The organism is Streptomyces pseudoechinosporeus, from assembly GCF_054783935.1.
The window spans coordinates 100445-271450 of the sequence record NZ_BAAGPS010000010.1 but is presented as its reverse complement, the minus strand read 5'-3'; the positions used below and the strand labels follow the sequence as shown (position 1 = coordinate 271450).

The window sequence follows — 171006 nt, the reverse complement described above, 5'->3', positions numbered from 1 at the left end:
GCGGGAGCGATCTTCATCATGGCCAGGGCCTGCGGATAGTTCCACGGCACCAGGGCGGCCACCACGCCCAGCGGCTCACGCCGTACCAGAACCTCGCCCTGCAGGTCGCCCAAAGGCCGCACCTCCTCCAGCGGGAACTTGCGGATCAGGCCCGCGTAGTAGCGCAGGAGCCCGGCTCCTGCCAACGCGTTGGCCGGAATCGAGAGCCAGATGGGCATGCCGTTTTCGGCGGTGACGGTCTCGGCGATGAGGGTGGAGCGCTTCTCGAGTTCGTTGGCGAACCGCTCCAGGGCGTCCGCCCGGGCGTCCGGCTCCAGGTCGGACCAGCCGGTGCCGTCGAAGGCCCGGCGGGCGGCGGCGACGGCGGCGTCCACGTCCGCGCTGTCGCCGACCGGGGTCCGGCCCATGGCCTGCTCGGTGGTGGCGTTGATGACGGTGTTGACGTCGGCGGAGTGCGGGGCGGCCCACTGGCCGTCGATGAACAGGGAACTGTAGTCGTGCGTCATGACTGCTCCTGATGAAGGGAGTTGAGAGGGAAGGGACTGGATCGTCGGGGTCAGGCCGTGTGGGTGGCTCTGTCGGTGAGTCGTGATGTCGTTTGTCGTTCGGTGCGGATGGCACCGTCGTGTCGGCGAAAGCGATGTCGCTGAGTTTTAAGGGCAGTTGGGGCTTTGTGGTGGGACGATGGCTGTGCTTCTCCCTCTGGGGCACCGATGCGCCTGCCGAAATCCAAGGCCGATCTGTACGCGGCAATCCGCCGGGACCACCCCAGCCGGTCCTCGTGCTCCGGCGTCCGGGCACCGCCTGCTGCCGGGAGCCTCCACGGAGGAGACCGAAGGGGCGCGGCGGCCCCGTTCAGGCCGGCGTCCCGGCCTGAACGGCGGCCGTCCGCCGGGGGCGGCGGAGCAGGGCGACCGCGCAGGCGGCGGCGAGCAGGACCAGGCCCGCGGAGACGCTCAGGCCCAGGCGCATCCCGTCGAGCAGGGAGTCGCTGAGGGCGTCGTAGACCCGGCCGGCGTCGGCGCCGAGGTCCATGCCGGCGACCGCGCCCAGGCCCCCCGCGTCCGCAGTGGAGACGATGGCCCGCTGCTCCGTCCCCGTCACGCCGGCGTCGGCGAGGTGGCCGGGCAGCGCGCCGACGGCCCGGGTGGTGAGCAGGGTGCCGAGGATCGCCGGGCCGAGCGCCCCGCCGACCTGGCGGAAGGCGTTGTTGCCGGCCGAGGCCATGCCCGCCATGTGGTGCGGCACGGAGGCGATGGAGGTCGCGGTCATCGGCGTGGTGACCATGCCCATGCCCAGGCCCAGCATGATCAGCCGCCAGGCGATGGAGCCGTAGGAGGAGTCGGCGTCGAGGGTGGTCTGGGCCAGTAGTGATCCGGCGATCAGCAGCAGACCGGCGGTGATCATGACTCGGGCGGAGACACGGTGGCCAAGCCGTCCGGCAGGGAAGGAGGCGACCATGGCGGCCGCGGGCACGAGGCACAGCCGGGCGCCCGCCTCCAGCGTGTCGAGCTGCTGCACCATGCCGAAGTACAGGCTGAGCACGAAGAAGAAGCCGATCAGTCCGAGGAACGTGATCAGAGCGATGAGGGCGGTGGCGGCGAAGCCCGCGCTGCGGAACAACGCCATGTCCAGCATGGGGCTCGCGCTGCGCCGTTCTGCCACGACGAAGACGATCAGACCGGCGACGCCCACCGTCAGGGCGACGACCACCTTGGCGTCGGTGAAGGACTGGGCGCCGCCCTCGATCACGCCGTAGACCAGGGCGGTGATCCCCACCGCGGCAATGATCTGGCCGGGCCAGTCGAGCCTGCGCTGGTGCGGGGCGCGCGAGTCGGTCAGCAGCGGGACGGCGGCCACCATCGCGGCGAGCGAGACGGGGATGGGCGCCAGGTAGATCCAGCGCCAGGCGGCGTGATCGAGGATGACCCCGGCGATGACCGGGCCGAAGGCCAGGGCCGCGAGGAGGGCCATGGCCCATATGCCGATGAACTTGCCGCGTTCCCTGTGGTCGGGGACCGCGTGGCTGATCAGCGCGAGGGTGGTGGGCAACAGCGCGGCCGAGCCCAGACCGGTCACGGCCTGGCCGATGCACAGGGTCTGGATGTTCTGCGCGCACAGGGCGATGGCGGCCCCCACGGCGCAGCAGGCGAGGCCCGCCTGGAAGACCTTCTTGCGGCCGTGGACATCGCCGAAGACCCCGGCGGTGAGGATCAAAGCGGCCACAGGCAGGACGAACGCTGCCTGGACCCAGGTGAGTTGGGCGGTCGAAGCGTTCAGCGCCCGCTGGATCGCGGGCAGGCTGACGGCGACCGTGGTGATCGGCAGATAGGCGATGAACACGCCGAGACACGCCATGACGATCGTGGCCGTACGCCGGTCCGTCGGTTTGATCGCCGTGGTGGTGGCGCTCACGGATTTCTCCGGTTTCTCGTGTGCGGCGGCGGCGCCGCGGTCGGTCGGTGAGATGGGCATGCGTGCGGGCCGTGGGAGCCACGTTCTTCCTGCTCAGAGACCGCGCCCCAGCATCCGCCTCATCGGCCGCTGATCCCTAAGGCAGAGGCCGGAATCGAATACAAACCTCTACCTGAGCGCCCTTTGATGACATACTCCCGACATGCTGGACGAGATTGACAGAAAAATCCTCCATGCGCTGCAATGCGCACCTCGCGCCCCGTTCCGGCGCATCGGCGAGGTGGTGGGCGTGTCGGAGCAGACGGCCGCCCGCCGCTACCACGCCCTGCGTCGCGACGGGGTGCTCCGCGTGGTGGGCCTGGTCAACCCGGCCGCGTACGGGCAGGCGCAGTGGATCGCCCGCATCCGCTGCCGCCCCGACAGCGTCGGATCGATCGCCGACTCCCTCGTTCGGCGGCCCGACGTCGCCTACGCCAATCTCGCCTCCGGCGGCTCGGAGATCAACTGCGTGATCCGCTCACCGGTCGACTCGGCGCTCGACGCGCAGCGCGACGACGTCCTGCTGCGGCAACTGCCCAGGGCGGCCTCCGTCCTGGACGTGGACATCGACCTGCTCATCCACTCGTTCCGCTTCCGCGGCGCTTCCGGCACCACCGACTGGACCGGCTATGGCGCCGGGCTCACTCCCGAGCGGATACGGCAGCTCACCGGCGACCGGCCCCCGCCCCCCGCCGGACCACTCCTCCCGCCCACCGCCGAGGACGCCCCACTCCTCGGCGTGCTCGCCGAGGATGGCCGCACGACCCACACCCGGCTCGCCGAACTCACCGGCTGGAGCAACGCCCGTGTCGCCCGCCGCATGGAGGCCCTGGAGTCCTCCGGCGCGCTCTCCTACGACGTGGACCTGCTGCACGAACGCCTCGGCTACCGCCTCAACGCCACGGTGTGGCTGCGCGTCGCGCCTGCTCACCTCGAACGCGTCGGAGAGGAACTCGCCCGCCATGCCGAGGTCGCCTTCGTCGGTGCCATCAGCGGCCGCCACAACCTGATGGCCATCGTCATCTGCCGCGACGCGGAGGACTTCTACGGCTACCTCACCACCCGCTTCGCCGCCGTCGACGGCATCGACGCCTACGAGGTCAGCATCCGCGTCCGCCGCCTCAAGCAGGCGGCCTCCGTCATCTTCCACGGCCGCCTGGTCCATCCGACGCCCGCATAGGGGGGAGAAGCCGAGAGTGGGGGAGCGACCAGCCACGAACAACCCGCAGTTTCCAGACGGCCCGCATTTTCCAGACCGCCCCTCCAGCGGAGCCAGCCGGCGGAGCTACTGGTCCGCCAACCACGCCTCGTGCCGTGCGAAGTGCCCCGGATCCCGCGTAACCCAGATCCCCGACGCTCGCGCGAGCACCGCGCCGCCCGGCAGCAGTGCCATCTCGCCGGCGATGTACCAGCGCGAACCCTCCCGCCGCTCGACCCAGGCCCGTACCTGAACTGGTCGTTCCACCGGCACCGGCTTCACGAAGCTCACCGTCAGTTCGGCCGTCACGCTCAACACCCGGTTCAGCAAGGGGAGATGGCCCAGGCACTCGTCCATGACGGCCGCCGTCCAGCCGCCGTGCGCAACGTTCGGCCCGCCTTCCTGGGACCGCGGGCAGGCCAGTTCGAACCACGCCACGCCGTCCTCGCCCAGCCGTTCCTTGTCCACGCCAAGACGACACGCCCCGGCCGCGCGACAGGCCCCGCACAACGCGACCCCGCCCGTCGTACGCGGCGGCTCCTGGAAGTCCGATCCGGCCCACTGGGCGTTCGGCGTCGGCATATGTGCACTCCCTCAGATGTCGGCCAACAGCGGCCGCAGCTTCCCGGCGATCAGCTGAACCTGCCGGGCGACCATCTCCTCGGGCATCCCGGCCAGTGAAGCCCACAGGAACACCCCCTCGACCGGCAACCCGGCCACGTACTCCTTGACGGCCGTGGCCATCATCTCCGGCGTGCCGTAGAGGAACTGGGCGAACCCACTCGCGCGCAGCCCGCTCTCCCGCCACTTCTCCGGATCGATGGGGCGGGGAACCGGCTGATCGGTCCCCTCCACCATGTACCGGCGATAGCTGTCCCACTGGTACGCCAAATGCTGGCGCACCACCGGCCAGTCACCGTCCGGATCCTCGGTGACGAAGCTGGTGAACGAACCCTGCATCCGCGCCACCGACCCCTCGTGCCCGCCCTCCGCGAGCCCCTCCCGATACGGCGCGAGCAGCGCGGGATTCAGCGACAGCAGCCCCGTACCCAGCCGGCCCGCCCGCCGGGCCCCCTGCGGACCCTGGTAGCCGAGCCAGATCGGCAGCGGATCCTGGACCGGACCCGGGGTGACCGAGGACGAGGCCCACAGCTCGCGGATCTCGCGGACCCGCCGGTCGGTGGTGGAGTACCGCTTGCCGAGATCCGCCCCGTACAGCCGGTATTCGGGTACGCGATACCCCGTGCCGAGGCCGAGATCGAGCCGTCCCTCGCTCAGGATGTCCACGAGCGCGGCCTGCTCGGCGATCTCGGGCGTCGCGTGCAACGGCGCGGGGATCACGGCCGTGCCCAGCCGTACCCGGCGGGTGCGCGCGGCAGCGGCGGCGGCCATGGTGAGCGGCTGCGGGAGGTAGCCGTCCTCGAAGCCGTGGTGCTCGGAGAACCAGACCGAGTCGAGCCCCAGCCGGTCCGCCTCCTCGCACATCTCGAGGGCGAAGCCGTAGACCCGGGACCAACTCCGTTGCCAGGGCGGCGGGTTGCGCAGATCGAAGTAGATGCCCACCTTCATGACTCAGACCGCCTCACGGCTCTTCGGCTCGCACAGCCGGATCTCCGCCCGGGTGACGGAGACCCCTTCCCCGGGAGGCGCCAGCCGTACCGGCCGCAGGTCCATCGACTCGATCTCCGGGAGGTCCTCGACCATCGCGGAGATCCGCAGCACGGTCTCCTCCAACGCCGCCAGATCAACGCCGAGCCCGCCCACCCGGCCGTCCAGCAGCGGCGCCGCCCGCAGCGAGCGGATCATCTCGCGCGCGTCGCGGTCGCTGAGCGGAGTGACGCGGTACGCGACGTCCGCCATGAGGTCGGCGTAGTCGCCGGTGAGCCCGAAAGCGACCACCGGCCCGAAGACCGGATCGGCCTCGACGCGCAGGAACGCGTCCCGGCCGGAGCCGGACGGCTCGGTGCGTACGTCGGCAGGTGCCTCGGTGTGTACGTCGATCCCGTAGCACCCCAGCAACTCCCGGGCCACGGACGCCGGAACCGGTCCCGCGGACAGCCCGGCGAGCAGCGCCCGCGCACGCTCCGTGTCGATGCCGTCGAGGTCCGGTACGAAACCGGCCGGACGGCTCCGCCACGCCTCGTACGCCGCCGCATGACCGAGCGAGGCGGCGGCCGACTCGGGGAACGCGTAGGTCGGTACGACCAGTTCGCCCCGGCGCAGCAGATCGGCGACGCCTGCGCCGCCCAGGAAACTGGTCACCACCGGTTTCGACGGCTGGGCCGACGCCGCGTCGAGGATCGCCGACGCCACCTCGTCCGCCTTGTCCGCCAGCGGAGGCATGAACAGCACGATCGCGGCGTCCACTTCGTCGTCGGCGAGTACGGCGTCCAGCGCCTGCCGGTAGTGCGCGGCGGTGGCCGTCGGCGTCAGGTCGACCGGGTTGGCGACCTCCGCCTGGGGCGCGAGCGCCGAGCGGAGGGTCTGGCGGGTGCGGTCGCCGAGCGTGGCGACCCGTAGCCGGCTCGCCGCGCAGGCCCCGACGGTCAGCGCGGCCGGACCGCCCGCGTTGGTGAGCACGGCGACCCGGTTGCCGAGCGGGGGAGGCTGATGGGACAGCAGCAGGGCGACGTCGAACAGCTCCTGGAGGCTCCGCGTACGGATCACCCCGGACTGCGCGAACAGCGAGTCGACGGCCGAGTCCGCGTGCCCCGGATGGACCGCGACGATCGGCTTGCGCGGCGCGACCCGGCGGGCGATACGGGCGAACCGGCGCGGATCCCCGAAGTGCTCGACGTGCAGCAGGATCACCGAGGTGCCGGGGTCCTCGTCCCACCACTGGAGCAGGTCGTTGGTGGACACGTCGACGGAGTGCCCGACCGACACGAAACCGGAGAAGCCGAGGCGCAGCCGCCGCGCCAGGTCAAGGACCGTGAGTCCCAGCGGCCCGGACTGGCTGGACATCGCGACCCGGCCGGGCGCGGGCAGGGCGGGCGAGAAGGTCGCGGCCAGCCGTGCCCCGGAGCTGGTGTTGACCACGCCCATGCAGTTCGGGCCCACCAGCCGCATCCCGGAGGCCCGCGCGAACCGGGCCAGCTCCAGCTCGGCCGCGCGCCCCGCGGGACCCGTCTCGCCGAAGCCCGTGGAGACGACGACCACCGCCTTGACGCCGGCCTCCGCACACTCCCGTACGACTCCGGGAACGGCCTCGGCCCGTACGGCGACCAGCACCAGATCCGGAGGCTCGGGCAGCTCCCGGATGCTGGGATAGGCCCGCGCCCCGGCGATCTCGTCGGCGTGCGGGTTGACGGGGAAGACGCTGCCGGGGAAGCCGCCGCGCAGCAGGTTGGCCACGATCTCGTGGCCGATGGTCAGCGGGCTGCGGTTGGCGCCGACGACGGCGACGGACCGCGGTTCGAGCAAGGGGCGCAGCGAGCGCCGTACGGCCGTGTGCTCACGCCGTTCGGCCCGGGCCACCGCCTCGGCCTGCGGGTCGATGGCGATGTCGAAGTGCAGGATCTGGCCGGGCGGGCCGGTCTCGACCCGGTAGCCGGAGCCGAGGAACACATTGATCATGCGTACGTTGTCGGTGAGCAGGTCCGCTTCCAGGACCCGGATCCCACGGTCCCGCGCCGCCGCGGCGATGTGCTCGAGCAGCAGCCGCCCGAAGCCCTCGCTCTGGTGGTCGTCGCGGATCGTGAACGTCACCTCGGCGTGGTCCGGCCGTTCGGCGTCGCGCAGATAGCGGACCAGGCCGACGATCTCGTCACCGGCCAGGGCGACGAGGGCCAGCTCGTTGAGGTAGTCGACGTGCGCGCCGCGCCGGATCACCTCGTCCCGGGCCCGGACCACCGGGCCGAGGGAACGGAACGCCAGAGTCGCCCGCGACAGCCGGCCGACGAAGTCGACCAGCCGGTCGGCGTCGTCCGGCCGGATGGGACGGATGAACGTCGACCGGCCGGTCCGTACGAGCCCGGGCTGTTCCAGATCCTCGGGATATTCGGGAGATTCGGGATGGCGGGTCATGAGCGCTTCTTCGCGCCTCCTCGCGGACGGGGGTCAGCGGACGGGGTTTCAGCGAATGGCGCGATTCAGACGGCGGCCTCTTCGGGAGTCTGCTCCGGCGGGCTGAAGAGTTCGTTGAAGGTACCGCGGGTGACCCGCTCACGGATCTTGTCGTCCACGCCCTCGAAGAGTTCGTGCAGCGTCGACTGGGTGTGGCCGTACGTGCCCTCGAGGTGGGGGTAGTCGTCGCCCCACATCACGTTGTAGTAGCCCGTCGCCTCCACCACCTCCACGGAGCTCTTGTCGTGCTGGAAGGAGGCGTACACCTGCTGACGGATGATCTCGCTCGGCAGCCGGCTCAGCTTCGGCCGTACGAACATGCCGTGCTGGCGGTAGGCCTCGTCCATCCGGTCGCCGATCGCCGGCACCCACCCGGCGCCGCCCTCGGCGATGAGGATCTTCAGGTCGGGGTGGCGGTCCAGGGCGCCGCCCGCGACCATGTGGGCCACCACGCGCATGCCCGGGTAGGTCGTCTCCATGTAGTTGACGACCGCGCCGCCGGGACCGCGGAAGACGACGTTCTCGCCGCCGGTGCCGATGTGGAAGGCGAGCACCACTCCGGCCCGCTCGGCGGCGGTCCACAGCGGCTCCCAGCGGTCCAGCGCGTACTCCTCGCCGGGCCGCGTGGAGCACGGCAGGAAGACCGACTTGAAGCCGAGCTCCGCCACGCGCTCGACCTCGGCGACCGCGTCGTCGATGTCCGCCGTGGACACACAGGCGGGTGTGATGACGCGCTTGTTCTTGCCGAGGATCTCGGAGTGCGCCCAGTCGTTCCAGGCCCGTACGGTCTCCCGGGCCAGCTCCGGCTCGGTGATCGAGACCAGCCAGAACCCCATGGAGGGGAAGGCCAGTTGGCTCCAGACGCCCTCCTGGTCGAGGTCCTTCAGCCGTACGTCGAGATCCCGGGCACCCGGCGGGCGCATGGCGTCCATGAAGTCGTTGAGCTGGCGGTCGATGCGCTCGCCGTCGATGTAGAGCACCTCGTACTTCTCGCCGCGCTCACTGCGTGGCGCCCGCTCGGCGAGACGCGGCGGCAGGGCCTCGGTCCACAGGTCGTCGGGCTCCATCACATGGGAGTCTCCCGAGTTGACCCAGATCTTCGTCATGGCGCTCCTTCGGGTCAATGGATGCAATTAGTTAGCTACTTTAGATGCTGTACCGGGCTACGGGAAGCCTCAGCCGCGCCGCCTGTCGATCTCCTCGGCCAACTGCGGAAGCACCTTGAAGAGGTCGCCCACGACGCCGTAGTCGGCGAGCTCGAAGATCGGGGCGTCCGCGTCCTTGTTGACGGCGATGATGGTTTTCGAGGTCTGCATGCCCGCCCGGTGCTGGATCGCCCCGGAGATCCCGGCGGCGATGTAGAGCTGCGGGGAGACCTGGGTGCCCGTCTGGCCGACCTGGTGGCTGTGCGGATACCAGCCGGCGTCCACCGCGGCCCGAGAGGCGCCGACGGCCGCGCCGAGCGTGTCCGCGAGCCGCTCGATGACGGCGAAGTTCTCGGCGCCGTTCACGCCCCGGCCCCCGGAGACCACGATGTCGGCCTCGGTCAGCTCGGGGCGGTCGCCGCCGACGCGTGGCGTGCGCGACAGGATGCGCGTGGCGGTGGCGGCGGGGCCGAAGGTGACGTCCACCTTCTCCACGACGGGGATGGCCGGTGCGGGTTCGGGGGCGGTGGCGTTCGGCTTGACCGTGATGACCGGGACGCCCTCGGTGACATGGGCCGTGACCTGGTACGTCGCCGCGAACACGGACTGCTCGGTGACGGGCCGCCCGTCTTCGTCCGCCGTGATGTCGACGGCGTCGGTGATCAACCCCGACTCCAGACGCACCGCGAGCCGCGCGGCGGTCTCCTTGCCGTCGAGGCTCGACGGCAGCAGCACGGCGGCCGGCCCGCTGCTCGCGGCGATCTGCGCGAGGGCGTCGACGGCCGGAGTGACCAGGTGCTCTCCGACCTCCGGGGCGTCCACTACGTACACCTTCTGGGCGCCGTAGGTGCCGAGGATGTCGGTCGCCGTGTCCGCGCCCGCCCCGAGGAAGACGGCCGAGGGCTCGCCCAAGCGGCGTGCCAGGGTGAGGAGTTCGAGGGTCGGCTTGCGTACGGCGGCGTCGACATGGTCGACGAGGACGAGGATCTCGGCCACGGTGCATTACTCCTTGCGTGGGAGGCCCGCCGAAGGGTGAGCCTGGCGGTTTGGGTCAGACGAACTTCTTGGTGGTGAGGAACGTGGCCAGCCCGACGCCGCCCGCCCCCTCGTCCGGGACGATCTCTCCCTTGGTACGCGGCGGTCGCTTGGCCGTGCTGTTGACCGCCGACCGGGCGGCGGACCGGCCGCTCCACTCGGGCTCGATGTCCAGATCGGCCAGATCAAGGTTCTCCACGGGCTTCTTCTTCGCCGCCATGATCCCTTTGAAGGACGGGTAGCGGGCGTCGCCGGACCGGTCGGTCACCGACACCACGGCCGGCAGCGTGCCCTGGACGCGTACGGTCGCGGACTCGCCCTCGCGGCGGCCGGTCACCGAGCCGTCCTCGACCGAGACCGCGAGCTCGTCGAGATGGGTGACGGCCGGGACGCCGAGCCGTTCGGCCAGCATCGCCGGGACGACCCCCATCGAGCCGTCGGTCGAGGCCATCCCGCAGACGACCAGGTCGAAGCCGTGCCGCTCGATCGCCTTGGCCAGTACGAGCGAGGTGCCGAGTGCGTCACTGCCCCGGATGTCGTCGTCGCTCACATGAACTCCGCGGTCGCCGCCCATCGCGAGCGCCTTCCGCAGGGCGTCCTTCGCGTCGTCCGGGCCGACGGTGAGATACGTGACCTCGGCGTCGACACCCGATTCGATGATGCGCAGGGCCTGTTCGACGGCGTACTCGTCGAGTTCCGACAGGACGGAGTCGACCGCGTCCCGGTCGGTGGTGCCGTCCTCGGTGAACGCCCGGTCCGCCGTGGCATCGGGCACATGCTTCACGCAGACAACGATCTTCAACGCGATACCTCCACTCTGGCTGAATGAGTGCTAATAGTTAACTATATAGTTCGGGCTGACGCGAGAGTTGACCCGACGTCGGCCGGATCTCTGGCTGATTCCGTCGAATTAGTTGACTCATTACGCTGATAGCTGGAAGATCTGGGCAGCCGAACGAGGCTGCGAGGAGGCGCCATGGCCGGTGACAGGTACTTCGAGCCACAGGTGGAGACGATGCCCCGCGATCAGCTCCGTGCGAGGCAGCAGGAGCGGGTCCTGGAGCTGGTCGAGTACGCCTATGGCAACTCGGCCTTCTACCGCGAACTCTGGGACGAGCACGGGGTCCACCCGCGGGACATCCGCTCCCTGGAGGACTTCCAGGAACGCATCCCCTTCATCACCAAGGACATGGTGCGCGCCTACCGCGCCCGCACCAAGGACCCCTTCGGCGGACTGCTCTGCGTCCCGCCCGAGGAGCTGACCTCCGTGTCCTCCAGCTCGGGCACCACCGGCGACCCGGAGTTCTTCGCCGAGATCTGGGAGGACGCACCGCCCCTGATCACCGCACAGGTGCGTGACCTGTGGGAGCTGGGACTGCGGCCCGGGGACGTGGTGCTCAGCCCGCCCGGCACCTTCCGCAATCTCATGGACCCCGGCTACCAGGCGCTCGGCGCGGTGGTCGTCGAGGTGGACACCTGGCTCGGCAAGATGCACGAGGTCGTCGAGGCCGTCCGCACCTACCGCCCCGCCTACCTGCAGATGCTGTATCCGCAGATGGTGGAGCTGGAGCACCTGGCCGACAAGGTGGACCTCAAGGAGGCGTTCTCCTCGCTCAAGGGCGCCTCGTGCGCCGGCCAGCCGCTCAGCCGCAGGATGCGTGACCGGATCCGCGACGACTGGGGTATCGACGTCTACGAGTACACCAGCGCGGCCGACACCGGCACCGCATGGGAGTGCCGGGAACACGACGGCTTCCACCTCTGGGAGGACACCGTCTTCGCCGAGTGCCTGGACATCGACGAATCCGGGTCGCGAGAGGTCGCGGAGGGCACCGTCGGCGAACTGGTCGCCACCGACCTCGACAACCGGGCCGCGCCGCTGATCCGTTACCGCAGCGAGGACCTCGTACGGCTGTCCCGGGACACCTGCGGCTGCGGACGCACCCACGCCCGGATGTGGGTGGCAGGCCGACGCGGCGACGAGACCCTCGTCCAGGGGCGTTCCGTGGTCCTGCGGGACATCTGGCAGGCGGTGGAGGACCAGCCCGAGACGGTGGCGGGCGTCTTCCAGATCGTACGAGCGGCACGCGAGGTCGACGAACTACGGCTGCGCGTCGGCTACGACCCCGCACTCACCGGCGATGTCGAGGCCCTGGCGGGGCGGCTCGGCAAGGCCGTGCACGAGCGGACCGGTGTCGAGCCGGTGCTCGATCTGCGCACCGAGGAGGAGCTGTTGCAGACCATGACCAGCGTCGCCAAGTTCCCGAGGGTGGTGAAGAGCTGATGGCACGCGCCGACACCCTGGCCAGGGCCCGCGAGCTCGACCGGCCCGACCTCGCCTACATCGTGCGTTTCCCCACCGCGGACGGCATCCAGGAAACCGAGCTGACCTGGGCGGAGATCGACCGCGACACCGCCTGGGTCGCCGAAGCGCTGCGCGGCCACCAACTGGCCGCTGGGCAGCGGGCGTTGCTGACCGCCTCCGGATTCGAGGGCTTCTGGGGCCGCTCGGTCATCGGGGCGCTGCGCGCGCTGAAGGTGACGTACGGCATCGCCGAGGCGATGGGCTGGGACCACCGCCGTACCGCGGTCTTCCACCGGGAACTGAAGCCTCACGCGGTGATCGGCCTGTCCGCCGAGACCCTGGAGGGACTCAGCGGCGGCGCCGACATCGGCGAGATGTTCCGGGCCACGCAGGTCGTACTGGCCCGCCCGGCCGCCGTACCGCTGCTGCGCCGGGCCGGTGTGCCCGCCGCCCTGATGACGACGGTGGGTCCGGCCCTCGCGCTGGAGTGTCCCGAGAGGTCCGGAGCGCACATCAACGGCGCCGAGTGGCGGGTCGGTGAGCAGGACGGAGGGCTGTTCATCGCGGCGGGGGAGGGGCGCGGGTCCGGCCTTCCGGAAACGCCTCTGGGCCTTGCGGGCCAGGTGGTCACCGGCCGGTGCGGGTGCGGCAGCGAGGACCCGCGGGTGCTGCTCGCAGAGATCAACTAGGGCGTCTTGGTGAGTGCCGGTGCGCTGACCGCGCCTGCTTGAGGGGCCGCAGGCCCCGATAGGGGCGCGGGGAACTGCGCGACCAGCCCCCACCGGCCCGCAGGTTCTAACTGTCCTTCCAAGCGGAGCGTAGAGCGTAGGAGTTGGGATGTCGCAAGGAGTGGTCGACGGCCGGGTCGTGGTCGTCACCGGGGCCGGCAACGGGATCGGCCGGGCCCATGCGCTGGCGTTCGCCGCGCAGGGCGCGAAGGTCGTGGTCAACGACCTGGGCGGCTCGCGCGACGGCGCGGGAGCCTCGGCCGGTCCCGCCCAGACCGTGGTGGACGAGATCACCGCGGCCGGCGGCGAGGCGGTGGCCAACACCGACGACATCTCGTCCTGGGACGGTGCCGCCCGGCTCGTCCAGCAGGCCGTCGACACCTTCGGCGGCCTGGACGTACTGGTCAACAACGCGGGCATCCTCCGCGACCGGATGATCGTCTCGATGACCGAACAGGACTGGGACAGCGTGCTCGCCGTCCACCTCAAGGGCGGCTTCGCCACCCTGCACCACGCGGCGGCGTACTGGCGCGAACGCGCCAAGGCCGGGCAGCAGAACGACGCCCGGGTGATCAACACGACGTCCCCGTCCGGCATCTTCGGCAACCCCGGCCAGTCGAACTACGGCTCGGCGAAGGCCGGTCTCGCGAGTCTCACCATCATCGCCGCCGCCGAACTCGCCCGGTACGGAGTGACGGTCAACGCCATCGCGCCGACCGCCCTGACCCGGCTGACCGAGGACATCGAGATGATGAAACGGGCCGCCGCGACCCAGGACCTGACCCCGGAGGCCATCTCACCGCTGGTCGTGTGGCTGGGCTCGGCGGCCTCCCGCGAGGTCACCGGCCGGGTCTTCGGCGTGATGGGCAACCGCATCACTGTCTTGGAGGGCTGGGTCAACGGCCCCGGCGCGAGTGCCGAGTCCCGGTGGACACCCGAGGAGCTGTCCTCGGTCGTCCCGAACCTCGTGGCCAAGGCGGCACCGAACGCCGACGCCCTGGGCAACCGCAACGGCACGGCGTGAGGGGCACGACATGATGCAGCAAAAGCCTGTGGCCGACGGCCTGTTCACCTGGCCACCCACCGCACAGCCCCGGCTCATCGGCACCGAGTGCACGGCATGCGGACTGGTCAGCTTCCCCACCGACACCCACTGCGTACGGTGCGGCAGCCCGGACGCCGAGGAGCGGCTCCTGTCGGACAGCGGCACGCTGTGGACCTTCACCACCCAGGGCTTCCGCCCACCCTCACCGCCGTACGACGGAGCCGACACGGCCGCCACCTTCGAGCCGTACGCCGTCGGATACGTCGAACTCCCCGGCGAGGTCCTGGTCGAGGCCCGACTCACCGAACCCGACCCGGAGAAGCTGAGCATCGGGCAGCGGATGCGGCTCACGCTCGTGCCCTACACCACGGACGCCGACGGCACCGAGGTCCTGACCTTCGCGTTCGCCCCGGCCGACGAGCCCGAGGAGAAGTCATGACGGAAGCGGTCATCATCGGAACGGGACTGCACCCCTTCGGCCGCTTCCCGGGCAAGCCCGCGATGGACATGGGCGCGGACGCCGTACGCATGGCGCTCACCGACGCGGGCGTCAACTGGCCCCAGATCCAGGCCGGTTACATCGGCAGCTTCGAGGTCGCCAACCCGGACGCGATCGTCGGCCGCCTCGGCCTCACCGGCGTACCGCTGCGCGGCGTCTTCAACGGCTGCGCCACGGCCGGTACGGCGGTGGCGATGGCCGCCCGCGCCATCGAGACCGGCGAGCACGACCTGACCATCGCCATCGGAATGGACAAGCACCCGCGCGGCGCCTTCGCCGCCGACCCGTCCGTCGCCGGAATCCCCTCCTGGTACGGGCAGACCGGGCTCTTCCTCACCACCCACTTCTTCGGCATGAAGATCAACCGCTATATGCACGACCACGGCATCTCCCACGAGACGCTCGCACGCGTGGCGGCCAAGAACTTCGGCAACGCCGCAGGCAACGAGAACGCCTGGCGCCGCACGCCGCTCACAGTCGAGGAAATCCTCGCCTCACCGGTCCTCAACTACCCACTGCGGCAGTTCATGTACTGCGGACCGGACGAGGGCGCCGCCGCCGTCGTCATGTGCCGGGCCGACCAGGCCCACAAATACACCACCTCGACGCCCATACGGGTCCGGGCCACCGCCCTGCGCAGCCGCCGCTTCGGCGCCTTCGAGGTGCAGAGCCCGTCCGTGCCGGTGGGGGAGCCGGTGGCGAGTCCGACCGTGGACGCCTCCCGGGCCGCGTACGAGCAGGCGGGCATCGGGCCCGAGGACGTCGACATCGCCCAACTCCAGGACACCGACGCCGGATCCGAGATCATCCACATGGCCGAGAACGGGCTCTGCAAGGACGGCGAGCAGGAACGCCTCATCGCCGAGGGCGCCACCGAGATCGGCGGACGGCTCCCCGTCAACACCGACGGCGGACTGCTCGGCAACGGCGAGCCCATCGGCGCCTCCGGACTGCGCCAGATCCACGAGATCGTGCTCCAGCTGCGCGGCACCGCAGGCACCCGGCAGATCCCCGGCACGCCCCGCGTCGGCTACACCCACCTGTACGGCGCGCCCGGCGTGTCGGCGGTGACCATCCTGTCCACCTGACCGCGGAGTCCGAAATGGAACACGACATGCAGGCCTTCGCCGCCGAGGTACGCCGCTTCCTCGACGCCCATGTGGCCAAGGCCCCCGACCGCACCGCCTTCACCTGGGGCGAGGGCGACGACTCGATGGCGTACTTCAGCGCGCTCCCGCCCGAGGAGGAGCGGGGGCAGGTGCAGCGGGCGCGGGAGTGGCAGCGGATCCGTTACGAGAACGGCTTCGGCTGGATCACCGGCCCGCCCGAGTACGGCGGACGCGGACTCACCCCCGTACACGATCTCCTCTACGACGCGATCGAGTCCGAGTACGACGTCGCCGACACCGGCACGCTCAGCGTGATCGGCCTGGGCATGATCGGCCCGACGATCCTCGCCCACGCCCCGCAGCCGCTGAAGGACCGCTGGCTGCCCGCGATGTACCGCGGGGACGCCATCGCCTGCCAGCTGTTCAGCGAGCCCGGCGCCGGATCCGACCTGGCGAGCGTGACGACCCGTGCCGTCCGCGACGGCGAGAACTGGGTGCTGAACGGCCAGAAGGTGTGGACCTCGGTCGCCCAGCGCAGCCAGATCGGCCTTGCACTGACCCGTACGAACCCGGACGCGCCCAAGCACCGCGGCATCACCGCCTTCCTCGTCCCCATGGACACGCCCGGCGTGGAGGTCCGCCCGCTGCGGCAGATGACCGGCGGCGCGGACTTCAACGAGGTGTTCCTCACCGACGTCCGTATCCCCGACGACCACCGGCTCGGCGAGGTGGACGGCGGCTGGACCGTCGCTCTGACCACCCTGATGAACGAGCGCGCCACAGTGGGCAGCGAGGGCGCCGGACCGGTGGCCGCCGCACTGTCGCCCGACCGGCTCTCCGCGCTGATGCGCGCCACCTGGACCTGGGACGACCGGGCCCTGCGCGGCCGGCTCGCCGAACTGCTCGTCGACGTCCTCGCCACCGAACACCTCAACGCCCGCGCCCTGCGCAAGCTGCACGCGGGCGTCGCCCCCGGCCCCGAGATGTCCGTGTCCAAGCTGCTCTACGGCCAGAACCTCACCAAGGCCGCGCACTTCGTCTCGGACGTCCTCGGCCCGCGCGCCATCGCCGACACCGGTCAGTGGGGCACGTACGCCTGGACCGAACTCCTGCTGGCCACCCCGGCGTTGAGGATCCTCGGCGGCACCGAGGAGATCATGAAGAACATCCTCGCGGAACGCGTCCTCGGTCTGCCCAAGGAACCGGGCATCGACACCAAGTCGCCGTTCCGTGAACTGGGAGGTGTGGCATGAGCGTTGGCGCCGCCGACGAGAGCGCACTGAACGAACTGCGGTCCGCCGTACGGGACTTCCTCGAAGCGAAGTCGCCCGAGGAAGCCGTCCGCAAACTCATGGAGAGCGAGCCACGGTACGACCCCGCCGTGTGGGCCCAGTTGACCGAGCAGCTGCGGCTGCCGGGCCTGGCGATCCCCGAGGAGTACGGCGGTGACGGCTTCGGTCCCGTCGAACTCGGCGTCGTCCTGGAGGAGATGGGCCGCGCCCTGCTGTGCGCGCCGTTCTTCGCGACGGTCGTCCTGGCGGCCCAGGCCCTGCTGGCTTCGGGTGATGCGGAAGCCTGCGCGCGCCATCTTCCCGGTATCGCCGCGGGAGGGACCACGGCCACGCTGGCCGTCGCCGAGAACAGCGGCTCCTGGGACCCGGCCCTGATCTCCGCGCGTGCGGTGCGCGACGGGGAGGGCGGTTGGAGACTGAGCGGCCGCAAGAGCTTCGTCATCGACGGTACGACGGCCGACCTGGTCCTGGTCGTCGCCCGTACCGTCGGCGGTCCCTCGCTCTTCGCCGTCGACGGCACTGCGCCCGGCCTGACCGCCGGGTCCATGGAAACCCTGGACGCCACCCGGGCGATGGCCCGGCTAACGCTGGACGCCGTCCCCGCGACACTCGTCGGCCCGGACGGAGCCGGCGGACGGATCATGGCCAAGGTCCTGGACTTCGCCTCGGTCGCCCTCGCCGCCGAACAGTCCGGCGGAGCCCGCCGCTGCCTGGAGACGGCGGCCGAATACGCCCGCACCCGCCACCAGTTCGGCCGGCCCATCGGCTCCTTCCAGGCGGTCAAGCACAAGTGCGCCGACATGCTCGTCCAGGTCGAACTGGCCGAGGCCGCCTCCCGCGAGGCCGCACGGCTCGCCGCCGAGGGCTCCCCGGACTTCCCCGTCGCCGCAGGCGTGGCGCATGTGGCCTGCTCACGGGCGTACATGTTCACGGCCATGGAGAACATCCAGGTCCACGGCGGCATCGGCTTCACCTGGGAGCACCCCGCCCATCTGTATTTCCGGCGCGCCAAGTCCTCCCAACTCCTGTTCGGCGGCCCGGCGGTGTACCACGAGCGGCTGCTGGACCGGCTCGGGATATGACGGAGGGGTCCCCTGTGCCTCCTGGTGGTGGCTCCAGCCGGGTGTGCAGACGGTGGAGCAAGGCGGGCGCCCACCAGTTGGCCCGCCCCGCGAGCCGCATCACGGCCGGTACGAGAATGCCGCGCACCAACGTGGCGTCCATGAGGACGGCGAGTGCGAGCCCCACACCGAGCAGCTTCAGGACCGTGAGCCCCGAAGTGGCCAGGGCGATCATGACGACGGCGACGAGCGCGGCCGCCGCGCTGACCAGACGTCCGGTGCGTTCCAGCCCGACGGCGACGGCGCGGGTGTTGTCGCCGGTCTCGGCGTACACCTCCTTGATACGGGAGAGCAGGAACACCTCGTAGTCCATGGACAGGCCGAAAGCGACGCAGAACATCAGCACCGGGATGCTGATGTCCACCATGCCCGTGACGGTGAAGTCGCCGACGAGCGCCCGCAGATGGCCCTCCTGGAAGACGTACACCATGGCGCCGAAGGTCGCGGTCAGGCTCAGCAGGTTGAGCACGACCGCCTTGACCGGGATCAGCAGGCTCCCGGTGAACAGCAGGAGGAGTACCAGGGTTGTCCCGCCGATGATGAGCGCGGCCTCGGGGGTCCGGGAGGCGAGGGCGTCCCGGGTATCGGTGAGCTGCGCGGCCTCACCGCCGACGAGCACCGACCCGGGCGCCCGGTCGGCCGTCCGGAGCCGCTGCACGAGTTTCGTTCCGGCGGAGGAGTACGGCTCGACGGACGGGACCACCGACAGCCAGGTGGCACCGGGAGCGGCGAACCGGCCGGAGGCCGAACCGGCGGGGGCGACTCGCCGTCCCCGCTCGTAGGAGCCGGTGGCGGCGTCGACGCGGGCGACGTCCGGCAGTCCCGAGAGGCGGGCGGCGTAGGCGTCGATCCGCTCTGCGGAGTCGGTGGCGTCGACCGTCGGCAGTACGACGGGCAGTGCCGCGGACTCGCGGCTCGCGAACTGTTCCCGCAGCAGCTGTGCCGTGCGGTGCGCGGCCGCGTCGGCGGGCAGCACGCGGTCGTCGGCCAGGCCGAACGACGCCCGGCCGAAGGGCAGCCCGAGCACGACGAGTACGGCGACGACGGCTGCGCCGTACAGAACGGGACGCCGCATGACCCGGGTGGCGAGGCGGTGCCAGAACCCCCGCTCCTCGCTCGTGGCCCGCGGGCCCGGGTCCCGGTCACGCCGTGCCGTGCGCCGGAACAGCCGTCGCAGCGGCGGCCGGATGTCGAGCGCGTCGATGCGCGGCCCAAGCACGGCGAGAGCGGCTGGCAGCACCACCAGGGCGGCCAGAGCCGCCAGCGCGACTACCGCCACACCGGCACAGGCGAGGGAACGCAGGAAGTACAGCGGAAAGACCAGCAGGGCGGTCAGGGACAGCGCGACCGTCAGCGCGGAGAACAGCACGGTGCGCCCGGCGGTCCTGACGCTCTCGGCGACCGCCTCCGTGGTGCTGTGGCCCCGGGCGAGTTCCTCCCGGTAGCGGGTGACGATGAACAGGCTGTAGTCGATGGCCAGTCCGAGCCCGAGCGCGGTGGTGATGTTGGTGGCGAACACGGACACCGAGGTCACGGTGGACAGCACCCGCAGCACCAGGAACGTGCCGAGGACGGCGAGCAGTCCGACGAGCAGGGGCAGGGCCGCCGCCACCGCGCTGCCGAACACGAGCAGCAGGATGAGCAGGACGACGGGGGCGGCGAATGCCTCGGCCTGGAGGAGGTCTTCCTCGCTGTGCCGCTGCATCTCCACAGCCACCTGCGCGGACCCGGTGGCCGAGACCCGCAGCATCCCCTGACGTCCTGTCAACCGCGGGACCAGGCGCTCGGCGGTGGCCCGGATCTCGTTCTCGCCGCCGTCCAGCCGGACGAGGACCAGCGCCGAGCGCCCGTCCCGGGCCTTCAGCGCTGTGGCGTCCGGCGTCGTCCAGTACGACCCGGCAGACAGCACTCCGGGCAGCCGGGCAACTCGCCCGGTGAGGTCCCGCCCGGCGGCGGCCGCCGCCGGGTCGTCGACCGATCCGGGGGCGCGGGCGAGCAGCACCAGGTTGGGGACACCGGTGCCGAAGCGGTCGGCGAGTAACTCCTCGGCCTCGGCGGACTCGGCTGCCGGATCGGTGAAGCCGCCGCTGGACAACCGGTCGGAGACGCCTCCGGCGAAGGGGACGGCGACCGCCGCCACGACGAGGACGGCCAGCAGCACCGGAATGCGGTGGCGGACCAGACGCCGGGCGAGGGCGGCGAGCCGGGAGCGGCCGGCCCGCGGCCCGGGTGGAGGTTCGGGTGGTGGTTGGTTGGTGTGGACGTCGGTCGGGGTTTCGGCGGTGGGGTCGGGCATGGCGGCTCCCTGAGGCCTCACTCGGATTCCGCGACTGCGTGGGCGGGGACGTGGGGATGTCGGGGACAGGGCGCGGGGCGGGGGCACCACCGCAATCGACCGGCGGTGGTGCCCCCTAGGAGGACGAACGGTCAGACGCCGAGGAGCAACGCGGCGTAGAAGGTCAGGCCCGGTCCGAAGGCCATGGCCACGCCGTACTGCCCGGCGGCCAGAGGTGTGCGGCGCTGCAGTTCCTCCATCACCAGAGGCAGGCTGGCCGAGGCGCAGTTGCCGTGCTCGCGCAGCACGTACCGGGAAGCGGCGACGGCATCAGGCGTGAGGCCGAGGCTGCTTTCGACGGCGTCGACGATACGGCTGCCCCCAGGGTGCACCGCCCACCACCGCACGTCGGCGAGGCTGAGCGAGTGACGCGCCAGCAGCCCGCCCACCCCGTCCGGCACCAGGCGTTCGAGCACGTCGGGCACGTGCGGGGACAGGCCCATCCGCAACCCGTGGTCGCCCAGGACCAGCGACATGTAGTCCTCGTGCTCGGTGTCCGTGTGCGCGACGATGTCCACCACCTCCAGGCCGCGTTCGCGCTCTGCCGACGGGCCCGGCTGAATGACGGTGGCCGTGACCGCGTCGCCGAACAGGGCGTGCACCACCAGCTGTTGGCCGTCCCACGGTGGCGGCTGCAGGTGCAGCGACGACAGTTCCGCGTTCAGCAGCACGGCCGGCCGCTGGTGACTGCGTACGAAGTTGGAGCAGGCCGCCAGCGCCGGCAGCGCCGCGAGGCATCCCATGTGCCCCACAAGGAGCCGCTCGACGGCCGGTGACATGCCTACGTCCCGAGCAAGACGGGTGTCGAGACCGGGTGCCGCGTAGCCGGTCGAGGACGCCACGCACAGCAGTCCCACATCGGCCGGGTCGGTGCAGGTGCGGTTCAGGGCCGAGGCGACGGCGTCCTTGCCCAGCGGTAGGGCCTCCTCCTGATAGCGGCGCATCCGCGCGGCCGTGGACCAGTGCGTGATGTCTTCGTGCAACGGGCTCACCGCCAGGTGGCGGCGTGAGATGCCGGAGTTCGCGGCGATCCGCCGCGCGAGCCCGCTCTTCGTATCCCTCTCCAGCAGATAGTCGACGACCTCTTCCTGACGGTGGGCAACCGCAGGAAGAGCCACCCCGAACCCCGCCATGACCGATGAAGCACACGCGTGCATAACGATCCTCCCCCTTCGTCGAGAGAGGGCGACGGGCCGATACGACAGACCAGCACCTGCTCGCCACTCTCCGTGGTCAGACGAAAGCGTAAGGAGACGGAGTGGCAGCGGTGCAGAGCGCACAGGGTCGATGATCCTCCGCGGGGACGGACGTACGCCGGAGCAGTTGGAGCGCTACTCCGGCGCGTGAACGGGGAGGGAATGCCGCTGCGCGCCAGGAGGCAGTGAGGCAGCCGGGTTTCAGCCGCGAGCGGCCTCGCCCAGCAGCGCCTTCGCGATGATGACCTGCTGGATCTGGCTGGTGCCCTCGTAGATGCGGAACAGCCGGGCGTCCCGGTAGAAGCGCTCTACGGCGACCCCGCGCATATAGCCCGCGCCGCCATGGATCTGCACCGCGCGGTCCGCGACCCGCCAGACCATCTCGCTCGCGAAGTACTTCGTGCAGGATGGGCCGATCTTGGTGTCCTCGCCCGAGTCGAAGCCCCGGGACGCCTCCAGGACCGTGGCCCGGCCGGCGTAGTAGTCGGTCATCGAGTCGGCGATCAGGCCCTGGATGAGCTGGAAGGAACCGATGAGCTTCCCGGACTGCTTACGGGTACGGGCGTACTCCACCGACTCGTCGACCAGCCGCTCCGCCATGCCCACGCACAGGGCCGAGATGTGCACCCTCCCGTGCGCGAGGCAGCCCATCGCCGTGGCGAATCCACGGTTCAGGCCTTCCTCACCACCGACCAGGGCATCGGCCGGTACGCGTACGTCGTCGAAGTAGACGTCCGCCGTCCAGGCGCCGAGCTGCCCCATCTTGTGGTCCTTGGGCGCCACGGTCAGGCCCGGCGTACCCGCCGGGACCAGGAAGGTGGAGATGCCGCGGGTGCGCGGAGCGTCGGGGTCGGTGCGGGCGAAGACCATGAAGACGTCGGCGAGCGGGGCGTTGGTGATGTAGCGCTTGGCGCCGTTGATCACCCATTCGTCGCCATCCCGATGCGCCCTCGTGGTCAGCGTCGACGGGTCCGATCCGGCCTCGGGCTCGGTGAGCGCGAAGGACGCCAGTACGTCGCCGGAGGCGATCCGCGGCAGCCAGTGCGCCTTCTGCTCCTCGGTGCCGCCGACCATGAGGACATGCCCTGCGATGCCGTTGTTGGTGCCGAACATCGAGCGCAGCGACGGCGTCGTGTAGCCGAGCTCGAACATCAACTGGGCTTCCTCGTACATCGACAGGCCGAGCCCGCCGTACTCCTCGGGCAGGGCGAAGCCGTACAGCCCCATCTTCTTCGCCGCCTCACGGATGTCCGCCGGCATCTCGTCCTTCTCGTCGATCTCCGCCTCCAGCGGCACGACGCGTTCCCGGACGAAGCGCCGGACCTCGGACAGCACGGTGCTGAAGTCAGCCGCGTCCATGTCGCCTCCTTCTGTGGATCTGGTTGCTGTTCACTGGTCCGTCTCGTCCGGCTTCTCTTCCGGCCGATAGCACACCGCGAGCAGCGCCGCCGCGCTCGCCGCGCCCACCCCGGCGGCGAGCAACGCGGGCCCCGCGCCCGCGCGCCCGCGCCCCAGCAGCCCGTCGACCGAGTACCGGCCGTTGCCGAGCGCGGCCAGTGCCACGGCAGCTCCGCCGACGACACCGACGTACTCCCAGCCGCCCTTGAAGACGAAGAAACCCTTGCCCCGGTGGTCGGTTCGGGCCGCCATGGCCATCAGACCGACGGTCGCCGCGGCTGGGAGCGGGTTCGCGGCGCCCAGGGTGAGGCCGACGCCCGCCGCCATCTCGGTGCCGGCCGCCATACGGGCGTGTACGGGGGCGGGTTCGAGCCCGAGCGACTTGAACCATCTCGTGGTGCCCTCGATACCGCCCGGTCCCGCGACCTTGTTCCAGCCGTGCGCGAACAGCATCGGGCCGAGCGTCGCGCGCAGCAGCAGCGCCGCGACGTCGCCGCCCCGCGCCTTCACTGGCCCACTCCGGTGGCCCGGCCCGCAGGAGCGGCGCCGTACAACTGCGGTACGGCCTCGATGAGTTCCTCGGGAGTGAGGGCCTCACCGGACCGGCTGGGGTGCACACCGGCCACCGTCCAGCCCTGCAGGCGGTTGAGCCGGTTGCCCTCGATGCGCAGCACCTGGCCGGTCAGCCACGCCGCCGCGTCGGAAGCCAGGTACACGACTACGCCGGAGGCGTTGGCGGGGTCGCCCGGGTCGAAGCCATTGGTGGTCGGCTGCGGTGTGCCGACCGTCAGCCCCTCCGTCATCCGCGTGGTCGCGATCGGCGAGATGGCGTTCGCGGTGACGCCGTAGCGGCGCATCTCCAGTGCCGTGACGACCGTGAGACCGGCTATCCCGGCCTTCGCGGCGGCGTAGTTGGACTGGCCCTGGTTGCCGAACAGCCCGGTACCGGAAGTTGTGTTGATGACGCGACCGGCGACGCGCTCGCCCCGCTTCGACGCCTCCCGCCAGTACGCGCACGCATGCCGCGTCAGCGCGAACGTGCCCTTGAGATGGACGGCGATCACCGCGTCGAACTCGGCCTCGCTCATCGAGAACAGCATGCGGTCGCGCACGATCCCCGCGTTGTTCACGACGATGTCGAGCCGCCCGAACTCCGCGACGGTGTCCGCCACCATCGCCTCGGTCGCCGCCCAGTCGGTGACCGAGCCGTGGTTGGCGATCGCCCGGCCGCCGAGCTTGGTGATCTCGGCGACCACGTCATTGGCGGGGGAGTCGCCGGTCTGCTCGCCGTGCACGCCGGCACCGGGGTCGTTCACCACCACGGCCGCCCCGGCCTCGGCGAGCGCCAGGCAGTGCGCGCGGCCGAGGCCCCGCCCGCCGCCGGTCACGATCGCGACCTTGTCGTCGAGGATGCCCACGCCGTACCTCCGGATCAGTTGAATTAGCCTGCTTGCCAGCTGAGTCAGCTCAGTTCGCCGAGTACTTCATCGGTGTGCTCACCGAGCGTCGGCGCGCCCGCCCGCGGTTTCTCGTCCACACCCCAGAAGCCGACGGGCGTGGCCACCGTCCGCAGCGGCGGCGCGTCACCCATGCCGGGCTGCTCGACGAACGCCCCCACCGCCTCGGCCTGCGGATCCGTCGAAACCTCCGCCAGCGTCTGCACAGGCGCCCACCACACGCCCTCCGCGTCAAGACGCTCCGCCCACTCGGCCAGCGGCAGCTTCGCGAACTCCTCGTCGAAGACCTCGATCAGCTCCCGTACGTGGCCACGCCTGGCCTTGCCCGTCGCGAACCGCTCGTCCGTCCCCAGGTCGTCCCGGCCGAGCGCCTTGATGACTCCGGGCCAGTGCCGGCTGCCCTCCAGACCGACCAGCCAGAACCAGCGTCCGTCGGCCGCCTGGTAGCAGTTGTAGAGCGGGGACTCGTGCTCGGTACGCGGCCGGGTGCGACCTCGCTTGCCGAAGAAGTTCTGCAGCGCCAGGTCGTTGCCGTTCGCGTACGTCCCGGAACGCAGCAGCGATACGTCCACCACGCCGCCCTCGCCCGTACGCGCCCGCCGCAGCAGCGCGGCCAGCACCCCGGCGACGAGGTTGGCCGCGGCGGTACGGTCGCCGAGACCGGGCCGGATGCCGGGTGGCGGCTCACCCGCCGGGTTCAGCATCGCGGCGATACCGGGCCGCGCCCAGAACGCGGAGACGTCGTATCCGGCCCGGTCGCGCTCGGCGCCGGTCCAGCCGTACCCCGTCAACGTGCCGATGACCAGGCGGGGATGGCGGACGCGTATGTCGTCGGGAGCCAGGCCAAGGCGCTCCAGCGCACCCGGCCGGAGGTTGGTGACGAACACGTCGGCGCGCTCAAGGAGCCGCTCCAGCGCGTCCTTCCCCTCCTCGGACCGCAGGTCGAGAACCACGCTGCGCTTGCCCCGGTTGTCTGTCTCGAAGGGCGGTGCGCTGTCGATGTCCTGACCCACGTGCCGCAGCGTGTAGCGGTTCGGGTCACCGGTCGGCGCCTCCACCTTGACCACGTCCGCGCCCCAGTCGGCCAGCATGGTGGCGGCGGCCGGAGCCGCCACCCACATGCCCAGCTCGACCACGGAAAAGCCCTCAAGTGGCCGCACGGCCCACCTCCACAAGCGGTTCTGCACATCTCGGAAATTGCTTGCTACGCCCCCCGGAACTCCCCGGGCCGCCGCTCACGGAAGGCCTTCAGCCCCTCGGCCCGGTCCTCGGTGCAGAACAGCACCGAGACGGTCTCGCGCTCGTACGCGATCGCCGTCTCAAGGTCCATGCCGAGCCCGTGGTCGATCAGCCGTTTGCCCGCGGCGAGCGCGAGCGGCGCACCGGAGGCCAGCCGCGCGGCCAGCGTCTCGGCGGCCTTGAGCGCCTCTCCGGGCTCGGCCAGTTCGTTGACCAGGCCCAGCGCGTACGCCCGCTCGGCGTCGATCGGTTCGCCGGTGAGGATCATCTGCTTGGCGATGGCCGGAGGCACCAGCCGCGGCAGCCGCTGTGTGCCGCCCGCGCCCGGCAGCACCCCGAGCTTCATCTCGGGCAGCCCGAGCCGAGCGCCGCGCTCCGCCACCCGCAGATCGCAGGCCAGCGCGAGTTCCAGACCGCCACCGAAGGCGAAGCCGTGCACCGCGGCCACCGAGGGTTTGGGGAAGTTCTCCAGGAGGGCGTACGCGTCGGTCAGCCGGCCCACGAAGGCGCGGAACTGCCCGGGCGTCGTGAACGTCTCCATCTCACCGAGGTCGGCCCCGGCCGAGAAGGCCCGGCCCGCCCCGGCCAGTACCAGCGCCCGGACGCTGTCGTCCTCGCGTACGTCGGCCAGCGCGTCCCTCAGCAGGCGGACGGTCTCGGAGCCGATGGCGTTGAGCCGCTCCGGCCGGTCGAGGGTGAACACGGCCACCCGGTCGCGTACTTCGACGCGCAGCACGCTCATCACCTCAGACCATCGTGAGGCCGCCGCTGACCGAGAGCGTCTGCCCGGTCATGTAAGCAGCGTCGTCGGACGCGAGAAAGGCCACCACACCGGCTATGTCGGCGGGCTGGGCGATACGGCGCAGCGGAATCGCCCGCGCGGTCGCCTCGTACATCTTCTGGCTGTACTCGGCGACCTGGCCGAGCAGCGCCGTCTCGGTCGGTCCCGGACAGACGCTGTTGATGGTGATGCCGTGCCGGGCGACCTCGCGGGCCAGTGCCTTGCCGAAGGCGATGACACCGCCCTTGGTCGCGGAGTACACCACCTCGCCGGAGGAACCGACGCGGCCGGCGTCGGAGGCGATGTGGATGATCCGGCCGTTCTCGCGCTCGATCATCGAGTCCAGGACGGCCCGGGTCATGGTGATCGTGCCGCGCAGATTGACGGCGATGATGCGGTCCCAGTCCTCCTCGCGGCTGTCGACGAAACGTCCGAGCACATCGATGGCCGCGTTGTTGACCAGGACATCCACCGGGCCGAGTTCGGCGCTCACCCGCTCGACGGCGGCGCGTACGGCCGTGCCGTCGGAGATGTCCGCGCCGACGCCCGTGGCGCGGACGGCGTACCGCTCGGCGAGCTGGGCCGCGACCTTGTCGGCGGCCTGCGGGTCCAGGTCGCAGACGGCGACGGCGGCCCCTTGTGCCGCGAGCCGGCCGGCGATCGCCTCGCCTATGCCGCGTCCCGCTCCGGTGACGAGCGCCACCTTGTCCCGTCCGCTCACGCGTCCTCCACTCACAGCATCTTTCGGTTCGCCTCCGGGGCGCTCTGAGCCGGTGTCGAGAGGCCGACCGTGCTCACCCCTTCGGGCCTCCGCGCGCTCGTCCTCTCGACACCGGCAGCGCCCCTACGGCTCCGCTCGTCTCGGTACTCGCCTGTGCGTCGATACAGCGCTATCGTATAACTACTTCAGCTAAATAAGCGAGATATGCGAGTGGAGCCGAGCATGCGCCGTACCATCTTCACCGCGGAACACGAACTGTTCCGGGGCACCGCCCGGACGTACTACCAGCGCGAATGCGCCCCGTATGCCGAACAGTGGGAGCGCGAGGGCCAGGTCAGCCGGGAGGCGTGGGCCGCCGCGGGCAAAGCCGGGCTGATCGGCTGGCAGTTCCCGGAGGAGTACGGCGGCCAGGGGCTGTGGGACTTCCGCTACAACGCCATCATGGCGGAGGAAATGCATGCCACCAGCTCGGTCGGCATCGGCCTCGGGCTGCAGAACGATGTCATCCCGCCCTATCTGATGCACCTCACCACCCCCGAGCAGAAGGCGCGCTGGCTGCCCGGCGTGATCAGCGGGGAGACGATCTGCGCGCTCGCCCTCTCGGAGCCGGGAGCCGGATCCGACCTCAAGAACATCCGCACCACCGCCCGCCGGGACGGTGACACCTGGGTGATCGACGGCTCCAAGACCTTCATCACCAACGGCATACTCGCCGACCTCGTCATCGTCGCCTGCAAGACGGACCCGGACGCCGGGCACAAGGGCATCAGCCTGATCGTCGTCGAGCGCGGAACCCACGGCTTCGAGCGCGGCCGCAAGCTCGACAAGGTCGGCATGAAGGCCCAGGACACCGCCGAACTCTTCTTCCGCGGCGTCCGGGTCCCCGCCGAGAACCTCATCGGGCAGGAGGGGCGCGGCTTCTACCACATGATGGGCAACCTGCCGACGGAGCGGCTGGCCATCGCGGTCGCCGCGCTCGCCTCCGCCGAGCGGGCCTTCGAACTGGCCCTGGAGTACGCCAAGACCCGCACCGCCTTCGGCCGGCCCATCGGAGAGTTCCAGGCCAACCGCTTCGCCCTCGCCGACATCAGGGCCCAGCTGAACGCCGCCCGGGTCTATCTGGACGGCTGCATCATGGCGCTGGTCGAGGGCGAGCTGACGGCCGACGAGGCCGCCGCGGCCAAGTACTGGACCACCGAGATGGGCTGGCAGGCCATCGACCGCTGTATGCAGCTCTTCGGCGGCTACGGCTACGTCAACGAGTACGAGATCGCCCGTATCTGGCGGGACAGCCGGGTCCAGCGGGTGTTCGGCGGGACCTCGGAGATCATGCAGGAGATCATCGGGCGCTCGCTGGGGCTGTGAGCCTGCGAGCTGTTCCCGGTGGCTCAGAAGCATTGCCCGCTTTCGATAAATAGGTTATCTATTTAAGCGAAGTGAAGTGTAAGGACATGCAAGAGCAGGGCGTCGGAACGGGTTCGAGGAGGCATCCGTGGTCACGGTTGACGTGAAGCTGCACCAGGACAGAGCCGAACAGGACCTGCCGCGACCGCGGCTCGTCATCGGCGGCAAGGACCTCACCGACACGAGCGGCGGCCGCTACGAGCACATCAATCCGGCCACCGGCCTCGTCCAGGCCCATATCCCGCTCGCGGGCCCCGCCGAGGTGGACCAGGCCGTGGCCGCCGCCCGGCAGGCCTTCGAGGTGTGGGGCACCATGCGCCCGGCCGAACGGCGCCGGCTGCTCACCCGCTTCGCGCAGCTGATCCGCGACCACATCGAGGACTTCGCGGCGATCTGCCCACTGGAGAACGGCGTCTGCATCGGCGGCTGGGCCGAGAACGTCGGACCGCATGTCGCCGACTGGACCGAGTACTACGCCGGCTGGGCCGACAAGATCGAAGGCATGGTGGGCGCCGCCTACAGCCCGCACGAGAACGTCGAGTACACCATCGCCGAGCCGTACGGCGTCATCGGCCACATCATCACCTGGAACTCACCCGCGCTCTCGCTCGCGATGAAGGTCCCGCCCTCGCTGGCCGCCGGGAACACCGTGGTCATCAAACCGGCCGAGTCCACCCCGTTCTCCGCACTGCTCTTCGCGGACCTCGCCCGCGAGGCGGGCATCCCCGACGGCGTCATCAACGTCGTCACCGGACTCGGCGACGCGGGCGAGGCCCTCGTCTCCCACCCCGGCATCGACAAGATCTCCTTCACCGGCGGGCCCGCCACCGCGCGCCGCATCATGGAGACCGCGGCCCGCAGCCTCAAGCCCGTCCTGTTCGAACTGGGCGGCAAGTCCGCCAACCTGCTCTTCGCCGACACCGACCTCGACAGCGTCGTCCCGTACTGCGCCGCCTTCGCCATGAGCAACACCGGTCAGGGCTGCGCGCTGCCCACCCGGATGCTCGTCGAGCGTTCCATCTACGACGAGGTCGTCGCCCGCGTCGCCGGAGTCGTGGCCCACCTGCCCGTCGGCGACCCGCTCGCACCGACCACGTACATCGGCCCGCTGGTCAACGCCGCCGCCCGCGACCGCGTCCAGAACGTGATCGACAAAGCGATCGCCGACGAGGCCGGCCGACTGGTGTACGGCGGCGAACGCATCGAGTCCGACGGCTACTTCGTGACCCCCACCGTGTTCGCCGACGTAGACAACCGCAGCGACCTGGCCCAGCGCGAGATCTTCGGCCCGGTCCTCGCCATCACCCCCTTCGACACGGAGGAGGAGGCCCTCGCGCTGGCCAACGACACCGAGTACGGCCTCTCCGCCTACATCCAGTCCCGCGACATCGCGCGGGTCAACCGACTGGTGCCGCGCCTCAAGGCCGGAACGGTCTACGTCAACCCCGGCCCCAACCCGATCACTTCGCCCGCGACGCCGTTCGGTGGCGTGGGCATCAGCGGGTTCGGGCGGGAGGGCGGCAGGGCCGGCCTTGAGGAGTTCATCAGCGTCAAGGGCGTCGGAATCAGCCGTGCCTGACGGAACCTCAGGAATCTCACATTCTGGAGTGAGTTCATTGAACCCTCCCCCAGCTGAAGCAGGGGGATTCCTGGCTCAGGAAGCCCCGCAGGTCAGCGACCTGAAAGGTCTTACTCCCTCAACACCAGCCGGGACGGAACCTGCCCGGTTTGTACAGCAAAGTCAGGTGATGTTTGTGTTGGCTTGGCTCTCGCTCAACACGCTGTACGCGCTTGGTTCTCGCGACGCACAGCGCACAGCTTACCCGATCATGCGGGCGGTCTTTCGCCCTGGGGGCGAAACCCCGCCCCCCGCCCTGCTCCGCAGGAGTCCGATTCCTCTCCGCCCCGAAGGACAGGGCATCCTCGGAGGTTCCTGGTGAATCGTGCCTGCCGCCTGACGTTCGGCGACCTCATCCGTGAGCACCGCCGCTCCTACCCCGACGCGATCGCCCTGGTCGACGGCGAAGTCCGGCTGATCTGGCCGGAGTTGGACGAGCGAACCAACCGGCTCGCCGACGCGCTCACCGGCGCCGGGGTCGGTCCTGGCGACCGGATCCTGTGGCTGGGGCAGAACTCGTTCCGGATCTGGGAGCTCCTCGGTGCCGCCGCGAAGATCGGCGCCATGGTCTGCCCGGGTTACTGGCGCTGGGCCGCCCCGGAGATGGCGTACGCGATCGAGGACTTCGACCCCCGTGTGATCGTCTGGCAGGACGAGGAGATCGGCGACACGGTCGCCAAGGCACGGGCCGAACTGGGCAGCGAACACCGGGCGTTGTGGCTGCGCCATGACGTCGAGAGCGCCGAGGGTGCGGACTCCTACGAGTCCTTCCTGGCCTCCGGTTCGCCCGTGGACCCCCAGGCTGACGTCGACCCCGATTCCGCCCTCCTGGTCATCTACACCGCGGCGATCACCGGACGGCAGTCCGGCTCGATGCTCTCGCACCGCAATCTGCTCGCGATGGGCGCGAGCGCCGCCTGGATGGGCGACATCGGCCAGGAGACCGCCTTCCTGGGCGCCGGGCCCATGTTCCACATCGGCAACTACCAGTTCTGGGGCATCCCGGCCTTCGTGCACGGCGGCAAGAACGTCGTCGTCCGTCGCGTGATCGCCGAGGAACTGCTCCCGGTGCTCGCTGCCGAGCGCTGCACGCACGCGTATCTGATGCCCCCGACCATCGCGCAGCTCGTCGCGCTCAACCGCGAGGCCGGCCACGACCTGTCCTGCCTGCGGGCGAGCGTCGCCGCACCGGTCTGGGAGGGCATGGTGCCCACGGACACCAGCCGCTTCACCCGCAACGGCGGCGGCGAGGGCCGGGGGTACGGCCAGACCGAGGTGACCGGGTTCGCCGTCACCGGCGCCTACGGCGGGACCGGCACCGGCAACGCCGGGCGTCCTGGGCCCTTCACCTCCGTACGCATCCTGGACAGCGGCGGCCGGGAGTGCGAGACCGGCGAGGCCGGCGAGATCTGCGTACGCGGGGACCTCGTGCACCTCGGCTACTGGAACCGGCCCGAGACCAACGAGGAACGCTTCCGCTTCGGCTGGTGGCACACCACGGATCTGGGGCGGCGGGAGGCGGACGGCACGATCAGCTTCCTCGGTACGACGACCCGGATGCTCAAGTCCGCGGCCGAGAACATCTTCCCTGCCGAGGTCGAGAACTGCATCGAGTCGCATCCCGCCGTCAAGGAGGCCGCCGTCATCGGCGTCCCGAACGAGCGCTGGGCCCAGGACGTCAAGGCCGTCGTGGTCCTGCGGGACGGCGCTGAGGCGACGGCCGAGGAGATCATCGAGCACTGCCGGGCCCGGATCGCCTCGTACAAGAAGCCCAAGACGGTGGAGTTCATCGACGCCCTGCCCCGAACCGGCGGCTACGCCAAGGACTACGACGCGCTCGATGCCCGCTTCGGCGGCGGCGGTTACCCCGGCGGCGAGACGCTCGGCGCGGGACGGTGAGGCCGTGACCGATCGCCGGCCCGTCATCGCGGGGGTGTACGCCACCGAACAGGCGCTGTCCCTTCCGGACCGCACCGCCATGGATCTCGCCCTCGAAGCGGTACGGGGCGCGGTGGCGGACGCCGGTCTGAAGCCGTCGGACATCGACGGGGCTCAGGTCGACTGGCCGGGCCCCGGCGGCGTACCGGGCGAGGGCAGCTCCTGGGCCCGGATGCTCGGCCGCGACCTGCGCTGGACCAGCGACTCCATGCTGGACAACGCGGGCTCCCGGGGCCTGCTGAAGGCGGCGGCCGCCGTGCGCGCCGGGTACGCGGACACCGTCGTGGTCGGCGGCTGCAAGCTGGTCTCGCGTGGTGCGGGGCCGGTCGGCGCCGGCGTACCGCTGGAGTTCGCCGACGTCTGGGGCAGCTATGTCGTCGCCCAGTTCGCGCTGGTGGCGGCCCGGCACATGCACGAGTACGGAACGACCTCCCGCCAACTCGCCGAGGTCGCCGCCACCATCCGCAACAACGGCACCACCAACCCCGAGGCGATGATGTACGGCCGCGGCCCGTACACCGCCGACGACGTGCTCGCCTCCCGCATGGTCGCGACCCCCTTCCACCTGCTGGACTGCTGCATCGTCGGCGAGGGCGGCGCCGCGCTCGTGGTCACCACCGCCGAACGGGCCCGTGACCTGCCGCAGCCGCCCATCGCCGTGCTCGGCGGCGCGATGGAGTACCACCAGGCCGCGTACGCCAATCCCGCGCTCCTCAGCGAGGTGGGGATGCTCGGCCGCGACGCCGCCACGCGCGCGTACGCGATGGCCGGGATCGGCGCACACGACGTGGACGTCTTCTCCCTCTACGACCCCAACTCCTTCGAAGTCATCCGCCAGTTGGAGGCCCTGGGACTGTGCGGCGAGGGCGAGGGCGGACCGCTGGCCGCGAGCGGAGCCATCGCCGTGGGCGGCAAGCATCCCGTCAACCCGGACGGCGGTTGTCTGGCGTACGCGTGGAACGGCACGCAGCAGATGACACTGAAAGTCGTCGAAGCGGTACGGCAGTTGCGGGGCACCGCCGTGCACCAGATCGCGGGCGCGGAGCTGGCCGTCGTCGGCAACGCCGGGTCCGGGGCGCAGCATTACGAGATGAGCGTGCTGGGGAGGACCGGATGACCGGCAGACCTGTTCCGATGCCGACGGAGTTGTCGGAGCCGTTCTGGGCGGCGGCCCGGCGCGGCGAACTCGTCGTCCCGTACTGCCCTTCCTGTGACCTGCGCTTCTTCGTGCCCGAACCCGCCTGTCCGCGCTGCATGTCGCAGGACTGGCGCTACGAGCCGAGCGCGGGCCGGGGGACGGTCTACTCGGTGACGGTGGTGCACCGAGCGCCGGGCCCGGGCTTCGACACCCCCTTCGCGCTCGCCGTGATCGACCTGGACGACGGCGGCACCCTGCTGTCCCACGTGGACGCCGGCACCCCTGACAACGTCGTCATCGGCCTGCGCGTACGCGTGGACTTCCGCCCCTTCACCGACGAGATCACGCTGCCGTACTTCGTACCGGACGCGAGGCACTGACCACCGAATGACCGAGTGAGGGCGGAGGTGGACACCGTGGCGAACACGCCGGTACGGGTCCCCAAGATGGCCGAGCTGGTGGCGGCACAGCTGCGCCGCAAGATCGTGCGCGGGGAGTTGACGGAGGGGGAGGCGCTGCCCGCCGAGACAGCGCTGATGGCCGAGTTCGCCGTGTCGCGGCCCACGCTGCGCGAGGCGTTCCGAGTGCTGGAGTCGGAGTCGCTGATCAGTGTGCGGCGGGGTGCGCGGGGCGGGGCCCGGGTGCACGTTCCCGAGCAGACGGTCGCCGCTCGTTACGCCGGGGTGGTGCTGGAGTACCGGGGCACGACCCTGAAAGATGTCTACGACGCCCGTACGGTACTGGAGGCGCCGTGCGCCGGACTGCTCGCCGGGCGGCGCACGGACGAGGACGTGGAGCGGTTGCGCGCCGCGGTCGCCGAGGCAGAGCTGCTGATGGACGACCCGTCGGCCTTCATCCGCGCCCATATGGAGTTCCATGCGCTGGTGGTGGAGCTTGCGGGGAACGAGACGCTGAGCGTGCTGACGGGGATGGTCCGGCACATCATCGATCAGGCGAACTGGTCGCATGTCGACCTTGATGCGGGGACTCCCGAGAACGTCCGGGCCAACCGGCGGGGTTTCCGGGCCCATGTCGCGCTTGTCGACTTGGTCGCTGCGCGTCGCGTGGAGGCCGCGGAGGAGTTGTGGCGGGTGCATCTTCAGGAGGCCGAGGACTATCTGCTGCAGAACAAGTCGATGACGACGGTCCTGGACCTGCTCGGCTGAGGGGCGGTTTCTCGCCCCTGCCGCCCCTACCCGTCCCATCCCTGGGGCTGCCGCCCTAGACCTCGCTGCGGAGAAGAAGGGCACGAAACCCCGTCGCATGGAGCAATCGGCAGGTTGAGGCAGAGCCGAAAGGTTCCGCCTCGGGCGGAATCCCGGGCAGAGTCGGCTCGTATGGGCAGTCATTGCAGGAACGACCGCCCGGGACATGGTCGGTGAAGCCTGAATGCCTGGTGCGGGGCGTGACAGGAATGAACTTGGACGAGGCCACCGGACCGTCGGCGACCGGGGCAGGAGGGCGACAAGATGGCACCGACAGCGGCATACGACGAGATCGCTGACTGGTACGAGACCGAGTTCCTCAACCGTCCGAGCGCCGAAACGGGAGACGGGCACCCCCTGGGCCTGGGCGTGCTCCTGGACGATCTTCTAGGCGAAGGCAGCGGTATCTGCCTGGAGATCGGTTGCGGCACCGGCGTCCACGCAGACCGGCTCCGCACGCTGGGCTGGACCCCGGTCGGCATCGACCTGTCCGGCGGAATGCTGCGCTATGCGCGTGAGCGGCTGCCTGTCGCGCAGGCTGACGCCGGGCAGTTGCCGGTCCAGTCCGACTCTCTGTCAGCCATCGTCGCGGTGATGGTTCACACGGACATGCCCCGGTATCCGGAGGTGCTGCGTGAGGCCTCCCGGGTCCTGCGTCCGGGCGGCGTGTTCGTGCACATCGGGGTTCATCCCTGCTTCTCCGGCGGGTTCGCAGATCGAGGCGACCTGCAAGCGGTGGTCATCCGCCCTGGCTATCTTGACGGCCACTGGACCAAGGCGTCCTGGACGGACAAGGGGGTGCGCGACAAGGTCGGCGCCACCCATCATCCACTGCCTGAACTGCTGCACGCGTTTCTCGACGCGGGCCTGACGCTCGATCGCTTCGCCGAGAGCGGGGCCCCCACGCCAGCAGTGCTGGCGATCAAGGGCACCAAGTCCCCGTGATCCGGTCAAATATCAAGCTTACGGCTGAGCCTGCCGCTGCTCGATGAGGTTTGCACCGTCGCGTGGGGAGCATCACCGCCGGGAGGTGCCCGGCGTGAGAGGCTGAGAGGCTTGACCTCAAGTTAAGTAGAGGTCGCAGAGTGGGTGTTCTCCTGCAGATCTACCGGAAGGAACGGGCATGCGCGCCGTCGTGCTGCACGAGTTCGGACCCGCTGAGAACTTCCGCTATGAGACTGTGCCCGATCCCGTACCAGGACCAGGCGAGGTTCGCGTCTTGGTGAGGGCCGCGGGAGTCCACCAGATCGAGACGGCGATGCGGGAAGGGCTGGAGATCGGTCCGCCGCTTCCCCGACTTCCGGCGATCTTCGGGGGAGAGGTGGCCGGCGTCGTCGAGTCGGTCGGGCCAGACGTGGATGAGGCCTGGATCGGCGCCAAGGCGGTGACCGCGCACGGCAGGCCGGGGGGCTACGCCGAACTGGCCGTCGCCGACGTCTCGTCCCTGCACCGGATGCCGGCCGGACTGGGGTACGAGGCCGCCGTCACCATGGTCGTCACCGGCACCACCACCATAGGCCTGCTCGACATCGCAGAGCTCACCTCCGGCGACGTGGTCCTGGTCACCTCCGCGGCCGGTGGCATCGGCCGTCTGGTCGTCCAGTTCGCCCGCCGCCTCGGCGCCACGGTCATCGGCGCGGCGGGCGGACCGGACAAGACGGCAGCAGTGCGAGAGCTGGGAGCCGACATCGCTGTCGACTACAACCTGCCGGACTGGGCGGGCACCGTCCGCGACGCCCTGGGCGGGAGCGGCGTCACGGTCGTTCTCGACGGTGTCGAGGGCGACAAGGGGCGGGCCGCCTTCGGGCTGCTGGCCGAGGGCGGGCGCTACATCACCATTGGCGCGGCCTCGCGGGAGGAGTTCCGCCCGGATGAGGCGGAGCTGAAGGAGCGCGGCGTGACCTTCACCGACGCGTTGGGCCTGCTGTTGGAGGGCCAGGACGCGCCCGCGGACGAGGCCCGCGCGCTCGCGGCGGCCGCCGACGGCAGTCTGGTGCCCGCCTACCAGACCTTCCCCCTGTCACAGGCCGTTGTGGCGCACGCCGCCCTGGAGGCGCGGGCTACAACAGGCAAGGTCGTCCTTGTCCCCGACGCGCACTCGTGAGGCACGGCCTCATTTGGTGTGATCGCGGCTGCGTTGCAGGCTGAGGACATCTGGATCCGGATACTCCATCGGCAGGCTGTCTCGGAGCCCGGCCAGGGTCGAGCGAGCAAGCAGGCAGTCACTGCGGTTCGTGCTGGGCGAGAACTCGGCTGAGCAGGCGCGTCAGAGTCTGCCGGTCCTCGGGCGACAGCGGTTCGAGCAGGTCGTCCTGCGCCTGGTCGAGCACCCGATCCATGCACCGCAGTTGCCGGGCGCCGCCCGTGGTGAGGGTCACCTTGTTGCGCCGTCCATGGTCCGGGTCCGGGGCCCGGACGACGAAGTCCTGCTCGACCAGTTCGTTGACGGCTGCCACGACGTCGCTGCGGTCGATGCGGCACCGGCGGCCGAGATCTGCCTGGCTCGCAGGCCCGAACTCGTGCAGTGCCGCCAGGATGCGGTAGTGGTACCCGCGCGCGCCCGCAGCGGTGAAACCGTCGAACACCAGCCGGCGGGCGTGCACAGCCAGCTGGGTGATCAGCCAGCTCGGCTTCGCCGCCAGGCGCTTGGGGATCTCATCCATGGCGACCACCGTAACAGTGTTGGCGGGACCAACACATTGAAGTTAGTGTTGGTCTTACCAACATTAGAGCTGTCGCCAGAGGAGGCGTCATGTCCGCTGCCACCCGGACCACCGACCGCGTCGAGATCGCCGAACTGTTCGCCCGCCTGGCCAACCTGCTGGACGAATGCCGCCACGACGACGCCCCCACCGTCTACCACGACGACATCGTGGTGCGTTCGCCGCGCGGCGGCGAGCTGCGTGGCTTCGATGAGGTGACCGCCTACCTGAAGCGAAGCCAGGTCGAGGGAGAGCGCACCCAACACGTGCATGGCGACGTGCTGGTGCGTGTGGACGGTGACCGCGCGAAGGCCACAGCGAACCAGCTCGTGTACTTCTACCGCGACGGCGCACCACCTCACCGGACAAGCGGCCTGCGAGTGGCCTGCACCGCGGTGCGGACCTCGGCGGGCTGGCGGTTCAGTGACATGCAGATCACGCTCGCCTGGATGCACGAGAATTGACGGGGTGAGTCAGGCCCGGACCTCAGCCCTGTCTGTGCGGCAGGACGCGACCCACTCGCCTGACGTCGGAACCTGCCGGAAGACCTCGCCGACACGGACGGCCTGACGGCCCGAAGTCGGCCTTGTCGAGGTCGAGACGAGGATCGTCGTGATGCGGGAAGTCGGGCATGGCGAAAGTGAATAGGAAGCAGCCGTGCTGGCGGGGATCCTGCCCTCGCCAGGCCCCGTCGATCTCGTCGGCGTCATCGGCCGGGCCGCCTTCGACGCCCTGCACCCCGCCCGCCACCGACGCCGGACCAAGGCCCGCACCCGCAAAACCCCCACCAGCAAGTACGGACCGAATGCCGGACAACCCCCGCGACCAGCCAGAACTACACCGTCCACACCGCCGTCATGTTCTTCGAGCACCGGTTTGCGAACCGCTCACGGGCGTAAAAGCAACGGCGTCATGGTCGTCGCCCGCGACCGCGTCCAGGACGCCATCCTCGAGCGGTTCGCCGAGGACGTCGTGGACATCGACGAGGAGTAGGGAGGCGCCCGGATCTCGGGGAGTTCTCCCCGAGCGGCTCCCTGTACTGCCTCCCTCGGCGTGACCTGCGCATATGCCAGTTGAGGGAGGCCAGGGAGGCCGGTCTCCACACCTGTGGAAACCGGGAAACGAGCGGTTCAGCCTCCCCCGGCCCGCCTCCCTCCCTGCCCCCGCAACGACGACGCGGGGGCAGCGCGCCGGGTAGGCGGGCATGGGATGCATTGTGGCCCGGACGGGGGCGGTGATCTTCCGGCGCATGCGGGGGCCCGGCCGCGCACGGGCGCGAGCCGGGCCAGTCGAGCGCGGGTCAGAAGTTGCCGTTCGACAAGATCTCACCCGACTTGTCGTACACCGTCACCAACCCATTCTCCGACTCGTAGCACGAGGCGAACGCCGACGCGATCAGCTTCCCGTCCGACGTGTGTGGGCCCATCAGCCCGCCGGTGTAGTCCGTGAACACCTCGGCCGCGTCGAGGATGTCGTTCTGCTCGTCCGCGCCGGTCACCTTCGTGACGTGCTTGACGGCCGACTTCTCCGTTGCCGTGCCGCTCTTCGCAACGCAGTCTTTGAACTGGTCGGCCTGGCTCTTGGCTGGCGCTTTCTCCTCTGGGACGTCCTCGGCGGGTGTGTCTTCAGCCGGGGTTTCTGCGGCGGGCTCGGCCTTGTCATCGTCCGTGGCGGTGGGCTCGGAGCTGACCGTGCTGCCCTTGCTGCTGTCGTCGGAGCCGCCCCCCACGGCCGCGCCGATGACGCCGATGATGACGAACAGCGCGACAACGCCGGCGCACCCGAGGCCGACGATCTTCCCGGTGCTGGACTTCTTCGGGGGCAGCGGCGGCGGTGGTGCGCTCCAGCCGGGCTGCGGCTGCTGGTTTGGTGCACCCCACTGGGTCGGCTGCTGTTGTGGTGTGCCCCAGCCCGGCTGCTGTTGTGGTGGCCCGTATCCGGGGTCCTGCGGGTATTGCTGGCTCATGTGCCCCCTTGTGCGGTGTTTCGTGAGATGGAGGACGTTATCCGATGTAGGTGATACGTGAAGAGGTGGGTTGGTTCCGTTACCGGTCTGAGTGCAAATGGTGAAGGCCTGTCCCGGTGGTGGCTCAACGGGGCGGGTGAGGTGGAGCGCTGGCGGAAGGTGAAGCGGTGCCCGCGCTGGCACAGCCACATGTACCGGCTACGCGTCGGCCGGCGGGCGCACAACGCGTGGCGGCGAACCTATGGCGACGGCACCGGCTGAACGGGAAGATGCCTCATGTCTTCGGTCACCCGCACCATCGGCACCATCGCCGTCGCCGCCCTCCTCGTCGGTGGCGGCTTCGCCGCAGGCCGACTCACCGCCCCCGAACTAGACACCACCACGTCCGATTGCGAGGACGCTCGCGGGCAGTACCAGGAGTTCAAAGACAACCCCGCACCGGCCGGCCAAGACGTGGATGAAACACGGCTCAACAGCCGAATGATTGCCCACACAGTCCTGGAGTCCACTGACTGCTTCAGCGCCTCCGACCGCGCCTATGCACAGACCGTCCTCGACATGATCGACCAGGGCATTCAGCAAGACGAATGAAGTGGGCCCCTTGAACCTCGCAGCCTCTATGCGGTTAGGGCGTTCCGTCGGGCGTCGTCCAGCAGGATCCGGGACCTTCACTCATCTGTGGTCACAACACGGGCACACCCCCTCCACACCGCACACATAAGGACGCATGATGCCCTCCTGCACACCATGTCCTTGGGGGGACCATGACTGACACCACGCCACCACCCCTGCCCGACTTCCCGCCACCCCCGCCAGCGCCGAAGAAGAGCCGCACCAACGCGATCATCATCGGCTCCGCTGCCGCCGTCATCGCCGCGATCGTCGCCACCGGCATCGTCGTCGTGCAGTCCACAAACGACGACAGCAAGCCGGCCACCGCCACCGCCGCGTCGAGTGTCCCGGACGAGGACGTCGCGACCGCCGCGGAGGAGCCCGACTTGGAGCCGGTGTACGGCGAGGTCGATGCCGGCAGTTTCACGATCGAGCTGCGTACCACCGAGCGGCAGTGTTTCGGGTCGGCGGGCTGCAATGTGACGGTCGAGCCGGAGCTGACCTTCCTGGGCGTCACTGAGGATCTCGATCCGGATGCGGTGTATGAGATCACCTATGAGATCCGTGGTGACGAGTCGGGCCCGGTTATTGAGACGGCTGAGCTGACGGATCGGACGAGCCTGAACTACACGAAGTCTCTGATCAATACTGCTTCGGCGAGCAAAAAGGTGTCCGTGAAGATCACCGACGTTGTGACCCAGGGGTACTGAGGCCACGTGAACGGCAGTGAGGCCCCGCACCGGGCATCCGGGCGGGGCCTTCGCCATGCGGTGGGCTCCTGCCCCTGCTTGCGCGCAATCGACCGCAGCCGGAGAGCACGCGCAATCTGCCGCAATCCCCAGGCACGCCCGGCCAATCCTGCGCATGCTGGACCTCCAACCAGCGCAGATGGAGGGCGACCATGACGCTCAGGTTCATCGGCACGACCAGCGACGACGGAGACTGCCCCACCCTGTACGAGATCGAGGGGACAGACGAGATCCTCGTCCAGGGCGACCGCGAGACCGATCCCGAACACCTCGCCGCGCTTCGGGACGTCAAGCCCTCCGAGACGTTCGTACGGGTTCCGCGCGCCCTGCTCGCCCACTACGCACCCCGCACCAAGACACCCAAGCTCCAGCCGTTCGCGTCGATCTCCCACCTGTTCCGCGAGTTCCGGCACACCGCCCGGCGGCGAGAGTCCCGGTCGGGGCATGGTCCTCCCTGCCCCTAGCGCTCACGGGGTAAGAGGGCGGGTGGAGGTCCCTACTCGGGTGGGCACTCCGTATGGATGTGGATGGTCCAGCCGCTCCCGGAGGTCGACGTCTTGTCGTGAGACGTGTAGGGCTCGTCGGGCCGGATCGTCCGGCAGCACTTCTCGCAGATCTTCACTGGTCACCTCCTCGGCGGTCGCGTCCTGGAGTGTGGCCGTTGACGCAGTCCAGCTCGTCGCTGCTCACTCCGAGCCCTCGGTGGCGGTCCGGAAGTTGCCGACCGCCACGAACTGTGCCACGGCGGCGGGCGGGCACAGTTCGGCGGCCGAGGGCATCGGCACCGACCAGTACGACGACCACGCGTGGGCGTTGCGGTCCACGGCGTCCGGCCGGGGCACCCCCAGGTACGTGCCGCGCCCCAGGCATTCGGCGCCCGGCTGCCGCCACTTCACGGCCGTGCTGGCGGGCACCAGCGCGTAGTAGCGGCGCCCGCGCGGGTCGCAGATGACCGGTCCGCCACAGAGCGCCTGGGTGAGGACGGCATCAATCACCGCGGGATCCTCGCTGCCAACCGCGGCGTGCACCAGCCGCTCGGGGATCCGGACCGCGCAGAAGAGGGTGCCCAGCGGCAGCAGCGCCATCCCGCCCTGTGAGGACCATTCCTCGCGGGCCCGGCCGGGCGCGGGGTGCGCGGACAGCAGCCAGTGGGCGGCGGCCAACTGCCGTTCGGCTGTGGTGTGCACGAGCGACCCGGCGACCGGCCCGGTCGGGGTGAGATCTGTAGCGTTCTGTGCGCGTTGGGTAGTCACATGGGGATGATGGAAGCGCACGGCAAGGGGCAACCAGGCCGCACTGTGGCCATGTGCGGCCACGTGGCGGCCATGGCCAGAAACGGGCGCGATGACACCTCAGACTGGACGTATGAGCCGCAACGACGCGTTGAGAGCCGCCCGGCTCCGTACAGGCTGGCGCACCATCGAGCAGGCTGCGGCCAAGCTGACCGAGCACGGGCAACAGCTCCTCGACGACCGGCAGTTCACCGTATCGGCGCGCACCTGGCGCCGCTGGGAGGGCGAACGCCCCGGCTGGCCGACCGAGGAGACCGCGATCGTCATCCACGACGCGCTCGGGTGCTGGCCCGAGGATTTGGGATTCACCACCCCGCCGGGCTGGATCCGACCCGAGCATCACGAAGAGGCCGATGTGAAACGCAGGGCGTTCGTCTCCGTCACCGCCGCCGCGCTGGTCGCCGGACCGGTCGCGCCTCAGCACGTCGACCCGGCACTGATCACGTATTTCCAGGAGCAGTTGGAAGGGCACTACCGGGCGGACATGTTCCTTGGCCCGCACGACCTGATCGGCACCGTGTCCGCGCAGTACCAGCTCATCGACAAGCTGGTCCGCTCGGCGAAGGGCGAGACCCGGCGCGGCCTGCTGCGGGTCGGCGCCGCCTATGCGGCACTGGTGGGCTGGCTGTACCAGGACGCCGGCGACATGGACGGCGCGCACTTCTGGCGGGGCGTCACTCAGGAGATCGCGACGCGGTCCAGGGACCCGCACCTGATCGGCTACTCCCTCGTCAACCAGGCCCAGGTACGCACCGACCTCGGGGACGGGCACGCGGTCATCGACCTGTGCGAAGCCACGCTGGAGGACTCGCGCCGCCTGGTGCCGAAAGTGCGCATCATGGCCATGCAGCAGCAGGCCCACGGTGCCAGCCTCACTCGAGACCGGGAGGCCGTTGACCGGCTCATCGACCAGGCGAGCGGACTCCTCGGCCGCGTTGACGATGACCTGCCGTGGGGCAATGCCTGCCGCCGCACGCCGGGCTATCTCGAAGTGCAGCGGGCCACCTGCTACGGCCGGCTCGGTCTCGGCGCCGAGGCTGTCTCCTTGTGGGACCAGGTGCTCGACGTCGTCCCCGAGACGGCGCGCAGGGACCGCGGCGTGTATCTCGCCCGGCACGCCGCTGCGGCGGCCGGAGCGGGCGAACCGGATCAGGCGCTGGAGATTGCCCGCACGGTCGCCGACATCGCGGCCGAGACCCGCTCAGCGCGTATGCGGCGGGAGTTGGTGACCCTTCAGCGGGCGATGCGGCCATGGCAGGATGCCCCGGTCGGCCGGGACCTCGTGGAGGTTCTGGCGCCCGTGACCGAGGGGAGCTGAAGCGTGGCAGGCGTACCGGTGCCGCTGACCGAGGACGAGATCGAGGCGGCCCTGCAGGAGGCGCCGGGGTGGAAGCGTGAGGGCGACGAGATCAGCCGCTCGTTCGGGATCCGCTATCACGGTGGTGTGGCGATGATCGTGCACGTGGCGGACGTTGAGCGGCTCATCAGCCATCACGCGGACATCGATCTGAGGTGGGGGCGAGTCCGGTTCGCGATCACCACGCACGACGCCGGCCACAAGCTGACAGCCGCGGACTTCGACCTGGCGCAGCGCATCGACGCCATCGCCCAAGCCCATGGAGCGGAGCCACTTGACGACTGACCCCGGACACGCAAAAGACCCCCGCCCTTGAGAACCCAAGGCGGGCGCGAACAACCGCCGGTCCCCGCCCTGCTGGCCGACGTCCTCTCGGAAGCTGTCGGCCAGCCGCTCACTCCCGGTGATCTTGGCCTGACTGGTACCGGGCCGGAGCTGGACAGCATCCAGCTCCCGCTGCTGACCGAAGCAGCCGCTCAGGCCCTGGCCGGATGGACGCAGATGGACTTGTTCATGAACCGCCGCGACACCCTCAAACTCGCCATCGGCGCTCCGCTGATCCTCGCCGCCGAACGGATGCTCGGCGGCACCGCCCGCGCGATGAACAACAACCGCAAGGGCTTCGACACCGACACCGTCACCGCTCTCGAAGAGGTCACCGCCTTCTTCACCAAGGCCGACGCCTCCAAGGGCGGCGGGCTGTACCGCTCGGCGATCGTCGCCCAGCTCGCCGAGGTCGCCCGCCGCATCCAGGACGGCGTACCGGCCAGCCTGCGCAAGAGGGTCTTCGCCGCAACCGCCGACCTGGCGGCGCTCGCCGGATGGGTCAGCCACGACTCCGGCCGGTACGGAACAGCTCAGCGGTACTGGAGCTACGGCGTCTACGCGGCAGGCGAGGCCGGGCAGCGCGACCGCGGAGTGGAGATCGCCACCCGCATGTCCCACCAGATGATCTACCTCGGCCGCCCCGACGACGCCCTCGGTCTCCTCGACGTGGCCGCTGCGAAGGCGAAGATGCCCGCAACGAGGGCGCTGGTCGCCTCGCAGACCGGCAGGGTGCACGCGGCCCTCGGCGACGAGCGCCAGGCCGACCGGCATCTTGGCGACGCCGACGACCTCCTGGCGGACGGGCTCGGTGACGACGTCCCCGAGTGGGTGGCGTACTTCGACGCGGCCGAGCACGCCGGTGCCCGGGCGGTCTCCGCCCGCGACCTCGCCGGACTCGACCGTGGTCAACGGCCCGCGAGCGTCCACTTCGAGGACGCTCTCAGGCTCAGGAAGCCCGGCTTCGACCGCGTGAAGGTCATGGACCGCGTCGGCCTGGCCGCCGCGCTGTTCGACGAGGGCGAGGCCGAACGGGGGGCCGCCGCGGCCCACCAGGCGCTCGACGACGCGGCCCGCCTCGACTCCGCGCTCGTCACATCCCGGCTCAACACGTTGCTGGACGCAGCCCGCCCGTACGAGACCGCCGCGGTGGACGAAGTACGGACCCGGGCGACGGAACTCGCCGCCGCCCGCCCGACCACGATCGCGGCCTGAGAGCATCGACCGCATGGGCAAGCACCGCCGACCCGGGCCCCCGAACCAGCCATCCCGCGCCGTCCCGCGCGCCGACGCCGACGACCCGCTCGCCGCGTACAACAAACGGCGTCGGCCACCGATGGACATCTACCGGCGCCACCGGCCCGTGCACGGCGGCGCCGGACACCTGCGGCCCGACGAGCCGCGCATCCTGGAGGAGTGGAACGGGTTCGCGTACGAGCCGGCCGGTACCGCCCCGACCCTCACCGAGGCCCAGAAGTGGGTGAACGAGCTGGCGCTCGACGACGACCCCGGAGTGTAAGCCATGGTCAGGGTCCGACCAGGGCGCTGACCATGTTGCGAGCCGCCACCTTCGTCAGCCGCTTGGAGGCCGTGGTGGTCCGCTCCCTAGGGGCGCGAGGCTTGATGTCGGTGCCCTTGTCAGCCTTGGCCCGGCGAGGGTCATGTCGGGGACTCGTAGAACTCAGCTTGTTCTTCAACCTTTGGCGGAGCCTCAGTGACACCGGTAGGTTCTCCGCGGTGACCTTGATGGAGACGCAGGGCCTCGCGTCGATGACCGACGAGGCGCAGTTACGTTGGATGGCGCTGGGGGACACGACTCGGCAGCCGCCCGTGGTCATGCTCCATGGCGGTCCGGGGCTGCCGGACTATCTGGGCGATGTCGCCCCCATGGTCGCGGACCTCGCGCCCGTGTACCGGTACGACCAGCGTGGCACGGGCCAATCCCCGTGGCGGGGCCGCCATTCCTTCGCCCGGCATGTCGACGATCTCGCCGAGCTGCTCGACGCATGGGACGTGCCCAAGGCCGTGCTGATCGGGCACTCCTACGGCACCGACCTGGCGAGCCGGTTCTGCCTGACGCACTCCGACCGAGTTGCCGCAATGCTACTGATGTGCGGGCCGTTCGTCGGTGATTGGCGTACCGGGGACCGAGCGGAGCGCGGCCGCCGCATGTCCGCAGCGCAGCAGGAGCGGCTCCGCGAATTGGAGGAGTTGCCGCACCGCACGGAAGAGCAGGAAGTCGAGCTGCTCACGCTGGCCTGGTTCACCGACCACGCCGATCCCGAACGCGGGTGGCACTGGGCCGCGCAGGGTGCCCGGCGGCGTCGCCCCATCAACTGGGCCATGAACAGCGAACTCGGCAAGGAAGGCCGCGCGGATCCGCTCGATGAGCATCTTGCCGAGCTACGTGCGCGCCTGCCCGCACGAGTGGAGCTCCTCGGTGGGGCCGGTGATCCCCGCCCTGTGTCGGCACTCGAATCACTCGCGCTCCGGCTCGCTCTTCCGCTGACCCGGATCGAGGGCGCTGGGCACGAGCCCTGGTTGGAGCAGCCCGACGCCGTGCGTGCGCACCTTCGGCGATTCGTGCAAGGCACGGTGGGCACATAGGGTTTCGACCAGTTCGCTGGCTGGACTCATCTTCACGGCCTTCGTCTCGATCGGTGTACCTTGGTCGGAGCACATGATCAGACGAAGGCCGCCCGTGCGTCTGGCGAATTCCCAGCCGAGCGAACCCCGTTCGAGACATCGTTCGAGAACGTGGGACCATGTATGGCATGACGACGAACCGAAAGGTCCATGCCGCGTAGACGGCCAGGACACATCCGGGCTGGCATCTTCCGCCACCGGACACCAGATACAAAGCCAGTCATCGACGGCTTGTCCTCCCGTGCACTCTCCGAGATCTTCCGTCTCGAGCGCACCCGCAATTATCTGCAGCCAGGAGACGTCGGTGCAGCCGTGCGCTTGTGGAAGGACTACGTCCACCGTCCCGAGCGCCAGCTGTGGCACGACTACGAGTGGGGCAACGTGCACTGGTACTGCTGCGGCAATCCTCTCGAAGCCCGTGCTCTCCTCGACACCGTGATGCAGGCCCTTTCACCGCGAAGCGCCCGCGAACTCCGCCAGATCATCAGCCGGTTTGACGCCGTCTGGAACCAACCATCACCGCCATACGGCAGGTCGGGTTGTGGTCGGAACCAACGGGCGGCCGAGCCGCACGTTCCCGTCGGATTCCTGCCAGCCGTGGCCCGGGGCCGGCTGGTTGAGTGATCCGCATGACGCAGAACCACATCCTCCGTGACCGGGCCCTCGCCTTCCGTTCCCGCCACGTCCCCGGGCGTCCGCTCGTCCTGCCGAACGCCTGGGACGCCACGAGCGCCCGCATCGTCGAGGATGCGGGTGCCGCTGCGGTGGCGACCACGAGCGCGGGGCTGGCCTGGGCACTGAGGGCGGCGGACGGCGACCGGCTGGACCGCGACCGGGCCCTTGGCGCCGCTGCACGCATCGCCGAGGCGGTCCGGGTGCCGGTGACCGCCGACATCGAGAGCGGCTACGCGCGGGACTCGGTCGGCGTCGGCGACACGATCCGCGCAGTGATCGCGGCGGGCGCGGTCGGCGTGAACATCGAGGACACGCTGTACGGGAAGGGCGAGGGCCCGCTGCGGCCGGTGGCCGAACAGGCCGAGCGCCTCGCCGCCGCCCGCGAGGCCGCCGACACGGCGGGGGTGTCGCTGTTCGTGAACGCCCGGATCGACACCTTCCTCAGGGGCGCCGGAGGAGTGGACCTCACCCTGGAACGGGCTGCCGCCTTCCTCGCCGCGGGCGCCGACGGGATCTTCGTCCCCGGGGTTGTCGACCCGGTGACCGTGAAGGCGCTCGCCGAGGGCATCGACGCTCCGCTCAACGTGATGGCGGGCCCCGGGGCACCGCCCGTCGCCGAGCTGGCCGCGCTCGGCGTCGCGCGCGTGAGCATCGGGTCGGGCATCGCCCAGGCCGCGCATGCCGTGGTCCGCCGCGCCGCGCGGGAGCTGCTGGGCGCGGGGACCTACGAGTCGCTGGCCGGAGGGCTCGACTACGGCGAGCTCAACGCGCTGCTGGGAAGCGGACGTTAGTCCGGTCCGGCTGGGAACGGGTACGGCCACCGCGTGATCATCGGTTGGTGTGTGGACTCCTGAAGATCGTGCGTTGGCCGCAGGCCATAGCGTAGACCCTGCCCGTTGGCGGGCTATGTTCGACCAGATCATGGCCCGGATCGCGGGGCGGTTCAGGCGAGTTGAGCCGATCGGCCAGCCGATCGCTCCTGCGGTCAGGGCTGGTCGTACCAGGCAAACGCTGCGATCCGCCAGCCCTCTGAGGTGCGGACGAACTGGATGGTCTTGGTCCCGCCCCCCTCGAACGGCTCACCATCCAAGATCCCGGACTTGCGGTACTCGCCGAACCGCGACGCGATATCTCCCGCGATCTCTGTCCGTTCGGAGGTCTCCCACTCGGAGAACTCGACCAGCCGACCGTCGGTCAGCAGCCGCCGGCGAGGCTCGATGAACTCGTCCACGGTGTAGACCGTGAACTCCGGGCCGGTCTTGACGATCACGCCACCGGGAAGAACCAGTCGGCGGATCCGGTCCACGTCGGCAGCCTTGCCGCCCCGGTTGTCAAAGGCCTCGAAGAACTCGGCGGTCACGACGTCTATCTCGGTCTTGGACATGGCGCGACTGTAACGGCGAAGGGGCGCCGGACACCGCCGGTCTCGACAAGCTGCGGTACGTCGGCGAGCAGACCGTCGCGCACCAGTCCAAGCGCCTCGCAGTCAGCCGGCAATGTCGGCTCGACCTCGATAGCGCCATAGTCTCCCTGGTCTGCGGACTAATCTGCTGGCAGCCCTTGACCTGGGCCGCTGACTTCCGTATAGGCCCCCGACGTGTGCTGCACCGCGGCGCATGGCGGGGGCGAACAACAACCCCCCGACCACGCCCGGTCGTTCACTCGCCCCGCAACTCCCGCACCACCGGCTCCCAGACCTCCGCATCGATCTCGTACGCCGCGTAGAACGACACCCGGTCGACCAGCGCCCCGTACCTCCGGCGGATCTCCGCCGCCACCCGCTCCGGCTCCGCCACCACCGCGAAGGCGTGCAGTACCTCGTCGTCGATCAGCCGACCCATCTCCGCCCACTTGTCCTCGCGGGAGGACTTCGACAACGCGTGCAGTTCGTCGCCCAGTTCGCCCCAGCCGTGCAGCTCCAGGACGCCCCGGTACGCGGGCGTGCTGCCGTAGAAGGCGATCTGGCGCCGGGTGCCGTCCACCGCGCGGGCCAGCTCCTCCTCCGTACGGCCGGTCGCGGTGAGGAGGAGATGGGAGACGGAGAAGTCGCCGCGCGAACGGCCGGACTTCGCCAGCCCCGTCTCGACGGTCGGCAAGGTGACCTCCCGCAGATACCGCTCCGTGGTGAAGCCGTGCGCGAGCAGCCCGTCCGCCACCTCCCCGGCCACCCGGGTCATCGCCTCCCCGACGGCGGCCACGTACACCTTCGGCGCACCGGCCGGGGCGGGCGGCGGAGAGAAGAACGGTGCCATCAGCGTGTGCGAGTAGAAGTCGCCGCGGAAGTCGAGCTTCTCGCCCTCGTTCCAGGCCGCCCAGATGGCCCGCAGGGCGCTCACGTACTCCCGCATCCGGGCCGCGGGCCGGCTCCATGGCATGGAGAAGCGTCGTTCGATGTGCGGCTTGATCTGACTGCCCAGACCGAGCGAGAAGCGTCCGCCGGAGTAGGCCTGCAAGTCGTGTGCGGTGTACGCGAGTTGCATGGGGGAGCGGGCGAAGGCCACCGCGATCGCCGTGCCGACCTCGAGCCGGTCGGTGTGCTCGGCCGCGAGCAGCAGCGGCAGGAAGGGGTCGTGCTTGGACTCCGAGGCCCACAGGCCGTCGTAGCCCGCCTTCTCGTGGTGCCGGGCCTCCTCGACCACCTCGGCGGTGCCCCACACGTTCAGCTTGCCGTCCACCTTCATGCGGATTCTCCAACTCTGTCCAAACCGATGCGCCGCGCGAGCAGTTCCCGGTGGTACGCCGGGTCGCCGAACAGCAGTTGTGAAGTCTTCGCCCGCTTCAGGTACAGGTGGGCCGGGTGCTCCCAGGTGAAGCCGATACCGCCGTGCACCTGGATGTTCTGCTCCGTCGCCTGCAGACAGGTGTCGGAGCAGAACGCCTTGGCCAGGCTCGCCACCGCCGACAGCTCCGGGTCCGCGCTCTCGGCCGCGAGCAGTGCGTAGTGCGCGGCGGCCCGCGCCGACTCCACCTCCAGCAATACGTCGGCGAGCAGATGCTTCACGGCCTGGAAGGAGCCGATCGGCCGCCCGAACTGGTGCCGCACCTTGGCGTACTCCACCGCCATGTCGAGCGCGCGCCCCGCGACTCCCACCTGTTCCGCGGCCAGCGCCACCGCTGCCCGGTCGAGCACCTCCGACACCAGGTCCCAGCCGTCGCCGTGTGTACGCAGCCGGGTCGCCGGCACGTCTTCGTACTCCAGGCGTGCCTGCCGCCGGGTCGGGTCCATCGTGGGCAGGGGTTCACGGGTCAGGCCGGCCGCGTCACCGTCCACCCAGAAAACGCCGATGCCGTCGCCGGTACGGGCCACGGTGAGTACGACATCCGCGGTGGCGCCGTCGAGTACGAACATCTTCTGCCCGGTCAGCAGCCAACTCCCTTTGGATTCAAGGGCAGTGAGCCGGACACCTTCGGCATCCCAGCGCGCCGAGTCCTCGGTCAGCGCCAGCGTCGCGACCAGTTCACCGGCGGCAAGCCCCGGCAGCAGCCGCTTGCGGGCCTCCTCGTCATCGCAGCGCAGCGCGGCGGTGGTCGCCAGGACGGCGGAGGCGAGGAACGGCGTGCAGGTCAGCGCCCGGCCCAACTCCTCCATCACGACGCCCACTTCGACCGGCCCGCAGCCCGCGCCCCCGTACTCCTCGGGGATCGCGAGCCCCTGCAGACCCAGCTCCGAGCCCATCCGCCGCCACACCGCCCGGTCGAAGCCCTCCGGCGTCTCCATCAGCCGCCGTACCTCGGTCTCGGGCGAGGTGTCCGCCAAGAACGCCCGTACGGTGCGCCGCAGTTCCTCCTGCTCGTCGCTGAACGCGAAGTCCATGTGTGACGCTCCTCTCCGGTTCAGCGGCCGGCGCGCGCCGCGATGATCTTCTCGACGATCGCGATGTGGTCCGGTGCGTGCATGCTGTCCCGCTCGGCGAGCAGGGCCGGTTCCAGTACGGCGGCGATGGCCTGCTCCAGATGCAGGTTCACCGCCCGCTTGGTCTCGCGCAGCGCCTGGCCGGGCAGCTTGGCCAGCCGTCCGGCGAGATCCATGGCCTCGGCCATGAGTTTGTCGTCCGGTACGACACGGTTGGCGATGCCCAGCCGGACCGCCTCCTGAGGGGACACTCGGTCGCCGAGGAACAGCAGCTCCTTGGCCCGGGCGAGGCCCACGAGCAGCGGCAGTACGAGCGCGCCGCCGTCCCCCGCGACCAGGCCGACCTGGACATGCGGATCCGCGATATGGGCGCCCTCGGCGATCAGCACCAGGTCGCTGAGCAGGGCCAGGCTGCACCCGAGGCCGACCGCGGGCCCGTTCACCGCCGCGATGACCGGGAGCGGGCAGCGGACCATGCCCAGGATGATCCGCCGGGCCTCGTCGACGTTCTGCTCCCGGAAGGCGCCATCCCGCTGGACCCGGGTCATGATGTCGAAGTTGCCTCCGGCGCTGAACGCCCGGCCGCGTCCGGTGAGCACCACCACCCGCGCCTCCGGATCGGCCGCGACGTCGTCCCACACCGACGCGAGTCCCGAATGCAGCTCCTCGCTCATCGAGTTGAGCTGGTCCGGCCGGTTCAGCTCGATCAGCCGGACCGGCCCGCGGGCCGTCACCACCAGATCCGTCATCGCCACCGCCATCAGCCAGGAGTGAGTCAATAATGAGTGAGTAGAGTTGAATGCTATAACTAATTAAGCTGACTGGGAACCGTCACGGCGATCGACCGCGGAGGACGCGCATGCCGGAGCAGGAGTACGAGACCGTACGAGCCGAAGTGGCGGACCGCGTTCTCACCGTCACGCTCAACCAGCCGGAGAAGCTGAACGCCTTCAATCCGCAGATGATGCGGGACCTCATCGACGTACTGGATTCCGCCGACGCCGACGACGACGTACGCGTGATCGTCGTGACCGGTGCCGGACGGGGCTTCTGCGCGGGCGCCGACGTCAGTTCCGGCGGCGGCTCCTTCGACCACCGCAGGGCGGGTGCCTGGCATCGGGACACCGGCGGTCAGGTGGCCCTGCGGCTGTTCTCCTGCACCAAGCCGGTCATCGCCGCGATCAACGGCCCTGCGGCGGGCGTGGGCGCGAGCATGACGCTGCCGATGGACATCCGGCTGGCCTCCGCCTCCGCGAAGTTCGGCTTCGTCTTCGCGCGTCGCGGCATCGTGCCGGAGTCGGCCGCGAGCTGGTTCCTGCCGCGGGCCGTGGGCATGCAGCGGGCCATGGAGTGGGTGGCGACGGGCCGCGTCTTCGGCCCCGACGAGGCGCTGGCGGCCGGTCTGGTCCGCTCCGTCCACCCGCCGGAGGAGCTGCTCCCGGCGGCGTACGAACTCGCCCGTGAGATCGCCCAGAACACCTCGGCGGTCTCCGTCGCCCTGTCCCGGCAGATGATGTGGCGCATGCTCGGCGAGCCCCACCCCATGACCGCGCACCGGCTCGACTCCCGCATCATGAGCCAGATCGGCGGCGGCCCGGACCCCACAGAGGGCATCGAGTCCTTCCTCGCCAAGCGCCCACCCGAGTTCCCGGGCCGGGTGAGCAAGGACATGCCGCCGGTCTACCCCTGGTGGCAGGACGAGGAGTTCCGCCCCCTCGGGGAGCGGGAAGGGGAGAGCGAATGACGGACTTCGACTACATCGTCGTGGGCGCGGGCTCCGCGGGCTGCGTACTCGCCAACCGCCTCTCCGCGGACCCGAAGACGACCGTGCTGCTGATCGAGGCCGGGGGCAAGGACTCCAGCCCGCTGATCAAGATGCCCAAGGGGTTCGGCAAGCTGCTCGGAGATCCCCGGTTCACCTGGCACTACCCCGTCGAGCCGGTGGGCCCGAGCCGTCGCATCGAGCAGTGGGCCCGGGGCAAGGCGCTCGGCGGATCGAGCTCGGTCAACGGCATGGTCTACAACCGCGGTGACCGCGCCGACTACGACGAACTGGAGCGGCTCGGCAACCCCGGCTGGGGCTGGGACACGATGCTGCCGGTCTTCAAGCGGATCGAGAACAACGAACTCGGCGCCTCGGACGCCCGCGGAGCCGGCGGACCGCTGCACATCTCCACCGCGCCGGAGCTGGAGCCGCTCTGCGAAGAGGCCATCGCGGCCGGTGCCGAGCTCGGCTGGAGACGTACGGACGATCTCAACGCGAGCGACGACGAACGCATCGGCTATGCCATGGCCACCATCAAGAAGGGGCAGCGGTTCAGCGCGGCGCGCGCCTTCCTGCACCCGGTCGAGGACCGTACGAATCTGACGGTGGCCGTGGACACCGAGGTCACCAAGGTCCTGATCGAGAACGGCAGGGCCGTCGGCGTACGCACCCGGCACAAGGGACAGGAAACCGACGCCCGCGCCCGGCGCGAAGTGATCCTGTCCGCGGGAAGCATCGCCACGCCGAAGATCCTCCAGCTGTCGGGCATCGGTCCGGCCGGGACGCTGAAGGCGGCGGGCGTCGACGTCCTGGTCGACAGTCCGCATGTGGGCGGCAGGCTGCGCGAACACCGCTGTTTCGTCGTTCAGTACCGGCTGACCGACAACCTCGGCTACAACAAGGCGCTCAGCAGCCCGCTGCGGCAGGCCCTCTCCGGAGTGAAGTACCTGACGCGACGCCGGGGACCGCTGGCCGCGCCGGCCTTCGACGTGATCGCCTTCTTCAAGACGCGACTCGAACTGCCGCGCCCCGACGCACAGTTGCTGATAGCGCCGGTCTCCCTGGCGCCGGAGGTCCCCGGCAAGGAGACCGAAGTCGAGTCCGAGCCCGGGGTGATGGGCCTCGGATACATCCTGCGGCCCACCGCCGAAGGAAGCCTGCACATCACCTCGGACGACCCCGAGGCGCCGCTCACCATCACGCCGAACTACTACGGGTCCGAGCACGACCGCACGGTGGGCACGGCTCTCTTCCGCAGGATGCGGGAGCTCTTCGAGGCCGAGCCGATCGCCGGCCGGATCCGGTCGGAAACCCTGCCGGGGCCGGGCGTACGGGACGACCAGGAGATCATCGACGCCGGGCTCGACCACGGCCGTTGCGGCTACCACGCCGTCGGCACCTGCGCGATGGGGCCGGCCGAGGACGACGTCGTCGACTCGCAGCTGCGCGTGCGCGGTGTGGAGGCTCTGCGGGTCGTCGACTGCTCGGTGATGCCGACCATGGTGTCCGGCAATCTCAACGGACCGATCATGGCGATGGCCTGGCGAGCGTCGGACTTCATCCTCGACCGGGGGTGAGTAGGGGGCACGTTGCGCGGATACCGCGCCGTGCCCGGAAGCGACGAATACGACGGATCCGACGACGGAGATATGGCCGAAACATTGTCGTAGTCTCCCCGAAGTGTTACGGTCCCGACGGCGGTCATTCAGTTGAATGCGCTATATCATTCATCGCCCGGACGGTGACCATGAACGATGGTCTGTACGAGTCTCTTCGTGGTGTCGAATGGGGGGTCGCCACCGCCGGCAGTGTCGCGGCGCCCCAGCCCCCGACGGACAGCGGCGGGCACTTCCAGCAGTGGACCGACGACATCCACCAGCTGGTCGGAGCCGATGCGACGACGTACAGGGCGGTCGCGGGCTGGCCACAGCTCCAGCCCGACGGCCCCGGCAGTTGGGACCGCGCAGCCCTGGACCGCTGCGACCGTACGCTCGACTCCCTGCTCGCCCAGGGCCTGCGGCCCGGCCTCACCCTGCTCAACCTCGCGCTGCCGCCCTGGCTGGAAGCCTCCGGAGGCTGGCTGGATCGCGGAACCGCGCAGTACTTCGCCGAGTACGCCGCCGAGATGGGCCGCCGCTTCGGTGACCGGGTCACCCGCTGGATCACCTCCACCGATCTGGCGCGCCCCTCGCTCGCGGATCGCGTGGCCGGAATGTACTGCGCCGACCGCCGCGCCGGCATGGCCGGCATGCCCGCGGTCCACCATGTACTGCTGGCCAACGGGCTCGCGACCCAGGCGCTCCGAGCGGTCGGCGTCAACGGCCGCATCGGGACCACGGTCACGCTCGTCGGCGGACACGCGGCCACCGACGACCCGTACGACCGCCTCGCCGTGGAGCGTCTGGAGAGCTGGACCAACCGCCTCTTCCTCGACCCGCTGCTCCTCGGCGAGCACATGGTCACCGAGGACGACCTCTCGCCGATCGAGGCGACCGGCTGCGTACGCCCCGGCGACCTGGAGACCATCGCCACCGCACAGGACCTGCTGGGCCTGTCCTGGACCTCGCCCTTCCGCGTCACGGCACCCGAGAACCTGGCCCGAGTACTTCCGGCCATGATCCGCTTCCACGCCCTCAACGAAGTGAACCGGCTGCTCGTGGGCCTCGGATTCGCGGTGATCCCCTTCGAGGACGTACAGACGACCGCGTACGGCTGGCCCATCGTCCCGGAGGCGCTCGCCGACGCCGTCGCGGGCCTGCACGACCTGTACGGAGAGCTCCTGCCGCCCCTGTCCATCGTCGACAACGGCATGGGCGATCTGGACCTGGTCGACGACGAGGGACGCTGCGACGACGCCCGGCGCCGGGCCCTGCTGCGGGCCAGGCTCACCTGGCTGGGCGGCGTGATCGCCCGGGGTGTCGACGTGCACGGCTACGAGTACTGGTCGGTGCTCGACGACCTGGAGGCGAAGTTCCGCTACAGCCGGCTCTACGCCATGGCCGTACCGGACCACGAACTTCCGCCGCAGCCGCCGATCCCCTCGGACTGGGTGCGCACCAAGACGTTCGGCGGGGCGGACGGGGCCTGTCGGCACCCGGCCGGTCTCGCCCTGGTGCCGTCCGCCGCTGCCCGCGCTCAGAGCGTCGTGGCCCCGTAGTCCTTGCCGCGGATCAGCCGCACGGGGGTGTAGACGAGCACGTCCTCGTCGCGCTGGTTGCGTACGGTGATCCGGCTGGTCACGACGCCGCGGCCGGGCTTGCTCGACGGGCGGGACTCGGTCGTCTCCACGACGGCGTACAGGGTGTCCCCGACGTACACGGGCCGTTGCACGGTCAGTTCCATGTGCATGAAGGCCAGACCGGTGCCGTGCAGCACGTTCGTCTGCAGGACGAGACCTTCGGCGATGCAGTACGTCAGCCCGCCCGGGACGAGCCGTCCCGTGTAACCGCCCTCCGCAGCGTGCGTGGCGTCCCAGAAGAGCGGCTCGTTGAAGCCGCCCCAGGTGATGAAGTTGACCAGATCGGTCTCGGTGATGGTGCGGCGGGCGGTCCGGAAGATCTGGCCCTTCGGCATGTCCTCGTAGGTCAACCCCCTTACCAGCGGGGGGATTTCGGTGGCGGTGGTGTGCTCGGACGTCATCGCGGGCTCCTCATGCATCCGTGGGTCAGAGACGTAGGTCAGAGATCGATCGGGTGCTTGTCGGCCACGCCCTCGAAGTCCGGGGCGCGCTTCTCCCGGTGGGCGGCGAGACCTTCCATGACCTCGTGTCCCCCGAACCCGAAGAACTCCAGGCCGAGCGAGGCCTCGAAGATCGGCTGGGCCGTGCGGTACCAGTGGTTGAGGGACCGCTTCGTCCAGCTGATGGCACTGGCGGAACCGGCCGCGAGGGTCGTCGCGATGCGCAGGCCCTCGGCGTGCACCTGCTCGTCGTCCACGCACTTGGAGACCAGACCGATGCGCTCGGCCTCCGCACCCGTGAGCGCCTCGCAGGTCAGCAGGTAGTACTTGGCCTTGGCCATCCCGCACAGCAGCGGCCAGCAGATCGCCGCGTGGTCACCGGCCGCGACCCCGAGCCGGGTGTGCCCGTCGACGATCTTCGCCCTGCGTCCGGCGACGGAGATGTCGGCCAGCATGCCGATGACCAGGCCCGCGCCCACGGCCGGGCCGTGGATCGCGGAGACCACCGGCTTGGAGCAGTTGATCACCCCGTACACCATGTCCCGGGCCTCCCGCATCACCCGGGCGCGCACCGAGTACTCCTCGGTCAGGGCCTCGATGGAGTCGAAGGTCCCGCCCGCCGAGAACGCCTTGCCGGCGCCCTGGACCAGCACCGCGCGGGTCTCCTCGTCCCGGTCGATCACCGGCCAGATGTCGGCCAGTTCACCGTGCATCCGCGGATCGACCGCGTTGAGATTCGGGCCGTCCAGCACGATGCGGAGGACTCCGGGCGCGGGCCGCTCGAAGGTCAGGCTCGTGAACGCGTCATAGCGGTCGGTCACATCGCACCCCTGGTTCATTCAGTGTGGATACTATAATTATCTAACTGTATCGTGAATGGCTAGCACGCGGGCAACACCGGGTAGCGGGCAGCACCGGGGACGGGAAGGCGGCCATGGATCTCACCTTCGGCGAGGAGCAGGACGAGCTGCGCAAGGTCGTCCGCTCCTTCCTCGCCAGACACTCCACCGAGGCCGACGTACGCCGCCTGGCCGCCGACCCGAAGGGCTACGACCGGGTCGTATGGCGACGGATGGCCACGGAACTCGGCCTCCAAGGGCTCGCCATCCCCGAGGAATACGGCGGTTCGGGCTTCGGTTACGCCGAACTCGGCATCGTCTTCGAGGAGACGGGCCGCGCCCTGCTCTGCGCCCCCTACTTCGCCACCGTGGCCCTGGCCGCCGAGGCACTCCTGCGCTGCGACGACGAAGCGGCCCGCCACGACTACCTGCCGGGCATCGTCTCCGGCGACACCATGGCCACCCTTGCCCTGACCGAGGCGGCCGGCCGCTGGGACGAGCCGGGCATCCAGCTCAACGCCTCTGATACAGCGGGGAGTTGGCGACTGACCGGCATGAAGACGTATGTCCCCGACGGCCACCTCGCCGATCTGCTGCTGGTCGCCGCCCGCACGCCCTCCGGCGTCAGCCTCTTCGCCGTCGAGGGCAAGGCGCCTGGCGTCACCCGCACCGCGCTCCCCACCCTCGACCAGACCCGCAAGCAGGCACAGCTCGACTTCGCCGACACCCCCGCCCGGCTGCTGGGCACCGAGGGCGCGGCCTGGCCGGCGATCGAGCGTACCCTCGCCACCGCCTCCGTACTCCTGGCCGCCGAACAGGTCGGGGGAGCCGCCGCCGCACTGGACGCCGCCGTGGCGTACGCCAAGATCCGCGTCCAGTACGGCCGGGCCATCGGCTCGTTCCAGGGGATCAAGCACAAGTGCGCCGACATGCTGGTCGAGATCGAGTCGGCCCGCTCGGCTGCGTACGGCGGGCTGTGGGCGCTCGACGCGGGAGACGAGGCGGAGATCGCGATCGCCGCGGCCCTCGCCCAGGCCTTCTGCTCGGAGGCGTACGCCGTGGTCGCGAGCGAGAACATCCAGGTGCACGGCGGGATCGGCTTCACCTGGGAGCACCCCGCGCACCTCTACTTCAAGCGGGCCAAGAGCTCCGAGGTGCTGCTCGGCACGCCCTCGTACCACCGGGAGCTACTCGCCACCCGGCTCGGCATCTGAACCCACGCGATCTGAACCCACGCGGAAGAGAGCACGCAATGGAGCTGGACTTCGGGCCCGCCGTACGGGACTTCCGGGACGAGCTGCGCGACTGGCTGGCCGAGCACCTGGTGGGCGAGTTCGCCGCACACCGGGGCGTCGGCGGTCCCACCGACGGCGCCGCCTGGGAGGTCCGGCTGGCCTGGGACCGCGAGCTGTCCGCCGGGAACTGGCTGGGCATCAGCTGGCCGCAAGAATACGGTGGCAGGGGGCTCGGACTCCTTGAGGAGATCGTCTTCGAGTACGAGTACGCGCGGGCCAACGCCCCGTACCGCGCGACCGGCAACGCCCTCGACCTGCTCGGCCCGATGCTGCTCGCGATGGGCAGCGAGGAGCAGAAGAAACGCTTCCTGCCGCCGATCCTCGCGGTCGAGGAGCTGTGGGGGCAGGGCTTCAGCGAACCGGGCGCCGGTTCCGATCTGGCGTCCGTACGTACGCGCGCCGAGCGGGACGGCGACGACTGGGTGGTCAACGGACAGAAGGTGTGGACCTCCTTCGGGATCCACGCCGACTGGCTTTACGTCCTCGTCCGCACCGATCCGGACTCCCAGCGGCACAAGGGACTGAGCATGTTGCTCGTGCCCGCCGACCAGCCGGGCGTGGACATCCGGCCCATCCGCAACCTGGCGGGCCAGGACGAGTTCGCCGAGGTCTTCTTCTCCGACGCCCGCACCGGCGCGGGCATGGTGGTGGGCGAGGTAGGCCAGGGCTGGCGCACCGCGATGGGCACCCTCGGTATCGAACGCGGCACCACGCTCCTGCCCCAGCAGCTCACCTTCGAGCGGGAGGCCGACGCCCTGATCGAGCTGGCCCGCGAACGCGGCGCGTTGCACGACCTCATGCTGCGCCGCCGGATCGTGGACGCCTGGATCTCCGTACGCATCATGCGCACCACCAACATGCGGACCGTCGCCGAACTGATCGCGGGCCGCACACCCGGAGCGCAGTCCACCACGGCGAAGCTGTACGCCTCGACGCGACACCAGCAACTGGGCCATCTCGCCATGGAGTTGGCGGGACCGGCCGGACAGATCATCGGCGAGGACTACGAACTTGACACCCGGCAGCGCTCGTTCCTGCTCTCCCTCGCGGAGACCATCTACGGCGGCTCCAGCGAGATCCAGCGCAACATCATCGGCGAGCAACTCCTCGGCCTGCCCAAGGACCCACGGCCATGAGCCCAACCGACATCCGAGCTCTCGAGGACCGCATCGACCGCATCGAATCGCAGCTCGCCATCCAGCAACTCCCCATCCGCTACGCCCTCGCCGTGGACGCCCGCGACCTCGACGCCTGGACCGGCTGCTTCCGCCCCGATGTCGACATGGGCCGCCACGGCCGCGGCCGGCAGGTCCTGCGCGACCACATCGAGCCCCAACTACGCGGCTTCCACCGCTCCGTTCACCAGATCTGCGGCCACCGCATCGAGTTCACCGGCCGCGACACCGCGACCGGCGCGGTCTACTGCCGGGCCGAGCACGAGGTGGGGGAGCGGTGGATCGTGATGGCGATCTGCTACTGGGACGAGTACGCGCGGGTGGACGGCGAGTGGTACTTCTCCCGCCGCCGTGAACAGCACTGGTACGCGGCCGATGTCACCGAGCGGCCCCAAGCGGTGGACTTCAAGGGCTGGTCGGGTGCCGGAAATCCGGCGCTGCCGGACGCCTTTCCCTCATGGGCACCCTTCTGGAAGGAGACGACGTGACGGAGCGACGTACGCGGCTGGCCGGGAAGGTGGCGCTGGTCACCGGAAGCGGACAGGGCGTGGGACGCGGGATCGCGCTCGCGCTGGCCGCCGAGGGTGCGGCGGTGGTGATCTCGGGCCGTACCGAAAGCAAGTTGAAGGACACGGCCGCCGAGATCGCCGAGCGCGGCGGGCGGGCACACACCGTGGCCGGGGACGTGGGCGAGCGTGACGACGTCGACCGCATGGTGGCGGAGACGGTAAGGGAGTTCGGCGCGCTGGACGTCCTCGTCAACAACGCGCAGTCGTCGGTGCAGCGCAAGCTGGAGAAGACCTCGTACGACGATGTCGAATTCACCTACCGCAGCGGCCCGTTGGCGACCTTCCACGCGATGCAGTCTGCCCTGCCCCACCTCAAGGAGAGCCGGGGCAGCGTCGTGAATCTCGGCTCCTCCGCCGCGGTGCAGGGCGATCCGACGTTCGGGGCGTACGCGATGGCCAAGGAGGCGATCCGCGGGCTGAGCCGGGTGGCCGCGCGGGAGTGGGGAGCGTACGGAATCCGGGTCAACGTAGTCTGCCCGGCCGCCCTGAGCCCGGCCGCGGAGGACTACCTCGCCGCCCACCCGGAGAAGGCCGGACCGCTGTACGCCGGGATCCCGCTGGGCCGCCTCGGCGACCCCGAGACGGACATCGGCCGGGCCGTGGCCGCGCTGGTCAGCGACGACATGGCCTATCTGACCGGCGCGACGCTGATGCTGGAGGGCGGCCGGACGCTGATCGGATGAGGCGTGCGCTGGTACGGCCGGAGTACGAGCTGCCGAATGTGTTTGAATTCTAAAACGGGCTGCGGGCGCGCCGCCCCGTCGTATCGTGGCGGCGCCGCACCTGCGGCACTGATCGACCCGTCCCAGCCGGCCCCCACGCCCCGAGCGGAGACGCCCATGGATGCAGCGTTGACGAGCCCGTCCGATCACACGTCCGGCCGCAAACACACCCCTTTCGACGCGTCGCCTTTCCCCCAAGCCCTCATCGACGCCTTCCGCGCACGGCCTGACCTGCCCGCCTTCGAATACCAGGGGCGCCCCGTCCCACGAGGCGAGGTGCTGGACCTGATCGGCCGGTGCGCAGACGGGCTGCGGGCGGCCGGCCTCGGACGGGGGCAGTCGGTCGCCGTGGCCACGGACGTGACGCCCGAGGGATTCGCGCTGCTCATCGCGGCGTATCTGGCGGGCTGCCGGGTGACCGGTCTGCGGCCCGGGATGACCCCGGCCCATCTGGCGTACGTACTCTCCGACGGCATCGACGCCGTCGTGGCCGACGAGACCGGCGCGGACGCCGAACTGCTGAAAGCGGCAGGCGGCATTCAGGTGTTGCGGCTTGGACCGGATCTCCTCGACGCCCACCCGGCGCCCAAGGGAGAACTGCTCGCCCAGGGGCGTCCCGGCGACCTCGCCATGGTGACGTTGACCAGCGGCAGCACGGGACGGCCCAAGGGCTGTACGCATACGTACGAGACGCTCAGCTACAACTGGGCGTGGCAGCCCGCGAGTTGGACCGAGCGGACCGCGCGACTCGCGGCGGGCTACGAGCGGTTCCTGCTCTTCGGCACCCTGACCAGCCAGGTGATCTTCGAGCACCTCGGGCTGTGTCTGCTGGGCGGCGGCACCGCGGTCATCCCCGAGCCGCCGCTCACCTTCCCGCAGGTCTTCGAGCGTCACCGGATCACCGCGAGCTTGCTGACCGTTCCCCGGCTGTACCACGTGCTCGACATCCTGCGCACCGACCGGATCGACACCAGCAGCCTGCGGGCCCTGCTCGTGGCCGGTTCCGCGCTCGCCCCGCAGCGGCTCGCGGAGGCGACCCGGCGGCTGGGTCCCGTGGTCCACCACGGGTACGGGCAGACGGAGGCCGGGGTGATCAGCATCCTCACCCCGGACGACATGGCCGAGTGGGCGGACGGCGTGTACGACTCCGTGGGCCGGGCGTGGTCCGGCGTGGAGATCGACATCCGCGATCCCGAACTGCGACCGGTGCCCGTCGGAACGACGGGCGAGATCTGGGTGCGTACCGACTCCGCGATGACGGGTTACTGGAAGGACGAGGAGCAGACTGCGGAGGTTCTGCGGGACGGCTGGGTACGCACCCGCGACATCGGACACCTCGACGACCGAGGCTTCCTGCGGCTGACCGGGCGGGCCCGTGACGTGGTCATCATCAACGCGATCGTGTACTACGCCGGGGCGATCGAACGCGCGCTGGAGGCCCATCCCGACGTCGGCGAGGCGTACGTCGTCGCCGCGCCGGACGACGCCACCGGAGAGGCCGCGCACGCCTTCGTCGTCCCGGCCGAGGGCCGCGAGCCGGACGCCGCCGCCCTGCGCGCGCTCGTCGCGGCCGAGCTGGGCGAGGCGAGCGTCCCCGCCACGATCACCGTGGTGACACAGGTGCCCGTGGCGCCGAGCGGCAAGCCGGACAAGCGCGCGCTGCTGTCCCAGGTGCCCGGTACCGAACCGGCCTCCTGAGAAGCGTCATACGACGCCCCGCGCCCGCAGCTCGACGAGCTGATCCTCCGTCACCCCGGCCAGTCGGCCCAGGATTTCGGCGGTGTGCTCGCCCAGCGAGGGCGGCGGGGCGTAATCCTCGACAGGAGTCGCCGAGAGTCGGATGGGGTTGGCGAGGAGCGGCAGCCGCCCCGACACCGGGTCCTCGACCTCCAGCAGCATCTCCCGGTGCTGGACCTGCGGATCGGCGAAGACCTCGGGCAGTTCGTTGATCGGGCCGGCCGGAACGTCGTGCGCGTCGAACGCGGCCAGCCACTCGTCCCGGGTTCTGGTCCGCAGGATCTCCTCCAGTACGGGCACGATCTCGTCCCGGTGGGTGATCCGTGCGGCGGTCGTGGCGAACCGCGGATCCTGGAGCAGTTCGCCGTGGTCGACCGCCGCGCAGAAGGCCGCGAACTGCTTGTCGTTGCCGGCGACGACAAAGATGGGCTTGTCCTCGCACTGGAACGCCTGGGACGGGATCCCGCCGTAGCCGCCGTTGGCCCGGCGTCGCGGGACCTCGCCGGAGACCAGGTAGTTCATCGCGAAGTGCGAGAGCGTGGCGAGCCCGCAGTCCAGCAGGGACAGGTCGATGAACTGGCCCTCGCCGGTGGCGTCCCGGTGCCGCAGGGCCGCGAGGATGGCGGTGGACGCGTAGAGCCCGGTGAGGATGTCGATCATGCTGATGCCGACCTTCATCGGCTCCTCCGGATGCCCTGAGACGCTCATCATTCCGGACATGGCCTGGAAGATGCCGTCGTAGCCGGGGCGCTCGGCGTACGGGCCGGTCTGTCCGAAGCCGGTGACGGAGAGGTAGACCAGCCGGGGGTTGAGTGCGCGCAGGCTCTCCTGGTCGAGGCCGTACTTCGCCAGCGTGCCCGCGCGGAAGTTCTCGACGACGACGTCCGAGCGCGCGGCCAGGGCGCGGATCAGCTCCTGCCCCTCGGCGGTGGCGTGGTTGACGGTGACCGACTTCTTGTTGCGGTTGCAGGCGAGGAAGAACGCGGCGGTGTCCGTCGGCTCGCCGCTGCGGTCGGTGAGGAACGGAGGCCCGTACGTCCGTGAGTCGTCGCCGACTCCGGGGCGCTCGACCTTGATCACCTCCGCGCCCAGATCGGCCAGCGTCTGGGTGGCGAGTGGCGCCGCGAGGATACGGGACAGATCGAGGACGCGGATCCCGGCCAGGGCGGTCGACGGCATCAAGGCCTCCCGTTCAAGGTGAATGAGTTATATAAATAATACATACGGGAGGCGCGGAGTGCGGCCTCATGATTGCTTCAACTATCCAAATCATGTAACTATATGGCGCTGGGTTGCGGAGCCGGAGACTGGAAGGTGCGCGGATGACCGTCACGGCGAGGACCCTCACCGACCAGGAACAACGCGAGCGCCGCGAGTGGTTCCGGGCTCGCTGGGAACGCGGGGTCAAGTTCAACCGCAGCGCCGGTATGCGCGTCCTGCGCTGGGACCCGGACGGCATCGAGATGACGCTGCCCTTCACCGAGGCGCTCTCGGCCCACGAAGGCGTCTTCCACGGCGGAGTCGTCTCGGCGCTGATCGACACCGCGGGCTCGGGAGCTGTGATCGCCGGCCATGACTTCACCAAGGGCAGCCTGCTCAGCACCGTCTCCATGTCGGTGCAGTACCTCGCGCCCGCGCGCGGCCACGAGGCCATCGCGTACGCGCGCTGCGTCCGACGCGGGAGTCGACTGCACTTCGCCGAGGTCGACGTACGTATGCCGGACGGCCGGGTCTGCGCCCGGGGCCAGGTGGTGGTGAGCATCTCCGGGGAGCGAGCCGGCGTCGGCGACCCCGTCGAACCCTTTGCCGAGGAGTGACACGATGACTGAACAGCCCACAGAAGACCTGGTGTTGTACGAGGTCGACGAGGACGGTGTCGCCACCGTGACCCTCAACCGGCCTGAGCGCAAGAACGCGTGGAGCATCCCGATGGAGCGACGCTTCTTCGCGCTCCTGGACGAGGCCGCCGCCGACCCCGCCGTCCGCGTGGTCATCATCACCGGGGCGGGCAGGGCGTTCTGCCCCGGGATGGACGTCCAGCGCCTTGAGCAGAACGCCCAGCCCGGCCAGTCCCTCAACCTCCAGGCACGCGTGCCCATGTACAGCCGACGGAACATGCCGAAGCCCCTGATCGCCGCCGTCAACGGCGCCTGCGCGGGCATCGGCCTCATCCAGGCGCTCATCTGCGACGTACGGTTCGCCGCCCGCGGCGCCCGCTTCACTACCGCCTTCACCCGGCGCGGACTGGCCGGCGAGTACAACCTGCCGTACGTGCTGCCGCGCGTCATCGGCCTGGAGAACGCGCTCGATCTGCTGCTCTCCGGCCGCGTCTTCGACGCCGACGAAGCCAAGGAGCTGGGGCTTGTCAGCCGCGTCGTCGAACCGGACCAACTCCTCGACGCCGCCCGCGCGTACGCCCGCGACATCGCCCGCAACTGCTCCCCGCGCGCCATGGCCGTCGTACGCCACCAGGTGTACGGCGACCTCGACCGCGGCTTCACCGACGCCCTGGCCCGCAGCTACTCGGCGATGGAGTTCTTCGCGGGCTCGCCGGACTTCCGCGAAGGGGTGGCGAGCTTCGTGGAGAAGCGGGAGCCCAAGTTCGAGGGACTGCCCCCGGACTTCGACCCGGACGAGGCGACACGCGACGCGTTCCTGCCGTACTGACACCAACTGACGTCTGCCAGACGCTTATTGACCACGAGGAGCACGAACGATGACAGGGCAGCCGTTCCCCGTCGAGGCCGGGCACATCATGATGTTCGCCCGCGCCATCGGCGACGAGAACCCGGCGTACGAGCATCTCGCCCCGCCGACCTTCACCTGGGCGAGCGCCCACTTCGACCCCGACTACCACCTGCGGCCGAAGCCCGGCCAGGAGTGGTTCGGCTCCGGGGCCGGTCCGGGCGTGATGCCGGAGGGCGGCGGAGGACTGCACGCCGAGCAGCACTTCGAGTACCACCGTCCGGTACGCGTCGGAGAGACGCTGTACGCGCACACCGTGCCGGGCCGCAGCTGGGAGAAGCAGGGCAGCACGGGACGCCTGCTGTTCAGCGAACGCATCACCGAGTACCGGGACGCCGACGGCGAACCGGTCGTCAGCGCCCGCACCGTGGCCGTCGTGCCCGAGGGCCCCGCCACCCCCAAGTCCGAGGAACCGGCCACCGGTGCCACCGGGAAGGACGACGCCTGATGAGCCCGCACGTGGATGACATCAAGGTCGGCGAGAGCCGCGAGAGCGTGCTCGTCGACGATCTCAAGCGCACACGGATCGTCCAGTACGCGGGCGTCTCCGGTGACTTCAACCCGCTCCACACCGACCACGTCTTCGCGACCGAAGCCGCCGGCTACCCCGGGGTCTTCGCCCACGGCATGATGACGATGGGCATGACCGGACGGGTCCTCACCGACTGGGTCGGCATCGAGCCGCTGCTGAGTTACGGCGTGCGCTTCAAGGCGCAGGTCTGGCCCGGCGACACCCTGACCGCCACGGCGACCGTCGAGTCCGTCGAGGACACGCCCGCCGGACCGGTCGCCCAGTTCTCGCTGCGTACCGTCAACCAGCACGGCGCCGAGGTGGTCACCGGCACCGCGACGGTCCGCCTGGAGTCCTGACATGCCCGACCAGTCGGGGGTTGACCACTCGCCGGTGGCGCCCGAGACCGTGGGCGTCGACCGGCACAGGCTCGACGTGCTGCTGCGCCGCATCAGGCTCGAAGTGGAGCACGGCCCGCTTCCGTCGGCGCAGGTCGCCGTCGCCCGGGGCGGCCGGCTGGTGGCGTACGAGACCTGGGGGGACGCCGGTCCCGACACCCGCTACATCCTGCAGTCCGTCGGCCGCTCGATCGTCGCCGGCGCCGTGTGGAAGCTGATGGGCGACGGACTGCTCGACATCGGTGAGCAAGTCGCCGCGATCATCCCGGAGTTCGCGCCGAACGGGAAAGAGGCGGTCACGGTCGAGCAGGTGCTCACCCACACCGCCGGCTTCCCCTTCGCACCGCTCGGCTACCCGAAGATGCTCGACCGTGAGCAGCGGCTCGCCGCCTTCGGCCGCTGGCGTCTCGACTACCCGCCGGGCAGCCGCTTCCAGTTCCATCTCACCTCGGCCGCCTGGCTGATCGCCGAGATCACCGAGCGGCGTGCGGGGCTGTCCTTCGCCGACTACCTGCGCGAGCGAATCGTACGGCCGCTGGGCCTGACCTCGATCGAACTGGGCGTCCCCGTCGACCGGCAACCCGACACGGTCGCACCGATGACCGCCACCGACCGCACCGGCGACGACGAACAGCCCGACCCCTGGGGACCCTGGTACCTGTCCGATCCACGGGTGCTGGCGGCGGGCGAACCCAGTCACGCACTTGTCGCCACCGCCGCCGATGTCGCCCTGTACTTCCAGGCGTTGGAGCACTCGGGCCTGTGGAAGCCGGAGGTGGTGGCCGAGGGAACCAGGATCCGACTGACCGAGCATCCCTACGGCGACCAGCTCTACGGCGGCGGTGGCAGCAAGCGTACGAGCATGGGACTGTTCGTCACCGTCGTCGGCCCCGACGCGGGAAGCCAACTCCCGTCCACCGGCTCTCCGTTGCTCTTCGGGAGTGCCGGAGCGGCGTACCAACTGGGTTTCATGGACCCGGAGACGGGCCTGTCCTTCGTTCTGCTGAGCAACGGCTACCCGCTCGCCGGTTACGACCACTCACGGCGCGGCACCGCACTGCTCACCAACATCGCGAACCTGGCGGCGGACCTGGTCGCCTGACCGGATCCGCCGCCAGGCGGGGACTGCGGGACTGAACGCTCAGCGGCTCACCAGCTGCTGGGCGTTGTTGTACATGATGTCGTCCTGCACCGACTCGTCCAGCTCCGCGATGAGCTTGCGGTAGTCGGCAGGGTTCGCGATGCCCTCGGCGTGCGGGTAGTCCGAGCCCATGACCAGCGACTCGTGGTAGCCGAGCCGCTTCACCAGGCTGGGGATGTCGTCCTCGGGGTAGGGCACCACGCGGATGTGCTTGCGGAACACCTGACTGGGCCGTTCCGCCAACTGCCCCCCGATCCATGGCCCGTTGCGGCCCATGCCCCGGCTCTTGTCCATGTGCCGGACGAAGTGCGGCACCCACTCGGCGCCGAACTCCGAGACCAGGACGTTGATGTCGGGGAAACGCTCGAAGAGATTGTCGAAGATGAGCGCGGAGAGCGTCTCCTCGATCGGGCGCTGGCCGTAGGTGTTCATCCACTGCCAGGCGGACATACGGAAGTGGATCGGGTTCGGGTCATGGCCCCAGGCCGGGGCGACGTGCGAGTTGTAGTAGAACTCGCTGATGTGGTAGCAGACGCTGGCCTTGGCCTCGTTGACCAGCTTCCAGAACGGGTCGAAGTACGGGTCGCCCGGTGAGCGGCCGTACTGCGGCCCCGTCGGCAGCATGATGAACCGGGCGCCCTTCTCCAGGACGAACTCCAGCTCCTTCACCGCGCTGTCGAGGTCGCGCAGCGAGAGGAGGGCGGGGGAGTAGATGCGGTCCTGGTGGTTGAAGCCCCAGACCTCGTCCATGTAGCGGTTGAACGAGTGGTAGTTGGCGTAGAGCGGCTCGATGCCGCGTACGTACTCCTCGGCGACCAGGGCCCAGCCGCCCGGATACATGATCGTCTGGTCCAGGCCCTGCTCGTCCATGACCCGTAGCCGGGCCTCGCGGTTCTGGTACGCCTCGTGCATCGGCTCGAACTGGTACGTCTCCTCCGGGTTGCCCGAGGCCATCGCCTTGAGCATCTCCTTGAGCGAGCCGGGCCGGTAGACCTGCCCGAACTCCGGCTCCAGACAGACCACGATCCTGTCTCCCGCGAGGATGACCTCACGGCCGTCCGGCAGCGTCACGGGGGCCACGGCCTGACCGAGGTACTCCTTGGGGAGGTAGCGGGTGAAGGAATCCCGCTCCTCGTACATGTGCTGGTCGCAGTCGAAGATCCGCTTACGCTGTTCGGCCATCGCCGTTGCCTCCCGACCCAGAGCTATTCAGTGCGCCTCCTATAATTATCTAACTGTTTCAAGAGTGCAAGGGAGTGGCGGGGCCGAAGCGGTGGTCACCGGAAATGCCGCGGGCCCGCCGGTCGGCCGGCGGGCCCGTGTGCGGGATGTGAATCCCTTGGTCGGTGGATCTATCGGTCAGTCGATGAGCTCCAGGACCGTCTTCGGCCCCGCCGAGTTGACGACGTCGTCCGCGCTGGAGATGTGCCGCTGCCACAGCTTCTCGGCCTCGTCCGCCTTGCCCGCCTCGATCAGGCCCACCAGCCGTACATGCGCACGGTGGCCCTTGAGGGCCTGGGTCTTCTGGGTCTCGGTGTCGACGGCGGCAGCGGTGTACGAGGCGTTGGCGCGGTCGACGATGTTGCGCAGCATGCCGCAGAGCAGGATCAGGGTCTGGTTGCCGGTCAGCTCGACCAGCAGGGCGTGGAAGGCGTCCTGGGCGTCGACCAGGGCGAGCGGATCGTCGAGTACGGCCTTCTCGGCGGCCACCGCCTCGCGCAGCCGCTTGATGTCCGCCGCCGTGTGCTTGGCGGCGAGCTGGCGTGCGCAGGGCGGCTCGATCATCGCCGCCGCGCGGTAGACGTCGCCGAGGGTGGCGCCGCGGTACTCCAGGATCAGACCGGCGAAGCGGGCCGCGACCTCGGCGTCCGGCGCGCTCACCCGGGCGCCGCCGTGCGCTCCGCGGCGCACCGTGATCAGCGACTCGGACTCCAGTACGCGGAAGGCCTCGCGCAGCGTCGGCCGGGAGATGCCGAACTGCTCCATCAGCCCTGACTCCGGCGGCAGTGCGTCGCCGGGCTTCAGTTCGCCGCGTACGATCTGACGGCGCAGATGTCCGGCGACCAGCTCGGCCGTCTTCGGAACACGCACCTGGCGCCCGACGCGTGCGCGGGAGGGTACGGGCACGGTGGGTACTTCTGCTGCGCCGGCTGCCTCGGCCACGACGGACTCTCCTCGCTGGTGATCATCCCGTCCACTTTGCCTGATATAGCAAAATGAATCTTCTTAGTGCACCGAGGGTATCAGGTCAAGAGGCGAGTGATCACCGCCCTGTGATATATAGATGATTCATCTATCTATAATGGCCTCAGCTGCCTGACGGGCCGCACGGGAGTGACCTCGATGACCGAGAATCCGACCCCGGTGATCCTCACCGAACTGACCGGCGACGGGGTCATGCTGCTCACCCTGAACCGGCCCGAGCGGCACAACGCCTGGACCCTGGAGATGGAGCTGCTCTACAACGAGCTGTTCGACCGCGCCGAAGCGGATCCGGCGGTACGGGCCGTCGTCCTCACCGGTGCGGGCCGCAGCTTCTGTCCGGGCATGGACATCAGCGTGCTGGACGGGGCGTCCTCTGGGGCCCGGCCCTGGCCGACCGACCAACTGCCGCCGCGCACGCGGCCGATGACCTTCCCGAAGCCCGTCGTGGCGGCCGTCAACGGCGCCTGCGCCGGGATCGGCTTCAACCAGGCCGTGATGTGCGACGTGCGGTTCGCCGTGCCCGGAGCCAAGTTCGCCGCCGCCTTCAGCGCGCGCGGACTCGTGGCGGAGGACGGCGTGTCCTGGATCCTGCCGCGGCTCGTCGGATACGGGAACGCCGGCGACCTGCTGCTGTCCTCGCGCCGGATCAGCGGTACGGAAGCGCTCGCGATGGGCCTGGTCAACCGTCTGTGCGAACCCGACGAACTCGTTGCGGCGGCACTCGAGTACGCCACCGAACTGGCCCGCTCGGCCAGCCCGTACGCGATGTCCCTCATCAAGCGACAACTTGCTGACGACCAGACGAGGACCTTCGTCGAGAGCCGCGACGCCGCGGCGCGGCTGCTGGCGACGGCCAAGCGGGCACCGGACTACCGGGAGGGTGTACGCAGCTTCATCGAGCGGCGGCAGCCGGAGTTCGCGGCGCTGGGAGAACTGGCGGCGCTGGGGGAGGAGTCGTCGTGACGCGCGCCGAGGTGCCGCTGCATCGTCGTACGGTCAGCGTCACCGCATACGACGAGGGCGGCGGCGAGATCTCCGTCGAGGCCGAACTGCGGGACGAGCGGCCCTGGGTGGCGGAGCCGGACGCCGGTGTCGTGCACCGGATGGTGCTCGCCGTGCGGGTCCGGCTGGCGGACATGGTCATCGTGGCGGCCGATGCGGACATGCACACGTTTCCACACGCCGAGTGCCCGCTGATCACGCCGGTCTTCGGTGGGCTGGTGGGGCTCAGTGTCGCTGCCGGGTACAACCGGGCCATCCAGGAGCGGTTTCGTGGGGTGTCCGGCTGTACTCATCTGTACGAGCTGGCGCGTGCGCTCGGCCCTGCCGTGGTCCAGGCGGGCATCTCGGCCAACGCGGGGCTCCGAATGGCTGGGCGGCCCTCCGATGACCCGCGTTCCACGGCGGGGGTGCTGAACAGCTGCCATATCTGGGCGCCTGGTGGGGTGGGGCTGCGGAAGCTGGATGCGGGGTGGCGGCCGGGGGTGGGGCCGCGGCCGGTGCCGGAGGCCGAGGTGTTCGAGGGCCCTTAGGAGTGTCTCCTAGCGGGTGGCGACCCGGTAGTCATCCTTGATGCGGGTAAAGAAGAAGTCCCGGACGTCCTCGGCGAGCAGATCCGGCACCTCCATCGCGGCGAAGTGGCCGCCGCGCTCGAACTCCGACCAGTGCCTGATGTCGTACAGCCGCTCGGCCAGCGGTCGCACCGACAGCGTGATGTCGTGCGCGAACACCGCCACGCCGAGCGGCATCCGGCACGGCTGCTGGTTCCCCCGCGGGGCGTCGTGGTGGAACCGGCCCGAGGAGGCCGCGGTCGCGGTCAGCCAGTACAGCGAGATGTCGGTGAGCATCCGATCGTCGCTGACCGGCGTGGCGGGGTCGGTCCACTGTGCGAATCGCTCGGCGATCCAGACCAGCTGGCCGACCGGCGAGTCGGTCAGCGCGTAGCCGATGGTCTGCGGGGTGAGCGCCTGCAGAGCCTGGTACGGCGGGCGGTTCGCCATCAGCTGCCTGACCTTGTCCAGTCGGGCCTCATCCGCTTCGGACACCTCGACGTCGGGGTCCGGCCGGGTCGGCAGGTAGTTGACGTGCACCCCGGCGACGTGCTCGGGTGCGACCGCGCCGAGCCCGATGGAGATGCCCGCGCCGAAGTCGCCGCCCTGCGCGCCGTAGCGCTCGTACCCCAGGCGGCGCATCAGCTCGGCCCAGGCCCGGGCGACCCGGACGGCGTCCCAGCCGCGCTCGTGGGTCGGCCCGGAGAACCCGAAGCCGGGGATGGACGGAATCACCAGGTGGAAGTCGCGCGACAGCGGCTCGATCACATCGAGGAACTCCAGGAACGAACCGGGCCAGCCGTGGGTGAGGATCAGCGCGAGCGCGTCCGGGTTCGACGACCGGACGTGGACGAAGTGGATGTTCTGGCCGTCGATCTCGGTGGTGAAGTGCGGAAGCTCGTTGAGCTTGGCCTCGTGCTCGCGCCAGTCGTAGTCGGTGCGCCAGTATTCGGCCAGTTCCTTGAGTCGCGCCAGCGGGAAGCCGTAGTCCCATCCGGCGTCGGCGACCTCGTTGGGCCAGCGGGTGCGGGAGAGTCGGTCGGTCAGGTCGTCGAGGTCGGCCTGGGGGATGTCGATGCGGAACGGCTTGATCATCGTCTGAACTCCAGAAGGTTCCTTCGGCGCCTAAACGTTCGGGCGACCAACGTTTAACACCCAAACGATACCAATAATCGTAGGTGCGTCCAACGATTCGCTAGACTTGCCCCATGGAGAACTCGTCCGAGGAGACGTCCGCCAGTTGGAGGGGCCTGCCCAGCTGGCTGCTCACCCAGACCGGCAACCATGCGCACCGCCTGGTGGCCGACGGGTTCGCGTCCGTCCACGCCCGCGGCTACCACTACCGCCTGCTGGCGACGCTGGAGGAGTTCGGCCCGGCCAGCCAGGCCACGCTGGGGCGCCGCAGCGGCATCCACGTCAGCGACATGGTCGCGACGATCAACGAGCTAGCCGAGAGCAAACTGGTCAAGCGCACCCCGGACCCTTCCGACCGGCGGCGCAACATCATCTCGCTGACCGCCGCGGGCAAGCGGCAGCTGCGGCGACTGGAGAAGCGGCTGGCCGAATGCCAGGACGAACTGCTGGCTCCGCTCTCCCCCGATGAGCGACAGCGGTTGACCGAGCTACTGTCCAGGCTGCTGGACCACCACGACCGCCGAACCGGCACCCCTGAAGAGCCGTGGCGCTGACCGGGCCCCGAAGCCCTGGGGCGCGTTGTGAAAGTGAGTGGCTGGGCTTACGGCGTCCATACTGGATGGACGAGCTGCCCCGCATCCTGGGTGAGACCTGAGGATCACACCCTCGGCTCCCGCGGCAGCCCCAGCACCCTCTCCGCCAAAATATTCCGCTGCACCTGCGACGTCCCCGCGTAGATCGTCCCCGACCGAGCGATCAGATACGTCGTCGACCAGGAAGCCGAGGAGTTCGCGGCCCCGGGATCGTCCGCCCGGTACGTACGCAACGGCGCCCGCCCCACCGGCACCTGCCCATGCAGCCCCATGATGTCCATCGCCAGGTCGGTGACCTGGGTGTGGTACTCGCTCCAGTACAGCTTGGAGATCGAGGACTCGGGTCCGGGCTCCGCGCCTTTGAGCCAGCCCGTGAGCACCCGGTAGCCGAGATAGCGCATGATCTCGACCTTGGACCAGCACCAGGCGATCCGCTGCCGGATGACGGGGTCCTGGTCCTTGCCGTAGAGCCGGGCCAGTTCGACGAGCCGCTCGACTTCCGCCCGGAACAGGAGGGGGTTGGTCGCGGCCTCCTCCCCGCGCTCCACGCCCAGCAGGCTCTGCGCGACCGCCCAGCCGTTGTTCACTTCGCCCACGACGAGATCGGCCCGGGTGCGGGCACCGCTGAAGAAGACCTCGTTGAAGTGGAGTTGACCGCTCATCATGCGGAACGGACGTACCTCGACGCCGGGTTGGCGCAGCGGCACCAGCAGGAAGGAGATGCCCCGGTGCTTGGGGGCATCGCGGTCCGTGCGGGCCAGGACGAAGATCCAGTCGCAGTGGTGGGCGCCGGACGTCCACACCTTCTGGCCGTCGATGACCCAGTCCTCGTCCTCCCGCACCGCGCGCGTCGTGAGCGAGGCCAGGTCCGAGCCCGCGTCAGGCTCCGAGTACCCCTGGCACCAGGTGTCCTCGCCGCTCAGGATCCGCGGCAGAAAGTGGGCCTTCTGCTCCTCGGTGCCCCAGCGCAGCAGCGTGTTCGCCAGCATCTTGACGCCGAAGGTGTCCTGCGGCAGCCCGAACGGCACGCCGGCCAGGGCTAGTTCCTCCATCAGGACGACCTGGTGGAGCTTGGAGAGGCCGCGACCGCCGTACTGTTCCGGCCAGGTCAGGGAGAGGTATCCGCGCTCGGCCAACCGGGTCCGCCAGTCGCGGGCGAAGGCCCAGGCGGCCTCCTCGTCGAGGGCGCCGATGCCGGTCCAGTCGGTTGGCAGGGCAGTGGCGAGGAACGCCTTGACCTCGGCACGGAACGCCTCCGTCTGAGGGGGGTAACTGATGTCCACCTGCGTCATCTCCTCCTCGGCCGGGGCCCGCGCGGTCGGTCGGCGGCCGGTCGGCTCCTGGTTGATACTTTCAGCGTAATAGGTTATCTATTTTAGAGGAATAGCGAGTACTGGCGACGAGTCGGGGCGGGCGACGACATGGGACTGCTGGACGGCCGGGCCGCGGTGATCACCGGGGCCGCGCAGGGCATCGGCTACGAGATCGCCGGCGTACTCGGCGGCGCGGGCGCCTCCGTCGTCATCGGCGACATCAACGAGGAGGCCGCGGCCGAGGCCGCCGAGCGCCTCGTGAAACATGGCGTCACCGCCACCTCGCTGCGCTGCGACGTCACCGAGGAGGACGAGGTCGCGGCCCTGGTCGCGCACTGCGCCGACACCTTCGGACCGGTCGGCGTCATGGTCAACAACGCCGGGATCACCAGGGACGCCACCCTGCGCAAGATGGCCCTCGCCGACTTCCGCGCCGTCGTGGACGTCCACCTCACCGGCGCCTGGAACGGCACCCGGTACGCCGCCGCGGCGATGCGCGAACACGGCCACGGCGGCAGCATCGTCAACATCTCCTCCATCGCCGGCAAGGTCGGCAACTTCGGCCAGACCAACTACAGCGCGGCCAAAGCCGGACTCGTCGGCCTCACCAAGGCCTCGGCCAAGGAGCTGGCCGGAGCCGGAATCCGGGTCAACGCCGTGCAGCCCGGGCTGATCCGTACCGCCATGACCGAGGCGATGCCCCAGTCCGCCTGGGACGCGAAGCTGGCCGAGATCCCCATGGCCCGCGCGGGCGAACCCGCCGAGGTCGCCCAGGTGGTCCTCTTCCTCGCCTCCGACATGGCGAGCTACCTCACCGGAGCCGTCCTCGAAGTGACCGGCGGCCGCTACATGTGAGCCGCCCGCCGCTCTCTGCGATCGGCGCCCCCCAGACCCGTACCCCTGAAGTCCCGTACCCCCGAACCGAAAGGCCCGCCCCATGCCCGCCCTCCTGCGTGACGCGGTGATCTGCGAACCCGTGCGTACCCCCGTCGGCGGTTACGGAGGGGTCTTCCGCGAGGTGACGGCCGCCGAGCTGGCCGCCACGGTCGTACGGGCGGTCCTTGACCGCACCGGAGTGCCGCCCGGCGCCGTGGGCGACGTCCTGCTGGGCCAGTGCTATCCCAACGGCGAGGCGCCCGCGATCGGGCGGGTCGTCGCCCTGGACGCCGGACTGGCCGTGGAGGTGCCGGGGCTCCAGATCGACCGCCGCTGCGGATCCGGACTGCAGGCCGTCATCACGGCGGCCATGCAGGTGCAGACCGGCGCCAGTGACCTCGTTCTCGCAGGTGGCGTGGAGTCCATGAGCCAGGCCGAGTTCTACACCACCGATGTGCGGTGGGGCGTACGTGGCGCCGGCACCACCCTGCACGACCGGCTGGCCCGTGGCCGGGTCACCTCCGGCGGGGTCAACCACCCTGTAGCGGGCGGGATGTTGGAGACCGCCGAGAATCTGCGCCGCGAGTACGGCATTCCGCGTGAGGAGCAGGACCTGCTCGCCCTGCGTTCGCACGAGAAGGCCGTCGCGGCTCAGCGGGCGGGCCGCTTCGCCGACGAGATCGTGCCCGTCACCGTACGGGCGCGCAAAGGTGAAACCATCGTCGACACGGACGAACACCCGCGCCCCGACTCCTCGTTGGAGAAACTCGCCGCACTGCGACCCGTACTCGGCCGCCAGGACCCCGAGGCGACCGTGACCGCCGGGAACGCCAGCGGTCAGAACGACGGCGCCTCGGTCTGCATCGTCACCCATCCCGAGCGCGCCGCCGAGTTGGGGCTGCGTCCGCTGGCGCGGCTCGTCTCCTGGGCCGTCGTGGGCGTGCCCCCGGAGACGATGGGCATCGGACCGGTCCCGGCGACAGCCCGTGCCCTGGAGAGAGCGGGCCTGAAGCTCGCCGACATCGACCTCATCGAACTGAACGAGGCCTTCGCCGCCCAGGTGCTGGCCTGCACCCGTGAATGGGGCCTCACCGAGGGCGACTTCGAGCGGTTCAACGTCAACGGCTCCGGCATCTCGCTGGGCCACCCCGTCGGTGCCACCGGCGGTCGCATCCTCGCCACCCTGCTGCGCGAACTCGACCGCCGCGAGGCCCGCTACGGCCTGGAGACCATGTGCCTCGGCGGCGGCCAAGGACTTGCCGCGGTCTTCGAACGGCCGACGACCACCACTCACGCTCTTGGAGGACGCTGATGGCCGGACTGATCGCATACGGCGCCTATGTGCCGCACCACCGTCTCGCGCGGGCCGACATCGCCGCCACCCTCGGAACCCGGGCGGCGAAGGGGACCCGCTCGGTCGCGGGCTACGACGAGGACACCACCTCGATGGCCGTCGAAGCGGCCCGCGGCGCCCTGACCGCCGACGGGCTGCGCCCCCGCGTCGGCCAGCTCTTCCTCGCCACCGCCGCACCCGCCTACCTCGACAAGACCAACGCGACCGCCGTGCACGCCGCGCTCTCCCTCGACGAGCACGTACTCGCCGTCGACATGGCCGGCTCCGTACGCTCCGGACTCGGCGCCCTGGTCACCGCCGCCCGTTCCCCGGTTCCGACTCTCGCGGTCCTCTCCGACCTGCGCACCGGGCTGCCCGGCGGTACGGACGAGAGCGCCGGCGGCGACGGCGCGGCGGCCTTCGTCTTCGGCGGGCACCGGGACGGGGCGCCGGTCATCGCCGAACTCCTCGCCCACGACACCGTCAGCGACGAACTCCTCGACCGCTGGCGGCTGCCGGGCGCGCCCGCCTCCCGCGTCTGGGAGGAGCGGTTCGCCGAGGAGATCTACGTCGACCTCGCCGGCAAGGCCCTCGGCGCCGCGCTCGACCGCGCGGGACTGACCGCCGACGCCGTCGACCATTTCGCGGTCGCGGGCCTGCATGCCCGGGCCTGTGCGGCGGTGCGCCGGACGGCAGGTGTACGGCCCGAGGCGGTGACCGGAGACCTCACCGCGGCCATCGGCAACGCGGGCACCGCCCAGCCCGGACTGCTCCTCGCCGATGTCCTGGACCGTGCCCAGCCCGGCGAGACCATCGCGCTCGTCGTCCTCGGCGACGGCGCCGGAGTCCTGCTGCTGCGCGCCACCGACGCCCTGCCCGCGCACCGTGCCGCCCGCCCGGTGGCCGCGCAGATCGCCACGGGCAGCGCCCCCGTCCCGTACGCCACCTACCTCTCCTGGCGCGGGCTCCTCGACCGCGAACCGCCCCGCCGACCGGACCCCGAGCCCCCGTACGCCCCGCCCGCGCACCGCCGCAATGGCTGGAAGTACGGCTTGATCGCCTCCCGTTGCGAGAAGTGCGGGACGCGCCATCTGCCGCCGGACCGGGTGTGCGTGTCGTGCCGGAGCGTCGACGCCATGACCGACGAGCCGATGGAGCACGTACAGGGAACGGTGGCCACCTTCACGGTGGACCGGCTCGCCCACACCCCGAGCCCGCCGATGCTCGTCGTGGTCGTCGACTACGACGGCGGCGGCCGGTTCCGCTGCCAGCTCACCGACGCCACCGAGGCCGACGCCGTGATCGGCGCCCGTGTCGAGATGACCTTCCGGCGCACGGTCACCGCCGCCGGGGTCCACAACTACTTCTGGAAGGCCCGTCCCATGCGGTTCGGCGCCGGACCAGAGAAAGACTGAGGAGGTACGCAGATGGGCTCGCACGGAATCCGTGACCGTGTCGCGATCGTCGGCATGGGCTGCACGACCTTCGGCGAACACTGGACCCGCTCGGCGGACGATCTGCTGGTCGACGCCGTCGGCGAGGCGGTGACCTCGGCCGGCATCACGCTCGACGACATCGACGCGTTCTGGTTCGGCACCCAGGCGTCCGGTGTCTCCGGCCTCGCCCTCAGCCGGCCGCTGCACCTGCCGAACAAGCCGGTCACACGCGTGGAGAACATGTGCGCCACCGGCTCCGAGGCGCTGCGCAACGCCTGTTATGCGGTGGCTTCGGGGGCGTACGACGTCGCGATGGCGGTCGGCGTGGAGAAGCTCAAGGACTCCGGCATGTCGGGGCTCTCGGGCACCACCATGCCGGGCGCCGGTGACGACAGCCGGGGCGAGATCACCGCCCCCGCCAACTTCTCCCTCCTTGCCCCCGCCTATGCGGCCAAGTACGGGCTCGCCGAGGACGAGATGAAGGACGTCATCACCCGTATCGCCTGGAAGAACCACGTCAACGGGGCCCGCAACCCTCGCGCCCAGTTCCGCAAGGAGGTGCCGCTGGAGCGCATCCGGTCGGCGCCGATTGTCGCGGGCATGCTCGGTGTCTTCGACTGCTCGGGGGTCTCCGACGGTTCGGCCGCCGCGATCGTGGTGCGGGCCGAGGACGCGTACAGGTACACGGACAAGCCCGTCTTCGTGAAGGCGCTGTCGTTTGTCGCCGGTCCTGCCGACGGACTCATGGACCCGGAGTACGACTTCACCACTTTCCCGGAGGTCGTGGCGTCCGCGCAGGAGGCGTACCGGCAGGCGGGCATCACCGACCCGCGCACGGAACTCGCGCTCGCCGAGGTCCACGACTGCTTCACGCCCACCGAGCTGGTGCTCATGGAGGACCTGGGCTTCTCCGACCGCGGCCAGGCGTGGAAGGACGTCAACAGCGGGCAGTTCGACCTGGACGGCGGGCTGCCGGTGAACCCGGACGGCGGGCTGAAGGCCTTCGGCCACCCCATCGGCGCCTCGGGCCTGCGCATGATGTTCGAGGCCTGGCTCCAACTGCGCGGCGAGGCACCGCCGGACCGTACCGTGCGCACCCTGGCCGAGGGACGCTCGCTCGCGCTCACCCACAACCTGGGCGGCGGACCGGGCGAATGCGTCTCCTTCGTGTCGGTCGTGGGCAGCGAACTCACCGGCTGAGTAAGGGAGTTCGGCAATGGGACGACTCGACGACAAGATCGCCGTGGTGACCGGAGCCGCCTCCGGCATCGGCGCGGCCACCGCGCGCCGGGTGGCGGCCGAGGGCGCGCACACCATGGTCGCCGATCTGAACCTCGACGGCGCGAAGGCGGTGGCGGAGGAGATCACCACCTCCGGTGGATCCGCGACGGCCGTCCTGGTGGACCTCGGCGACATCGAGAGCGTACGGGCCATGGTGGAGGCCGCGGTTGGGGCGTACGGCGGTCTCGACATCCTGCACAACAACGCGGCGGCCACCCACCTGGCCGCCCGTCAGGACCTCGCGGTCGCGGACGCCGATCCGGCCGTCTGGGACGACACGATGCGGATCAACCTGCGCGGGACGATGGTCGCGATCCAGGCCGCCGTGCCGCACCTGGTCGCGCGCGGGGGCGGTTCCGTCATCAACACCACGTCCGGGTCCGGGCTTTCGGGCGACCTGCGCAATCCCGCGTACGGCGCCTCCAAGGCCGCGCTGATCAACCTGACGCAGTACGTCGCCACGCAGTACGGCAAGCAGGGTGTGCGCTGCAACGCCGTCGCGCCGGGGTTCATCGTCACCGAGGCGAAGACCGGGGCGGCGTACGAGTCGATCAGGCAGACCATGCTGCGCCATCACCTCACGCCACGCCTCGGACGTCCGGAGGACATCGCCGCGGCGGTGGTGTTCCTGGCCTCCGAAGAGTCGGCGTTCATCACCGGGCAGACCCTGTGCGTGGACGGCGGACTGCTGGCCCATCAGCCGTATGTGGCGGACCTGCGCGACAGGTGAACCACGCACGCCGCGTCAGCCGGTCCCGGCCGGGCCTCCCGGGGAGATCAGTCCGGTCTCATAGGCGAGTACGACGGCCTGGACGCGGTCGCGGAGGTCCAGCTTCGACAGGATGCGGCCGATGTGTGTCTTGACCGTGGTCGGGCTGAGGTGCAGCCGGTCCGCGAGTTCGGCGTTGCTGAGGCCCGTCGCGAGCAGGCGGAGCACCTCGAGCTCGCGCGGGGTCAGTCCGGACAGGTCTCGGTGGAGGCCGGTGGGCCGGGCCTCTTCGCGGTGGGCGAAGCGCTCGATCAGCCGACGGGTGATCGTGGGCGCGAGCAGGGCGTCGCCGGACTGCACCAGGCGTACGGCGGCCACCAGGTGCTCGGGGGTGACGTCCTTGAGCAGGAAGCCGCTGGCGCCCGCGGTGAGCGCGGCGTAGACGTAGTGGTCGAGGTCGTACGTGGTGAGGATGATGACCCGCGTCTCCTGCGGGCCTTCGCCGCCGAGGATGCGCCGGGTGGCCTCGATGCCGTCCGTCCGCGGCATCCGGATGTCCATGAGGACGACGTCGGGCCGGGTGCGCCGGACGGCGGCGACCGCCTCGGCCCCGTCGGCGGCCTCGGCCGTCACCTCGATGCCGTCAGCGGCGAGGATCATCCCGAATCCCGTACGCACCAGGGCCTGGTCGTCGGCGATGACCGCGCGCAGCGGCGGCCGGTTCACGCGATCCGCCACGGAATCCGGGCCTTGATCCGGTATCCGTCGGCGAGGGTCGGCCCGGCGGTGAGTTCGCCGCCGTAGACCGCCAGCCGCTCGCGCAGCCCGATCAGCCCGCGGCCGTTGCCCTCCGCCGGTGGGGAGTCGTGGGCGCCGCCGGTGTCGGTGACCTCGATCTCCAGACAGTCGCCGGTGTAACCGATCACGACGGACGCTTCGGCGCCGGCCGCATGCTTGATCGTGTTCGTCAGCGCTTCCTGCACCACGCGGTATGCCGTCAGCTCCACCCCGGGCGGCAGCGGGTCCGGCGGCAGCGATACCGCGACGCCGACCGGGGTCCCGGCGGCGCGGACCCGTTCGACGAGAGCGTCCAGCTGTCCGAGACCGGGCTGCGGTTCGAAGCCGTCGGCGGGGCTGTCGGGGCGGCCCGTCTCCGGGCCGGCGAGCAGACCCATCACATGCCGGAGTTCGGCCATGGCGGCGCGGCCTCCGGCCTCGACCGCCAGCAGTGCTTTCTTCGACCGCTCCGGCGCCGCGTCCATCACCTTGCGCGCCGCGCCCGCCTGGATGACCATCACGCTCACATTGTGGGTCACGACGTCGTGCAACTCGGCGGCTATGCGGGCGCGTTCCTCCTCGACGGCCCGGCGCGTGGCCTCCTCCTGGGCTTCCTGGAGCCGCGCGTACCGGTCCCTGCTTGCCGCCAGCTGACGGCGCCAGATCCGGACCAGGCCGGCCAGCACCCCGGCGATCAGCAGCACGACTGCCGGGCTCGACCAGCCCGGAAGGATGGGATCCGTCTCCCGGAAGGCGAAGCCCGCCAGCACGGCGGCGATGACCAGCCCGGCCATCGCCCCCACCCGGTAACGGCTGTACATGACGGCGCTGTACGCACCGATGACGATGGTCAGCACGTTGATCCAGGAGACGGCGTCGCCGATGGCCAGCGCCGCGCCCATCACGACCCCGAACGCGGCCAGCGGATACCGGCGCCTGGCCGCCAGCGGCAGCGCCGACAGGACGACCAGGAGCCAGGGTGCGGTGGAAGGCTCCTCCGCCAAGGCCCGCGGACCGGGTGCGGGCGGCCGGGGCGGGACCGGGATGCCGGGGCCGGGGTTGATGTGTACCGGCCCGTCGCCGGGATACGCCGCCGCCACGAGGAGCGCGATGACGGTCAGCACGACCGCAAGAGCCACATCGACGAGCACCGCCCGCCGCGACAGCGGTGCGGGTTTCGTTTCCGGCCGTAGCGCGTCGCGCAGTTGCTGACGCCGGGCGCGCCGGTCCTCCGTCTCCATCGGCTCATTGTGTGGCTCTCCCGCCCGGTCCGCGTCCGTCTGCGCGACCAGAGCACCGTCCCGTAGGCGTACTTCGCAGGGATGACCCCGCGGCCGGGTCGTTCGCGGGGAGGGCCGGATGTCGGTGCCGCGGCCGACGCGCCACCACAGCGCACGCTCCTACGTTCGCTGGGCCCGGCAACGGGCCTTCTCGAACCGCAGCGAACCGAAGGACGGTCGACTCCCATGACTCAGGTGATCCAACTGGACGGCGTGGCCAAGCGCTACGACAGCGTTGGCACGCCCGCGCTCGGACCGCTCACGCTCTCCGTCGAGAAGGGTGAGGCGCTGGCCGTGACGGGTCCCTCCGGCAGCGGCAAGTCCACGCTGCTGAACCTCGTCGCCGGCCTGGACAAGCCGACCGAAGGCGCCGTCACCGTGGCCGGGCGGCGGATCGACCAACTGAGCGAGCACGCGCTGGCCCGGTTCCGCCGCGAGCAGATCGGCATGGTCTTCCAGTTCTTCAACCTTCTCGACGACCTCACCGTCGCCGACAACATCCAGCTCCCCGCCCAACTGACCGGCACCGCGCGGCGCAAGGCGGCGGCCCGCGCCGGTGAACTCATGGAGGTGCTGGGCATCACCAAGCACGCCCGCGCCTACCCGGGCCGGCTCTCCGGCGGCGAACGCCAGCGGGTCGCGGTCGCCCGGGCACTGGTCAACCGGCCCGCGCTGCTGCTCGCCGACGAGCCGACCGGCGCGCTCGACACCGCCTCGGGCCAGGACGTACGGGAACTGCTGGTGGACCTGCACCGCGGCGGGCAGACCATCGTGCTGGTCACGCACGACCTGGCCCTTGCGGAGGCGTGCGCGAGCCGCACGATTCATCTGGTCGACGGTCATCTCGCCCTCGACACGTTTGCGGAGGCCGTCCGATGAGCCGTCTGACGATCGGCTTCGGCAGCGGCGCGCTTGCCCGGGTCGTACGCTCCGGGGTGGGCAGGCGCAGGGTGCAGACCGTGGTGATCGCCGTGGCCGTGATGATGGCCGTGGCCTCGGCCGTGGTCGCCGGATCGCTGATGGTCGCCGCGGACGCACCCTTCGACAAGGCCTTCGCCCGGCAGAACGGGGCGCACCTCACCGCGGAGTACGACCCGGCGAAGGCGACCACGGCACAGTTGGAGGCCACCGGCCGGCTGGACGGCGTCACCGCGACCGCGGGACCGTACCCCGTCACGACGATCCGCCCAGTGGACGCGGGCGGCGGCCACCTGCGGCCCGTCACCCTGGCCGGGCGCTCCACCCCGCACGCCGACGTGGACGACCTGGACCTGTCCTCCGGCCGGTGGCCGACGAAGCCGGGTGAGATCGTGCTCACCACGCAGGTCGCCGGCCCCGCCTTCAAGCTCGGCTCCACGCTGAGGACTTCGGACGCTGCCGACGCCCCGACCGTGACCGTCGTCGGCATCGCCGTCTCGGCCGGCCGGTCCGCCGACGCCTGGGCAACTCCCGTGCAGGTCAAGGCACTTGCCTCGAAGGACACCCCGGTCACCAGCCAGATGCTCTACCGCCTCGACTCCGCGGACACCGGCGGCCATATCGCCGCCGCCCGCAAGCAGTTCGCCGCCGCCGTACCGGATGGAGCGCTCCTCGGCACCCAGTCCTACCTGGACACCAAGCGCGCGGCCGACGCGGGCGCGGCACCCACCATCCCCTTCCTGATCGCCTTCGGCGTGCTGGGCATCGCGATGTCGGTGATCATCGTCGGCAGTGTGGTCAGCGGCGCGGTCGGCACCGGCCTGCGCAGGATCGGCATCCTCAAGGCCATCGGCTTCACCCCGCGCGAGGTCGTCCGCGCCTATGTCGCCCAGGCGTTGATCCCGGCCGGCGTGGGCATCGCCCTGGGCGTCGTCCTGGGCAACCTGCTGGCCGTACCGCTGTTGGACGACACCGAGCAGGCGTACGGCACCGCCTCCCTGTCGGTGGCCTGGTGGGTGGACGTCGTCGTGGCGGTCGCTGCGCTGCTCGTCGTGGGGATCGCGGCACTGGTCCCGGCGCTGCGGGCCGGACGGCTGCGCACCGTCGAGGCCATCGCCGTCGGCCGCGCACCCCGCACCGGACGCGGCCAGTGGGCGCACCGAGCGGCGGGCCGGCTGCCGCTGCCCCGCGCGGTGACGTACGGTCTCGCCGCGCCCTTCGCCCACCCGGTCCGTACGGCCGCGATGCTGCTCGCGGTGGCCTTCGGCACGGTCGCGGCGACCTTCGCGGTGGGCCTGACCTCGTCCCTGAATGCGGTCGGCGAGGCCCAGGATCCCGAGAACCACGCGGCGGTCAGCGTCTTCACCAGCACCGGACCGACCGTCACGCGCGGCGGACCCGCCCCCGCGCCGGGCACGGCCGAGCCCCCGGCCGCCGCCGACCCGGCACGCGTGCGTGCCGCCATCGAGGCGCAGTCCGGAACCGCCTCGTACTACGGCAAGACCCAGGTGGACGTCACCGTCGGCGGGGTCTCCGGCATCGCCCAGGCCAGCCTCTACGAGGGCGACTCCCGCTCGGGCGCCTACCAGATGATCTTCGGCCACTGGATCACCGGTCGGGGGCAGGTCGTCGTGCCCTCGCGCTTCCTGGAGAAGACCGGCACCGAGATCGGCGACACGATACGGGTGACCCATGAGCAGCGCACCCAGCCCCTGCGCATCGTCGGCGAGGCCTTCGACACCTCGGACGACGAGCTGGAGATCCACGCGGAGCTGGCCGACTTCCCGAAGGCGGCACCCGGAGTGTTCCTCGTCGAGGTGAAGTCCGGCGTCTCCGCCACCGAGTACGCCCGGGATCTCGCCACGGCGGTACAGCCCCTGGGCGGCGACGCAAGCGCCAACTCTTCCTCGGAACAGGACAACCTCGTCCTCATCCTGAACGCGATGGCCGCGCTGCTCACCCTCATGCTGGTCTCCGTGGCCGGCCTCGGCGTGCTCAACTCCGTCGTCCTCGACACCCGGGAGCGCGTCCATGACCTGGGCGTCTGCAAGGCGCTCGGCATGTCGCCGCAGCAGACGGTGAGCCTCGTACTCGCCTCGGTGGCCGGGATCGGCGTACTCGGCGGACTGGTCGGCGTACCGGCAGGATTCGCGCTGCACGGCTTTGTGCTGCCCGTGATGGGGCACGCCGCGGGCACCGACCTGCCACCGTCGGTCCTCGAGGTGTACGAGACCCCGCAGCTGGTCCTGTTGGGGCTGGCCGGGATCGCCATCGCGCTGCTGGGCGCGCTGCTCCCGGCGGGCTGGGCGGCCAGGACGCGTACGGCGACGGCTTTGCGGACGGAGTAGCCGGCTCTGTCTCGCCGCGCTGCGTCAGGCGGAGGCACGGCCGACGGTCTTTCTTCGTGGCCGGATCCGCGGGGCGGCGCGGCTCTCGCGAGGTCCGGCGACTACGCGGCGTCGCGACGGGCAGCCGAGGGGTTCACGCCGTACTTGGCGTGGAAGGCGCGGGTGAAGTGCGCCTGGCCGACGAAGCACCAGTGGGCGGCGATCGCTGCGATGCTGCGATGGGCGAGCAGAGGGTCGGCCAGGTCACACTTCGCCGCTTCGAGGCGGCGAGATCGGATGTAGTCGGTGACGGTGCATGACTCGTGCTCGAACAGTCGGTGCAGTGTGCGCGCGCTCATGTGGTGCACGGCGGCGACCCGCGCATGTGTCAGATCCGGTTCGGCGAGGTGCGCTCGGATGTAGTTCAGGATCTGCAGCCGCAATGCGTCCGCTGCGCCATCGTCGCCACAGGGGGCGGCGTCGCTCAATGCCGCTGCCACCAGATGCAGCCCTGCTTCACCGAGCCGGTCGGCGGATGTCCGGGGGATCGAATCTCGCTGCGATACCGCGGAGGACACGAAGCCGGACAGCACCGCGCCCGGTCCGTTCGCAAGTGGATAGGCCCGGTTCATCGACGTGACGACCACGCGCTCGGGCAGGCTCAACGCGCCCCGGGGGAAAGCCATGACCGCGCACGACCACTGCCGCTCCAGGCGCAGATGGTACGGCCTGCCGGTGTCGTAGATCGCCATCTGCCCGGGCGCGATCGCGATCTCGCGATCGTCCTGGCACACGGTGGCGTACCCGCTCAACTGCACGCAGACCTTGAGCAGGTCGATCGGCGCCTGCCGTACGGCCCTTGGGGTGCGCCGCACAACCTGCGGCGTGCCGCTCACCCGGTAGGCCGCGATCGCCCCGAGCTGAGTACCGGCCATCCGCCCATGGGCGGCCCGCGCTCCAATGGCCTCCGGGGTGAGTCGGCCGAAAGCACTGCCCAACTGCTCTCGCCAGAGTTCGGCCGGGTGAGAGCTTGACGGTTCGGTCCCTGCGGTCGACGACATCACTGTGCGTCCTCCCACCAGACTTGGCCTTGCACGACAAAGGCCCAGGCGGGATTAGTCAACAACTCTGCAACGTGACTGACAAGAATCTGTAGCAGGTTTTTGACCGCGCGGGCGACGGGGCCCGCCGGATCGCCGAACCAGAGGTGGTGGGCTGTGGTGGCCATGGCTGCTCGTTACGACTACGTGGTGATCGGTGCCGGGTCGGCCGGCTGCGTTCTGGCCGCGCGGCTGTCGGAAGATCACGACACCCGCGTTCTCCTGCTCGAATCCGGTCCTGCCGACGACGCGCCCGAGATTGCCGTGCCACCCGCGTGGCCCGCGCTGTGGGGCACGGAGGTCGACTACTCCTACGACACCGTTCCCCAGCCCGGCACTGGCGGGGTGGTCCACAACTGGCCGCGGGGGCGCACGCTCGGCGGGTCGAGCAGCATCAACGCGATGGTGTACCTGCGTGGGCACGGCGCGGACTTCGACGAGTGGGCCAAGGCGGGCTGCGACGGCTGGGATTACGCCTCCGTGCTGCCCTACTTCCGTCGCATGGAGACCGTCAGCGGCCGGGATCCGCAGTACCGGGGTGAGGGCGGCCCGATGCGTCCGGCTCCGTCGGCGCAGCCGAATCCGCTGTCGCAGGTCTTCCTCGACGCGGCGGCGGCGACCGGTCATCCGCTGACCGACGACTTCAACGGAGCACAGCAGGAGGGCGCCGGCTGGCACGACCTGTCGATCACGGAGGGGCACCGCCAGAGTACCGCGGCGGCCTATCTGCACCCGGTCCGTGACAGCCGTCCGAATCTCACGGTCGCGACGGAGTCTCGCGCTCACAGGCTGCTGTTCGACGGCACACGCTGCACCGGTGTCGAGTACGAACGCCGCGGCGAGGTCGTCACCGCGTACGCGGATGCGGAGGTGGTGGTCAGCGCGGGCACGATCGACTCGCCTCGGCTTCTGCTTCTCTCCGGTGTGGGCGCGGCCGACGAGTTGGAGCAGGCGGGTGTCGCGGTCGTGCACGACCTGCCCGGTGTCGGCCGCAACCTGCACGACCATCCGCTGTGCGGGATCGTGTACGAGGCGAGCCGGCCCATCCCGCCAGGGCTCGCCAACCATGCCGAGGTGTCGATGCTGTGGCGCAGCGACCAGGCCCTCGCGGGCCCGGACATGCAGCTGATGTTCATCCACCTGCCGTTCCACCCGCCGACGCTTCAGGCCCCGGAGAACAGCTTCACCTTCGGCGTCGCCACGGTGCCCGAGGCACGCGGCTCGATCCGGATCGCAGGGCCCGATCCGCAGACGCCGCCGCTGATCGATCCGAACTATCTGGGCGCGGAGTCCGACGTGCGCCGGCTGCTGCACGGCATCGAGGTCGCCCGGGAGATCGCCGCCTCCGAACCGTTCGCTCCCTGGCGTGCCCGCGAGGTGCTTCCCGGACCCGATGTCACGGACGAGGCCGGTCTGCGGGAGTTCGTCGCCCGGGGCACCGGAACCTACTACCACCCGGTCGGCACTTGCGCGATGGGCGTCGGGCCGGAGGCCGTCGTGGGGCCCGATCTGCGGGTGCAGGGCCTGGACGGCTTGCGGGTGGCCGACGCCTCGGTCATGCCGAGGCTCGTCTGCGTCAACACCAACGCCGCCACGATCATGATCGGCGAGAAGGCAGCGGACCTCATCCGCCGGCCCGGCGCCTGACCATCCGAGCTCACGCGAAGCTGAGGAGAACCCCGCGATGACCGAACTTCTCGATGACGTTTCCTGGCAGGGCAAGATCTACAGCAATGGCTGGACCACCGCCCACGGCGGTGTGCTGGACAGCACCGAACCGGCGACGGGTGCCGTCCTGGCCCAGGTCGGCCTGGCCGATGCCGACGACGTGGCGACCGCGACCGCCCGAGCCGTCCAGGCGCAAGCCGACTGGGCCGCGGCGACCGGCCCGTCCCGCGCCGCCGTGATCCGCAAGGCCGCCGCCGTCCTCGCGGACAACCGTGCGGAGTTCGAGCGCTGGCTCGTCCGCGAGGGCGGCGCGGTGCCGGGCAAGGCGGCGTTCGAAGTCGACCTGGTGCTGGGGGAGTTGTGGGAGGCGGCGGCGCTGCCCACCCAGCCCTGGGGGCACCTGCTGCCGGCCAGTGAGCCCGGCCGGGAGAGCGTCGCCCGCCGGGTGCCGCTCGGCGTGGTCGGTGTGATCAGTCCGTGGAACTTCCCGTTCATCCTCTCCGTCCGGGCCGTCGCGCCGGCGCTGGCGCTGGGCAACGCGGTCGTGCTGAAGCCGGACGTACAGACGGCGGTGTCAGGAGGCACGCTGGTCGCGCGGCTGTTCGAGGCGGCTGGCCTGCCCGACGGGTTGCTGCATGTGCTGCCCGGGGATGCCGGGCCCGGCGCGGCGCTGGTCGAGGACCCGAACGTCGCCATGATCGCCTTCACCGGCTCGACGGCGGTCGGCCGTGAGGTCGGCGCCACGGCCGGGCGCACGTTGAAGCGGGTCTCGCTCGAACTCGGCGGCAACAACGCCCTGATCGTGCTCGACGACGCCGACCTGGAGATCGCCAGTTCGGCGGGAGCCTGGGGCGCGTTCCTGCACCAGGGCCAGGTCTGTATGACCGCGGGCCGGCACATCGTGCTCGAATCCGTCGCCGACGAATACCTCGACCGGCTGGCCAAGCGGGCGCAGGGACTTCCGGTGGGCGATCCGTTCACCGGGCAGGTGGCCCTCGGGCCGCTGATCAACGAGCGGCAGCGGGACAACGTGCACCGGATCGTGGAGGAGACCGTCGGGGCGGGGGCCGAGGTCAGGGCCGGCGGCTCGTACGACGGGCTGTTCTACCAGCCCACCGTGCTGGCCGGCGTGACCACGTCGATGCCCGCGTTCCGCGAGGAGATCTTCGGACCCGTGGCGCCGGTCGTCGTCGTACGCGACGAGGAGGAGGCGGTCGCGGTCGCCAACAACACCGAGTACGGGCTGGTCGCCGCGGTGCAGACGGGATCCCCGGACCGTGGCCGCGATCTGGCGCGACGGCTGCGGACCGGCATCGTCCACATCAATGACCAGACCCTGAACAACGACGCGTACGCACCCTTCGGCGGTACGGGCGCCTCCGGCAACGGCAGCCGGTTCGGCTCCCAGAGCAGCTGGGACGAATTCACCCAGTGGCAGTGGGTCACCTTCCGCGAGCAGGCGCACGCCTTCCCCTTCTAGCCGTCCGGGAGCCGCTGTCGGACGTACGTGCTTCGACATCTGACCACTGTGCCGGGCGGTTCCAGCCGCCCGGCACACTCACGACGCCAGAGCAGCAGCGGGCCCAAGCCGGAGCCGAATCCGATGCTCGACCCATCTATTACAGACTATTGACGTTACGACGGAGAGTTGTAGATTCTGGCGGCATCCTTCTCACCCCGGCCCACCTCAGGAGCTGTCATGGGTGTTGTCTCTGTCTTCTCTCTGACCAGAACGCTCGCCGGACTTGCCGTGGGCGCCATGTTGCTGTCGGGCTGCGGGTCGAGCCTCGACGAGTCCGGCGGGAGCAAAGCCGGAGGGGGCCAATCCGGCGGCGCCGTCAAGATCGGGCTCCTGGTGCCGCTGTCCGGGGTCTACGCGCCGATCGGCGAGGACCTGCGCGCCGGCTTCCAGCTCTACCTCGACCAGCATGACGGCAAGCTCGGCGGTCGGGAAGTAGACCTCAAGACCGCCGATGAGGGCGAGGGTCCGCAGACCGGCGTACCCGCCGCCCAGAAACTCGTCACCCAGGACCAGGTCAGTGCGGTCGCCGGGGTGGTCAACTCGGCCACGGCACTGGGACTGCGCGACTTCTTCGACGAGTCCAAGAAACCGCTGCTGATCGCCAACGCCGGAGCCGACGACATCACCGGAGCCCGCAAGTCGGAGTACGTGTGGCGGACGAGCTTCAGCAACGGTGACGTGTCCGCCGCCCTGGGGCCGGCCGTCGCCGAGGAGGTCAAGGGCAAGGTCTACCTCATCGCCGCCGACTACGCCGCGGGCAAGGAGATGGTCGCGGGGTTCCGCAAGACCTTCGAGGCGGCGGGCGGCAAGGTCGCGGGGGAGAAGTACACCCCCTTCGGCAAGACGCAGGACTTCCAGCCCTACCTCTCGGCGATCCGCAAGTCCGGCGCCGATGCCGTCTTCGCCTTCTACGCGGGCGCTGAGGCGGTCAACTTCGTCAAGCAGTACAAGCAGTTCGGGCTCGCCGGGAAGACATCGCTGTACGGCACCGGCTTCCTCACCGAGGGCGGGGCGCTCGCCGCGCAGGGCACGGCCGCGGTCGGCGTGAAGACGTCCCTGCACTACTCGACCGAACTGGACAGCGCGGCCAACAAGAAGTTCGTGGACGCCTACCAGAAGGCGGCGAAGAAGCCGCCGACGGTCTACGCCGTGCAGGGCTACGACACCGCCGCCGTGCTCGACAAGGCGCTGGCCGGGGCGAGCGGCGACAGCGGTGACGCCCTGGTGAAGGCACTGGCCGAGGTCGGTTCCATCGACAGTCCCCGGGGCGCCTGGAAGTTCGACGCCGACCAGAACGCGGAGCAGCAGTTCTACCTTCGTGAGGTCAAGTCCAGTGGCGGGACGGCCGTCAACGCGGTCGTCGGCGAGCTGGACTGAGCGGGCCCGGCATGGCAACTCATCTGGTGAGCGTCCTCAACGGGCTGGCGATGGGCTCCCTGCTCTTCGCCATCGCGCTGGGACTGTCCCTGGTGTTCGGCATGATGGACGTGCTGAACCTCGCCCACGGTGCGGTCTACCTGGTCGGCGCCTACGTGGCGGTGGCGCTCGTTTCGGACGGCGCGGGTGTGGCGGCCTTCGTCCTGGCGGTGCTGGTCGCCGCCGTGGCCGGGGCCCTCCTCGGGGGCCTGCTGGCCGGCCTGACGCGGGCCACCACCCACCATCTCGACCAGGCCCTTTTGACGCTCGGTGTGGCCCTGGTGGTCGCCGAAGTGCTGTCGCTGGCCTTCGGCAACGACGTGCACTCCATCGCCGCCCCCGAGCCGGTCGGCGGCGGTGTCGCGGTGCTCGGCGAGACGTACCCGGTCTACCGGCTGCTCGTCATCGGGTTCGGCATCGTGCTGGCGGTGGCCGTCTACGTCCTGGTGGAGCGCAGCCCGCTGGGCTCGGTCATCCGCGCCACCGTCGCCGACCGGGCGATGGTGGCGGCGCTGGGCATCAACACGGGCCGGGTGCTGGTCGGGGTCTTCGCCGCGGGCGCGGCGCTGGCCGCGGTCGGCGGAGTCCTGGCCGGTCCGATCCTGGGGGCCCAGCCCGGCCTGGACGAGAGGGTGCTGCTGCTCGCGCTGGTCGTGGTGGTGATCGGCGGTCTGGGCTCGGTTCGTGGCGCGCTGCTCGGCGCCGTACTGATCGGGCAGGTCCAGGCGCTCGGAACCGCGCTGCTCCCGGAGTACGCGTCGTTCCTCGTCTTCGCGGCGATGGCCCTGGTCCTGCTGATACGACCGGCGGGTCTCCTCCCGGCGCGGACGGGGGTGCCCGCATGAAGGCGGAGGCGGAGGCGATGCGCGGTGGCACGGGTGCGCCGCAGGACACGACGACGCCCGTTCTCGAACCGCTGCAGAGCGGACCCGGCGGCGCGTACCTCCCCGGGCGCCGCCGGGTCGCGGTCACCGTCGCGGTCGTCGCGCTGCTGGCGGCCGTCCCGCTGGTGCTCAGCCCCTATCCGGTGTCGGCCATGACCCGGATGCTGGCGTTCGCGGTGCTGGTGATCGGGGTCGACCTGCTGACCGGGGTCACGGGACTTCCCTCGCTGGGACAGGCGGCGTACTTCGGTGTCGGCGCCTACACGGCGGTGCTGGTCGGGGTCCACATCACCCCGGACGCGATGGTGCAGGTGCTGGCGGGCCTGGTCATGGGCCTGGTGGCGGCCGCGGTCACCGGATGGGTGGCCGTACGCGCTCGCGGAATCGTGTTTCTGATGCTGACCCTGGCGATCGGCGAGTCGGTGCACCAGGTGGCCGACACCTGGTCGGCCGTGGGCGGCAGCAACGGCCTGGCCGGGATGCCCCCGATCAGCCTGTTCGGCGGACCGGCGCTGCTCGCCGCGGGGTTCGTGTACTGGTGGGTGCTCGCCGTGGCGGCCCTGGTGTTCGCGGCGGTCGCGCTGGTCGTCCGTTCCCCCTACGGCCGGACGCTGCGGGGCATCCGCGACAACGAGGCCCGGATGCGGGCGCTCGGCTACCGCCCGGCACTCGCCCGGTACGGCGTCTTCTGCCTGGCGGGGGCCGTCGCGGGGGTCGGCGGGGCCTTGTGGGCGCAGCAGGCCCGGTTCTTCTCGCCCGGTGACATGGGGTTCGAAGTGGCGGCGCTGGCTCTGCTCAGCGTGGTCATCGGGGGTGCGGGCAGTCTGTGGGGACCCTGTCTGGGTGCGGCGCTCGTGCTGCTCGTACGCGACAACCTCTCCGCGTCGATCGGCGGCCACGGCCCGCTGGTGCTGGGCGCGGTGTTCATCGCCGTCGTCTTCCTGATGCCGCGTGGCTTGGCGGGCCTCACCGGTACTCGTGCCCGCCTGCGGAACCTCACCAGTGCGCGCCGCCGAAGGGAGAACTCCTCGTGACTGAACCCCTCGTGACCCCTCTTCTGGAACTGCGAGGGCTCACCCGCTCGTACGGCTCGCTCACCGCCGTCGACGATGTGGACCTGGCGATCGCCCGCGGCGAACGGCACGCGCTGATCGGGCCTAACGGGGCAGGAAAGTCAACGCTGTTCGCGACCGTGGCCGGGACGCTGCGGGCTTCGGGCGGGAGCGTCCTGCTGTCCGGGCAGGACGTCACGTCACTGCCGGAGGCGGACCGGGCCCGGCGCGGCATGGTGCGCACGTACCAGCACTCCAGCCTGTTCCTCGACTGCTCCGTCCTGGACAACGTCGCGCTCGCCGTCCAGCGCGTCCACCGCGTGGCCCACCGATTTGACCGGGCGGCACGACGCTTCCGGCACACCGAGGCCGAGGCGCGCCGTCACCTGGACTCGGCCGGGCTGTCCGGGCGTGCCCGGGACAAGGTGGCCGCCCTGTCCCACGGTGAGCGGCGGCAGCTCGAGGTCGCGATGGTCCTGGCCACCGAACCCGCCCTGGTGATGTTCGACGAGCCCACCGCGGGCATGTCCGCCGCCGAGACCGAGCGGTTCGTGACCCTCATGGAGCGCCTCCCCGAGGACCTGACCGTACTCATCGTCGAGCACGACCTGGAGGTGGTGTTCCGCCTTGCCGACCGGGTCACCGTGCTGCACCTGGGCAAGGTCCTTGCCTCCGGGCCTCCGGAGGCGATCCGGGCCGACGAGGCCGTACAGCGGGCGTATCTCGGTTCCGCCAGGACCGAGGACCTGTTCGCCGATGCCGGAGGACCGCGATGACCCAAACGACAGGGATGACGGCGGCGGCCGGGACGACCGGCACCGACCTCCTCAGCGTGCGCGACCTGCGCGCCGGCTACGCGGGTACCACCGTGCTCGACGGCGTCGACTTCGCCGTCCCCGCCGGTGCCGTGGTGGCGCTGCTCGGCCGCAACGGCGTCGGCAAGTCCACGTTCGTCCACACGGTGATGGGCATGCTCAAGCCGTATTCCGGCAGCATCCGCGTGGACGGACGCGAACTCGCCGGAGCGGCCGCGCACACCGTTGCCCGCAGCGGCGTCGCGATCGTGCCCCAGGGCCGCCGCGTTTTCGCGCCCCTCACGGTCGAGGAGAACCTGCGCATCGCGGCCCGAGCGTTCAAGGCGTCCAGGGGCGGAGGCGGCCCCTGGACCCCGGAGCGCGTCTACGAGCTGATGCCCCGCCTCGCCGAGCGGCGCGCCAACCGGGGCGATCAACTCTCCGGCGGAGAGCAGCAGATGTTGGCCATCGGCCGGGCGCTGCTGAGGAACCCGCGGCTGCTGCTCCTGGACGAGCCGTCGGACGGCCTCGCGCCGGCGGTCATCGACCTGATCGCCGAGTTGCTGGAGGGCCTGCGCGGCGAGGGCATCGCGGCCGTGCTGGTCGAACAGGACCTGCACCTGGCCTTCCGTCTCGCCGACGAGGTGGCGGTGATGCAGAAGGGCCGCATCGTTCACAGGAGTTCGACCGCCGACTTCCGCCAGGACCGGGCCAGGGCCCACAGCCTCCTCGGCGTGGGCTGACCCTGCCGGGCCGGAACGGGGAACCCGTCAAGACTCATGTTCTACAGAACCTTGACGCACTGCGGTACTTCTGTAGAAGATTTCCCTATCGGTACCTGTGCTAGCGCGAGGAGGCGCTCGTCATGGTGGTGGCAAGCAAGCCGGACGTGGTCGATGCCGCGAACGGAGCGCCGGAGTCCACAGGCACGGTGGTGGTGACCTTCGACCGGAGCCCGGACAGGTACCGGCACTGGAAGCTGCGCATCGACGGGACGGTCGCGTGGCTGGAGATGGACGTCGACGAGCAGGGCGGCCTGGTTCCGGGCTACGAGCTGAAGCTCAACTCCTATGACCTGGGTGTGGACATCGAGCTGTACGACGCGCTGCAGCGGCTCCGGTTCGAGCACCCCCGGGTGCGGTCGGTGGTGGTGACGAGCGCCAAGGACAGGGTCTTCTGCGCCGGGGCGAACATCCGGATGCTCGCGGCATCCCCGCACCACTGGAAGGTGAACTTCTGCAAGTTCACCAACGAGACCCGCAACAGCATGGAGGACGCCTCGGAACACTCCGGGCTGACCTTCATCGCCGCGGTCAACGGCTCCTGCGCGGGCGGCGGTTACGAACTCGCGCTGGCCTGCGACCGGATCCTGCTGGTCGACGACAACTCCTCGTCGGTGTCCCTGCCCGAGGTCCCGCTCCTGGGCGTGCTGCCCGGGACCGGCGGGCTGACCCGGGTCACCGACAAGCGCCGGGTACGCAAGGATCTGGCCGATCTCTTCGCCACCCGCAGCGACGGCGTACGGGGCAAGACGGCGGTGGACTGGCGGCTGGTCGACGAGGTCGTCCCGCGCCGGGACTTCCGTACGGTCGTGGAACAGCGCGCCGTGGAAGCGGCCGAGCACAGCACCCGGCCGACGGACGCCGAGGGCATCGAACTGACACTGCTGGAGCGGGACGTCACCGAGGACGGCATCACGTACCAGTACGTGCGCGCCGAATACGACCGTCCGCTCGGCCTGGTCCGCATCACCGTACGGGGCCCCGTCGAGGACGCCCCCGCCGACGCCGCCGCGATCCACGACGAGGGCGCCGGCGGGTGGCTGCTGGCCGTCACCCGCGAGCTCGACGACCTGATCCTGCGGCTGCGGGCGAACGAGACCGAGCTGGGCACCTGGGTGCTCCGCACGGAGGGCGATTCCGCGCTCGTACTGGCCCATGAGCAGGCGGTGTTGGGCGCCGCCGCCGAGGGCGACTGGCTCAGCAACGAGATCGTGCACTACTACAAGCGCACCCTGAAGCGGCTCGACGTCACCAGCCGCAGCCTGGTGGCGCTCATCGAGCCGGGCAGCTGCTTCGCGGGCCTGCTGCTGGAGCTGGCCCTGGCCTGCGATCTGCAGTACATGCTGGACGGCCCGCCCATCGAGGACCCGGACGGCGACGAGCGCGCCCAACTCACCCTCTCCGAGGCGAACTTCGGCACCTTCCCCATGGGCAACGGCCTGTCCCGCCTCCAGTCCCGCTTCTACCAGGAGGACGACCACCTCGAGTGGCTGCGCCGGGAGGCCGGGCAGCCGCTGAGCGCCGCCCAGGTCCGCGAGCTCGGCCTCGTCACCGACGCGCCCGACGACATCGACTGGGAGGACGAGATCCGCATCGTCCTGGAGAGCCGGGCGGCGCTGAGCCCGGACGCCCTGACGGGCATGGAGGCCAACCACCGGTTCGTCGGCCCGGAGACCATCGAGACCAAGATCTTCGGACGGCTCACCGCCTGGCAGAACTGGATCTTCATACGCCCGAACGCCGCCGGCCCCGAGGGCGCGCTGCGCCGCTACGGCACCGGCCAGAAAGCGGTCTACGACCGGAAGCGAGTGTGACCCGATGCCCACGAAGATCGACTACGACTCCAAGATCCCCAACAACGTCGCTCTCGCCGACGACCGCCGTCTGCAGCGGGCGCTGGAGGGCTGGCAGCCCAAGTTCCTCAACTGGTGGGGCGAAATGGGCCCGGAACTGGAGAACCGAGGCGTCTACCTGCGCACCGCCGTGTCGGTCGGTCGCGACGGCTGGGCCCACTTCGACCACGTCAACGTGCCCGACTACCGCTGGGGCATCTTCCTCGCCGAGCGCGACCCCGACCGCCGCGTCGCCTTCGGCGAGCACAAGGGGCAGCCGGTCTGGCAGCAGGTGCCCGGCGAGTACCGCGCCGACCTGCAACGGCTGATCGTCATCCAGGGCGACACCGAGCCGGCCTCCGTCGAGCAGCAGCGCCTCCTCGGCCTGACCGCCCCGAGCCTGTACGACCTGCGCAACCTCTTCCAGGTCAATGTGGAGGAGGGCCGGCACCTGTGGGCGATGGTCTACCTGCTGCACGCCTACTTCGGCCGGGAGGGCCGCGAGGAGGCCGAGGCACTGCTCCACCGCAACTCCGGCAGCCCCGACTCGCCGCGCATCCTGGGCGCGTTCAACGAGGAGACCGCCGACTGGCTGGCCTTCTTCATGTTCACCTACTTCACCGACCGGGACGGCAAGTACCAGCTCGGCTCGCTCAAGGAGAGCGCCTTCGACCCGCTCTCGCGGACCTGCACCTTCATGCTGAAGGAAGAGGCCCACCACATGATGGTCGGCACCACCGGCGTCGACCGCGTGGTGACCCGCAGCGCCCAACTGGTCCGCGAGCACGACACGTTGGACATCGCCGCCTGCGGCGGCATCCCGCTCGACATCATCCAGAAGTACATCAACTTCCACTACACGGTCTCCCTGGACCTCTTCGGCAGCGAGACCTCCACCAACGCCGCGAACTACTACACCGCCGGACTCAAGGGCCGCTGGCAGGAGGAGCGCCGCAAGGACGACCACCGGCTCACCGACCACAGCGCCTTCCTGGACAAGCCGAACGGCGACGGCACCTGGTCCCAGGACGAGGTCCCCGCGCTGCTCGCCCTCAACCTGGACCTGCGCGACGAGTACATCTCCGACTGCGAGAACGGCCTCAAACGCTGGAACCGGATCCTGGAGGAGCACGGGATCGACTTCCGGCTCAGGCTGCCGCACCCTGGCTTCAACCGGAACGTCGGCCTCGCCGCCGGCCACCACGTCACCCCCGACGGCACGATCGTCGACGAGCGGACCTGGGAGGCCGGCCGCCACCACTGGCTGCCCACCGCCGAGGACCTGGCGTTCGTACGGTCGCTGATGCAGCCTGTGTACGAACGCGGCAAGATCGCGAGCTGGGTCGCGCCGCCGGTCAACGGCATCAACGGCCAACCGTTCGACTACGAGTACGTCCGACTGGTGTGAGGTGAGCCGGATGCCTGAGGCGTTCAACACGGCGGACTATCTGGTCGACCGGCACGTGCGGGAGGGCAATGGCGCCCGCACGGCGCTCGTCACTCCCACGCGGACGCTGACCTACGAGCAGCTGTCGGCGGAGGTCCGCCGCGTGGCGGCCGGGCTGCGGGCCCTCGGCGTACGTCCGGAGGAGCGCGTCCTGCTGTGCATGGTGGACGACATCGAGCTCTTCACCGGCATCCTCGCCGCCTTCCACATCGGCGCCGTGGCCGTCCCCGCGTCGACCATGCTCACCGGTCCGGAACTGGGCAAGCTGGTGGCCGACGCGCGCTGCCGGGTGGTGCTGGGCTCCGCCGAGTTCGCGCCGGTCGTACGCGCGGCGCTCCAGCAGGCGCCGGAGGTCGAGCACACCGTCCTGACCGGAGAAGACAGCACAGGACTGCCCGGCCACGTCCAGGGCCGCATCTGGCAGCAGCTGCTGGACGCCGGCACCGGCAGGGACGACGGGCCGTATCCGACCTGGCCGGACTCGCCCGCCCTGTGGCTGTACACGTCGGGCACCACGGGCACGCCCAAGGCGGCCATGCACCGCCACGTCGACATCAAGTTCGTATCGGAGAACTACGGGCAGCGGGTGCTGGGCATCGGCCCGGAGGACCGCTGTCTGTCGGTCGCGAAGCTCTTCTTCGCGTACGGCATCGGCAACTCGCTGTTCTTCCCGCTGGCGGCGGGCGGGACGGCGCTGCTGGAACCTTCCAGGCCGTCTCCCGCGCTGTTTGCGAAGCGGGCGGCCGGCGACCGGGCCACGGTCCTGTTCGGCACCCCCAGTTTCTTCGGGCCGCTGCTCGCGAGCGCCGACATCCCGGACGACGCCTTCGCGACGATACGGATCGGGGTCTCGGCCGGAGAAGCGCTGCCCGCGCGGATGTACGAGGGGATGCTGGAACAGTTCGGTGTGGAGGTGCTCGACGGCATCGGGTCCACCGAGATGCTGCACATCTTCATCTCCAACCGTTCGGGCCGGGTCCACCCCGGCTCCTCCGGCGAACCCGTGCCCGGGTACAAGGTGGAGCTGCGCGACGTCGAGGGCCACGTGGTGGAGGGCGACGGCACACCGGGCGAGCTGTACGTGCGCGGTGAGTCCGCGGCCACCGGCTACTGGTGCCGGGCCGAGACCACCCGTCAGGTCTTCCTCGGCGACTGGGTGCGCACCGGCGACACCTACATCCGCAACGCCGACGGCACCTACACGTGCATGGGCCGCACCAACGACCTGCTCAAGGCGGGCGGCATCTGGGTCGCGCCCGCCGAGGTCGAGGAACGCCTCCTCGCTCATCCGGACGTGGCCGAGGTCGCCGTGGTCGGCGTACCGGACGCGGACGGCCTGGACAAACCGGTCGCCTGCGTGGTGCCCAGGCCCGGGCGTGAGGTCGATCCGGACGCCCTCGTCGCCTGGTGCCGGGAGGGCCTGGCCGCCTTCAAACGCCCGCGCGGGGTGATCGGGCTGCCCGAGCTGCCCCGTACGCCCACCGGCAAGATCCGCCGCAACGTGCTGCGCGCCATGGCCCGCGACGGTTCCTGGGCGGAGGCGCCCTAGGGCCTGTGTCGACAGCGGCGCCTGCCGGCCGACGCCTGGCACGCTCCCCCACTGCCTTAAGGGCGTGGGAGGTGCCCCTACTCGCCGCACCGGGCGAAAGCCCAAGTACGTCCAGTACGAGGGCTTCCACCCGGCACGCCGAGAGCACGCTCCCCCACGCTCGAACCCGAGCTCGCGCGGGGGGACCCCCATCGCCGCCGCCCGGCCCGCCCTTCGGGCGAACGACGCCACTGTCGACACAGGCCCTAGTCGCCGACGACATCAAGCTGACGTTCTCCCTGCCACTCGGCAAGTCACTCTCTTCCCCCTGCATCAAGGAGGACGTGCATGTCCCCGTGCCCCGCGGATCACAGCACGGATCTGCTCATCGTGGGAGCCGGCCCCACCGGCCTGTTCGCCGCCTACTACGCCGGTTTCCGCGGTCTCTCGGTGACCGTGCTGGACTCGCTGCCCGAGCCCGGCGGCCAGATCAACGCCATGTACCCGGAGAAGCAGATCTTCGACATCGCCGGATTCCCGGCGGTACGCGGACGCGAGCTCGTGGACCGGCTCCTGGAGCAGGCCGCACCGTACGACCCCTGCTATCTGCTCGGCCACCGGGCCGAGACGATGCAGCGGATCCCCGGGGCCGGTGGCGGGCCGGACACCTTCACCGTGACTACGCACCAAGGGGCGCTCGTGCGGGCCAGAGCCGTGCTCATCACCGGCGGCATCGGCACCTTCACGCCCCGCCCTCTGCCGGCCGCCGCCGCGTACGAGGGAGCCGGTCTGGCGTACTTCGTGCGCAGGCCGGACGACTACGCGGGCCGGGAGGTGGTGATCGTCGGGGGCGGTGACAGCGCCTTCGACTGGGCACTCACCCTGCACCCACTGGCCGCCTCCGTGACCTTGGTCCACCGTCGCGACACCTTCCGCGCGCACCCGGCCACCGTGGCCGCCGTACGGGCCGCGGGCGTGGAGATCCTCACCGAAGCCGAGCTGTCGAAGGTCATCGGCGACGGCGGGGACATCGAGGCCGTGGAGATCACCCGGCGCGACGGGCAGACGCACCGCCTGCCCTGCCGGGGGATCATCGCCGCCCTCGGCTTCACCGCCAACCTCGGCCCGCTGCTGGGCTGGGGCATCGACATCGCCCACCGGCGCCACATCCCGGTCGATTCGGCCATGCGGACCTCTCTCCCGGGGGTCTACGCGGCCGGGGACATCAACGACTACCCCGGCAAGGTGCGGCTGATCGCGGTCGGCTTCGGGGAGGCGGCGACCGCCGTCAACAACGCCGCGCACCACATCGACCCCGAGCAGCCGGTGTTCCCCGGCCACTCCACCGACGTACCCACGGCGGCCCCCGCCGTCGCGTAGCACCGAAGAGGACCGATAGCCCATGCCCTACGTCATAGCCGAGCCGTGCATCGACGTCATGGACCGCTCCTGTATGGAGGAGTGCCCCGTCGACTGCATCTACGAAGGCGACCGCAAGCTCTACATCAACCCGATGGAATGCATCGACTGTGGCAACTGTGAGCCCGTCTGCCCGGTCCAGGCGATCTCCCAGGACCGCCGGGTGCCACCGGAGCTGAAGGACTTCGTCGCCGACAACAAGCGGTTCTTCACCGAGTCCCTGCCGGGCCGCGACGAGCCGATCGGCCTGCCGGGCGGCGCCGCCGGCCACGGCCCGGTCGGCGCGGACACCGAACTCGTCGCCGGGTACGACCCGCGCGGCTGAACACTCTGTGAGGGAGGCGCCGTGATCGACGGCGAGACCGTGGTCGACGCGCACGTCCATGCCCCGAGGCTGTCCACACTCAAACCGGCCTGGTTCGAGTGGGCGGACACGTTCTCCGGCGACCACCCGTGGCGCGAGGCCTACGACGAGCGTGGCGACCCCGTTCCCGAGCGGCTGGACGCCCTGCTGGAGTCCGAGGGCGTGGACCGTGCGCTGCTGTTCTGCGAGTACAGCCCACGCGCCACCGGGATCCAGCCGATCGAGGACCTGCTGCCGATCGTCGCGTACAACCCGGTCCGCTTCCGCCTGGTGGCCAACGTCAACCCGCACTTGCACCACCCGCTGGTGACGGAGGCCGAACGCCAGCTGGACCTGGGCGCGGTCGCGCTCAAACTGCACCCCGTGCACGGCGGATTCGACCCGGCCGACAAGGAGTTCTACCCGCTGTACGCGCTCTGCGCCGAGCGCGGCGTCCCGGTCGTCGTGCACTCGGGCACCTCCAGCTTCCCGGGCGCCCGCGCCCGGTACGGTGATCCGCAGCTCCTGCTCGACGCCGTGGAGGACTTCCCGGACGTGCAGTTCGTCTTCGCCCACGGCGGGCGGGGCTGGTGGTACGACACCGCGGCGTTCCTCGCCCTGGCCAGACCCAATGTCTGGCTGGACCTCGCCGGACTGCCCCCGCGGAAACTGCCCGAGTACTACGCCCGGTTCGGCCTGGCGAGGCTGGCCACCCGGTGGATCTTCGGCACCGATTGGCCGGGGGTGCCCGGCGCCTCCCGCAACATCGCCGCGCTGCGTGCGCTGGGCCTGCCCGCGGACACCGTGCGTGCCGTGCTGTCCGGCAACGCGGCCAAGGTCTTCCCCGGCCTCGGAGTGTAAGGACATGACGATGGGTCAGCAGTAAGCCGGGCGGTTCGGTACGGTGCGCCCGCGCGGTCTCACCTCTCGCCGTGCCCCTCGGCCAGCTCTTCCCAGCGCCGCAGCGCCACCGGATTCCACTCGGCGTGCCTGCTGTGGAAGAGTTCGGCCGCCTTGGCGCCGCTCCAGCCCGGAGGTAGCAGCTTCGACGGAAGCCGCGGATCGAGGAACGGGAAGCGGCGCCACTCGTGCACCAGCATGGTCTGCGCATGCAGGACGGCGTCACCGTCGGCGGGGCGCAGCCCGGTGAACTCGTCGATGAACGCCTCGTAGCGGTCCTCCACCTCGCTGAGGTCCCAGGCTCGGGCCACCATGGCCGCCTCGCTGCCCACGGCACCGTACGTGGCGGTGAAGGACATCGCGTCGTCGGCGAGCCCGAGTTCCTTCAGGACGCCGAGCGCCTCCGCCTCACGGTCGGCGTGGGGCGTGATCCACACACCGGGCTCCGGAGAGCCGAAGCCGGCCCAGGTGAGCCGGGTACGCACCCGGTGCCGCAGATCCCGCTTGGCCTCCGGCACCGAGACGAGGACCACCAGCCAGGTGCCGTCCCAGGGGCGTTCCCCGCTGCCGAAGTCGTAGATGCGCTGCGCGCCTTCGGTCAGCAGCCGCCGCCCCGGCGGGGTGAGCGCCCAGCGGACGCGGCGTCCCATCCGCTCGGAGGCCAGCCAGCCCTCTGCCGCGGTCCGGGCGAGCGACTGGCGGGCCGACTTCTCCTCGACACCGAACATCGCCAGCGCGTCCACCAGCGCGGAGGTCCACACCGGCGTGCCGTTGGGCAGTACGTACTCGCCGAGCATGGTCATCAGCAGCGACCGCGCGCTGGCGTCACCGACCTCCCGGCGCCGGCTGACCACCGGCCGTGCGCTCCCCGCTGCGGCCCGGTCGGCACGCTCCCTCCGGCCCGGTCCGCGCGCCGCACGATCCACCATGGTCCTTCACTTCCCTTACTGCCGGCCGATCCGATGTATCACGCCGTCACGTGACATCGACGTCACCAGCGTATCCAGGGCGCTCCGGCACGACGGCCCGGAGCCAAGCCCCTCCCCAGGGAGCCGCCCCCTCCTTACACAATATCTTGTCGTTACGGAAATTATCAGTAGAGTGTCAGTCGCGTCGGCGGGCCGGCCGACCAGAACGAGCGAGGTGGCAGCCATGCCGGTCTATGCCCTCGGACCCGACGAGCCGGACATCGATTCCAGCGCCTTTGTCCACCCGGACGCGGTCGTGATCGGGCGTGTGTCGATCGGCGCGGAGGCCAGCGTCTGGCCCGGGGCGGTCCTGCGCGGAGACCTCGGCGGCCGTATCGAGGTCGGCGCCCGCACCAGCATCCAGGACGGCACCGTGCTGCACACCACCGAGCAGTGGCCGACCGTGATCGGAGCCGAGTGCGTGGTCGGCCACAACGCCCACCTGGAGGGCTGCACCGTGGAGCGCCGCTGCCTGATCGGCTCCGGCTCCATCGTCCTGAACCGGGCCACCGTGCGTGAGGGTGCGGTGGTCGGCGCCGCCGCACTGGTCCCCGAGGACTTCGAGGTCCCGCCCAAGACCATGGCGCTCGGCGTCCCTATACGGCTGCGCGGGACACCGGTCGATCCGTCCTGGGTGGAGTACGCCGTACGCACCTACCGGGACGCCGGCGCGCGCTATCGGCGTGATCTCCGGCGCATCGACCGTTGAGAGCCATCGACCGCTGAGAGCACGAAAGGTGGGCCCGCCGTGGCCGCGAAACTGCACAGCTACCTGGCCGGTGACTGGTATGAGGCATCCGACGAGGGGCGTCCCCTGCTGGACGCGGCGACCGGCGCCGAGGTGGCCCGGCTCTCGATGCGAGCCGTCGATGCCGCAGCCGTGCTGCGCCACGCGCGGGAGGTGGGCGGCCCGGCCCTGCGCGAGCTGACCTTCCACCAGCGCGCCGGTCTGATCAAGTCGTTGGGCAAGCACCTGTCCGCGCACACCGACGAGTTCCACGCACTGTCCACCCGCACCGGAGCGACCCGCCGCGACTCCACGCTCGACGTCGACGGCGGCATCGCGGTGCTCTTCGTCTACGGCAGCAAGGGCGCCCGGGAACTGCCCGACGGGCATGTCCTGCCCGACGGCGACATGGAACCGATCGGCAAACAGGGCACTTTCGCCGTGCGCCACGTCCATGTGCCGCGGCAGGGCGCGGCCGTGCAGATCAACGCATTCAACTTTCCCGTGTGGGGCATGCTGGAGAAGCTCGCGCCGGCTCTGCTGGCGGGCCTGCCGTCCGTGGTGAAACCCGCGGGCCAGACCGCCTACCTGACGGAGCTGGTGTTCCGCCGCATCATCGAGTCCGGCATCCTCCCCGAAGGCGCCGTCCAGCTGATCTGCGCCCCACCGGACGGCATCCTCGACGCGCTCACGGGACAGGACGTGCTCAGCGTCACTGGGTCCGCCGCGACCGCCCGAACCCTGCGCAGCCACCCGGCCGTCGCCGGCCGCGCCGTCCGCTTCAACGCCGAGGCCGACTCCCTGAACTGCGCGGTCCTCGGCCCGGACGCCAGGCCCGGTACCCCCGAGTTCAACCTGTTCACGCAGACTCTGGTCACCGAGATGACGGTCAAGGCCGGGCAGAAGTGCACCGCGATCCGCCGCGCTCTGGTGCCCGCCGGCCTCATCGACGACGTACAGGAAGCGGTCTGCGCCGAGCTGGCCGATCTACGCGTCGGCAACCCCGCCGATCCCACGGTCGCCATGGGCCCCCTGGCCGGACTCGGGCAACGGGAGGAGGTGCTGCGCGCGCTCAAGGCGCTCACGACAGCGGCCCGCCTCGTCCACGGCGACCCCGACCGGTTCGAAGTCCTGGACGGCGACCCGGAACGCGGCGCCTTTCTCCCGCCGCTGCTGCTGCGCTGCGACGACCCCGACCGGGCCGAGCCGCATGAGGTCGAGGCGTTCGGCCCAGTCAGCACCCTTCTGCCGTACGACGGAACCGCCGCCCACGCGGTCACGCTGGCCGCACGCGGCGAGGGCAGCCTCGTCGGCTCGGTCGTCACCCACGACCCCGGCTTCGCCCGAGAGGCCCTGCTCGGGGCCGCCCCCTGGCACGGTCGCCTGCTGCTCCTCGACCGCACCGACGCCGGCGAGTCCACCGGCCACGGCTCACCGCTCCCGCACACCGTGCACGGCGGCCCCGGCCGAGCGGGCGGCGGCGAGGAACTCGGCGGCATCCGCAGCGTGCTGCACCACATGCAGCGCACCGCCGTCCAGGGGCCGCCCGCCCTCCTCTCGACACTCACCGGGCCCGCCCCGGTCACGACCACTGAGCCACAGGGCCAGGAGTAACACCATGGCCGATCCCGACGAGCGCGCATCACCTGCACGCGCACCTACGCGCTCACCGGATCACCTTCCGCCCCGGGCACGGCCTCCTCGGCCTCCTCCGGGGACAGGTCGCCGAGGTAGGCCGCCCGCACCGCCGGATCGGCGCGTACCTCGTCCGGGGTGCCGACGCTGATCCGGCAGCCGAAGTCGAGGACGACGACCTGGTCGCAGACGCTCATGACCATGTCCACGTCGTGCTCGACGAGCAGTACGCCCATGCCCCAGTCCTCGGCGAGTCGCCGTACCAGTCGGGCCAGTTCACGGGTCTCGTCGTCCGACAGCCCGGCCGCCGGCTCGTCGAGCAGGAGGACGGACGGTGAGGTCGCCACCGCGCGGGCGATGGCCAGCAGCCGTCGCTCCCCGTACGAGAGGTCGCCCACCGAACGGTCCAGACTGCTCTCAAGGCCGAACTCCCTTACCGCGACGAGTACTTGGGCGGGCAGGGGGCGGTTTCCTGGACGTATCAGGTCCTTGAGATACGTCCACGGGCCGGGGCGGTCGCAGGCGGCGTACAGGTTGTCCAGGACGGTCATGTCCTCGAAGAGTTCCAGTGACTGGAAGGACCGGCTCAGGCCCGCGCGGGCGCGCAGATGCACGGCGGTGCCGGTCAGGTCCCGGTCGCCGAGGCGGACGTTGCCGGAGGCGGGCCGGGTGAAGCCGGTGACGGCGTCGATGGCGGAGGTCTTGCCCGCGCCGTTCGGGCCGATGAGGCCGGTGACCCGGCCGGGCTCGATGGCGAAGGAGAGGTCGTCGACCGCGACGACACCCCCGTAGCGCACGGTCAGGTGGGTGACATGGAGGGGGAGGGGCGCCGCACGGTGGGCGTTCGGCGCGGCCTCGGGAAGCGTCGCGTGCGGGCTCGTCGATTCCTCGGAGCGCCGCCGGGGCAGCTTGCGCTCGACTGCCGCCACCTGCTTGCCGAGCCCTTGACCGATCCCGTCCTGGTTGCCCACCAGGGTGAGCAGCAGAATGATCCCGCCGATCAGCGGCATCCACTCGCTCAGCCCCGGCACCACCAGATCCCCGAAGCGGGCGCCGACCGTGCCCGCGGCGAACGTGGCGCCGAACAGCGGGCCGACGAGGAAACCGACCCCGCCGATGACCGCAAGGCCGAGCGCGGTGATGGAGTCGAAGGCCGCGAAGTCCGTGAAGACCACCGAGGTCGAGCGGAAGCCGGTGAGCACGCCCGCGAGTGCGGCGATCGCCGCCGACACCCCGAACGCGTACAGCTTCGTGGCGCGTACGCCGATGCCGAGTGCGGCGGCGGCCCGCTCGTTGGCGCGGACCGCGATCAGCCGGCGGCCGGTCCGGCTGCGCCGGATGTTGGCCACCACCAGCGCGGCGCCGATGAAGAGGAGCAGCACCAGGGCCGCGTACCGCTGCGGATGGTCGACGCCGGAGATGTCGATGCCGAACAGCGTCTGTTTGCCCACCGCGATGCCGTCGCTGCCGGGGGTGGTGGCGAGGTCGGTGTTCTGGAAGACCATCACCTCCAGCGTGGTGCCGAGGCCGAGGGTGATGATCGCGAGGTTGACTCCACGGGTGCGGACCGCGGGCAGGGCGAACAGCAGGCCGATCGGTACGGTCCCCAACACACCGGCGAGCAGGGCGAGTTCGAAGGGCCAGCCCCAGTCGGCGACCGCATGTCCCGCGATGAAGGCGCCGGTTCCGGCGAGTGCGTATGCCGCGAGGGAGACCTGTCCCGCGTAGCCGGTGACCACGACGATCGACAGGATGATCAGGGAGAGCACCAGGGTGTTGGTGATCGCGTCGGCCCACTGTGGCGTGGACAGTGCCACCAGCAGCAGGGCGACCGCGACGGTGACGGCCAGTGCCACCGGCCGTACGCGTCCGGTGCCGAGCGTCGGCAGCCGGTCGAGGAACGTGCCGCGCAGCGGCAGCGCCCGGCCGCGGGCCACCAGGACCAGGGCGATGACGAGGAACGGCACCGACGCCGCGAGGCCCGTGATGTCCGTGCCGAAACGGGTCAGTTCGGACTGCACGATGCCGATGACGAGGCCGCCCGCCAGGGTGACGGGGAACGAGGAGAACCTGCCGACCAGGGCGGCGGCCAGCGCGCTCAGCAGGAGCGTGGTCAGTCCGTTCACGGACAGGCCGATGACCGGCACGATCAGGATGCCGGTGAGACCCGCGAGTGCCGAGCCGAGTCCCCAGTTGGCGGCGGCGATCAGATCCGCGGACCAGCCGAGCGAGGAGGCGGCGCTCTGGTTCTCGGCGACCGCCGTGGTGCCGAGCCCGAACATGCTGTGTTTGTAGAGGAGATGGAGCGCGACGGTGATGGCGATCGCGATCCCGAGCAGCCAGACCCGGTCCTCGGACACCGTCGCCCCGGCCACTTCCAGCAGGTCGGACGGCAGTTTGCCGGGCACGAGCTGCACGCTGTCGCCGTACCGTTTGACGGCCGCGGCGGTGAGCACGATGAACACCGCCAGCGTGCCCACCAGCCGGGCCAGCGAGGAGGCCCGGCGCAGCGGGCGCATCACCAGCAGATGGGTGAGCACCCCCAGCAGCCCGGCCACCAGGACCCCGCAGCCGACGGCGGTCCAGTAGGGCACGCCGTTCTGCACGGCGAGTTCCCATTGCACATAGGCGCCGGCCATCCCGATCGCGCCGTGCGCGAAGTTCAGGACGCCGGAGCCTCGGTAGATCAGCACGATGCCTTGGGCGGTGAGCGCGTAGAGCGCACCGAGCCCGAGGCCCAGAAGCGCGAAGCGCAGGATGTCGTCCACCAGATGAACCTCCAGGGCTTCATGAGTAGCGAACGCCGGGGGGCGCGGCAAGACCGTACAGCACATTTATTTAAATAATTCTGGCAAGAGTACTTCTCTAACCAAAGGTCGCGCCCCATGCTGGTGCCGTCTTCACCGTCGCCCGTCCGGGGCGCGAGCTTTCGCGGAGGAACCATGAACGACTCACGCCGGCGCAGAAGTACCGCAGCGAGCTGTCTCGCGATGACCGGAGCCCTGCTCATCGCGGGCTGCGGAGGTGGCGAGGAGGAGGAGCCCGCGGGCAGCGCGGCCGCGTCCTCGCTGACCGGCACACCGGTCAAGGTGATGGTCTGGGCACCGGAGAACACCCAGGGCAGCGCGCAGCCCGGCGTCAGGATCACGGCCCAGGCGTACGAGAAGTGGATCAACGCGAACGGCGGCATCAAGGGCGGCCCGCTCAAGGTCATCACCTGCAACGAGAAGAACGACCCCGACGAGGCCGAGAACTGCGCCCAGCAGGCGGTCAGCGAAAAGGTGGTCGCGGTGGTCGGCTCGTACAGCCTCGCCGGGGACCGCTATATGCCGATCCTGGAGAAGGCCGGCATCCCCTACATCGGCGGGACCGGAGTGTCGGCCGCGGAGTTCTCCAACCCGCTGTCCTTCCCGGTCAACGGCGGCACTCCCGTGGTCTTCGCCGCGCACGGCCGTCAGCTGGTGGAGGCGGGCTGCAAGAAGATCTCCGGTGTGCGGTACGACGTCGCCGCCGCCGCGATCGTCACGCAGTTCCTCGGCCTCGGCGTGGTCTCCGCCGGAGGGAAGCCGCCCAAGGACCTGAAGGTGCCGGTCACCGCCACCGACCTCGCCCCGCAGGTGGCCGAGGCGACCAGGGACAGCGACTGCGTGAGCGTCATCCTGGGCACGCACTCGGACCTGTTCGTGAAGGCGTATCTGCAGTCCGGCGCCAAGACCGAGCTCGGCAGCGTCGTCGGCAACCTCACCCCCGAGCTGGCCGAGACCACCGGCGGCAGCGGCAGCCCGCTGGACGGCTCCGCCATCACCGGCTACTACCCGCCGGTCTCCGACCCCGCCTGGAAGGACGCCGTCGCCGCCACCGAGGGCAAGGACATCGACCTCTCCAACGGGGCCAACGCGACGACCTGGGTGGCGTTCAAGGTCTTCAGCGAGGCCGCCGCGAAGCTGCCGGAGATCACATCCAAGGCCCTGGTCGAGGAGCTCAACACCGCGAAGGGTATCGACACCGGTGGCCTGACCCCGCCGCTGACCTGGACGTCCGCGACCGCCCTGCCCATGAAGGGCCTCAACCGCATCCACAACACCACCGCCACCGAACTGGTGCTGCGCGACGGCAAGATCGAGTGGGCCGAGTCCGGGTCGGACTTCGTCGACGTACGGAAGGCACTGACCGCGTCGGCCGGCTGAACAAGGTCGGCCAGTCCGCAAAGCGGCAACTACGGAAGGAGAAGTCCTGTGTCCACCAGCGCACCCGACCGCCCCGGCGCCGCAGCCGAAGCGCCCGCGGAGCCCCTGATCGCGACCCGCGCCCTGTCCGCCGGGTACGGCACCCAGCCCGTCGTACGCGACCTCGACATCGAGGTGCGGCCCGGTGAGGTCGTCGCGCTGCTCGGCCCCAACGGTGCGGGCAAGACGACGACGCTGCGTGTGCTGGCGGGCGATCTGGCCCCGATGAGCGGCGAGGTGCGCTGGCTGGGCGGCGTGGGCCGGGCGCCGCTGCACCGCCGGGCCCGGCAGGGCCTCGCGTACGTCGGTGAGCGCGCGGTCTTCACCCGGCTCGACGTGGCCGAGAACCTGCGGGTCGGCCGGGTGGAGGCGGCCCGCGCCCTGGAGCTGTTCCCCGAACTGGAGAAACGGCTCAGGACCGGCGCGGGCATGCTCTCCGGCGGCGAGCAGCAGATGCTCTCGCTGGCACGCGCCCTGTGCCGGTCGCCCCGGCTGCTCCTCGCCGACGAACTGTCGCTCGGGCTCGCCCCGTTGGTGGTCGAGCGCCTGCTGCGCGCGGTGCGCGAAGCCGCCGACCGGGGCCTTGGGGCGCTCCTGGTCGAGCAGCACGTACGCAAGGTGCTGGACATCGCGGACCGGGTGTACGTGCTGCGCCGGGGCCGTATCGAGATGACCGGCACTCCGCGGGAACTGCGCGAGAACCTGGACGCCGTCGAGTCCTCCTACCTCGCCCGGCCGGGGACCGCGGCGTCCACGTGAGCGTCACGGGATCCTTCAGGCGTTCCGTCTCCTTCAGGACAGGCAGCCGACGTGTGCGAGGGCCTGCTTGAGGAGGACTCCCTGCCCGCCCGGCATCTCGCTCAGGACCAGTGCCTCCGAGGCTTCCTGAGGGCTGAACCAGACCAGGTCCAGAGCGTCCTGGCGGGGACGGCAGTCGCCGGTCACCGGGACGATGTAGGCGAGGGCGACCGCGTGCTGGCGGGGGTCGTGGAACGGCGTGAACCCCTGCGTCGGGAAGTACTCGGCGACGGTGAAGGGCTGAAGGGAGGCCGGCACCTGGGGCAGTGCCATCGGGCCGAGGTCCTTCTCCAGGTGGCGCAGGAGGGCGTCCCGGACGCGTTCGTGGTGCAGTACGCGGCCGGAGACGAGGGTACGGCTGACCGTGCCGTCCGGCCCGATGCGCAGCAGGAGCCCGATGCTCGTGACCTCGCCGCTGTCGTCGACTCTCACGGGTACGGCCTCGACGTACAGGATCGGCATGTGGGCGCGCGCGTACTCGAGTTCGTCGGGACTCAGCCAGCCGGGCGTGGTTTCGGTCATGTCAGACATTCACTGATCATACTTTCCACGCCTCAGCTTCCGCTCCCGCACAGCTCGGCGAAGCGCCTCACGTCGATGTTGCCGCCGGAGACGATCACGCCGACGCGGGGCGGGAGCCGGTCGACGCGACCGGCCAGCAGGGCGGCCAGGCCGGTGGCGCCGCTGGGCTCGACGATGATCTTCAGCCGTTCGAAGGCGAACCGCATCGCGTCGCGGATCTCGTCGTCGGTGACCAGGAAGATGTCGTCGACCAGGCGCTTGTTGACGGAGAAGGTCAGCTCGCCGGGGATGTTCGCCGCCTGGCCGTCGGCGATCGTACGCGGCACCGGGATGGAGACGCGTCGGCCGGCCTCGATGGAACGCTTGGTGTCGTCTCCGGCCTCCGGCTCGATGCCGATCACCCGGATCCCGCTGTGCAGGCCCTTGGCCGCGGTGGCGCTGCCCGCGATCAGCCCGCCCCCGCCGACCGGCGTGATCAGGGCGTCCAACTCCCCGGCCTCCTCGATCAGTTCGAGGGCCGCGGTGCCCTGTCCCGCGATCACATGCGGATGCTCGTACGGCGGGATGAGCACAAGGCCGCGGTCGGCGGCGAGGGCCTCGCCGATGGCCTCACGGTTACCGGTGTAGCGGTCGTACGTGACGATCTCCGCGCCGTAACCGGCGGTGGCGTCCATCTTCGACTGAGGCGTGTCCTCCGGCATGAGGATCACCGCGGTGGTGCCCAGCTCCCGTGCGGCGAGGGCGACGGCCTGGGCGTGGTTGCCCGAGGAGTAGGCGGCGATGCCCTTGGCCAGCTGCTCCAGTGACAGGCGGGAGGCGGTGTTGTAGGCGCCGCGGAACTTGAACGCGCCGATGCGCTGGAAGTTCTCGCACTTCAGGAAGACCTGGGCGCCGACGAGCGCGTCCAGGGTGCGGGAACGCAGTACGGGGGTGCGGTGGGCCACGCCCTTGATCTGTGCGGCGGCGTCGCGGACGTCGTCGAGGGTGACCGGGGGAGTGTGCGTCATGGCTGGGCTCCTTCGGGGGGTGTGGCGCCGGGCTCGGTGTCGTCCGTCGTGGACGCGTCGCTCGGCGGCGTGCGGGATGTCGCCCTGGCATCGGACAGGTAGTTGTAGGCGGAGGCGCGGGAGATGCCGAGCCGGGCGGCGACCTGCTCGACCGCGCGTCGTACGGCGAAGACACCGCGTTCGTCCAGGCTGCGGAACAACTCGAGACGCTGGGCGCGGTCGAGTTCGGACCAGGTCCTGTTCTGCCGCAGCTGATGGCTGTCGACGATGGCGTCCACCACGGAACCGATGTCGTTGCCGAACGTCGTGGTCGGCACGTCGGCCGGTCCTGCGGCGACCCCCGCGATCTCGCCGATCAGGGCGTGGGCCTGGTTGACGGCGGTGATGTCGAGATTGACGCACAGGGCGCCGAACACCGTGCCGGTGGAGTCGCGCAGGACCATCGTCGACGACTTGACGATCTTCCCCGTCCGAGTGCGGGTGAGGTAGTTCAGCTCGTCGCTCGCCTCGTCGCCGCGGGCGAGGATGCCCATCCCGATCTCGCTCATCGACCCACCGACCCCGCGCCCGGTGACCGATCCCGCGATGGCGACCACGGATTTCTCCGGCCGCCGGAAGTCGTGCACGACCACCTCGCAGAACGAGCCGAGTGTCGCTGCGATGCCGTCGATGACGGGGGTGAGCGCGGCGATGATCGCGTCCTGCTCGTCGGTGTCGGTCGACATCGCGTGCTCCAGGGTCTGAATGATTGGGCCTGGACTATTGGTCCAGCACCTGGACTACACGTCCAGAACGGGTTCTGTACGGTGCTCATCCGGCCATCCCCCACATATGCCGGTGGCGACCGCATGCGGGGACCTACGGTGTGTCGTTGTGGTCCCCGTACGGGACGGTGGGCCGGGGGAAAGGTGTCGAAATGACCGCAGTGTTCGTTCATGGTGTGCCCGAGACCGGTCAGTTGTGGGACCGGCTCCGTGCTCGCCTCTCGACCGACTCGATCGCCTTGGACCTGCCCGGGTTCGGCGTGCCGATTCCCGACGGTTTCGGCGCGACCATGGACGAGTACACCCAGTGGCTGGAGCGGGCCCTGCGGGAGGTCGACGGACCGCTCGACCTGGTCGGGCACGACTGGGGCGCGCTGTTCGTGGCGCGGGTGGCAACGAACTCCGCTGTTCCCGTGCGGAGTTGGGCCATGGACGTGGCCGGCATCCTGCACCCGGACTACGTCTGGCACGAGTTCGCCCAGCTCTGGCAGACGCCGGGAGCGGGGGAACAGTGGGCGAAGGCCTCGGTCGAGGCCGCTCCGGGCAGCCCGGAGAGTCCCGCGGCGCAGCTCAAGGGGGCCGGTGTGCCCGCCGAGGACGCCGAGGCCCTGGGCGAGAAGTTCGACGCCACCATGGCCGCGTCCATCCTGGCCCTCTACCGTTCGGCGACGCCCAACCCGTATGCCCATGCGGCGGCCCAACTCTCCGGCCCTGCCTCCGCGCCGGGGCTGGTCCTCCAGGCCCTGCTCGACCCCTTCGACGACGCTACGGCCTCCGACGAGATGGCTGCCCGCCTCGGCGCCCGCACCGAGCGGCTCGAGGGAGTGGGCCATTGGTGGATGTTGGAGGACCCCGGCACCGCGGCCGCCGCCCTGGAACGATTCTGGGCCGCCGCCGGCGAGGGCTGACCCGAGCACGGCGACCCGCAACTCGCCCAACGGGTACGCGATGTCGCGACCCTGTCCGTCGGGCCAGCCCCTCCGTCCTGGTGGCCCATGAGCAGTACTGGTCAGCCAACTGGTCTGCGAAATGAACAGTTCTGGCGCCGAGTATGGCCACACCGACGGACAGAAAGAAGAGGACCGCGCGATGGTGCACACGATAGTGCTGGGGGCCGGCCCGACGGGCCTGGTGACGGCGATGATGCTGGCTGCCGAGGGACAGCGGGTCACGGTGCTCGACCGTGACCCCTCACCGCCGAAGGGTGAGGCCGCGGCGATATGGAACGACTGGAAGCGACCCGGCGTCCACCAGTTCCCGCAGCCCCACATCCTTCTGCCGGGCGGCTTCCATCTGCTGGCCGCCGAGTTCCCCGCCGTGGTGGATCGGGTCATCGGCCTGGGCGCAAGCCGGCACAACATGATCTCCGGAGCCTATGGCGTGGGGAAGACCGGCAGCCGGCAGCCCGAGGACGACCGGTTCGACACCGTGGCCGCCCGGCGGCCCGTGCTGGAGGCGGCCCTCCTCACCGAGGCGGAGCGGACTCCCGGCGTCACCGTGCGGCGCGGTGTGCAGGTGACCGGTCTGCTCACCGGCATCTCCCGGATCCAGGGTCGCCCTCACGTGACGGGCGTGCTCACCCGGAGCGGCGAGCCGATGAAGGCGGACCTCGTGGTCGACGCGGCCGGCCGTCACTCGCCGGTGGTCGCGATGCTGGCCGACATCGGTGCCACGCCGTACGAGGAGAAGGCTGAGGCGGGCTTCCGCTATTACACGAGGTTCTTCCGCGCGGCCGACGGCATGACGCCCCATGAGGCGCCGTGGCCCCTCCAACATCACGACAGCGTCTCCGTCATCACCTTTCCCGGCGACTCCGGCACGTGGTCGGTGACACTGACGACCTCCGGCCGCGACCAGGAACTGCGCGGCCTTGCCGACACCGACGCATGGCACCGGGCGATGAAGCTGTACCCGACCGAGGCCCACCGGGCAGAGGGCGAGCCCCTCACGGGTGTGCGCGCGATGGGCGGAACGGAAAGCAAGTACCGCCGCTTCGTGATCGACGACCTCCCCGTGGTCACCGGGATCGTGACCGTCGGCGATGCCTGGGCCACCATCAACCCCCAGTTCGGCACGGGCATGACCCTGGGCTTCCGGCATGCCGCTCTGCTACGGGACACGCTGCGCAAGGTCGGCACCGACGACCCTGTGGAGCTTGCCCTCAGGCTCGACGCCGCCACCGAGGAGAACCTCTCGCCCGTGTGGCGGAGTCTCGACGCGTGGGACCGGCACCGCCTCACCGAGATCGACGCCGAGATCCGAGGCGACGTCTACACCACCGACGACGCCGACTGGAACCAGAACGTCGCCATGGACATCGCCAAGTGGAAGGACCTCGCCATCCTGCGCGGCGCCGCCGACCTGGGCAGCCTGCTGGCCGGCCCGGAGGAAGCCCTGGTGAAACCCGGCCTGACGGCGAAGATCACCGAACTCGGCACAGGCGGCCCCCGCTACCCCGAGCCCGGCCCCACCCGCCGGGAGCTGCTGGCCGCCCTGGCAAGCGACTGACGCAGAGGGCGCGTACGCGGGCGACGGCATGAACGTCTCGGTGAACACCCTCGTCGCCCGTATACGCCCACCGCCGAACCGGTCAACTGTCCGGTTCGGCGGTGGGCGTGACGTCCGTACTGCTCATGGCATCCGTACCGCCCAACTCCAGGCGCCACAACAGGTCGCTCATGCGCTCGACGCCGGACACGAGGTGCCTCCGGTACGTACTGAAGGGCAGGCCCAGCCGTGCTGCCGCGGCCTCCTGTGTCGGGGAGCCCTTGAAGTAGGTGACCACGAGGGCGCGGTGTCGCTTCTCGCCGCCCCTCTCGTCCCGCAGCGCCCGCGCGGCCCGGGCGAGGACATCGGACAGACTTTCCCCGCCATCGCGGACCAGGCGGCTGCGGTTCAGGGGGTTGTCCGCAAGTGACTGGGGCCGCCGCACCGCGCGCAGGGCGTCCCGCACCGCCGCGTCGAACTCGGGGCGTGACAGCACCGTCAGCTCGCCGTCCCGCGACTGCTGCCCGGGCACCATCGAGTGGCCCGTCAGCATCGCCTCGGTCTTCGCGGCCAGCCAGGGCCCGGGAGGCTGGAGGCGCCAGTCGTGGCCGAACAGCGCGTAGGCATGGCCTCCGACCTCGGGACGCGTCTTGGCGGGCACCATGTTGATGTCCTCGAGATGGGCGTTCCAGTAGCCGTCGTCCCGCATCACGACGTACGACCAGGCCAGCCGCTCCGCCCGGATCATCTCCCCGGTCGCACGCCACTGCATGAGCGTCATGGGGCACGACGGCCGCTGGTACGCCGGCGGGTGGACGGAGAAGCGGGCCAGCCCCATGTGCTCGCCCGGCCGCAGAGGCCCGGTGGACCGTGCATGCTCCCAGGCGGCGGCGACCACCGGATCGATGTCGGTCCCCTCCTCGGCATCCGACAGGCGCAGCCAGGCGAAGAAGGCGACGACCTCACCGGTGTGGGTGGATCGGTAGACATGGAAGGCCTCGAGCTGCCGGTCCAGCCAGAAGGCGACGACCGAGGCGGACTCGGCGCCCTCCGTCTCCTCGGCCAGGCTCAGCACGCGCTCCCGGTCGCCGGGCGCGTACTCCTGTTCCACGGCCAGGCCGACCTCGCGCCAGAAGTTGAACTCGGACATCTGCTTGTCGGTCCGGAAGAGAAAGATCAGCGCGCCGGTGGCGTGCAGCATCTGGGACTCGGGTGCCGAGCGGAGCTGTCGCAGGTGGTGTTCGAGCATGTCCCGGTGCATCGTGGAGAAGCCTTCCGGGTCACGCCACTTCAGGTCCCCGACGAGCACCTCCCGCACGGCGTCGTGCGGGAACAGCCCGACGCCGGTCGACTCGACGAACGGCTGGCGGCGCAGCCAGGCGAACAGTTCCGGGGCCGCGTCCCCCTGCAGGGCGCGCAGCAGCGACTCGGTGGTGACGTGCGCGTGGGCGCAGATCTCCAGCGCCTTGCGGTGAGCGGCGTCAGGGATGTCCCCGATGAGCTGCGGCAGCAGGATCGCGATGACGTCCTGGCTCGGTTTCCAGCTCGGGGCGGCCGTCTCGTCCTTCGCCGCGACGGCGGCTGCGAGCGCGAGTGCCAGGGGATTGCCGCCGGTGAAGGACAGCAGCGTCTCTTGCGCGTCGACCGGCACCCCGCGTGCCGCGAGGAACTGTACGGATTCGTCGGGGACGAGATTGCGCAGTGCGGTGACCTGAAGCAGGCTGTGCCACCCCGGGTCCGAGGTCAGCCGTGGATCCGGGGCGAGGCGTCCGGCCACGACCACCACGCTGCCGACGGGCAGAGTGGGCAGGAAGCGCTCCCACAGCCAGCCTTCGAGTCCCTGGCAGTGTTCGAACGTGTCCACGAGCAGCACCACGCCGGGCTCGTGGAGGCCGGTGCCCGCCGCGTGCGTGAAGCCCTCGGGTGTCGGGGCGATGATACGGCCGTCCACCTCGACCACCGGACGGCCCGCCGACCGGGCCTGAGCGGCGAACCTGCGTAACAGCATGGACTTGCCGATACCTCCGGGGCCATGCAGGTAATGCACCGGCCTTGCTCCGGGTGCTTCCGCCAAGGCGGCGCGGAACAGGGCGAGTTCCGTTTCCCGCCCGACGAAAGCCCGGTCCCGGCCGACCGCCAGGGTCTGGCCGAGCGAACGCTGCCGGTCGCTGTCTGTCCTCATGACTGACTCCCCCTCAACGACCATCTGGATCCTTCGGGAGTCTTCTCCCGAGGAGGCGGGCCCGCGGTCGAGACCCTGACGTCGTGCCCTCGGACCGGTGGTCGGCCGATCAGTCGAGGACATGCCGCAGATAAGCCTGCGGGTCGGCGAGATAGCGGCGCCAGTGGTCGACGAGGGCGAGTTCGCGCCACTCCACCCGGTGCATGCCGTGCTCGCCGACCTCGACGATGTCCGCACCGGGCAGCGCTGTCAGCAGCGGAGAGTGGGTGGCGCAGATGACCTGGCCGCCCTTCTGCGTCAACTGGTCGATATGGCCGAGCAGTTCGAGGCAGGACGAGAACGAGAGCGCCGCCTCCGGCTCGTCCATCACATACAGCCCGGGCTGGAGGAACTTCCCCCGGAACGCCGCCAGAAAGCCCTCGCCGTGACTGACGGAATCCGGCGCGAACCCTTCCCGGTTCAGTGCGTCCATCGCCGTCTCCGCCCGCAGAAAGAATCCCTTGCGGGCGGACCAACTGCCCAGCATGCGCCGTCCGCCCCGCGCCGCGTCGAAGCGGATCCGCTCACCCAGCACCGACTTGCCGCGAGGGCTCGCATAACGCCAGTCGTGCGAGCCGCCCCAGGAGTCCAGCCCGAAGCCCTCCGCGAGGGCCTCGACCAGTGTCGACTTGCCCGAACCGTTCTCCCCGACCAGGAAGGTCACCGGAGCGGTGAACCGCAGCCCGTCCGCCAGAAGCCGACGAACACAGGGCACGGACCAGGGCCACTTGTTTTCCTCATACGTGGACACGTGTGCGTACGCGCGTTCGACGATCACATGCCGAGTTTCTCATGGGGCGCCGATGCCGCGTGGGACGGCAGGGGGCCCGGTCACGGCCAGGGTCAGCCCGTCAGGTAGCCGCCGGATGCGTCGAAAATTTCGTGGCAGGAAATGCGGCAACCCTTTTGCCCGGAGCGGCAACTGCCTTGCGGCAATGCACGACTTCATGTCACCAGGGCGGTTGAGGAAATGGAAGCGAAGCAGCAGAGGGCGCGGCACCGTAGGCGCAAGGTCGGTCTGTCGATCGGCATCCCGGTGGCGGTGGCCGCGGCGGCAGGCATGGCGTACGGCACGGACCTCGGGGTGTTCGGCGAGGACGCCCAGCAGAACGCCTCCGCGGCGACCCCGGCCCCGGCGTGGGCCGATGACGTCGCCGACGGCTTCGCGTCGGTCAACTCGCAGGGGCAGAACGGCACTTATGGCGGGCGTGACGGCAAGACCGTCACCGTGAAGACCCTTGCCGATCTGGAGAAGTACGCGACGGCCCCGGAGCCGTACGTCATCGTCGTGGCCGGCACGATCAACATGGATCCCAAGGGCAAGGAGATCAAGGTCGCCTCGGACAAGACGATCGTCGGCTCGGGCACCTCCGGGCAGATCGTCGGCGGCGGCTTCTTCCTGGGCCAGGGCGTGCACAACGTCATCATCCGGAACCTGACGATCCGGGACTCGTACGCCGGTGAGTGGAACGACAAGGACCACGACTTCGACGCCATCCAGATGGACGGCGCGCACCACGTCTGGATCGACCACAACGATCTGCGGCACATGGCCGACGGCCTGATCGACAGCCGCAAGGACACCACCAATGTGACGGTGTCCTGGAACAAGCTGAGCGACAACAACAAGACCTTCGGCATCGGCTGGACCGAGAACACGACGGCCGACCTCACGATCCACCACAACTGGTTCCGCGAGACCGAGCAGCGCAACCCGTCCACCGACAACGTGGCCCACGCGCACCTCTACAACAACTACCTGCAGGACGTGCCGAACACGGACATCACCACGTCCTACGGCAACTACGCACGCGGCAAGACGAAGATGGTGCTGGAGAACAGCGTCTTCGAGGGGCTCAAGAACCCCGTCACCAAGGACAGCACCGCGGCGGTGGTCCAGCGCGGCAACGTCTTCTCCGGCACCAGCGGCCGTAACGAGAGCGGTGGCACGGCTTTCGACCCGAAGAGCTTCTACAAGTACACCCTCGACAAGGCGGCCGACGTCCCGGCGCTGCTCAAGTCCGGTGCGGGGCCCCGGACTTCGATCGGCACGGCGGCGAGTGCGGGTACGAGTACGAAGGCGAGCGCCGCCGACACCACCCTCACCGTCGCCAAGGACGGCAGCGGGCAGTTCACGAGCGTGCAGGCCGCCGTCAACGCCGTACCGGCGAACAACACTTCACGGGTCGTCATCTCCATCAAGCCCGGCACCTACCGCGAGCTGGTCAAGGTCCCGCGCGACAAGCCGCATGTGACCTTCCAGGGCACGGGTGCCAGCCGCAAGGACACCGTGATCGTCTTCAACAACGCCTCGGGGACGCCGAAGCCGGACGGTTCGGGGAACTACGGCACCAGTGGAAGCGCGACCGTCGCTGTCGAGGCCGATGACTTCCAGGCCCGTAACCTCACTATCGACAACGACTTCGACGAGGCGAAGAACCAGAGCCTGAACGGACACCAGGCCGTCGCCCTGCGCACCGCCGCCGACAAGGTCGTCCTCGACAGCATCATCGTCACCGGCGACCAGGACACGCTGTTGATGGACACCCAGGCCAAGGACAAGCTCGGCCGGGTCTACGTCAACAACTCCTACATCGTCGGGAACGTCGACTTCATCTTCGGCCGGGCCAGCGCGGTGATCAACAAGTCTGTGATCACGCTGAAGAAGCGGTGGAACGGCGACTCGGCGGGCTATGTCACGGCGCCCAGCACGGCCGCGGGCCGCAAGGGCATCCTGATCGCCAACAGCACCGTCAACGGCGATGTGTCCGCGTCCAGCTTCCACCTCGGCCGCCCCTGGCACGCGGGCGGTGACGCCGCCCTCGACCCGCAGACCACGGTCCGCAACACGTCCCTGAGCAACGCGATCAAGTCCGCTCCATGGACTGACATGAGCGGCTTCTCCTGGAAGGACGACCGGTTCGCCGAGTACAAGAACACCGGCCCCGGCGCCGGCTCCGCGAGTGGCGACCGGCCGCAGCTGAGCGATGCCCAGGCCGCCGACCAGGAGATCGGTGACTGGCTGGGGGACTGGACGCCCAGCGCCTCGTAAGGACACTTTCCGGTCAGGCCCTCCGCTCGGCTCGATCCCGCTGTTCAATAGGAACTGTTCAGTGGGAACGAACGATGCCCGTGAGAGGAGCCGTCCGTGTCCCCAGTGGTCGTGCCGCCCGTCGGTGCGCGCATCCGGCAGGCGCGCACCGCGCGGGGCATGAGCCTGCGCGGTCTGGCGCGGGAGATCGGCGTGTCCGCGAGCCTGATCTCGCAGATCGAGACCGGGAAGAGCCAGCCGTCGGTCAGCACGCTGTACGCGATCACCACCGCGCTCTCCATCCCCGTCGAGTCGCTCTTCGACGGCTTCGACGGGGAGGAGACCGCGCCTCTGCCGACTGCCGCCTCGCCCGTCGCCGGTCCGCCCGGCACCGTCCTGCACGCCCTCGCCGCCTTCGCCGCCGACCCGGGCCACCGCATCGGTCCGCTGGTCAGGGCCGAGGAGCGTGAGGTGCTTGAGCTCGACTCGGGTGTCGTATGGGAACGTCTCGGCCGTGTTCCGGGCACGGACGTCGACTTCCTGCTGGTGACCTACCGCCCCGGCGGCGCGTCCTCCAGTACGGGTGGACTGATGCGGCACCCGGGCACGGAGTACGGCTACCTGACCTCCGGCGAGCTGGTGCTCACGCTCGGCTTCGAGGAGTACACACTCCGGCCCGGCGACGCGGTGTCCTTCGAGTCGACGACGCCGCACCGCTATCGCAACGACGGCGACGAACCGGCCGTCGGCGTCTGGTTTGTGTTCAGTATGCCTTGACACTCTCCTCGGGCGGTCGTTCACTCGAAGGGGAGGTTCGCCATGGCGATCCGTACGTTCGGCCCCAACGCCGTCGACTGGGAAGAGCGCGTCGACCTCGACCGGCTGCGCAAGGAGCGCCTTGCCCGGCTGCACGCCGCGCTGAACCGTTCCGAGCTGGGCGCCCTGCTCAGTTTCGACTTCTCCAACATCCGCTATATGTCGTCCACCCATATCGGCACCTGGGCCATGGACAAGCTGATCCGCTTCGCGCTGCTCGTCCGCGGCGGCGAACCGGTCGTCTGGGACTTCGGCTCCGCCGCCCGCCACCACCAGCTCTACAACCCCTGGCTCGACTACAGCGACGGCAAGGGCGGCCCGCCCACCGGCGCCCGCGCCGGGATCTCCACCCTGCGGGGCGCCTTCCACCCGGACGCCGGGATCGCCGAGGACGTCGCCGCCAAGATCGCCCAGGTGCTGCGCGAACACGGCCTGGCGGGCGAGCCGTTGGGCGTCGACCTGGCCGAGATGCCCGTACTGCACGCCCTCAAGGAGCAGGGCATCGACGTCGTCGACGGCCAGCAGGTCTTCCTGGAGGCCCGCCGCATCAAGACCCCCGACGAGATCTCCCTGCTCACCCAGGCCTGCTCGATGGTCGACGCGGCGTACGAAGAGCTGTACGGCTATCTGCGCCCCGGCGTACGCGAGAACGAATGCGTCGGGCTCGTCAGCAAGGTCCTCTACGACCTGGGCAGCGAGTACGTCGAAGGCGTCAACGCCATCTCGGGGGAGCGCTGTTCACCCCACCCGCACGTCTACAGCGACCGCCTGATCCGCCCCGGCGACCCCGCCTTCTTCGACATCCTGCACAGCCACCTCGGCTACCGAACCTGCTACTACCGCACGTTCGCCGTCGGCAGCGCCTCCGCCGCACAGCGCGACGCGTACGTCCGCTGCCGCGCCTACATGGACGAGGCCATCGCCCTCGTCCGGCCGGGCGCTACGACCGCCGACATCGTCCAAGTCTGGCCGCGCGCCGAGGAGTTCGGCTTCCCCGACGAGACGGCCGCGTTCGCGCTGCAGTACGGGCACGGGGTGGGCCTGTCGATCTGGGAGAAGCCCATCTTCAGCCGCCTCGTCTCGCTCGACCATCCCGAAGTCCTCGAAGAGGGCATGGTGTTCGCGCTGGAGACGTACTGGCCGGCCGCGGACGGCTGGTCGGCGGCGCGAATCGAGGAGGAGGTCGTCGTCACCGCCGACGGCTGCGAGGTGATCACCAAGTTCCCGGCCGAGGAACTCCTTGTCGCGGGCCGCAAGTACTGGACGGTCGGCGGCGCGCTCAACACCCGGCGCGAGGCCCAGTCCCACCTCAACACTCCCGAGGGCAGGGGCGAGTCATGACCGGCGCGGCATCGACGAATGCGGGTCAACTCCTCGCGCTCTACGAGCAGATGGCCGTGATCCGGCGTACGGAGAAGGCCGCCCACGACCTGTTCCTGGCCGGCCTCGTCAAGGGCACCACCCACCTCGCCTCCGGCCACGAGGCGATCGCCGTCGGCGCGAGCGCGGCCCTGCGCGACGACGACTACGTGTTCGCGACCTACCGCGGCCACCACCACGCGCTGGCCCGCGGCGCCACCCCCGAGGAATGCCTCGCCGAACTGATGAGCCGCGCCACCGGCCTGTGCAAGGCCAAGGGCGGCTCGATGCACCTCACCAAGGCGTCGCGCAACATGCTCGGCTCGTACGCCATCGTCGGCGCTCATCTGCCCATGGCGGTGGGCGCCGCCTGGTCGGCCCGGCTGCGCGGCACCGGACAGATCGCCGTGGCGTTCTTCGGCGACGGTGCGACCAACATCGGCACCTTCCACGAGGCGCTGAACCTGGCCGCCGTATGGAAACTGCCCGTGCTCTTCATCTGCGAGAACAACCTCTACATGGAGTACACGCCGATCGCCGACGTCACCGCGGTGGCGAACCCCGCGGCGGACCGTGCGCCCGCATACGGCATCCCCGGCGAGATCGTCGACGGCAACGACGTGGTCCTCGTCCAGAAGGCGGTGGGCCGGCTGGCGGACCGGGCCCGTGCGGGAGACGGGCCCAGCCTCCTGGAGGCACAGACCTACCGGCACTTCGGCCACAGCCGCTCCGACCCGGCCACCTATCGACCGGCGGCGGAGGTGGAGCGCTGGCTCAAGCACGACCCGCTGGATCTCGCCCGCGGCCGGCTCGCCGAACTGGGCGTGCCCGAGGAAGCGGTCACGGAAGCCGAAGCTCGCGCAACCGACCTCGTACAGCAGGCAGTTGAGGCCGCGAAGCAGGCGCCTGCGGCCGATCCGCGGGAGGCGCTGACCGACGTATGGGCCGACGGAGGTGTGGCGTGGCGGACGTGATCACCTACCGCGAGGCGGTCGCCGAGGGCATCGCGCGTGAGATGCGGCGCGATCCGGCGGTCGTCTGCCTGGGGGAGGACATCGGCGCGGCGGGCGGGGTGTTCAAGACGACCGTCGGGCTGCACAAGGAGTTCGGATCCGAACGGGTGTGGGACACGCCGATCTCCGAACAGGCCATCGTCGGGGCGGCGATGGGCGCCGCGATGACCGGGATGCGGCCCGTCGCGGAGATCATGTTCTCCGACTTCCTCGCCTGTTGCTGGGACTACCTCGCCAACGAGATACCCAAGGTACGGTACATGACGGGCGGTCAGGTCACCGTGCCGCTCGTCGTCCGCACGGCCAACGGCGGTGGTCTCGGCTTCGGCGCCCAGCACTCCCAGGCCACCGAGAACTGGGCGTTCACCGTCCCCGGACTGAAGATCGCGGCACCGGCGACACCCGCGGACGTGATCGGCATGATGGCCGCCGCTGTTCGCAGCGACGACCCGGTGGTCTTCTTCGAGCACAAGGGGCTGTTCGCGACCAAGGGGCCGCCCGCGCCACCGGACCACGTCGTCGAGTTGGGGCAGGCCGCCGTCGTACGCGAAGGTGCCGACGTCACGCTCGTCGCCCTCGCCTCGATGGTGCCCGTGGCGCTGACCGCCGCCGAACGGCTGGCCGAGGAGGACATCGACGCCGAGGTGATCGACCTGCGCTGCCTGGTGCCGCTGGACACGCGGACGGTGCTCGGCTCCCTCGCGAAGACCTCGCGGCTCGTGACCGTCGAGGAGAACCCCTACCAGGGCGGATGGGGCGGCACCCTCGTATCGGTCGTCGCCGATGAGGGATTCGGCCTTCTCGACGCGCCCGTACGCCGGGTCGCGGCCGAGTGCGTGCCGCTGCCCTTCGCGGACGCGCTCGAAGAGCAGGTCATCCCCACCGTCGACAAGGTCGTGACGACGGTCCGGCAGCTCGCCGCGTACTGAACACACCATGAGAGGAAGGGCGATGACCAGTCGGATGCTTCTGCGCTCGGGCCACGTGATCTCGATGGACCCCGGCATCGGGGACCTGCCCGAGGGAGACGTACTGATCGAGGACGGGAAGATCGCGGCGGTCGAACGGGAGATCTCCGCCGAAGTGGACGCCGAAGTCCTCGACATGACGGGCCGCATCGTCGTGCCGGGCTTCGTCGACACCCACCGTCACACCTGGGAGGCGCCCATCCGCGGTTGCGCGCCCGACGCCACGCTCGACGACTACTTCGTGGAAGTCCTCGACACCTTCGCGCCCGTGTACGGCCCCGAGGACGTGTACGCGGGCAACCTCGCGGGCTCGCTGGAGTGCCTGAACGCCGGGATCACCACCCTCGTCGACTGGTCCCACATCAACAACACGCCCGAGCACCCCGACGCGGCGGTGCGGGCGCTGAGCGAGACCGGGATCCGCGCCCAGTACGCGTACGGCAGCGCCAACACCTCGCTCGCCGACTACTGGTTCGACAGCAAGATCGCCATACCGGCGGACGATGTACGACGGGTGAGGGAGCGTCACTTTGCCTCGGACGACGCCCTGTTGACCATGGCGCTCGCCACCCGCGGCCCGGGATTCTGCATCAACGACGTCGTCGAGGCCGAGTGGCGGCTCGCGCGCGAGCTGGACATCCCGATCACCGTGCACGTCGGCATGGGCCGGCTGGCCGGCCGCTTCGGAATGGTCAAGCAGCTGCACGACCTCGGGCTGCTCGGCTCCGACACCACCTACGTCCACTGCTGCTACTTCAGCGAGGAGGAGTGGCGGATGGTCGCCGACAGCGGCGGCACGGTCTCCATCGCGCCGCAGGTGGAGCAGCAGATGGGGCACGGCTGGCCGCCCGTGATGAAGGCGATCGAGTACGGGCTGCGGCCTTCGCTGAGTATCGATGTCGTCACCACCGTACCCGGCGACATGTTCACCCAGATCCGTGCTGCCTTCGGCGGCGAGCGTGCCCGGGTGAACGCCGAGTGCTGGCAGGCCGACACACCCGTCCCCGCAACGATGCTGACCGCACGTCAGATGCTGGAGATCGCCACCGTCAACGGCGCGCATGTCGCAGGACTTGAGCACCGCACCGGCTCACTGACCCCCGGCAAACGCGCCGACATCGTCGCCATCGACGCCACGGCCCTCAACATCGCGCCCCTCATCGACCCCGTGGCCGCGGTGACCCTGTGCGCCGATGTGTCCAACGTCGACACGGTCATCGTCGACGGCACGGTCCGCAAGCGCGACGGCAAGCTGCTTGCCGACACCGCGCGGGCGCGGCGCCTGGTCGAGGAGTCCCGCGACCGGCTTGTTGCGGCGGTCGAGGACCGGAAGAAGAAGCAGGCGTGAGGAAGCCCGGGCGGAGGGCGCGGAGGAAAGGGCGGGCATGACCCACTTCGTCGTACGGCGGGAGGCGGACGCCACGTTCGCCGCCTTGCCCCAACTGCCGTACAGCAGCAGCGGATTCCGGCGACGGACGGTCGTCGACGAGGCGGACGGCGCCGTGCACAGCGGCTTCGGCGTCTGCGAGCTGGCGCCGGACGGAGCGATCGGCGCCCACGTGAACGCGTACGAGGAGTCCTTCCATGTGCTGTCGGGCACGGTCATCCTCGACGTACCCGAAGGCTCGTACCTGCTCGAGGAAGGCGACTACGGACTGCTGCCGACGGGCGTGCCGCACGCCTGGCGCGGCGCCGGGGACACCGCCGCACGCTGGGCGGACATGCTCGCGCCGGTGCCGCGGGCCCGCTACGGCTACGACACCCAGGCCGTGCCCGCGCTGCCGGCCCGCGAACCGGTCCGCATCGACGTACGTGACCCGCGCACCCGCTCCTTCGGCCACTTCGAGGCCGCTCAGATGGACCCCGGCAAGCAGTCCCAGGACCTCCTCGCCGTGTCGGCGAGCATGCGGACCGCGCTGCTCGTCTACAGCGGCATCACCGTGAAGATGATGGTGGACAGCGATCTGGGTGCGGTCGCCTCGACGATGTTCATGGTGCAGTACGCGCCTGATGGCGTCGCCGGCAGCCACGACCACCCCTTCGAGGAGACGTATCTGATCGTCGAGGGCACCGTGGACGCCACCTTCGACGGCGAACGCCACCGGCTCGGCGTGGGCGACGCGGCCTGGGCGGGCGCCGGTTGCGTGCACAGCTTCGCCAACGCCGGTACGGGGCCGGTGCGTTGGCTGGAGACACAGGCACCGCAGCCGCCGTCGCGGCATTCCTACCGGTTCACCAGGGACTGGGACTATCTGCGGGAGACGTTGGGAGAGAAGCGATGAGCAGCGTGGTCGTCATCGGCGGTACGTCCGGGATCGGCCGGGAGTTCGCCCGGCACCGCGCGGAGAGCGGCGACGAGGTCGTACTCACCGGGCGCGACGCCGGCCGGGCCGCCACCGTCGCCAAGGAGACCGGCGCGGCCCTCGGGCTCGCCCTCGACCTGTCTCGGCCGCACGAGATCGCCGCGGCACTGAGCGACGTCGGGCGCGTCGACCACCTGGTCCTCGTGGGGATTTCCCGGGACAACAACAGCGTCACCGAGTACGACATCGACGCGGCCGTCCATCTGGTCACGCTCAAGCTCGTCGGCTACACGGAGGTCGTGCACACGCTGCGGCCGAGGCTTCACGACGACAGTGCCATCGTGCTGTTCGGCGGGCAGGCCAAGGAGCGTCCCTACCCGGGCGCGACCACGGTGGCCACCGTCAACGCGGGCGTGACCGGCCTCGTGCACACCCTCGCCACAGAACTCGCCCCGATCCGCGTCAATGCCGTGCACCCGGGCGTCGTCGGCGACAGCCCCTACTGGTCGGGCAAGCCGCTCGACGCCCTGGTCGAGAGAACGCCGACGGGCCGATTGGCCACCATGGGGGACGTGGTGGACGCCGTGGACTTCCTCCTTGGCAACCGCTCGGTCAACGCGGTCAGCCTGAGCGTGGACGGCGGGTGGTTGGTGCGATGACGGCTCGGACCTTCGAACCCCGTTGCTCACCCGGCCTTCGCAGCCTTCAGTCCTCTTCCTCCGCGCGTTCCTCCGCACGCCGCGGACAGCCCTCCACGACCTTCTTGTCGAGTGCGGCCCGCACCAACGCGGCTGCCAGCACAGCCGGTTCGGTGTGACCGGCGAGCTTCACCAGATGGTCGGGATCCTTGGGCAGCCCGAGCCGTTCCGCGCCCTGAAGAGTCTTCGCGTCGAGATAGGGCGCGGCCTCGGGCCAGACCCGCTGCACCTCGCGCAGGAAGATGTCCACGCCGGCCGGACCGAGACCCGGTATCTCCCGCAGCAGAGAACGCAGTTCGTCGAGACCGCCGTCCGCCTCGTCGCGCATCCGCCGCAGATCGCCGCCCCAACGCTCCAGCAGCAGCTCGGCACCCTCGCCGAGCATCGTCGCCGTGCGCTCGTCGTAGCGCCGATAGCCGCCCTCGCCCAGCGCGTCGACCCGCTCCTGCCAGCTCGCGTCGGCCATCCGGCGCGGATCGCGCATCCCCGCCTCGTACAGGGCGCGGGTGGTCGCGACGGCGACGGAACCGCGGATCCGCGCGCTGAGGAGACAGGCCATGACCAGGGTGCGGTACAGCGGCTGCGGCGTGTTCCGCAGCTTGATGCCCGCCTCCTCGGCGAACGTACGGCCGTGTTCGGCGATCAGCGTCTCGATGACCCGGCTGTCCCGGGCGGCGCGGTTGTCTCGGCCGGCCATGGCTACGGCCTGAGCGGGTCGTGGCCCAGCGTCATCAGCCGGTGACGGCGCTCGGTCTGCTGGGCCGTGGGCTCCTGCGCGGGGTCCGTCTGGGCCTCGACCGTGTCCACGACCTCGTACATCACGCTGATGTCGTCCTCGGTGAGGTCCGTGCGACGCTTCTGGAGGATGGCCAGGACATGCTGACCGGTGGGCGAACCCGCGTGCTCCGGCAGCGGTTCGGTCTCCTCGTCGGCGTCACTGACCTTCAGCCAGGCGGCCAGTTCCTGCGAGGTCATGTTCACCACGCGATGGAACTCGTCCCACAGCGCCTCGAGTTCGAGGGCGTCGGCCATGACGTACTCCCTCCGTTCCGGCGCCTTGCGGTCGTCAGTCGCGTGGCCAGTTCTCGGCCTGGAACATCCAGCGGTGCTTCTCGAGGTCGGCCGTGAGCGAGATCAGCAGATCCTGGGTGACGCGATCGGCCTCGTCCGTCGCCCGGATCCGTTCCCGCAGCTGCCCGATGGTCGTGTCCAAGGACTCGATGAGCAGGCCGACGACCTCGGTGTCCTGCACCCAGCCTTCCTTCGGGCTCTGGTGGGCGCAGGTCGCGGCGATGGTCTCGGGCCGGCCGTCCGGCGGGATGCCGAGTGCCGCGGCGCGCTCGGCCACGGTGTCGGCGTACGAACGTGCCGTGGCGACGACCTCGTCGAGCTGGAAGTGAATCGTGCGGAACCGTGGGCCCACGATGTTCCAGTGGACCTGTTTGCCGATGAGTGACAGTCCCAGCAGGTCCACCAGGGTGCCCTGCAGGGCGTCCCCGACCACCTGACGTGCGGCGTCGGGAAGGGTGCTCTTCACCACAGTCATGATGCGTTTCTCCTTGTGGCTTCGCGGCTTGTGACTTCGGGGCTCGTGGTCTGACGTCGGACAAGGCGAAGCAGCGCCGCGCGTTCCTCCTCGCGCGTTCCGCCCCACACACCCGAGGTCTGTCCGGTGTCGAGCGCCCAGGCCAGGCACTGGTAGGACACCGGGCAGCGGGCACAGATCCGCTTGGCGGCCGCGATGTCCTGCAGGGCCGGGCCGGTCGTGCCCACGGGGAAGAACAGTTCCGGGTCCTCATCCGCGCAGGCCGCTCTGCGAAACCACTCCATGCGGGCGCGAGTGCCCAGGGCGGATCAGCGGAAACACCCGCGATTCGGATCCCGGGCACGCGGTCCGCTCAGTCCCCGAGTACGCGGTCCACGAAGCCGGTCACGTCCGCGAGGACCACGGCCCTGTCCGTCTCGTTGAACACCTCGTGCTGCGCGCCCGGGTAGACGCGCTCGGTCCAGTCGGCTCCGCGCAGTTCCTCGACGCCCGCGCGGCTGGCGGGCAGCGGCACGATCCGGTCGTCGTCGCCGTGCAGCCACAGCAGCGGGAGGGCGCCCACGCTGCCGCTCTTGGAGATGGTCTCCAGCGTACGGACGAACGCCTCCAGAGTCGGGCGCTTGAACGGGCCGTGCCAGACGAGGGGATCCGCCGCGTACGCCTCGCCGACCGATGGGTCGCGCGAGAGCGTCGCCGGGTCGATGGGGACGTCGGGAATCGGGTCGTGCGCCAGCAACTGCCGGGGAACGCGCCAGTCACCGATCACCGGCCCGGACAGCACGAGGGCGGCAAGACCGTCCCCGTACCGCTGTGCGTACCGCGCCGCGATCAGCCCGCCCATGGAGTGGCCGATCAGCACGACGGGAACGCCGGAGTGCGCGGCGCGGGCCAGCCGGTCCACCGCGTGGACGTCGGTCACCACGTCCTCGAAGTCCTCAATCAGCACCGGCTCGCCCGCCGACTTCCCGTGCCCCATGTGATCGGGCCCGAACACCGCGGCGCCATGCCCGTTCAGTACGTCCGCCACGTACTCGTACCGGCCGATGTGCTCCCCGTAGCCATGGACCAGGAGCGCGACGTACCGCGGGCGCTCCCTTGGCCACTCGCGTGCGGTGATGCCGCCCCTTGTGCCGGTGAGGGTGTGCTCGTGGGAGTCGGCCATGGCTCCTCCATCGACGTCGGCGAAGGTTCCGGAGGATCTTCCCAGGGAGCGGGGCGGCGGTCCACAGTGCGGGACCGGTGCTCTGTCTCTATGGGCAAGGGGCCAACTGGCGAGACGGTCCTGACACGGTGAGATGGCTGCGCATAGCATCGGTTCCCGCATGAACACGATGACGCTCTGGCACATCTCCGTCTGGGAGTTCGCCGCACTCGCCGCCGCGGCCATGCTCGTCGGCTTCTCGAAGACCGCCGTGAGCGGGGCCAACACGGTCAGTCTCGCGATCTTCGCCGCCGTCCTGCCCGCCCGCGCCTCGACCGGCGTGCTGCTGCCCGTGCTCATCGTCGGGGACGTACTCGCCGTGCTCACCTATCGCAGGCACGCGCACTGGCCCACGCTGTGGCGGCTCTTCCCGGCGGTGGCGGGAGGTGTGGTCGTCGGCACGGTGTTCCTGATGTGGGCGGACGACCAGATCGTACGGATGTCGATCGGCGCGATTCTGCTGCTGATGGCCGGGGTCACGGTGTGGCGCCGCCGGAAGGCCACGGCGGAGGAGGAGCCGGAGGAGGTGACCTCGCGAACAGGCCGGATCAAGGCGCGTTCGTACGGTGTGCTCGGCGGCTTCACCACGATGGTCGCCAATGCGGGAGGCCCGGTGATGTCGATGTATCTCCTCTCCGCGGGCTTCCGCAAGCTCGGCTTCCTGGGGACCTCGGCCTTCTTCTTCCTGATCGTCAACGTGTCCAAGGTGCCCTTCAGCGTGGGCCTCGGCCTGATCGACGGCCGCTCACTGCTGCTGGACGCCGCCCTCGCCGCCTTCGTCGTCCCGGGTGCTGTGATCGGCAAGCTCGCCGTGGACCGCATCAACCAGCGGCTCTTCGAGCAGCTGGTGATCGCGGCGACGGTGGTGGGCGGGGCGCAGCTGCTGCTTCGCTGAGCCGGCGCTTTGTCGATGCCTGTGGCGTCGATTCCTCGTTGATTCCTGTGGCCCGTACGCTCGACGCCATGTCCTCGCATGCCCATGCCCATGCCCGTGCCCATGTCCTGGTCCTGGGCGGCACGGCTGAGGCCCGCGAACTCGCCGAGTCCCTCGCCGCCCGGCCCGGCGTGCGCGTGACCACCTCGCTCGCGGGCCGGGTGTCGCGGCCGGGGGCGCTCGACGGGGACGTACGCATCGGGGGATTCGGCGGGGCGGAAGGGCTCGCCCGGTGGCTGCGCACGGAGCGCGTGGACGCACTCGTCGACGCCACGCATCCCTTCGCCTCGGGCATCACGGCGAACGCGGTGCAGGCCGCGAGGGCCGTGGGCGTCCCGGCGGTAGTCCTGCGCCGCCCCGGCTGGCAGGCAGGGCCCGGCGACCGCTGGCACTCGACGGCCTCCCTCGCCGAAGCCGCCGACCTGCTCCCGTCGCTGGGCCGCCGCGTCTTCCTGACGACGGGCCGACTGGACCTGGCGGCCTTTGCCCCGCTCTGTGAACTCCACTTCCTCGTACGCTCGGTGGACCCTCCCGAGCCGCCGCTGCCACGCCGCACGGAAGTCCTGCTGGCCCGCGGCCCGTTCACGGTGGAGGCCGAGACGGCCCTCCTGCGCGAGCACGCCATCGACGTCCTGGTGACGAAGGACAGCGGCGGCACCTCGACGTCAGCGAAGCTGACGGCTGCCCGCGCCCTCGGCGTACCGGTCGTGGTGGTACGCCGCCCTCCGCTGCCGGAGGGGGTGGCGCCTGTGGCCGATGTCGCCGAGGTGCTGGCTTGGCTGGACGGCGGCCTTTCGGGGACGGGGTCCTGAGCGGGGGCCGACGCGGGGCTGAATCAATTTGCGGCTCCGCCGCGCGGGCGCGACCAGCCACGACGCACCCGCAGCTTCGAACCGCCTTGCCCGCGGAGCGCTTACCCCCGTGGCCGCCTGCGCAGCAAGTACGTATCCATGATCCAGCCCTTCCGCTCACGAGCCTCCGCGCGGAGCTCGGCGATACGGGCTGCCGTGTCCGCGAGCGGGCCCGAGGCGAGGATCTCGTCCGGGGTGCCTATGTAGGCGCCCCAGTAGATGTCGATGTCCTGGTCGGCGTACCGCTGGAAGGCCTGGTGGGCGTCGAGCATGACGACGACGTCGTCGACGCCCTCGGGGAAGCCTTCGGCCAGGCGTCGGCCCGTCGTGATCTGAACCGGTCCGGCGACCCGATTGAGGCCCGTGCGATGGCGGGCGACAAGGGCGGAGACGCTGCTGATGCCGGGTACGACGTCGTAGTCGAAGGCCACCGCGCCCCGCTCGAGGATCTCCTCCAGGATCCCGAGCGTGCTGTCGTACAACGCGGGATCGCCCCACACGAGGAACGCCCCGCTCTCCTCCTCGCCCAACTCCTCGCCGATCAACCGCTCGTAGATGTCGGCGCGGGCCCGGCGCCAGTCCCCGACAGCGGGGGAGTAGCCCGCACCACCGGCGGCCCGGTCCCGCTCCGGATCGCGGGCCTCCACCAGCCGGTACGTCCCCTCCGGTATGTGCGCGTCGAGCATGTCACGGCGCAGCTGAACGAGGTCCGACTTCACCTCGCCCTTGTCCAGGATGAAGAACACGTCCGTGCTCCGCAGGGCCTTGACCGCCTGAAGGGTCAGCTGGTCGGGGTCGCCCGCCCCAATGCCGATGACATGAATCTTTCGCACACCCCGAGTCTGCCCCACGCCACTGACATTCGGATCACCGCACCTGATCAGAACAGTCGGCAGGCCCTCAACCCCACGCCCTACGCCTTGCTCCCACGCAGCCGAGGAGCCCACGCCTCCGCGTCCACCGCGGCCTCGTCCCGCTCCACGACCCCGGCCAACTCCCGTGCCCAGGTAATAAGTTCCGGCAACTCCATCCCGTACGGCCGCTCCTGCCCGGCCTCCGCCCCCCACTCCTCGACCGCCCCGGCACCCCGCCGCAACAGCCGCGCCCCACCCGTGAGATTCCCGCGAGCCGCATGAGTGAGCCCCACCGCGAGCTGGGCCAGCCCACGCCACAGGGCCCGTTCCTCCTCCGGCCCCGACTTCCAGGCGTCCTCGAAGACCTCGTGCGCATGGAACGGCTTCCCCGCCTCCAACAGCGCCTGCGCCTCGTCAACGGTCTCCTCAGGCGTGCGTACGACCCCTTCAGGCTGCCGCTCCACCCCGTCGGCCCCGTACGGCAACGGCCGCCCGAGCCCGTCCCGCGGCCGAGCGCTGCGCGCCCGCCCCTCGGCGTCCCGGTCCCGCCCGGCGTCAGAAGTACTACCCATACTCCGATTGTCCCCGCCCTACGCCCCCTTCGGAGCACGCCGCGGCGTGCGGTAAAGTGCTCTTCGCGCGATCACGCGGTTCACCGCGACGGTCGCATCGGGACGTGGCGCAGCTTGGTAGCGCACTTGACTGGGGGTCAAGGGGTCGCAGGTTCAAATCCTGTCGTCCCGACAGTGTGAAGGGTCTTCGCAGGTGAACACCTGCGGGGGCCCTTTTCGTGTGGGTCGTTTCCGGTCTTCGGGGTTGAGCACGCCGCTCATCGGCGCCTTTACTCGGAGGCCGGCGAGGATGCCGCTGCTGGACCTGGACAAGATCACTGCGGGGCTGTCGACGACCTGGTCGGGGTTCCTGCGGGACTGGGACCGCGCGCTGCGGTCGGGGAACTATCCGGAGACCACCCGGTACAACTATCTGCTGGCGGCCGCCCAGTTGGGCCGCTATCTGGGGGAGTAGTCGCCGGATCCGGACGCCGACGCGGCGGCCGAGGATCCGGTCGAGGTCACGAGGGCGCACGTGGAGGCGTTCCAGGCGTGGATGACCGAGACGCGGTCGGCATCGACCGCGCTCAACAAGCACAAGGGGCTGCAGCGGTTCTTCAAGTGGCTGCTGCTCGACGAGGGCGAGATCGACCGGTCGCCGATGGAACGCGTCCGGCAGCCGAAGATGCCGCAGAAGCTGGTCCCGGTCATCCGGGACGACGAGACCACGAAGGTCCTCGGCACCTGTCGGGGCAAGCAGTTCGTCCAGCTGCGGGACGAGGCGATCATCCGCCTGTACTGCAACACCGGGGCGCGGCTGTCCGAGGTCGGCAATCTCCTGCTCGACGACATCGACCTGACCACCGAGTCCGTCCACTACCACGGCAAGGGCAGCAAGGACCGGCGGGTGCGGTTCGGGCCGAGGACCGCGCGGGCCGTCAGCCGCTATCTGCGGGCCCGCGCCAAGCACAAGGCGGCCGACCTGCCGGAGCTGTGGCTGGCCGAGCGGGGGATCCGGCCGCTGGCCCCCAACGGCATCAAGATCATGCTCAAGCGGCGGGGCCTCGCGGCCGGCCTGGTCAAGCTGCACGCCCACCGGTGGCGGCACACCTTCGCCCACGAGTGGAAGCGCGCCGGCGCCGACACCGGCGACCTGATGCTGCTGCTCGGCTGGACCTCGCAGGAGATACCGCGCCGCTACGGGGCCAGCGCCGCCGCCGAACGCGCCCAGGAGACCCACCAGCGGATCGGAGTCGGCGATCATGTCTGAGCCCCGAGTGATGCCGGTGCGGCGGGGCGCGGTGCGTGAGCAGCGGCTGGCCTTCCGCGCTGTCACTGTGATCGCGGGGATGGTGGTGGGCCTGGCCTTCCTCTTCGGTTTCGGCAACGTGTGGATGCTGGCCCTGCGGCTGGGCGTATCCGCCTGGGTGGCCCCGCTCGTTGCGCCCGCCGTGGACCTGTCGGTCCTGGCGCTGCTGCTGGCGATCCGCTACCTCGCCCTCTATGGCGCCCCCGCCGCGGCCTTGCGCCCGGCCCGCAGGCTGCTGCTCCTGTCCAGCCTGCTGACGCTTGCCCTGAACGTCACCGAACCGCTGCTCGTGGGCGCGTACGGGCGGGCGGCCTTCGACGCGGTCGGCCCGCTCCTGCTGATCGGCTGGGCAGGGGTCGGCCCCGGCCTGCTGCAGGCCATCAGAGGTATCCGCGCTGTCGCCACCGATGCGCCGAGAGCACCATCGGGCGGGCCTGGCCCCACCGGCGGGCGGCTGCGCAGCGTCCAACCAGTCGAACTCGGCATCTGGGGAGACGGCGGCGGCGGTGATCTTCTCGAGCGAGCTCGGGCGGAAGATGCCCGGCACTGGCAGACCCACCGGCGGCCGATCTCTGCGGAGACACTTCGCAAGCGTCTGCATATCGGCGCGGCGCGTTCCCGTGCACTGGTCGCCGTTCTGCGTGCAGGAAGCGTGCCGGAGGTCGAGAGCGGGATCCGGGCTGTAGCGCGCTAGGAGTATGGCCGGTCGCGTGGTGACCGGAGACGGTGCACGGTGCACCGTGCGAGTGTTCCGGGCCATCCCGCCTCTGAGGCATACGAGGGAACGGGCGTCACGTCGAACTGGACGGTTCCTGCGAGGTTCTTAGTAGCTGCTTAGCAATTCTTTAGTAGGTCCTGACCTGCCAATTTGCCGACAGCAATTAGCGGTTGATCCAGCACCTAACGCCTCGGACGACCGCTACTGAAGGGCGAAGAGGAACACAACGACGCGCACCGTAGGATGCGGGCTCGCCTCGTGCGTGTCCAAGCTCAGCGAGGCGCTGCCGGGAGCAGGAACGCCGTTGGCCGACTGAACCCGCAGGGCTTAACTCCTGCCTATTGAGGACATGGCCACGCCAATGGTCGCCCAGCGTGCCGTTGCAGAGTCCCTCAGCAGTTGCCGCGCATGCGCGAGTCATCGAGTGCACACAGACGTTGCGCTGGTCATCATGCGATCCTGCACAGGTTCGAGCCCCCGGGGTGGCACCGACAGCATCTGTAGGGTCTCGTACCCGCGGTGAGCTGGTGCTTTCCGCGACGGTGACGGTGCCGAAGGTGTCCCGGCGGCGCCGTCGTGGGAGTGGTTCCCGGTGAGCGCCCGGGGCGAAACACCGCGCGACGAGTCTGTAGACCTTCGTGACGCTCCTTCGAATGCCGGTGCCGGTGTCGGGTTTGAGGTGTGGGTGCGGCGTGGCTGTGCGCTGGTGGTGGCGTCGGTGGCCGCGTATGCCTCCTATGTACATCAGCGGGCGTTTGCCCTGCAGGGTGGGGCGGATGCGGTGAGCGCCACGTTGTGGCCGTTGTCGGTGGATGGTCTCTTGTTGCTGGCGACGGTAGGGGCTGCTCAACTCGGCCCGCAGCGTGGGGCGTCGGGGGCGGGCTGTGGTGTGGCTGGCTTTCCTCCTTGGTATCGCGGTCTCTTTGGCGGCGAATGTGGCGGCTGCGCCTGCGTTGGAGTGGAAGCCGGTGTTGGTGGCGGGCTGGCCTCCGGTGGCCCTGCTGCTCTCGGTGGAACTGCTCGCGCACCGCGGCGGTCGAGAGGACGCCGAGAGTGCGGGTGGTCCGGCGACGGCTGCTGCCGAGACTCGGCACGGCGGTGGGCCGACGAGTGACCGAGACGAGACGGAGGACGCCCGGCGAGAGGAAGCCGTAGCGGACCGAGACGAGACAGCGGTGGGTCGGCGAGAGGCGAGCGAGAGCAGTCGAGAGTCGGAAAGGACACAGGCTCTGCCGTCGAGGGGGGATCGGTCTCGGCCGAGCGAGGTGACGGCGGAGGAGGTGATGTGGAATCACTTCGAGCGGCAGTTGGCTGCCGGGCGTGTGCCCAGCGGCGCGGAGCTGGATCGGGTGGCGGGCACGAACAACTACGGACGCGCCGTGCTGGCTCGCTGGCGCCGTGCAGGCCGGATCCCGGGCACAGCGGACCAGGCTCGTCCGAACGGAAGCCGCGATCACTCATGAGCACGGTCCGGATTCCCTGGTGCGGCTGGGCAGGTTGTGCTGGTCCGGCAGGGTGATGTGGAGGAGATGTCGCTAGCCATAGCGTTACGAAGCCTTGTTCGGGCGGGATCCGCCGTCGTCGGCCGGGCGGCGGCGAGTTCCTTCGCCCTTGTACATACCTCGTTGACCGCGGCGGTCTCGTACGGGCGGGCCGAGTTGAGCAGGGTGTTGAGCCGGGACGCGACGAGGGTGGAGTCGATACAGGCGGTGTCGTCGAGCGACTGGCGGGCCGCGGCGGCTCCCTGCTCGGCTTCGCCCTCGTCGAACAGCGCGGCGGCCAGGCCGACGCGGTCCATGACGCGGACGCGGTCGAAGCCGGGCTTCCTGAGCTTGAGGGCGCCCTCGAAGTGGATGCTCGCGGGTCGTTGGCCCCGGTTGAGTCCGGTGAGGTCGCGGGCGGAGACCGCGCGGGCCCCGGCGTGCTCGGCCGCGTCGAGGTACCGACTCGGGGACGTCGTCGCCGAGCCCGTCCGCCAGGAGCTCGTCGGCGCCGCCGAGAGGCGCGTCACCCGGCCGGTCTGTGAGGCGACCAGCGCCTTCGTCGCGGGCAGCGTGGCGTACATGGCGGCGACGCCGAGCAGGCTGATGGCATCCTGCGGGTTCCCGAGGTAGATCATGTCGTCCGGACGGTTGCGGCTGCATGCCTGGTACTACACGGTCGAAACCGTCGAAGTCCTCACTGCCGCGCCCGGCCGCCGCACCTTCAAGCCCCTGTGACCCGACCGGTCCACGGCCCCGCACACCCGTATGAGGCGGGCTCCTTCCAGGCGGTCTCGCTCTGTCCGCTAGCGCGGGTGCCTCTGCCGCTTTGCTGTCTCGGACCGTCCGCGGGGGGCTCGACGGGCGGTGCGGTGAGGCGGGTCTGGCGGAGAGCCGGGAACAGTCATCGAAGGGGTGTGCTTTCCCGCAGGACGACGTTCGTAGCGACCGGTACGATCCGCGAGGCGTCGTCGTCGGAGAGCGCGAGTTCCATTGCGCGGAGCCCGACCTGCTGCAGAGGAACGGTCACGGAGGTCAGCTCCGGGACGACGTCCACCGCTGGGCCGATGTCGTCGAAGCCGGCGACGGCGATGTCCTGGCCAGGGACAAGCCCGGCGTCGCGGAATGCGGTCATCACACCGATCGCCATGACGTCGCTGACCGCGAAGACGAGTTCCGTGCCGTTCAGTCCCCGCTGGACGAGCTCCTCAGCCGCCGCACAACCCCCTCGGCGGCTGAACTCGGCTTCGACCACCAACCGTGCGTCGATGTTGATGCCGAACTCGTGCAGGCCCTCCACGAAGCCGTTGTACCGGTCACGGGACGTCCTGAGTCCGGTTCCTGCGCGGACCACCGCGAACCGCCGGTAGCCGAGGCCTACCAGCGCGCGGGCAAGCTGCCGCGCTCCACCGTAGTTGTCGATGCTGACGGTGTGGAACGGCAGGTCGTGCTGGCTTATCAGGACCACACTGCCGCCCGCTTCCCGGTAGGCGTCAAGCTCCTCGACGAGGGTGTCGCGGGTGCCGGTGCCGTCGATGCGACTGCCGGTCATGATGATGACGCGGGGGCGCATGCCGCGCAGCGTCTTGACGATCTGGAGTTCCCGCTCCGGGGAACGGTCCGCGACCGCCATGGTCACGATGAGTCCGGCAGCCTCCGCTGCCTGCGTCACCCCTCCCGCGATGGAGGAGAAGTACGGGTCGTCGACACCGCTGACGACCAGCGCGGCGATGTTCGTCGAACCCCGCGCGATCGCCTGGGCGGACAGGTGCGGCGCGTAGTCCAGTTCCGCGGCCGCGGCGAGCACACGGTCGACGTTCTCCTGCCGGACGTTGCGGATGCTGCCGTTGAGCACCCGCGACGCCGTCGCCTGTGAGACGCCCGCCGTCCGCGCCACATCACGCAGGGTCGCCTGGTGCTCCCCGGATACGGCCTCCCCGCGACGCCGTACAGGCGCTGCCGATCCATCTTCCATGCCGCACATTGTGCACCGAGCCGCGCAGCCCAGAAGGTGCGGAGTGAATGCCGAGGTCACTCCGTGGGTCGGCCGTTCACTGGTGTCGTGTGCGCTTTCCGCTGCCTTTGGCCGGTTCCCCCCCCCGCGGCCGCGATACGCGTCGGGCCTCGACTACGCGCATGTCTGGCGGGGCCCCGACCGGGCCAACTCGACCACCTTCCAGCCGGGCGACCGCATCCGGAGTCGGGCACCGGCACTTCCGCACCCCCGTCGGCGGCCTGGCCAGGGTTGTCCTCGGGTAACGTCGACGGCGGCTCGTTTTCGTGGTGCGGGAGGGACGGCACGATGCCCCATTCAGCGAGGGCGACCGTCACCCTGCGTGACGTTGCTGCGACCGCCGGCGTCTCGGTCGCGACAGCGTCACGAGTTCTGGGCGGCAGTTCCCGGACGGTCGCGGAGCACTACCGGCAGCGGGTCCTCTCCGCCGCGGCTGCGTTGCGCTACACCGCGGACGCCTCGGCCCGGGCGATGCGGCGCGCCAACGACTCGATCGCGGTCGTCGGCGACGACCTCACGACCCCGTCGATGGGAATGGTCGCCGCGGCGATGGAACGGCGGGCGCGCGACGCCGGGGCGTTCGTGACCGTCTCGTCGACCCACGGCACGGCCGAGCGCCAGCTCGAAACCGTCCGGTTGCAACGTGCTCTGCGGCCGCGTGCGCTCATTCTGACCTCGAGCCGCCTCGACACGAACGCTCTCGGCGGGCGCCTGCTCGACGAGTTGCTCGGCTACGAACGCGAGGGCGGCCGGGTGGTGATCGTCGGTGACACCGACATGCCGTTCGACTCCATCAGCTTCGACAATCACGGCCCCGCGAAGGAACTGGGCACTTATGTCGCCGGGGCGGGACACCGGCACGTGACGATCCTCGCCGGCGTGCGCGGGCGGGGGAACGTCTCCGCCCGCACCGCGGGCTTCGTGGCCGGGCTTCGCGACGGCGGCGTCGAGGAGCGGCACATCCGGATCCGGCATGGTGCGGTGAGCCGCCAAGGGGGGTTCGACGTGGCGCGGCGGCTGGTCTCCGAAGGGCTGGAGCCGCCCCACGCGGTCCTCGCCGCCAACGACACCATCGCCATCGGTGCGATGTCAGCCTTCCGGGCTGCCGGGGTGACGGTGCCGACGGACGTCTCGGTGACCGGGTTCGACGACATCGAGCTCGCGATCGACGTGACACCGCGGCTGACGACCGTGTCGTTGCCGCTGGCGGAGGCAGGTGCCGAGGCGGTCCGCCTCGCGCTCGCGGATTGTGCGGAAGCAGAGCATTTCATGATGTGCGGGCAGGTCGTGGTGCGCGACAGCACAGCGATCCGCGTCCACTGAACGAAGCCTGAGCCGACCGCGCCGCCGGGGCACTCCGACCGCCGCACACAGAGTCTTCGGGTCACCAGAACCTGACACGCGAAAGACTCATTTTCACGTGCTGACCGACGTTTGACGCCTTCGAGCACGGGCGAACACTGCACGGAATGCGATTTCCCACCGGGAGTAGACACCTTCGCTTCCGTGAGTGGCGCCTTCCAAGCCGCCCCTGCACCGGGGGCAGCAGTGGCCAGTGCCTGCGCCGCACCGCACCGATGAAGCCGATCATCTGGTGGGCGCCGGTCCTGTCCGACATCCAGCCCTCACCTTCATGGGCGGAGATCCGCCTGCACTGCTGGGTCCCGCGGGGAGACGGGTGCTTGAGCAGCCAGTGCGGAGCGCCGTCCGAAGCGGCCGGGCTGCCGCACGGCTCGCTGTCGAGTGGCGTCGCCGGTTTCCGGCAGGGCCTCCACGACGCCGAGGCGTTCATCTGCTCGAAACCTTGACGCGCTCGATCTCCGCTGGGCACACTGCGCGGAATACGTTTTCCCGGTGCCGCCCGAGGGGCGGGCGCGAGGCTTCTCGACGGCCGGTTTCACATCCGGAGGCACTGTGACACTCGAAGCACGACTCCTGGAGCCGCCGCCGATCTCAGCCCTCGACGGGGCATGCCCGGCCGGACCGGTGCCCATGTCGTCGGGCACCCGTTGGTGCGTCCACCGCACGGTCCCGAAGTCCCCGCGCCCCGCGTCGTTACGTGACGTCTCGGCTGGAGGCGTCACGACAGGAGCCGGTACCTCACCACCGCAGACGACAAGAAGAGGACAATGACCGTCAACCGAAGACTTGTGTCACGAGCGACAGCCGCCGCACTGTGCGCGCTGGCAATCGTGCTCGCGTCGATCGTGCTCATCCCCGCGCAGCAGGCCTTTGCCGCAGGCGCCACGTACTACGTGAGCGCGACCGGCAACGACAGCAACGCCGGCACCAGCAGCAGCGCGCCTTGGCGCTCGCTGAGCAAGGTGAACGCGAAGACATTCCAGCCCGGCGACACCATCCGCTTCGAGGCCGGTGACAGCTGGACCGGGCAGCTGTGGCCGAAGGGGTCGGGCTCCGACGGCGCCCCGATCACCATCGACAGCTACGGGGCGGGCGCCAAGCCGAAGATCGCCGGACAGGGCACCGTCGGCGACGCGGTGCGGTTGAACAACCAGGAGTACTGGGAGATCCGCAACCTCGACGTGTCCAACGCGGTACCGACGGGGACGACAGACGGTTCGAAACTCGGCGACTTCCGCGGCATCGGCGTGCACGGTGACAACGGCCAGACCCTGCACCACTTCGTGATCGACTCGGTCGACGTGCACGACGTCACCGGCGAGGTCAAGTGGGTCGGCGGCAGCACCACCGACAACAAGCCGGGCATCAGCTTCGCGCAGGGCTGGGACCGCTCGAAGAACACCGGCGGCATCGCCTTCCTCACCGGCGTCCAGGACATCACCGCCCCCGGCGCCCCCACGATGCTCGACGGCATCACCGTGCAGAACTCCACCATCAAGAACACCTCGTTCAACGGGATCGTCACGAAGCAGTACGCCGGTGACGCGCCCGGTGCCGTCTACACCGGCTGGGGCAAGCGCGCCACGGCCAGCGACACCAACTGGAAGCCGTACACCAACGTCACGTTCCGCGGCAACTACATCACGCAGGCGAACACCCCCTTCGGCTGCAACGGCATCTACATCACCGGCGTCCGAGGCGCACTCGTCGAAGGCAACGTGATCGACCGGGTCGGCGTCTCCGGCGTCGAGACCAACATGGCCGACAGCGTCACCGTCCAGCACAACGAGATCATGGGCACCCGCCTCTCGTCGGGCGGTGCCGACCAGAACGCCCTGGACCCCGACATCGGCACCACCAACCAGCTGTTCCAGTACAACTACCTCCACGACAACGGCGACGGCATCCTGCTGTGCGCGTGCAACTCCGCGGTCAAGTTCGGCAGCGTGGTGATCCGCTACAACGTCATCACCGGCAGCAAACGGTGGAACATCCACATGTCACAGCAGACCGGCTCGGTGGCGCACGTCTACAACAACACCTTCGCCAACACCGATTCGCCGACCATGGTGAGCGGCGGTGTCGGCGGCAAGGTGACATTCACCAACAACCTGTTCGTCTCCGGACAGTCCGCACCCGAGTTCAGGCAACAGTCGACCATCATCTACAACAACAACGGGTACTCGTCCAACCTGACAACTCGGCCCTCGTCCGACGCGAACGCCGTGGTCGGCGCTCCGCAGTTCGTGAACGCCGCCGTTACGGGGCCTTACGGTGACGAGAACGGAACGAGACTCGGCACCGCGGCGAACTTCGCGCTCCAGTCCGGATCGCCGTTCGTCGACGCCGGCGCCACCGTCACCGGCAACGGCGGCCTCGACTACGCCGGGGCTACTGTGCCGATCGGGAACGGTCCGGAGATCGGTGCCTTCGAACGCGGCGCGCCCGACATCGCGTTCACGGACACGTTCGACGGCCTGGCGACCGGCGCGCTCGCCAACGGGACCAACGGATGGCGAGTCATCTCGACCAACAACCAGATCGACGTGGTGGCGACGCCGTCCGCCACCGACAGGAGTGTCCGGCTGACCCGCACCATCGAAGGTGGCGGCACCGACGGGACCAACCTCGCCCGGCTCTTCAGCACCCCGCTGCAGGGCGTGGTGACCGTCGACACGCAGGTGATGCGCAACGACACGCAGGCCGGCTGGTTCGGGCTGCCCTACGTGTACAACGCCAGCGGTGCCCCAGCCGTCAGCGTCGCGTTCGCGCGCGGCGAGATCCACGCGTACGAGGGAACCACGGACCGTGTGATCGGTACGTACACGAGTGGCAAGTGGTACCGGGTCACGCTCACCGTGGACACCGTGAACCAGCGCTTCGACCTGGACATCGACGGCCGGCGCGTGGTGAACGACGCGGCGTTCCGCACGTCGATGCCGGGGATCGCGAAGGTCGCGTGGTACTCGAACGGGGGCGAGCGCGGGGCGGTGCACGTGGACGACGTCCGGATCTCGCGCGGTACCGGATTCGGCCAGTGACAGCCAGGTCCAGCCGGCGGCGCGGCATTCGGGTAAGTGCACCCGATCCGGCAAGCGCTTCCACCGCCAATGGTGCCCAGCTCAAGCTGACGTCCTGAAAAGAGAAATCAGCTCTGCCAGGCCGATATCGGCCTGGCAGAGCTGATTGCCGTACTGATCAACGTGGTTAAATCTGCTTCAGCCTGGCGCTTACCACCGGTACATAGAATGTGGTGATACCCGCCTTGTTGGGATGTGTTCCCGATCCCTCTGTGCCAGGGAAACCGTTGACCAGGTCGTCGAATGTGTATTTCGCACGCTGGGCGTCATCGCGCGTGTCGAACGTGGTGTCCCCGAAGATGTCGGCAATGGCGATGTCCCACTTGTGACAGGCCTGCAAGGTCACCTCGCGCAGTGCCACCTGAGTGTCCCAGTCCCGCGAACCGAGTTTGTGGGCGGCGACGTACACGATGCGGGCGGTCGGCCATTTCCGCTTCATGGTGTGCAGCGTCTTCTCCAGCGCTTCCGCGTAGGTGCCGATCGTGTACGCGCGGTCCCTGAAGATGGACTGGGCGTCGTTGGTGCCTCCGTCGAAGATGACGAAGTCCGGCGCGATGTCGGTCGCATCCTCGACCTGCACAAGTATCTGCCCACCGGAAGCATATGGGTCGGCGCCGATGGTCGCGCCGTTCCGGGCGAACTTGGTGAGGGTCATGCCCTCGTGCTCCGCAACGACGTCCATAAAACTATGCGGATACACATGTCCGTACACAATGCTGTCGCCGAAGGCGTAGACGCTCTTGCCCGCCAACCCAACGTTCACATCATCTCCTTGCAGCTTCGCTATTTCAGGTTTGATTTTAGGCAGAACATTGACCCGTTGGGTGATCGGCGCGTAAATTAAGGAAACAGAAAGCGCTTACTGTCGTGAACTGGAGTGTTGACACGCACATGAGCACAACCAACACTGGATTGCCCGGGGGCGTCGCCGTTTCACATCTGTCGGTATACGACTGGCCTGCCGCCGACGGGGCGTGCGGCGGTACGCCTCATATGCATTTGGCGTGTTCAGAGGCTTACGTCGTCACCGGCGGACGCGGGGCCGTGCAGACGCTGACCGCATCCGGGTACGAGGTCACTCCGCTCCAGGCCGGTACGGTCGCCTGGTTCACGCCCGGCACCATCCACCGGCTGGTCAACGAGGGCGATCTGCGGATCACCGTCCTGATGCAGAACAGCGGGCTGCCGGAGGCGGGGGACGCGGTCCTCACACTGCCCCCGCAGTACCTGACCGATCCGGAGACGTACGCCCGTGCCACCGCCATCCCGGCTGACGCGCCCGAGGAGGAGCAGGAGCGCGTTGCCCGGGCCCGGCGGGACCTCGCCCTGGAGGGTTACCGGGCACTGCGGGAGGCCGAGGGGCCACAGCTCCTGGCCGCGTTCCACCGGACCGCCGCCGCGCTGGTGCGGCCGCGCATCGCCGAGTGGCGCGAGCGGTGGCGGCGAGGTGCCGAGGCCTCCGCCGCGGCCACTGGGGCGCAGCTCGACTGGCTGGAACGGGGAGAGTCCCCCCACCTCGCGGATGCCGCCGTGAGGTCCGAACAGCCCGTTGCCCGTGGGAAGTTCGGGATGTGCGGTCGGCTTGACGTCTACCAGAACTGATGCCGGTGTGCGCTTGAGGCCCGGCAGCGTGCGCGGCCGGGCCGGCTCGCGCCTGAAGGTGACCGGACGGCAGCGCCGGCAGAGGGTACGGACAGGGGCCGCTTGCCCTGCGCCCACTTCGGCGGCGCCCGCCCTTGGTCACCGCCTGCGGCTGTGACGCCCGGTCGCAGGCGGCTCCCCTGTCGACTCCCGCCAGATGATCCGGAGTAGGGGTTCATCCTTCGTCTCGGGCGCTGTATCGAGCAAACCCGCGATCAACTTGGCCATGGCCTTGGTGCCGAGTCGTTCGAGGTCCACGTCGACAGTGGTCAGGGACGGGGTCATGAACTGCCCGACCCCGACATTGTCCCAACCGGTCACACTGACGTCGCCCGGCACGTCCCAGCCACGCTCCCGGGCGCCCCGGACGACGCCGGCGGCGACGAGGTCGTTGGCCGCGATCACCGCGGTCGGCCGCGCATGGCTCGGGAGCGACTGTATCGCCTCGATGCCGGACTCTCCTGACCAGTCTCCGTCGAAGACCCCGACGGACTCGAGCCCGAGGCGTTCGACGGTCTCCAGATAGCTCTGCTTGCGCGCCCTCGCGGAAGCGAACTGCGCGTCGCCCGCCACATGGAGGAACCGCGAGTGACCGAGCGCCGCCAAGTGCTCGATCATCTGCACCACGGGCGTGGCGTCGGTCAACTCCCCGATGCCCCGCATCTCGTCGTCGAAGTCGGCCGAGATCACCACGGCGGTCCTCTGGTGCAGCTTGTTCTGCACCGAGGGGAGCACGGGAGAGAGGGAGAGGATGCCCTCGAACTGTCCCGAGTCGGCGAGCTCCAGCAGGCGGTCGCTCCTCGCATGTACGCCGCCCCCGGCACTCACGACGTCCACGAAATACCCTGCGGCGTGTGCCGTCGCGCTGGCTCCTGCCAGCATGCGGGACGGGTTGAAAGCCATGGCGGGCATGAGGATCGCCAGCCGGCCGGTCTTCCGCGTGCGCATCGACCGCGCCACCAGGTTGGGACGGTAGTCCAGTTCCCGTATGGCTTTCTCCACGCGTTCCAGGGTCGCGGGCTTCAGCCCGCCGTTGAACCGCAGATACCGCGAAACCGTCTGGGGTGACACTCCGGCGAGTCGCGCCACATCGGTGATCGTAGGCCGTCGTCGCGCCGTGTCAGCGCCGTCCATCCGCTTCCCCCACCTTCCGCCAACGTTCGGTGAAGTCAGAGACTACACACTCTTGACGCAAAAAGTGATCGTTCACTATGGTCCTCGCAACCCGAAGAGTGAACGATCACTTTTTGGTCACGCGGGGCCCGGGACAGGCCCGCACCACTGTGTTTCCGATGCCGCCGCTCAAGGGAGCAGTGCCGTGAGCTCCATCAACGAACTACGCCGGCTGCGCGGGTCCCAACAGGGCGCGCGACAGCAGAACAAGGCGGCGTTCTTCTTCCTACTGCCATGGTTCGTCGGGCTCTTCGGGATCACTCTCGGCCCGATGATTGCCTCGCTCTACCTCAGCTTCACCAAGTACAACCTGTTGCAGCCGCCGCAGTTCAGCGGACTCGACAACTGGACGCGCATGGTCGACGACGAGCGTCTGCACAAGTCGCTCGAGGTGACGTTCAGCTATGTCCTGGTCTCCGTCCCGTTGCAACTGGCGATGGCCCTGGGGCTCGCCCTGCTGCTGGACAAGGGAGTGCGTGGCCTTGCCTTCTACCGATCCGTCTTCTATCTGCCGTCACTGATCGGTGGCAGCGTGGCGATCGCCGTGCTGTGGCGCGCGATGTTCGGGACCAACGGCCTTGTCAACGAGGCCCTGGCCCTCGTCGGTATCCAGGGGCAGGGCTGGATCTCGGAGCCGGGAACGGCGCTGTCGACCCTCGTGGTCCTCAACGTCTGGACATTCGGCTCACCCATGGTGATCTTCCTCGCCGGGCTGCGACAGATTCCGACCTCCCTCTACGAGGCGGCCTCCGTGGACGGCGCGAAGCGCTGGCGCCAGTTCCGCAGCATCACCATTCCGCTGCTGACACCCATCATCTTCTTCAACCTGGTGCTGCAGATCATCCACGCCTTCCAGACCTTCACCCAGGCCTTCGTGGTCTCCGGCGGTACCGGAGGGCCCGCCGACTCCACCCTCTTCTTCTCGCTGTACCTGTACCAGCGCGGGTTCGGCCACTTCGACATGGGGTACGCGTCCGCACTCGCGTGGGTCCTGCTCCTCATCGTCGCGGCCTTCACCGCCGTCAACTTCTGGGCCTCAAAGTACTGGGTGTTCTACGATGACTGACCGCACCGCAGCCGTACCCGGCTCGCTGCCCGCCCCCCGCCCTCACGCGATACGTCGGATCAGGCGCGCGGTGCGCGCCCCTCTCAAGCACTGCCTGCTGGCTCTCTGCGCCTTGACGATGCTTTACCCCGTCCTGTGGATGGTGGTCAGCTCGCTGCGTCCCAACAGCCAGATCTTCCGCAGCGCGGGACTCGCCGTGACACACCCGCGCCTCGAGAACTACTCCAATGGTTGGAACGCCTTCGCCCAACCGTTCAGTCACTACATGATCAACTCGGCGATCGTCGTCACCGGCGCGATCCTCGGGAACCTCCTCGCCTGCTCCCTGGCCGCGTACGCGTTCGCCAGGCTCGAATTCCGGGCGAAGCGCGTGTGGTTCGCCATCATGCTCGTCACCATCATGCTGCCGATCCACGTGATCATCGTGCCGCAGTACGTCCTGTTCTCGGAACTCGGCTGGGTCAACACGTTCCTGCCCCTGATCGTGCCGAAGTTCCTGGCGACCGACGCCTTCTTCATCTTCCTGATGGTGCAGTTCATCCGTGGTATCCCGCGCGAACTCGACGAGGCCGCACGGATCGACGGCGCCGGGCACGCGCGGATCTTCTTCCACGTCATCCTGCCGCTGATGGTCCCGGCCCTGGCGACCACCGCGATCTTCACGTTCATCTGGACCTGGAACGACTTCTACACCCAGCTCATTTACCTGACCGACCCGGACATGTACACCACGCCTCTCGCGCTGCGTACCTTCGTCGACCAGCAGACCGCGACGGACTGGGGCTCGGTGTTCGCCATGAGTGTCGTGTCGCTCGTTCCCGTCTTCCTCGTCTTCCTCGCCGGACAGCGCTTCCTGCTGCGAGGCATCGCGACCACCGGCGGCAAGTAACTGCGGGGGCTACTGCCGGACATGCGGAGGCGACCGAGCCATGACCGCTCGGGAACACCGCAGCCACCAACCCGACCCACCCATCAGGCCCAGGAGAAGCACATGAACCCCAGCCCCTTCAGACGCGTCGCGATCGGAGCGGTCGCCTCACTCTCGCTCGCACTGACCGCCTGCTCCGGCGGCAGCACCGGATCCGCTTCCGATCTCAGCGACAAGCCGGTCACCATTCGCGCCACATGGTGGGGAGCGGACGCCCGCGCCCAGCTCACCAACGAGGTCATCGCGGCGTTCGAGAAGAAGTACCCCAACATCACGGTCAAGGGGGAGTACAAGGACTGGAACGGATACTGGGACGCGCTCGCCACGACGACCGCGGCCAAGGACTCTCCCGACGTCGTCCAGATGGACGAGCTCTATCTCGCGTCGTACGCCGACCGCGGAGCGCTGTACGACCTCGGCCAGGCCAAGAAGCTCCTCACCACCTCGCAGTTCGACGACCAGGCCCTGGCCACCGGGCAGGTCGACGGAACGCAGTACGCACTTCCCGTCGGCATCGGCGTCATGTCCGTCGTCGTGAACACCGATCTGTTCAAGAAGTACGGTGTGGAGCTTCCCGACGACAAGACGTGGACGTGGGACGACTACGCCAAGATCGGGAAGCAGCTGACCGACAAGAGCGACGGCAAGATCCATGGTGTGGCCGGAGCACCCGGCTTCGACGCCGGCAGTCTCAAGTACTGGGCTCGTCAGCACGGCGAAAACCTCTTCGACAAGGACGGCAACGTCTCGTTGAAGCCCGAGACCCTCGCCGGCATGTGGAAGTACGGTCTCGACCTGGTCTCCTCCGGGGCCAGCGCCAAGGCCTCGACGATGGTCGAGGACCTGACCGCCGGTGTCACCGCCGGCAGCTTCGCGACCGGCAAGGCGGCCATGATGGGGGCCTACAACACGCAGGTCACCGCGCTGCAGGAGGCGACGGGCGCGAACCTGCGGCTGCTGCAGCTGCCCCGCGTCGGTGACACCAAGGCGAACTTCTTCAAGCCCTCGATGTACTGGGCGGTCTCCAGCCAGAGCAAGCACCCGGCCGAGGCAGCCGCGTTCGTCAACTTCATGCTCAACGACCAGAAGGCCGCCGACATCCTCAAGACGGAGCGCGGAATCCCCGCCAACAAGGAGATGCTGAAGCACCTTCAGCCGGGTCTGGCCGGGACCGACAAGGCGGCAGCCGACTACATGAACGCCGTGACCCCCGGTGAGTCGCCGGTCGTGACCCCCAACGGCGGAAGCGTCATCGAACCGGAGCTGCAGCGCTACAGCCAGGAGGTCTACTTCAAGAAGACCTCGCCCGAAGCCGCCGCGAAGGCCTTCATCAAGGAGCTCCAGGGCGAGATCGACGCGGCCAAGTGACCTCCTCCCCGGGGGCCGTCGCCGCTGCCCACGGCCCCCGGGAGCCCCACGAGAAGTGGGCCAGGAACCAAGAGAGAGAAAACACCCATGCCCAGCCTCCGGCCGCCGTACCGCGTGGCCATCATCGGCACCGGCGGTATCGCCCACGCTCATGCCGAAGCCCTCACCGAACTCTCCGAACGCGCCCGGCTGGTCGCCGTCGCCGATGTCGACCCCACCCGCGCCGCCGAGTTCGCCGACCGATTCTCCGTGCCGCACGTCTTCAACGACCCGCAGGTTCTGCTTGACAGCGAAGATCTCGATCTCGTACACATCTGTACGCCCCCGCAGACCCACGTACCCCTGGCATCCATGGCGATGCAGGCCGGCGTAACCGCCCTGGTGGAGAAGCCGACGGCGTTGAGCCTGCGTGAAATGGACCAACTGGCCACGGTGCAGGAGCGGACCGGCTCCAAGGTCCTGACCGTCTTCCAACACCGCTACGGCGCTGCTGCCGTACGCCTGCGACGGCTGGCCCGCTCCGGCGCACTGGGCCGGCCACTGGTCGCCGCCTGCGAGACCCTCTGGTACCGGCCCGACGCGTACTTCGAGGTGCCGTGGCGGGGACGCTGGGACGTCGAGGGAGGCGGCCCCACGATGGGACACGGCATCCACCAGTTCGACCTGATGCTGTCGGTCCTCGGCCCCTGGTCGCTGATCACCGCACTCGCCGACCGCCAGGCCCGGCCCACGGACACCGAGGACGTCTCGATCGCCGCCGTCCGCTTCGACAACGGAGCCCTCGCCACGGTGGTCAACTCCCTGCTGTCCCCCCGGGAGACCTCGCGCCTGCGCTTCGACTTCGAATACGCCACGGTCGAACTCGAGCACCTCTACGGCTACCGCGAGGAGCACTGGCGGTTCACGCCGACTCCCGGTTACGAGGAGCTCTCGGCCCTCTGGGCCGACGGTGACGAGCCGGACATCACGAGCGGCCACAGGCTCCAGATCGAGGCCGTGTTCGAAGCCTGGGAGACCGGTCAGGAACCCGGCGTATGTCTGCTGGACGCGCGTCGCACACTGGAGTTCGCGGCGGCGACGTACGCCTCGGCCTTCCGCGGTGTCCCCATCGCCGCGGGCGAACTCACCGACGACGACCCGTTCACGCTCAGCATGGACGGCGGCGCCGTGCCGTGGGAACCGGTCAAGGAGGCCCTCGTATGAACGCTCTTGAGATCCGCCACGACCTCGATACCTCGATCACGGTCCGCGACGGCGGCACCGAGCTGTTGCGCTACGTGTACCAGCCGGACACCGTCCGGCTGGAATCACCCAAGCCCTACATCCATCCCCTGCGCACCCGGGCCGGCAAGGCGGTCAGCCTGTTCCGTCCCCACGACCACGTGTGGCACAAGGGCATCGCGTGGTCCCTGCCCCACGTCGGCGAGGAGAACTTCTGGGGCGGCCCCACGTACATCCACGGACGCTTCTACGTCCAGCTGGAGAACAACGGAACCCAGGCCCACCGCCGGGTCGTCGCTCTGGACAGGGCCGACGGAACGGCGACGTTCGCTCACGACTTGGACTGGACCACCCAGTCCGGCGCGCTGTTCTTCACCGAACGCAGGACGCTGCGAGCGAGCCTGATCTCCCCGCACGCCTGGGCGTTGACGTTCGAGACGCGGATGACGAACGTCTCCGGAAGGGACGTCGCGATGGGATCGCCGACCACCAAGGGACGGGAGAACGCAGGCTACGGCGGCCTGTTCTGGCGGGGCCCGCGGTCGTTCACCGGCGGGCAGTTCGTGACCGAGGAAGGTCTGGGTGGCGACGAGGTCCGTGGGCGGCGCATGGAGTGGATGGGTTTCGCGGGACGCCACGACGAGACGGACGAGCAGTCGCTCGTGCTCATGGTCGACGACGCGTCCAACCCGAGTCACCCGCCGCAGTGGTTCGCCCGGACGCAGGAGTTCGCCTGCCTCAATCCGGCGCCGTTCTTCAGCGAGGAGCTGACCATCGAGGACGGCGCGACGGTGCGGTTCTGTTACGGCGTCGGGATTGCCGACGCCGACGCGAACGCGGCTCCCGCACTCGCGGACGCGGTGCGCCGGGCGCTCACACGGCCGGATACGTCCGCGTCTGCCGGAGAGTCCGCGTGAATGCAAGGAAGTGCGGATGGGACCACTACATCGAGCGGGACTGCCGCGCTCCCGGTGGCCGCGGGACAGTGAGGGATGCGGGCCGCTTCGCGCCGGAGTGAGCCGACCTTCTCACTGCGCAGGCCCCTGCGGCGTGCACTCCCGCACGCAAGGGAGTGCACGCCTTCCTCGCCACCCCGTCTGCTGCGATCGCAGTAGACGGGGGTGTCTGCGAACGGCCAACGAACACCTCCGGCCGCGCCATCGTCTTCGCCGGCTGACCGTCGTCGTCTCGCTGCTCGGCATGCTCACCCTCAACGTCGGCATCATCAACGGCATGGCCATCGGCGCGGCCGTCACCGTCGTCCTGACCGTGCCGGCTGCCATCACCCTGCTGCCGGCGCTGCTCGGGTTAATTCATGACACTCCCGTCGAAGAGCGATGGAGTGTCTGACGTTCTCGTGGTCATCGCTGTTGGGGCAGACGGCTCGGCCGGGTGACTCGTGGTCAGTGGGCTCAGCCACGGGGGGTGTACCGGGCCCCGTTCGATGACCGGCATGGGGTTCCGGTGACAATCGGGTCGTCGGTTGTGGTCGAGGATCAGTCCGATGGACGTGCGGCCCATGGCTTCGTGGGGCAGTTCGACGGTTGTCAGGCCGGGCCTGAGACATGAGGCGAGTTCATCGTTGCCGAAGGACACCACCGAGACGTCCTGCGGGATGGAGAGGCAGAGGTCGGCCAGCGCCCCTGGTACGTGCCGAAGGCGAGGCGGTCGTTCATGCAGAGCAGGGCGCGGATGTCACTGCGACGTCCCAGGAGGGCGCGGGTCGTGTCGTAGCCGTGGCGGTAATCCCATTCCCGGGACGATTCCTCAGCGGCGAACCCCAGTCCGCGCTCGGCCACCTCCGAGCGGATCCCAGCGATGCGTTGACCGACGGTCGCGGAGCGTAGGAGAGGTTGCTCTCGACTTCCCGATGAACGCTTGGCGCCCGGGCGTGCGTCGGACGGCCTGCTGTTCTGGGACCGCGCCCGCGGGCCATGCCCTGAAGCTTCCCCAAGGCCGGGTAGTTAGCGTATTTCCGCTGGTGGCAAGGAGGTTGAGCGAGTTCTCGGGCTGCTGTAGGTGGCGGGGCCGGTCTTGGCGATGAGTCCGTTTACGGCCCATCTATCGAGCTGTCGGTACATCGTGCCGAGGGTGATGTCGCCGAGGTGGCGGGCGAGGTCGTGGGTGTGCCACTGGCGGTCGGGTTCTGCATGAAGGAGGTCCAGGACGCGCTGTCGGCGCCGGTCGGCGGCCGGTGTGTGCCGATCGTCGTGCGAGACGGTGGGCAGGTCGGGATCGGGTTCGAGGATGGTGACGTCGAGGTCGGTGGCCAGGCGGCTTGTGTCGGGACGACCGTCGTCTTGGCGTTCGGCGTACCGGGAGACCGGTGACCTGACTTTTCGGGTGCTGATGCGGGGGCGCCGGTGCGGGAGGAGCCCGGCCAGGACCCGGTTGCCGATGACGCCGGTGGTGCGGTTGCCCAGGGCGCCGGGCTTGATGACGTCGGCGGCCTGGACCACGAGGTCGCGGGCGGTCTGGATGGCTATGGTGAAGAGGCAGCGGTCCGGGTCGGTGCCCGGCCGGGACTCGGCGGCCTCCACCATCACGGTCCGAAGTGCCTGGTAGAGGGCGAGTAGGGCCCACATCTCCTGCTCGACCCCGACCGGGTCGCCTGAACGCAGGACCCGGCCGTCTGTGATCGTGTGACGCAGAGCAAAATACGCCGACTCGTGCTCCCACCGCTGGTGGTAAAGGGCAACGAGGGCCGGGGCGGGGTAACGGCGAGCATCGGTCAGCGTCGTGACCAGCCGGTAGGAGTTGGTGAACGAGCAGTCGTCATAGGCCACGGTGATCTGCGCTTCCACGACGCGTACCGGGACGGTGCCGATGACCGATAGGTAGGAGCCATCGGTGAGTCGGCTCAGGACCGGAGTGCGTCGGTTGGCGCGCAGCCGGCCCAGGAAACTGGCTCCGGTGTCGTGCACGGCGGCGAGGAAGGCGTTGGCGTCGAAACCCTTGTCCCACAGGACCAGCATGCCGGGGCCCAGGTGGTGCAGGAGCCTGCGAGCGTAGGAGGTCTCCCCGTCGCTGGGAGTGCCGAACACGGCGCCGATCAGGGCACGGGTGCCGGTCTCCACCAGGGTCATCAGTTCCAGCATCGGATACCCCCCACGGCTGCCGGGTCCGAACCACTCCACGTTGCGCTCGGTATCGGGGAGCTTGATCGAGGTGCAGCCGTCGAAGGAGACCATCCGGAACGGCCCGAACCGCACTCCGGGAGTCACCGGCTGGGCGAGCGGGCCGACCAGGGTCTCGAACACGCGCTTCATCGGTTCTGCACCGAGCCGTCTGCGCAGGTCACGTAAGGCTTTCGCAGTTGGCTCCGCGACCTCGATCCCGACGCCCGTAAGGGCTGCGGTCAGCTTGTGCCAGACCAGCCGGTAGCCGACCTCCGGGAACAGGCACATCGCGAGAAGGAAGTAGACCCCAACCCGCGAGGGCAGATCCCGTAACCGGCGCTGCACGCAACGGGTTTCATCCAGAACGGCATGGACGAGGTCGAACGGTATGACCTGCGTCAACTCGCCCAGATGACCGGGCGCGAACCGGCCCTCGGCCACGATGAACTCACGGGTGACCCTCGCCAGACCGGGTGGCAGGACACAATGACGCGTGGGCAACGGGGCTCCTCAACGGCCGGAAGTCTTGGCGGACTACCTGACCAACGCGGCCCCGTTGCCCGCGTTCCTACCCGACACCGAACTCCCTTGCCACCAGCGGAAATACGCTAACTACCCGGCCTTGGAAGCTTCCCCGTGATCTTGGACACTTGATGCTTACGCCGTGAAGGCCTGCTCTTGCTCGTGCCGCTGCCGGGTCTCCAACGGGGTGAGGTAGCCCCAGCGTGGATGGCGGCGTAGGCGCCGTCGGTTGTAGAAGGTCTCGACGAAAGCGAAGATGTCCGCGCGGGCGCTGGACCGGTTTGGCCAGCGGCGGGTTCCGATCTCCTCCTTCAGCAGTGCGAAGAACGACTCGGCGGCGGCGTTGATTCCCAGGGAGGCGAGACGGTGGTGTGGCCCGGAATCGAGACGAGACAGAGCAAGCCCGGCGAGAGGAAGGCGCGGAGGGCCGAGACGAGACGGGTTCAGAGCGGCAAGGGGCGAACGAGAGCGGTCGAGAGTCGGTAGGAGATGGTGATCGGGTGAGGCTGCCTCTACCGTCGCAGGGCGATCAGTCTCGGTCCGATGGGGTGACGGCGGAGGAGGTGATGTGGGAGCACTTCCAGCGGCAGTTGGCCTCGGGGCGTATGCCCAGTGGCGCGGAGTTGGACAGGGTGGCGGGCACGAACAGTTACGGTCGCGCGGTGCTGGCCCGCTGGCGTCGCGTCGGCCGGATCCCGGACACGGTGGACCGGGCGCATGTGAACGGAAGTCGCGATCATTCGTGAGAACCACATGAGTTCCTGGGTGGGCACTGTCGGCGAGGTGGCACCTTCGCCGTGCACGGCTACCCGATCAGCGACAGCGCCAGCACCTTCATCGTGGAGACGGACGAGGAGTCCTGGCGGCGCGCCGGGCTCGACGAGTTCGACACCGCGCAGCCGCCCGGCCCGAGCGACGACAAGAGCAAGCAGTACCTGGAGAAGCTCTTCGCCGAGCAGATCGACGGCCACGAACTGCTGGTCAACAACTCGCGCTGGGGCAACTTCCGCACTCTGCGCACCCACCGCTGGCACAGCGGCAACGTGGTCCTCCTCGGCGACGCCGCGCACACCGCGCACTTCTCCGTCGGCTCCGGCACCAAGATGGCCTTGGAGGACGCCGTCGCCCTCGCCGACAGCCTCCTCGCCCACCGTCACGACCTCGCGAGCGCCCTGGACGCGTACGAGGCGGCCCGGCGGCCCTCGGTGGCGAAGATCCAGGGCGCCGCTCGGCCGAGCCTGTCGTGGTGGGAGCACTTCGGGCGCTACCACGACGCGTTCGAACCGACGCGGTTCGCCTTCCACTTCATCTCCCGCAGCATCGGCAAGGAACGGATCGCGCGCCGCGACCCCGGCTTCGTCGAGCAGGTCGTACAGGACTGGCGGGCGGCGCACGAGGGGCTCGATCCCCTGGACACGCCGTTCCGGGAGTTCGGCGGACGGCGGCTGACCGCGGACGACCTCGCGGCGTTGCGCTCCGAGGGATGCCTGTGGTTCACCGCACCGCAGGGCGAGGACCAACTACCGCAGGCCTACGACCGGTTGGCCGACGCCCTGAGTGATGCCATACCCCCGGAACTGGTCGCCGTACAGGGCGGAACCGCGCTCACCCGGTCGCTGCTGGCGGAACAGGCCCGGCTGGTGCACGGCGTACCCGCGCTGATCGTGGAGGACGTGATGGACGACGACCGGGCCGAGACGCTGCTGCTGTCCGGGCGCGCCGACCTGGTGGCGGGGGAGCGGGTATGACCACGAACCTGACCCCGCTCTTCGCGCCCGAGGGCGTGGTGGTGATCGGCGCCTCACGGCAGAGCGGCAAGCTGGGCGCCGCCATGGCCCGCTCGCTGGCCTCCTTCCCGGGCGCCCGTGCCCTGGTCAACGCGCGGCGCCCGGAACCCGACGAGGGCGTGTACGCCTCGGTCGCGGAAGCCGCCGTGCACACCGACGCACGGCTCGACCTGGCCGTGCTCTGCGTACCGGCGGCCGGCTGCGCCCAGGCACTGGCCGAGGCGGCCGCCGCGGGCTGCCGTGCGGCGCTGGTCTGCGCGGGCGGCTTCGGCGAGGCGGGCCCGGAGGGCGAGCAGTACGCGGAGGCACTGCGTCGCGTTGCCCAGGACACGGGGATCCGGCTGCTCGGTCCCAACACCTCCGGCTTCTTCGCCCCCCACCTCGGGCTGACGGCCAGCTTCGTGCCCGCGGCCGGGCAGCTGCCGGCCGGGGACATCGCGGTCGTCGCGGCCAGCGGCGGCGTCAACCACGCGCTCTCCTTCGACCTGGTCGCCGCCGGCAACGGGATCAGCGTCGGCGTCGGCATCGGGGCCGGCCTCGACGTCACCGCCGCGGACGTCCTGGAGCACCTCGCGGGGGACGGCCGTACGACGGCCGTCGCACTGCACCTGGAGACGGTTCCGGACGGGCCACGGCTGGTCGAGGCCGTACGCCTGGTGGCGTCCGTCAAGCCGGTCGTGGCGCTCGTCGTCGGCCGCAGCGACGTCGGTGACTTCGCCCGCTCGCACACCGGGGCGCTCGCCACCTCCTGGCGTACGACGCGGGCCGCGCTGCGGCAGGCCGGGGCGGTGGTCGTGGACGACGAACGGGAGATGGTGGACGCACTCACCGCGCTCTCCCGCATCCAGCTGCGTCCCCACCCGGACCCGGGGCTCGGCATCGTGACCGCCCAGGCGGGGCCGGGGCTGCTGCTGGCGGACCGGGCGGGCACCGACGGCGTACGGATGCCTGAGCTGGCCGAGACCACGCAGCGCACGCTGAGTGAGCTGCTGCCCCCGCTCACCTACCAGCGCAACCCGGTCGACACCGGCCGGCCCGCCGAGACCTTTGCCCGTGTCCTCGCCGCCACGGCCGCCGATCCGGCAGTGGACCTGCTCGCCGTCTACGCCCTGACCGAGCCCGACAGCGTCGACCTCGCCTCGGCCGCGCAGGACGCCGGCCTCGGTGCGGACTCCCCGGCCGTGGTGGTCGTCGGCGGTCTCCCCGAGGACGTCGCCGAACAGCGGGCGCGGCTGCACAAGGCGGGGATTCCGGCGCTCACCGGACCGGCCTCCGCCGCCAATGCCGTACGGGCGCTGGTGACGCACGCCCGGCAGCGGGCCGCGCGGGCCGACGGGCCTCTGCGGGAGACGGCTGCCTCCGTGCCGTCCGGCCCGCTGGACGAGGACGCCGCCAAGTCGTTCCTCGCTTCCCTCGGGATCCGCACCCCGGACCGCGTCGCCTGCGACTCCCGCGCCGACGCCCACTACGCCCTGCGCCTGCTGGGCGGGCCCGTCGCGGTCAAGGTGCTCGACGCCGCGATCCTCCACAAGACGGAGATCGGCGGAGTCCACCTGGGTGTCCGCACCCCCGGCGAACTCGACGCGGCCCTGGACGCCATCGGCCCCGACCACCGCTACCTGGTCGAGGCGATGGCCCCGGCCGGCGTCGACCTCGTGCTCGGCGTGCGACGGGACCCCGTCTTCGGGCCGGTCGTCCTCGCCGGTCTTGGCGGTACGGCCGCCGAGGCGCTCACCGACGTGGCGATCCGGCTCGCCCCGCTGTCCGTCGCCGAGGCCGCCGGGATGCCCGACGATCTGGCCGCCCGCCCTCTGCTCGACGGCTGGCGCGGCGGGCCGATGCTCGACCGCGCCCAGTTCGGGCGGGTCGTCTCATCGCTCGCCGGCGCTCTGGTCGCCAACCCCGACACCGCCGAGATCGAGATCAACCCGCTGCGGCTCACCGCCGACGGGCTGATCGCACTGGACGCCGTGATCCTCCCCACCGCCCCACTCGCATGGGACGGCTGAGGGGAACAACCATGCCCAGGCAGAGCAGCAAAGGCGCTGTGCCCTGGCCCGGGGAGTACGCCAGGCGCTACGCCGACAAGGGCTGCTGGGAGGGTCACGCGATCGGCAGCGGGCTCCACGCCGTCGCAAACGCCGCTTCCGACGCGGTCGCGCTCGTCGACGGCGAGCACCGACTGACCTACCGTCAACTCGCCGAGCGCGCCCACTCCCTTGTCGTGGCCCGGTCCGGTCTCAGGGGTCGCGGACCGCGTCCGTCACCCGGTCGAGCAGCCTCTTCAGTTGAGTGGCATCGTCCGGGCCCAGGGTGGTGGTGACCTTCCGCTCGATCTGGGTGATCACGGTGTCTGCCGCAACTGGTAGTGCACCACCGCCGGCCCCCGAGCGCGCAGCCGCTGCTCGTTGAGCGCCTGCACTGCCACCGCTGCCCGGCGCGGTGCCCAGGCGGTCCGGTCGAGCGTGTCGGCGGCCACGGCTTCCTCGTCACTGCCTGCCACCCAAGGAGGATACGCCGCTTCATAACTATCAAATACTTGGCATCCACAAAGCGCTTGAAGTAGGCTGGTCGCATGTCTCGCACTCTCGCTCTCGTCACCGGCGCCTCCTCCGGGATCGGCGCCGCCTACGCCCGCCTCCTCGCGCCGGACCACGACCTCATCCTGGTGGCCCGTCGCGCGGACCGGCTCAACGACCTGGCCGGCCGGCTTCGCGCAGTCGGTGCCGGGGTGGAGGTCCTGGTCGCCGATCTCTCCTCGCACGACGGACTCGCCGCGGTGACCGGCCGACTGGCCGCCGGAGACGTCCGGCTGCTGATCAGCAACGCCGGAGTCGGCGGCTATGCCCCGCTCACAGATGTCGCCCCGGACGAGGTCAACCGGCTGCTCACCCTCAACGCCGTCGCCCCGATCCAACTGGCACGCGCCGCCCTGCCCGGCATGCTCGCCGCCGACGAGGGAGCCGTCGTCACCGTGGCCTCGCTGCTGGCGTTCAGCAGCGGCTGGGACGACCCGCGCATGCCGCGCCGCACCCTGTACGCGGCCGCCAAGGCCAGCACCGTCGCCTTCACCCGCACTCTGGCGGGCGAACTCGCGGACACCGCGGTGCGCGCACTGGTGGTGTGTCCCGGCATCGTGGCCACGGAATGGAACGGGGGCTCCGGCCATGGCATCCCCTCGGCGATGTCCCCGGAGGACGTGGCCTCGGCGAGCCTGGCGAGCCTGCGGCTGGGCGAGACCGTCTGCGTCCCGGGCCTGGAGGACCAGGACGCCGGGCTGAAGGCCCTGCTGGACGCGGAGAGCGCCGTGATGAACGGCGGCGGCCGCCCGTCCCTCGCAACGCGGTACCAGCGGTAGGCACAGTCCTGAGGAGGCGACACATCGCACCCGTCGTCGACTTCCGTTCCCACATCCTCGAGGCGGAAGTGGCCCGGCAGGCCCAGTCCGCGCCCACGCCCCGCATCGCGGCCTGCCACATGTGCTGGTGGGTGTTGACGAAGCCGGGCAGTAGCAGGGCTCCGGCGGCGTCGATGACGGTGGCGTCCGCGGGCGCGGACAGCCGTTGGCCGAGCGCCTCGATGTCCGGTGCCGCGGACCAGGACGTCGGTGTCGGGCAGTACCCGCGGCGGGGGTCCATGGTGACCACGGTCGTCCGGCGGAAGAGGACGGGCCGGCCGGGTGCGAACGTCACCGGCGCGGCCGCCGGTACCGGGGATGCCGTCGCGGTCGGGGAGGCCGCCCGCAGGCCGACGCCCACTCCCACGGCCGTGGCGCCGAGCGCGCCGGCAGCACCGGCGAGTACCCGTCGGCGGCCGAACGTCCTCGCCCTGTGACCAGCCGGTTCCGGGGACGTTGAGCCGGCCTACGACTCGGGCTGGGTCATGTCTGTGTTCTTGTTCATCATGTTCGCTGTCTCTTGTTTCTGGTCCTTCTGGTGACCTGGGTTGTTCTCGGTCCGTGTCGCAGACGTCCGGTCATCGGTCGTAGGCGAGGCGGGCCTGGCGGGGCACCGGGCCGAAGGCACCGGCGTGGAAGTCGGTGAACGCCTTGGTGATCTCCACCTTGCTGTTCATCACGAACGGGCCGCCGACGGCGACGGGTTCGCGCAGTGGAGTGCCGCTGTAGACCATGACGCGGGCGGGCTGTTCGGGGTCGACGGCCGCCAGGTGCAGCGAGGTGGCCGCCGGAGCACCGCCGTCATCCCCGCTCCTCCTCGTGACGGGGTCGGACCAGCCGGTCTGCCCCGCGTCCAATTCCCGGCCGCCGATCAGCAGGCGCCCGTTCATGACGTGGGCGAACAGCCGGTGTTCGGCGGGGACTTGCAGATCGTAGAAGGCATCGGGGTCGAGCGTGGCGACGACGCCCTGCACCGGGTGACGGGTGTCGGTCGCGCCGGTGACGCCGCCGACGGTGCCGGCGTGGACGTCGATCGTCACACCCGGCGCGTGCACGCGTGGCATGGCGGCCTTGGTCAGGTCCTGGTAGCGCGCCGACGTCAGCTTCTTCTCGGCGGGCAGATTGAGCCACATCTGCAGCACGTGCGCGTGCTCGTCGCAGTAGGCGAGCTCACGGTGGATGATGCCGCGCCCGGCGGTCATCCACTGCACCTCACCGGCCTGCAGCGCCCCGGCGTGGCCGAGGTTGTCGCCGTGTTCCAGGACGCCGTCCACGACGGTGGTGACGGTCTCCAGGCCGCGGTGGGGGTGCCACTCGAAGCCGGGGGTGGAGAACCAGTCCTCGACCAGGGCGAGGAAGGGGTCGGTCAGGGCCGGGTCGGTCGGCACGAAGACGAGTGCCTTGTCGTCGACCTGCGCGTCGGGGCCCAGCTGCTGCTTGGTGATGCGGGTCAGCGTGCGCTCACCCGTCAACTGTGCGGTCATGGTTGCTCCGTGATGCCGATGCCCGGCTGTCGAAAGGAGACGGGGTGATGAAGGGGGGATGGACAGGGATCAGGCGACGTGCAGGGTGATCTTGCCGCGCGTGTGGCGGGTCGCGAGGGCTTGGAGCGCCGTGGCCGCGTCCGCCGGCGCGTAGGTCCGTCCGACGGGAATCCTGATCGTGCCATCGGCGGGATGCCGCGCCGCGAGCCCGAGGATCTCGGGGCACGGCCCGTGCACGACGTTGGTGCGGTCTGGGCCATGACCTGCGGCGTAGGTCGGCGAGGCGATACGGCCGCCGTCCTTGACGACTCCCGCGAACGGCGTGATCTCGTACGCGGTCACGACGTCGACGAGCGCGTCCACCCCGCCGGGGTGTTTTCTGCGTACAGCGGCGACGAGGTCACCCCCGCGCGGGAGCACGTCGCTCGCGCCCAGGGCGCGCAGGTACTCCTCGTCCTCGGGCAGTCCCGGCGCCAGGACGGTCGCACCGGCCGCCCGGGCGAGTTGTACGGCGATGCCGCCGATCCCGCCGGTCGCACCCACAACAAGGACGGTGTCGCCGGGTGCCAGGTCCAGCGCGTCGACCGTCATGAGCGCCGTACTGGCCGTCAGCGCGGCCGCACCGGCGGTCGCGGTGTCGATTTGGGCGGGCTTGCGGGTCAGCGTGTGCCCGCCGGTCACGACGAGCTCGGCCCAGGCCCCGTCGCGAACGGTCTCCGCCATGGGTACGGCCCCGAAGACCTCGTCGCCGACCTCCACCTCGCTGATGTCTTCACCGACGGCCTCGACGATCCCGGCGAAGTCCCGGCCCAGTGTGATCGGCAGCTCGTGCGGGGCCACGTTGTTGAGGCCGCCGTGGGCGATGTCCGCGTCCAGCCAGTTCACTGACGACGCCTGGACGCGGACCAGTACCTGCCAGGGCCCCGTGGTCGGCTCCGGAACGTCCTCGCGCAGGACGGGCGGAGTGCCGAACGCGGTGACGGTGACGGCCTTCATGGCTGCTCCTCGCGTACAGGACCCGCCGAGCGGACCGGCGATCGTGCATGACACATCAGGAGCATATATGACGCATCATGCATTTCGCTGGACTGGTCCGGTGATCAGAGAGGGGGCGGGGACGCCCCCAACCCTGTTCAGAACATGGTGTTGTCGTTCGCCGACGTCTCCGGCACGGCCTGGATCACGTCCCAGTGCTCGACGATCTTCCCGTGCCGCACCCGGAACAGATCCACAATCGCCTGACCCCGCGCACCCGGCGCTTCCACAAAGTGCTGGTGGACCGCGACCAGGTCGCCCTGCGCGATCACCCGCTTCCGGGAGACCTCCAGCTGCGGGAGGGCCTCGAAGAGTCCGCCGAGTCCCGCCTTCGCGCCCTCCACGCCGTCGGGGACGTTCGGGTTGTGCTGGTGGTACTCGGGGCCGTAGTAGCGGTCGATCGCCGACAGGTCCTTGTGGACCATGAGTTCGTCGAAGGCCTTGGTGACCAGCTTCTTGTTGTACTCGGTGAGCCACGCCGGCCCCGGCTGCTCAGTGCGCGGCCAACTCTCCGTCGAGAACATGTCGTTGCCGTTCACGGAAGTCTCGGGCACGTTCTGCCCGACGTCCCAGTGCTCGGCGATCTTCCCGCCCTGGAACCGGAAGATGTCGAAGACCGCCGCGCCCCGTTCGCCCGGCGTCATGACGACGTTCGAGTGGACGAGCACCAGGTCACCCTCGGATATCACCCGCTTGATGTCGTACTTGGCGTCCGGGAACCGCTGGTGGAGGACCGTACCGAGCTTCTTCAGCGCCTCGGCACCGTCGGGCGCGAGCGGGTTGTGCTGGATGTAGTCCGGGCGGACGTAGCGATCGACGACCTTGGTGTCGCCCCGCTCGAACGGGCCCTTGAGGACGCGTACGGTGACGGCCTTCTGGTGGCTGAGGCGGGCGGAGTCGCCGTAACCGGAGTGCCCGGCGGAAGCGGCGGACGGCGCCGCGACAGCGGGTATGCCGACGGCGCCCAGCAGGGCGGCGGAGGCCACGAAAGCGACGAGTGCCCTGCGGGCAGGGGCGGTGGGGGGGGCGGTGTGCTCTCCTCGAGAAGTTAGGCAAGAAGATGCGGCAGAGATTGAAAGCTCAACCTCACACCTTCTGAAGGAAAGCACTGACTCCTGGCTAGCGCAACGGGGTCGCCGTGTCGCGCAGTTCCCCACACCCCTGAGCTCGGCCCGACCTTCCCGATCCGGCGTCCGCGCTGCGGATCTGGGTCGCCGCCCTCTACGTGTGGCGAACGTCGACACCCTCGGCCCACCCGCGACCCAGTGCGTCCGGTCCCTCCTGGCTCGCCACGACGCTGACACGGCTGTCCTCGCCGCCCGCCGCACGTCGACGATCGCCGACAGCATCGCCGAGTACCGCTGACTTGACCGCAGCGGTGACCTACGGCTCCCGGACCGCCTCGACCACCTGCCCGAGCAAGGCGGTGAGGTGCGCAGCGCCGTCCGAGCCCAGCCGCTCGACGACGCGGCGCTCGATGTCCGCGACGACGCGACTGGCGGAGCCGAAAGCCTCACGGCCGGCGTCGGTGAGGTGGAGCTCCTGCACATGGCGGTGCAGCGCGTGCTGCCGACGCTCCAGCTGGCCGCGCCCCTCCAGTCGCGCCACCAGCGATGCCACGGCCTGAGGGGTGACGTTCAGGCGGCGGGCGGCCTCCGCGCCTGTGAGACCGGGTTCGTCATGGATGCAGAACAGCAGGGAGTAGTGCGCGGGCGCCATGTCCAGGGTGCGCAGCCGCTGTCCCTTGAGCGCCTGCACGGCGAGTTCCGCCCTCCGCAGGGCCCAGATCGCTCTGACACCGCCACCAGGCGTCTTCTCGTCTTCCGTGGTCACGCGAGCAGGATACGGGAATTCACGTGTATCAATCACTTGCTATCAAACGCTTGATTCTTGGCAGGCGCCTGGTTAAAGCTGGGCGCATGTCCCGAACTCTTGCTCTGATCACTGGGGCCTCGTCCGGCATTGGCGCTGCCTATGCCCGGCTCCTGGCGTCCGACTGCGACTTCGTCCTGGTGGCCCGGCGGGTGGACCGGCTGAACGAGCTGGCCGCCGAACTGCGCGAAGCAGGTGCCGCCGTCGACGTTCTGCCCGCCGACCTCAGCACGCACGACGGCCTCGACGCCGTGACCCACCGCCTGGCCACCGGAGACGTCCGGCTGCTGATCTGCAACGCCGGAGTCGGCGGCTTCGCGCCGCTCACCGACATCGATGCCGTCGAGATCGACCGTCTCCTCACACTCAACGCCGTCGGCCCCATGCGTCTGGTGCGGGCCGCCCTGCCCGGGATGCTGGCCGCCGGTGAGGGCACCGTCATCACCCTTGCCTCCCTGCTGGCCTTCAGCGCCGGTCAGGAGATGCCGATTCCGCGCACCTTGTACGCGGGCGCGAAGGCCGCCACGGTCGCCTTCACGCGGACGCTCACCCACGAACTCGCCGGCACCGGCGTCCATGCCCAGGTGGTGTGCCCGGGGGTGGTGGCGACGGAGTTCCACGGCGGCTACGGCCAGGGCTACCCTGCCGCCATGACGGCCGAGGGTGTGGCGCATGCCAGTCTCGCCGGCGTCCGCCTGGGGGAGTCCGTCTGCGTCCCTGGTCTGGAGGACCAGGCTGCCGCGCTCGACGCCCTCCTGACCGGCGAATCCGCCTTTCTGACCGGCAACCATTCTTCCCCGGCCGCCCGTTACGGGCACCTGCCCGTCGCCTGAGCAGCAGCCCCCGCACCGCCCTTGCCGCGACAGCCGAGGCGGAGGCGGGCGCACACGCGAGACCGCGGGTCGGCGTCCGGCTCGGGGGCGGGGCGAGGGTGCGGCAGGAGACGCCCCGTACGCCCCGCCCCGCCAGGTTCGCGCCGATCAGCAGGACCATCCGTACCCCGCACCGAGGAGTGGGCATGTCCACCGAACTTCCCGACTCAGCCGTGTCTCCCCCCGCCGAGTCCGGCTCGGCACCGACCCGGCGTACGTTCATCGCGACGACCACGGTGGTCGGAGGGGCCGCCCTGGCCGGCGGCCTGGTCGCCGCGCCCCTGCCCGGCTCCGGGGAAGCGGCTGCCGCCGAGGCGCCGCCCGGCAGCCGCGTTTCCCTGACGGTCAACGGCAAGCGGCACACCGTCACGATCGACAACCGCACCTCGCTCCTCGACCTGCTGCGCGAGCACCTGGACCTGACCGGTTCGAAGAAGGGCTGCAACGCCGGGGCCTGCGGCGCCTGTACCGTCCTCGTCGACGGGCGCCGCGTCAACTCCTGCCTGACCCTGGCGGTCCGGTTGGACGGCGCCGAGGTCACCACCATCGAGGGCCTGGCCAAGGGGGACCGGCTGCACCCGCTGCAGCAGGCGTTCATCGACCAGGACGCCTTCCAGTGCGGCTACTGCACCCCGGGTCAGATCATGTCCGGTGTCGCCTGCGTCCAGGAGGGCCACGCCGGCTCGGCGGAGGAGATCCGGGAGTGGATGAGCGGCAACCTGTGCCGCTGCGGCTGCTACGTGAAAATCGAGCGCGCGGTCCACCAGACCGCGGGCCGGAAGTGAGGGCCGATTCCCATGCATCCCTTCACCTACACCAAGGCCGCGGACACGCGCGAAGCCCTCAATGCCGGTCGGCGCGGCGGGCGTTACATCGCCGGCGGCACCACCCTGGTCGACCTGATGCGGGAGACCGTCGAACACCCCGGCTCGCTGGTCGACATCAGCGCCCTGCCCCTGCGCTCGGTCACCGCCACCAAGGGCGGAGGCCTGCGCATCGGCGCCCTGGTGACCATGGCCGCGGCCGCCGCCCACCCCAAGGTCCATGCCCTGTACCCCGTCGTCTCGCAGGCGCTGGAACTGAGCGCGTCGCCCCAACTGCGCAACATGGCCACCATCGGCGGCAACATCATGCAGCGCACCCGGTGCACGTACTTCCGTGACGTGACCGCCCCTTGCAACAAACGCGAGCCCGGCTCCGGATGCGCCGCGTTGCACGGCTACAACCGCAGCCACGCGATCCTGGGCACCTCCGACGACTGCGTGGCCACCCACCCCTCGGACGCCGCCGTCGCCTTCGCGGCGCTGGAGGCGACCGTCCACCTGCTCGGCCCGGCGGGGGAGCGGACCGTGCCCTTCGCCGACTTCCACCTCAAGCCGGGCAGCACGCCCCACCATGAACAGGCCCTGCGCCCGGGCGAGTTGATCACCGCAGTGGAGATCCCGCCCTACCCGCGCCCGCTGAAGTCCGGCTACCTGAAGGTACGCGACCGGCAGTCCTACGAGTTCGCGCTCACCTCCGCGGCCGTCGCCCTGCACCTCCGACACGGCGTGATCCGCGAAGCCAAAGTGGCCGCCGGAGGCGTGGGCACCGTCCCCTGGAAACTGCCCGCCGTCGAGCGGGAGCTCATCGGACACCGGCCGTCGGACGCCCTGTGGACCAAGGCCGCCGAGCGGGCGGCAGACGGGGCCCGGCCCCTCGAACACAACCGTTTCAAGGTCGAGTTGCTCAAACGGACCGTCGAGCGTCAACTGCGCGTCGTAGGAGGTGGCAAGTGAGCCCGCAGCCACAGGCAGCCGTCGGAGCGGCGGTCCCCCGAGTCGACGCCCGGCTGAGGGTCACCGGGCAGGCGAAGTACGCCGCCGACAACAACCCCGACGGGGTCGTGCACGCGGTCATCGTCGACAGCAGCGTCGGCCGCGGCCGCATCACCGGCATCGACACCCGCGCCGCCGAAGCCGAGAAGGGCGTGCTGAAGGTGATCAGCCACCTCAACGCGCCCGAACTCCCGCCCGTTGAAGGGCAATGGCCGCCGGGCAAGCCGCTGCAACCCTTCCAGGACGACCGCATCCGGTTCTTCGGACAGCCCGTCGCGGTCGTGGTGGCCACCACACTGGAGACCGCCCAGCACGCCGCGAGCCTGGTGAAGGTCTCCTACGACGCCCAGCATCCCGCCACCGATCTGGCCGCCGCCGACCCCGCCGACGAGCCCGAGACCTATGCGCGCGGCAACGCCGACGAAGCCCTGGACTCGGCCCCCGTCCGGCTGGAGATGACGTACCGCACGGCCCGCAACCACCACAACGCCATGGAAGCGGCCGGCCTCGTCGCCCGCTGGGACGGCGACAAGCTCACCCTCTGGGAGAAGAGCCAAGCGACGCAGTTCGCCGCTTTCGGTATGTCCGGCGCGCTCGGCATGCCACCGGACGACATCCACGTCATCTCCCCGTTCCTCGGCGGGGCCTTCGGCAACGCCTTCAGCACCTGGCCACATTCCGTCATCGCCGCCGTGGCCGCGCGCGAGGTGCAGCGCCCCGTCAAACTCGCCCTCACCCGCAGGCAGTTGTACTTCGGCGTGGGATACCGGCCCGCGTACGAGTACGAACTGAGCCTGGGCAGCAACCGCCGGGGGCGTCTCACGGCGTCGGCGCACGACGTGCGCGCCGAGACCTCCAGATACGAGACACACATCGAGGACGTGCTGGTCCCCGGCCGGATGCTCTACAGCACCCCCAACGTCCGCCAGGCGTACCGGCACGTACCGCTGGACGTGAACACACCGACGTGGATGCGCGGCCCCGGCTACGCCAGCGGTGCCTTCCCCGTCGAGTCGGCGATGGACGAGCTCGCCCACGAACTGGGACTCGACCCGATCGAGCTGCGGTTGCGCAACGAGCCCGCCGACGACGAGTCCACCAATCTGCCGTTCTCCACGCGCCGCCTGCGCGAGTGCTACCGCGTGGGCGCCCGCGAGTTCGGCTGGCAGCGGCGCAGGCCCAAGCCGCGCTCAAGGCGCGAGGGCGACTGGCTCATCGGTATGGGCATGGCCGCCGGCGTCTACGACACCCAGCGGTCCGAGTCCCGGACGTCCGTCCGGCTCGACGCCGACGGCACCGCCCTGCTCCAGGCCGCGACCGCCGACATGGGCGCCGGCACCGCCACGTCCATGACGCAGCTCGCCGCCGACGCCCTCGGCCTGCCCATGCGCCGGGTGACCTTCCGGCTCGGCGACTCCCGTCTGCCTCCGGCCGCCGGCCACTTCGGTTCGCAGACCATGGCCAGCGTCGGATCCTCCGTCCAGGACGGCTGCGACAAGCTGCGGCGGCAGGCGATCGAACTCGCCGTCGGGGACGAGGAGTCACCGCTGCACGGCGTCGACCCCGCCGGCATCGTCGTACGAGGAGGCCGACTGCACGTGAAGGACAACCCCGCGCGCGGGGAGACGTACCAGCGGCTCCTGGCCCGCAACAACCGCACCCACCTCGAAGCGATGGGCTCGTACGCCGGGGCGCCGGAATCGGCGAAGTTCTCCTTCTACGCCTACGCAGCGACCTTCGCCGAAGTCGCCGTCGACGCCCGCCTCGGCCTGGTACGGGTACGGCGCATGGTCGGCGTGTACGACGCCGGCCGGATCATCAGCCCGAGACTCGCCGACAGCCAGGCCCTCGGCGCCATGACCGGCGGCATCGGCCAGGCCCTCCTTGAACACACGGTCACCGACCACCGCGACGGCCGGATCGTCAACGCCAACCTCGCCGACTACCTCGTGCCCACCCACGCCGACATCCCCGAACTGAAAGCGATCTACATCGACGGAGAGGACTACGAAGCCGACCCCATCGGCGTGAAGGGGCTCGGTGAGATCGTGCTCGTCGGAGTGGCGCCCGCCATCGCCAACGCGGTCTTCAACGCCACCGGCCGCCGGATCCGCGAACTGCCGATCAAGCCCGAGGCCCTGCTCTGAACTCCCGGGTGGCCGCGTCGCCACCGGTCACCCGGGCTCCCCCCCAGCGTCCGGCGGTCGACGACGGTCCACCGCCGGGCACCAGGCCGCCGTCGCACCCTGTCCTGCCACAGTGCGGCGGCGGTCCTCAAGCCCCCACCCCCCCCGGAGCGAACGCCCATGCTCAACATCGCGGACACGCTGTACGACTGGTGCCGCGAGGCCCGTCCCTTCGCCCTCGCCACCGTCGTCGACGTCAGCGGCAGCGCACCCCTGCCACCCGGTACCGCCCTCGCCGTCGACACGGACGGCCACACGGTCGGCAGCATCTCCGGCGGCTGTGTGGAGGGAGCCGTCTACGAGCTGTGCGTCCAAGTGCTCAAGGACGGCGACAAGCCCACCCGCGCCCGGTTCGGCTACTCCGACGACGACGCCTTCGCCGTCGGCCTGACCTGTGGCGGCGAGATCGACGTCCTGGTGCAGCGGGTCGAGCCCGCCGCCGAGCCGCATCTCATCGACGCCCTCGACGCGGTCGTAGGGGGCCGGCCCGTCGCTGTGGCCCAGGTGGTGGACGGCCCGGACGACCTCCTCGGCCGCACCCTCCACGTCCCCGAGGGCACGGGTCCTCACCGCGGAACCGTGGGCGACACGAACGCGGACCAGGTTGTCGCAGCGCAGGCCCGCGCGCAGCTGAGGGCCGGCCGCACCCGCCGTGTCGAGGTGGGCGGCGACGCCGACACCTGCCCCGAGCGCCTGTCGGTCCTCGTCCACACCCACGCGTCCCGCCCCCGCCTGCTGATCTTCGGCGCGGTCGACTTCGCGGGCGCCCTCAGCCGGGCCGGGCAGTTCCTCGGCCACCACGTCACCGTCTGCGACGCCCGCCCCGTCTTCGCCACCCCGGCCCGCTTCCCGCACGCCGACGAGGTCGTCGCCGACTGGCCCCACCGCTACCTGGAGCGCACCGAGGTGGACGGGCGTACCGCGATCTGTGCCCTCACGCACGACGCCAAGTTCGACGTCCCTCTGCTCCGCCTGGCGCTGAGCCTGCCGGTCGGCTATGTCGGCGCGATGGGCTCACGCCGTACCCACGAGCACCGACTGCAACTCCTGCGCGAAGCCGGCGTACCCGCGGACCGGCTGGCCCGCCTGCACTCACCCATCGGCCTCGACCTCGGCGCCCACACCCCCGAGGAGACAGCGATCTCCATCACCGCCGAGATCATCGCCCACACCCACAACGGCACCGGCCTGCCCCTGTCCCGCGTCCCCGGCCCCATCCACCAATCCGTCCGGACGACGACGGGCCTGTGAGAAGAGGAGCCCCAGACATGGACCCCGTACGGAGCACCTCACCTCGAAGACTGACCGAGGCGGCATCGGGCGCGCCCCTCGTCGCGGCGGCGGGTGCGGTGCCGGCCGCCGCCGCCGCGGCACCGTCCGGCCGAGGGTTGCCGAAGGGCAACTGACGCATCGACACCCACGCGCACTACTTCCCCGACGTGTACTACGACTACCTGGAGCGCCACGGCCGCCTCGCCGACACCCTGGCCCACGTGGGCCCCTGGTCGCTGGATGCGCACCTGGCGTTCATGGACCGGTACCGGATCCAGGCGAGCGTCCTGTCGTTCGGCGACCTCCAGCTCACCCTCGGCACGGTCGACGACCGCCGCGTCACCGCCCGCGCGGTCAACGACTACGCCCACGACCTCGTGCGCACCCGTGGTGACCGGTTCGGGGTCTTCGCGGTCACCCCGATGCCGGACATCGAGGGCGCGGTGGCCGAGGTGGACCGCGCGCTCGGTGAGCTGGACCTCGACGGCATCTGTCTGCTCACCAACTACCAGGGCCGCTACCTGGGTGACCCCTCGTTGGCTTCGCTGTACGAGGTCCTCGACCACCACGGCGCCTATGTCTACGTCCACCCGACGGGTCCGGAGGTGAATCCGGCCCCGCAGCTCCGCTACGGCCCCGACATTCCGGCCCTGGACTTCGTCTACGAGTACACCTTCGACGCGACCCGCGCGATGACGAGCCTGATCTACAACGGTGTTCTGCGGGACCACCGGAACATCCGCTGGCACTTCACGCACTGCGGCGGGACGCTGCCGTTCCTGTCGTACCGGCTCGTGACGCTGCACGCGTTCTTCCCGCCGTTCGACTCCGTACTGCCCGAAGGCCCCCTCGACCACATCTCGCAGCTGTACTTCGACGACGCGCAGGCGTTCACCGCCGCCCAGTTGCTGCCACTGGCGTCGCTCGTGCCGGCCGACCACATCATGTTCGGCAGCGACTGGCCGGCCGTCCACAACCTCTTCGAGGCCGACAACGCGGAGAAGATGCCGTTCATCGAGGGACGTCTGCCGGACCCGCGGGCGGGCGACCCCGAACCACCCGTCGACGGCGTCTACAGCCCGCAGCAGAGGATCGCTCTCGAGCGGACCAACGCCCTCGCCCAGTTCCCGAAACTGCGCGCGCGCATACCCCGGCTGAGCCGTCACTGAACCACGACCGCACGCCGGGTCCTGTCACCGCGAACTG

The 171006-nt window shown here is 70.1% G+C and carries 167 protein-coding genes and 1 tRNA gene; 108 read left to right on the top strand and 60 right to left on the bottom strand.

Annotated elements, in window-relative coordinates:
- Window positions 1-506: aldehyde dehydrogenase family protein (locus ACYVO6_RS16475; protein WP_461061874.1), on the bottom strand; the 506-nt coding region annotated here is incomplete at its 3' end.
- A gap of 349 nt (window positions 507-855) precedes the next feature.
- A complete protein-coding gene (locus ACYVO6_RS16470) occupies window positions 856-2475 on the bottom strand; it encodes a DHA2 family efflux MFS transporter permease subunit (protein WP_461061872.1) in 1620 nt (539 codons plus the stop codon).
- A 142-nt stretch (window positions 2476-2617) separates the two neighbouring features.
- On the opposite strand from ACYVO6_RS16470, the gene ACYVO6_RS16465 reads away from it, so the two are divergent.
- Complete coding sequence (locus ACYVO6_RS16465) at window positions 2618-3634, top strand: Lrp/AsnC family transcriptional regulator (RefSeq protein ID WP_461061870.1); 1017 nt, start codon at window positions 2618-2620, stop codon at window positions 3632-3634.
- A gap of 105 nt (window positions 3635-3739) precedes the next feature.
- Here the strand turns inward: ACYVO6_RS16465 and ACYVO6_RS16460 are convergent, their stop codons facing one another.
- From ACYVO6_RS16460 to ACYVO6_RS16435, 6 genes are all read right to left on the bottom strand, one after another.
- Window positions 3740-4234 (bottom strand): PaaI family thioesterase, encoded by a 495-nt coding sequence (locus ACYVO6_RS16460; RefSeq protein WP_461061868.1) that lies wholly within the window; start codon window positions 4232-4234, stop codon window positions 3740-3742.
- Between the two features lie 12 nt (window positions 4235-4246).
- A complete protein-coding gene (locus tag ACYVO6_RS16455) occupies window positions 4247-5221 on the bottom strand; it encodes an LLM class flavin-dependent oxidoreductase (protein ID WP_461061866.1) in 975 nt (324 codons plus the stop codon).
- A 3-nt stretch (window positions 5222-5224) separates the two neighbouring features.
- Complete coding sequence (locus tag ACYVO6_RS16450; RefSeq protein ID WP_461061864.1) at window positions 5225-7678, bottom strand: bifunctional acetate--CoA ligase family protein/GNAT family N-acetyltransferase; 2454 nt, start codon at window positions 7676-7678, stop codon at window positions 5225-5227.
- Window positions 7679-7743: 65 nt separating this feature from the next.
- Window positions 7744-8823: an amidohydrolase family protein gene (locus tag ACYVO6_RS16445; RefSeq protein ID WP_461061862.1), complete on the bottom strand. Its 1080-nt coding sequence runs from the start codon at window positions 8821-8823 to the stop codon at window positions 7744-7746.
- Between the two features lie 69 nt (window positions 8824-8892).
- Window positions 8893-9858 carry an electron transfer flavoprotein subunit alpha/FixB family protein gene (locus ACYVO6_RS16440; protein ID WP_461061860.1) on the bottom strand — a complete coding sequence of 322 codons (966 nt, stop codon included), beginning with the start codon at window positions 9856-9858 and terminating at the stop codon, window positions 8893-8895.
- Between the two features lie 55 nt (window positions 9859-9913).
- A complete protein-coding gene (locus ACYVO6_RS16435) occupies window positions 9914-10705 on the bottom strand; it encodes an electron transfer flavoprotein subunit beta/FixA family protein (protein ID WP_461061898.1) in 792 nt (263 codons plus the stop codon).
- A 168-nt stretch (window positions 10706-10873) separates the two neighbouring features.
- Here ACYVO6_RS16435 and ACYVO6_RS16430 point away from each other — a divergent pair, with 168 nt between their 5' ends.
- The 7 genes from ACYVO6_RS16430 (at window position 10874) to ACYVO6_RS16400 (ending at window position 17957) form a co-directional block, all read left to right on the top strand.
- Window positions 10874-12181 (top strand): phenylacetate--CoA ligase family protein, encoded by a 1308-nt coding sequence (locus ACYVO6_RS16430; RefSeq protein ID WP_461061858.1) that lies wholly within the window; start codon window positions 10874-10876, stop codon window positions 12179-12181.
- The gene (locus ACYVO6_RS16425; RefSeq protein ID WP_461061856.1) at window positions 12181-12891 is read left to right on the top strand and encodes a hypothetical protein; all 711 of its coding nucleotides are present in this window, start codon (window positions 12181-12183) and stop codon (window positions 12889-12891) included. The genes ACYVO6_RS16430 and ACYVO6_RS16425 overlap by 1 nt, the downstream gene beginning before the upstream one ends.
- Before the next feature lie 148 nt (window positions 12892-13039).
- Window positions 13040-13954: an SDR family oxidoreductase gene (locus ACYVO6_RS16420; protein ID WP_461061854.1), complete on the top strand. Its 915-nt coding sequence runs from the start codon at window positions 13040-13042 to the stop codon at window positions 13952-13954.
- 10 nt (window positions 13955-13964) lie between these two features.
- Window positions 13965-14414 carry a Zn-ribbon domain-containing OB-fold protein gene (locus ACYVO6_RS16415; protein WP_461061852.1) on the top strand — a complete coding sequence of 150 codons (450 nt, stop codon included), beginning with the start codon at window positions 13965-13967 and terminating at the stop codon, window positions 14412-14414.
- Window positions 14411-15562 carry a thiolase family protein gene (locus ACYVO6_RS16410; protein WP_461061850.1) on the top strand — a complete coding sequence of 384 codons (1152 nt, stop codon included), beginning with the start codon at window positions 14411-14413 and terminating at the stop codon, window positions 15560-15562. Before ACYVO6_RS16415 ends, ACYVO6_RS16410 begins: the two co-directional genes overlap by 4 nt.
- A 14-nt stretch (window positions 15563-15576) precedes the next feature.
- A complete protein-coding gene (locus ACYVO6_RS16405; protein ID WP_461061848.1) occupies window positions 15577-16836 on the top strand; it encodes an acyl-CoA dehydrogenase family protein in 1260 nt (419 codons plus the stop codon).
- Window positions 16833-17957 (top strand): acyl-CoA dehydrogenase family protein, encoded by a 1125-nt coding sequence (locus ACYVO6_RS16400; protein WP_461061846.1) that lies wholly within the window; start codon window positions 16833-16835, stop codon window positions 17955-17957. Before ACYVO6_RS16405 ends, ACYVO6_RS16400 begins: the two co-directional genes overlap by 4 nt.
- Here the strand turns inward: ACYVO6_RS16400 and ACYVO6_RS16395 are convergent.
- The 8 genes from ACYVO6_RS16395 to ACYVO6_RS16360 form a co-directional block, all read right to left on the bottom strand.
- Window positions 17845-20292, bottom strand: coding sequence for an MMPL family transporter (locus ACYVO6_RS16395; RefSeq protein ID WP_461061844.1), 2448 nt, complete (start codon window positions 20290-20292; stop codon window positions 17845-17847). The genes ACYVO6_RS16400 and ACYVO6_RS16395 overlap by 113 nt on opposite strands.
- Before the next feature lie 131 nt (window positions 20293-20423).
- The gene (locus ACYVO6_RS16390) at window positions 20424-21488 is read right to left on the bottom strand and encodes a type III polyketide synthase (RefSeq protein WP_461061842.1); all 1065 of its coding nucleotides are present in this window, start codon (window positions 21486-21488) and stop codon (window positions 20424-20426) included.
- A gap of 240 nt (window positions 21489-21728) precedes the next feature.
- The gene (locus ACYVO6_RS16385) at window positions 21729-22886 is read right to left on the bottom strand and encodes an acyl-CoA dehydrogenase family protein (protein ID WP_461061840.1); all 1158 of its coding nucleotides are present in this window, start codon (window positions 22884-22886) and stop codon (window positions 21729-21731) included.
- 30 nt (window positions 22887-22916) lie between these two features.
- Window positions 22917-23435: a DoxX family protein gene (locus ACYVO6_RS16380; RefSeq protein ID WP_461061838.1), complete on the bottom strand. Its 519-nt coding sequence runs from the start codon at window positions 23433-23435 to the stop codon at window positions 22917-22919.
- Window positions 23432-24343: an SDR family NAD(P)-dependent oxidoreductase gene (locus ACYVO6_RS16375; protein WP_461061836.1), complete on the bottom strand. Its 912-nt coding sequence runs from the start codon at window positions 24341-24343 to the stop codon at window positions 23432-23434. The genes ACYVO6_RS16380 and ACYVO6_RS16375 overlap by 4 nt, the downstream gene beginning before the upstream one ends.
- Before the next feature lie 44 nt (window positions 24344-24387).
- Complete coding sequence (locus ACYVO6_RS16370; protein WP_461061834.1) at window positions 24388-25542, bottom strand: CaiB/BaiF CoA transferase family protein; 1155 nt, start codon at window positions 25540-25542, stop codon at window positions 24388-24390.
- Window positions 25543-25586: 44 nt separating this feature from the next.
- Window positions 25587-26363 (bottom strand): enoyl-CoA hydratase/isomerase family protein, encoded by a 777-nt coding sequence (locus ACYVO6_RS16365; protein WP_461061832.1) that lies wholly within the window; start codon window positions 26361-26363, stop codon window positions 25587-25589.
- A 4-nt stretch (window positions 26364-26367) separates the two neighbouring features.
- The gene (locus tag ACYVO6_RS16360) at window positions 26368-27123 is read right to left on the bottom strand and encodes an SDR family NAD(P)-dependent oxidoreductase (protein WP_461061830.1); all 756 of its coding nucleotides are present in this window, start codon (window positions 27121-27123) and stop codon (window positions 26368-26370) included.
- A 222-nt stretch (window positions 27124-27345) separates the two neighbouring features.
- Between ACYVO6_RS16360 and ACYVO6_RS16355 the strand changes: the two genes are divergently transcribed.
- The 8 genes from ACYVO6_RS16355 to ACYVO6_RS16320 all read left to right on the top strand — a co-directional run bounded on the left by ACYVO6_RS16355 (window position 27346) and on the right by ACYVO6_RS16320 (window position 36530).
- Window positions 27346-28488 (top strand): acyl-CoA dehydrogenase family protein, encoded by a 1143-nt coding sequence (locus ACYVO6_RS16355; protein WP_461061828.1) that lies wholly within the window; start codon window positions 27346-27348, stop codon window positions 28486-28488.
- 127 nt (window positions 28489-28615) lie between these two features.
- Window positions 28616-30106, top strand: a complete 1491-nt coding sequence (locus tag ACYVO6_RS16350; RefSeq protein ID WP_461061826.1) for an aldehyde dehydrogenase family protein — start codon at window positions 28616-28618, stop codon at window positions 30104-30106.
- Window positions 30107-30463: 357 nt separating this feature from the next.
- On the top strand, window positions 30464-32044 hold the full coding sequence (locus ACYVO6_RS16345) for an AMP-binding protein (RefSeq protein WP_461061824.1): 1581 nt from the start codon (window positions 30464-30466) through the stop codon (window positions 32042-32044).
- Between the two features lie 4 nt (window positions 32045-32048).
- Window positions 32049-33200, top strand: a complete 1152-nt coding sequence (locus tag ACYVO6_RS16340; protein ID WP_461061822.1) for a thiolase family protein — start codon at window positions 32049-32051, stop codon at window positions 33198-33200.
- Complete coding sequence (locus ACYVO6_RS16335; RefSeq protein ID WP_461061820.1) at window positions 33197-33601, top strand: Zn-ribbon domain-containing OB-fold protein; 405 nt, start codon at window positions 33197-33199, stop codon at window positions 33599-33601. The genes ACYVO6_RS16340 and ACYVO6_RS16335 overlap by 4 nt, the downstream gene beginning before the upstream one ends.
- A 36-nt stretch (window positions 33602-33637) precedes the next feature.
- Complete coding sequence (locus ACYVO6_RS16330) at window positions 33638-34387, top strand: FadR/GntR family transcriptional regulator (protein ID WP_461061818.1); 750 nt, start codon at window positions 33638-33640, stop codon at window positions 34385-34387.
- Window positions 34388-34690: 303 nt separating this feature from the next.
- Window positions 34691-35371, top strand: a complete 681-nt coding sequence (locus ACYVO6_RS16325; protein WP_461061815.1) for a class I SAM-dependent methyltransferase — start codon at window positions 34691-34693, stop codon at window positions 35369-35371.
- 178 nt (window positions 35372-35549) lie between these two features.
- Window positions 35550-36530, top strand: coding sequence for a zinc-binding dehydrogenase (locus ACYVO6_RS16320; RefSeq protein ID WP_461061813.1), 981 nt, complete (start codon window positions 35550-35552; stop codon window positions 36528-36530).
- Window positions 36531-36648: 118 nt separating this feature from the next.
- On the opposite strand, the gene ACYVO6_RS16315 is transcribed toward ACYVO6_RS16320, so the two are convergent.
- On the bottom strand, window positions 36649-37089 hold the full coding sequence (locus tag ACYVO6_RS16315) for a MarR family winged helix-turn-helix transcriptional regulator (RefSeq protein ID WP_461061811.1): 441 nt from the start codon (window positions 37087-37089) through the stop codon (window positions 36649-36651).
- Window positions 37090-37178: 89 nt separating this feature from the next.
- Between ACYVO6_RS16315 and ACYVO6_RS16310 the strand changes: the two genes are divergently transcribed.
- Complete coding sequence (locus tag ACYVO6_RS16310) at window positions 37179-37592, top strand: nuclear transport factor 2 family protein (protein WP_461061809.1); 414 nt, start codon at window positions 37179-37181, stop codon at window positions 37590-37592.
- A 193-nt stretch (window positions 37593-37785) separates the two neighbouring features.
- On the top strand, window positions 37786-38121 hold the full coding sequence (locus ACYVO6_RS16305; RefSeq protein ID WP_461061807.1) for a hypothetical protein: 336 nt from the start codon (window positions 37786-37788) through the stop codon (window positions 38119-38121).
- A gap of 307 nt (window positions 38122-38428) precedes the next feature.
- Here ACYVO6_RS16305 and ACYVO6_RS16300 read toward each other — a convergent pair whose 3' ends face one another.
- Window positions 38429-39094 carry a hypothetical protein gene (locus ACYVO6_RS16300; protein WP_461061805.1) on the bottom strand — a complete coding sequence of 222 codons (666 nt, stop codon included), beginning with the start codon at window positions 39092-39094 and terminating at the stop codon, window positions 38429-38431.
- A 276-nt stretch (window positions 39095-39370) separates the two neighbouring features.
- Between ACYVO6_RS16300 and ACYVO6_RS16295 the strand changes: the two genes are divergently transcribed.
- The 3 genes from ACYVO6_RS16295 to ACYVO6_RS16285 all read left to right on the top strand — a co-directional run bounded on the left by ACYVO6_RS16295 (window position 39371) and on the right by ACYVO6_RS16285 (window position 40919).
- The gene (locus ACYVO6_RS16295) at window positions 39371-39685 is read left to right on the top strand and encodes a hypothetical protein (protein WP_461061803.1); all 315 of its coding nucleotides are present in this window, start codon (window positions 39371-39373) and stop codon (window positions 39683-39685) included.
- A gap of 173 nt (window positions 39686-39858) precedes the next feature.
- The gene (locus ACYVO6_RS16290; RefSeq protein WP_461061801.1) at window positions 39859-40416 is read left to right on the top strand and encodes a hypothetical protein; all 558 of its coding nucleotides are present in this window, start codon (window positions 39859-39861) and stop codon (window positions 40414-40416) included.
- A 191-nt stretch (window positions 40417-40607) separates the two neighbouring features.
- The gene (locus ACYVO6_RS16285; protein WP_461061799.1) at window positions 40608-40919 is read left to right on the top strand and encodes a hypothetical protein; all 312 of its coding nucleotides are present in this window, start codon (window positions 40608-40610) and stop codon (window positions 40917-40919) included.
- 222 nt (window positions 40920-41141) lie between these two features.
- Here the strand turns inward: ACYVO6_RS16285 and ACYVO6_RS16280 are convergent, their stop codons facing one another.
- Window positions 41142-41708, bottom strand: a complete 567-nt coding sequence (locus tag ACYVO6_RS16280; protein ID WP_461061797.1) for a hypothetical protein — start codon at window positions 41706-41708, stop codon at window positions 41142-41144.
- A 112-nt stretch (window positions 41709-41820) separates the two neighbouring features.
- Here ACYVO6_RS16280 and ACYVO6_RS16275 point away from each other — a divergent pair, with 112 nt between their 5' ends.
- The 7 genes from ACYVO6_RS16275 (at window position 41821) to ACYVO6_RS16245 (ending at window position 47540) form a co-directional block, all read left to right on the top strand.
- Window positions 41821-43065 (top strand): Twin-arginine translocation pathway signal, encoded by a 1245-nt coding sequence (locus ACYVO6_RS16275; protein ID WP_461061795.1) that lies wholly within the window; start codon window positions 41821-41823, stop codon window positions 43063-43065.
- A gap of 3 nt (window positions 43066-43068) precedes the next feature.
- Entirely contained in the window at window positions 43069-43389 is a 321-nt protein-coding gene (locus tag ACYVO6_RS16270) for a 4a-hydroxytetrahydrobiopterin dehydratase (RefSeq protein ID WP_461061793.1), read from the top strand.
- Window positions 43390-43416: 27 nt separating this feature from the next.
- Window positions 43417-44643 (top strand): Tat pathway signal protein, encoded by a 1227-nt coding sequence (locus ACYVO6_RS16265; RefSeq protein ID WP_461061791.1) that lies wholly within the window; start codon window positions 43417-43419, stop codon window positions 44641-44643.
- A gap of 13 nt (window positions 44644-44656) precedes the next feature.
- Window positions 44657-44947: a DUF6087 family protein gene (locus ACYVO6_RS16260; RefSeq protein ID WP_461061789.1), complete on the top strand. Its 291-nt coding sequence runs from the start codon at window positions 44657-44659 to the stop codon at window positions 44945-44947.
- 227 nt (window positions 44948-45174) lie between these two features.
- Window positions 45175-46035: an alpha/beta fold hydrolase gene (locus tag ACYVO6_RS16255; protein ID WP_461061896.1), complete on the top strand. Its 861-nt coding sequence runs from the start codon at window positions 45175-45177 to the stop codon at window positions 46033-46035.
- Window positions 46036-46305: 270 nt separating this feature from the next.
- The gene (locus ACYVO6_RS16250; protein WP_461061787.1) at window positions 46306-46698 is read left to right on the top strand and encodes a hypothetical protein; all 393 of its coding nucleotides are present in this window, start codon (window positions 46306-46308) and stop codon (window positions 46696-46698) included.
- A gap of 5 nt (window positions 46699-46703) precedes the next feature.
- Window positions 46704-47540: an isocitrate lyase/PEP mutase family protein gene (locus ACYVO6_RS16245; protein WP_461061785.1), complete on the top strand. Its 837-nt coding sequence runs from the start codon at window positions 46704-46706 to the stop codon at window positions 47538-47540.
- Window positions 47541-47734: 194 nt separating this feature from the next.
- Here the strand turns inward: ACYVO6_RS16245 and ACYVO6_RS16240 are convergent, their stop codons facing one another.
- The 4 genes from ACYVO6_RS16240 to ACYVO6_RS16225 form a co-directional block, all read right to left on the bottom strand.
- A complete protein-coding gene (locus tag ACYVO6_RS16240; RefSeq protein WP_461061783.1) occupies window positions 47735-48133 on the bottom strand; it encodes a nuclear transport factor 2 family protein in 399 nt (132 codons plus the stop codon).
- 274 nt (window positions 48134-48407) lie between these two features.
- Entirely contained in the window at window positions 48408-49430 is a 1023-nt protein-coding gene (locus ACYVO6_RS16235; protein ID WP_461061781.1) for an LLM class F420-dependent oxidoreductase, read from the bottom strand.
- Complete coding sequence (locus tag ACYVO6_RS16230) at window positions 49427-50563, bottom strand: acyl-CoA dehydrogenase family protein (RefSeq protein ID WP_461061779.1); 1137 nt, start codon at window positions 50561-50563, stop codon at window positions 49427-49429. The genes ACYVO6_RS16235 and ACYVO6_RS16230 overlap by 4 nt, the downstream gene beginning before the upstream one ends.
- Before the next feature lie 20 nt (window positions 50564-50583).
- Window positions 50584-51381 (bottom strand): enoyl-CoA hydratase/isomerase family protein, encoded by a 798-nt coding sequence (locus ACYVO6_RS16225; RefSeq protein ID WP_461061777.1) that lies wholly within the window; start codon window positions 51379-51381, stop codon window positions 50584-50586.
- 80 nt (window positions 51382-51461) lie between these two features.
- On the opposite strand from ACYVO6_RS16225, the gene ACYVO6_RS16220 reads away from it, so the two are divergent.
- The 3 genes from ACYVO6_RS16220 (at window position 51462) to ACYVO6_RS16210 (ending at window position 55524) form a co-directional block, all read left to right on the top strand.
- Window positions 51462-52346: a crotonase/enoyl-CoA hydratase family protein gene (locus ACYVO6_RS16220; protein WP_461061775.1), complete on the top strand. Its 885-nt coding sequence runs from the start codon at window positions 51462-51464 to the stop codon at window positions 52344-52346.
- Entirely contained in the window at window positions 52343-53944 is a 1602-nt protein-coding gene (locus ACYVO6_RS16215; protein ID WP_461061773.1) for a GMC family oxidoreductase, read from the top strand. The genes ACYVO6_RS16220 and ACYVO6_RS16215 overlap by 4 nt, the downstream gene beginning before the upstream one ends.
- 170 nt (window positions 53945-54114) lie before the next feature.
- Entirely contained in the window at window positions 54115-55524 is a 1410-nt protein-coding gene (locus ACYVO6_RS16210; protein WP_461061771.1) for a family 1 glycosylhydrolase, read from the top strand.
- Here the strand turns inward: ACYVO6_RS16210 and ACYVO6_RS16205 are convergent.
- Together ACYVO6_RS16205 and ACYVO6_RS16200 are read right to left on the bottom strand one after the other, a co-directional pair.
- The gene (locus ACYVO6_RS16205) at window positions 55503-56006 is read right to left on the bottom strand and encodes a MaoC family dehydratase (protein ID WP_461061769.1); all 504 of its coding nucleotides are present in this window, start codon (window positions 56004-56006) and stop codon (window positions 55503-55505) included. The two genes, ACYVO6_RS16210 and ACYVO6_RS16205, sit on opposite strands and share 22 nt — an antisense overlap.
- A gap of 38 nt (window positions 56007-56044) precedes the next feature.
- Window positions 56045-56884, bottom strand: coding sequence for an enoyl-CoA hydratase/isomerase family protein (locus ACYVO6_RS16200; protein ID WP_461061767.1), 840 nt, complete (start codon window positions 56882-56884; stop codon window positions 56045-56047).
- 95 nt (window positions 56885-56979) lie between these two features.
- Between ACYVO6_RS16200 and ACYVO6_RS16195 the strand changes: the two genes are divergently transcribed.
- From ACYVO6_RS16195 to ACYVO6_RS16175, 5 genes are all read left to right on the top strand, one after another.
- The gene (locus ACYVO6_RS16195; protein WP_461061765.1) at window positions 56980-58098 is read left to right on the top strand and encodes an acyl-CoA dehydrogenase family protein; all 1119 of its coding nucleotides are present in this window, start codon (window positions 56980-56982) and stop codon (window positions 58096-58098) included.
- 38 nt (window positions 58099-58136) lie between these two features.
- A complete protein-coding gene (locus ACYVO6_RS16190) occupies window positions 58137-59315 on the top strand; it encodes an acyl-CoA dehydrogenase family protein (RefSeq protein WP_461061763.1) in 1179 nt (392 codons plus the stop codon).
- Window positions 59312-59842: a nuclear transport factor 2 family protein gene (locus ACYVO6_RS16185; protein WP_461061761.1), complete on the top strand. Its 531-nt coding sequence runs from the start codon at window positions 59312-59314 to the stop codon at window positions 59840-59842. The genes ACYVO6_RS16190 and ACYVO6_RS16185 overlap by 4 nt, the downstream gene beginning before the upstream one ends.
- Window positions 59839-60606: an SDR family NAD(P)-dependent oxidoreductase gene (locus ACYVO6_RS16180; protein WP_461061759.1), complete on the top strand. Its 768-nt coding sequence runs from the start codon at window positions 59839-59841 to the stop codon at window positions 60604-60606. Before ACYVO6_RS16185 ends, ACYVO6_RS16180 begins: the two co-directional genes overlap by 4 nt.
- A 156-nt stretch (window positions 60607-60762) precedes the next feature.
- Window positions 60763-62343 (top strand): class I adenylate-forming enzyme family protein, encoded by a 1581-nt coding sequence (locus ACYVO6_RS16175; protein WP_461061757.1) that lies wholly within the window; start codon window positions 60763-60765, stop codon window positions 62341-62343.
- A 6-nt stretch (window positions 62344-62349) separates the two neighbouring features.
- On the opposite strand, the gene ACYVO6_RS16170 is transcribed toward ACYVO6_RS16175, so the two are convergent.
- Complete coding sequence (locus ACYVO6_RS16170; protein ID WP_461061755.1) at window positions 62350-63561, bottom strand: CaiB/BaiF CoA transferase family protein; 1212 nt, start codon at window positions 63559-63561, stop codon at window positions 62350-62352.
- A 143-nt stretch (window positions 63562-63704) separates the two neighbouring features.
- Here ACYVO6_RS16170 and ACYVO6_RS16165 point away from each other — a divergent pair, with 143 nt between their 5' ends.
- The 5 genes from ACYVO6_RS16165 to ACYVO6_RS16145 are packed head-to-tail and all read left to right on the top strand — an operon-like array spanning window position 63705 to window position 67138.
- Window positions 63705-64199 carry a PaaI family thioesterase gene (locus ACYVO6_RS16165; protein ID WP_461061753.1) on the top strand — a complete coding sequence of 165 codons (495 nt, stop codon included), beginning with the start codon at window positions 63705-63707 and terminating at the stop codon, window positions 64197-64199.
- 4 nt (window positions 64200-64203) lie between these two features.
- Window positions 64204-65049, top strand: coding sequence for an enoyl-CoA hydratase-related protein (locus tag ACYVO6_RS16160; RefSeq protein WP_461061751.1), 846 nt, complete (start codon window positions 64204-64206; stop codon window positions 65047-65049).
- A gap of 49 nt (window positions 65050-65098) precedes the next feature.
- Window positions 65099-65575, top strand: coding sequence for an FAS1-like dehydratase domain-containing protein (locus ACYVO6_RS16155; protein ID WP_461061749.1), 477 nt, complete (start codon window positions 65099-65101; stop codon window positions 65573-65575).
- Window positions 65575-65997: a MaoC family dehydratase gene (locus tag ACYVO6_RS16150; RefSeq protein ID WP_461061747.1), complete on the top strand. Its 423-nt coding sequence runs from the start codon at window positions 65575-65577 to the stop codon at window positions 65995-65997. The genes ACYVO6_RS16155 and ACYVO6_RS16150 overlap by 1 nt, the downstream gene beginning before the upstream one ends.
- 1 nt (window position 65998) lies before the next feature.
- Entirely contained in the window at window positions 65999-67138 is a 1140-nt protein-coding gene (locus ACYVO6_RS16145) for a serine hydrolase domain-containing protein (protein ID WP_461061745.1), read from the top strand.
- Between the two features lie 39 nt (window positions 67139-67177).
- Here the strand turns inward: ACYVO6_RS16145 and ACYVO6_RS16140 are convergent, their stop codons facing one another.
- Window positions 67178-68359 (bottom strand): amidohydrolase family protein, encoded by a 1182-nt coding sequence (locus ACYVO6_RS16140; protein ID WP_461061743.1) that lies wholly within the window; start codon window positions 68357-68359, stop codon window positions 67178-67180.
- 177 nt (window positions 68360-68536) lie between these two features.
- Window positions 68537-69340, bottom strand: a complete 804-nt coding sequence (locus ACYVO6_RS16135) for a FadR/GntR family transcriptional regulator (protein ID WP_461061741.1) — start codon at window positions 69338-69340, stop codon at window positions 68537-68539.
- A gap of 180 nt (window positions 69341-69520) precedes the next feature.
- Between ACYVO6_RS16135 and ACYVO6_RS16130 the strand changes: the two genes are divergently transcribed.
- Together ACYVO6_RS16130 and ACYVO6_RS16125 are read left to right on the top strand one after the other, a co-directional pair.
- Entirely contained in the window at window positions 69521-70345 is an 825-nt protein-coding gene (locus ACYVO6_RS16130; RefSeq protein ID WP_461061739.1) for an enoyl-CoA hydratase-related protein, read from the top strand.
- The gene (locus ACYVO6_RS16125; protein WP_461061737.1) at window positions 70342-70914 is read left to right on the top strand and encodes a DUF2889 domain-containing protein; all 573 of its coding nucleotides are present in this window, start codon (window positions 70342-70344) and stop codon (window positions 70912-70914) included. The genes ACYVO6_RS16130 and ACYVO6_RS16125 overlap by 4 nt, the downstream gene beginning before the upstream one ends.
- Before the next feature lie 9 nt (window positions 70915-70923).
- Here the strand turns inward: ACYVO6_RS16125 and ACYVO6_RS16120 are convergent, their stop codons facing one another.
- On the bottom strand, window positions 70924-72027 hold the full coding sequence (locus ACYVO6_RS16120) for an epoxide hydrolase family protein (protein ID WP_461061735.1): 1104 nt from the start codon (window positions 72025-72027) through the stop codon (window positions 70924-70926).
- Window positions 72028-72140: 113 nt separating this feature from the next.
- On the opposite strand from ACYVO6_RS16120, the gene ACYVO6_RS16115 reads away from it, so the two are divergent.
- Window positions 72141-72620, top strand: coding sequence for a MarR family winged helix-turn-helix transcriptional regulator (locus ACYVO6_RS16115; RefSeq protein ID WP_461061733.1), 480 nt, complete (start codon window positions 72141-72143; stop codon window positions 72618-72620).
- A 104-nt stretch (window positions 72621-72724) separates the two neighbouring features.
- On the opposite strand, the gene ACYVO6_RS16110 is transcribed toward ACYVO6_RS16115, so the two are convergent.
- A complete protein-coding gene (locus ACYVO6_RS16110) occupies window positions 72725-73951 on the bottom strand; it encodes an acyl-CoA dehydrogenase family protein (protein ID WP_461061731.1) in 1227 nt (408 codons plus the stop codon).
- Between the two features lie 129 nt (window positions 73952-74080).
- Between ACYVO6_RS16110 and fabG the strand changes: the two genes are divergently transcribed.
- The 5 genes from fabG to ACYVO6_RS16085 all read left to right on the top strand — a co-directional run bounded on the left by fabG (window position 74081) and on the right by ACYVO6_RS16085 (window position 79628).
- The gene (gene fabG, locus ACYVO6_RS16105; RefSeq protein WP_461061729.1) at window positions 74081-74827 is read left to right on the top strand and encodes a 3-oxoacyl-ACP reductase FabG; all 747 of its coding nucleotides are present in this window, start codon (window positions 74081-74083) and stop codon (window positions 74825-74827) included.
- 82 nt (window positions 74828-74909) lie between these two features.
- Window positions 74910-76160, top strand: coding sequence for an acetyl-CoA C-acetyltransferase (locus ACYVO6_RS16100; protein WP_461061727.1), 1251 nt, complete (start codon window positions 74910-74912; stop codon window positions 76158-76160).
- Window positions 76160-77596: an OB-fold domain-containing protein gene (locus ACYVO6_RS16095; RefSeq protein ID WP_461061725.1), complete on the top strand. Its 1437-nt coding sequence runs from the start codon at window positions 76160-76162 to the stop codon at window positions 77594-77596. The genes ACYVO6_RS16100 and ACYVO6_RS16095 overlap by 1 nt, the downstream gene beginning before the upstream one ends.
- A 12-nt stretch (window positions 77597-77608) precedes the next feature.
- Window positions 77609-78817: an acetyl-CoA acetyltransferase gene (locus tag ACYVO6_RS16090; RefSeq protein ID WP_461061723.1), complete on the top strand. Its 1209-nt coding sequence runs from the start codon at window positions 77609-77611 to the stop codon at window positions 78815-78817.
- Window positions 78818-78833: 16 nt separating this feature from the next.
- A complete protein-coding gene (locus ACYVO6_RS16085; RefSeq protein ID WP_461061721.1) occupies window positions 78834-79628 on the top strand; it encodes an SDR family NAD(P)-dependent oxidoreductase in 795 nt (264 codons plus the stop codon).
- Window positions 79629-79643: 15 nt separating this feature from the next.
- Here ACYVO6_RS16085 and ACYVO6_RS16080 read toward each other — a convergent pair whose 3' ends face one another.
- Together ACYVO6_RS16080 and ACYVO6_RS16075 are read right to left on the bottom strand one after the other, a co-directional pair.
- Complete coding sequence (locus ACYVO6_RS16080; RefSeq protein ID WP_461061719.1) at window positions 79644-80345, bottom strand: response regulator; 702 nt, start codon at window positions 80343-80345, stop codon at window positions 79644-79646.
- On the bottom strand, window positions 80330-81625 hold the full coding sequence (locus ACYVO6_RS16075; protein ID WP_461061717.1) for a sensor histidine kinase: 1296 nt from the start codon (window positions 81623-81625) through the stop codon (window positions 80330-80332). Before ACYVO6_RS16075 ends, ACYVO6_RS16080 begins: the two co-directional genes overlap by 16 nt.
- Window positions 81626-81850: 225 nt before the next feature.
- Here ACYVO6_RS16075 and ACYVO6_RS16070 point away from each other — a divergent pair, with 225 nt between their 5' ends.
- Window positions 81851-82543, top strand: coding sequence for an ABC transporter ATP-binding protein (locus ACYVO6_RS16070; RefSeq protein ID WP_461061715.1), 693 nt, complete (start codon window positions 81851-81853; stop codon window positions 82541-82543).
- Window positions 82540-84930, top strand: a complete 2391-nt coding sequence (locus ACYVO6_RS16065; protein ID WP_461061713.1) for an ABC transporter permease — start codon at window positions 82540-82542, stop codon at window positions 84928-84930. The genes ACYVO6_RS16070 and ACYVO6_RS16065 overlap by 4 nt, the downstream gene beginning before the upstream one ends.
- A 101-nt stretch (window positions 84931-85031) precedes the next feature.
- Here the strand turns inward: ACYVO6_RS16065 and ACYVO6_RS16060 are convergent, their stop codons facing one another.
- Entirely contained in the window at window positions 85032-85970 is a 939-nt protein-coding gene (locus ACYVO6_RS16060) for an AraC-like ligand-binding domain-containing protein (RefSeq protein WP_461061711.1), read from the bottom strand.
- Window positions 85970-86137, bottom strand: coding sequence for a hypothetical protein (locus tag ACYVO6_RS16055; protein WP_461061709.1), 168 nt, complete (start codon window positions 86135-86137; stop codon window positions 85970-85972). Before ACYVO6_RS16055 ends, ACYVO6_RS16060 begins: the two co-directional genes overlap by 1 nt.
- Between ACYVO6_RS16055 and ACYVO6_RS16050 the strand changes: the two genes are divergently transcribed.
- From ACYVO6_RS16050 to ACYVO6_RS15990, 13 genes are all read left to right on the top strand, one after another.
- Window positions 86136-87656, top strand: coding sequence for a GMC family oxidoreductase (locus ACYVO6_RS16050; RefSeq protein ID WP_461061707.1), 1521 nt, complete (start codon window positions 86136-86138; stop codon window positions 87654-87656). The two genes, ACYVO6_RS16055 and ACYVO6_RS16050, sit on opposite strands and share 2 nt — an antisense overlap.
- Window positions 87657-87693: 37 nt before the next feature.
- Window positions 87694-89157 (top strand): benzaldehyde dehydrogenase, encoded by a 1464-nt coding sequence (locus ACYVO6_RS16045; protein WP_461061705.1) that lies wholly within the window; start codon window positions 87694-87696, stop codon window positions 89155-89157.
- Window positions 89158-89376: 219 nt separating this feature from the next.
- Window positions 89377-90576, top strand: a complete 1200-nt coding sequence (locus ACYVO6_RS16040) for an ABC transporter substrate-binding protein (RefSeq protein ID WP_461061703.1) — start codon at window positions 89377-89379, stop codon at window positions 90574-90576.
- 11 nt (window positions 90577-90587) lie between these two features.
- Window positions 90588-91460 carry a branched-chain amino acid ABC transporter permease gene (locus tag ACYVO6_RS16035; RefSeq protein WP_461061701.1) on the top strand — a complete coding sequence of 291 codons (873 nt, stop codon included), beginning with the start codon at window positions 90588-90590 and terminating at the stop codon, window positions 91458-91460.
- Window positions 91457-92533: a branched-chain amino acid ABC transporter permease gene (locus tag ACYVO6_RS16030; protein ID WP_461061699.1), complete on the top strand. Its 1077-nt coding sequence runs from the start codon at window positions 91457-91459 to the stop codon at window positions 92531-92533. The genes ACYVO6_RS16035 and ACYVO6_RS16030 overlap by 4 nt, the downstream gene beginning before the upstream one ends.
- A complete protein-coding gene (locus tag ACYVO6_RS16025) occupies window positions 92530-93327 on the top strand; it encodes an ABC transporter ATP-binding protein (protein ID WP_461061697.1) in 798 nt (265 codons plus the stop codon). The genes ACYVO6_RS16030 and ACYVO6_RS16025 overlap by 4 nt, the downstream gene beginning before the upstream one ends.
- Window positions 93324-94088, top strand: coding sequence for an ABC transporter ATP-binding protein (locus ACYVO6_RS16020; protein WP_461061695.1), 765 nt, complete (start codon window positions 93324-93326; stop codon window positions 94086-94088). Before ACYVO6_RS16025 ends, ACYVO6_RS16020 begins: the two co-directional genes overlap by 4 nt.
- Window positions 94089-94210: 122 nt before the next feature.
- Complete coding sequence (boxC, locus tag ACYVO6_RS16015) at window positions 94211-95941, top strand: 2,3-epoxybenzoyl-CoA dihydrolase (RefSeq protein WP_461061693.1); 1731 nt, start codon at window positions 94211-94213, stop codon at window positions 95939-95941.
- 4 nt (window positions 95942-95945) lie between these two features.
- Window positions 95946-97367, top strand: a complete 1422-nt coding sequence (gene boxB, locus ACYVO6_RS16010) for a benzoyl-CoA 2,3-epoxidase subunit BoxB (RefSeq protein ID WP_461061691.1) — start codon at window positions 95946-95948, stop codon at window positions 97365-97367.
- A 10-nt stretch (window positions 97368-97377) separates the two neighbouring features.
- Window positions 97378-98955, top strand: a complete 1578-nt coding sequence (locus tag ACYVO6_RS16005; protein ID WP_461061689.1) for a benzoate-CoA ligase family protein — start codon at window positions 97378-97380, stop codon at window positions 98953-98955.
- A 327-nt stretch (window positions 98956-99282) separates the two neighbouring features.
- Complete coding sequence (locus tag ACYVO6_RS16000) at window positions 99283-100314, top strand: NAD(P)/FAD-dependent oxidoreductase (protein ID WP_461061687.1); 1032 nt, start codon at window positions 99283-99285, stop codon at window positions 100312-100314.
- Window positions 100315-100336: 22 nt separating this feature from the next.
- Window positions 100337-100678, top strand: a complete 342-nt coding sequence (fdxA, locus tag ACYVO6_RS15995) for a ferredoxin (protein ID WP_443232172.1) — start codon at window positions 100337-100339, stop codon at window positions 100676-100678.
- A gap of 21 nt (window positions 100679-100699) precedes the next feature.
- Window positions 100700-101557, top strand: coding sequence for an amidohydrolase family protein (locus ACYVO6_RS15990; RefSeq protein ID WP_461061685.1), 858 nt, complete (start codon window positions 100700-100702; stop codon window positions 101555-101557).
- Window positions 101558-101616: 59 nt separating this feature from the next.
- Here ACYVO6_RS15990 and ACYVO6_RS15985 read toward each other — a convergent pair whose 3' ends face one another.
- On the bottom strand, window positions 101617-102525 hold the full coding sequence (locus ACYVO6_RS15985) for a PaaX family transcriptional regulator (RefSeq protein WP_461061683.1): 909 nt from the start codon (window positions 102523-102525) through the stop codon (window positions 101617-101619).
- A gap of 223 nt (window positions 102526-102748) precedes the next feature.
- Between ACYVO6_RS15985 and ACYVO6_RS15980 the strand changes: the two genes are divergently transcribed.
- Window positions 102749-103273, top strand: a complete 525-nt coding sequence (locus ACYVO6_RS15980) for a gamma carbonic anhydrase family protein (RefSeq protein ID WP_461061681.1) — start codon at window positions 102749-102751, stop codon at window positions 103271-103273.
- Between the two features lie 39 nt (window positions 103274-103312).
- Complete coding sequence (paaZ, locus tag ACYVO6_RS15975; RefSeq protein WP_461061679.1) at window positions 103313-104905, top strand: phenylacetic acid degradation bifunctional protein PaaZ; 1593 nt, start codon at window positions 103313-103315, stop codon at window positions 104903-104905.
- Window positions 104906-104949: 44 nt separating this feature from the next.
- Here the strand turns inward: paaZ and ACYVO6_RS15970 are convergent, their stop codons facing one another.
- On the bottom strand, window positions 104950-107694 hold the full coding sequence (locus ACYVO6_RS15970) for an ABC transporter permease subunit (RefSeq protein ID WP_461061677.1): 2745 nt from the start codon (window positions 107692-107694) through the stop codon (window positions 104950-104952).
- A gap of 174 nt (window positions 107695-107868) precedes the next feature.
- On the opposite strand from ACYVO6_RS15970, the gene ACYVO6_RS15965 reads away from it, so the two are divergent.
- Window positions 107869-109113: an ABC transporter substrate-binding protein gene (locus ACYVO6_RS15965; protein WP_461061675.1), complete on the top strand. Its 1245-nt coding sequence runs from the start codon at window positions 107869-107871 to the stop codon at window positions 109111-109113.
- A gap of 48 nt (window positions 109114-109161) precedes the next feature.
- On the top strand, window positions 109162-109911 hold the full coding sequence (locus ACYVO6_RS15960) for an ABC transporter ATP-binding protein (protein WP_461061673.1): 750 nt from the start codon (window positions 109162-109164) through the stop codon (window positions 109909-109911).
- A 33-nt stretch (window positions 109912-109944) separates the two neighbouring features.
- Here ACYVO6_RS15960 and ACYVO6_RS15955 read toward each other — a convergent pair whose 3' ends face one another.
- Genes ACYVO6_RS15955 through ACYVO6_RS15945 form a run of 3 tightly spaced genes read right to left on the bottom strand, consistent with a single transcriptional unit; the run spans window position 109945 to window position 112204 of the window.
- Window positions 109945-110472, bottom strand: coding sequence for an NUDIX hydrolase family protein (locus ACYVO6_RS15955; RefSeq protein WP_461061894.1), 528 nt, complete (start codon window positions 110470-110472; stop codon window positions 109945-109947).
- 32 nt (window positions 110473-110504) lie between these two features.
- The gene (locus ACYVO6_RS15950; protein ID WP_461061671.1) at window positions 110505-111479 is read right to left on the bottom strand and encodes a threo-3-hydroxy-L-aspartate ammonia-lyase; all 975 of its coding nucleotides are present in this window, start codon (window positions 111477-111479) and stop codon (window positions 110505-110507) included.
- Window positions 111476-112204 (bottom strand): helix-turn-helix transcriptional regulator, encoded by a 729-nt coding sequence (locus tag ACYVO6_RS15945; protein ID WP_461061669.1) that lies wholly within the window; start codon window positions 112202-112204, stop codon window positions 111476-111478. Before ACYVO6_RS15945 ends, ACYVO6_RS15950 begins: the two co-directional genes overlap by 4 nt.
- A gap of 191 nt (window positions 112205-112395) precedes the next feature.
- Here ACYVO6_RS15945 and ACYVO6_RS15940 point away from each other — a divergent pair, with 191 nt between their 5' ends.
- Both ACYVO6_RS15940 and ACYVO6_RS15935 read left to right on the top strand, forming a co-directional pair.
- Window positions 112396-113151 carry an alpha/beta fold hydrolase gene (locus tag ACYVO6_RS15940; RefSeq protein ID WP_461061667.1) on the top strand — a complete coding sequence of 252 codons (756 nt, stop codon included), beginning with the start codon at window positions 112396-112398 and terminating at the stop codon, window positions 113149-113151.
- A gap of 181 nt (window positions 113152-113332) precedes the next feature.
- Window positions 113333-114751 carry an NAD(P)/FAD-dependent oxidoreductase gene (locus tag ACYVO6_RS15935; protein WP_461061665.1) on the top strand — a complete coding sequence of 473 codons (1419 nt, stop codon included), beginning with the start codon at window positions 113333-113335 and terminating at the stop codon, window positions 114749-114751.
- 82 nt (window positions 114752-114833) lie between these two features.
- Here ACYVO6_RS15935 and ACYVO6_RS15930 read toward each other — a convergent pair whose 3' ends face one another.
- Both ACYVO6_RS15930 and ACYVO6_RS15925 read right to left on the bottom strand, forming a co-directional pair.
- Entirely contained in the window at window positions 114834-116912 is a 2079-nt protein-coding gene (locus ACYVO6_RS15930; RefSeq protein ID WP_461061663.1) for an AAA family ATPase, read from the bottom strand.
- Window positions 116913-117021: 109 nt separating this feature from the next.
- Window positions 117022-117729 (bottom strand): AAA family ATPase, encoded by a 708-nt coding sequence (locus ACYVO6_RS15925; protein ID WP_461061661.1) that lies wholly within the window; start codon window positions 117727-117729, stop codon window positions 117022-117024.
- Between the two features lie 192 nt (window positions 117730-117921).
- Here ACYVO6_RS15925 and ACYVO6_RS15920 point away from each other — a divergent pair, with 192 nt between their 5' ends.
- From ACYVO6_RS15920 to ACYVO6_RS15885, 8 genes are all read left to right on the top strand, one after another.
- Complete coding sequence (locus ACYVO6_RS15920; protein ID WP_461061659.1) at window positions 117922-120003, top strand: pectinesterase family protein; 2082 nt, start codon at window positions 117922-117924, stop codon at window positions 120001-120003.
- A gap of 96 nt (window positions 120004-120099) precedes the next feature.
- Window positions 120100-120759, top strand: a complete 660-nt coding sequence (locus ACYVO6_RS15915) for a helix-turn-helix domain-containing protein (RefSeq protein WP_461061657.1) — start codon at window positions 120100-120102, stop codon at window positions 120757-120759.
- 42 nt (window positions 120760-120801) lie between these two features.
- A complete protein-coding gene (locus tag ACYVO6_RS15910) occupies window positions 120802-122139 on the top strand; it encodes a M24 family metallopeptidase (protein WP_461061655.1) in 1338 nt (445 codons plus the stop codon).
- Window positions 122136-123131, top strand: coding sequence for a thiamine pyrophosphate-dependent dehydrogenase E1 component subunit alpha (locus tag ACYVO6_RS15905; RefSeq protein ID WP_461061653.1), 996 nt, complete (start codon window positions 122136-122138; stop codon window positions 123129-123131). Before ACYVO6_RS15910 ends, ACYVO6_RS15905 begins: the two co-directional genes overlap by 4 nt.
- Window positions 123119-124099, top strand: a complete 981-nt coding sequence (locus ACYVO6_RS15900; RefSeq protein ID WP_461061651.1) for an alpha-ketoacid dehydrogenase subunit beta — start codon at window positions 123119-123121, stop codon at window positions 124097-124099. Before ACYVO6_RS15905 ends, ACYVO6_RS15900 begins: the two co-directional genes overlap by 13 nt.
- Before the next feature lie 22 nt (window positions 124100-124121).
- Entirely contained in the window at window positions 124122-125486 is a 1365-nt protein-coding gene (locus ACYVO6_RS15895; RefSeq protein WP_461061649.1) for an amidohydrolase family protein, read from the top strand.
- Between the two features lie 37 nt (window positions 125487-125523).
- Window positions 125524-126420, top strand: coding sequence for a cupin domain-containing protein (locus tag ACYVO6_RS15890; RefSeq protein ID WP_461061647.1), 897 nt, complete (start codon window positions 125524-125526; stop codon window positions 126418-126420).
- Window positions 126417-127100 carry an SDR family oxidoreductase gene (locus ACYVO6_RS15885; RefSeq protein WP_461061645.1) on the top strand — a complete coding sequence of 228 codons (684 nt, stop codon included), beginning with the start codon at window positions 126417-126419 and terminating at the stop codon, window positions 127098-127100. The genes ACYVO6_RS15890 and ACYVO6_RS15885 overlap by 4 nt, the downstream gene beginning before the upstream one ends.
- A 46-nt stretch (window positions 127101-127146) precedes the next feature.
- On the opposite strand, the gene ACYVO6_RS15880 is transcribed toward ACYVO6_RS15885, so the two are convergent.
- The 5 genes from ACYVO6_RS15880 to ACYVO6_RS15860 form a co-directional block, all read right to left on the bottom strand.
- Window positions 127147-127836 (bottom strand): HhH-GDP family DNA glycosylase, encoded by a 690-nt coding sequence (locus tag ACYVO6_RS15880; protein ID WP_461061643.1) that lies wholly within the window; start codon window positions 127834-127836, stop codon window positions 127147-127149.
- A gap of 2 nt (window positions 127837-127838) precedes the next feature.
- Window positions 127839-128171 carry a DUF3140 domain-containing protein gene (locus tag ACYVO6_RS15875; RefSeq protein ID WP_461061641.1) on the bottom strand — a complete coding sequence of 111 codons (333 nt, stop codon included), beginning with the start codon at window positions 128169-128171 and terminating at the stop codon, window positions 127839-127841.
- Window positions 128172-128205: 34 nt separating this feature from the next.
- Window positions 128206-128685 (bottom strand): Dps family protein, encoded by a 480-nt coding sequence (locus tag ACYVO6_RS15870; RefSeq protein ID WP_461061639.1) that lies wholly within the window; start codon window positions 128683-128685, stop codon window positions 128206-128208.
- On the bottom strand, window positions 128682-128969 hold the full coding sequence (locus ACYVO6_RS15865; RefSeq protein WP_461061637.1) for a WhiB family transcriptional regulator: 288 nt from the start codon (window positions 128967-128969) through the stop codon (window positions 128682-128684). The genes ACYVO6_RS15870 and ACYVO6_RS15865 overlap by 4 nt, the downstream gene beginning before the upstream one ends.
- A 68-nt stretch (window positions 128970-129037) precedes the next feature.
- Complete coding sequence (locus ACYVO6_RS15860; protein ID WP_461061635.1) at window positions 129038-129847, bottom strand: lysophospholipase; 810 nt, start codon at window positions 129845-129847, stop codon at window positions 129038-129040.
- Window positions 129848-130007: 160 nt separating this feature from the next.
- Here ACYVO6_RS15860 and ACYVO6_RS15855 point away from each other — a divergent pair, with 160 nt between their 5' ends.
- Window positions 130008-130781 carry a sulfite exporter TauE/SafE family protein gene (locus ACYVO6_RS15855; protein WP_461061633.1) on the top strand — a complete coding sequence of 258 codons (774 nt, stop codon included), beginning with the start codon at window positions 130008-130010 and terminating at the stop codon, window positions 130779-130781.
- 68 nt (window positions 130782-130849) lie between these two features.
- Window positions 130850-131632, top strand: a complete 783-nt coding sequence (locus ACYVO6_RS15850; protein ID WP_461061632.1) for a cobalt-precorrin-6A reductase — start codon at window positions 130850-130852, stop codon at window positions 131630-131632.
- 101 nt (window positions 131633-131733) lie between these two features.
- Here ACYVO6_RS15850 and cobF read toward each other — a convergent pair whose 3' ends face one another.
- Together cobF and ACYVO6_RS15840 are read right to left on the bottom strand one after the other, a co-directional pair.
- Window positions 131734-132504 carry a precorrin-6A synthase (deacetylating) gene (gene cobF, locus ACYVO6_RS15845; protein WP_461061630.1) on the bottom strand — a complete coding sequence of 257 codons (771 nt, stop codon included), beginning with the start codon at window positions 132502-132504 and terminating at the stop codon, window positions 131734-131736.
- Between the two features lie 80 nt (window positions 132505-132584).
- Complete coding sequence (locus ACYVO6_RS15840) at window positions 132585-133097, bottom strand: DUF309 domain-containing protein (protein ID WP_461061628.1); 513 nt, start codon at window positions 133095-133097, stop codon at window positions 132585-132587.
- 98 nt (window positions 133098-133195) lie between these two features.
- Here ACYVO6_RS15840 and ACYVO6_RS15835 point away from each other — a divergent pair.
- From ACYVO6_RS15835 to ACYVO6_RS15815, 5 genes are all read left to right on the top strand, one after another.
- Window positions 133196-133269: transfer RNA gene (locus ACYVO6_RS15835), tRNA-Pro, on the top strand.
- A gap of 117 nt (window positions 133270-133386) precedes the next feature.
- Window positions 133387-133551 carry a hypothetical protein gene (locus ACYVO6_RS15830; RefSeq protein WP_461061626.1) on the top strand — a complete coding sequence of 55 codons (165 nt, stop codon included), beginning with the start codon at window positions 133387-133389 and terminating at the stop codon, window positions 133549-133551.
- A gap of 81 nt (window positions 133552-133632) precedes the next feature.
- The gene (locus ACYVO6_RS15825; protein WP_461061624.1) at window positions 133633-134346 is read left to right on the top strand and encodes a tyrosine-type recombinase/integrase; all 714 of its coding nucleotides are present in this window, start codon (window positions 133633-133635) and stop codon (window positions 134344-134346) included.
- A complete protein-coding gene (locus ACYVO6_RS15820; RefSeq protein WP_461061622.1) occupies window positions 134339-135079 on the top strand; it encodes a DUF2637 domain-containing protein in 741 nt (246 codons plus the stop codon). Before ACYVO6_RS15825 ends, ACYVO6_RS15820 begins: the two co-directional genes overlap by 8 nt.
- A 616-nt stretch (window positions 135080-135695) precedes the next feature.
- Complete coding sequence (locus ACYVO6_RS15815) at window positions 135696-136217, top strand: DUF2637 domain-containing protein (protein WP_461061620.1); 522 nt, start codon at window positions 135696-135698, stop codon at window positions 136215-136217.
- Window positions 136218-136556: 339 nt separating this feature from the next.
- Here the strand turns inward: ACYVO6_RS15815 and ACYVO6_RS15810 are convergent, their stop codons facing one another.
- Together ACYVO6_RS15810 and ACYVO6_RS15805 are read right to left on the bottom strand one after the other, a co-directional pair.
- Window positions 136557-137222, bottom strand: coding sequence for a hypothetical protein (locus tag ACYVO6_RS15810; RefSeq protein WP_461061619.1), 666 nt, complete (start codon window positions 137220-137222; stop codon window positions 136557-136559).
- Window positions 137223-137488: 266 nt separating this feature from the next.
- Complete coding sequence (locus ACYVO6_RS15805; protein WP_461061617.1) at window positions 137489-138559, bottom strand: LacI family DNA-binding transcriptional regulator; 1071 nt, start codon at window positions 138557-138559, stop codon at window positions 137489-137491.
- A gap of 327 nt (window positions 138560-138886) precedes the next feature.
- Between ACYVO6_RS15805 and ACYVO6_RS15800 the strand changes: the two genes are divergently transcribed.
- The 3 genes from ACYVO6_RS15800 (at window position 138887) to ACYVO6_RS15790 (ending at window position 143001) form a co-directional block, all read left to right on the top strand.
- A complete protein-coding gene (locus ACYVO6_RS15800; protein ID WP_461061615.1) occupies window positions 138887-139921 on the top strand; it encodes a LacI family DNA-binding transcriptional regulator in 1035 nt (344 codons plus the stop codon).
- Window positions 139922-140280: 359 nt separating this feature from the next.
- Entirely contained in the window at window positions 140281-140406 is a 126-nt protein-coding gene (locus ACYVO6_RS15795; protein WP_461061613.1) for a hypothetical protein, read from the top strand.
- 342 nt (window positions 140407-140748) lie between these two features.
- A complete protein-coding gene (locus tag ACYVO6_RS15790; RefSeq protein ID WP_461061611.1) occupies window positions 140749-143001 on the top strand; it encodes a choice-of-anchor Q domain-containing protein in 2253 nt (750 codons plus the stop codon).
- A 166-nt stretch (window positions 143002-143167) separates the two neighbouring features.
- On the opposite strand, the gene ACYVO6_RS15785 is transcribed toward ACYVO6_RS15790, so the two are convergent.
- A complete protein-coding gene (locus tag ACYVO6_RS15785; RefSeq protein WP_461061609.1) occupies window positions 143168-143803 on the bottom strand; it encodes an SGNH/GDSL hydrolase family protein in 636 nt (211 codons plus the stop codon).
- Between the two features lie 128 nt (window positions 143804-143931).
- On the opposite strand from ACYVO6_RS15785, the gene ACYVO6_RS15780 reads away from it, so the two are divergent.
- Window positions 143932-144642: a cupin domain-containing protein gene (locus tag ACYVO6_RS15780; RefSeq protein ID WP_461061607.1), complete on the top strand. Its 711-nt coding sequence runs from the start codon at window positions 143932-143934 to the stop codon at window positions 144640-144642.
- Between the two features lie 138 nt (window positions 144643-144780).
- On the opposite strand, the gene ACYVO6_RS15775 is transcribed toward ACYVO6_RS15780, so the two are convergent.
- Window positions 144781-145815, bottom strand: a complete 1035-nt coding sequence (locus ACYVO6_RS15775; protein ID WP_461061605.1) for a LacI family DNA-binding transcriptional regulator — start codon at window positions 145813-145815, stop codon at window positions 144781-144783.
- Between the two features lie 193 nt (window positions 145816-146008).
- Here ACYVO6_RS15775 and ACYVO6_RS15770 point away from each other — a divergent pair, with 193 nt between their 5' ends.
- From ACYVO6_RS15770 to ACYVO6_RS15745, 6 genes are all read left to right on the top strand, one after another.
- Window positions 146009-146920 (top strand): carbohydrate ABC transporter permease, encoded by a 912-nt coding sequence (locus ACYVO6_RS15770; protein WP_461061892.1) that lies wholly within the window; start codon window positions 146009-146011, stop codon window positions 146918-146920.
- Complete coding sequence (locus ACYVO6_RS15765) at window positions 146913-147809, top strand: carbohydrate ABC transporter permease (protein WP_461061603.1); 897 nt, start codon at window positions 146913-146915, stop codon at window positions 147807-147809. The genes ACYVO6_RS15770 and ACYVO6_RS15765 overlap by 8 nt, the downstream gene beginning before the upstream one ends.
- A 102-nt stretch (window positions 147810-147911) precedes the next feature.
- Window positions 147912-149216 (top strand): ABC transporter substrate-binding protein, encoded by a 1305-nt coding sequence (locus ACYVO6_RS15760; protein WP_461061601.1) that lies wholly within the window; start codon window positions 147912-147914, stop codon window positions 149214-149216.
- Window positions 149217-149303: 87 nt separating this feature from the next.
- Window positions 149304-150419 (top strand): Gfo/Idh/MocA family protein, encoded by a 1116-nt coding sequence (locus tag ACYVO6_RS15755; RefSeq protein ID WP_461061599.1) that lies wholly within the window; start codon window positions 149304-149306, stop codon window positions 150417-150419.
- Entirely contained in the window at window positions 150416-151354 is a 939-nt protein-coding gene (locus tag ACYVO6_RS15750) for a DUF6807 domain-containing protein (RefSeq protein WP_461061597.1), read from the top strand. Before ACYVO6_RS15755 ends, ACYVO6_RS15750 begins: the two co-directional genes overlap by 4 nt.
- A gap of 283 nt (window positions 151355-151637) precedes the next feature.
- Entirely contained in the window at window positions 151638-151787 is a 150-nt protein-coding gene (locus ACYVO6_RS15745) for a hypothetical protein (protein WP_461061595.1), read from the top strand.
- Here the strand turns inward: ACYVO6_RS15745 and ACYVO6_RS15740 are convergent.
- From ACYVO6_RS15740 to ACYVO6_RS15730, 3 genes are all read right to left on the bottom strand, one after another.
- Window positions 151746-152117: a substrate-binding domain-containing protein gene (locus ACYVO6_RS15740; RefSeq protein WP_461061890.1), complete on the bottom strand. Its 372-nt coding sequence runs from the start codon at window positions 152115-152117 to the stop codon at window positions 151746-151748. The two genes, ACYVO6_RS15745 and ACYVO6_RS15740, sit on opposite strands and share 42 nt — an antisense overlap.
- A 284-nt stretch (window positions 152118-152401) precedes the next feature.
- A complete protein-coding gene (locus tag ACYVO6_RS15735; protein ID WP_461061593.1) occupies window positions 152402-154057 on the bottom strand; it encodes an IS4 family transposase in 1656 nt (551 codons plus the stop codon).
- Between the two features lie 156 nt (window positions 154058-154213).
- Window positions 154214-154426 (bottom strand): IS3 family transposase, encoded by a 213-nt coding sequence (locus ACYVO6_RS15730; protein ID WP_461061888.1) that lies wholly within the window; start codon window positions 154424-154426, stop codon window positions 154214-154216.
- 200 nt (window positions 154427-154626) lie between these two features.
- On the opposite strand from ACYVO6_RS15730, the gene ACYVO6_RS15725 reads away from it, so the two are divergent.
- From ACYVO6_RS15725 to ACYVO6_RS15715, 3 genes are read left to right on the top strand one after another with little or no spacing between them, the layout of a single operon-like run.
- Window positions 154627-154824: a hypothetical protein gene (locus ACYVO6_RS15725; RefSeq protein WP_461061902.1), complete on the top strand. Its 198-nt coding sequence runs from the start codon at window positions 154627-154629 to the stop codon at window positions 154822-154824.
- A 51-nt stretch (window positions 154825-154875) separates the two neighbouring features.
- The gene (locus tag ACYVO6_RS15720; RefSeq protein WP_461061591.1) at window positions 154876-155826 is read left to right on the top strand and encodes an FAD-dependent monooxygenase; all 951 of its coding nucleotides are present in this window, start codon (window positions 154876-154878) and stop codon (window positions 155824-155826) included.
- Window positions 155823-157874, top strand: coding sequence for an acetate--CoA ligase family protein (locus ACYVO6_RS15715; RefSeq protein WP_461061589.1), 2052 nt, complete (start codon window positions 155823-155825; stop codon window positions 157872-157874). Before ACYVO6_RS15720 ends, ACYVO6_RS15715 begins: the two co-directional genes overlap by 4 nt.
- Before the next feature lie 335 nt (window positions 157875-158209).
- Here the strand turns inward: ACYVO6_RS15715 and ACYVO6_RS15710 are convergent, their stop codons facing one another.
- Window positions 158210-158368, bottom strand: coding sequence for a hypothetical protein (locus ACYVO6_RS15710; protein ID WP_461061587.1), 159 nt, complete (start codon window positions 158366-158368; stop codon window positions 158210-158212).
- 72 nt (window positions 158369-158440) lie between these two features.
- Between ACYVO6_RS15710 and ACYVO6_RS15705 the strand changes: the two genes are divergently transcribed.
- Both ACYVO6_RS15705 and ACYVO6_RS15700 read left to right on the top strand, forming a co-directional pair.
- Complete coding sequence (locus ACYVO6_RS15705; RefSeq protein ID WP_461061585.1) at window positions 158441-159223, top strand: SDR family NAD(P)-dependent oxidoreductase; 783 nt, start codon at window positions 158441-158443, stop codon at window positions 159221-159223.
- 68 nt (window positions 159224-159291) lie between these two features.
- On the top strand, window positions 159292-159699 hold the full coding sequence (locus ACYVO6_RS15700) for a hypothetical protein (protein ID WP_461061583.1): 408 nt from the start codon (window positions 159292-159294) through the stop codon (window positions 159697-159699).
- 141 nt (window positions 159700-159840) lie between these two features.
- Here the strand turns inward: ACYVO6_RS15700 and ACYVO6_RS15695 are convergent, their stop codons facing one another.
- The 3 genes from ACYVO6_RS15695 to ACYVO6_RS15685 all read right to left on the bottom strand — a co-directional run bounded on the left by ACYVO6_RS15695 (window position 159841) and on the right by ACYVO6_RS15685 (window position 162767).
- The gene (locus ACYVO6_RS15695) at window positions 159841-160746 is read right to left on the bottom strand and encodes a pirin family protein (protein WP_461061581.1); all 906 of its coding nucleotides are present in this window, start codon (window positions 160744-160746) and stop codon (window positions 159841-159843) included.
- Between the two features lie 69 nt (window positions 160747-160815).
- Window positions 160816-161742 carry an alcohol dehydrogenase catalytic domain-containing protein gene (locus ACYVO6_RS15690; protein WP_461061579.1) on the bottom strand — a complete coding sequence of 309 codons (927 nt, stop codon included), beginning with the start codon at window positions 161740-161742 and terminating at the stop codon, window positions 160816-160818.
- Between the two features lie 137 nt (window positions 161743-161879).
- Window positions 161880-162767, bottom strand: a complete 888-nt coding sequence (locus ACYVO6_RS15685) for a nuclear transport factor 2 family protein (RefSeq protein WP_461061577.1) — start codon at window positions 162765-162767, stop codon at window positions 161880-161882.
- Window positions 162768-163008: 241 nt separating this feature from the next.
- On the opposite strand from ACYVO6_RS15685, the gene ACYVO6_RS15680 reads away from it, so the two are divergent.
- On the top strand, window positions 163009-163146 hold the full coding sequence (locus ACYVO6_RS15680; protein ID WP_461061575.1) for a hypothetical protein: 138 nt from the start codon (window positions 163009-163011) through the stop codon (window positions 163144-163146).
- Between the two features lie 18 nt (window positions 163147-163164).
- On the opposite strand, the gene ACYVO6_RS15675 is transcribed toward ACYVO6_RS15680, so the two are convergent.
- On the bottom strand, window positions 163165-163614 hold the full coding sequence (locus tag ACYVO6_RS15675; RefSeq protein ID WP_461061573.1) for a MarR family winged helix-turn-helix transcriptional regulator: 450 nt from the start codon (window positions 163612-163614) through the stop codon (window positions 163165-163167).
- A gap of 86 nt (window positions 163615-163700) precedes the next feature.
- Between ACYVO6_RS15675 and ACYVO6_RS15670 the strand changes: the two genes are divergently transcribed.
- The 7 genes from ACYVO6_RS15670 to ACYVO6_RS15640 all read left to right on the top strand — a co-directional run bounded on the left by ACYVO6_RS15670 (window position 163701) and on the right by ACYVO6_RS15640 (window position 170969).
- Window positions 163701-164486, top strand: coding sequence for an SDR family NAD(P)-dependent oxidoreductase (locus ACYVO6_RS15670; protein WP_461061571.1), 786 nt, complete (start codon window positions 163701-163703; stop codon window positions 164484-164486).
- Between the two features lie 185 nt (window positions 164487-164671).
- Window positions 164672-165310 carry a (2Fe-2S)-binding protein gene (locus ACYVO6_RS15665; RefSeq protein WP_461061569.1) on the top strand — a complete coding sequence of 213 codons (639 nt, stop codon included), beginning with the start codon at window positions 164672-164674 and terminating at the stop codon, window positions 165308-165310.
- 12 nt (window positions 165311-165322) lie between these two features.
- Window positions 165323-166303 carry an FAD binding domain-containing protein gene (locus tag ACYVO6_RS15660; RefSeq protein WP_461061567.1) on the top strand — a complete coding sequence of 327 codons (981 nt, stop codon included), beginning with the start codon at window positions 165323-165325 and terminating at the stop codon, window positions 166301-166303.
- Window positions 166300-168489, top strand: coding sequence for a xanthine dehydrogenase family protein molybdopterin-binding subunit (locus ACYVO6_RS15655; protein ID WP_461061565.1), 2190 nt, complete (start codon window positions 166300-166302; stop codon window positions 168487-168489). Before ACYVO6_RS15660 ends, ACYVO6_RS15655 begins: the two co-directional genes overlap by 4 nt.
- 159 nt (window positions 168490-168648) lie before the next feature.
- Window positions 168649-169779: an XdhC family protein gene (locus ACYVO6_RS15650; RefSeq protein ID WP_461061563.1), complete on the top strand. Its 1131-nt coding sequence runs from the start codon at window positions 168649-168651 to the stop codon at window positions 169777-169779.
- 17 nt (window positions 169780-169796) lie between these two features.
- On the top strand, window positions 169797-169934 hold the full coding sequence (locus ACYVO6_RS15645; protein WP_461061561.1) for a hypothetical protein: 138 nt from the start codon (window positions 169797-169799) through the stop codon (window positions 169932-169934).
- 3 nt (window positions 169935-169937) lie between these two features.
- Window positions 169938-170969 (top strand): amidohydrolase family protein, encoded by a 1032-nt coding sequence (locus ACYVO6_RS15640; protein ID WP_461061886.1) that lies wholly within the window; start codon window positions 169938-169940, stop codon window positions 170967-170969.
- The last annotated feature ends 37 nt before the right edge of the window (window positions 170970-171006 follow it).

Excerpts from the sequence above, each read along its gene's own strand:
- ACYVO6_RS16470 (WP_461061872.1), bottom strand. The coding sequence starts at position 2,475 with ATGCCCATCTCACCGACCGACCGCGGCGCCGCCGCCGCACACGAGAAA.
- ACYVO6_RS16465 (WP_461061870.1), top strand. The coding sequence starts at position 2,618 with ATGCTGGACGAGATTGACAGAAAAATCCTCCATGCGCTGCAATGCGCA.
- ACYVO6_RS16460 (WP_461061868.1), bottom strand. The coding sequence starts at position 4,234 with ATGCCGACGCCGAACGCCCAGTGGGCCGGATCGGACTTCCAGGAGCCG.
- ACYVO6_RS16455 (WP_461061866.1), bottom strand. The coding sequence starts at position 5,221 with ATGAAGGTGGGCATCTACTTCGATCTGCGCAACCCGCCGCCCTGGCAA.
- ACYVO6_RS16450 (WP_461061864.1), bottom strand. The coding sequence starts at position 7,678 with ATGACCCGCCATCCCGAATCTCCCGAATATCCCGAGGATCTGGAACAG.
- ACYVO6_RS16445 (WP_461061862.1), bottom strand. The coding sequence starts at position 8,823 with ATGACGAAGATCTGGGTCAACTCGGGAGACTCCCATGTGATGGAGCCC.
- ACYVO6_RS16430 (WP_461061858.1), top strand. The coding sequence starts at position 10,874 with ATGGCCGGTGACAGGTACTTCGAGCCACAGGTGGAGACGATGCCCCGC.
- ACYVO6_RS16425 (WP_461061856.1), top strand. The coding sequence starts at position 12,181 with ATGGCACGCGCCGACACCCTGGCCAGGGCCCGCGAGCTCGACCGGCCC.
- ACYVO6_RS16420 (WP_461061854.1), top strand. The coding sequence starts at position 13,040 with ATGTCGCAAGGAGTGGTCGACGGCCGGGTCGTGGTCGTCACCGGGGCC.
- ACYVO6_RS16415 (WP_461061852.1), top strand. The coding sequence starts at position 13,965 with ATGATGCAGCAAAAGCCTGTGGCCGACGGCCTGTTCACCTGGCCACCC.
- ACYVO6_RS16410 (WP_461061850.1), top strand. The coding sequence starts at position 14,411 with ATGACGGAAGCGGTCATCATCGGAACGGGACTGCACCCCTTCGGCCGC.
- ACYVO6_RS16405 (WP_461061848.1), top strand. The coding sequence starts at position 15,577 with ATGGAACACGACATGCAGGCCTTCGCCGCCGAGGTACGCCGCTTCCTC.
- ACYVO6_RS16400 (WP_461061846.1), top strand. The coding sequence starts at position 16,833 with ATGAGCGTTGGCGCCGCCGACGAGAGCGCACTGAACGAACTGCGGTCC.
- ACYVO6_RS16395 (WP_461061844.1), bottom strand. The coding sequence starts at position 20,292 with ATGCCCGACCCCACCGCCGAAACCCCGACCGACGTCCACACCAACCAA.
- ACYVO6_RS16390 (WP_461061842.1), bottom strand. The coding sequence starts at position 21,488 with ATGCACGCGTGTGCTTCATCGGTCATGGCGGGGTTCGGGGTGGCTCTT.
- ACYVO6_RS16385 (WP_461061840.1), bottom strand. The coding sequence starts at position 22,886 with ATGGACGCGGCTGACTTCAGCACCGTGCTGTCCGAGGTCCGGCGCTTC.
- ACYVO6_RS16365 (WP_461061832.1), bottom strand. The coding sequence starts at position 26,363 with ATGAGCGTGCTGCGCGTCGAAGTACGCGACCGGGTGGCCGTGTTCACC.
- ACYVO6_RS16355 (WP_461061828.1), top strand. The coding sequence starts at position 27,346 with ATGCGCCGTACCATCTTCACCGCGGAACACGAACTGTTCCGGGGCACC.
- ACYVO6_RS16335 (WP_461061820.1), top strand. The coding sequence starts at position 33,197 with ATGACCGGCAGACCTGTTCCGATGCCGACGGAGTTGTCGGAGCCGTTC.
- ACYVO6_RS16325 (WP_461061815.1), top strand. The coding sequence starts at position 34,691 with ATGGCACCGACAGCGGCATACGACGAGATCGCTGACTGGTACGAGACC.
- ACYVO6_RS16320 (WP_461061813.1), top strand. The coding sequence starts at position 35,550 with ATGCGCGCCGTCGTGCTGCACGAGTTCGGACCCGCTGAGAACTTCCGC.
- ACYVO6_RS16315 (WP_461061811.1), bottom strand. The coding sequence starts at position 37,089 with ATGGATGAGATCCCCAAGCGCCTGGCGGCGAAGCCGAGCTGGCTGATC.
- ACYVO6_RS16310 (WP_461061809.1), top strand. The coding sequence starts at position 37,179 with ATGTCCGCTGCCACCCGGACCACCGACCGCGTCGAGATCGCCGAACTG.
- ACYVO6_RS16300 (WP_461061805.1), bottom strand. The coding sequence starts at position 39,094 with ATGAGCCAGCAATACCCGCAGGACCCCGGATACGGGCCACCACAACAG.
- ACYVO6_RS16295 (WP_461061803.1), top strand. The coding sequence starts at position 39,371 with ATGTCTTCGGTCACCCGCACCATCGGCACCATCGCCGTCGCCGCCCTC.
- ACYVO6_RS16290 (WP_461061801.1), top strand. The coding sequence starts at position 39,859 with ATGACTGACACCACGCCACCACCCCTGCCCGACTTCCCGCCACCCCCG.
- ACYVO6_RS16285 (WP_461061799.1), top strand. The coding sequence starts at position 40,608 with ATGACGCTCAGGTTCATCGGCACGACCAGCGACGACGGAGACTGCCCC.
- ACYVO6_RS16275 (WP_461061795.1), top strand. The coding sequence starts at position 41,821 with ATGAGCCGCAACGACGCGTTGAGAGCCGCCCGGCTCCGTACAGGCTGG.
- ACYVO6_RS16260 (WP_461061789.1), top strand. The coding sequence starts at position 44,657 with ATGGGCAAGCACCGCCGACCCGGGCCCCCGAACCAGCCATCCCGCGCC.
- ACYVO6_RS16255 (WP_461061896.1), top strand. The coding sequence starts at position 45,175 with ATGGAGACGCAGGGCCTCGCGTCGATGACCGACGAGGCGCAGTTACGT.
- ACYVO6_RS16245 (WP_461061785.1), top strand. The coding sequence starts at position 46,704 with ATGACGCAGAACCACATCCTCCGTGACCGGGCCCTCGCCTTCCGTTCC.
- ACYVO6_RS16240 (WP_461061783.1), bottom strand. The coding sequence starts at position 48,133 with ATGTCCAAGACCGAGATAGACGTCGTGACCGCCGAGTTCTTCGAGGCC.
- ACYVO6_RS16235 (WP_461061781.1), bottom strand. The coding sequence starts at position 49,430 with ATGAAGGTGGACGGCAAGCTGAACGTGTGGGGCACCGCCGAGGTGGTC.
- ACYVO6_RS16230 (WP_461061779.1), bottom strand. The coding sequence starts at position 50,563 with ATGGACTTCGCGTTCAGCGACGAGCAGGAGGAACTGCGGCGCACCGTA.
- ACYVO6_RS16220 (WP_461061775.1), top strand. The coding sequence starts at position 51,462 with ATGCCGGAGCAGGAGTACGAGACCGTACGAGCCGAAGTGGCGGACCGC.
- ACYVO6_RS16215 (WP_461061773.1), top strand. The coding sequence starts at position 52,343 with ATGACGGACTTCGACTACATCGTCGTGGGCGCGGGCTCCGCGGGCTGC.
- ACYVO6_RS16210 (WP_461061771.1), top strand. The coding sequence starts at position 54,115 with ATGAACGATGGTCTGTACGAGTCTCTTCGTGGTGTCGAATGGGGGGTC.
- ACYVO6_RS16205 (WP_461061769.1), bottom strand. The coding sequence starts at position 56,006 with ATGACGTCCGAGCACACCACCGCCACCGAAATCCCCCCGCTGGTAAGG.
- ACYVO6_RS16200 (WP_461061767.1), bottom strand. The coding sequence starts at position 56,884 with ATGAACCAGGGGTGCGATGTGACCGACCGCTATGACGCGTTCACGAGC.
- ACYVO6_RS16195 (WP_461061765.1), top strand. The coding sequence starts at position 56,980 with ATGGATCTCACCTTCGGCGAGGAGCAGGACGAGCTGCGCAAGGTCGTC.
- ACYVO6_RS16190 (WP_461061763.1), top strand. The coding sequence starts at position 58,137 with ATGGAGCTGGACTTCGGGCCCGCCGTACGGGACTTCCGGGACGAGCTG.
- ACYVO6_RS16185 (WP_461061761.1), top strand. The coding sequence starts at position 59,312 with ATGAGCCCAACCGACATCCGAGCTCTCGAGGACCGCATCGACCGCATC.
- ACYVO6_RS16175 (WP_461061757.1), top strand. The coding sequence starts at position 60,763 with ATGGATGCAGCGTTGACGAGCCCGTCCGATCACACGTCCGGCCGCAAA.
- ACYVO6_RS16170 (WP_461061755.1), bottom strand. The coding sequence starts at position 63,561 with ATGCCGTCGACCGCCCTGGCCGGGATCCGCGTCCTCGATCTGTCCCGT.
- ACYVO6_RS16165 (WP_461061753.1), top strand. The coding sequence starts at position 63,705 with ATGACCGTCACGGCGAGGACCCTCACCGACCAGGAACAACGCGAGCGC.
- ACYVO6_RS16160 (WP_461061751.1), top strand. The coding sequence starts at position 64,204 with ATGACTGAACAGCCCACAGAAGACCTGGTGTTGTACGAGGTCGACGAG.
- ACYVO6_RS16155 (WP_461061749.1), top strand. The coding sequence starts at position 65,099 with ATGACAGGGCAGCCGTTCCCCGTCGAGGCCGGGCACATCATGATGTTC.
- ACYVO6_RS16150 (WP_461061747.1), top strand. The coding sequence starts at position 65,575 with ATGAGCCCGCACGTGGATGACATCAAGGTCGGCGAGAGCCGCGAGAGC.
- ACYVO6_RS16145 (WP_461061745.1), top strand. The coding sequence starts at position 65,999 with ATGCCCGACCAGTCGGGGGTTGACCACTCGCCGGTGGCGCCCGAGACC.
- ACYVO6_RS16140 (WP_461061743.1), bottom strand. The coding sequence starts at position 68,359 with ATGGCCGAACAGCGTAAGCGGATCTTCGACTGCGACCAGCACATGTAC.
- ACYVO6_RS16130 (WP_461061739.1), top strand. The coding sequence starts at position 69,521 with ATGACCGAGAATCCGACCCCGGTGATCCTCACCGAACTGACCGGCGAC.
- ACYVO6_RS16120 (WP_461061735.1), bottom strand. The coding sequence starts at position 72,027 with ATGATCAAGCCGTTCCGCATCGACATCCCCCAGGCCGACCTCGACGAC.
- ACYVO6_RS16115 (WP_461061733.1), top strand. The coding sequence starts at position 72,141 with ATGGAGAACTCGTCCGAGGAGACGTCCGCCAGTTGGAGGGGCCTGCCC.
- ACYVO6_RS16110 (WP_461061731.1), bottom strand. The coding sequence starts at position 73,951 with ATGACGCAGGTGGACATCAGTTACCCCCCTCAGACGGAGGCGTTCCGT.
- fabG (WP_461061729.1), top strand. The coding sequence starts at position 74,081 with ATGGGACTGCTGGACGGCCGGGCCGCGGTGATCACCGGGGCCGCGCAG.
- ACYVO6_RS16100 (WP_461061727.1), top strand. The coding sequence starts at position 74,910 with ATGCCCGCCCTCCTGCGTGACGCGGTGATCTGCGAACCCGTGCGTACC.
- ACYVO6_RS16095 (WP_461061725.1), top strand. The coding sequence starts at position 76,160 with ATGGCCGGACTGATCGCATACGGCGCCTATGTGCCGCACCACCGTCTC.
- ACYVO6_RS16090 (WP_461061723.1), top strand. The coding sequence starts at position 77,609 with ATGGGCTCGCACGGAATCCGTGACCGTGTCGCGATCGTCGGCATGGGC.
- ACYVO6_RS16085 (WP_461061721.1), top strand. The coding sequence starts at position 78,834 with ATGGGACGACTCGACGACAAGATCGCCGTGGTGACCGGAGCCGCCTCC.
- ACYVO6_RS16075 (WP_461061717.1), bottom strand. The coding sequence starts at position 81,625 with ATGGAGACGGAGGACCGGCGCGCCCGGCGTCAGCAACTGCGCGACGCG.
- ACYVO6_RS16070 (WP_461061715.1), top strand. The coding sequence starts at position 81,851 with ATGACTCAGGTGATCCAACTGGACGGCGTGGCCAAGCGCTACGACAGC.
- ACYVO6_RS16065 (WP_461061713.1), top strand. The coding sequence starts at position 82,540 with ATGAGCCGTCTGACGATCGGCTTCGGCAGCGGCGCGCTTGCCCGGGTC.
- ACYVO6_RS16060 (WP_461061711.1), bottom strand. The coding sequence starts at position 85,970 with ATGTCGTCGACCGCAGGGACCGAACCGTCAAGCTCTCACCCGGCCGAA.
- ACYVO6_RS16050 (WP_461061707.1), top strand. The coding sequence starts at position 86,136 with ATGGCTGCTCGTTACGACTACGTGGTGATCGGTGCCGGGTCGGCCGGC.
- ACYVO6_RS16055 (WP_461061709.1), bottom strand. The coding sequence starts at position 86,137 with ATGGCCACCACAGCCCACCACCTCTGGTTCGGCGATCCGGCGGGCCCC.
- ACYVO6_RS16045 (WP_461061705.1), top strand. The coding sequence starts at position 87,694 with ATGACCGAACTTCTCGATGACGTTTCCTGGCAGGGCAAGATCTACAGC.
- ACYVO6_RS16040 (WP_461061703.1), top strand. The coding sequence starts at position 89,377 with ATGGGTGTTGTCTCTGTCTTCTCTCTGACCAGAACGCTCGCCGGACTT.
- ACYVO6_RS16035 (WP_461061701.1), top strand. The coding sequence starts at position 90,588 with ATGGCAACTCATCTGGTGAGCGTCCTCAACGGGCTGGCGATGGGCTCC.
- ACYVO6_RS16030 (WP_461061699.1), top strand. The coding sequence starts at position 91,457 with ATGAAGGCGGAGGCGGAGGCGATGCGCGGTGGCACGGGTGCGCCGCAG.
- ACYVO6_RS16020 (WP_461061695.1), top strand. The coding sequence starts at position 93,324 with ATGACCCAAACGACAGGGATGACGGCGGCGGCCGGGACGACCGGCACC.
- boxC (WP_461061693.1), top strand. The coding sequence starts at position 94,211 with ATGGTGGTGGCAAGCAAGCCGGACGTGGTCGATGCCGCGAACGGAGCG.
- boxB (WP_461061691.1), top strand. The coding sequence starts at position 95,946 with ATGCCCACGAAGATCGACTACGACTCCAAGATCCCCAACAACGTCGCT.
- ACYVO6_RS16005 (WP_461061689.1), top strand. The coding sequence starts at position 97,378 with ATGCCTGAGGCGTTCAACACGGCGGACTATCTGGTCGACCGGCACGTG.
- ACYVO6_RS16000 (WP_461061687.1), top strand. The coding sequence starts at position 99,283 with ATGTCCCCGTGCCCCGCGGATCACAGCACGGATCTGCTCATCGTGGGA.
- fdxA (WP_443232172.1), top strand. The coding sequence starts at position 100,337 with ATGCCCTACGTCATAGCCGAGCCGTGCATCGACGTCATGGACCGCTCC.
- ACYVO6_RS15985 (WP_461061683.1), bottom strand. The coding sequence starts at position 102,525 with ATGGTGGATCGTGCGGCGCGCGGACCGGGCCGGAGGGAGCGTGCCGAC.
- ACYVO6_RS15980 (WP_461061681.1), top strand. The coding sequence starts at position 102,749 with ATGCCGGTCTATGCCCTCGGACCCGACGAGCCGGACATCGATTCCAGC.
- ACYVO6_RS15965 (WP_461061675.1), top strand. The coding sequence starts at position 107,869 with ATGAACGACTCACGCCGGCGCAGAAGTACCGCAGCGAGCTGTCTCGCG.
- ACYVO6_RS15955 (WP_461061894.1), bottom strand. The coding sequence starts at position 110,472 with ATGACCGAAACCACGCCCGGCTGGCTGAGTCCCGACGAACTCGAGTAC.
- ACYVO6_RS15950 (WP_461061671.1), bottom strand. The coding sequence starts at position 111,479 with ATGACGCACACTCCCCCGGTCACCCTCGACGACGTCCGCGACGCCGCC.
- ACYVO6_RS15945 (WP_461061669.1), bottom strand. The coding sequence starts at position 112,204 with ATGTCGACCGACACCGACGAGCAGGACGCGATCATCGCCGCGCTCACC.
- ACYVO6_RS15940 (WP_461061667.1), top strand. The coding sequence starts at position 112,396 with ATGACCGCAGTGTTCGTTCATGGTGTGCCCGAGACCGGTCAGTTGTGG.
- ACYVO6_RS15935 (WP_461061665.1), top strand. The coding sequence starts at position 113,333 with ATGGTGCACACGATAGTGCTGGGGGCCGGCCCGACGGGCCTGGTGACG.
- ACYVO6_RS15930 (WP_461061663.1), bottom strand. The coding sequence starts at position 116,912 with ATGAGGACAGACAGCGACCGGCAGCGTTCGCTCGGCCAGACCCTGGCG.
- ACYVO6_RS15920 (WP_461061659.1), top strand. The coding sequence starts at position 117,922 with ATGGAAGCGAAGCAGCAGAGGGCGCGGCACCGTAGGCGCAAGGTCGGT.
- ACYVO6_RS15910 (WP_461061655.1), top strand. The coding sequence starts at position 120,802 with ATGGCGATCCGTACGTTCGGCCCCAACGCCGTCGACTGGGAAGAGCGC.
- ACYVO6_RS15905 (WP_461061653.1), top strand. The coding sequence starts at position 122,136 with ATGACCGGCGCGGCATCGACGAATGCGGGTCAACTCCTCGCGCTCTAC.
- ACYVO6_RS15895 (WP_461061649.1), top strand. The coding sequence starts at position 124,122 with ATGACCAGTCGGATGCTTCTGCGCTCGGGCCACGTGATCTCGATGGAC.
- ACYVO6_RS15890 (WP_461061647.1), top strand. The coding sequence starts at position 125,524 with ATGACCCACTTCGTCGTACGGCGGGAGGCGGACGCCACGTTCGCCGCC.
- ACYVO6_RS15885 (WP_461061645.1), top strand. The coding sequence starts at position 126,417 with ATGAGCAGCGTGGTCGTCATCGGCGGTACGTCCGGGATCGGCCGGGAG.
- ACYVO6_RS15880 (WP_461061643.1), bottom strand. The coding sequence starts at position 127,836 with ATGGCCGGCCGAGACAACCGCGCCGCCCGGGACAGCCGGGTCATCGAG.
- ACYVO6_RS15875 (WP_461061641.1), bottom strand. The coding sequence starts at position 128,171 with ATGGCCGACGCCCTCGAACTCGAGGCGCTGTGGGACGAGTTCCATCGC.
- ACYVO6_RS15870 (WP_461061639.1), bottom strand. The coding sequence starts at position 128,685 with ATGACTGTGGTGAAGAGCACCCTTCCCGACGCCGCACGTCAGGTGGTC.
- ACYVO6_RS15865 (WP_461061637.1), bottom strand. The coding sequence starts at position 128,969 with ATGGAGTGGTTTCGCAGAGCGGCCTGCGCGGATGAGGACCCGGAACTG.
- ACYVO6_RS15860 (WP_461061635.1), bottom strand. The coding sequence starts at position 129,847 with ATGGCCGACTCCCACGAGCACACCCTCACCGGCACAAGGGGCGGCATC.
- ACYVO6_RS15855 (WP_461061633.1), top strand. The coding sequence starts at position 130,008 with ATGAACACGATGACGCTCTGGCACATCTCCGTCTGGGAGTTCGCCGCA.
- ACYVO6_RS15850 (WP_461061632.1), top strand. The coding sequence starts at position 130,850 with ATGTCCTCGCATGCCCATGCCCATGCCCGTGCCCATGTCCTGGTCCTG.
- ACYVO6_RS15840 (WP_461061628.1), bottom strand. The coding sequence starts at position 133,097 with ATGGGTAGTACTTCTGACGCCGGGCGGGACCGGGACGCCGAGGGGCGG.
- ACYVO6_RS15830 (WP_461061626.1), top strand. The coding sequence starts at position 133,387 with ATGCCGCTGCTGGACCTGGACAAGATCACTGCGGGGCTGTCGACGACC.
- ACYVO6_RS15825 (WP_461061624.1), top strand. The coding sequence starts at position 133,633 with ATGACCGAGACGCGGTCGGCATCGACCGCGCTCAACAAGCACAAGGGG.
- ACYVO6_RS15820 (WP_461061622.1), top strand. The coding sequence starts at position 134,339 with ATGTCTGAGCCCCGAGTGATGCCGGTGCGGCGGGGCGCGGTGCGTGAG.
- ACYVO6_RS15810 (WP_461061619.1), bottom strand. The coding sequence starts at position 137,222 with ATGATCTACCTCGGGAACCCGCAGGATGCCATCAGCCTGCTCGGCGTC.
- ACYVO6_RS15805 (WP_461061617.1), bottom strand. The coding sequence starts at position 138,559 with ATGGAAGATGGATCGGCAGCGCCTGTACGGCGTCGCGGGGAGGCCGTA.
- ACYVO6_RS15800 (WP_461061615.1), top strand. The coding sequence starts at position 138,887 with ATGCCCCATTCAGCGAGGGCGACCGTCACCCTGCGTGACGTTGCTGCG.
- ACYVO6_RS15780 (WP_461061607.1), top strand. The coding sequence starts at position 143,932 with ATGAGCACAACCAACACTGGATTGCCCGGGGGCGTCGCCGTTTCACAT.
- ACYVO6_RS15775 (WP_461061605.1), bottom strand. The coding sequence starts at position 145,815 with ATGGACGGCGCTGACACGGCGCGACGACGGCCTACGATCACCGATGTG.
- ACYVO6_RS15765 (WP_461061603.1), top strand. The coding sequence starts at position 146,913 with ATGACTGACCGCACCGCAGCCGTACCCGGCTCGCTGCCCGCCCCCCGC.
- ACYVO6_RS15760 (WP_461061601.1), top strand. The coding sequence starts at position 147,912 with ATGAACCCCAGCCCCTTCAGACGCGTCGCGATCGGAGCGGTCGCCTCA.
- ACYVO6_RS15755 (WP_461061599.1), top strand. The coding sequence starts at position 149,304 with ATGCCCAGCCTCCGGCCGCCGTACCGCGTGGCCATCATCGGCACCGGC.
- ACYVO6_RS15750 (WP_461061597.1), top strand. The coding sequence starts at position 150,416 with ATGAACGCTCTTGAGATCCGCCACGACCTCGATACCTCGATCACGGTC.
- ACYVO6_RS15745 (WP_461061595.1), top strand. The coding sequence starts at position 151,638 with ATGCTCACCCTCAACGTCGGCATCATCAACGGCATGGCCATCGGCGCG.
- ACYVO6_RS15715 (WP_461061589.1), top strand. The coding sequence starts at position 155,823 with ATGACCACGAACCTGACCCCGCTCTTCGCGCCCGAGGGCGTGGTGGTG.
- ACYVO6_RS15705 (WP_461061585.1), top strand. The coding sequence starts at position 158,441 with ATGTCTCGCACTCTCGCTCTCGTCACCGGCGCCTCCTCCGGGATCGGC.
- ACYVO6_RS15695 (WP_461061581.1), bottom strand. The coding sequence starts at position 160,746 with ATGACCGCACAGTTGACGGGTGAGCGCACGCTGACCCGCATCACCAAG.
- ACYVO6_RS15690 (WP_461061579.1), bottom strand. The coding sequence starts at position 161,742 with ATGAAGGCCGTCACCGTCACCGCGTTCGGCACTCCGCCCGTCCTGCGC.
- ACYVO6_RS15670 (WP_461061571.1), top strand. The coding sequence starts at position 163,701 with ATGTCCCGAACTCTTGCTCTGATCACTGGGGCCTCGTCCGGCATTGGC.
- ACYVO6_RS15665 (WP_461061569.1), top strand. The coding sequence starts at position 164,672 with ATGTCCACCGAACTTCCCGACTCAGCCGTGTCTCCCCCCGCCGAGTCC.
- ACYVO6_RS15660 (WP_461061567.1), top strand. The coding sequence starts at position 165,323 with ATGCATCCCTTCACCTACACCAAGGCCGCGGACACGCGCGAAGCCCTC.
- ACYVO6_RS15650 (WP_461061563.1), top strand. The coding sequence starts at position 168,649 with ATGCTCAACATCGCGGACACGCTGTACGACTGGTGCCGCGAGGCCCGT.
- ACYVO6_RS15645 (WP_461061561.1), top strand. The coding sequence starts at position 169,797 with ATGGACCCCGTACGGAGCACCTCACCTCGAAGACTGACCGAGGCGGCA.